Origin of the sequence: Chryseobacterium joostei (genome assembly GCF_003815775.1) — a bacterium.
Lineage (GTDB): Bacteria > Bacteroidota > Bacteroidia > Flavobacteriales > Weeksellaceae > Chryseobacterium > Chryseobacterium joostei.
The window spans coordinates 1,903,155-2,133,840 of the sequence record NZ_CP033926.1 but is presented as its reverse complement, the minus strand read 5'-3'; the positions used below and the strand labels follow the sequence as shown (position 1 = coordinate 2,133,840).

The window sequence follows — 230,686 nt, the reverse complement described above, 5'->3', positions numbered from 1 at the left end:
TGTATTTAATGATCAGGTAGTTTTCATAAAAATATAAAGACCCATCCCGAAACGATGGCTGCTCTAAAGTAGTAACAGGAGGCTTCCAGGTAATAACTTTCCTTTCCGCTAATCTGACACTAACCTGTTCTTTTCCGGCTTCATTATACTGCCACCAGGCAATAACTCCATCATTGTTAATGGCTGTTTGATGAATGTTTATAGAGTTTTCTGTACCCGAATGATCTGTCCAGACAATGTGCTGCTTATTCAGCTCGGTTTTAATATTATCCAGAAGCAGTTCATCATCAATCAGGTTCAGAATATCGGCTTGTGTCATTACGATCTATTTACTGAAGCGAAGATATTGATTTAAGCTGAGTCAGAAAATAAAAAAGTCTCGGATTATAAGCGGAAAAATGCTGGAAGTATCATTAAATTAATCATTCTTGACGACTTCCAACATTCCGTTTCTCCTTTACACCAGTTCAAAAAAGTTTCTTTTTCCAATTTTTATCTTAGTTTCCTTTAAAAGTTCAATTTCCTGATCAGGTTCTGTCATTTTTATACTGTTCATTTGAACTCCGCCACTTATGATAAGTCTTCTTACCGCAGATTTGCTGAGGTCATTTTTTAATTGATGACAAAGCTCCACTAAGGTTGTTGTATGTTGAACATGATGCAGAGTATCTATGGAAATTGGTTCAAAAGCTTTCTCCTCAAAATTCTTATTCTGAAACTGATTATTGAAAAACATTTCTGCATTTTCTCCTGCTGTTTCATCATGGTATTGACGGATAATATTTTTTGCAATCAGTTTCTTGATGTTCATAGGATTTTCGCCATTATCTATTCTAGATTTTAAACCTGCTTTTTCTTCAACGGATAAATCTGTTGCCAGATCAATGAATTCTTCAATCAAGGCATCCGGAATAGACATCGTTTTCCCAAACATTTCATTAGGCTCATCTGTTAACCCGATGATATTATTCAGAGATTTACTCATTTTTTCTTTTCCGTCCAATCCTTTTAGCAATGGCATACACATCACAATCTGGGCTGGCATCTGATGAACCTCCTGTAGCTGTCTTCCCATCGTACAGTTGAAAAGCTGATCCGTACCACCCATTTCAATGTCACATTCAATTTTTACAGAATCAAACCCCTGAAGAATGGGGTATACCAGTTCATGCATTGCAATAGGTGTATTCTCGGTAAACCTTTTGTTAAAGTCATTTCTGTGCATCAGTTGGGCCACTGTAACCTTTGACATCAGCTGGATCACCTCGGAAAAAGAAAGAGCATCCAACCAGTCAGAATTGAATACAATTTTTGTTTTTTCAACATCAATTACCTTTGAAAGTTGGTTAATGTAGGTCTGTGCATTGTGTTGTACATCTTCTGTGCTTAAAGGTTTTCTTGCCTTGTTCTTTCCTGTTGGATCACCAATTCTGGCTGTAAAACTTCCCACAACAATAATAATCTGGTGTCCCAGATCCTGAAATTGCTTTAGTTTTTTGAGTACAACGGCATGTCCCAAATGCAGATCGGGAGCAGTAGGGTCAAAGCCTAATTTGATAGATAATTTTCTGTTTTCTCTTTGGGACTGATTTAATTTTTCTTCCAACCCGTTTTCCGGTAGGATAATAGCCACGTTTTCTTGTAATGTATTGATCATTTTGAAATATTTTTGAAATGAAAAAGCCCGGACAGGTACTGTCCGGGCTCTATATAGATTGAGATTATCGTAATTATTGAATCACAGATATAGAAGATCTTCCCGAACGATAGCTCGGAGAGTAATACTCACTGAAAAAAGGAAGACGCAATATGCTGTTTAAATGTTTCATTAGATAGTAAATATAACAGGTTTTCCTGTAAATCCAATATTTAAACCATTAAGATGCATTGTATAGGTTATAACAAGATCTGTTTTTATAAAAAAACTTAACCGTCTACTAATCTTAATGGTTTAAAATAGAGGTTCAAAACAATTTTACTTGTCATTCCTGAAGCTAATTCTATGCCACAAATTGACCAGAACGGTCATATATGTTTTTTATCATAAAATCAGTTCCTTTTCCATTTTATAATTGGTGAGATCAATCCCTTTTACATTCACTGTTTGCTCTCTGATGACCTCAAAACCTACTCTTTCAAAAAAAGATTTTGCTGTTTTGCTGACGTCTGCTGTCAGATATTTTTTATTTTGTCTTACTGCTTCCTTTTCGATCAGATGATAGAGCTGAGAAGCAATTCCCTTATGTTGATAATCTTTGTGTACAAAAAGTAAATCGATATAATCTCCTTTCTCAAGGGTACAGAAACCAACAATTTGATGATTGTATATTGCCACTAAAATAAATTGATCACCAATTACTTTTTCCCATCTTTCCTTATTTTCTGCACCGGATTTCCATGCCTCAAGCTGATCATGAGTGTAATCATTTTTGCAGACATTTCCAATGGTCTCCTGAAAAAGGAGAAGTATTTCATTCAGATCGTTTTTATTTCCGTTTCTAATGGATACCTTAGGGTTATTTGATGTATTGCTGTTCATAAAGTTTCTGTTGGTCCTTATTAAGTAAAGGATAAAAGAGGTTCATTTGTAAAAGTGTATAATGCTGAATGGCTGCTTTTTTACTAAGCTTTGAGATTAATCGGTTGTGGGTAAGCCAATTGTCTGCGATAATGAAGATCTGCTCCGTAAGGCAATCTACAATAAAGCTGGGAATATCTTTTTGGAAAATATTATTCTTCTGAAAACCAGAAAAAATCACTTGAAATTCTTCTTTTCTATTGAAATTAATCTGTTCATAGCTAGATTTTACCTCAGGAATTTTGTTTAAAATATCTACAAAATTGATGAAAATAAATCGATAGGAATAAAAAATTTCGCAGGTGGAAAAGGTGAAGGCATAAAGATCCTCCAATGTTGTGATCTCCATTTTTTTCATCCTATTCAGCAGCTCATCCATTTTCAGGGTAAGTTCGGCAAAAAGAATCTTGATAATGTCTTCAGAATGCTTGAAATGATAATGTAGATTTCCGGGGCTAATGCTAAGCTCTGTCGCAATATGCCTCGTGGTGATATTATTGTATCCCTTTTCATTAAAGAGTTCCAAGGCTTTAGACAGTATTTTTTCTTTTGTGTTCATAATCCAAATATAAGAATATAAGAGCTGTGTTAAATCATATTTTCAAAAATTAGAACAATTGTTCTAATTTAATATCTTTGTAACATCAAATAGTATTGTAATGGAAGGAAAACAAAAATTTGATTACGACGCAGCACCAAAGAACGAAAAAAAGAATGAAACAGATCTACAGGATATAATGGCAAAAGCTCTGCAGATTATCATCGGATTTATTATGGCAGTCTTGCACATGTAATGAAAAAGAGAATTTCATATTGGTTTTTATCAGCACTGGCTGTTTGGGTTATCATCATCCAGCTAAGGCGGAACAGCATTTATCTTCCTGTCATTAATGATTATTTCACAGATTTCATCACTGTTCCCATGTATTGTTATCTGATTGAATATATCATGAATTCTCTGCTGAGGTTTCGGTGGAAACCTGATCTTAAATTTGTTTTTACTTCAGTTGTATATTTGTCCTTTTTGTTTGAAATCCTTTGTCCAAGGCTATCGAAGCTTTTTACAGGAGATATTTTTGATGTATTGGCATATTTTACAGGAGGGATGATATATTATATTTTTAAGATCAAGTTATCTCACGTTTAGGGAAATGAACTTTTAATTTGTAATAAAAAAACCGACAGAACCTTATATGAAGGAACTGCCGGCCGGGGTTATAGTTTCTATCCTGTTTTTTATATAGAATTATTAATTGTTGCCTCCACCTGCTCTGTTGGATTCTTCAAACTTGACCTGCTTGGTGGCACCTTTCACATTATTGTTCCCGAATTTATAGGTAAGAGAAAGGTGTATATTTCTTGTAATTCCCTTGTATTGATAATCTATATTGTAGGTTGGATAATATTCTATTCCTTTTTCACGGTTGGTATTCAGAATATCATTAAGGTAAAGATTCACAAGAAGCTTTTTATCCATCAGACTTAGTTTCATTCCTGTGTATAATGAAGCATTGGTATAATAATAGGTGTTTCCGTTTCTGTTAGGAAGACTTCCCCATAGGCCAAGCATCAGGGTTACTGTTTTTTCTTTATTAAGGAAGAAGTTGTTATCAATGTTGATGTTGGCACTGTAGCCAGCCGGTGTAGATGTAATTGCAGGATCATAGGATTTTGATTTTGCATAAAAACCATTTACAAAAACATTAGACTCCAGCCATTTCAATTTGTTGTAGTTGTAACTGATGTTGATTCCTGCCTGATCTTCATTGTAAAAATTCTTGGCAACTGTATATCTGTAATTGTCATCCACCATTTGAATCCTGTCCCAGTTGTCCTTATTATAATTGTAGTATAAAGTGACATTGAAGTTGTTATTTAAGACATATCCAAGTTCAAAATTATCGGAAAACGATGGCAATAAATAAGGATTTCCGGTAGTATACTCATAATTTGAGATGAAGTATTTAAATGGATTCAGGTTACCAAAATACGGACGTGAAATTCTACGAGAATAATTCAATGAAAATGAATGGTTTTCGTTCGGTTTATAACTTAAATAGGCGGTAGGGAAAAACTTACCATACTTGATGTTTGCAGAAGTATCATCATTCATAGAAACTCCTTCCAGTGTCGTGTATTCGTAGCGAAGTCCGGCTTTTGCATCCCACTTGTCATTAATTTTAAAATTGGTGGAAAAGTAAGCGGCATAGTTTTCTTCATTATACAGGAATATATTGGTTCTATCCGTGTTAAGATTATATTGTCCGTTTTTAATATCAAAGAAATTAAATTCAGAATCATTTTTGATCTTCGTATACTTTATACCCGATTCTGTTTTGATTTTGCCAAAGGTTTTTTCCAGATCAGCCTGCCCAGAATAGATTCTGTATTTACTGATAGGGTTAGCCATCGTGTAGACTGTTTCAGGACTAAGGGTATTAGAGAAGTTCTTTCCATTGGAATTGTTAAGCATCATATTGGCAGTCAGATTCAATTTACCACCCATACTGTCTATCTTTGCTTCATAAAATGCCGTTGCATTGTGTACATCCCTGCTGTTTCTATTGCTGAAGTTGGAAACAATATTCACCAAGCCTTTATCATTGAATCTGGTTGAAGTATTTTCACTCCTTTCCCAAGGATTGCTGTGCGAGTAATTATAGTTAAATCCTGCAACGTTCTTATCATTGATCTTGTATTCAGCCTTTATATTTCCGCTTTTGTATTTGTAATTATTGAGGTTATCACTGTCTCTGTTCCAGAAATTATTGTTTGTAATACCTACCATATTACTGTAAGTATTGTATTGCCAATAATTATCTCCAACAGAAAGATTGGTACTTAAAGAAAGCTTTTCTCCCTGATAATTAAAAGTAGCCCCACTTCTGGCAGAAACTGTTGGCTTCCCCCAAAAATAATTTCCGGAAGTCTGAAGAGAACCATTCCAGCCAAGATTGGCGTTCTTTTTCAAAATAATATTAATCAGTCCACTTTTTCCTTCTGCATCATACTTTGCCGGTGGAGTGGTGATTACTTCAATTTTAAGAATATCATCAGAACGAAGGGTTTTCAGATAGTTGATAAGTTCCTGCCCATTCAGGTTCAGTAATCGGTCATTAATCATAACAGCAACGTTGCTTTTACCGGCAATGCTTATTGCTTCATCACTGGTTTTTACCATGGGTGTTTTGGCTAAAGCTTCTATTGCGTCAATTCCTTGGGAGGCAACAGAGTTTTCCACATTGAAGACTAAACGATCTACTTTTCTTTCAAATAATTTTTTCTTTACAGTAACTGTTACCCCTTCTACTTTCTGTACAACAGGTTCATCCTTAATCTGAATGTCTTTTTTTGCATTACCCTTTACTGTAATATTTTCACTATTGGTTTTTACTCCATCTTTTATGACTTCAAGCAAGTAATTTCCGTTTTCTTTTAGAGGAATTTTAAAAGCTCCCTTTTCGTCCGTGATAGCAGAAAATTTAGCATTGTCTTTTGTGATCAGTACTTCAGTTTCGGAGGCCGGTTTATTAGCTTTGTCGGTAACGGTTCCTTCAACACTTTGAGCATAAATAAAAGAAGTGGAGATAAGACTTATAAGAAGAATAATCCTTCGGTTCATGTTTCGTTTTTATACAAGACAATTAAAAATTAAAGGATATTACATGATCTTGTGAAAAAATATGTTTTGGAAACCGACACTGATTTTTCTTTTGACTACTTTTGTAATACAAGTAAAATATCCATTTCAATGCATGACAAGCTGTTACAGTATATTGGTTCCGAGCATAATTTTAGTCAGGAAGAAACAGAAGCTGTCAAACGGTATTTTGAGCCGGTGAAGTTTTCCAGAAATTCAATAATTGAAGAAGCAGGAAAAATACCCGGTTATCTTTATTATATTGTTTCAGGGTATCTCAGGCTATTTTATACGGATCAGAACGGAAATGAAGTAACCACCCATATCAACTGTCCACCCGGATTTTTTACTTCTTATTCTCATTTTATCAATGAGACAATATCTGAAGATTATGTAGAATGCATTACAGACTGTGAACTTTTAAGGATTACCAAGAAAGACCTGGATAATCTGGTCAGGGAAAGCCAGACGATGAAAGACTTTAGCATTTCTGTTTTCCAGCAGTCAATTGCTTACAATGAAAATCGTTCCAGAGAACTTTCCGTTCTGAGTGCAGAAGAACGCTATCTTAAACTTATAAAGGATTATCCTGAAATTATTCAGAATGTTCCCATTCAGTATATTGCTTCTTTTTTGGGAATGAAACCGGAAAGCCTGAGTAGAATCAGAAGAAAAATAATTAACTAACAAAAGTCAAGTGGTTTCAAAGACAGGAGGATGAACTTTGCTGCATTAAAATCAATGCAATGACAAATAATAATTTAAGCCTCGTTTCAGGAGCTAACGGACATTTGGGAAATAATCTGGTCAGATTTTTATTGAAAAAAGGCATTCCGGTACGGGCAACAGTACGGAATATTAATAATAAAAAACCTTTTGAGAATCTAGACTGTGATTTGGTACAGGCAGATATTACAGATAAAACATCATTTGTAAAAGCGCTGAAAGGGGTAGAGACATTTTATGCAGTAGGAGCTTCTTTTAAATTATGGGCTAAGGACCCCAAAAAAGAGATCTACGATGTAAATATTAATGGTACCCGAAATACAATTGAAGCAGCGGCAGAAGCAGGAGTAAAGAAAATTGTGTATGTAAGCTCTATTGCTGCTTTAGATTATTCCAGCTTACCAACCAAAGAAAGTAATGGGTACAATCCTGATCGCAGGGATATGTATTATAATTCTAAAAATGATGGTGAAAAACTTGCTTTTGAATGGGCCAAAAAGCTTGGAGTAGAACTCGTTTCAGTGATGCCATCAGCTATGATAGGAAGTGAGGCTTCTTTACCTTTAAATGTTTCCTATGGAGTACTGAAGCTTATTTTGAATAAGAAAATTCCGGTAGACACTAAAATTACCCTAAACTGGATAGATGTAAAAGATGTTGCTGAGGGATGTTATCTTGCAGCCCAAAAAGGACGCCCGGGAGAACGGTATATTCTGGCTAATGAAAAATGCATGACCATTACAGATACTACCATTTTAGCCAATAAACTTTATCCTGAACTTAAATTAAATGTTCCCAACTCTGTTCCCAAAGGAATTCTGTTTGCGATTGCAGGTATGATGGAATTTTCCGCAAAGCTAAGCGGAAAAGCTCCGGTACTGACCAGAAAAGATATTGCCATGTTTTCAGGGTTACAGCAAAATTTTGATATTTCAAAGGCTAGAAATGAACTTGGATTTAATCCTAAAAATCCCGAACAGGCAGTAAAAGAAGCTCTAGACTATCTGATGAATAATCCTGAACTTTTAAAAGAGATGTAGATATTGAACTAAAGCTGGATAATGGAGCCTTTATAAAACTTGGTTAAATCGTACAAATCACTGAAATAATGTTGCAGATTCGCACTATCATTTTTTTCAAAACTTTCTAATTTTGATTGTTTTTCGGCAAGGACATATAAAGATTCATAATCAGATTTCAGATAGTCATACAGAATATTTTCTTTACCCTGTTCCTTGTTGATTATTTCTGTTAAAAAGATTCCGTAGACCAGGAACTGATTAAAATTCTGGGCATTGACAATATAATTAAGATCTTGCTGAAATAGTTTTTCATAATTGGACAGAATCTGCAGAAAGTTTTCTACATGATTGGTAGAGGGAATTTCATAAAAAAGATCTATACCATGGATGAACAACTGAGTTTTTATTTCCTCATCGTCAGAATGATACATTTTACTGAACCAGGAAAAAATACTTAACAGTTCTTCCTTGGTAAGCTCTTCTACAGAGTCTTTTACTTTGTCCTTAATGATTTCAAGGTTAGCTTTTCCATTAGGTTGCAGAAAGGTTAGGATATTTTCTTCTTCACGGCAGAGCTTATTGTACAAATTAATTTTAGCAATATTAGGATTGGTTTTGATGAAATAAAGTTCTTCTGCCATGTCTATTGACCAAATAATTTTTGTAAAATGGTAATTAAAGATACAAAATATACCGAGACTTCTTCTAAAAAGTATTATGTATAGAATGGAAAGGAAAATTATAAGTTTTAAAAATTTTAATTCTCACTTTCATTGAGTTAAAGAGTTTGATGCAAAGCAATTCTGTTTCCCTCAGAATCTTCAAATTCAGCTACAGCAAAATCATATTTCTCATCAATTTTCTTTGGATAGAGTATCTTTCCTCCGTGCTGAATGACTTGGTTTAAAGTAGTCTCAATGTTTTCTGTTTTAAAGTAAATAATAACCCCGTTTTTTGATGGTTTATACACATCTCCCTTGGCCAAAGCGCCTGTTATGCCGCTGTTTTTTTCCTCAAAAGGAAATAAAGCCATTTCATAATGATCAATAATCTCCTTATCAAAACTAAAATTAAAAACAGCAGAATAGAATTTTTCGGCGCGTTCCAGATCATTAACGGGAATCTCGAAATATACAACGGGGTTAGTATTACTCATAATATTCGTAGGAATGGTTTTCTGCGGCTGGTTACTATTTTTTAAATGACGGAAGTTCCTTTATGACTGGTTGAAATACTATTTCGGTAGCTATTTTCTTAATCAGGGATCTTGCTATTGAAAGAGGATGTTCCGGAAATTCATGGTCATATTTTTCCAGTTCAGACTTATTCATGGGAGTTCCTTGTTTAAAGTCCGGATCATAGGGGTCTTCAAACCAATTAATGATGTTTTCCTCACCTATTTCTACCTCGCCGGTTTCCATTAATCTGTTCAGAATAGCTGCATCTCTCATTCCCGTAACACCAATTTCATTGGCCTGAATTTTTACAACATAGCTGCAATCTTCAAACGGAATAGTTATCGATGCGATATACACCATTCCTGTTTCCTTTTGAGGAATTTTAATAATAGTTTTTACCGTGGGGATATCATGAATATGAAGAATATCTGTTTCTACCGTACCCCCATTGGAAGATGCTGCAATATTTCTGTAAAATTTTTTCAGGTAATCCAGATCCTTTACGGTAGGAAGATCAGGCTCTTTATCAAAAAAATGCAAAACGATAAGGGCCGACTGCTGTGGATTTACCCATCTGATGGCATCTCCGTCTTCAGATAATTTATTCCATCCCTGATCTGGAATAGTTATAGAGTGAATATTAGCTTTATTTTTTTTCTTGTTAAATAAGTTGAACATGGCTTGCCTTTTATTGTTTAAAGATTATTTTTTTATCCTAATTTAAAAATACAATTTTTTATCAATCTAAAAATAGATAGACTTATCTATTTTTTGTGTAGATTTGTAAAAATTTTTGGAATGAAAAAAGAAAAAGTTCACGACAGAATCATCAGGGTTGCCTCTGATCTCTTTTATAAGCAGGGATACAATTCTACGGGAATCAATCAGATTATTGCTGAAGCTGATATAGCGATTGGCTCACTGTACAATCATTTCTCCTCCAAAAATGATCTTCTTCAGGCCTATTTGATTAAAGAAGAGAAAGATTGGTTTGAGGGCTTTGAAAATAGTATTGCCAATATTCAGGAACCAAAGGAAAAAATCATTGCGGTGATTGATTACCGGAAAAAACTACAGCAATCTTCCAGGTTTGCAGGATGTCATTTCATCAAAATTATCTCTGAAATAGGGGATGGAAATACTGTAGTTTCAGATTTTGTGAAAAAACACAAGGATAAGCAAAAAGAAGTGATCCGTGGCATCATAACAGAATACAGTGATAAGCAGCAGTTAGAAGATAGCAGTTTAATGGCAGATCATATTTTCCTGTTGATAGAAGGTGCTGTTGTTACCTCTACAATTAGTAAAAAAAATGATTCTTTCGATCAGGTGAAAAAAATGATTAAGGGCTTACTACCTTAATTTTTTTTAATATTTAAAAATAGATATATCTATATAAAAATGAAACATAACTATCTGAAATTAATTGTTATACTTTTTGGGCAATTCCTAACTATAATGGATATATTTATCATTAACGTATCCATTCCGTCTATACAACAGAGTATTCATGCTTCTAATGGAGAAATGCAGTTTATTATAGCGGCTTATCTTATTGGCTTTGCTTCCTTTTTGATTACCGGCGGGAGGTTAGGAGACTTATATGGCCGTAAAAGAACTTTCATTATCGGGTTGATATTTTTTATGGTAAGCTCCATAGCATGTGGGATTTCATCGGGAGCAGCTCAGCTTATTATTTCAAGATTTATACAGGGAGTAAGTGCTGCGATGATGGCACCGCAGGTACTTTCAATGATACAGACTTTATTTCCTAAGCATGAAGAACGGACAAAGGCAATGGGATGGTACGGAATTACGATCGGAATAGGAACTATTTTGGGACAATTTTTAGGAGGTTATTTTTCATCATTAACGGTATTTGAAGAGTCTTGGAGACTTATTTTTCTAATCAATATTCCTATTTGTCTTCTTGCTGTTTATTATAGTTTAAAACAATTGGATGAGTCAAAGATGGAGGTCAGACAATCTTTTGATACTTGGGGGGTATTCGTATTGTCTGCAGGACTCTTTGGTGCTACGTATGCATTGACGGCTTCCGAAAAAGAAGGTTTTACTGTTCAAAATTTATTGCTGGTTGCTATTTCTGTCTGTATTTTAATTTACTTTATAAAAAATCAGAAAGATAAGCTGAAGAAAAAAAGGTCCTACTTAATTGATTTTGAATTGTTTCAATATAAAAATTTTAATCTGGGAATTATAGCGGTTTCTTTCTTTTTTATTATGCTCGATTCCTATTTTTATATTCTTTCTCTGTTTTTTCAGGACGGATTAAAGATGAGTCCATTGAGCGCAGGAGAAGTGATTGTTTTCCAGGGATTAGGATTTATATTGGCTTCTGTTTTTTCTATAAAATTAATTTTAAAATATGGGAAAAGGGCTTTGATTGTAGGGCTGGGATTTATTATTGTGATTCTTTTTCTTCAGGTTGTATTTTTCAGAATTCAAGCAGACTTTTATCTTTTATGTGTACTGCTGTTCTTACATGGAGTAGGGGTAGGCTCCATCATTCCTTCACTAGCGAATATTGCTTTATCAGGTATGTCGGAAAAGCTGATGGGAAATGCATCAGGTGTTTATAATACATTTCAACAGATTGCTGCTATCATTGGCATTGTAGCCATTGGAAGTGTTTTTTATTATTTTCTGGGAGAAAAACCTTTAGTAGAAGATTATCATAAGGCTTTTTCAATAGCTGTACTGATTAATATTTTTTGTTTAGTTTTTTCCATAACTGCTGTTGCTAAGGTGCCGGATTATGTTCTTCCTAAGAGAAAAATATAATCTAGAAGGTTTCTTATTTTATGTCTTCCTTGCTGAGGTTCTTAATTCGTCTAAGGTAATTTGGGCAATATTTCTGGTAATATCAGTGGGAGAGTGACAATTACAATTACTTAATCCTATGACGTAAATATCTTCACCGGGAATGTAGATGCCCATGCTTTTAAAACCAAATATATTTCCACCATGTTCGCGGTCCGGAGTTCCATTGATATTTTTCAGATGCCATCCATATCATAGGTAAACTCTTCAGCGCTGTTCAGTATATGGTATACACCTGTTTTTAAACATTAGAAAAGGGTTATTTTATTTTTCTACAGAGATCAATAGCATCATCGGTCTGCGAAGCTCATCTTTCATTTCAGGAATTTCTTTTAGCATTTCCTGGCTGGGTTCAGGTTCAATAATTTCAAGGATTTTGAAACCATGCTTTAGTAAAGTATTCAAATAAGAAGTTAATGTTCTATGATATTTGATAACATTTTCTCCCAGAAATGTAGTATTTCTTTTTCCCTCAATAAAATATCGATCAACTGGCCAACATGTTTTATCACCATTTTTATCATACACCCAGTCCTGGCTTCCCTCAGCCGTAAATACAGGATGTTCTACTGAGAAGACAAAGTGCCCTCCTGAAGTTAGCCATTGATAAATATTTTGAGCAATGGTATCAAAGGATTCTACATAATGCAGGGTCAGAGAACTTAAAACAAGATCAAACTGCTCAGTAGGATAGCTAACGTCCTCCAAGGCTTTTCTTTCATATTGAATTCCCTCAAGGCTATTGATTTCTCTTGCCTTAGTCAGCATTTTTTCTGAAAGATCTATTCCAATGACGGATTTTGCACCGTTTTCCATTGCATAACGACAGTGCCATCCAAAGCCACAGCCAAGATCAAGGATTTTTTTTCCTGTAAAATCTGGTAGCATATGTTTCAGAGCATGCCATTCTCCAGCTCCTTCCAATCCCAACTGGGACCGAAGCATTTTTTCGTACTGGTCAAAAAAAGACGGGTTATCGTATTTATTTTCTTTCATAGGATAAGGAGATTTGCTGTTGTTTTAATATTGGCTCTCAATAATAAATAAAGGAAGATAAAATTACAACTATAAACTGAAAAACTCTTAAAAACAAAAAATCCTTTATGTGGATAAAGGATTGATAAATTTTTATAATCAAAAGTAGCTTTACCTTTGATTTTGGCGCATCGCACGAATTAATTCTTTATTTCGGTTATCGGCTCTTTCATTGTTTAAAGATAAAACAGCCCAAATTGCCGCAGGAAGCCAGCCTATTAAAGTAATCTGTAAGATCAGGCAAATGATTCCGGTAAGTACCTTTCCTCGGATGATAAAAGAGAGAAAAGGAAGTAAAATGGCTAGTAACATGGTTTAAAGATTTTAAAAATTGAATAAATTATTATTTTAAAGATATTGATTTTCAGTTGATCGATGTCATTAACTTTGCATAATTTTTGAATATTCTTACTCCCATTATTCCTTGCAAATCCTAGGCCTCTCTTTACAGCTTAAAGATAAAAATGAATAGAATGAATCTCTTTCAGCTTTCTCTGCTTACTGAAGTAATTCTTTCATCGTTTTATCTGTTTTCATAAGGAGATTTCCCTGTGGAATCTTATGATTGAGATAGGCGAAAAGTAAATTATTTACCCATTTGTTTTCAAGATTGTGAAGACAATAAGAAGAAATTAATTCAAAATCATCAGAAATATAGGCAGGTAAACTTGTTGCTTGCGTAATTCTGAATATTGTTACAAAAATATCCTTTCGAATATCAGCAATCTTATCTTGTATTTCTTGACCAACTGTTCTTTCACCAATGGCGTGATAGGCTTCCATCCATGGATCTAAAAACTCAGGTGACTCTCTGTTGTCCAATATTTCATCAATCTTTTCAGAATCGATATGAGTAAGAGCAGCCTTTAGAGTCTCCTTAAAAGCTGCTTCTAGTTTGTTTAATTTTTCTATCATAGTTTAAATGTAAATGATCCAATTCGTTTTAATGAGATTGGGGATCAAAATAAGCTTTAAAAGTAAGAGGGTTTTCAACTTTACTTTCAGATTCTTCTAGATATTCTAAATATTCTGCCTGATGTTTCTCCATATAAATCATAACAATTGCCAGATTTACAAACAGGTTTTTATCTTCCGATCCCAGGTTTAGAGCCTTTTTTAAATAATACAAAGCTTTCTCATTTTCTCCCATATCAGAATAAATTGCACCAATGTTGATTAACGCAGACGTATTCTCAGGTTCAATAAGCAAAATTTCATCCAATTCTTTAACGAGAAGATCGTTTAATGTATCCCAATGATCTTCATTCTGCCATCTTTTTGCCTGGAGTTTTTTAACGTTTTCAAGTCTTTGAGGTATGTTACTCATTTATTTTTGAAGTATATTTTAATGTTTTCTTATCCAAATGCTCTTTTCAACAAACTCTCCACTTTAGGCTCACTCCCTCTGAAATTTTTGTATAATTCCATCGGATCCTTGGTTCCTCCTGAAGAAAGAAGCACTTTGTATTTAGCTGCAATTTCAGGATTAAAGATTCCGTTTTCCTTAAAATATTGGAACGCATCAGCATCCAGAACTTCCGCCCATTTGTAAGAATAATATCCCGCAGAATATCCACCCTGGAAAATATGTGAAAAACTTGGACTCATTGCTGTTTCCGGATTAGTAGGATAAAGTGCTGTGGCCTTGGTATATTTATCTTCAAATGCTTTCACGCTTTCATTTTCAAGCTCTGCCACTTTTGTATGATAGTTCATATCCAGGAGTCCAAAACTGATTTGTCTTAGTGTCTGATATCCCTCCATGAAGTTTTTGGACTGCTCAATTTTTTCAATTTTTTCGTCAGGAAGTACATCTCCTGTTTTATAATGTTTGGCAAAAGTTTTTAGGAACTCTGGTTCGTAGCAGAAGTTTTCTAAAAACTGGGAAGGCAGTTCCACAAAATCCCATTTTACAGATGTTCCCGAAAGATTTGGGTATTGAGTATCCGCCATCATTCCGTGAAGAGCATGACCAAATTCATGGAACAAAGTTGTCACTTCCTGGAAAGTTAATAAACTAGGAGTATCCTTGGTAGGTTTGCTGAAATTGCAAACGATAGAGATGTGTGGGCGAGAATTTTCACCATTTTGCTTGTACTGGTTCTTGTAACTGGTCATCCATGCTCCGGCTCTTTTCCCTTTTCTTGGGAAATAATCAACATATAATAAAGACTTGTAAGTTCCGTTCTCTTTTACCTCATATACTTTTACATCTTCATGGTATTTCGGAATATCATTTCTTTCCTCAAAAGTCAATCCAAACAGTTTTCCGGATAATCCAAAAACAGCTTCCTGAACTTGATCCAATGGGAAGTATGGTTTCAATTCCTCATCATTAAAATCGTACTTTTCTTTACGAAGTTTTTCAGCATAGAAGGCGTGGTCGTAGCCTTGTGCTTCCTCAATTCCGTCAGCTTTGGCTAAGGATTTTAATTCTTCAATCTCTTTAGCAGCGTAAGGTTTTGCCTTGGTTAAAAGCTCATTCAAAAAGTCAAAAACCTTTACCGGAGATTTAGCCATTCTTTCCTCAAGAACAAAGTCTGCATAATCCTTATATCCTAAAAGCTCAGCTTTCTGTTGTTTTAAATGAAGAATTTCTTTAATAAGATTTTGATTGTCAAATTCTCCACCGTCAAAAGACTTTTTACCATTAGCCAATGCCAGTTCCTTTCTCAGGTCACGGTTTTCGGCATAGGTCATGAAAGGGATATAGCTTGGATATTGCAGGGTAACTACCCAGCCCTCAAGATTTCTCTCTTTAGCTTCTTCTGCATATTGCTCGATGATAGCCTCCGGAATTCCTGCTAATTGCTCTTTATTGGTAATATGTTTAAAATAAGCATTGGTAGAAGCCAGTACATTTTGTCCGAATTGCAGGGATTTTAAAGAAAGATCCATGCTGATTTTCTTTAGTTTTTCCTTGTCTTCCTCATTCAATAGCGCTCCGCTTCTTACAAAACCCTTGTAGGTTTCATTCAAAAGCATTGCCTGCTCTTCATTAAGGTTATATTTTTCCTTTTCATCATATACTTTTTTGATTTTATTGAAAAGGGCTTCATTTTGAGAGATTTTTGAAGAATATTCCGTTAAAATTGGAGAAACTTCCTGAGCAATCTGTTGAAGCTGATCACTGGTTTCCGCAGAATTTAAATTGAAAAATATATTGGAAACTACATCCAATTGCTCACCAGAATAGGCTAATGCTTCAATAACATTTTCAAAAGTTGGAGCGTCAGAATTGTTAACAATAGCATTGATTTCTTCTTCAGATTTTTGAATTAATTCTTTAAAAGCAGGAAGATAATCTTCATTTTTAATGTCACCGAATGGTGCTGAATGATATGGAGTGTTAAATTTTTCTGTTAAAATATTCATTTTTCGATTTTTAGTTAAAGTAAATGTAACGATTCATCAAAGAATCATAGCTGAAAGGCACAAAAATGATGCCCGGATACCAAGTTATGACAAAAATGCATTAACTTTAAATAATCTTGTCATATGGAAAGAGCAGGCGATGTCGGAATATTTAATTTTGAGAACAGATTCAGTAATCATATTTAAAATAAATAACCTTAAATATATAGACTATGAAAACACTCTTAAAGATTATAGGAATAATCATTCTGTTGATTATTGTATACGCTGTAATCGCCATTCTGGCTTTCAGTAAAGATTATCATTATGAAAAATCCGTTGTCATCAATGCTCCAAAGGAAAAGGTATGGCAATATGTAGGTTCCTTAAAGGGATATAATATGTGGGATCCTTTTTCGAAGGAAATAAAGAACATTACTATTACCTATTCCGGAGAGGGAGATAAAATGGGAGATTCTTATCATTGGAAAGGAGATGACAGTGAGGGAGAGCAATCCATCACCGAAACTGTACCTAATGAAAAATTGGTCACTAAGCTTCATTTTATTCAACCTTTTGATGGAAATGCCAAAGGAACTTTTGTCCTGACTCCCGAGGGTAGCGGAACAAAGGTGACATGGAAGATTGATAATGAATTAAATACCATGATGAAGGTAATGAAACCTATGATGGACCGTAATATGGATAAAATGTTTGGACAGGGGCTTGATGACCTAAAAAAACTATCAGAAAAATAAACAGAAAGCCTTGTAAAATGATACAAGGCTTTTTTATTACAATTCTTTTTTGCCAATTTCGCTAATGGGATCAAAGTTTCCTTGCCCCTTAGGATTGGGTCCATATTGGTTTGAACCGTGATCGCTGTCTGCAAATAACATCCACAAACCGTAAAAAGGAATTAATTGGAACCAACCGGAGTTTCCTCTATCGTGGCATCTTTTTGCACCCTGCGCAAGAAGAAACCAAAGAAATGGGATAAGGAGAACAACGAAAAATAAAATAACCATTCCTGATGGTTCTTGATTGGTTTGAAAGTAAAAATTGAACGGTACAGAAAATACCAAATAAATAAGGTATGACAGTCCGTATTCTGTTCTTCTGATTCTTCCGTCAAATGAAAATGGTGCTTTAAACATGATTTTAGTTTTTTAAGGAACCAAATCTAAACATTATTTTTAGATATTGTAAAAGATTTATTTTATGTTAAGCCAGAACTCATTATTCTAAAAAATATTATCTTTATATAAAGAATCGATTTATGGAGAAGATTGTATTTGAAAAAAGTGGTATCAGGGACTTTGTAAACATTACTATTGCAGAGAAAATTGAGAAGCTTAAAAATTTTATAGAATTTACCCAGGAAGCAAGCCGTGACATCAAAAAGACTCCAAAGTATGACAGTATGAGGGAGGAAATGCAGGAGGAAATCTACCAGATGCAACGCCAGCTTGGAGCCTTGAACGATCTTAAAAAAAATATGGCCAAAGTCCTGAATACAGCTACCGAAAGAGTTCAGCTAGGTTCTTTGGTGATTACCAATAAGGCCCGTTTTTATATTTCTGTTTCATTGGGTGAGTTTTTCTTCGAGGGTGACCGGTTTTATGCCATTTCTCCTGAAAGTCCCATGGCTAAAAAATTGATGGGGATGAGGGCAGGAGATGAGTTTACCCTAAATAAGATTCATCAGAAAGTAGTGGAGGTGCTGTAGAGCAGACTTTAGGTTGTAAGTTGAGCTGGTAACGGTAAATAAACTCTCAACTTTTTCGTAATTTTGTTTCTATGAATAAAGCAACAGTTTTAAAAGAAATAATAGAGGAGAGAAGAAGTATTTTTCCAAAGGACTATACAGACACGGAAATTTCTCAGGAAGTTATTGATGAAATTCTACATTCAGCAACTTTAGCTCCCAATCATAAACGTACAAAACCTTGGCGTTTTAAAATATTCAAAGGTGAAGAAAAGGCACAATTAGCTTCAGAAATGCAGGCTATCTATAAAGCAACCCAGCCCGAACAACTTTTTCTGGAAAAAAAATACAATGACATCGGTTTTAAAATCAACAAAGCCAATGTTGTTGTTTCCATTGTTGTCAATTTCAGCGGAATGCTTCCTGAATGGGAAGAAATTGCAGCTACTTCAATGGCTGTTCAAAACATGTATCTAAGCTGTACGGCAAATAATATCGGTTGCTATTGGAGTTCTCCTTCAATTGTTAATGCTTTGAAAGAGTCTCTAACAATTGAAGAAAATCAAAAGTGTCTGGGACTTTTTTATATGGGAAAATTAGATTAATGCAACAATGTAAAAGTTGATCAATGTAACAATGATAAACTCTAAATGGGAAGACAAAATAGTGTTATACTGCTAGATTGATAAATTGTTATATTAATTCATTGTTCAATCATAATTTTTGTATATCTTTGCACTCTTAAATATTTAACTGGGACGAGTTCCCGTAAAATTCAAACATTATGTCAGTAAAAATCAGATTACAAAGACACGGTAAAAAAGGAAAACCTTTTTTCCACATCGTGGTTGCAGATTCTAGAGCTAGAAGAGATGGTAGATTCATCGAGAAACTAGGAACTTACAACCCAATTACTAACCCAGCAACTATCGAATTGAACGTTGACTCTGCTGTAAAGTGGTTAAACAACGGTGCTCAGCCAACTGATACTGCTAGAGCTATTCTTTCTTACAAAGGTGCTCTTTACAAAAAACACTTACAAGGTGGTGTAGCTAAAGGTGCTTTTGATCAAGCTGAAGCTGAAAAAAGATTCAATGCTTGGTTAGAATCTAAAGAATCTAAAGTTCAAGGTAAAGTAGAAGGTTTAGCTACTGCTAAAGCTGATGCTAAGAAAGCTGCTTTAGAAGCTGAAGTAAAAGTAAACGAAGCTAGAGTAGCTGCTGCTGCACAAGCTGAGGCTGATGCTAAAGCTGCTGAAGAGGCTGCAAACGCACCTGCTGAAGAAGTTGTTGAAGCTACAGAAGGAGAAGCTCCTGCTGCTGAAACTGAAGAAAACACTGAAGCTTAAGAACATTTCCTGTTATGCGTAAAGAAGATTGCTATTTTTTAGGAAAAATCACACGCAGACACGGACTTGCGGGTAACGTTATCCTTAAATTAGATACCGACCAACCCGAGCTTTACAATAAATTGGAATCAATATTCGTTGAAATCAACGGATTATTGGTTCCATTTTTTATTGAAAAATCATCATGGAGCAAACTAGATGCTCTGAATCTTGCATTCAAAAACTCCTCTGAAGCAATAGTAGACCAGGTTTTAGGTAAAAGTGTTTACCTTCCATTGACTACACTGCCTAAGCTTTCAGGAAAACAATTCTATTATCATGAAGTTATAGGTTATGATATTCTTGATGAAAATGGTAACGAATGCGGTGTTATACGATCTGTAAATGATCAGACAGCACAAAACTACTTCATCCTTGGGTTTGAGGGAAGAGAAATCGTTATTCCATTAATCAAAGATTGGGTTCTTGAAGTAAACAGAGAAGAAAGATTCATTAAAATGCAACTGCCGGAAGGCCTGATGGACGTATTCTTGGTTCCATCTAAAAAGGACGAATAATTTTACACTAGGTAAAATCAATCTTTCCCACAATATTTTTTTGATAATAAAACTCACCCTTACTTATAATTAAGGGCGGGCAAAAGATATTCCTGTATCATTTTATCAGCCTGTGAATGAGCATAAGGTTTGTTATAGGCTGTAGCCGTAATCACCATAACAACAGGTATATGCGTGAAAATAATGATCTTGTTACCACCATTTCCACTACATTGATAGGCTTCAAAATTTTGATTTCCTACTTTATAAACTTTTCTCCAGAATAAATATCCATATCCCTCAAAATCTGGTTGATCAACAAAATAATTAGTGAAAGATTTTTTAATCCAGGTTTTATCTAAAACCATTTTTCCATTCCATACTCCATTGTTTTTATAAAGTTGACCAAACTTGGCAAAATCCAGTGCTTTCATTCTTAAACCTCCTGCTAAGGATGGCTTATTCTGAGGAGTAAATTGCCATTTATAATTGGTGATTCCAAGGGGTTGAAATAGTTTTTTATCAGCATAATTTTCTAAACCTTTTGGAACAGTCTTATCTAAAATATCTCCGGTTATTACAACACCGGCAGTAAAGTAATTCCATTTTTTTCCAATGGTATTGCCTGTCATGGGTACATCCAGCGCAAATTTCACCCAGTTTTCAGTAGGATACATATTTTCTTCATTACCGGGAGATTCATTATCCTCATCATTTCCATCAAAACCGGAACTCATCGTTAATAAGCTTTTGATGGTAACACTATCTTTTTTAGGAGAATAGTTTTTAAATTGCTCTACATTGTAAAAGGCTTTTAAATTTTGATTCTCACTTTTTATATGGTTTTCTTTTATTGCAATTCCCATCAAAGCTGAAGAAAAAGATTTACCCACAGATCGTGTATCTTGTAAAGAATCTCTTCCCGAGTGGTTAAAATACTCTTCTATTAAAAGTTTTCCATTCTTTATTACAACAATACTTGTTAAGTTCTTGAATCTTTCTTCTGCTATTTTTTTATTTAAATTTTTAATGATTTCGATGTCAAATTTTTCCTTTGAAGTATCCCATCCACTGTTTGGCTGAATAGGCTGAACTGCGATCTGCTGCTCTGAAATATTCTTTTCAGGAACATTAATATTGATGTCTCCTTCTGCAATAATAGGCCCTGTTTGTATTGATGATGTTTTCAGATAAGGACGGATTTCAATTTTTAGAATATGATTTCCGCTGGCCAAGGCATCAATTCCGCCATGGATTAAATAAAAACGCATCCATAAATATCTTCCCCATGAATCTTCATTATTGCTGCTGGTAAGAGGTATTCTGAGGCTCGTTTTTAGCTTTTTGTTTTCCGGAGTACCTGCTCCTGTATTTAGGTTTTCTTCGTAAATTAGTTTTCCATCCACGTAAAAAGAGAACTGATAATTTCCGTTTTTAAGTAATTGATCAACGGTTAATTTTGGTGAAAGCTTATGCAGGTAATTCACCAGAGAATTATCAAAAAAGGCATGAATACCAAAGTCCTTATCTTCCTGAAAAGTTGAAGAAGAAAGAATATTATCCTCTTTTAAATTATCAAGACTGATGAATTTGTCTAGAAAAATAATTTTTCCGGAATATTTCTTTTGAATCGGATTCTCAATCTTTTCAGGGATGAAAATATTCTGGCTTTGTGCCGGATAAAGATAAAATGTGAAAATAAATATCAGTAGTATGGTAGGTTTCATTTTTTATATTTTAGCAAAAATAACAGGCTTTTGTATTATAAAATAGAATGAAATTAACATCTCTATTTTCTTAGAAGATTTCTGTATTTTAAAGGTGTTACTCCAATATTTTCTTTAAAACAACGAATGAAATGACTTTGATCTGCAAACCCACATTCCAGAGCAATATCCGTTAAAGAATCTTGCTTGGTGAGGAGCTCCAGTGATTTATTAAGCTTTAATTTTCTGATATATTCTCCCAAGTTACAATGAAAATATTTTTGGAAATCCCGGCTTAAATGGATCGGATGAATGTTTAAAGTTGCGGAAAGTTCAGTAAGACTTAACTTTTCTGTAAAGCTTTCGTGTAAAATTTCATTGATCTGTCCCACCCATAAAGGTTTCTTTTCAGTTTTGTCTTTCTGAACAATAAACTGACTGAATAAATTTAAAAGAAGTTGATGGATAGCTGCCTCAAAAGCATTATCTCTATCCTGATTTTCTTTAAAAATTTTATAGATCAGCAATTTTAAAGAGGGATCCTGTATGTTAAAGCTCCCTTCTGCGTTATTTTTTTGAAAATCAAACTGATCAAACCATTTTTTTGAAATTTCAATATGAAAACCTCGTGTAAAGATATCAGGCTTAATATTATAGTGTGGATCTTCCCAATGATGGTAGAGTAGGGTGCCTGCAGAGCATTCATAAGTTTCTTTTTTGTTCCCCTCAATCATATTTCCCTGAAGCAAAAAAGTAAAATATGCATTTTCATGATAATGCCAGTCTACATAAGGATGGGTATACTCAGTATCTGTGATTGTTAATCCTTCAAAATTAATAATGTCGTTGGTTTGCCCAAAATATTCGCCGTTACATAGAGTATTCATGATAAATTCTGTTTTAACAGTTCAATCTGATCATACATTTTATTGAAAAAGATTTTTCTATCTCTGTTTCCGGATGTATTCAAAGATTTTGAATTTTTAATCTGATGTTCAAAATAATTACGGGTTTCACTGCATGTTTTTGCGTCATTAATCAAAATATAGCCAAACATATTGGCCGGCAATGCAAAAAGTGATTGGTGCGGATGATGAAAAAAAATGTCATTGGAAAGATGCATCAGTTCATTTTCATATAAGTGAAATTTTGGATTGTTTTCTGTTTTTTGCTCAATATATTCTATAAGCTCTCTAAGCTCTTTCAGAATAATCTGACCCTCATTTTTTTGTAGAAGTCCAGTCTCATAATAAAATAAGATCTGTTGTAAAATACTTGAAATAGTCCTGTCATTCCACAATTCTACTATATTTTGGGCCTCATATTTTTTCTTGAGTTCCTGTGTATTTGATTCAAAATAAGGGGGCGAAAACTTCAGAAAAGGAATAAAAACCTGTTTCGCATTAAGAAGATTCATCCAGACATAAATTTTAAAACGGGAAAGCAGTGTATCTGAAAGTGTATAAAAAAAAGGAATATCCTTGGCAGAATAATAAATAGTCATCTCATCAGAAAGAGGTAAGTTTTCAAAAATACTGAGATTATTCTGGAAAAAAGACTGTAAATCTTCTGTTTCGTTCACGGCCAAGGTTTTCTGAACTAGAATCTGTTGTTCTGAAGTTATAAATTGATTAAGTGAAATCTGATAATATTTGGCCAGTTCCAAAGCCTCTTCGAAACTAAACTTAGCTTTCAGGGACGTTCTTCTGTGCGATGCATCATAGCTTATATTCAGAATATTGGCAATCTCATCATTCAAAGATTTATCACCAATTTTTCTACGAATTTCCTTAAGTAAGAGTTCCTGATACATGGTTTTGTGATTTTCACAAATGTAGTATTTTTTTTAATTTTTTTTCACATTCGTAAATGGTTCTTTTGCGGATAATTTTGAATTGTAATTTAAAAATTATCAGTTATGAAAACACGAATAGTATTGTTAACAGTTCTTTTTTTCAATGGTTTGGTCTATGCATCAGACCCTATAAAGATAGATTCTCTGAAGCCCAGATTTTTTGGAACTTCGCCTTCAAAGAATGTCAGAAATGTAAACGGAGTTATGTTTAAATATTTTGATGAAGACGAAAACAATATTCCTAAAAAAATCAACGGACTAGGGTTGGGACTTAATCCTGTAGGACTTTTCTTTCCTGCATTACTCCTTGTGTATCTACCCGACGCAGGGAAATGGAACTTAAACAATGATTATGGAATTGTTCCTGAAAATGAAATGAACAAGATTAACGGAGTTCAGCTATCCCTCATCAATATGGAGCCAACGGTTACCAATGGTTTGGAAATTAATGTCTCAAGTAATATAAACACCTATGCCACAACAAATGGAGCTGCTCTATCTCCTTTTTTCAATTTGCATCATGAAGTAAAAGGTGTTTCTGTAGCTCCCTTGGCAAATATAGGTCAGAAATGCAGAGGACTTCAGATTGGACTTTACAACAGTTGTAAAGATTTTCGCGGAATACAGATTGGGGCATGGAATAAAAATGGAAAACGAAAGCTGCCTTTAATCAATTGGAATTTTAAGAAACATGAAAAGAAAGAATTATGAAAAATATACCCTATTTACTCATCTTATCCCGTTTTATAACAGCTTTTGTAATTCTGTATTTGGGATACTACGTAGGAGAATCTGCCACTAAGTATATTCTTGCGTTAATGTATTTCGGAATATTAACCGATATTTTTGATGGAATTATTGCCCGAAAAGCAGGAATTTCCTCAGAAAAATTAAGAAGACTGGATAGCCAGACTGATTTGATCTTCTGGCTCTCTCTAGGGTTTGCATCTTATTTTCTGAATCCTGAATTAATTATAGGGGAATGGCATGGCATCCTTTTAATTTTCATCATGGAAGCACTTTGCTATGTTGTCAGTATCTGGAAGTTTGGTAAAGAAACCTGTACTCATGCTTTTTTGTCAAAAATGTGGGGCTTGAGTTTGCTGTTGGCATTTACTTATCTGATAGGTTTTCAGGAAGCGGGATGGGCTTTCAATCTGGCGATTATTCTTGGGTTGATTTCTCACGTTGACGTTATCCTCATTATTTTATTCCTTGCACAATGGCAATATGATGTTCCCAGCTGTTATCATGCCCTGAAAATAAGGAACGGAAAACAGAGGAAAAAGTCTATTTTCTTTAACTAATGTATTAAATAATTGATTAATGATTTTTAAAGAGGGCGCAATCATCAAGTTGCGCCGTTTTTTTGTAACTTTGCAAACATTAATTTTTATACGAAAATTTATTATCAACAAATGAAAAAGCAAACGATCAAAGAAATCCTAAAGGATTACAAGAAAGTATTACATCATGACATTACAGTTTACGGATGGGTAAGATCATTCCGTGCCAATCGCTTTATAGCTCTTAATGATGGATCTACGATTAATAATTTGCAGATAGTTGTTGATTTCGAAAATTTTGATGAAGAAATCATCAAGAATATTAGTACAGCTTCTTCCCTTAAAGTAATAGGTGAAGTTGTGGAAAGTCAGGGAGCAGGGCAGTCTGTAGAAATTGTTGCTAAAAAAATCATAGTTTTAGGAGATAACTTTACAGAAGAACTTCAAAGTACAATTCTTCAGCCTAAGAAACACAGTTTAGAAAAGCTTCGTGAGCAGGCACACTTAAGATTCAGAACCAATCTTTTTGGAGCTGTTTTCAGAGTACGTCACGCGGTAAGCTTTGCAGTTCATTCATTCTTTAACAAAAATCAATTCTTCTATATTAACACACCGGTAATTACAGGTGCAGATGCAGAAGGAGCGGGAGAAATGTTTGGAGTAACAAACTTTGACCTGAACAATATGCCAAGAACTGAAGAAGGTGAAATTGATTTTGCACAGGATTTCTTCGGGAAAAAGACTAACCTTACCGTTTCAGGACAGCTTGAAGGAGAAACTGCAGCAATGGGATTAGGAAGAATCTATACTTTCGGACCTACTTTCCGTGCTGAAAATTCAAACACAACAAGACACCTTGCAGAATTCTGGATGATTGAACCGGAAGTGGCATTCAACAATCTTGAAGATAACATCGACCTAGCGGAAGATTTCCTAAAATATGTAATCCAGTATGTATTGGATAACTGTAAAGATGATCTTGAATTCCTGGACAAACGTTTTGAAGAAGAGCAAAAGACAAAACCAGAAAAGGAAAGAGCGAAAGAGGGACTTATCGAGAAACTTGGAAATGTAATAGCTAAGCGTTTCAAGCGTGTAAGCTATACAGAAGCTATTGAGATTTTATTAAACTCAAAAGAAAACAAAAAAGGAAAATTTGTTTATCCGGTTGAGAGCTGGGGAGCAGATCTTCAGTCTGAGCACGAAAGATACCTAGTTGAGAAACATTTTGAGTGTCCGGTTGTATTGTTCGATTATCCAAAAGAAATCAAGGCTTTCTATATGAAGCTGAACGAAGACAATAAAACCGTTGCTGCTATGGATGTTCTTTTCCCTGGTATTGGAGAGATCATTGGTGGATCAGAAAGAGAAGCAAGATTAGACGTTTTAAAACAGAAAATGGCAGATATGCATGTAGATGAGCACGAACTTTGGTGGTATCTTGATACCAGAAAATTCGGTTCTGTACCTCATGCAGGTTTCGGTTTAGGATTGGAAAGACTAGTTCTTTTCGTAACAGGAATGACGAATATCAGAGATGTGATTCCTTTCCCAAGAACGCCGAAAAGCGCTGAATTCTAGAGACATAAAAAAAAGCCTTAACATTTGTTTAAGGCTTTTTTTATTTTTCTATAGTTTATTATGTAGAATGTATAAAGCAAAAATCATGCTAAATGCATTTTTTATCAAATAAATTTATTAAATTCGTAGAATATGTTATGTTAAAACGCAAATACGAATATGCTTAAACAACACTTACAACTCAAATTAGGACAAAAGCTGGCCCCTCAGCAGATCCAGTTGATGAAGCTTATTCAGCTTCATACTCTTGAATTTGAAGAGGAGTTGGAGAGAGAGCTAGAAGAGAACCCTGCTTTGGAAATTGCAAAGGAGGATTCTAAGGAAGATGAATATTCTTCCCTTGAAGACGCTTATCAGGATGAGGGTACAGAAAGCATTGAAACAGACTTCGACGTTAACGAATATCTTTACGACGACGAACCTAGCTATAAAACTGCATCCAGCAACTACTCTCCGGATGATGAGGAATTTGATAACGAAAGCCTTTTAACGGAAGGACAGTCATTATATGATTATCTTATGGAGCAGATTCACCTGGTAAATATCAGTGATGAAGACCTTAAGATTGCAGAATATCTAATAGGAAACCTAGATACAGATGGATATTTGAGAAGAGAGATTAAATCTATTGTGGATGATCTGGCTTTCTCACAAGGAATCTATACTACAAAGGAAAAGGTAGAGGATATTTTGGAGAACTATGTTCAAAAGCTGGATCCATCCGGTGTAGGAGCAAGAGGACTACAGGAATGTCTATTATTACAGATTGAAAAGAAAGTAAGCTCAGATAAAGCTGTTTCTTTGGCTGCTAATATTTTGAGACATCAATTTGATGCCCTTACCAATAAGCATTACAACAAGATTATTCAGAAGTACGATATTGAAGAAGATGACCTGAAAGATGCGTTGGATGAAATTTCTAAACTATCACCAAAGGTTGGAGGAAACTTTGATACCCAGACCATTACAATTAATCAGGAAATTATTCCGGACTTTGTGATTCAGGTGAAAGATGGATTGGTAATTCCTATGCTTAACAGCAAGAATGCACCTACACTAAGGGTTTCTGAGGAATATAAAGATATTCTTACCACCTACTCACACGATAAAAAATCTTCTGAGCATAAGCAGGCAGCTTTATTTATCAAGCAAAAACTGGATGCTGCAAAATGGTATATTGATGCAATTAATCAGCGTCAGAATACTTTATTGCAAACAATTAATGCTATTGTGAAGTTCCAGAAAGATTATTTCATTACAGGAGACGAAAAATCCTTGAAGCCGATGATCCTAAAGGATGTTGCAGACATTACAGGATTTGATATTTCTACCATTTCAAGGGTAGTAAAAAGTAAATATGCAGACACTCCAAATGGTATTGTATATCTTAAGGATCTATTCTCGGATAGTTTAACCAATGATGATGGAGAAGAAGTTTCTACCAAGGAAATTAAAACCCATCTTCAGGAGGTAATCAGTAAAGAGAATAAGAGAAAACCTTTGACAGATGATGCCTTAGTGATCATCTTAAAGGAACAAGGGTATAATATTGCAAGACGAACGATTGCAAAATATCGTGAACAACTCAATATTCCTGTTGCCAGATTAAGAAAAGAACTTTAAATAATAAAAAAGCATTTCAATTTGAAATGCTTTTTTTGTTTTTATACAAGATCATAAAAATGTGTAAAATATCTTTTCGAAAGAAGGATATTCTCATCATTTCTATTAGAATTTGAAAAAATTTTTGTGACTTTATGTTTTGACTTCTGGGTTAAACTCTAGTACTCAATCCCAACTCTTTCATGGATATTTCCCGCATTTCCACCTTTCTGATTTTTCCTGAAATGGTCATCGGGAACTCATCCACAAATTTCCAGTATTTTGGAACTTTATAATGAGCAATTTTTCCTTTACAGTAGTCGTTTAGTTCTTCTTCCGTGATAGTGAATCCTTTTCTCACTTTTACCCATGCCATTACTTCTTCCCCAAACTTTTCACTTGGAACTCCAATGATCTGAACATCCAAAATATTGGTATAAGTGTATAAAAAGTCTTCAATTTCTTTTGGAGAGATATTTTCTCCACCTCGGATAATAAGATCCTTAATTCTTCCGGAAATGGTAATGTATCCATCTTTATCCATTACTGCCATATCTCCGGTATGCATCCAGCGGGCATCATCCAGTACCTTTTTTGTGTTTTCAGGATCATTCCAGTATTTTAGCATCACAGAGTAACCTCTTGTACAAAGCTCTCCATGCTCACCGCGTTTCAAGACTTTTCCATTTTCATCAATGATCTTTATTTCAAGATGATCCTGAACCGTGCCTACAGTACTTACCTGTTTTTCCAAAGAAGTACCAATTAAAGTCTGTGTGGAAACAGGAGAAGTCTCTGTCATTCCATAGCAGATGCTCATTTCTTTAATATTCATCAGACTTTCCACCTTTTTCATAATCTCAGGAGGACAAACTGAGCCTGCCATCACGCCTGTTCTTAGGCTCGAAAAATCGTAGGTATCAAAATCTTTTACCGCCAGTTCAGCAATGAACATGGTAGGAACACCATATAGTGAGGTGCATTTTTCGTCAGAAACCGCCTTTAAAGTAATGTCAGGATCAAAGCTGTCATTGGGAATAACCATACATGCGCCATGAGTGGTACAGCAGATATTTCCAATTACCATTCCAAAGCAGTGATAAAATGGTACGGGGATGCAGACGCGGTCTTTCTCTGTATATTTTAATCTTATACCAATAAAATAGCCATTGTTCAGAATATTATGATGAGAAAGCGTTACTCCCTTGGGGAAGCCTGTTGTTCCTGATGTATACTGAATATTCACCGGATCATCGAACTGTACATGTTCTTCGAAGCTATGTAAAACTTCATCCGAAATATCCTGCCCGTTATTGACAAAGTCTTCCCAGTTATCATCAAAGAAAATTTCATGTTCAAGGGTAGGGCACACTTCCTTGGCGTATTCTACCATTTCCTTGTAATTACTGCTTTTAAAATATAAGGAAGAGAAAATGAAGCGTACTTCAGACTGGTTCAGAACATAAGTGAGTTCATGAGTTCGGTATGCCGGATTGATATTGACCAAAATAGTTCCGATTCTGGCAGTGGCATATTGTAAAAGAACCCACTCATAACGGTTGGAAGACCATATTCCTATTCGGTCACCCGATTTTGCTCCTAAAAATAATAGGGCTTTTGCAATGGCAGTCGTTTGGTTGTAAAACTCTTGATAAGTAGCTCTGTAGTCCTGATGAACACAGACAAGTGCTTCCTGATTGGGGTATTTTTCGACAGTACTTTTAAGATTTCCTCCAATAGTCTGTCCTAATAATGGAACCTCAGAAGCTCCATATACATAAGATAAAGGCATAGTAAAAAGATTTGGTGAAATAAAATTAACAATAATATCTTGAACTATAGCCTATGAATACTAATTTTCCTGTGAATCTATTTCTTTTAGCTGTTTCAGGTTCTTATCAAGTTTTTTAATAATGCTTCCATACACCAATCTATAGTAAAACCAAATCATGGATACGGCCAGCAACGTGCTGATGGTGATTCCAACAATAATGATGGTAAGATTGGAATTAGTAGGCTGTATATTTTGAGAACTTAAGGTATAAAATATAAAAGCAATCAATACAAACGTAAAGGTAATCAGTAATACAATACTTATAAGAATAAAGGCATTCACCGTTTTCTTGAAACTAATGATTCTGGTAATAAGCCCTTTAAGGTTTTCTTCGATCTTTATTTTTCGATAATTCTGGTAGAATTTTAAGACAAAATAAGCCGTAATCAATAAGCTCAGAACTTTTATAGCTAAATAAACGTGGCCAAAGTTATTTTCAACTTCAGGAGCTTCCTGGGCACCCAATCTTTCCAGCATTTTGCGGAAGCTATCAGATTCTTCCTCCTGAAAGAAGTAGAATAAGCCCAAAACAGAAAAGAACAAAAATTCTACAACACTGATCCAGAAAATATACTTTACATAATTACGTGACTTTCTATTCAGCATCTGAAGAATTTCACTGTTGTCATATTTTGGCTGTACAGGTTGTTCCTGCCATGTTTTCTTAAAGCTATCTAAATCAAATTCAGGCATATTTTTCCATCTGTTCTTTAAGGGTTTTCTTTAATCTGTTCATTTTCACACGTGCATTGACTTCAGTGATTCCGAGGTTTTCTGCAATATCCTTGTAAGGCAGATCGTCAAGATACATCATGACAATGGCTCTTTCTATATTAGGAAGAGTCTTGATTACAGTATACAAAAGCGAGATCTGTTGTTGTTTTTCATCATCATCTTCCACAAAGTCTTTGTGGTTGATGTCCAGTTCATTGGTAGGAAAGCTTTTGCTTTTTTTTCTAAAAAGAGTAATGGCGGTATTAAGCGCTACGCGGTACATCCATGTGGAAATCTTAGAATTTCCTTTAAAAGAATCATAACTTCTCCAAAGTTGCAAGACAATCTCCTGAAAAAGATCCTCTTCATCTTCCAGGGAATTGGTATATAAGCGCGAAACTTTAATAATCAGGCCTTGATTATCTTTAATAAGTTGCGCAAATTCTTTTTCTCTGGAATTCATAGATGTATAATGGCACGAAGATAACGATAAAGTAGTAATTGATGAAGAATAATAATAGCAAAATCATTAAAAGGTAAAATCGTAAAAAGGTGAATAAGCAACGAATGAGGAAAATAATGGAGTTATTGGGAAAATAAAAATTTGATAATGATATCAAGGTAATAAAAACTGCTGGGGAATGAGATTGTTAATGAAAAACTTTTTTCTCTTATTTAACCTCTTTGCTGTTGCATCTTTTCGCCCTTTTACCACGAAATTTATGTATCTTTGCGCCCACGAGAAAATCGGCTTGTTGATTCCTGTTTCGGCAGGGGTAGGAAAGTCCGGACACCATAGAGCAGCAAAGCGGATAACATCCGTCACCCGTGAGGGTAGGACAAGTGCAACAGAAAGCAGGTACAGTTCGGCTGTAGTGAAACCAGGTAAACTCTTTGCGGTGCAATGGTAAGTATATCGGTTCTTTTCAGTAATGAAAATAGGGGCGGCTCGTCCTGAAAACCGAGGGGTAATCAGCTCAAGTTTTGCAGCAATGTAAAGCGTAGATAAATAACAAGCGCTTCTTAGGAAGTACAAAATCCGGCTTATAGATTTTCTCGTTTTTCTTATGATTCAATTTTTCTTACATTTTTATTCTTGAGTCTAATGTTATTGCATTTGTTTGTAATACAATATATTATGTATTTGTAATTCTAATATAAGACTTTTAAGAAACCAAATAAGATCTACGAAAGACTTTTATATTTTTCTGTTATCTCAACTTTAACATAAAGAGATCGAGATGAAAACAGAAATTACTTTACAGTCAGTTCCGGAAGAAAAGCCAGGCTTTATTGCCATAATACTATATGTGGCTTTTGTATATGGATTGTTTTGGGGAATTAATCAATGTCTGATGTATTTTTTTCAAGACATAACCAATGAGCTATTAATAAAAACTCTTAACAATATTTTGTGGATCGGATTTATGTTTTTGCACTATAAAGTTGTGAAATATTTCCTTCACCTGATCAATAAGCAAAGAAAACGACCTGTTATTTACCCTGTGTTAGGTATTTCCAGAGAGGGAATTAATTATTACACAGAAAGCAAAGAAATGGTTTGGGGAAGTATTTCAGAAATACAAATTATAGATTCTGTACTTTCTGTAACCGTGGATCTTAATCCTAAAAAAGACTTCAAGCTGAACCTATCCAAGACAGATCTTCATACACAAATGACACAGGAAATTTTTGAAAAACTATTGAAATATCATTATAAAAAAGAAGTCTATATTTACAATACTCCCTCATCCTGTGGGTGTGGCTGTTAATTTTAATACTAGGTACAGATAAATAAATTAAAATGGAATCAGAAATTACTTTATACAAGTTATCAGAAGAAAAACCGAGGTATGTAAACATTGTATTTTCTTTGATATTAACGGTTGGTTTACTGGCAGTTCTTTGTATACTGATCTATCTTGTGTTTACAAACAAAAATCCCTTTAAAATTTTAATTTCCATCATTGTTTTCTTATTAATATCTGTTTTTTTTAATGCTTCAGTAAAAATCTTCATCAGATGTATTAAGGAACGGATGAAGCCGGACGAAGAGCCTGTGAAAAAATTATCCGTCAGTTCAAAAGGAATTTTTAATTATAGGGCAAAAAAACAATTGATCTGGGAAGAAATTTCCGAGATCCAGATTATTGATTCAGTTCTTTCGGTGACGGTAGATCCCCATCCTGAAAAGGATTTTCAGCTTAATTTAGCCGATACAGATGTTTACAGTCAAATGACCAGAGAGGATTTTGAAAACTTACTTAGAAAACATTACAAGAAAGAAATTCATACCTATTATACCCCTCCATCTTGTGGATGTGGCGGTTGATTAGATACATATTAATAAGAATTAATGGATTAAGATTTTAATATCATGAAACCTGAATTTACCTCCGTTCTATTAGATAGTACCCAACTTGATTATCTCCGGAATCCTTTATGGAAAAGGATTTCAGATTATCAGATTGATCAGGCTGAATTAGCCATTCCTTTTTCCAGAAAACTGGCTCAGACAGAAGGCTGGATGAGAAGATTCTGTTTGCTTGCCATTGAAGAATATAAAAAATTTGTTTACTTATGCTGTGTTTCTAAAAATGGAGCATCTCCTTCCATAGTCGTAGATAAAGTGTGGCATTTGCATCTGCTCTATACCACCGAATACTGGAAAGAATACTGCCCGAATATTCTGGAAAGAGAACTTCATCATTTTCCGAATGTAGGTGGAATTAATGATTATAATAAGCATCAGGATTGGTATTTAGAAACCCTAAAACTTTACATCCATGTTTTCAGGCAGAACCCTCCCGAAGTTTTTTGGCGGATTCCTAAAGAAATTATACCATTCCTATTACCTGAAAATAATAAGATAAAAGTTACCGAGCAGTTCACATGGAAAAAGACCTTTGAAAACTTACATTCAAAAGTCTTTAAATATATTCACGGTAAATCAGTTTACAAGTAAGCTAATTCCGGATTACTCGTCCAATAATTGCTGTTTAGCCTTTTGGAGATCTTCCTTATCTTTTTCTGAAAGCTTTGGATATTTAAGGTTCATTTTTTCTAAAGTGTCTATGATAATCTGAATTGCAGCTACTCTTGCAAACCATTTATTGTCTGCAGGAAGTACATACCAAGGGGCATGATCTTTTGACGTTTCGTTAATGGCTGTTTCATAAGCCTCCATATATTGACTGAATAAAGCTCTTTCAGGAAGATCAGCTGCAGAGAATTTCCAGTTTTTTTCCTGTTCGTCAATCCTGTCTAACAATCTTTTCTTTTGTTCATCCTTAGATACATTCAGGAATATCTTGATAATGGTTGTTCCATTCTGTGAAAGATGTTTTTCAAAATTTCGGATACTTTCATAACGGTTTTCCCAGAATTTATCATCAAAGTCTTGCACTGAAGACCAAGTTTTTTCGCTTAAATTATATTCAGGGTGAACCTTGCAGACCAAAACACTTTCGTAGTGTGAGCGGTTAAAGATTCCAATCATTCCTTTTTGAGGTAAGGTCAGATAATGCCTCCACAAAAAATCATGAGAATACTCTTTGGAACTTGGTGTCTTAAAGCTGGTTACATTACATCCCTGCGGATTTACTCCACCAAAGACATGTTCTATCATACTATCTTTTCCCGCAGCATCCATTGCCTGAAGTACTACCAAAAGAGATTGGCTTCCATCCGCATAAAGTCTTTCCTGTAATTCACGAAGCTTTTCTTTTTCCTGAATTAATAGCTGGGTTCCCTCTTCTTTGGTTAGTTTCCCCTGATAGGATGTTGATGTTTTTTTTATTGAAAATTTTCCGTTTACTTTAAAATCATCTGAGAAATTGGTGTCCATATTTTGTTTAAGATTAAAAGATTATTTTACGCCTCTGATCTACTCTTAGATAAATGTAATAAAAAAACCGCCTCAGTGGAGGCGGTTTCTTTATTTTTTTGTGTAGAGCTTACTTTGCAGCAGTCTTTTTAGCTAGTTTAGCAGCTTTTTTCTCAGCTTTAGCAGCTTCTTTTTGCTCAGCAGGAGTCAATACTTTTGGCTCAGGAGCATTAGCATCTACGTTACCTTTGATGTAGATTACGCTTCTGCTGTTTGCAGGGTCGTTAGAAAAAACTTCGATCATTTTGTTGAAACCTCCTGTAAGGGCAGTGTTGTATCCAACCTTGATCTTAGCAGATTTTCCTGGCATGATCGGGTCTTGGCTGAATTCAGGAGTTGTACATCCACAAGATGGTTTTACATTTGAAATAATCAAAGGCTTATCACCAGTGTTGGTTACTGTGAAAAATCTTGTACCGTCAGAACTAGGCTTAATAGTACCGTAGTCGAAAGTAGTTTTATCAAATGTAATAGTTTGTGCAGATGCAAGAGCAAATGTTCCGAATAATGCAATTCCTGCGATTAATTTCTTCATATTCTTGAATGTTAATATGTTTGTTAGATAAATTTTGTGAAACAAAGTTAAAAATTATTTTAATTCATGCTTAAAAATTTTTTTCTTTAGACTATTTTTGCAAATTGCAAGCCAAAGAAATAGAATTTATGCAGATTTCAGAAAAGTACAATCCACAGGAAACAGAACAAAAATGGTACAATTACTGGTTGGAAAACAAATATTTCCACTCAGAGCCTAATGACAAACCACCATATACCATAGTTATTCCTCCGCCAAACGTTACGGGGATACTACACATGGGGCATATGTTGAACAATACCATTCAAGATGTTCTGGTCCGTCGTGCAAGAATGCGCGGGTTTAATGCTTGTTGGATTCCGGGAACAGATCACGCTTCAATTGCTACCGAAGCTAAAGTTGTTGCTAAATTGAAGTCTGAAGGGGTCAATAAGTCTGATATTACTCGTGAACAGTTCCTTGAGCACGCTTGGGAATGGACGAATAAATATGGAGGAACGATCCTTGAGCAGCTTAAAAAACTAGGTTGTTCTTGTGACTGGGACAGAACCCGTTTCACGATGGAGGAAAAGCTTTCTCAACAGGTTATCAAAAGCTTTGTAGACCTTTACAATAAAGGATTAATCTACAGAGGCTACAGAATGGTAAACTGGGATCCTGAAGCGAAGACCAATATTTCAGATGAAGAGGTAATATTTAAAGAGCAGAACGGGAAATTATATTTCCTTAAATATAAGATTGAAGGGTCTGAAGAGTTCCTTTCAGTGGCTACAACACGTCCTGAAACAATTTTTGGGGATACTGCGGTATGTATCAATCCTAATGATGAAAGATATGCCCATTTAAAAGGTAAAAACGTAATTGTACCGATCGTAAATAGAGTTATCCCAATCATTGAAGATGAATATGTAGACATTGAGTTCGGAACAGGAGCCTTGAAAATTACTCCGGCACACGATATCAATGACTATGAAATCGGACAAAAGTACCAGTTGAAAATGATTGATGCTTTAGATGATGACGGAAACCTTAACGAGCATGGTCTGCATTATGCAGGAAAAAACAGATTTGAGGTAAGAAAGCAAATCGCAAAGGAATTAGAAGAAAAAGATCTTTTGCTAAAAGCAGAAGATTATGTAAATAAAGTAGGAACTTCCGAAAGAACAGGTGCCGTTATTGAACCAAAGGTTTCAGTACAATGGTTCCTTAAAATGTCTGAAATTGCTAAGCCTGCATTGGATGTAGTAATGGATGATGAGGTGAAGTTCTATCCTGAGAAATTTAAAAATACCTACAAACACTGGATGGAAAACATCCGTGACTGGAATATTTCCCGTCAGCTTTGGTGGGGACAGCAGATTCCCGCTTACTTTTATGGGACAGGAGATGAAGATTTTGTAGTAGCTGAAACTAAGGAAGAAGCTTTAGTACAGGCAAAACAAAAAACAGGAAATGAGGATTTAACAATAGAAAGCCTTAGACAGGATGATGATGCACTGGATACCTGGTTCTCATCTTGGTTGTGGCCAATGTCTGTATTTGATGGAATTCTTGATCCTGCAAATAAGGATATCAATTATTACTATCCTACATCTGACTTGGTTACAGGTCCGGATATCATTTTCTTCTGGGTAGCCAGAATGATCATGGCCGGATTGGAATACAGAAAAGAAGTTCCGTTTAAGAATGTTTACTTCACAGGGATTGTAAGAGATAAGCAGAGAAGAAAGATGTCAAAATCTTTAGGAAACTCTCCGGATCCACTTGAACTGATGGATAAATATGGTGCAGATGGTGTTCGTGTTGGGATTCTATTGAGTTCTGCAGCAGGAAACGACCTTCTTTTTGATGAAGATTTAATGCTTCAGGGAAGAAACTTTATGACAAAAATCTGGAGCGCTTTCCGTTTGATCAACATGTGGAATCATGAAGACAAGCCGGCAATTGCTACCGATCATCAGGCTATTGAATGGTTTGAAAATAAATTAAACAAAACAATTGTTGAGATCAATGATCAATTCGAGAAATTTAGAATTTCCGATGCACTTCATTTGATTTATAAATTAATTTGGGATGATTTTTGTGGTTGGTATCTTGAGGCAATCAAGCCAAACTATGGAGAAGGGATTTCTAAGGAGGTTTATGACAGAACGATTATTTTCTTTGAAGAATTGATGAAATTACTTCATCCGTTTATGCCTTTCCAGTCAGAAGAAATTTGGCATTTGATTTCAGAAAGAAGTATTGAGGATGCTCTTGTTATTGCGCAGCAGAAAAATGCAGATGAGTTCAGCGAAGATGTAATTAAGAACTTTGAAATTTCAAAAGAATTGATTTCCGGTGTTAGAAACTACCGTCAGACAAAAGGAATTTCACCAAGAGAAACAGTTGAGGTATTTACCAATGCTACAGAATTTGCCAATGAAGCAGTTGTAAGAAAATTGGCGAATATTGCTGACATTAACTTCGGACAAAAAACAGATAAGCCAAGCTTTACTTTCCTGGTAGGAGCAACTGAGGTTTCTATTCCTTTAAGTGAAAACTTAGATTTGGGAGAAGAAAAAACAAAAACCGAAGAAGAAGTAAAATATTTAAAAGGATTCTTGATTTCAGTAGAGAAGAAGCTTTCCAACGAAAAGTTTGTTGCTAATGCAAAGCCTGAGGTTGTAGAAGTGGAACGTAAAAAACAAAAGGATGCTATTGACAAGATTGCGATCTTGGAAGAGAAGCTGAAAAGTTTGTAAATTAGAAATAGAGACAACATGTTGTCTTAATATCAGGCTGGATACAGATGAAAACTTGTATCCAGCCTGATGGTTTAAGAAAAGAGATAAAATGACACATATAGAAAACATTAAAAAACTATTTTCGAAGGACTTTGTGGAAAGCCCCTTGTTAGAAAGTTTTGAGGTAGGAAAAATCTATCTTTCCAGTGGAAAGCTAGTAGCCTGTGATCCGTTAATTACGAATGATATGCTTGCTTTTTCTACAAATTTTCCGAAAGGAGAATTCTCTGTAATGCTTCATAAAGAGAGAGAAAGCAACTGTGTTGCCTATGCAGAAATTGTATTCAGTAATGACGAAATTACAGACTGGAAACTTGCGACCACGGCAGGGCAAAACATCAAAGAACTTGCAAAAGAAGAGGTTTTTGGATATCCGGTAGAAAGTGGAATGGGATGCTTCATGGACGTAGATACCCAAAACAGCCTTAATGATCTGGAACAAAAGCTATATCATAATAAAGGCGCTGATTTCATGGGGATTTATGAAGAATTTTTTCATGAGTATTTCTTTGATGAAAAAGGTGCTATAGATCAATATGCATTTTTAAAGCCATCAGAAACTCATCCCGGAACTATATTTGCTTTCGAGACGGGCTACGGGGAAGGTTTTTACGCCAGCTATATTGCTTATAGTAAAGATCAATCACCCGTGAAGATTATTACTGAATTTATTGAAATAAGTTAAGTAAAAATTAGTTATTTTTGACATGAAATTTCGTCTGTTATAATTTTTAAAACTAATATAAAACACAATGAATTTCTCATCAGATCAACCCAAAATTATTGTTGTAGGTAGTTCCTCAATAGATCTTGTTTTAGAAACCGATAAACTTCCTTTACCTAACGAAACCGTTCTGGCTGTTAATTCAGAAAGCTATTTTGGAGGAAAAGGCGCAAATCAGGCGGTAGGTACTGCCAGATTGGGGGCAAGTGTTTACTTTATAGGATGTGTAGGAATGGACCCGCTGGGACAGCAAATCATGAGAAATCTGGTGAGCGAAAGTGTAAATGTAGGTTTTGTACATGAGACAGATAGAGAGTCAACAGGTACTGCCTATGTGACGACCTCTGGGGGCAATGCTGCGATTGTAGTAGTGCCTGCAGCCAACAAATATCTTAATACAGCCCATATTGATGAAGCAGACCGGTATTTTCATACCTCTGATCTTGTCCTTGTACAGCTTGAAGTTTCCATGGAAGTAGTGGAATATACCGTTAGAAAAGCCAAAAAATATGGCAAAAAAGTAGGTTTATATGCTTCTCCTGCAATGAGGGTAAGTGATGAAATCCTGGAGGCGGTAGATTTTATTGTAACCAAAAGTAGTGAGCTGTATATCATTTTTGGTGAAGAACAGAGAGAAGAGGTACTTAAAAAATACTTTAATAAGGTTTTTGTAAGAGATGATTCCAATTCTACCATTTACTTTGATGGAACGGAGATGAAATATTACAGAAACGATAAAGATACCACTGTTTATAAGATGGGAATGGGAGATGCATTTACATCGGGGTTTGCCATAGCGCTTTGCCACGGAAATTCCATTGAAGATTGTGTGAAATTTGGAAATGAGGTTTCCTCAAGGGTTTCTGGAGGTAAAGGATCTCAGACAGGACTCCCAAGAAGATCAGATTTTAAGTTCTAAAGTTATTTAAGACATATCAAAAGTCAGAAACTTAACATAAAAATATATTGAAAATGTCCACTTTTATAGTGGATTTTTTCTTTTATCCTATGGAAAAACTAATACTTACCACAAAAGATCAAGCTTCACTGGCTGTACATCTTTTTCAACCTGAAAAAAATAATGGAAAACTGCTGTTGATTAACTCTGCAACCGGTGTAAAACAACAGGTGTATTTCTCATTTGCCAAATACTTCTCTGAGCAAGGTTTTACAGTAATCACTTATGATTATACAGGAATTGGGCTTTCTAAACCAAAGAATATGAAAGGTTTTCATAGCTCCATGAGGGTTTGGGGGTCACGGGATTATAAGGCATTAACCGAATATATCAAGACTCAGTTTCCTGACCATAGAAAATATTGTCTGGGGCATTCTGTTGGAGCATTGATTCTAGGAATGAACAATGATTCGGAAATGTTTGAGGAGTTTGTTTTTGTAGGAACTCAAAATGCATTTGTGGGTAATCTAAAGCTGAAAACAAAAATTGAAGCCTACTTGGGGTTTGGAATTGTGCAGCCAGTAACCACTTCATTACTAGGTTATTTTCCTGCAAATTGGTTTGGGCTTGGAGAAAGTCTTCCAAAAAATTGCGCATATGACTGGAGAACCTTAATTTTAAATAAGAAATCAACCAACCGATTGTTGGAAAAGATTGATGATTATTCTAAAAATTTAACACAAAAAGTTTTTGTAATTCGTGCGGAGGATGATGTTTGGCTGACAGAGAAAGGGGTATTGAGCTTATTAAATACTACCTATCCTAACCTTAAACCAACCTACAGACTTGTAAAAACATCAGAATCTGAGAAAAAAGAAATAGGGCACATTAATTTTTTTAGAAGCTACAATCATAAACTTTGGGATATTATTTTAAATGAACTGATAGATAAATGAAAAGTACTATTGACAATACCGTAGAATTTGTAAAGGAAAAATTAGAGGGAGCAGAAGCTGGCCACGATTGGTTTCACATTGAAAGAGTCTGGAAGCTGGCTAAAAAAATTGCAGAAACAGAAAACTGTAATCAGGAAGTGGTAGAATTATCTGCATTACTACATGATATTGCTGATCCTAAATTTCATAATGGGGATGAAACCATTGCCCCGAAAATATCAAGAGCGTTTCTTGAACAACAGAATGTTCCTGATGAAACTATTGAAAAGGTGCTATATGTCATTGAAAATATCTCTTTTAAAAACAGAGGTAATGCTCCTATAGAGCCGTCTCTTGAATTGCAGATTGTACAGGATGCTGACCGTATTGATGCTATTGGAGCCATTGGTATTGCCAGAACTTTCAATTTTGGAGGATTTAAAAATAACCCAATGTATGATCCGGCGATTGAGCCCAACTTAGGAATGTCCAAAGAAGAATATAAAAAGTCTAATGGTACAACAATTAATCATTTTTATGAAAAATTATTACTTCTAAAGGATCTTATGAATACTGAAAAAGGGAAAAAAATGGCTGAGGAAAGGCATAATTATATGCTGAATTTCCTTGACGAGTTTTATAAAGAGTGGAATGTGGATTAACATTCTCTGAAAAATTCTGAAATCAGTATCTTTGCAATATGGTATTTTTCATTCTTGTTATCTTTTGGGCTTGTATCCTTTCCTTGATTTTGTATAAAATAAAATCAGGAAGAATAGCAAAATGGGCAAGGTTGTTCCGTATTGTAACGGTGGTTTCAGCTATCTCTGTTTTCACTTATTGGTTTATTAAGAAAAGTGCTGTAGCGTTTGTAGATAACTCTGTAGGACTGCAGGTCATCAATAAGCTTCCACAGACCCTGGATTTTTATCTGATTAATGTAAATAAGATTGATAAAAACATTTCGCTAGAACCGAAGCACATCGGGAAAGTACGTCCGGAATATTATAGGGTAGAATATCTAAAAATGGATAAGTCTGACGAGTACTGGATTGTGGGCTACCTTGGTAAAAAGAACCTTGTATACTTTTCCCAGCATTCTGTTCCCAATAAGAATATAGATCAGATTGTAGAAGTGCAGAATTATATTAACCAAAGCATGAAGCTTTCTGATGCAGCAAAAAAGCAGGTAGATGCTTACAATTATGAAAATACGAAGTTAGGAATTTGGATTACATTAGATTTTCTGCTTTTATTCCTTAATCTGGCGCTGCTTTTGAAAAAAAATAAAAAATAAATATTTTATAGGTAATGAGTAATGTGAAAAATACTCATTACCTGTTAATTATTATTGGTTGTTCATTAAGGGTAGTCTAAGATCTGCATAACTTGTTCCTTAAATTCTTCCGGACAGCCTTTCACTATCTTGTCTTTACTTTGTTTACTGATTTCATTTGGTTTCAGCCATTCCGTTTTATTGGAGTTCAGGCTGTGATTATCATATACTCTTTTTATGGTATGATCCTCATAAAAGATATATTCATCGCCAAGCCAGTTGCTCGCAACACTGATTTTACAAATTTCCTTTTCCATGATCAATTTTTTTTAAGTACCTCATATTCGTTTAGTGAAATATGATGTACTCTAATGTATAAAATTTTCTGATATGAAAGGACTTTTATTGCTGTTGCGGGGTAAATTAAAATTAGTCTATTTAATTTTTTAACTGTTAAATAATTGTTGTTTTTAGATGATAATGATATATTTTTATTAAAAAAGAGTACCTGTACTTTCAGTAGCCATTTGTGGAATATGAATATCCGTTTTCCATTCTTCATTCAGTTTTTTGATAAAGTAAGCTGATAGAAGAGGTGACGCTTTCTCAATATTTTGGTGTACAAAGAAATAAAGATTTTGAAGACCGTCCTTTTTCCATTGGCTAAGATGTTTCAACCAGTCATCCAGTCTTTCATAGTCACTTTCTGCATTAGCTCCTACGTAGCGGATGAATGCATTGGGTGTTGTAAGACGCATATGAAGCATGTCTCTTCTTCCTGCAGTATCTACAATGATATTGGTGATATTATTAGCTTCAAAGAGCTCACAGGTTGTATTAAGGATTTCCTCATTCGTAAACCATTCTGTATTTCTAAGCTCTATGGCTAGCGGAACTTCCTTGGGCCATTCTTTCACGAATTTTTCCAGTCTGTCATAATCTTTAGGTTTAAAGTTGTCATGAAGCTGTAGGAAAGCCATTCCCAGTTTTTCATCAAAATTGATAACTGCTGAAGCAAAGTGAGTAACATGATCTGTAACGTCAATCAGTCTTCTGAAATGGGAAACCGTATTGGTGATCTTAGGAAAGAATTTGAAGTTATCCGGAGTTTTTTCTTTCCATGTTTTTACCTGATCCGGAGTTGGCATTCCGTAAAAGGTTGCATTTAATTCAATAGAGTTAAATTGTGTGGCGTAATATGTAAGTTCATCCTTGGTTCCTTTAGGATAGAATCCTTTAAGATCCGTTTTATTCCATTTGGCACATCCGATAGAAATATTTTCCAGTCCTTTTTTATTAAGGCTTAAAATTTCCTTGGTTCTGGAATGATCTTTTGGAAGGGTGAAGTCTATTTTTGATGGGTCTTCTACTTGTCCGAATTTCATATTAAGCGGTTTTAATTTTTAAAATTAAGCATTTTTTTGCTGTAATTCTCATGATAAGGATGAAATATCGCGCAGTAGGCTGCTGGGTATATTAAGTTTTTTTATACTACTCAATATACTTCTTTTTCAAAGGTTCGGATTTTCTTTCCGGGCCTTTTTTGCTATGTAAAATAATAGAAGAAATAATATTACTCAATAGGTGAGTAATATTATTTCTTCCATTCCACCAAAAAAGATCTTTTTTTGATAGCTTATTTTATCGTTTGTGTTACCATTCTGTTTGAAACGGTAGCATAGATACATCCGGTGGTTTTTAGATTAACAGTAATTGTTGCCGGAACAGACCGGTAAGCGGTGTCACCATAAGGTTCAACAATTTTACCATTTGAATCTTTCACTGTTCTTCCTTTTACGGTATAGGTCATTGTTGCCGTTCCTGTAAATCCGCTTGACGGGCTGAAGGTTACAATACCTGTTGACTTATTGTAAGTCCATGTACCTGCAGCAGTTACTTTTTTACGGTATAAGGTAAGGTCTGTATCGCTGGTCTTTGCAAAACTGAATGTTGAATAATCAATATTGGCATTGCTTCCTGTGGGCGGAGTTGTAATGCTGATAGGGCCTTTGTATGCTATATCATTATTGAAAACCGGGATATTAACCGGTTGAAACTTACATGTAGAAGCTACATCATCATTGGTTACTGCTGAATAAGGCAGTGTTAATTTTACATTCCGGATAATGTGTTGCTGGAATGCAGCTCCTGTAGAGGCTGCGAAACCTAGCTTTAGAAAGGCTGGGGTTGTTGCATTAAGCGTCTGGGGAGTTGCAGCTCCTTCCACATCAGAATTATTAAAATCTGAAGTTTGAGGATTGGCATTTTCCGTATACGGCACTGAGGTCTTATAATGATAATAATTGATGACATTCACAGGAGTTCCGTTTTGTATTGTCTGGATATCAACTTTTATATCAAATCCATCTGTAACGGTACTGCTTATAAAATGGGGAATCAGGTCAAGATATACTTTTCTGAATTCTCCGGCATTATTTCTGAGATCAAACACTGAAGTAAGGGTGTTGGAAGTAGCCAGATAGCTTCTGTCTGTTTGCAATACCCTGCCTACAGTTCCTGTATTACTTAAAGTAGATCGTGTAATCAGAACAGGATATCCTGTAAAACCATCTCCTAATCCTGTGGTATTAATCGCAGCACCTTTTGCACCTCTTAAGGTTATATGGCTTGTCGGTTGAGACCAGGCTACCCCTGCAATTCCATTTACCCTTGACTCACCCTGAAAACGCTTTGATTTAAAATTCCCAAACTCATCCAGGGCAATACCCAGATAAGCTGATGATAAACCTGCCTTTCTCTGGCTTGCATAGGTATTCTGTGTCCTGTTATAGGCGTAACCAAGGCCGGCTCCAGGAGCACCTATTGTAGGGCTTGTCACTGCTCCATCATATAAGAAAAAAGATAAGCCGTCTCCATAAGTACCACTTAAAGGGGTTCCGTTTTTCATGTCATATTCAAACTCAACATGAAGTCCGTTTACAGAAGTAAATGTCCTGCCATTGATAAATAATCCCCCAAACTGCCCTGAGCTTGCAGGAGTAAGCTGTACTCCGGTTGAGGTATGTGAGGCATTTCCCTGTATCGTAAGTTCAGAAGCTGAAGAAGCATTCATAAGCGAATTAGAATAAGAATAAAATCCGTAGATACTTGCAACTTCCGTACTGTCTGTCTGTGCATACATAAAGTTTGTAAGCAGCGCAAAAAGCAGGCTCATCAAAGACAGCCTTTTAAAATTCTTTTCCATGACTGCTTATTTTACAACAAATACGATATTGATGAAAGATGCTGAAGTTGCATTGGATAAAACATCATAATTCAATACACCCGTGCTGCTGACGCTGTTTATTTTAAAAACAGAAGCGTCATAACCCGTTACATAATAGTATAAATCTGTTGCATTGGGGAAAAAAGGTATCGAAGCCGGAGCAGATGCACTTCTTGCATTGGTTGGGACATTCGAAAACTGATTTTTATACAAGGTGTACAGATCTTTCGTTTGGCCTGTTGAAGTTGTTGTGGTATCAAAAACTACACTCGGCATGTAGAAAAATTTAGATACATACGGAGAAAGGCATGTCCAGTCAGGGGTTGTAGGAGTTCCTACATTTTGGCTGATGCATTTTTTGTTGGCATCAAAAATAATAAGCCCTGTGGCTGGATTGGTAACAGAAGATAGGTTACTTATTCTTGGGAGAAGTAACCCTTTGGAAGTACTTGTAACATCTAAAGCTGCGCTCTGATCGGGAGAAGTAGTATTAATTCCTACTTGTGCATAGTAAGTAATGCTGGCCATTGCCATCATTAGGGTAATAATTTTGTTCATTTCGAAATAATTTTTTGTGTTTATATTGTAGCAATTTTTTTGCTAGGAGTAATTTGCTATCTGAGTTTTATTTTTGTGTTTTTTTAATTAAAGGGGGTAGAACACACTGTATTGTGCTTGTAATGTATTTACTTTTCTCTTTTATGTTGTGTTTTTTTTAAATAACCAGTTCTAAGAATTTTTTTCAATCATCAAAGAGGTTTTTTTATTAATTTAAATAAAATACAATCTTAATTTCGTATTAAATTTTTGTTTAATAATAAGCCTGATGGTTAATTTTTTATTTACTAAAAACTTTTTTATTTGGTTTATCTTCAACAAATGTAAATAAAATCACTACATATTAATAATAAAAAATCAATGATACAGGGACTTGATTCACTATTTAGGGAGTGAATGCCTAATATTTTCAGTATTAATAGATGATTAAAAGAAAATAGTTTTTTAAAACCTAAATGTTAAATTTTTGTTAAATTTTAATTGCAATAAAAAAAGCACACCTTTTAGGTGTGCTCCACTATATAGTGCGTTTATTATTTGATCTTATGCTTCACAGCTTGAACATGATACAAAGTTCACCATCATTTCTTTAGAAACGGAAGAACTTCTTTGGTAGTAAAGAGTCTTTACTCCTTTTTTCCAAGCTTCAATATATAGGTAGTTTACATCTTTTACCGGCATTGTAGAAGGAATCTGAAGATTCAGAGATTGAGCCTGGTCAATGTACTGTTGTCTCTGTGCTGCCTGGGAAATAACTTCCATAGGAGAAATTTCCTTAAACGTTTTGAATACTGCCTTTTCTTCAGGAGTAAGCTCGTTTAGGTGTTGTACAGAACCGTGGTTCAACATGATTGTTCTCCATGTTTCCTCATTATCCAATCCTTTTTCTTTCAATAGTTTTGCCAGGTATTTATTCTTACGCATAAAGTTTCCTTTAGCAAGACCTGCTTTATAATAGTTAGAAGAGAAAGGCTCAATTCCCGGAGAAGTTTGTCCTAGAATTGCAGAGCTTGAAGTGGTAGGAGCAATAGCCATTGTAGTGGTATTTCTTAATCCGTATCCTTTCAATACTTCTGGTTCTCCATAGATGTTGGCAAGTTCTCTTGAAGCCTGCTCAGCCTGTTCTTTGATGTGTCTGAATGCTCTTGCGTTGAACTGGGTAGCTTCAAAGCTTTCAAACGGAATCATATTTTTCTGTAAATAAGAGTGGTATCCTAAAACTCCTAATCCAAGCGCTCTGTGACGCATAGCAAAGGTTCTGGCTCCTTGTAGATAGTAGTTTCCTTCGGTTTTATCAATGAATTCGGATAAAACAGCATCAAGGAAGTATACTGCTAATTTCACTGCATCTGTATCTTTCCACTCGTCATACAGTTCAAGGTTCATGGAAGACAGACAGCAGATGAAAGATTCTTCCATAGTAGACGGAAGCATGATTTCAGAACAAAGGTTACTTGCGTTTACCGTCATTCCTAAATCTTTATAAACCTGAGGCTTATTTCTGTTCACGTTGTCTGTGAAGAAAATATATGGAAGACCTTTTTGCTGACGGCTTTCCAATACTCTTGCCCAGATTTTACGCTTATCCATATCACCGTCAATCATATCCTGCATCCAGTAATCTGGTACACAAACTCCTGTAAACAGGTTTTGAATCGGGCTACCAATATCTTTGATAGATAAAAATTCTTCAATATCTCCGTGGTCAATATCTAAGTAAGCAGCAAAGGCACCTCTTCTTACGCCACCTTGAGAAACTACATCCATTGCTGTATCAAAAAGCTTCATGAATGAAACTGCTCCTGAAGACTTTCCGTTATCAGTTACCGCTGTTCCTCTGTTTCTCAATTCTCCAAAATATCCTGAAGTACCACCTCCGATCTTAGTCTGCATGATGACCTCACCCATTTTGTGGGTAATCCCTTCAATACTGTCCGGAATGTGAGCGTTGAAACATGAGATAGGAAGACCTCTCTCTGTTCCCATATTAGCCCATACAGGAGAAGAGAAACTGATCCAGCCTTTAGTGATCATTTCTTTGAATGCCGCCTGAAGTTCCGGTTTGTATAATCTTTTTGCAGCCGCAGTAGTGATTCTGTCGATAGCTCCGTCTACCGTTTCACCTTTCAACAGATATCCTCTGTTCAGCATCTGCTCAGACTCTTCATTGAGCCACCATATATTTGAATTTTGCTCTTCCATAGATGTTATATTTTCGAATTCCGGAATGAGGGTATCACTCCGGAATTTTGTTTTTTTATATTATTGGTTGTAAAATTTCTACTTTGTGAGAACCGTTCAGTCCACTTTCATCTCTTAATCTCTGAAATTCCTTAAAAGATGGAACATTCAAAACTTCATGCTGAACTTCTTCATTACGATAGTTTGAATAATGTACAAAAGTAACTCCGTCTTCCTTTAGATAAACCTTGTATTCAAATGTGGACTGATCCAAGTTCTTGAAATCATCCAAAAATGTTTGAATATTGGCTTTATTTGTAGAAACAAATTCAGGGTTTACGGTATAGCTTACGATTACATTAATCATCTTTTATATTTGTGCTTATTAAGTCAATTGGGATTCTGTTTTATGGTATTATGGATGCTGTCATCCTAATACTATCTGCTTTGACGCTCGCTGTGCTCGCGCCTTTTACATTAAAACAAATCGTTTGCTGTAATACTCTTATCGTGTTTTGTATAGTCTACTGGTCTTTTTGCAAAGAAATCATCTAATGAATTGGCAAAAACTTCCTCTTCAAACCATACCATTGGTCTGTACTGTTCAGGAGTGATGTTGTATCTTGTCTTCATGTTGATTTTCTTCAAGCTGTCGTCTACACGGTACTTCATGAAGTTCAATAGATCTTCTTTAGATACATTGTCGATTTCCCCTAATTCAAAGATCCAGCTAAGGATATCCCCTTCTTTTTCGATAGACTCATCTACAAGCGTATAAATATCTTCAATATCGCTTTCAGTTAAAAGGTCCGGCTGCTCTTCACGAATTTTGTTGATCAGATAGATTCCTGCATTCGCGTGAATCTGCTCATCTACAGAAGTCCATGCGATGATGTTGGAAACATTTTTCATGAATCCTTTAAATCTTGTGAAAGAAAGGATGATGGCAAATTGAGAGAAAAGAGAAACGTTTTCTACTAAAATACTGAATAGCAATAATGCAGAAACATATTCTTTAGGAGTAGCAGAGTTGGCATGTTTTAAGGCATTTCCAAGAAACTCAATTCTACCTTTTACAGCAGGGATTTCAATTACGTTAAGGAATTCATCATTATATCCTAATACCTCTAATAAACGGGAATATGCTTCAGAATGACGGAACTCGCATTCTGCAAAAGTAGATCCTAATCCATTGAACTCCGGTTTTGGAAGGTGGTTGTATAAATTTCCCCAGAATGTCTTTACAGACACCTCGATCTGTGCAATGGCTAAAAGCGCATTTTTCACAGCATGCTTTTCATGTGGTTCCAACTGCGAATGAAAATCCTGAACATCTGCAGTAAAGTCCACTTCCGAATGCACCCAGAACGATTTGTTGATTGCCTCTACAAATTGAAGAACCTCCGGGTATTCAAATGGCTTATAACTTACTCTTTTATCAAAAATTCCCATATTAAATATCTTTATAATTTAAATAATTTAGATCTCTGTGGATAACGTTCAGGAAATACCTAACTTTTTGTTTTTCTGCTTATTGTGAATAAAAGTTATTCACGGGGGCATTTCAATATTTCTTGTAAAGAACTAAGTACAAAGTTCGAAAAAAAGAACTGATTTTGAAAGGGGTAAATACTAATAGGCTGACTTTTAGCTGTAAAAGTTTTCCACATTTACATGAAACAGGCACGGATAATAGCTTAGACAGGTATCTGGGGGATAAATAGATGTAAAACCAGAGTTACGGTTAAACACTTTTGTGTAATTTGTTTTAAATAAAGGATTAATCAGTTAAACAAAAAAATATTTGAATAAATTTTCAATCTTGTAACAATTTGAAAATATCATCTACTTATTGGGTATAAAACATACATCACTTAATGTTAGTAATTCAGGATTTACACAAGTCATACGATACAGGAAAAAGCAAGCTTCATGTTCTGAAGGGAATTAATCTGAATATTTCAGAGGGCGAGTTTGTTTCTATTATGGGAAGTTCCGGTTCCGGAAAGTCTACTCTTCTTAATATTATTGGTATTCTGGATGAAAAAGATTCAGGAACCTATGAATTGGATGGGGTTCCTATCGAACATCTGTCTGAGGTAAAAGCAGCGGAATACAGGAGTAAGTTTTTAGGATTTATTTTTCAGTCCTTTAACCTGATCAGCTATAAAACGGCTTTGGAAAACGTAGCACTTCCTTTATACTATCAGAATGTACCAAGGAAAGAACGTAATGAGAAGGCTATGGAATACCTGGAAAAAGTAGGCCTTACACAATGGGCCAATCACCTTCCCAATGAACTATCAGGAGGACAGAAGCAAAGGGTAGCTATTGCGAGAGCTTTGATTACCAATCCTAAGGTAGTATTGGCGGATGAGCCTACCGGTGCATTGGACTCCAAAACTACCCATGATATTATGAAGCTTCTTCAGGATATTAATAATGAGGGAAAAACAATTATTGTTGTAACCCATGAACCTGATGTGGCAGCACAGACTAAAAGGAATGTAATACTGAAAGACGGTATCATTGAAAGTGATGAGTTTATTAAGCAGATTGTGCTTTAAATTAATTTGAAAATTGAAAGGCAAATTTGCTGAACAATTTTTTCAATCTTTTAATATCAAAAAAAATGTTTGACCTAGATCGTTGGCAGGAAATATTCAGTTCTATCCGTAGTAATGTACTTCGGACGGTGCTTTCGGGATTTACAGTGGCTTTGGGACTGTTTATCTTCATTGTGCTTTTTGGAATTGGAAAAGGACTTCAAAATGCCTTTTCGGAAGGGTTCTCCGGAGATGCCAAAAACCTGATTACCATTTCTACAGGAAAAACAACTTTGGCTTATAAAGGGCTGCAGTCTGAACGAAATGTTACCATGAATAATGACGACTACGACTTTCTGATCAATGCAGAGAAAAAAAACGTTGGAGCTTCCAGTCCCAGATATAATGCAAGTTTAATGGTAAAATATGGGAAAGAAAGCGGAATCTATCAGATACATGGTGCGGAACCCGGAGAGCAGGTGATTGAAAACAGAAAAATGATAGATGGTCGCTATATTACTCCTAGGGATTTGAACGGAAAGCAGAATGTTGCCGTGATTGGTAGAATGGTTCAGAGAGATTTAATTAAAAATGGAAGCCCCATAGGAAAAGATCTGGATATCAATGGAACAATGTTTAAAATCATTGGAGTATTTTCAGATGACGGTGGAGACTGGGATGAAAGACATATTACCGTTCCTATAACGACCTTGCAGCAAATGAAAAAAGGGTCTGACACTGTAAATATAGCCTACATTTCCTATAGTGACAAGCTTACCCCACAGGAAGCAATTAAGTATGGAGATGAACTAAAAGATAAATTGAAATCGAGAAAAAATGTTTCTCCTGACGATGAAAATGGTGTCCGTATTTGGAATAATGCCAAAAACATGAATGATACATTCACCTTTATGGCGGTTCTTACAGCTATTGTTGGATTTATTGGTATGGGAACTCTTTTAGCAGGGATCATCGGAATCAGTAATATCATGGTATATATCGTAAAAGAAAGAACTAAGGAAATAGGAGTACGAAAAGCCATTGGCGCAAAACCAAAAGGAATTGTTGCTTTAATTGTTCAGGAAAGTGTTGTCATTACAGTAGTCTCCGGACTTGTAGGAGTTGGAGTAGGGGTTTTAACCCTAAGCCTTATTGGTGACAGCCTGGAAGAATTTTTCATCAAAAGTCCAAGTGTAGGATGGGCAACGATCCTGATGGCATTTATTGCATTGGTCTTTTCTGGATTAATCGCAGGATTTGTTCCGGCATACAGAGCGTCAAGGATTAAACCAATTGAAGCATTAAGAACAGAGTAATATTTTTTGAAACCATAAAAGGTAAAAAGCTCTGAAATAAGAAAAATTAAATGAGTAATTCATAACTCACAGTTTATAATTTATAATTCAAAAAGGTGAATATCATATTTAAAATAGATACTTGGCAGGAGATTTATTATTCATTGAGGAATAATAAGCTTCGTACATTTCTTACCATGATTGGAGTAGGATGGGGGATGTTTTTGTATGTGAGCCTTCTTGGGGCAGCAAAAGGAATGGAGAATGGTTTTGATAAATTATTTTCAGGTTTTGCTACCAATTCCATTTTCCTGTGGGCGCAGAAAACCTCTATTCCTTACGAAGGATTTCCTAAGGGAAGAGAGGTTCACTTGAATTTATCCGATATGGAAATGCTGAAAAGAAAAGTGACAGCCGTAGATTATATTTCTCCTCAGAATGCAAGAGGAAGCTTTACAGGAACCCCTGGAGAATCTATGTCCAGAAACGGTAAAAGTGCTACCTATTCTCTTACAGGAGATTACTCTGTAGGAAACAAAATTTCAGAAAAGAAACTTATTTTCGGACGCTATATCAATGATGCAGATGTTTCCGGAAATAAAAATGTAGTAGTAATTGGAGAAGAAATTTATAAGAACTTTTTCGATTCCAAGAAAAAAGAAAACCCAATCGGGAAATCTGTTAATATAAAAGGACTTTTCTTCAATGTAATTGGTGTTTTCAGAGTGAAAAAAGGAGGTGGTTTTGAGAATGACCAGACAGCCTTTATTCCACTTTCCACGTATACTAAAATGTATAATGCCGGAGATCAGATAGACATGTTTGCCATTGTAAGTAAACCCAATGCCAACGTTAATGCAGTAGAAGAAGATGTAAAGCAGGTATTGAAAGCTAAAAATAAAGTGTCTCCAGAAGATACCAATGCGTTTGGAAGCTTTAACCTAGGGAAGGAGTTCAAAAAACTTACAGGTTTCCTTACGGGAATGCAGCTTTTGACCATTATTGTTGGAACGCTGACGATCCTTGCCGGTGTTATTGCTATTTCAAATATCCTACTGATTACCGTGAAAGAAAGAACCAAGGAAATTGGGATCAGAAGAGCGCTAGGAGCAAAACCTGCAGAAGTAAGAAATCAAATATTGCTGGAAAGTGTTGTCATTACACTCTCCTCGGGATTATTGGGATTCCTCTTTGGCGTCTTTGTACTGATGATCCTGAATGCCGTGACGCAGGGGCAGGATGCATTTCCTTTCTATAACCCTACAGTAAACTATGGGAATGTGTTCGCCGCAATGGCTGTTATGGTGGTTTTAGGATTAATTATCGGTATGATTCCGGCACAAAGGGCTGTGAAGATTAAGCCGATTGAAGCATTAAGAACAGAATAATCTTGTCATTTTTAAATCATTCAATCTTTAATAAAAAATAAACTATACATATGAAAAAGAAATTCACTTGGAAAAAAGCCATTTATATAGTGTTGGGGCTTTTATTTGCAGTGGCATTGTTCTCAGGGATTGGCTATCTAGTAAAATCAAATTCTAAAGAAAGCGAATCCTTCCTTACCCGTAAACCTAGCGTTCAGAACATGGATGATAAAGTAATGGCTACTGGAAAAATTGTTCCAAAAGAAGAAATTGAAATTAAACCCAATATTACAGGGATTATTGATAAGATCTTAGTGAAAGAAGGAGATAAGGTAGAAGTAGGTCAGCTTATTGCTACCATCAGAATTGTACCAAGTATCTCTGAAGTGAATGCTGCTCAGCAAGAAGTTCAGAACGCTCAGCTTCAGATCAATAATTCGCAGCTAAATGTTGCGAATATGCAAAAGCAGTTTGAAATGCAGGATAAGCTTTTTAAACAAGGAGTAGCTTCCAGACAGGAATATCTTAACTCTCAGCAGCAGTTATATTCTCAGCAGCAATCTCTTAAGAATGCTCAACAACAATTAAATACAGCTCAGAAAAGATTACAGATTGCTAAGACAGGTGCAACACCTGAACTGCAGGGGCAAGGTTTGGCAACGACACAAATTCGTTCCAAGGCTTCAGGAACTGTTCTTGAGGTACCTGTAAAAGTAGGTAGCCAGGTAATTGAGGCCAATAACTTCAATGCAGGAACAACCATTTGTTCTGTAGCGGATCTGAACTCTTTGATCTTTAAAGGAGAAATTGATGAAGCTCAGGCCGGAAAATTAAGCCAGGGTATGGACATGAATATTGTGATTGGTGCATTACAAAACAAAACATTCCCAGGAAAGCTGACAATGATTGCTCCTAAAGGAAAAGATAATGCAGGAACCATTAAATTCCCTGTAGAAGGAAACGTAGATAATCCTAACAACGAATATATCAGAGCTGGTTTCTCAGCAAACGGAGAAATCGTATTAAGCTCTCAAAAGAATGCCTTATTACTGGACGAGTCCTTAGTTCAGTATGAAAAGAAACAAGGGAAAGATGTTCCATTTATAGAGGTAAAACAAAAAGATGGGAAATTCAAGAAAGTATACGTGAAATTGGGTGCCAGCGATGGTATTAATGTTCAGGTTCTTCCGGGATCAAATATTACAAAAGATTCTGAAGTAAAAGTTTGGAACCCTTCTGATAAAGACAAAGAAGAATTAAAAGAAAAATCGAAAGCAAAATAATAAACTGATATTATAAACTATTTAACTGTTAGATCCCGAAGAAATTTTTCTTCGGGATTTTTATTTGAAAAATGCAGAAATCCATCTTATTGGTAACCTGGAAAATCGATGGTCTGGTAAAAATGGTTTAACAAAAATATGGTGAGATGTAATAAACAGGAATTTCAAAATGTCTTACTTTTAATATCAAAATATAACTATGAAGAAAAGCTATCTTATTCTGTTTCTCTTTATTATCGTAAAATTTGTTCTCCAATATTCATTAACAAATGCGGAGTATGAATTGCACAGGGATGAATATCTGCATCTGGATCAGGCGAATCATCTCGCTTGGGGATATCATTCTGTTCCACCAGTGAACTCACTATTTGCCTGGTTGATTAAAATATTAGGCAATTCTGTATTTTGGGTAAAATTTTTTCCGGCATTGTTTGGGGCATTAACAATAGCAGTTGTCTGGAAAACCATTGAAGAACTCAATGGTAATCTTTTTGCAAAAGTTCTTGCCTCTCTGGGAATTTTATTGTCAGTTCTTCTTCGTGTAAATATGCTGTTTCAGCCAACATCTCTGGAGATTCTTTTGTGGACGTTTCTTTATTATTCGCTGATAAAATATATTAATTCAGAAAAAGTAAAATGGCTTTACATTGGAGCAATAGCTTTCGGAATTGGGTTTTTAAATAAATACAACATTGCTTTTTCAGTCTTAGGACTTATCCCTGCTTTATTACTTACCAGACAAAGGAAAATCTTTACACAACCCCATCTTTATTGGGCAGGACTTTTAGCATTAGTCATTATTTTCCCTAATCTTCTCTGGCAGTATCAAAACAAATTTCCTGTCATCCATCATATGAAAGAATTATCGGAAAGACAGCTGGTGAATGTAAACAGAATTGATTTTCTCAAATCCCAGATTTTATTCTTTATTGGATCTATTGTTGTTGTTATTGCAGGCTGGGGTTCATTGCTATTGTACAAACCTTTCGAGAAATTCAGATTATTTTTCTGGAGTTATATTATTACCATAGCATTGTTCTTATTCTTTAAGGCAAAAGATTATTATGCTATAGGATTGTATCCGGTTTATATAGCATTTGGTTCCGTTTTTCTGGCTTACTTTCTGGAGAATGGATGGCGGAGATTTCTAAAGCCGGTTTGTATATTCATTCCCGTGTTACTATTTCTTCCTCTATATAATGTTGCCTTTCCCAATAAAAGTCCGGAGTATATTATAAATCATCAGGAAGAGTACAGGAAATTAGGATTGCTTCGCTGGGAAGATGGAAAAGAACATTCCTTACCACAGGATTTTGCCGATATGCAGGGCTGGAAAGAGTTAGCTCAAAAAGTAGATAGAGAATATTCCAGATTATCTCAATCTGGACATACTTTGGTTTTGTGTGATAACTATGGTCAGGCCGGAGCCATTAACTATTATTCTCAAAAAGGAGTGTGGGCAGTGTCTTTCAATGCTGATTATATCAATTGGTTTGATTTAAGTAAAAAATATGAAAACCTTATTCGGGTTAAAGAATATTCAGAAAATGAAGATGAACTTAAAGAAACCGGACCCTACTTTCAACATTCCCGGCTTACAGGTTCTATAACAAATCCTTTTGCCCGAGAGAAAGGAACCCTGATTTTTAGTTTTGAAGGAGCAAAAACAGACATAAGGAAGAGAATTCAGGATGAAATTGATGAAGATAAAAAAGAGTACGAAAGATAAAATCAGCCTTTTTCATATAAAGATTATTGAAAAAACAAATCGCAACACGGTTGCGTTAATTAGATTTGTTTTAACTTTGCAAACATCAAATAATTAAACGATGCAAAATAAAAACTTTGATGTCATTATAATAGGAGGAAGCTATGCCGGGTTATCTGCAGCAATGGCTTTAGGCAGATCTTTAAGAAATGTTTTAATCATAGATAGCGGAAAACCTTGTAACAGACAGACTCCACATTCGCATAACTTTATTACCCACGATGGAAATACCCCAAAAGAAATTAGTAGTTTGGCGAGGAAAGATGTTGAAAAATACACTACAGTGCAGTTTCATGAAGGAATTGCTACACAGATATTAAAGAATAATAATGGCTTTGAGATTGAAACACTATCCAATGAAAGATTTTACGCTAAAAAAATTATTCTGGCTTCCGGAGTAAAAGATATTATGCCTAATATTCCCGGATTTGAAGAATGCTGGGGAATATCCGTATTGCATTGCCCATACTGTCATGGCTATGAAGTAAGAAACGAAGTAACAGGAATTCTTTCCAATGGTGATATGGCATATGACTTTTCAAAGCTCATCTTTAATATGACGAAAAATCTCACTTTGTTTACTAATGGAAAATCTACCCTTACTCAAGAACAGATTGAAAAATTAAAGCAAAACAAGATTAATCTGAATGAAGAAGAAATTGATAGGATTGAACATGAGAGCGGCTTCATTCAAAAAATTATCTTTAAAAATGGAAGTTCTGCTTTGTTAAAAGCATTGTATGCAAAAAGACCTTTTGAGCAAAATTTCAATATCACAGAAAGTTTAGGCTGCGAGCTGACAGAACAAGGATTTATTAAAGTTGATCCCATGCAGAAAACAACTATTCCCGGAGTTTTTGCCTGCGGAGATAATGTAACCATGATGAGGTCTGTAGCCAATGCTATAGCACAAGGGAATTTAGCTGGAGCTGTTGTGAATAAAGAATTATCAGAAGAAGCATTTTAAATGACATATTTTATTTTTTGAAGAATGTATAGATTTTTTAATTCAAATTTTGTGATGATAATTTATTATCGTAATATTGCGATATACTTTTGAATTATGGGAGCTACAAAAACAGACTTTTTTACAGAAGAACAAAATAGGATGGCACTTATTGCGAAAGCATTAGGCCATCCTGCCAGAATTGCAATTATTGAATACCTGCTTAAAGTAAACGAATGTATTTGTGGTGATATCGTTAATGAACTACCCCTGGCACAACCTACAGTCTCTCAACATCTGAAAGAACTGAAAAATGCAGGTCTTATCAAAGGAAATATTGAGGGAAACTCAATTTGCTACTGTATTGACGAAAAAGTATTTGAAAGCTTAAATCTTTACTTTTCAAATATTATTTCAACAGTAAAGAAACAAAACTGCTGTTAAAATTTTTTTGAAAATCTTTATCGTAATATTGCATTATAACAATTTAAAATATTCAATTATGAAATTATCAGAAATAAAAAGCATTTTACCTGAATTGGAGAATGTAGAATTTCAATTAGAAAACGGAACATTTGTTCCTGAGCATTTTCATGTAACAGAAATAGGAATGGTTACCAAGAATTTTATTGATTGTGGAGGAGTGATCAGAAAAGAAGAAAAAGTAAACTTTCAGCTTTGGAATGCTGATGACTACGAACATCGTTTAAAACCAGGAAAATTATTGCATATCATTCATCTTTCGGAAGAGAAGTTAGGAATTGGTGATTTTGAAATTGAAGTAGAGTATCAGGATACCACCATCGGGAAGTATGATTTGGAATTCAATGGAAAAAATTTTATTCTGAAAAATAAACTAACAGCTTGTCTGGCTACAGATGCCTGTGGAATTCCACCACAGAAACAAAAAATAAGCTTGAATGAATTGACTGGAAACCAAAATACAAGTTGTACACCCGGAGGGGGCTGCTGTTAATATTGATTTTATAACAAAAAAAAATGAATCCTAAGTTATCAGTATACATAGAAGAAGTTCTTTCTCAAAAGATTAGTGAGGAAAGAAAAAAAGTGTTACAACCATTGATAGATTTTATACAGGAAAAAGTGAAAAATCAAGAGTCTGTAAATATTAATTTTATCTGTACCCACAACTCAAGAAGAAGTCATCTGGCGCAAATTTGGGCACAAACGGCATCGGATTATTTTAAAATATCTAATATTTATTGTTATTCGGGAGGAACAGAAGCTACAGCCCTGTTTCCAAAAGTTGCAGATACCCTGATAAATTCGGGTTTCAATATTTGGAAATTAAATGAAAGTGAGAATCCAATATATTCTATAAAGTATTCTCAGAATGCTTTGCCCATTATTGGGTTTTCTAAGAAATATGATGATGCTTTTAATCCGGATACTGATTTTGTGGCGGTTATGACCTGTTCGCAAGCAGATGGTGGCTGTCCATTCATTGGAGGGGCAGAGAGACGTATTGTTATTACGTATGAAGATCCCAAAATTTCGGATGATACCCCAAAACAACAAGAAATTTACAAGGAAAGAAGTCTGGAAATTGGTGCTGAAATGTTTTATGTTTTTTCCAAAATCAGTTGTTAATAATGAACGTTCAATTAAAATTTCTTGATAGGTATTTGACCCTTTGGATTTTTTTGGCAATGATAATCGGAATAGGATTAGGATGTTTTTTTCCTAATATTTCTGTAACGATAAACTCATTATCATCCGGTACAACCAATATACCCCTAGCTATCGGCCTTATTCTAATGATGTATCCGCCGTTGGCAAAAGTAGATTATTCTTTATTACCACAAGTTTTTAAGGATACAAAAGTCATATCTATCTCTTTATTATTAAACTGGGTAGTGGGACCAGTATTAATGTTTGTACTGGCAATTATTTTTCTAAGAAATGAACCAGACTTTATGATAGGATTGATCCTGATAGGTCTGGCAAGGTGCATTGCCATGGTTATTGTCTGGAATGATCTGGCCAAAGGAAATCGAGAGTATGCAGCATTACTGATTGCATTAAACAGCGTTTTTCAGATTGTATCATACAGTTTTCTGGTTTGGCTGTTTATTAATGTTCTTCCTCAGAAACTAGGTCTTGGAGGTTTTAATATTTCTGTACCCGTTCAGGATGTTACTGAAAGTGTTTTTATTTATCTGGGAATACCATTTTTGGCAGGCTTTCTATCCCGCTATTTTCTGATAAAGTCAAAAGGAAAAGAATGGTATAACCGAAAATTCATTCCTATGATTTCACCGGTTACATTATATGCATTGTTATTTACCATTATTTTAATGTTTAGCTTAAAAGGGGATCAAATATTAGAGCTTCCGATGGATGTTGTGAAAATTGCAGTTCCGTTGATTATCTACTTTGTATTGATGTTTTTTATTAGCTTTTCAATCAATAAATTAATGAAAGTTCCGTATGATAAGAATGTTTCAATTGCATTTACAGCTACAGGAAATAATTTTGAGTTGGCTATTGCCGTAAGTATTGCCGTTTTCGGGATTCATTCATCTCAGGCTTTTGTAGGAGTGATTGGTCCTTTAGTAGAAGTACCAGTATTAATTTTATTGGTAAAAGCGAGTCTTTATTTAAAAAAAAGATATCAACTGAAATAAAAAAACTCAATAATTATAACCAAAATAATGAATGATATTTAAAATTTTGTACCAAAAATCATATTTTTTGATATCAAAATCTCGATGAAAATTCCGTACATTTGGGGTGAAAAATTTCAAAAACTAAAAGTAAAATGGATATTATTTTCGACCTGATTGAGAAGGAAAGACAAAGACAAGCCCATGGGTTAGAGCTTATCGCATCAGAAAACTTCGTTTCTGAAAATGTGATGAAAGCAATGGGAAGTGTACTGACAAATAAATATGCTGAAGGATATCCCGGAAAAAGATATTACGGGGGATGTGAAGTAGTAGATGAGGTTGAAACATTGGCTATCAACAGAGCAAAGGAGCTTTTCGGTGTAGACTATGTGAACGTTCAGCCACATTCCGGTTCTCAGGCGAATGCAGCCATTTATCTTGCAGTTTTGAAACCTGGAGATAAGATTATGGGTATGGATCTTTCTATGGGAGGGCACCTTACTCACGGTTCTGCAGTGAATTTTTCAGGAATTCAATACAACGTAGTTTCTTACGGAGTTCAACAGGAAACAGGTCTTATTGATTATGACCAGATGAGAGAAGTAGCATTGAGAGAAAAACCGAAAATGCTTATTGCAGGTTTCTCAGCGTACTCAAGAGATTTAGATTATGCTAAATTCAGAGAAGTAGCAGACGAGATTGGAGCAACTCTTTGGGCTGATATTGCACACCCTGCAGGTTTAGTAGCAAAAGGACTATTAAATTCTCCGTTTGAGCACTGCCACGTAGTAACCACTACCACTCACAAAACATTAAGAGGTCCAAGAGGAGGGATGATCATGATGGGGAAAGACTTTGAAAATACATATGGCCACAAAACTCCAAAAGGAGATATTAAAATGATGAGCCAGGTATTGGATGGAGCTGTATTCCCAGGAATTCAAGGAGGTCCATTGGAGCATGTTATCGCTGGTAAAGCAGTCGCTTTCGGAGAAGCTTTGGATGTACAATTCGAAACGTATGCAAAGCAAGTTAAAGCAAACGCTCAGGCATTATCAAAAGCAATGATTGATAGAGGGTTTGATATCGTAAGTGGTGGTACAGATAATCACTTAATGTTAGTAGATCTTAGAAATAAAGGAGTAAACGGTAAAGAAACAGAAAAAGCATTGGTTCTTGCTGATATTACATGTAACAAAAACATGGTTCCTTTTGATGATAAATCTCCGTTTACAACATCTGGTATCAGATTAGGAACAGCTGCTATTACTACAAGAGGACTTAAAGAAAATGATATGAATACTATTGCAGGGTTAATTTCTGAAGTAGTAGACAACATCAAGAATGAAGAAGTCCTTGCATCAGTAAGAAAGAATGTTAACGAGTTAATGGAAGGTAAGGCATTATTTAATTATTAATATTGCCTATAATATAAAATATAATATAAAGAATGGGCGAAACGCTCATTCTTTTTTTATCTACATGGAAAAGAAGTCTTTTACTTTTGATGAGATTAAACAGAAGCTTGTTAATTACTGCGTTTATCAGGATCGCTGTCATGCAGAAATAGAACAGAAAATGAGAGAATTTTTGCTTATTGATGAAGCAAAAGAAGAAATTTTTCTATATCTCATGAAAGAAAATTATCTCAATGAAGAGCGGTTCACGAGGAGCTATATCAGAGGGAAATTCTACATCAAACACTGGGGGAAAAATAAGATTAAAATGAATCTTAAACAGAAACAAATCTCTGAAAAACTGATCAATATGTGCTTTGATGAAATACATGATGATGACTATACAAAAACGATCACAAGAATCTACGAAGATTACTCTTCCAAGCAGAAAGGTCTTCAGGAATATCAGAAAAAATCGAAAACCATAAAATATTTGATGGGAAGAGGTTTTGAATATGAGAAAATAAATGATATTTTTGACTAATTATTAATAACCTTTAAATTTTTTTGTAGCTTTTATCAAATAGATTGGTGCAAAATTATTTAATAAATAAATTGCTGAGAAATTATTTAACAAAAGTGCTTTTAATTCAGAAATTTCACGGAGGACTGAATTTTTATGGTATGATTTTTGTCAGGCATTACCTTTATAGCTTGACTTCTAGCAATTTTAAAAAATATGAAAACATCAAATTTATTTTTGATTTCAATGTAGAATTGAATTTTTATTTTACTTTTGCATGATTGTATCAAAATTATCTTTGATAGATATATCGAATCCTACATTAATTTAAATATGAACACAAATATAGACAATGTACAATTCTCTTAGAAAAAAACTATTTGGAGGGGATAATGTTGTCAATCTCTCAGACGTAAGGTATCTTCCTAGATGGATAATACTTATCATAGATATTATTATTCTGGTTATATCCCTGTTTCTATCTACCTATATTATTGAAAAAATTACCCAAAGAGAATTTATTTATCATGATGATAAAAGCATCGTATTTGCTTCTATTATTACGGTTAATATAATCTTTATGTATATCTTTAAAACGTACGCGGGTATTATTCGTCATTCAACATTTATAGATTTATTTAAACTCTTTATATCCTGCTTTTGTACCATGTTTACTATTGGTACAGTAAACATTTTCTATTTTTGGACTACAGGAGGGAAATTTATATTAACTCCTTATCTGATTCTGTATTTCGTTATCTCTTTTATGGGATTATTTCTTTTCAGATTATATGTTAAAGAGTTTTTCCATATTGTCAGAGAATATAGAAGAAGTGCTTTAAAGAAAAGAATTCTAGTATTAGGAATTGATGAACAATCTATTGCAATTGCCAGAGCTATTTTGGATAATCCGAGTTTACCTTATCAGGTGGTTGGTTTTCTGACACAAAGAACTGATTCTAAAAGAGCTTCATTGTTAGGAAAACCTATTTATGAAAAGAAAAAAATTGAAGAAAATACAAAAGAGGATCTTATTATTGATGGTGTTCTTATTATTAAAGAAATGATGGCCAGAGATGAGGTAAACTCTTGGGTGAATCTATTTCTGGAAAAAGATCTTAATGTTTTCAAAGCTCCATCTGTACAAAAATTAAGAGACAGTGATTTGGGGGTATCCATTAAAAATCTTCAAATAGAGGATTTATTGAATAGAAAGCCAATCAAAATTCAGAATGAAAAAATTAGCAGCAGACATTCTGATAAAATTGTCCTGGTAACCGGAGGAGCAGGATCCATAGGTAGTGAAATTGTAAGACAGGTTGCCCTTTTCAATCCATCTCTAGTTGTTGTTTTAGATCAGGCAGAAACCCCTCTTTATGATATTGAACTTGAAATGAAAGAAAAGTTCCCTGATATTGCTTTTAAATTTGTTTTGGGAGATGTTTCTAATCAGCACAGAATGGAAGCTTTATTTCAATATTATAACTTTTCTATGGTATATCATGCTGCTGCCTATAAACATGTACCTTTAGTAGAAGAAAACCCACACGAAGCAATTTTTGTCAATATATTAGGATCTAAAATTATTGCAACATTATCGAGTAAATATAAAGTAAATCGTTTTGTAATGGTATCCACCGATAAGGCAGTAAATCCTACCAATGTAATGGGAGCTTCAAAACGAGCTGCTGAACTATTTGTACAATCCCTTCAAAATGTAGAAGGAAATACTACTAAGTTCATTACTACAAGATTTGGAAATGTATTAGGTTCCAACGGTTCCGTAATTCCTCATTTTAAAAGACAGATTGAAGCAGGTGGCCCTGTAACGATTACCCATCCAGAAATTGTAAGATACTTTATGACCATTCCGGAAGCTTGTGAGCTAGTTCTTCAAGCAGGAACCATGGGTGAAGGAGGCGAAATTTTTGTATTTGATATGGGAGAGCCTGTTAAAATCTTGGATTTAGCAAAAAGAATGATTAAGCTGTCTGGATTTGAACCTAATATAGATATCAAAATTATTTATACTGGTTTAAGGCCGGGTGAAAAGCTTTATGAAGAGCTTTTGAGTGATGATGCAAAAACATTACCAACTCACAATGAGAAAATTATGATTTCTAAAGATCCATCTATAGGATTTGAAGAAATAGATGCATTAACAAAACAGATTACTAAGGCCTCTTTAAGAAGAGATAAGGTAGATGTTGTAAGAATATTAAAAACAATTGTGCCGGAATTTAGAAGTAATAATTCTATCTATGAGGCGTTAGATAAATAGAAAAAATATAAATGTATATTTGTACAATTTTAAATTATGAGGCGTAAAATTTTAGTGATCTTATCTGCGATTGTTTTAGTTTCTTGTAAAACTAGTCAAAATGCAAAAAACGATCTAAACTATATACAAAATATAGAAAAGGTAGCAATAGAAACTTCTGAAAAAAACTCTGTTTCTACTATACAAACAGGTGATCAATTAATTATTTTGATTACAGCAAAAGATATGGATGTTGTGAGACCTTTTAATCAAAATTATTCATCATCCGAACTAATTCAAGCAAATAATTTTGCTGGAGGTAATACTCCTGCACAAGGAATTACAAATCTTACAGGACCTACATATATTGTAGATGCTGAAGGTAATATTGATTTCCCAATTATTGGAAAAATTGAGACCAGAAACAAAACACTTGTTGAGTTTAAAAATGAATTGAGAGAAAAAATGCTAAAATATGTAATTAACCCAACGGTTAATGTGAGATTAGCAAATTTTAAAATTTCTGTTCTTGGAGAGGTTAATAAGCAAGGTGATTATACAATAGTAAACGGACAAGGAACAATTTTTAATGCTTTGGCACTAGCTGGAGATTTGACTATGTTTGGAAAAAGGAATGATGTTGTAATTATAAGAAATGAAGATGGTAAAATTACACATGGAAAAATTGATCTTCAAGATGCCAACCTTATAAACTCTCCATACTATAATTTAAAACAAGGGGATGTTATAATTATTTCGGCAAATAAATCAAGAAACATAGCTTCTAGACAAAATCCAAATACACCACTTTATTTAACGGCTGCTTCAATTTTTGTAACTGCAATTGCTGTAGTTGTAGGATTATTTAAAAAATAAAATGACTGATTATAGTTCTAAATTTTAGATTTTAAAGCTCATAATACACCACAATGAATGAAATTAAAACATACAAAATAGCAGTTATAGGACAAGGATATGTAGGGTTACCTCTATCTCTTGAATTTGCATCTCATTATCCCGTTATAGGATTTGATATTAACATTGAGAGAACTAATCAATTGAATAATGGTAAGGACATTACCATGGAATCAGATTTAAACAAACTTAATAGTTCTCTAAAAGATTATGAAATATCAAACGGTAAGATTGGTTATAAGGCATCCTATTTATTAGATGAAATAAAAGATAGCAATGTTTTTATAATTACTGTACCTACTCCTATAGATAAATATAATGCTCCTGATTTGGGACCTTTGATTTCTGCTTCAAAAATGCTAGGTGAAATTCTAAAAGTAGGTGATATTGTTATTTATGAATCAACCGTTTTCCCAGGTTGTACAGAAGAAGAATGTGTACCTGTTTTAGAGAAATATTCAGGTTTAAAATACAATAAAGATTTTTTTATAGGCTATTCGCCAGAACGAATTAATCCTGGAGACAAAATAAATACCCTCACTAATGTTAAAAAGGTAACTTCTGGTTCTACAGAAGAAATTGCAGAGGAAATAGACCAACTATACAAAAAAATAATAGTAGCAGGTACTCATAGAGCTCCAAGTATTAAAGTTGCAGAAGCTTCAAAGGCTATCGAAAATGCCCAGCGAGATGTAAATATTTCGTTTGTTAATGAATTAGCATTAATATTTGATAGAATAGGTATTGATACTATGGATGTTTTGGAGGCAGCTGGTACTAAGTATAATTTTTTAAAATACAAGCCAGGTTTAGTTGGAGGACATTGTATTTCTGTGGATCCATATTATTTGGCTCATAAAGCAGAGCAACTAGGGTATTATCCCGATGTTATCTTATCAGGACGTCGTGTTAATGATTCCATTGCTAAATTTATAGCATCAAAAGTTGTGAAATTATTAATCGCTAAGGGTGGTATAATAAAAAACTCTAAAGCGTTGATTCTTGGTATTACTTTTAAGGAAAATTGTCCTGATGTTAGGAATACAAAAGTTGTAGATATTTATCATGAACTTACAGATTATGGAATTGATGTTGATATTTATGATCCTTGGGCAAGTAAAGAAGAAGTGAAGCATGAATATGGGATTGAACTAATAAGTGAGCTATCTAGCAAATATGATTCTATAATTGTTGCAGTTTCTCATAAAGAATTTACTGAAATGAAATTTGAAACTTTAAAAAAGGAAAATACGGTGATTTTTGATACAAAAGCTTGTATGGATCGGAATCTCGTAGATGCAAGGCTATAAACTTTTAAGAAAGCTTATTTTCTATAAGATATAAAATATTAATTAATTATAAATAATAAAGAATGAATATTTAGTTATATTTATTCTGAAAATTGTATAAAATATTTGCTATTTATAACTATAAATTTGCAATTTATAAATAATCGTAATTTAAATAATGGACAATAATTTAATTGAAGATTCAGAAAAAGGAATAAATATTCAAAATATCATTCAGCCTTATCTAAAAAAATGGATTTGGTTTGTTATTTTACCTATTTTAACTTTACTTATAGCGTTTTTTTATTTGAAATCAACGGTTCCTGTTTATAGTATTCAAACTGCTGTATTAATAAAAGATGCAAAAAAAATGCCATCTGCAAATGGTGATTTTACGATTCTAAAAGATCTATCAGGATTTGGAGGAATGGATACCAATAGTATTAATAATGAAATTCAAATTTTTAAATCTAGAAAATTAATTAATGAAGTTATCAATCAATTAAGATTACAAACATCAATTTACAACAAATCTAGTTTCAAAAATATAGAGCTATATAAAGATACCTCTCCTATTATTATTCAATTAGTTAATGAAAAGCCTTTAGGAAAAGGGCCTAAATCACCAATTAATATTAAAATTTCGGGAAATAATATCATACTTCAATCTGACGAGTTTAAAAATGATATTAAAACGACGTTTAATAAAACGATAAGTCTTCCTTATGCTAATTTTATCATTTTAAAGAATCCAGAATTTAATAAGGCTAAAGCAGGAGATCTAGAAGAAATTTATTTTACCTATTCTACTCTTGAAGATATGTTAAATAATCTTCAGACTAATATTAGTGTAAGTTTGACAAATAAAGATGCTACTATTATTGATCTATCATTAAATTACAGTAATGTAGACAAGGCTAAAGATATTCTTAATAAGCTAGTTGAGGTTTATAATAATGATGCTATTTATGATAAAAATTCAGAATCAAAGAAAACAAAAGATTTTATAGATGAAAGGATTAGCATCATTGCAAATGAATTAGGACAAGTTGAAAGTCAAAAAGAGCGATTTAAGTATGATAATCAAATTACAGACTTAGAAACTGAAGCAAAAATAAACCTTGAAACATCTGCGGGAGCAAGAACTAAACAAGTAGAGTTAGAATCTCAGCTTGAATTGACAAATGCTCTTATAAATTATATGGGAAAACAAGGAGATAGCCAGGTTTTGCCAACAAACGTAGGTCTTAATAATGCTTCAGCTACTGCAAGTATTTCTCAATATAATCAATTGGTTCTTGAACGAAATAGATTAGCAGAAAACGCAACTCCACAAAACCCATTAATAATTGATCTTAATAAGCAGATTTCATCTATGAAATCTTCTGTAATGGAAAGTCTAATTAAAAATAAGACTGGGCTTCAGCTTGCTAAAGATCAATATGTTTCTGAACAAAACTTGATAACTTCTAAAATAATAAAAATTCCAAATCAGGAAAAAATGTTTAGAAGTATTGAGCGTCAGCAACAGATTAAAGAAAATCTATATTTATTATTATTACAGAAAAGAGAAGAAACAGCTATCTCTTTGGCTGTAACAGCTAATAAAGCTAGAATAGTGGATTATGCTTATGCTTCAAAATATCCTGTTGCACCTAAAAAGAGTATAGTTTTTGCCAGTGCATTGATTTTAGGCTTGTTACTTCCTTTTGGATTTATTTATTTATCTGAACTTTTAAATAATAAAGTTGAAACTAAACATGATTTAGAAAAGCTATCTCATATTCCTGTTTTAGGTGAATTGCCAAGTATACAAAGAGGACAGAATGAATTGGTTGAATTAAATGATCTATCTCCTCTTGCGGAAGCATTTAGAATTCTTATTACTAATTTGAATTTTATTTTACCTAAAAAGAAAGAAGCTAAAGTCATTTTTGTAACATCTACAGTAAAAGGAGAAGGAAAAACTTTTGTTTCTGTAAACTTAGCTCTTACCCTTGCGACTCCCAGTAAGAAAGTGATTATTATAGGATCTGATATTAGAAACCCTCAACTTCAAAGGTATAATACCTCTAGAAAAGGTCTTAGAGGACTTACTGAGTACTTGTATGATGATAAAACGGATATTAAAGAAATAGTACATGCTTCTTCATTTAATCCTTATCTAGATGTTATTTACTCAGGAAGCATCCCTCCAAACCCAACAGAGCTATTAACTAATGGCAGGTATGAAAAATTAATAGAAGAGTTAAAAACACAATATGATTATATCATACTGGATACAGCTCCTTTAATGTTGGTTACTGATACTTTCCTCTTTGCTGAAATGGCAAACGCAACTTTATATGTTACCAGATCACGATATACAGAAAAAGCTTTGATTGGATTTGCTAATAATAATGCGGAAAATCAAAAAATCAAAAATGTTGCATTTGTATTGAACGATGTGGATAGGAACTATTTAGGATATGGGAATAAATATGGTTATGGATATCATGCAGAGAAAAAAGGATTTTTAGAGAGAATTAAAGATAAATTCTAAAAAATATTTTCTCTAAGTATATAAGGTTCTAATAATGTCAGTAAATAAAACATTCATATTTGATACATTAAAATACATTCCTATAAAGGTTTTACCAGCCTTTGCAGGTGTATTAACCGTGTTTTTTCTAACAAAGCAAAGCTTATTAGACACGGCATCATATGTTAATTATACTTTTATTATGGCTGCTTTACTTATTTTTGCTCAAATCGTGGGTGGATGGGTGAATAGCAGTGTAATTTATTATCATTCAAGTTTTGATAATGATGAAGAAAAGAAATTTTTTATAATTAATATTTCATATTTGCAATGGTTTTTTCTTTTATTAGGGAGTATCGGTTTATTTTTTACGATTTTCATAGCAATACAGTCGCTGTTAATATCATTATTTATAGTATTAATATTAGTATTTCAAATATTTTTAAATTTTAATTATAGTTTTTTTCAAGCAAAAAGGGAAATAACGAGACAAATAAATGCAACGTTTATTCAAGCTCTTTTTCAAATTGTAGGAATTATTGTTTGTTATTTTTTTTTTAAAGGATCATTAGATGCTGTATTCTTTTTCCTATTGCTAAGTTATGCTGTTACTAGTGTATTTATAGTTTTACAGAAAAAAAATCTAATGCACTTTGACTTTAATCTAAAGACTTCTTTTGATATAACTTTTTGTAAAAAAATATTATCTTATGGACTTCCTATATGTTTGTGGTTTTTTTCAACTCAACTTTACCAAATTGGAGATAGGATATTATTCAAATATTTTAATTTTACAGATCATGTAGGAAATTATGTTTCTTTCCGTGATTTAGCAGTTGGTTTATCTGGCTTTATATCAATGCCTCTGTTATTTGCTTCTCACCCAATTATTATGCAATTGTCTAAAAATGAAGAAAATAAGCCGGATATTGAAAGCTTGCTTCGTAAAAATATACTAATTCTAACAGCCATTTTTCTTCCAATTATTGTAATCAGTTATTTTTATGGTGAAGATTTAATAAAATACATAGTTGGGGAAAAATATTTGTTAAATCCTGTTTTAATGTCTGTTGTTTTATTTACAATTTTATTAGGATGCATTTCAATTTATTTACAAAAAGGAATTGAGTCGAAAGGGAATACTATGCTAATGCTAAAAATATCATTGCTTGTTGCTTGTATAAGTATCTTGTTAAATATTATATTTATTAAAAAGCATGGTATTGTTTCATCAATTTATATATCACTAATTAGCCATCTACTTTATTGTTTGGGAATCTATTTTTATTCGAGGAAAATATTTAAGATTTTTTTCTAAAAACATTTGTAAAAGTATTTTGACATAATAAATTATTAATGACTAAACAAATTTCAAATAGTAAACAAAATGTAATTATCTTTTTTTTAATTGCAGTATTCTTATGTTTACCAATCGATTTATTGCAGAACGCAGATAATGTATCTGGTATGTCTATTTCGTTGATTTTGGTTGCTCCCTCATTATTATTTTATTTAATAGTTAAACATAATCATAAAAAGTATTTAACACTAGCATTTTGTTTTTCAATTTTATCGGTTATTGTAACACAATTCTTGAGTGGCAAGTTTGAAAGTAGGCATTTCTTTTCAGTCATCTATTTTTTTGCACCCGTACTCACTTTTTATTTAGGGAAGAAAGTTGTTTCCAATTCATTTGATTTACATAGAATCTATAGAATAATGTGTATTGTTTCTGTGGTCTTTGTATGGGTATTATTCATTTCAATCATTTTAAAGCATAATGGAATGGTTAGAACTGATAGCTACTTTAATGGCGACTTTTTTGGGCTTGTATTAAGTGGTTCGTATGGTATCCATAGTTTAGGAGCACATTTGTTTATTCTGATGTTTGTATTGCACTTTTATTTGGTTCTTGAAAAAGTATCTACACCTGCTAAGGTTATTATTATTATTTCTATACTGCAGGTTATTTATATGATTGTACTCTCCCTCTCAAGAGAGTTAGTACTTGCCCTTTTATTTTATTATGCAGTATTTTATTGGAAAAAATTAGGAGTAATTAGAACATTTTTGGCTGTCATTTTGATAGCAATTATTGGTAAAGTGTTTTTTTTACAATATTTTGACGCTGTTCTTGATGCATGGGCAACTAAGCTTGATGTTACAAAAAGTTCCAGTAACCTAAACGAATTAAGTAGTGGAAGGATTGATTTACAAGAGCTGGCGATACAACAGTTATTTTTTAATCCTTTTTTTGGTACTGGATTTCAGGGGTATATTTTAAATTTTAAAAGCTACAAAGGCTATGACAATCTTGATGGATGGTCTACTCACATATATTATTTAACCGCACTATGGAAGATGGGCATCTTTGCATTTGCGTTTTATTTTATATATTGGTTAAAAATAATAAAAGGATTGTTTAGGATTAAAAATCCTATGATTCTAAATGATGATGCTACATTGTTAATAAAAATATTTATTTTATCAATTTTATTTGTTAACCTTTTTTGGGATGCTTTTTTAGCACCAAACGTGATGGCGCTATTTGCATTTTTTTGTGGAACCCTAGATTTTTGTATCAGTCGAAAAAAGAAAATAATATGATAATTCCATTTATTTGTGTGAACTATAATTCCCACGAAGAAACAATTAAGTATATTGATAATGTTTTATTATTAGATATAAATGGTAACACTTTAATTGTGGTTGTTGACAACTCACCCACAGATGTGAGTTTTAATATTTTAAAAAAATATGTAGAGGAGAAATCAATCAGTGAAAATAAAGTAGTTATTATTAAAAAAGAAAATAGAGGATATTTTCAGGGATTAAATGATGGTATTGAATTTGCGCAAAAAAAAGGAATAAATAATACCTATTTTGTTGTAGGAAATAATGATATCACATTTGAAGAAAATTTCATAATAAAACTTCTTTCTTATCATGCAGAGGATGCAGACATGGTTATAGCTCCAGATGTTATTACGACTGAAGGAAGTCATGAAAACCCTCATGTTATTGATAAAATGAGCTTTTTACGGAAGTTAAAATATGATGTCTATTTTTCTAATTTTGCTGTCGCAAAAATATTAGGAAAGATTAAGTCAACGGAAAGACGTTTTAATCCTCATGATCCTATTAAGAAAAAAATATATATGGGGATTGGGGCTCTTTATATCCTTACTCCTAATTTTTTTAAGCATTATGAGAAACTATCAGAGGAAGTCTTTTTATATGGTGAAGAAGCAATTCTTACAGGCCAGATAAATAAAGTTAATGGAAATATCATTTATGATCCTGAACTGATTTGTTATCATAACGAATCATCCACAACATCGAAAATGAATTTAAAGCACAAATATAAAATTGTTCAAAAATCTTATAAAATCTACAGAAAGTATCTATAATATGAAAATTCAAAATAAAACACTTCTTATAACAGGAGGTACTGGATCTTTTGGTACCGCTGTTTTAAATAGGTTTCTTAAAACAGATCACTTTAAAGAAATTAGAATATTTTCTCGTGATGAAAAGAAGCAGGATGACATGCGTAATTTGTACAAAAACGACAAAATCAAATATTATATTGGTGATGTAAGAGATTATGTAAGTGTAGAACCAGCAACCCGAGGTGTCGACTATATTTTTCATGCTGCTGCTTTAAAGCAAGTTCCATCATGTGAATTTTTCCCAATGCAGGCTGTAAAAACAAATGTAGAGGGAACTCAAAACGTGATTAGAGCTGCTGCTTTTAATAAAGTTCAAAAAGTAATCTGTTTAAGCACAGACAAGGCGGCATATCCTATTAATGCAATGGGAATTTCCAAAGCAATGATGGAAAAAGTAGCTGTTGCAGAATCTCGTAGTTTGTCAGAAACGACGGTATGTCTTACACGCTATGGTAACGTGATGGCCTCTCGTGGATCTGTAATTCCTTTGTTTTTGAATCAAATTCAAAAAGGTGAAGAAATTACAATTACTGATCCCAATATGTCTCGTTTTTTCATGTCTTTAGAAGATGCTGTTGATTTAGTACTATTTGCTTTTGAAAATGGTAATTCTGGAGATTTATTTGTAAATAAAGCTCCGGCTGGAAGTATTGGAGATTTGGCAAAAGCATTAATTGAGCTTACAGGAAAAGAAGTTCCAATCAAAATAATAGGTACGCGTCATGGAGAGAAACTTTATGAGACCTTATGTACAAGAGAGGAAATGCTAAAAGCTGAAGATATGGGCGAATTCTACCGAATCCCTGCTGATAATCGAGATCTGAATTATGCTAAATATTTCTCTGAAGGTGAAGAAGATGTATCTAAGATAGAAGACTATCATTCTCACAATACAGAGCAACAGGGGGTTGAGGGATTAAAAAAACTTATATCTACGTTACCATTAATAAGAAAAGAGATTTTTGGTGAAGATATAATGCAATATCCATATTAGAATATTCAGAAATGATGCTAAAAGGAAATAAATTTCAAGACGAAAGAGGAATCATTACATACAATAATACTTATGATGCTTCTCTTGTTAAAAGAATTTATACTATAGAAAATGCATCCACAGATTTTATAAGAGGATGGCAAGGGCATAAAATAGAACAAAGGTGGTTTGCATGTATGTCAGGTAAATTTAGAATTGGAGTTATAAAAATTGATGATTTTGATACACCATCGCCAACTCTAGAACCGCTTTACTTCGAATTAAATACAGATCAATTGGACTTTTTGCATATTCCCGCAGGTAACATTACCTCTGTTCAATCGCTAGAGGAAAATAGTAAACTTTTGATTTTGTCAGATTACTTCCTTGGAGAAATTGATGATGAATATAGATTTCCATTAGAATATTTTAAAAACAATTAATGAAAAAAATAGGAATTACTGGGCAAAACGGTTTCGTAGGGTCCCATTTATATAATACTTTAGGATTAAGTCCTGAAAAATATGAACGAGTAGATTTTGATAAAAGCTACTTTGAAGATGAGACTAAATTAGACGATTTTGTAAAACAATGTGATGTTATTGTACATCTTGCAGCCATGAATAGACATGAGGATGCAGAAGTAATCTATAACACTAACTTAGATTTAGTAAAAAAGCTAAGACTTTCTTTAGAAAAAACAAATTCTCAATCGCACGTTTTATTTTCTTCATCTTCTCAGGAAGAAAGGGATAATCTTTATGGTAAATCAAAAAAAGAAGGAAGAGAGTTATTACTTGAATGGGCGAAGAAATCTGGCGGAAAATTTACAGGAATGATTATTCCTAATGTTTTTGGTCCTTTTGGAAAACCAAACTATAATTCTTTTGTTGCTACTTTTTGTCATAAACTTACCCATGGAGAAAATCCGGTGATTGATAATGATGGGGAAGTAAAACTTATTTATGTAGGAGAACTTGTTCAAGAAATTATTACTCAGATTGAAAGATCAGAAACAATTGAATTATATGAAGTTCCTCATACTTCAGTAAATAAAGTTTCTGAAGTATTAGCTAAACTGGAAATATATAAGAATTTATATTTTGATAACGGAGAAGTTCCAGAATTGAATACCAGTTTTGAATTAAATTTGTTCAATACATTCCGCTGCTATTTTGATATGGCAAATCATTATCCTGTTAAGTTTAAACAAAATATAGATCCGAGAGGTGCTTTCGTAGAAGTTATCAGATTAGGAATTGGAGGACAATGTTCTTTTTCAACAACCGTTCCTGGAATAACTAGGGGGAATCATTTTCATACAAGAAAAATTGAGCGTTTTGCTGTCATAAAAGGAAAGGCTTTAATTCAATTAAGAAAAATAGATACTGATGAAGTTTTAGACTTCTATCTTGATGGAAATGAGCCTGCATACGTAGATATGCCTATCTGGTATACTCATAATATTAAAAACATAGGAGAAGAAGATCTTTATACTATTTTCTGGATCAATGAGCTATTTAATGCTGAAGATCCCGATACTTATTTTGTTGAAGTCTAAAAAATACATGTAAATATTTACAAATGAAAAAATTAAAAGTGATGACGGTCGTGGGAACACGTCCTGAAATTATTAGATTAGCAAGAGTTCTTATGGCTTTAGATAAGTCTGAAGCTGTAGATCATATAATTGTTCATACAGGCCAAAATTATGATTATGAGCTTAACCAGATATTTTTTGAGGATCTAGGTCTTCGTAAACCTGATTATTTTTTAGAAGCTGCAGGAAAAACCGCTACGGAAACTGTGGGAAATATTTTAATAAAAATAGATCCGCTTTTGGAAGAACTTCAGCCTGATGCATTCTTAGTTTTAGGAGATACTAACTCTTGTCTTTGTGCAATTCCTGCTAAAAAAAGACAGATCCCAATTTTCCACATGGAAGCAGGAAACCGTTGTTTTGATCAAAGAGTTCCTGAAGAAACCAATCGTAAAATTGTAGATCATACTGCTGATGTAAATTTAACGTACAGTGATATAGCTAGAGAATATCTTTTAAGAGAGGGGCTTCCAGCTGACAGAATTATCAAAACTGGATCACCGATGTTTGAAGTACTGAACCATTATTTGCCTGAAATCAAAAGCTCTGATGTACTTTCAAGATTAAACCTTGAAGAAAGAAAATATTTTGTAGTTTCTTCTCACCGTGAAGAAAATATTAATTCTGAAAAGAACTTTAATGGCCTAATTGATAGCCTTAATGCAATTGCAGATTTATATAAAATGCCAATCATTGTTTCTACACACCCGCGTACAAGAAATATGATTGATAAGAAAAATGTTGAAGTTCGTCCTGAAATTCAGTTTTTAAAACCTCTAGGGTTTCATGACTATAATGCATTACAAATGAAAAGTTATGCCGTTTTATCAGATAGTGGAACTATTTCTGAAGAATCTTCAATTTTAAATTTCAGAGCTCTTAACATCCGAGACGCTCATGAAAGACCTGAAGCAATGGAAGAAGCTTCTGTAATGATGGTAGGATTATCACCTGAAAGAATTCTTCAGGGATTAGTTCAGGTTCAGCAGCAAAAGCTTGGAGAAGAAAGAAACTTTAGACCAGTTTCCGATTATTCAATGCCTAATGTTTCAGAAAAAGTGGTAAGAATTATTCTTAGCTATACAGATTACGTTAACCGAGTAGTTTGGAGTAAAAAATAAATATGAATATCCTATTTTTAACAATGGTAAAAGTTGATTCTCTTTATGAAAGAGGATTATATACTGATCTTTTAAGAAAATTTCTTGAAGAGGGGCATAATATTACTGTTGTTACCCCTACAGAAAGGAGAGAAAAAAAAATGACTCAACTTTTCGAGTTTGAAAATCACAGAATTTTAAAAGTAAAAACTTTTAATCTTCAAAAAACAAATATTGTAGAAAAAGGATTAGGTACTTTAGCTATTGAAAGACAATTTTTGGGAGCTGTAAAGAAGTATCTTGGGAATATTAAGTTTGATTTGGTAATGTATTCTACTCCGCCTATTACTTTTTCTAATGTGGTAGAGTATTTGAAGAAAAGAGATAATGCCTTTACCTATTTACTATTGAAAGATATTTTCCCGCAGAATGCTGTGGATATGAAGATGTTGAAGAAAGACGGGATTCTTCATAGGTTGTTTACCAAAAAAGAGAAAAAGCTATATAAAATATCTGATAAAATAGGATGTATGTCTCAGGCTAATGTAGATTTTCTATTGAAACATAATAAAGAGATTTCTACAGAAAAAATTCATGTTAATCCTAATACTATTGAGCCTATTAAATTAGAATATTCAGAATTAGAGAAAAAGGAAATCCGCAGAAAATATGATATTCCTACTGATAAGACTGTTTTTATTTATGGAGGCAACTTAGGAAAACCCCAAGGAGTCGATTTTTTATTAGAAACAATTTTACAAAATAATCAGCATAATGCTTATTTTTTAGTTGTTGGATCGGGTACAGAATATTCTAAGGTATATAATTGGTTTAAGGAAATTAATCCAAAGAATGCTAAACTTTTACAGGGACTTCCAAAAAATGATTATGATAAGCTTTTATCATCATGTGATGTTGGGCTTATTTTTTTACATAAAGATTTTACAATCCCTAATTTCCCATCAAGACTTTTGTCTTATTTAGAGATGAAGATGCCTGTCATTGCGGCAACCGATAAAAATACAGACATAGGAGATGTTATAGAAAAGGCAATATGCGGATATAAAGTAATATCAGGAGATATTTCAGGGATTAATGAAAAAATATTAAAATTTTGTCTAAATAAAGATCTAATAGATGAAATGGGAAACAATGGCTGGGATTTGTTAATTAATAATTATACTGTTGATCATTCCTATGAAATTATTATAAAGAATATTAAAGCATAAACCTACCAAATAATTATCATGAATCTATCACCAGATATTTATTCGTTAATTTATTATATGGTTTTGGTATTTGTAGTGCTCTTAATCTTTATTGATGCAAATACAGAATTATTTTCAAAATATAAAAAATCGTTTAAATATTTTCAATATTCATTTGTTCTTTTTTGTATCCTTCTTGTAGGCTTCAGGCCCATCGGAGAGTATGGTTTTTTTGATACAGGAATGTATACCGGTATGTTTAATTATGCAAAGAATAATCATGAAATAGAACGAGTAAAAGATATTGGATTTGATTATATGATGCTTTTTACGAGTTATTTTTTAAATTATAGAAGTTTTTTTATTCTATGTAGTTTTATTTCGTTTTCAATATTATTCTATACAAGCCGTATTATTAATTATAAAAACTGGTTTTTGTTTTTTTTAGCAAGTTGTTGCTCGTTGTATTTCTTTGATTATCAAGTTTATACGATTCGACAGGGCATAGGGTCTGCTTTTGTAATTTTAGCATTTGTTATTGATAAAAAATATATAAAATATCCTCTTCTTGTTTTATCGATTTTGTTTCACAAATCATTATTACTGCCAGTTGGAGCTTATTTGATATGCGATTTTATTTACAATAGAACACTGTTTTATGTATTCATGTGGATTATTTCAATACCAGTTTCTTATTTTTCTGGACATTGGTGGGAGTTTTTCTTTGCTAAATTTTTAGGAGATGATGGAAGAACAATATATCTTACGAGTTTTTCTACAGATGTAAATTGGCTTGCAAGATCAGGCTTTAGAATTGATATTTTAATTTTCAATCTTTTTTTTGTCTTAGTAGGAGCTTACTATATTTGGGTTCAGAAAATTAATAACAAAATTTATACTACAATCTTTAATACTTATTTGATTTGTAATATTTTGATAGTACTTATTATCAGAGCAAATAATATACATAGGTTTGCATATTTGGCATGGTTTTTAATTCCGGTATTGCTGTTTTACCCTTTACTTAATAACAAAGATATTAAGTACAAATTGATTTCAAAAGTACTTGTGATTTTATGTACTTTTTTAATTTTTTATAAAATAATTAAGTTATAAACTGATAATAATGTATAAAAACTTTTTTAAAAGACTCATAGATTTTATCCTTTCGTTAAGCCTTTTAATTATTTTTAGTCCTATTTTTTTATTTGTAATGATTGGGCTTTTGTTTGCTAATCAAGGAAAACCTTTTTTCTTTCAAAAAAGGCCTGGAAAAAACGGCAAAATATTTAAAATAGTAAAGTTTAAAACGATGAATGATAAGAAAGATAAAAATGGAAATCTCCTGTCCGATGCAGAAAGACTTACGGCTATCGGAAACTTTATTCGAAAAACTTCATTAGATGAAATCCCTCAACTGATTAATGTTCTAAAAGGAGATATGTCAGTTATTGGACCACGTCCATTATTGCCAGAATATTTACCTTTGTACAGCCATGAACAAAAGCGTCGCCATGATGTTAGGCCAGGTATTACAGGATGGGCACAAGTGAATGGGCGAAATGCTATTTCTTGGACAAAAAAATTTGAACTGGATGTTTGGTATGTAGATCATTTATCCTTTTCTTTGGATGTCAAGATATTTTTCCTGACAATTAAAAAAGTATTTATTAGAGAGGGAATCTCACAAGAAGGACAGGTAACAACAGAGGGTTTTAAAGGTAATAATTAATAATAATATGAAAAGGAATTTAATTGAATACTTAGCGGAAACAGTAAAGCTTAAAGCAAATAATGTAGCCGTTATAGAAAATGAACAAGAAATCACATTCAAAAAATTATATAATAATATCGCCGTTTTAGGAAACTATATTCTGGAACAGTCTGATATTATTAATAAACCAGTTGCTATTTATTTACCTAAATCCATTAATTGTGTAATAGCAGACTTAGGTGTCATGATAAGTGGAAATGCTTATTTGAATTTAGATGTAAAAAGCCCACAGCAGCGTATAGTAAATATTCTAGAGCTTGTAAAACCCGAATTTATTATTACTACAAGAAATCTATTAAAAAATATTGATCCTATTTTTGATTCGGAGAAAATTATTTTAATAGATGAATTGAATTTTGATATTGAAGGCAATGATCATGTTTTATTGGATAGACTTCAGAAGAGAAGTATAGATACTGATATGTCTTGCGTTATTAATACTTCAGGTTCTACAGGAACTCCAAAAAGTGTAGCCTTAAATCATAGAAGTTTTGTAGATTTTATCGAAGTATCTGATGAAATTTTCAATTTCTCAGATAATGAAGTTATAGGTTCTCTTTCTCCGGTAATTTTTGATATTTTCAGCTATGAACTGTGCATGTTGATTTCAAAAGGAAGCTGCATCGTTGTATTACCAGAAAATTTGGCGGCGTTTCCTATTAAGATTTTAGAGGAAATGCAAAGAACAAAAGTAAGTTTCATATTCTGGGTTCCAACTATTATGGTGAATATTGCCAATATGGATTTATTGACAAAAGTTAATCTGGATTCATTAAAATTAGTTTGGTTTGCAGGGGAGGTGTTCCCTACAAAACAATTTAATTACTGGAAGAAAAACTTAACCCATACAAAATTTGCAAACCTTTACGGCCCTATTGAAATTACCCTAGATTGTACTTATTTTATTGTAGATCGAGATTTTGAAGATAACGAACCTCTTCCAATCGGAATACCATATAGAAATACTGATGTCTTAATCATTACAGATGAAGATAAACTAGCAGAGAAAGGTGAAGAAGGAGAATTATGCGTAAGAGGAAGCTCTTTAGCTCTAGGGTATTATAATAATCCGGAAAAAACACAGGCGGCTTTTGTTCAGAATCCTTTGAATTCTCATTATCCGGAAGTAATTTACAGAACAGGAGATATAGTTGCATTAAATGATAGAAACGAAATTATATTCAAAGGAAGGAAAGATACTTTGATTAAACATCAGGGATATAGAATAGAGCTAGGAGAAATTGAGCATATTATTGTAAATACTCTTAAAATTGCTAAAAATGCCTGTTGTGTTTATAATCGAATGTCAAAGGAAATTGTTCTGTATTACGAAAATGCTACAGATATTGAAGCTGCCGTTTTCAGAAAAGAACTGTTGGCAAGCTTACCTAAATATATGATTCCAACGGTTTACATCAGATATGATGAAATGCCAAGAAATCCAAATGGAAAAATAGATCGAGCTTATCTAAATCAGAAAGCAAACTCATAATGATGACTATGGAAAGACTCTTAAACTTTACATTTTCTGATATAAAAAATGAATTGTTCAGATTAAAAAGTAAAGAAATGAAAACTAATTTTTTTATTTCTGAAACACAATTCAAGGAACTTCAAAATGAAAATAAAATTGAAGTATTCAAGACGGATAAGGCATGTTTTTTGATAACGAAAGATGACGGTTTTTCAAGATTTTATTTTATAGTATCGGAAATCGCTGCATTAAAAACAATATTGGAATATGTTTCCATAAACTTTAGTGGTGAAATATCTGTTGAAACGGCTGGGAATTCACAATATTTGGAAAATGTAAAACAAGTTTTTCTTGAAAATGGATTTTATGAATATTCTTCAATGATAAGAATGAATAAAATGCGTTCAGAGACAAATGAAGTTAATTTTGAAGGAATTCATTTACTAACTGAGGATAAGAAACCTGAAATTCAAAAAATTTATAATAAATATTTTGATAAATTTGTCGAACGAATACCCTCAGGGGCTGAGATAGATCATTTTATTACCAATAAGAATGCATACTACTTTTCAGACAATGATGAAATTCAAGGGTTTATAATTTTTGAATCTCACGGTATAACCAGTCATTTAAGATATTGGTTTGTACACCCTAATTATAGAGAAAAGAAAATTGGATCAAAGCTTATTCAACTTTTTTTTAATTTAGGAGAAAATGTGAAGCGGGAATTGTTTTGGGTAATTGAAAGTAACGAAAACGCTATAAAAAGATATAAACATTTCGGGTTTGCAGAAGAAGATATGCACAACCTGATTTTAATAAATAAAAACAAAAAATATGAAGAGTCAAATTATTGATATACTAAACGGAATTCGCCCGGAGTTTGATTTTGGTACTGAAACCAACTTTATCTCTCAAGGAATGCTGGATTCGTTTGATTTAATTACTTTGGTTACAGAGTTGGATGAATCTTTCGGGATTTCAATAGATGGAACAGATATTTTACCTGAAAATTTTGAATCTGTTGATTCCATCGAAGCTCTAATCAAAAAGAACGGGGTACAGTAATGAAAATTGATTTTTCAAATAAAAAGATCACGGGAATATTAAGCATTCTGCCATCAAATGAAGTTTTGTTTGAAGATGAAATGCATAATTACAGTTTCTCAGAAGCAAAATCATTAAAGCTAAAAGCAGCAATGGGCTTTAAATCAAAAAGAGTGGTTGCTGATGAATCTACTACTAGCTTTGACTTGGTGGTAAAAGGGTTAGATTATTTGTTTGAAAATAATTTATTAGACAAAGATTCTATTGATGCAATACTATTTGTAAGTCAAAGTCCTGAGTATATTATGCCGCCAACCAGTAATTTATTGCATGGCAAATACGGATTGGATGAGAAAGTATACTGCCTAGATATTAATCAAGGATGTGCCGGTTTCGTAGTAGGGCTGCAGCAAAGTTTTATGTTGCTGAACAATCCTGGAATTAATAAAGTTGTTTTGTGTAATGCAGACGTTCTAAGTCCGAAAGTTTCTAAATTTGATAGAAATAGCAATCCATTAATTGGAGATGCAGCAGCAATTACCATTATTGAAAATACAACAGAATCTACCTCTATTATAGGAGAGATCAGGATGGACGGGTCTGGAGCAATGGCATTAAATGTACCTGCAGGTGGAGCTAGAATGCCTATTACAGAAGAAACTTCCGAATTGTACGAAGATACTTTTGGAAATAAGCGTAGTAAAAACCATCTGGTGATGCAAGGTGATAATGTTTTCAATTTCGTACAAACCAAAGTTCCTGAACAGATCAAAAATATAGTTGAGTCATCTAATGACAATGTAGATACTATTGATTATTTTCTTTTTCACCAGCCAAACCGTTTTATGTTGCAAAAATTAGCAGATAAAATTGGAGTTAGTAGAGATAAACTACCTTTTAATGTAGTGGAAAATTTTGGGAATTCAAGTGGAGTGACAATACCCGTTGTTACCACATTTAATCTTGGAGATCAATTAGAACACTCCGAAATGAAAGTTTGTTTTTCTGGCTTTGGAGTAGGGTTAACTTGGGGAACAATTATTATGAACCTTGGGAACTTAGACTTTTGTAAATTAATTTATAAATAAAAATATTAAATATCATATCATGGAAGATTTTTTGGAACAAATTGCAGAGATAATGGAGGTAGACAGTGTAAACCCTTCTGATGAATTAAATTCATTTGAAGCTTGGGATTCATTAACAATGCTTTCTATTATTGCTTTAGCTGATGATGAATACAAAGTGTCATTAACTAACAGTGAGATTGCAGATGCAAAAACAATTGATGGCTTATCTAATTTAATTTTAAGCAAACAAAATGCATAAAAACTTCTTGGACTTTTCAGAAAAAGCAATCCTTATAACAGGTGCTGGTTCTGGAATAGGAAAAGCTACAGCTTTGTATTTATCATCGATAAATGCAAAGCTTCTTTTGTTAGATATTAATGAAGATGCTTTAAAAGAAACTCTTAGCCTTTGTAATGATCAATGTGATTATTTAGCAATAGACTTGTCTGATAGTCATGGAATTAAAATACCAGTGCAGGATAAGATTAAAACCTTTGGACCCCTTGATGGGATGGTTCATATTGCAGGAATACCTTATTTATCTCCATTGAAAACATTAAATACAGATACTGTAGATAAAGTTTTAAAAGTAAATACGGTTGCTGCTTTAGAACTGGCAAAGATCTTCACAAAACATAAGAATTATAAGACGGAAAATCCATCTATTGTATTTATTTCTTCAGTATACGGATTGGTTGGATCTGCTGCAAATGTAGCATATGCAATGTCTAAGTCTGCATTGCATGGTATCACTAAATCTCTGGCTATAGAATTAGCACCAAAACATATTCGTGTAAATTGTATTGCTCCTGGATTTATAAAAACCCAAATGCTTGATGATGTTTCCGGATCTTTTGATAATGAATACAATAATCGTCTAAATCAACTGCACCCTCTTGGATTAGGAGAAGCAGAAGATATAGCATATGGGATTACTTATCTCTTATCCGATATGGGTAAATGGGTAACTGGTACTATTTTATCGGTAGATGGTGGTTTTACTGCCCAATAACAAAATTTTATGAAAGAAACTCTTTTTTTAACTGGCGCTACGGCAGGAATAGGTGAGGAAATAGCTATTGTGCTTTCCAGGCAATATAATATTATTTTAAGTGGAAGAAATACTGAAAAGCTAGAAGCTCTAAAGGCAAAATGCTCTACAGAAAATTCTGTTTATACCCTTCCGCTTGATCTTTCAGATTTAGATAGTTTAGAAAAAAACATTCCGGCTTTTATTGCTGAAAATAATATTACCATCGAAAAATTTGTACACTGTGCAGGATTTATGAAAATGGTTCCTTTAAAATTAGTGAGCCAAGATCTTATGTTGGAGACTTTTAAAACTAATGTATTTTCAGCCAATACGATTATAAAGCTTCTTTGCAATAAAAAGGCAAATAACTCAGCACTTAATAATGTGGTATTAATTTCAAGTAATATCAGTAATAGAGGAGCAAAGGCAATGAGTACTTATGGGTCCTCAAAAGCTGCATTAGATGGATTAATGCGCAGCTTAGCTGTAGAATTAGCTCCAAAAGTACGTGTAAATTCTGTTTTACCAGGAGCTGTTATTACTGAAATGACCAAAAGTATTTTTGAAAACGAAGAAGTAAGTAATAGAATGTCTGCACAATATCCACTAGGTATTGGCCTGCCCAATGATATTGCAGAAGCTGTGGGTTTTCTGCTTTCTGAGCAGTCAAGATGGATTACAGGACAACAACTTACCGTTGACGGTGGTAGAAGTATAAATATAACGGGCTAATGTTTACAGTACAGAAATTTGAAAATACACCAATAGATTCTGTTACTTATATTATCACTAACCCTGAGAATAATCTAGCAATTGTTATTGATCCGGGTACTGAAAATGATGATAGACTATTGGATTATTTTGAAAAGAATGCTGTAATTCCCAAATTTATTTTTTTAACTCATGAGCATTTTGATCATATTTTAGGAGTTAATTATTTACGTAGTCAGTTTCCTGAAATTGAGGTAATTGCCTCTGATAAAACCTCGGAGAGATTACCCAATCCAAAAAAGAATCTTGCTATATTTCACAATCAAATTAATTTGGTAGTACAGCAGGCAGATATTTTAATAAATGAGGGGAAATTCTCTTGGATTAATTTAAATTTCGAAGTTTTTAGAACTCCGGGGCATACAGATTCTTCAATAAGCATATCTCTAGAAAATTCCTTTTTTTCAGGAGATTTTTTACTTCAAGGAAGTCGGATTGTGACCAATTTGCCAACAGGATCCAAAAAGCAATATCAAGAAAGTATAGAAAAATATGATCACTTGTTAAAAGGTTTGACAATCTATCCGGGACATGGTGAATCTTATATTTACGAGTAAAATAAACATAAAATGAAGCAAATTATTTTTATAGGTGGTGGTGCGGTAGCGTCGGAAGTTATTTCATATTTAGAGGATATTCAAAAACTAAATCCTGACCAAAAATTTTCTATTCATGGATTTTTAAATGATGATGTGGAAGATTTTAAATTAAAGTCCGAAAAATATGGATTCGATGCTCCTTATTTAGGAACCATTGCAGATCATCATTTTTCATCAGATTTTGCTTATATTTTTGGTTTTGCAAGTCCAGAGGGTAAAAGCAAAATTGTAAGCGAACTGGACCTTGAAAGTTTAGACTTTCCTAATATTATCCATCCTTCAGTAGTAATATCCAAATCAGCAAAATTAGGAAAAGGAAATGTTGTCTACCCAAATACAGTGATCGGTCCAAATTGTAAAATAGAAAACTTTAATCTTATTACATCTTATAGTTTTATTAGCCATGATTGTGAAATAGGAAGTTTTAATTTCTTATCTACTGCAGGTCTGGCAGGAAATGTAAAAATAGGAGAGAAAAATTTTTTTGGAATTAGAAGTACTGTTATTCCATCTATAGCAATTGGTTCTAATAATACAATTCAAGCAGGAATGGTCATTGATAAAAATGTAACAGATAATGAAACTGTTTTTTACAGATATAAAGAAAAGGTAACCATAATTAAACAATAGCATATGTTTTTATATGGAGCTAACGGACATGGAAAAGTTGTTGCTGAGATAGCAGAAGAAAATAAAGTATCAATAGAAGCATTTATTGATATAGACTTTCATAAACAAGTATTTTTGGGCTATAATGTAATGCATGAAATTCCAAGCAATACCTTAGATATGATAATTTCTATTGGTGATAATATGACTAGACGAGAGATAGCCCATAAAAATCACAATATTAATTATTTAACATTGTCCCATCCTAGTGCAAATATATCATTACGTACTACTATTGATAAGGGAACTGTTATTATGGCAGGCGTATCCATTAATTCCGGAGTGGATATTGGAAAACACTGTATTATTAATACAAACTCATCTATAGATCATGACTGCAAAATTGGTGATTTTGCCCATATTTCACCAAATGCTGCTTTAGCAGGAAACGTAGTGGTAGGAGAAGGTACACATATTGGATTAGGAGCTTCAATTATTCAAAATATTAACATTGGAAAATGGTGTACTATTGGGGCAGGAAGTGTAATTTTACAGGATATCCCGGATGGAGGAGTTGTCGTTGGGAATCCAGGTAGAGTGATTAAAATAAACAGTCTTAATAATTAGATAAAAAAATATAAAGATGTCTGAAAAAATTTGGCTTTCCTCTCCACATATGGGAGGTAATGAATTAAAATATATCAACGAAGCTTTCGAAGAAAACTGGGTAGCACCACTAGGTCCTAATGTGAACGGGTTTGAAGAAGACCTTGAGAAGTTTTTAGGAAGAAATACAAAAGTAGCCGTTCTTTCTGCGGGTACAGCAGCGCTTCACCTTGCCCTTATAGAATGCGGTGTACAACACGGGGATGAAGTAATCTGTCAATCAATGACATTCTCTGCATCTGCCAATCCTATTGCATATTGTGGAGCTGATCCCGTATTTATTGATAGCGAACCAGAGACATGGAACATGTGTCCTAAAGCTTTAAAAGAAGCTATTGAAGACAGAATACAAAAAGGCAAGAAGCCTAAGGCTATCATTGTTGTTCATTTATATGGTATGCCTGCAAAAATGGAACAAATTGTTGCCATTGCAGAAGAATATCAAATTCCAATCATTGAAGATGCTGCGGAAGCTTTAGGTTCTACTTATAAAGGGCAAGCTTGTGGAACATTTGGACGTTTCGGTGTGCTGAGCTTCAACGGAAATAAAATCATTACAACTTCAGGTGGTGGAGCTTTGGTTTGTCACACACAGGAAGATAAAGATAAAACCGTTTTCCTTTCAACACAGGCAAGAGATAATGCCCCTCATTACCAGCACTCTCATATTGGTTTCAATTATAGAATGAGTAATATTGTAGCAGGTATCGGAAGAGGGCAAATGGAAGTTCTTAATAACAGAGTGGAAGCACGCAGAGCTATGCATGACTTTTATGTAGAAACTTTCAAAAATATAAATGGAGTAACCGTATTTTCTGAACCGGAAAGTGACTTTTATTCAAATCACTGGCTTTCAGCAATCATTGTAGATCCTGAACTTACTGGGAAAGACAGAGAAGGATTACGCATGGCATTTTTAGAAGATAATATTGAGTCTAGACCACTTTGGAAACCAATGCACTTGCAGCCTGTTTTTGCAAATGCTCCATATTATGGTGGAAATATCTCTGAAAAGTTATTTGATAATGGACTATGCCTGCCTTCAGGTTCTAATTTGTCAGACGAAGACAGAGAAAGAATATTGAAAGTAATCAATTCCTATTTCGGATCTTAAAATACTTTTCAAATAAATGAATCAGTATAAATATTGGAAAATTCTTTTTGATTTTATCTTTGCGATAATTCTGACTGTTTTTCTGATGCCACTACTGATTATTTTATTTATCATTGCGAGCTTTGACACATCTTCTAATGGTATTTTTTTTCAAAAAAGAATTGGACAATATGGAAAGGTTTTTACCATTTTTAAGTTTAAAACAATTCACCAAAAAACAAAGAATTGTTCCAGAATCGGACAAGTTCTCAGAAAGTTCAAACTAGATGAACTTCCTCAACTGTTCAATATTGTAAAAGGAGATATGAGCTTTGTTGGGCCGAGACCTGATATCGAAGGATACTATGATAAACTTAAAGGTAATGATAGGAGAGTATTGGAATTAAAACCTGGATTAACCTGTGAAGCAAGTATAGTATACAGAGATGAAGAAAATCTTTTGAAAAAACAAGAAGATCCCTTGAAGTACAATGATGAAGTATTATTTCCGCATAAAGTAAAGATGAATCTGGAATATCTGGAACATTTGTCTTTTAAAAATGATATTAAAATTCTTTTGAACACCCTGTTAATTATAGTAAAATAAAATTTATATAGAATTTCCAAACCATTATGAAAATAAAAGAAACTCCACTTAAAGATTGTTACATTATAGAACCTACTGTATTCGAAGATGATAGAGGTTACTTCTTTGAAAAATACAATGAAAAAAGGTTTGAGGAGCTTACCGGTATGAATGGCCATTTCGTTCAGGACAATATTTCAAAGTCTTCTTATGGTGTATTAAGAGGATTGCACCTTCAGAAAGGAGAACATGCACAAGCCAAATTGGTATCATGCCTTGAAGGGAGTGTATGGGATGTTGCAGTAGACCTTCGAGAAGATTCTCCAACTTTCGGTAAGTGGTTTGGTATTGAACTTACAGCCGAAAACAAGTTACAGCTTTATGTTCCTAGAGGTTTTGGACACGGATTTTCTGTATTAAGCACCCATGCTGTTTTTTCTTATAAATGCGATAATTTTTATAATAAAGAATCAGAAGGCAGTGTGAAGTTTAATGATCCTGATATAGGTATAGACTGGAAGATCGATGAAAAAGATGCCGTTTTATCTGAGAAAGATGAAAATGCACCGAGTTTTAAAGAAAAAAACTTTTAAAGTATAGTATTGAAAACCACTTTTTTAAAGTGGTTTTTATTTTTGTAATCATTACTCTTTTAATATTTTGTATCTTTGCAGACTCAAAATCAAAAAGATGCGTACAAAATCTGTAGGGAAGAAGAAAATCAATGTAGTTACTCTTGGATGTTCCAAGAATGTATATGATTCTGAAGTATTAATGAGCCAGCTAAAAGCCAATGGTAAGGAAGTGGTTCATGAAGACCGCGGAGATATTGTGGTTATCAATACTTGTGGATTCATAGATAATGCAAAAGAAGAATCCATCAATACTATCCTTGATTATGTTGAAGCCAAAAACAGAGGTGAAGTAGAAAAGGTATTTGTTACTGGTTGTCTTTCCGAAAGATATAAACCAGATTTGGTGAGAGAAATTCCTGATGTAGACCAGTATTTTGGAACAAGGGATCTTCCTATTTTATTAAAGCATCTTGGTGCAGATTACAAACATGAATTGGTTGGGGAGAGATTAACAACTACTCCAAAGCACTATGCATACCTCAAAATTTCTGAGGGCTGTGACAGACCATGTTCTTTCTGTGCAATTCCATTGATGAGAGGAGGTCATATTTCTACACCTATCGAAAAACTAGTATCTGAGGCTCAGAAATTAGCGAAAAAAGGAACAAAAGAATTAATTCTTATTGCCCAGGACCTTACTTATTACGGTTTGGATCTTTATAAAAAACGTGCATTAGGAGATTTATTAAAAGAACTGGTAAAGGTAGAAGGAGTGGAGTGGATACGTCTTCATTATGCTTTTCCAAGCGGATTTCCGGAAGATGTTTTAGATATTATCCGTGAAGAGCCTAAAGTTTGTAACTATATAGATATTCCACTTCAGCACATTAATTCTGACTTGTTGAAATCCATGAAGAGAGGAACAACCCACGAAAAAACAGATGCTCTTTTGGCTAAGTTCAGAGAGAAAGTTCCCGATATGGCTATTAGAACAACCCTTATTGTTGGATATCCGGGGGAAACGGAAGAAAGGTTCCAGGAACTTAAGGATTGGGTTAGAGAACAGAAATTTGACAGATTAGGATGCTTCACATATTCGCATGAGGAAAATACTACTGCACACGTATTAGAGGATGATATTCCACAGGAAGTAAAAGAAGCAAGAGTAGAGGAAATCATGGAGTTGCAGTCTCAAATTTCTTGGGAAAAGAACCAGGAAAAAGTAGGTAAGACATTCAGATGTGTTTTTGATCGTAAAGAAGGAAACTATTTTATCGGAAGAACAGAGTACGATTCTCCGGATGTAGATAACACTGTTTTAGTCTCAGCAGAAGATACCTATATCTCCATTGGAGAATTTGCGGACGTAAGGATTACTTCAGCAGAAGAATTTGACTTATATGGTGAATTAGCCTAAAATATAAATAGCTATTAATCAGTAATAAACTGATGATTTTTTTTAGCTTAAAAATTTGAAATATTACTAAAATTTAACATAAATGATCTAGATGATGAAATATTTATGTTGTTGATTTTTAGTTTATTGTAATTATTGTGTATTAAGATTTTTTAATTTCTCTTTATAAAGTATATAAATTAGAAAATTATGTCTTAAATTTGCAGTAAACAATGTTTTTAAATCATGTACTTTCAATAAGTTATTTACATAAATGGGGTTAAAAACTCAAAAAAAATATACAGTTTTTTTGTTTTTTTTAGCTTAAAATAATAACAAGTTGGGATGTGTCTTCCTCTTTGGAAATATTGATAGGAAATAATGTAATTAAAATCTTTAAAAACTTATGAAAAAATTTTTATTAACAGCAATTATGCTTGTTGGCCTTTCGGCCCTTTCTAAGGCTCAACAGGGGCGAGTGGGGATTAACACAACCACACCTGCCGCAACTTTAGATGTAGTAGCTAATACTACAGATAATACAAGACCTGACGCCTTATTAGTCCCTCGTATGTCAAGAGCTGAATTAGAAGCTAAAAACACAGCCTATGCTGATGGTGCTGCTACCCCAAGTGCTCAGAACGGTGCCCTTGTATTTGTAACAGCTTTAGGAGGTAACGGAACTGGTAAAACTGTAAACGTTACATCTACTGGATTCTATTATTATGATGGTACATCTGGTAACAATGTTTGGAAAACATTAGGAGGTGGTGCAGTTGCACCTACAGTTCCTACTTTCAGAACTATTGCTGGTGCAGCAGTTACAACTATTAATACTACTGATGTTGGAAATATAGTAGTGATTACAGGAAATGTAAATGGTGATATCCAATTACCTGCTCCTAATGCTAGTATGGTTGGAAAGAAGCTAACATTAATTTCAACAGGGAGTGGTGTTCAGACTTTAACAACACTTAACTCTAACTATTTGACAAATACTTATGCTAGTATTCAACAACATGGTGCAGAGTTAATAACTGATGGGACTAATTGGTATTCCCTAGCTGGACAGTAAACACAAATCATAAAAAATTTATTAAATTAATTACAAATGAAAAAATTACAATATATAGTAGCAGCATTAGTTCTATCATCTTTTGGTAATATGGCTTTTGGGCAACTTAAAGGTAATCAAGGGTATGCAGGTTCAGCTATTCCTTCTTCATCAGCATTTTTAGATGCATCCGTTACAAACTCTGTGAATAATGCTAACTTTGGTAAAGGGATGATCTATCCTAGAGCTGATTTAAGTGTAATGGTATTGTCAAACCAAGGTACTTTATATAATGCATCAAATAACCCAAACAGATTTGATGGTATGATTGTGTTTAATACCGCCACTAGTGGAGTTGCTGCTTCTGGAGCTACTCAAGGTACCCTTTCAAGAGGTTTTTGGTACTATGATAACAGTAGTGCTTCTCCTACAGGAGGTACTTGGAGACCATTTATAACGAGCGCTACAGATCCTAAATTTAATGTAACAAATGCAGCAACAGGAACTGCTACCAATACATTAGTTGATGGAACTCAGGTATATGCTATTAAAGGACAATTTACAACAACAGCTGGTTCTACTGCTGTAACAATTACTCCTCCTACAGGTATAACATCAATGTATGGTATTACCATCTATAAAAAAGCTGGTACAGGTACAGGTAATGGTAATAAAGTAGTGTATGCAAGAGATTTATATTCATATGACATTGCTACTGGTGCAGCTGTGACAGGTTCACAAAGTATCTCTGTTGTTTATCCCCAAGATACATATGAGTATATATTAGAATATTTAAAATAAAATAATTTTATTTAATTACATATAAAACCAATGATTTACTCATTGGTTTTTTTCTTTTCAAGATTTTGAAAGGAAATAAGAATATTGTTTAAAGTATTTAAGGCGCTTAAATGCATTATTTTTTAATAACACTTAAGTTATATAAGAAATCCAATTTAGGTTATTTTTCGAAGCATACCTTGTGGCATATTTGATTTTATGGTTTTATAATCTTTGGCTTCTGAAATAAAATAGGAGTAAATATGGTTATATTTTCAATGAAAAGCTTTTTGAACTGATTTTAAAAACTTATTTTTGAAGACTATATTCAGAGAAGATGATCTTTTTCTAAGTCCTATGATACAAATTAAATTGAAAAATTGAGCTGAAAATTCAAGAAGTGTAATTTTTGATGTTAACATTGCTGTTAAAAAAAAATGGAAGTTTAAGTTTTTTGCCTCTAAAGTGCCACTATCAGAGCTTTTAGACATATTAAAGATCTTAAATAGTTTTTGTTTTAAAGCTGATTTTATTTCTATTCTTATAATTTTGTGAATTTTATAAGTGGTTGATATTTAATATTTTATGATATTTATTTTTTTAAATTATGCATAAATTAGTTAAAAACATTAACTTTTAGTCTGTTTTTTTAACACTTTTTAACAGTGTCCTTTAAAATCCCTATTCATAGGAGGTTACAAGTTTAATTAACATATGTTTTGGTTTTTGTTAACAGTTTTTAACAATTGAAATAGGGAGTTAATGAGATTCCTGATACTTTTGCCCTGTCAAAACCAATAAAAGTTCAAAATGATGAAAAGATTCATTCTCGTAATCATAATGATGATTTCAAGCTTAGGTATTTATTCATTTACGAATAACGCCTTAGATGCGAAAAAAACAAGTTATGCATCGTACTACCACGATAAATTTAACGGTAGAAAAACTGCTAGCGGAGAAATCTTTGATAACTCAAAGTTTACTGCAGCAAACAGAACGCTTCCTTTTGGAACAAACGTTAAGGTTACTAACCTTAAGAATGGTAAAGAAGTAATAGTGAGGATCAATGACAGAGGACCTTTCCATTCATCAAGATCTTTAGACATGTCTAAAGCTGCGTTCGATGAGATCGGAGATATCAACCATGGTACAATTCCGGTCGAATATGAAATTGTCGATTAATCTTATGATTTAAATTATGAAAAGCCAGCTGATTCAGCTGGCTTTTACGTTTATAAGTATGTTATTATAGATTTAATTCTAATAAAGCAGGACAATGGTCTGAGTGTACTGCTTCCTTTAAAATAACAGCTCTGCTAAGCTTATCTTTTAAACTATAAGAAGTAAAGTTATAATCCAATCGCCAGCCTTTGTTTCTAGCCCTTGAATTTTGTCTATAGCTCCACCATGTATAATTGTCAGGATCATTATTAAAAAACCTGAAACTATCTATGAGTTCACATTCATTCATAAAATTGGTCATCCATTCTCTTTCCATAGGAAGAAATCCTGAAACATTCTTTAGTCCCTCAGGATTGTGAATGTCAATTGCCTCATGACAAATATTGAAATCTCCGGATATGATAAGATTTGGGATTTCTTTTTTTAAACTTTTGATATATGCCAGAAAGTCATGACAAAACTGCATTTTAAATTCAAGCCTTTCAATATTGGAAGCAGAGGGAACATACACTGAAATTACAGAGTATCCGTCAAAATCTGCACGGATGATTCTCCCTTCATTATCATAGCTTTCAATACCGCAGCCATACTCTACATGATTAGGTTTTATTTTTGAGGCGATTCCGACGCCGCTATAGCCTTTTCTTACTGCTGAATGCCAATAACTATGGTATCCTGATTTTTCAAGGCTTTCGATGTCTATCTGGTCATTTCCGGCCTTGCTTTCCTGAATGCAGATAATATCCGGGTCTGCAGTTTTTAGCCAGCCCAGAAAATCCTTGGTGAAAGCTGCTCTTATTCCATTGACATTATAGGTGATTAATTTCATAAAGAATAGTAAATTTTTTCAAATGTAGGGAAATAAAAAAGTCGATTTTGAATTTCAAAACCGACTTTTTTATTTTTTAATAAGATATTTTATTTTTTAAAAACTGTTTTACCGTCTTTTGTCAGTTCAATTTCTTCACCTTTTCCTCTAAGTTCATAATGGTCATTCTTATACCAGATTCCAGATGCAGGCTTTTGTCCCTGTAATTCAATCGTTTCTTTGTTAAAAACTACTGTAGCAGTATTTTTAGTGTTATTGAAAGTCATGTCCAATGTTTTTCCACTGCTGTCTTTAGATGTACTTTTTACAATTTCATCCTTACTTCCGGAAACAGCTGCTGAATCAGATGGTTTAGACGCAATACTGTCTGTAGTTGTAGCTGCAGAATCTGTTGCACTCTTTTCTTTATTACATGAAGTTAAAAATAATGCCGTAAGTGTTGCTGTGATAAAAATGGTTCTTTTCATAGGTTTATATTTATTTATGGATGTTTCTTACCATGCAAAATGAATGCCTTAAACAAGAAAGCGGAAAAAATCAATTGATTTTTTCCGCTTTAAACCTAAAATGAAATAAATTACTTGGGCTCTAAAACACTGATCGGAATAATACATTCTTCCAGTGAAATTCCACCATGCTGGTAGGTTTCTTTATAGTAATTTACAAAATGATTGTAGTTCTTTGGATAAGCCAGGAATATATTGTTTTTAGCAAAGATATATTTTGAGCTTAGGTTTCCTTTTGGAAGGAAAAGTTTTTCCGGATTGGTAATAGCCCATACATCACTATCATCATACGTTAAGCTTTTACCGGTTTTATATCGGATATTAGTAGAGGTTTCTCTGTCTCCAACAACTTTACTTGGTTTTTTAACGTAAACAGTTCCGTGGTCAGTTGTAATGACTAGTTTGTAACCATTTTCAGCGGCAGCTTTAATGATCTTCAGCAACGAAGAATTTTCAAACCAGTTAAAGGTTAGTGATCGGAAAGTTTTATCATCACGAATAAGTTGATCTACAATATGATTGTCGGTTTTTGCGTGAGAAAGAATATCAATAAAGTTATATACAATCACCAGAAGGTCATTGTTTTTATGTTGATTAAAATCATCATAGATTTTTCTTTCAAAATCAGCATTTAGTACTTTAAGGTACTTCATAGATTTGTTTCCAATGCCAATTCTTTTCATCTGATCTTCCAGGAAATCACGTTCAAATTCATTCTTGTTTCCTTCTTCATTGTCATTAAACCATTTTTCAGGGAAACGTTTTTCAATCTCTGATGGCATTAACCCTGCAAAGAAAGAGTTTCTTGCATATTGTGTTGCAGTAGGAAGAATACTGTAGTAATAATCCTCAGAAACCTTATTATAATACTTCGTGAACAAAGGTTCAATAACTTTCCATTGATCGTAACGAAGGTTGTCTACCATCAATAAGAGTACTTTATCCTTTTCAACTTCAGGCTTTACCTTTTCTTTGAAAAGTGTGTGGCTCATCATTGGCTTGTCAGAATCAGTCAGCCAGTGTTCATAATTTTTTTCAATAAACTTCGCAAACTGGATGTTGGCTTCCTCTTTTTGAGATTGTAGAAGATCTGCAAACTCATTATCTGCAACCTTATCAAATTTAATTTCCCAGCTAAGGATCTTCTTATAATATTCAGCCCATTCCTGGTATGTTCTCAAGTAAGAAAGTTCCATGGAAAGATTTCTGAATTCCTGTTGATATTGTAAAATGGTTTTTTGTTCTACCAGGTTGTCTTCCTGAAGATTCTTTTTTAAGGAAAGTAATATTTGATTAGGATTGACAGGCTTTAATATATAATCGGCAATCTGAGAGCCGATAGCTTCTTCCATAATGTGTTCCTCCTCACTTTTGGTCACCATTACTATTTTTAAGGAATTATCTTTTTCCTTGATCATAGGGATGGCTTCCAACCCGGAAATGCCAGGCATGTTTTCATCAATGAGCGTTAAAGCAAATTTTTCTGAATCCATAAGTTCCAAAGCCTCGTTCACGTTGTTAACAGGGGTTACCAGGTAACCTTTTTTCTCTAAAAATACGATATGAGGTTTAAGTAAATCTATTTCATCATCTATCCATAATATCTTTTCTGACATAATTTATTTTTTACATGATTATTGTATCAAAATGTTGACCAATTCCTTTTAAAATCTCACAAAATCGAAACTTTAAAAGTTAAATATTAGTTAAATGAAAATCTTTGAGGATGTTTTCTGGATATCCTCTGTTATTCATTGTTTTTTATATACATCAAAGCCCTTTCCAACACTTCATCCTTTCCATTTTTGATTCCGTCCACTGTAGGCTTTATGAGGATATCGGGAATGATCCCAATTCTTTGGGTTTCTCTACCATCCGGATAATAAGCACCAAGGCCGGTAAAGCATGTATCCAGACCCGCAAGCTTAAATTTGATAATATCTCCGTTGGCCCCCGAAGTATTACTTCCGATTATCTTTGCTTTTGGATGTTGTTTGAACATCATAGTGGTAGTTTCAGCCTGACTTTGAGTATTCTCATCTACCAAAACTATTACATTTCCCTTATAGTAGTTAGGATTTTTTTTTCCGATACTGTTTTTTCTGCTGTAAAATTTACCGGGATAATTAGTTTCCGGAAAATTGAATTGGTAATAAACAGTTGTTTGTGGAAGCAAAATTTCACTTAAAGGCAGAATTGTCAGTTTAGGATAATTTCGAAGATCAAAAATAATGGAATTTGTAGCCCTTAGATTTCTGTACATCTCATCCAGATCTTCCTTGGTGATCACTCCCATATTAACATACCCAATTTTCTTTTCCTGATCCAGAAATTTCCACTTTTGAGGGACTGGATTTTTCTTAACGATAATATCTTTAAGGAAATATGTTTTGGCCACGACTTCCATATTCTGTCCATCTCTTTCCAACTTAACGGAAATAGAATCCATATTATTGAAAAGAAGTTTACTTTTTACCTTATTTACTTTTCCCCAGGAATTAGACGCAGAAATATATTTTCCATAACTGTTGACCATTTCCGGTATGGTTTTGCCGTTAACGTCATAAATAACATCTCCCACATAGAAAGGTGTTTTCTCATGAAATCGATTGGTATTGATTTTTGTTATGATTAATTTTCCCTCTGCATAAGAATATTCCACAGGAAGTTTTTTGTTTCCATATTGATTAAGGCTTATTAGTGTTGAAAAAAGAAAGGCATGGGAATCATCTATTTTTGCTACCAATTCTGCTAAAGTTAAGTGATAATCTTTATCATTCTGAACAGCAAGAAATTTTGGGATCATTTCTCTCAGAACATCATTCCAGTTTTGATCGGTTTCATATTTATAAGGGAAGAAATATTCTACATAATTCCAGTATCTGAAAAGTTCCAACAAACTGATTGATTTTGAAGTAAATCGTGATCCATAGGAATTTTCATTTCTGAAGTATATTTTTCTTCCACCTTTTCCTATATAATGATTATTCCCAATATTGCGGTTGCTTTCAATATAATGAAGCTTTTGAGCAGTATTTTCTGTAAATATACTGGGATTGTCTATCCAGCTTAGATCGAAATTTTTCAAAAAATAAGTCTTGTTGTCTGTTTGTAAACAATCTTTACATTCATCTACTTTTCCCAAACTGTTAATCCATGCAGAGTATAAGTTGTTGAGTGCAATCTTATCATGGATATTTTCAAACTCATTGATTTTTTTGATAAGCTGTTCATCCCAATTAATATTTCCTTTTGCCACATGTGGATGATAATATTTTAAAAATCCCCAAACCTTGCAGAGGGATTCCAGTTTTTGATTTTCAGATAAAATCTGGGCGGAAAAATGTAGACTTAAAAATAATAAAATGAAAAAAAGATATTTTCTCATCAAAAGGTATTGGGTTTTCTCAAAGATAAATTTTAAAAATAACAGATGCAATTGTTCTTGAAGAATATTTGATAAGATCAATAAGCTGGGTTTGAAAAAGGATGATTTTTGTATACAATAAGCAGTTTCGATATTGAGTAATTGCTATCTCATAGTAATATTCAGCCTAGCTCTCCAATTCTCTCGCTTTTTACTCCCGGCTATTAATATTAATTTAATCATCCCTAAAATTTAAAATCCCTAACTTTGTTTACTAATATTGACGATTCAATGCAGAATAAGCTAAAAATTATCAACGATCCTGTTCACGGGTTTATCAAAATTCCACACGAAATTTTATTTGATATTATTGAACATCCCTACTTCCAGAGACTGAGAAGAATAGGGCAAACCGGACTTTTGAATCTGATTTTCCCCGGAGCGACGCACACAAGGTTTCATCATGCCTTGGGAGCCATGCATTTGATGTTTACAGCATTGGAAACACTAAGGCAGAAAGGCGTTAAAATCTCTGAAGAAGAAGAAAAAGGAGCTATGTTGGCAATTTTAATGCATGATATTGGGCATGGTCCGTTTTCTCATGCATTGGAAAGTATGCTGATGGATGACTGGCATCATGAAAATCTTTCGCTGTTGCTCATGAATAAATTAAATGAAGAGTTTGACGGGCAACTTTCCATGGCCATTGAAATGTTTCAGGGAAAATACCACAGAAAATTCTTCAATCAGCTTATCTCATCTCAATTGGATGTAGACAGGCTGGATTATCTGAATAGAGATAGCTTTTTTACAGGAGTTTCGGAGGGAAATATTAATACCCAAAGAATTATTTCCATGATGAATGTTTGTGAAGAAGGAGAATTGGTTATTGATGCAAAGGGAATATATTCTATTGAAAACTTTTTAACGGCCAGAATGTTCATGTACTGGCAGGTATACTATCATAAGACATCTGCTCTTGCAGAGTTTCTATTGGTTAAGATCCTTGAAAGAGCAAAATATCTGATCTCTCAGGGAGTAGAACTGCCTGCAACGGATAATCTGAAATACTTCTTATACCGAAGTAAAAGCTCTGCAACCAATGAAGATGTAGAAAGATTTACCCAATTAGACGATAATGATATCATTCAGGCAATGAAGGAATGGCAGAACTCTGATGATTTTGTACTGTCTTATTGGTGTAAAAGTGTTATTCAGAGAAATCTTCCCAAAACAATTATTTCATCACATCCATTCAACGATGAGATAATTAATGAAAAAGTAAAAAATACCAATGAATTTTTTGGTATCAATAACGGAAAAGAATTGGTTCAGGAGATAAAAAGAAAGCTTTTACCCTATGATACTGAAAAGCAACCGATCTACTTATTGCAAAAAAATGGCAGAAGAATGAAACTTCATGAGTCTGAAGATCAGCTTTTATCAGGATTAATGGTGAACAAAACAACACGCTATATCCTTATGTTTCCGAGAGATATCTCTAACTAGATTCTTAAATAATATTAAAATTTACGATCTGAAACCAAAAAATGTTTGCAAATTATAGAATTTCTTATCTTTGCAGAATATGGAATTTACAGCTTCGCAAATTGCAAGTTTTATTGACGGAAAAATAATAGGTGACGAGACAGCACTTATTACAGGGGTTTCTCCAATTGAAAATGGAGAATCAGGACATCTTTCTTTTATAGCACAAGATAGATTTTCTCATTTTTTGGATACCTCAAAGTGCTCTGTTATCATCGTTTCGGAAAAACTTCTGAATGAAAATAGTTATACCCCTACCTTAATTGTTGTAAAAGATGCCTACCTCTCTTTTCAGGTTCTGATGAATTTATATCAGGAAATGAGAGGAAGAAAAGAAGGTATTGAAGATGGATCATCCATCCACGATACAGCCGTAATAGGTGATAAAGCTTATATAGGAGCATTTACATATGTTTCGGAAAAAGCTAAAATCGGTGAGGGTTCACAAATCTATCCACATGTATATATAGGAAAAGGAGTGAAAATTGGTAAAAACTGTAAAATTGACAGTGGAGCCAGAATTTACGACTACTGTATTATTGGGGATAACTGTGTAATTCACTCCAATACGGTAGTAGGAGGTGATGGTTTTGGGTTTCAACCGACGGCTGAAGGATTTAAAAAAATTCCACAGCTTGGAAATGTCATTATTGAAGATGATGTTGAAATAGGTTCAAACTGTAGTATCGACAGGGCTACAATAGGTTCTACCATCATTGGGAAAGGAACAAAAATTGATAACCTGATTCAGATTGCTCACAATGTGAAAATTGGTCAGAATAATGTAATTGCAGCACAAGCAGGAATAGCAGGTTCTACTACAATCGGGGATTGGAATCAAATTGGAGGTCAGGTAGGAGTTGTTGGACATATCAAAATCGGAAACCAAGTGAAAATTCAGGCTCAGAGTGGCGTGAATTCCAGTGTTAACGATAGAGAAACCTTATATGGTTCACCAGCAATAAGCTACAATGACTATTTGAGAAGCTATGTTCATTTCAGAAATTTACCTGGAATAGTCAACAGAATAAATAATCTTGAGAATAACTCAAAAGATAATACTAATGAGTGATATGCAAAAAACGCTTCAGGAAGAGGTAACCCTTTCTGGAATAGGCCTTCATACTGGTAAAGAAGTAAAACTTACCATCAAACCCGCAAAGGAAAATACGGGATTTGTATTTGTAAGAACCGATTTAGAGGGACATCCTCAGGTTGAAGCTGATGTTAATTATGTAGTAGCAACAGAGAGAGGTACAACATTAGAAAAGCTTGGCGTAAAAATCACTACCTGTGAGCACCTTTTGGCGGCATTGGTTGGTTGTGATATAGACAACGCAGTGTTGGAAATGGACGCTTCAGAGCCACCTATCCTTGATGGGTCTTCAAAATATTTTGTTGAAGCTATTGAAAGTGTAGGGGTTGTAGACCAAAATATTGCTAGAGAATATCTGGTAGTAAAAGAAGTTCTTACGTACAGTGATCCTGCTACAGGTTCAGAAATCACGATCATCCCTTCAGATACTTATGAAGTAACAACAATGGTAGATTTTGGAACTAAAGTTTTAGGAACTCAAAATGCTACTCTTAAAAATATCTCCGAGTTTAAAGACGAAATCTCTTCAGCAAGAACATTCAGTTTCTTACATGAATTGGAAATGCTTTTAGACCACGGATTGATCAAAGGGGGAGATATCTCCAATGCGATCGTGTACGTAGATAAGGATCTTACTCCGGAAACTACAGAAAAATTGAAAAAAGCCTTTGGTAAGGATAATGTTTCCATCAGACCAAATGGTATTCTAGATAATCTTAACCTAAACTATCCTAACGAAGCTGCAAGACACAAATTACTGGATGTAATTGGTGATTTAGCCTTGGCAGGTGTGAAAATAAAAGGTAAAGTTATTGCCAACAAACCAGGACACTTTGTGAATACTCAATTTGCGAAGAAATTAAACCGTCAGTGGAAATTGCAGAAAAAGAAAAACGTTCCGGACTTTGATTTAACTAAAGAGCCGGTATTTGATATCAACGGAATTATGAAGCTTATGCCTCACAGACCTCCGTTCTTATTAATCGATAAGATTCTTGAACTTTCAGACTCTCATGTCGTAGGTTTGAAAAATGTAACAATGAATGAACCTTTCTTCGTGGGACATTTCCCTAAGGAACCTGTAATGCCTGGAGTTCTTCAGGTTGAAGCCTTGGCTCAAACAGGTGGTATCCTAGTTTTGGCAAGTGTTCCTGATCCTGAAAACTATTCTACTTACTTTATCAAAATTGATAAGGTGAAGTTCAAGAGAAAAGTAATTCCGGGAGATACGCTTATATTCAAAATTGAATTGATTGAGCCTATCAGAAGAGGTATCGTTCACATGCAAGGGTACGGATATGTAGGAGATACAGTGGCAGTAGAAGCGGAGCTTATGGCTCAAGTTGCAAAAAATAAAGTTGATTAAATGATTCATCAATTAGCAGCCGTAGATAAACGCGCAAAAATCAGCAAAAATGTAATTGTAGAGCCTTTTACTACAATTGCAGGGGACGTAGAAATTGGAGAAGGAACATGGATTGGTCCAAATGTTACCATTATGGATGGTGCAAGAATAGGGAAGAATTGTAGGATTTTCCCCGGGACTGTTATCTCTGCAATTCCCCAGGATCTGAAATTTGATGGTGAAGACACCCAGGTAATTATCGGTGATGATACAACGATCAGAGAATGTGTTACGGTAAATAGGGGTACAAAAGCCCTAGGTCATACTAAAATAGGTGCCAACTGCCTTATTATGGCTACTTCACATATTGCACATGACTGCGTAATCGGAGATCACGTTATCATTGTAAACGGTTGTGGTATTGCAGGACATGTGGAGATTGGAGACTATACTGTAATGGGAGGTTTATCGGCTGTTCATCAATTTGGTAAAATTGGGAAGCATGTAATGATCTCCGGAGGTACTCTGGTAAGAAAAGATATTCCACCTTATGTGAAAGTTGCTAGAGAGCCAATGTCTTATGCAGGAATCAATTCCGTAGGTTTAAGAAGAAGAGGATTTACCAATGAGAAGATTTTCGAAATTCAAAAAATCTACAGAACAATTTTCCAGATGAAAATGAACGTTTCCCAAGCGTTGGCATACATTGAAAAAGAAATGCTGCCTACTGCTGAAAGAGATGAAATTCTACAGTTTATCCAAAACTCTCCAAGAGGTATTGTGAAAGGCTACGGAACCACCAAAGAAAGCAACTAATAAGTTGAAAAGGCAAAAAGGTGAAGAAAGCTGAGAAAGCACATTTGCTTATAGGAGCCAATAAAAACTAAACAAAAGAATAATTATATATTAATGGCAACAAGTAACGATATCAGAAAAGGTCTTTGCATCGAATATAGCAACGATATTTTTAAAGTAATTGAGTTTCTTCACGTAAAACCAGGAAAAGGTCCTGCATTCGTAAGAACAAAATTAAAGTCTGTGACAAATGGAAAGGTATTAGATAATACATTCTCTGCAGGTCACAAAATTGATGAAGTAAAAGTAATCACAAGAAAATTCCAGTATCTTTATGATGACGAGAACGGTTTCCACTTCATGAATAACGATGATTTTTCTCAGTTATATTTAAATAAAGAAATGATTGAAAACTCAAACTTGATGAAAGCAGGTGAAGAAGTTACAATTATTTTGAAAGAGGCTGATGAAACTCCACTTTCTGCTGAACTTCCTCAATCTGTATACTTAGATGTTATTGAGGCTGATCCGGGAGTAAAAGGAAACACTGCAACCAACGCCCTGAAAAACGCAATCGTTGAAACAGGAGCAAGAGTAATGGTTCCTTTGTTCATTGAACCGGGAGACAAAATTAAAGTAAGCACTGAAGACGGTAGCTACTTAGAAAGAGTAAAATAATAAATAAAATTTACATAAATTCGGTTTGCACCAGCACTCCGAATTTTGTTTTATAAGAAAATCTATTGTTATGAGATTTCATTCTCCACAAAAGCTTAAAACAATTGCAGATTTAATAGGCTCCAAATTTGTTGGCCCGGAAGATTTTGAGGTACTAGGTTCCAACGAAATCCATATGGTAAAGCCGGGAGAGATTGTATTTGTCAATCATCCCAAATATTATGACAAGGCATTAAATTCTGCTGCCACCATTATCTTAATTGATAAAGAAGTAGAGTGCCCGGAAGGAAAAGCACTTTTAGTTTCTGATGATCCGTTTAGGGATTTTAATAAGATCAATACCCATTTTACAAGAATTTATAACTTCACAGAAGAACTTCACGATGTAGAAATTGGTGAGGGTACAAAAATTCATTCATCTGCTGTTATCGGAAACAATGTGAAAATTGGAAAAAATACCTTAATTTTTCCAAATGTTGTTATTGGTGATAGATCAGTGATTGGGGATAATGTCATTATTCAGTCCAATACAGTTTTGGGTGGTGATGCTTTTTATTACAGAAAATTAAATGGCAATTTTGACCGTTTAATCTCGGTAGGAAATGTGGTTATTGAGAACAATGTAGAAATTGGTAATGGATGTACCATTGATAGAGGAGTTACAGACTCTACGATCATTGGAGAAGGTTCTGTTTTGGATAATCAAATTCAAATCGGACATGATACAATTATTGGAAAAAAATGTCTGATAGCTTCTCAGGTTGGAATTGCAGGATGTTGTGTGATTGGAGATGAAGTAACATTATGGGGACAAGTGGGTATTGCTTCGGGCAATAAAATTGAGAGTGGATCTGTAATTTTAGGGAAAACCGGAGTGAACAGAGACCTTGAAAAAGGAACCTATATTGGGATGTTTGCAGAAGATTTCAAAACATATTTGAAAAAAGAAGTAAAACTGAGAAAATTGTGATGAAGAATCTGTTAGCTCTCTTTCTTTTTGTATATTCATTGAGCTTTGCTCAGAAGTCAGATATCGAATCAAAAATTACATTTATCGATAACAGAATTGTAAACGCTAAAATTCCTTTTAGAACAAATCTTTTTGAGAGTGATCAAATTGATGAAATAACCCTCTCAGATAAAAAAGTTAAAATTCTGGAAGACGGGAAGATGGTTAAATATCCGGCTCCTGAAATTCAGAAAATAGAATTTACAGATCTTAAAAATAAACCAAGAACTTTTATTTATTTTCCTTCAGAATCTACAAAAACACTTGTAGAATTGGTATATGACGGGAATAAAATAAAATGGGTAAAAGCATATAGACGCCACGGCTATGACGGGTCTACTCTTGTATCAGATGTTTTGTTCAAAGGAGATATAAGACAGCCATTGAATATTCTGGTTAATAACAGGAAAAAACTGAAACAGCTAATGGTTGAAAAACCCGAACTTGAGCCGCTTATTGAAAATATTAATTATAACAGACTTAAGGAGCAGGATTTAATCGATCTGTTGAAAAAATATGATGAATAAAATCAGATTTAAAAATTTTTTTAACGACAAATAATCATTATTTTTGTCTGACGTATAAACTGAAAATAAATAAATTAAAACAACAATAAAATGTCAATTTTAGTAAACAAAGATTCTAAAGTAATTGTACAAGGATTTACAGGGAATGAAGGTACTTTCCATGCTAGCCAGATGATTGAATACGGAACCAATGTAGTAGGTGGTGTTACTCCAGGAAAAGGAGGTAGCGAGCACTTAGGAAAGCCGGTATTTAATACAGTGGCTGACGCTGTTGAAAAAGCAGGAGCAAACGTAAGTATTATTTTCGTACCACCAGCATTTGCAGCAGACGCTATTATGGAAGCTGCTGAAGCAGGTATCAAAGTAATTGTATGTATTACTGAAGGTATTCCTGTAGCTGATATGGTAAAAGTAAAATCTTACATTGCTGACAGAGACTGTAGATTAATCGGACCAAACTGCCCTGGAATCATTACTTCTGAAGAAGCTAAAATTGGTATTATGCCAGGTTTCGTTTTCAAAAAAGGAAAAGTAGGTATCGTTTCAAAATCAGGTACCCTTACTTACGAAGCTGCTGATCAGGTAGTAAGAGCAGGTTACGGTATCTCTACTGCAATTGGTATTGGTGGTGACCCAATCATCGGAACTACTACAAGAGAAGCTCTTGAATTATTCATCAACGATCCTGAAACTGAAGCTGTTGTAATGATTGGAGAAATTGGTGGTGGACTAGAAGCTGAAGCTGCTAGATGGTACAAAGCAAGCGGATCTACTAAGCCGGTTGTTGGATTTATCGCTGGACAAACAGCTCCAAAAGGAAGAACAATGGGACATGCTGGTGCCATCGTAGGTGGTGCAGAAGATACAGCTCAGGCAAAAATGGAAATCATGAGAGAGAATGGCATCAACGTTGTTGATTCTCCTGCTGATATCGGTGCTACTGTAGCTAAGATCCTAGGATAATATAAAAACCCAAATTATATGAAAAAACTTTTATTAACCTCAGCTTTGGCTATTTCTGCTTTTTCCTTTGCGCAGGTGCAATGGGAGAATACAAGATTTGGTCTTACAGGAGGTTTAAACTATTCCAGAGTATCTAATGCCCATAATCCCTCAGGCCCTAGATATACTTTTCAAGGTGGAGCTTTGGCTTTAATTCCTGTAGGAAAGGCAAACCAATTCTTTATACAACCGGAAGTTCTGTACTATGGTGCAGGAGAAACCGGGAAAGATAAAGATGCGAAAGGAAGAGATGGTTATGATGCAGTATATGCAAACAATTATCTGAGTGTACCACTTTATTTTAAAGGATACTTCTCAGAATCTGAATCTGAGTTTTTTGGTCTATTAGGACCAAGGTTCAACTTTTTGGTAAGTCAGGATGTTAAGAATGTTCCTGCGAACAGACCTTACTATGATCCGGATGTTACTGATCCTGCACAACCGTCAGGAGTAAACGGAAAAGCGAAAAGCTTTAACTGGGGAATAGGACTGGGAGTAGGATATAGCTATAAGAGACAACTCGAAGTAGCTGTAAAATATGACTTAGGTCTTTCAGATACTTATCCTGGTCTTGTAAAAGAAATTAAGGGAACTAATAAGAAAAAATCAGAGCAGGTTGTTGCACTTACCTTAAGCTACATATTCAAATAAATCATTTATTCAAAATATGAAAACTCCCGGAAATTAAAATTTCCGGGAGTTTTATTTTTTATCTAAGTCTAGGTATTTTAAACTCAATTTTGATCCTAGTTCCTTTTCTTATTATCCTTTAATCCACTTCCAAAGCTCTTTTAAAGTAGCTTTATTGCCATACATCAATATCCCTACACGATAGATCTTTCCGGCAAGGAATATCATGAAAACAGTAGTAACCAGTAGCAATACAATAGATAGCGCAATCTGCCATGCAGGAACTCCAAATGGTATTCTCGCAATCATGGCAACCGGTGAAGTAAATGGTATAATAGATAACCAAAAACCTAATGGGCCGTCAGGATTGTTCATCAATGAGAAGCTTCCGTACATTCCCAGAGTTAACGGTAAAATTGCAAATAAAGTGAACTGTTGAGTCTCTGTTTCATTATCCACTGCAGAACCAATGGCTGCATAAATAGAACTGTAGAAAATATATCCTAAAAGGAAAAAAACAATAAATACAAAAATAATCAAAGGGAAATTCATTTCCAGTAAACTATGAGAGATCTGAGTGGCAAGCTGGGCCATATCCAGTTTACTTGTTACTTGTTCACTTCCACCAGGAATGCTTTGCTGAAGCGGAGAGAACCCCGTATTCAAGACCAATGCCCCAATTACAGACATGGTAATCCAGATCAGAAATTGTGTCAGTGCCACCAATGTTACTCCTAGGATTTTACCCATCATCAGCTCAAAAGGTTTTACCGAAGAGATAATGATCTCTACAACACGATTGTTCTTTTCCTCCAGAACACTTCGCATAACCCTTACTCCATAAATAATGATAAACATAAAAGTTACGTACATCAAAACCATGCTGAGACCGGATTTTACTCCAAAAGTAAGATCAGAATCCTCCTTGTTATTATCAGCTACATTAATGGTTTTCAAGCTAAAACCCTTATCAAGGTCATTCAGTTGTACTTCCTGAATTCCAAGCTGCTTAATTTTTTCTTTCTTAACAACATTGGTAATATCAGAAACGATTTTCTGCTTAGTATCAAATCCCATTTTGCTGTTGACTACAAGCCGTGTGCCTGTCTCAAGCTCATCAAAATTCTGGCTTTTTAATTCCGGTAAAATTAAAATCCCATCCAAAGACTCATTGCCTTTTAAATTATTGATCTTGGATTTTTCATCAGCTGCAGAAACAAACACATAGTTCAGCTTATCATTGGATTTTAACTGATTGGTAAACAATCCGCTTTTATCCACAACTTCAATAACACTATGAGATTCGTTGGCTTTAAACATTAATCCGATTACTGCTCCAAAGGCAATAATCATAACAGGAGCCAATAAAGTCAATATGATAAAGGATTTTTTCTTAACCTGCGTAAGAAACTCCCTCTTTGTAATTAAAAAAATATTATTCATAAAATTAAGAATGGTTACTTACGGCATTAATAAACACCTCATTCATACTAGGAATTCTCTCATCAAAAGATCTCACCTTACCAACGTGTACAAGGTCAAGAAGAATATGATTCTGATCAGCCTCATTTTTCAGCTCAAAGGAAACCAGATTATTTTCGTTGGAGAAATTGAAAATCTCATATTTGTTTTTAAAACTATCCAACTGTTCATGATTAACCTCAGAAAGAGTAATTCCGAAAATATTTTTCTTGAATTTTTCCCTAACATCAAAGACTCTTCCATCAATGATTTTTTGAGAATTGTTGATTAATGCCACATAATCACACATTTCCTCCACACTTTCCATTCTGTGGGTAGAAAGAATGATTGTAGTTCCATTGTTTTTAAGATCAATGATCTGGTCCTTAATTAGGTTGGCGTTTACAGGATCAAATCCTGAGAAAGGCTCATCAAGAATTAAAAGATGAGGTCTGTGCAATACGGTTACCACAAACTGGATTTTTTGTGCCATCCCCTTAGATAGTTCAGAAAGCTTTTTCTTCCACCATTGATCAATGTTTAGCTTATCAAACCATTTTTTTGCTTCATTCAGGGCATCATTCTTACTCATCCCTTTCAATTCCCCGAAATAAAGGATCTGATCACCAACACTCATGTTCTTATACAACCCTCGCTCTTCAGGCATATAACCGATGTTTTTGATGTGGGTAGGATTCAGTTTTTCCCCATTGATAAAGATATCTCCTGAATCAGCCTGAGTAATTTGGTTGATGATACGGATAAAAGATGTTTTTCCGGCTCCGTTAGGTCCTAAAAGACCATAAATACTGCCTTTTGGTACATGGATGCTAAAATCATCCAGTGCGACCTTTTTTCCGGCATTATAGGTCTTTTTAATATGTTCAGCTTTTAGCATTAAATTGTCTTTTTACAATTAGTATAAAAAAGTCCCTAAAGTTACGGAAATATTAAAAGAGATTCATGTAAAAGAAAAAATCCTGATGATTATCAGGATTTTAATTTATTGTTTCACGATTTGGGTAACCTTCTGTGTATTGTCACTTAAGATATAACGAATCATGTATTTCCCGGGTTTCAATTTTTCAATATTAATCTCACCGGAATTCATATTTACAGTATAATTAGCGACCTGCATACCCAAAATAGAATAAAAAGTCACACTTTTGATTCTTAAAGAAGAATCTTTTGCCTTAATAATAAGGAAATCCTTTGCAGGATTTGGATAGGCAAGCAACACACCATCATCCGCCTTTTGAGTGGTGGAGTTGGGCTCTCTAAGCTGAGCTTGTAAATTGTTGGAAAATCCAACAAAAGTGCCTGCGAATAGAATTAAAAGTAAAAGTTTTTTCATCAAATTTATAATTTCTCGAATATATATAACAAATATAACAAATTCTATAATCTCGTACAATAGTTTTTTATAGAACTTATAGTAAATTTGTAGAAACTTATTCAAAAAGTATTCCAAAATGATACATTCAAGAAATAGAAGACTTAGAGTTAATGAATCTATCAGAAGTTTGGTAAGAGAAAATGTACTTACAACTGATGATTTTGTAATGCCGATCTTCGTAATGGAGGGCGAAAACAAGCAGGAAGCGATCCCGTCTATGCCGGGAATTTTTAGGCGAAGTATAGATTTAACAGTGAAGGAATGTAAGGAATTATTTTCTTTAGGCGTAAAAGCTGTCAATTTGTACATGAAAGTGTCAGAACACTTGAAAGACAATACAGGAAAAGAGGCGTGGAACAAAGATGGATTGATGCAGAACACGATCAAGGCGATTAAAGATGCAGTACCAGGAATGATTGTGATGCCGGATGTAGCCCTGGACCCTTATTCAATATACGGACATGACGGAATTATTGAAAACGGAAAAATTGTAAATGATGCTACCAATGATGCTTTGGCAAGAATGTCGGTATCTCATGCAGAAGCAGGAGCAGACCTTGTGGCGCCAAGTGACATGATGGATGGCAGAGTATTGGTGATCCGTGAGGCATTAGAGGAAAGTGGATTTGCAGACGTGGGTATTGTAAGCTATGCTGCCAAATATGCAAGTTCTTTCTATGGACCTTTCAGAAGTGCTTTAGATAGTGCTCCAACGGATGACATGGAAATCCCAAAGGATAAAAAGACTTACCAAATGGATTTTCACAATTCCCGTGAAGCATTGAACGAAGTGTACAAGGATATTGAGGAAGGTGCTGATGTCATCATGATCAAACCAGGGCTTCCTTATCTGGATATTGTTTCCAAAGTGCGTGAAGCCATTGATCTTCCTATTGCTGTTTATAACGTAAGTGGTGAATATGCTATGGTGAAGGCTGCTGCTCAGAACGGTTGGCTGGATAATGATAAAACCATCATTGAAAGTCTTACTTGTTTCAAAAGAGCAGGGGCAGATATGATCTTTACTTATTTTGCTAAGGAAGCTGCAATGATTTTAAATAAATAATTGAATGATAAATTATAGATTGTGAATTAATTTTCTGATTTGTAATTTTATATACATTGAAAAGAGATTGTCATTAAGGCAATCTCTTTTCTTTTTAAATAGTTTTTATATATCAAGATTGAGTTATCGAAAATCAAAAACTACTTGTTTCATATATCCCTAACTACACAAAAAAAGATTAGATTGTGACGAGGAATCAAATAAAATATATAAGATTAAGTAAATATTCCTTTTAATAAAAGCCTAAAAAAAACTTTTCAATATGTGTTGGGTGTTTTGTCAGCAATCCATCTTTTCTTTATATGTGTTTATAGTATTGATCAGTTGGATCTGGGCTTTATCCCATCAATCGCTAGACGATTACAACAAGGGTAGGAGATATGGATGTTATCTTTAAGTTCATTTTTATTGATAAGATTAAAATACCCCTATTTCTCCGAAAGTATATTTTCTTCTCATTATGTATTTACAAAAAATATTCCTGCCGTTTCCGGATTATTGATTCCTGAAAAGGAGTATGAGTACATTATGGAAGCCGAAAGCCTCAGTTCACAATATCCAAACATCATTTTCTTGCCTGGGTTACCACTTTTAGAAGTTATCCGTGGGAAATATCCGGATAGGGCATCTTGGGAAATGGATGTAGAATATCCACAATGGAAAACTGATTTATCAAGACTTAATGCTAACGTATTTGCCGTGGATGAAAAGAAATTTACACTCTTCAAGGACGGTTTTTATAAAAGCACATTTACTGCGGAGGTATTGAAAAAGAAAAAAATAGTAAAAAAAACAGAACATTTTATCGTTTACTGAGATTAGGAAATAACAGTAAAGACAGAGCTTATTTTTGCCAGTTTTAATCATCTTCTGTTCTTAAAAAGTATAAAAAGTTTTATTGATTATCATAAACTAGATATAAAGAACGCGAGGTGCATGCAAACTTGTTCGCATTTTTGATATATTTGCCCTATGATTTTACGAGGAGAAAACTTAATCAAAGAATACGGTCCTAAAAAAGTTGTAAAAGGCGTTTCTGTACAGGTTCAGCAGGGAGAAATTGTTGGTTTACTAGGTCCGAATGGAGCAGGTAAAACCACATCGTTTTATATGATCGTAGGGTTGGTTAAGCCTACTTCAGGGAAAATTTTTCTGGATAAGCAGGAAATTACCACTGATGCCATGTACCGAAGAGCCCAAAAAGGAATCGGTTATCTGGCACAGGAAGCTTCCGTATTCAGAAAATTATCCGTTGAGGAAAATATTATGGGAGTATTACAGTTGACAAAGCTTTCAAAACGCGAGCAGCAAATCAAGTGTGATGAGCTTATTGAAGAATTTTCTTTACAACATGTTCGTAAAAACAGAGGAGATCTACTTTCCGGAGGAGAAAGGCGTAGAACGGAGATTGCCCGTTGTCTTGCTACAAGCCCGAACTTTATTCTACTGGATGAGCCATTTGCGGGGGTTGACCCGATTGCGGTAGAAGATATCCAGAAAATTGTAAGAAGTTTAGTAGATAAAAATATCGGAATTCTAATTACAGACCATAACGTACAACAGACTTTAGCAATTACCAACAAAACCTACATCATGTTTGAGGGTAAGATCCTGAAAGAAGGGCTTCCTGAAGATCTTGCCAATGATCCGCAGGTAAGAGAGGCTTATCTTGGTGAAAACTTCGTGTATCAAAGCATCCTTGATAAACCGAAAAAGAAAAAGTATGCCTACAATATCTGGGCAGGTAATTTCGATTCAAAATCTCAATTGCAAGGATTTGTGGATGAAAATTTCAAGCAGTATGATGACTTGAGGCTGATGTATGGCTTTGAAGATATCAGTTTTGCTTCATTAGCTAATTCTGAAATTGAACATATCTTTAATGATGTAGTTGATAAGAATGTCAACAATTCATTTGTGTTCCAGAAAAAAGAAATCAATAGCAACTATTCACTGGAGCAGGCAGAAGCTGATTCTAAGGAGGTAAGCAGACCTGAACTGCATTATCTTACTACTTATATGTACGAGGGATAAGGGAAATTTTGCAGTAAAAATTCTTTCATGTATTTGTTCTGTTTTTTCTAATGAATTTGCAATGAGGAAAAATAAGAATATTGAATGTTAAAGTTATTGTCAATGCAATACACCACGATTCTAACCAGCTGTAAATAAAATATTCATCATAAACCATTTCACGATGGTGTAATGAACTTAATGTAAAAGTGATGATGGCTGTAATAAACAGACTTTTAAGTATGGTTTGCTGCATTTTTTTGATTGGCAAAAATAATTTCCCAATTATTAAAAGCGAGGTCAGATAAATAATGCTGGTTCATACTGTCGATAAAAGCTTGGTAGGCAGTGTCTAAAAATGATTTTAGTTTACAATCATAGGAGACAAACACACAAGATTTTGCAAAGCAATTGATAATAGGGCTGTCATCTTGTTCCAATAAATGAATGAGGCTCCCTAATCCTGTTTTATTAGCTTTTTCAGAAATTGTAATTCCACCATTTTTTCCTCTTTTTGTTATGACTAAGTCTTTTTGAGCTAGAAACTGAACCACTTTAATAAGGTGATTACGGAGTATATCCAGTTTTCCGGACAATTCGTCCAAAGAACATGAGGAAGTCTTATCATTTTGATTTAGATAGATTAATACCCGTAAACTATAGTCGGTAAAGTGGTTCAGTTTCATTGAATGTTAATTTAGATGAAGCAGTTGTGGCCCAAATTCTTCATAGAGAATATCTTCTTTGGCAATGCCTAGCTGTAGTAAAGAATTATATTGAGCTTTTATAAATGCTTCGGGTCCACAAATATAATACTTTGCCTTATCAATAAGAATTTCCTCTTTAATTTCATGTAGGTCTATTCTTCCTTTTTTGGCAAAATGGGAATCATTTTCAATAGTTTCATAAAAAATATGGGTGGTAAGCCATTGATTGTTCGTATTGAGATGATTCACATGATCTTTAAATGCATGTACATTTTCATCTCTACAGCTATGAAGCCAGACTACCGTGTTATTCTGCAACGTATTCTTTTTAGTTTCCAGCATACTCAGCAAGGGAGTTACACCTACACCACCGCTTATTAATACTAACGGATCTTCAGATACTGGATTGGCATAGAAAACACCGGCCGGAGCGCTGACCCATATTTCATCACCTATCTTTTTTTGATGCAATACATTAGAAACAACCCCATCAGGCAAATGTTGAATGTTTTTTTCTCTCTTCACAGATATTCTGTAATATTTAGGGTTGAAAGCTGACGATAAACTGTATTGTCTTGGTTGCTCATGCCCTAATGCGGGAATAAATGTTTTCACTGAAATATATTGCCCCGGAAGATAGTCTGCAATGGCTTTGTTATCCTTAGGACTTAGATAGAATGATTTAATTTCACTGCTCTCTTCTACAATATCTGTAATTACAAATGCTCTCCATCCTTTCCATCCTCCGTCTTTTTGTAAAGTAGATTGGTAAATTTCGTTTTCAATAGAAATCATTATTTGAGCCAATTCATTATAGGCTTGTGTCCATGCTTCTATAAGTTCATCATTTGCAGCTTCTCCCAGAACCTCTTTTATTGAAGAAATCAAATGAAGCCCAACGATATCATATTGTTCCGGACTGATATTTAGACTTACATGCTTATTTCCGATAGATCTTAAAACATTAATTAGAACTTCAGGATTTTCAATTTGTTCTGCATAGGCTAATACGGCTCCGGCTAAAGCATTTTGTTGCTTCCCACTTGCCTGATTACTCATGTTGAAAATATTTTTCAGCTCAGGGTTGTGTGTAAACATTCTTGTGTAAAAATGTTTTGTTAAATCTGTTCCATTTGTTTTTAAAACGGGTACTGTTGCTTTTACAAGTGCTTTTTGTTCGTTATTCATCAGGTCTTTTTTTTATGTGATGGTACAAATGTACATAAAAAATACAAATTGTTGTATTTTAAATACAACAATTATAAAAGTGTTTATTTTCCAAAAAAAAATAAAGTAGGGTAGAATAACCTTTCGGAATTAGGAAAACCATTTTGAATACTGGGATATTAAAAAAAACAGACTCAGATAGAAAAGATAAGCTGGCATTAAGCTGGGTTTTTCTATGAATTGTTTTAAAAAAGTTTTAATTTTACTAGGACCTATACTATGATTCATGGCAAAACCTTTTAACAGAACAATTACTTTATTCGGGATTTATAAACAACTGGTTCCATTCATCAGGCCTTACAGATTAATGATCTATGGAACATTGTTTCTTACTTTTCTTGGAGCTTTAGCGGCACAGGTAAACCCGATTGTTCTGAAGTATACTGTGGATGAGGTTACCAAGCTTACGCATCTTCCACATCCGATGACAGAGGGAATTCATATTCTGATCATCATCTCCATTATCTTACTGGGAAAAGAACTGTTAAATATTTTTATCAACTTCGGACAGAAATTTTATGGAGAGAAAATAAGGATCAATGTCAGTTCGGTATTGGCTCAATCAGCAATTGATAAGATTTTGACTTATAAAGTTGCTTATTTTAATGATGAAAACCATGAATCCGGAAAGCTGCAGATCAGAATTGATCGTGGTATTGAAAGCCTAACAAAGTTGGTTCAAAATTTTTTCATTGATATTCTTCCGCTTTTCTCCAATGCCATTATTGCACTGATCATCATGTATATGCAAAATGTATATGTAGGAGCCGTTTCCACCATCATTGTTCCCATTTATTTTTATATAAGTTCTTTACAGGCTAAAAAATTAGGTGGAGTACGTCGCCAGTTAAGAAATCAAAGAGAGAAGAAAACTTCAGGTCTTTTAAACCTCATCAATTCTATCATGGTGATTAAAAGTTTTGTCCGTGAAAAATTTGAGGGCAAAAAACAATATGATCTGCAGATGCAGTTGATGGAAAGCCAAATGTTCACCAGGAAAATCAATTTTATTTATGATGGATTAAAGACGTTTATTGAACAGTTTGGAGTGGTTTTAATCATTCTTTTGACCGTTTATCTGGTGCTTGATCAGCAGATGACAATTGGAGCAATCATGCTTCATATTATGCTTTTTAATAATGTTTCAGCGCCAATTCGCCAGTTGCACAGGATTTATGATGACATGAATGATGCCATGATCTATGCTGAAGGGTATTTTGATATCCTCAACGCAGATAATGAAACCGAGCAGAACGGAAACTTTGTAGAAAAAGAAATCAAGGGGACTTTTGAACTTAAAGATGTAGATTTTACTTATCCCAACGGAACAAAAGCGCTTCATAATGTTTCCATGAAAATTGAAAATGGGAAAACAACAGCATTGGTAGGATTGAGCGGAGCAGGGAAATCAACAGTCATCAATCTTTTATGTAAATTCTATCTTCCCGATTCCGGAGAAATTGTATTGGATAATGTCAACCTTAATGAATATGATAATACTTTTCTAAGAAGTGATCTTGGGCTTGTGCTTCAGAAGAATCATATCTTTCAGGGAAGTATTGAAGATAATATCCGTTACGGGGATATGAATGCGGACTTTGGGCAAATTCAGGAAGCCGCAAAAAAAGCATATCTGCATGATCAGATCCTGGATCTTCCTGATGGATATAAGCATGATGCAACCCAGCTTTCGGGAGGACAACAACAGAGAATTGCCATTGCTAGATTGTTTCTAAAGAATCCTCCCATCATCTTTTTGGATGAGCCTACGGCAAGTTTGGATGCCATTGCCACAGAACAGATAAAGAATTCTCTGGATGCCATAAAAGAGGGAAGAACAGTTGTTATTATTTCACACTCTTTATCCCAGATTTTAGACTCAGATACCATCTATGTTATGAAAAAAGGAAGAGTGGTAGAGAGCGGAACCCATGATGAACTTTATACTAAGGATGGTACTTATCGTGAAATTTTTGACGCCTCTGCACGCAGTTTAAATCTTGATAAACTGGTGAATACTCTGAAAGATAATTAATAATTTTACGAACTATAAACTTTTAGTCAGCGTTACATACATGAACGATCACTATCTTAAAAAACTCGACCGGGTAACGGCTATTCTTACCCAGCTTCAGTCTAAGTCTGTTGTAAGGGCACAGGATCTGGCTGAGAAGTTCGATGTCAGCATCAGAACCATTTACCGTGATGTAAAAACGCTGGAAAACGCCGGGATTCCAATTGTAGGAGAAGCCGGAAATGGCTATTCATTAATGGATGGCTACAAGCTTCCGCCCGTGATGTTCACGAAAGAAGAAGTTTTGAGTTTCATTACTGCTGAAAAACTTATGCAGAAATTTTCCCATCAAAGCTTGGGAAATCACTATCAGACAGCAATGGAAAAGGTACGTTCTGTATTACGATATTCAGATAAAAACCTGATTCAGAATATTGAAAAACAGATTGATGTTTTTAATGTTCATACCCAGAAAGAAGATTCCCTGAAAAATGTAATTCCTATTATTTTAGAAAGCATTGCAGAGAAAACCCAGTTGAGTATCGAATATCAAACGGTAGATTCAAAGGTGACCACCAGAACCATTGAAGCGGTTGGGATTTTCTTTGAATTTAATTTTTGGTATATCATGGCCTATTGTACCCTGAGAAAAGATTTCAGACAGTTTCGGGTAGACCGGATTTTACAGATTTCCAAGACACTGGTTCCTTTTTTACAGGAATATGGACAGATTAATGATTACAGAAAATCACATGGAAATAAGGTAAGGGCAAAGCTTTTAGTAGATAAAAAAATAATGTCTCATCTGGTGAATTCTAAAAAGTATTATGGATTAATTGAAGAGGTAGAGACAGATGATGGTGTAGAACTGACTTTTGAAACAGAATGGATTGAGGGTGGATTTCCACGATGGGTCATCACTTTTGCAGATTATGCTACCGTTCTAGAGCCCGAAAGTCTTCGTACAAAACTGAATGAACTGCTTGTGAAAATGACGGAGAGACATCAATAAAACCTCAACAGTCTGAGTGTTGAGGTGAATTGAGGCAAAAAGATGAAATGGTTAAAAAGTTAAAGAAAGCTGATAAAGCTAACCCGCTGAGACCAGATTGAAAATTCAAGCTTGTTTCTCAGCCTACCTGCTCTCTTTAATTATTGTATTTTAATTAGAATCTCTCCCAGAAGAAAGGAGGTTCAATTCCTAAAGCTCTCAGATAAACATATCCTTGTCCACGGTGGTGGATTTCGTTGTCTACAAAATAAAGAATGTTTTCATATACCGGAAATTCATACTGACCAAATAGGTTGAAAGTTTCCTGGAAACGCTCCTCAGAAATCTGGTTGAAGTAGTGATTGATAACCCCTGTTTCTTCGTCCCATTTTTTTAAAATTTCCTCCTTTGTTTTTGGATTAAAACCTTCTTCAGTATAAGCTTCCATATTGTTGTCAACAATTCCCTTTAAAGCAGTACCTCCAATGCTGATAAGCTCTACTGCTAACTTAGCAAAAGGCCTCATACCCCCAACTGAAAATTCAAATAATTCTTTTTCCGGAAATGCTTCGATTACCCTTCTTGTCAAGTTTCTATGTCCTTGCCAATGCTTTAATAATTGCTCGGTTGACATGAATTGTTGTGTGGCTGTAGCTGTAGTTGTCATAATGTATTGTTTTTGTTTGTTATTGTTGATACAAAGGTAAGAGCGGGTGATGACAACAGTTTGTCAGTAGGATTTTTGATGTTGAAAAATATTTTATTTCTTTGCTAAAATATTGAGACCTACTTTCCGTTAGAAGAAAAGTATATTAATAAAAAGAAATTGACCATTAGAATTATGAAGAAGTATATTTTGCCTGTTGTAACTGCATTTTTATTAGTATCATGTAGTAAAATTGAGGAAAAAATTGACCAGACCGTTCAGAAAACAACTGAAACGGTGCAGCAAAAAGCGCAGGAAGCAGTAGAGGAAACTGTAAAAAAAACAGTTAATGAATCCATTAATTCTTTTACCAACTCTCAGGATGTAAAATTTAATGAGGTTTTTCCTAATTCAGAATCCATGGTTTCAGAAGATAAAGGAAAAAAGTTTAAGCTTCCTACCGGAACTGAAGGATACATCTTTAAATACAAAGCTGATATTGCAGCCTTAATTCCTTTTTTAGAAAAGCAGGCAACCTCTGATGAAAGTAAATCAGATAAAGCTGCAAGGAAGATTGATGGACAAAGTATTATTAGTAAGATAAGTCTCATTTCAAAATTTCTTCCGGAAAATACATTTGATACAAGCTTTTTAGAAGATATTAAAACGGATACAAGTATTGAATATTACAAACTAAAAAGATTTCCAAACAGTAGTACAATTATCTACAACCCAAAAAATAAGACCATCATACAATACGTAGAGGTAAATAAATAATTTGGATATGGCCGGTTTCTCCCGGCCATTTTTTTTCAAGTTATTGCGAGTCATAGCTGATACAATTTCACCTCTATTGAAATTGCTTATCAAAAAGAATAAAATAATTTTTATTTGTTGTTTTGATTAATTTTTTTTTCATATAAAATAGAAAGCCATTATTATATTTCATCAATAAGCCATTTTATATTCTGTAAATTAATTGTTGTGTTTTTATGAATTGATAACGTTTTTCTAATTATTGAATGTAATTAATATTATTTAATCAGTTTTCGTGTTTATCGTTTAATTTTTTTATAAATTTATTTAATTATTAATACTTGATATGAAAAATAAACTCTTTAAAAAAAAAATCTATGCATTAGTATTAAGCGGAGCTGGTACTATAGCATATGCTCAGGAAACTGTAAAAGAAAATAATATAGATGAAGTTGTGGTTACTACGGGTAGAACTAAGCCTAGAACTATAATTACTTCTGCAATTCCTATTGATAATATTTCGGCAGTACAGCTAAAATCTACAGGACAGGTTACTTTTGATAAAGCTTTGACGTATGCTGTACCCTCTTTTAATTCATCGCAGCAAACCGTTTCTGATGCAACGGCTCACTTTGATCCGGCAGACTTAAGAGGATTAGGCCCTTCCAGAACATTAGTTTTGGTTAATGGTAAAAGAAAAAATCAAAGCGCTTTAATTTATGTAAATGATACACCAGGAAAAGGTGAAGTAGGTACGGATCTGAAAAGCATTCCTTCAGCAGCTTTACAAAACGTAGAGGTATTGAGAGATGGTGCCTCAGCACAGTATGGTTCTGATGCTATTGCGGGAGTAATTAATATTATTCTTAAAAACAGCGTTGGGAAAAGCACTGTTAATCTTTTTTCTGGTATTACTTCAAAAGGAGATGGCTTTAATATCGGAGCAGATTTTAATACGGGAATCAGAGTTGCAAAAAATGGAAGTTTGAATCTTACATTGGGATATTCTTCCCAAAATAGAACGAACCGTGCAGGTTCTATTACAAAAGATGAGCTTTTTGGTGTGGATAATGCTTGGACTCAAGCTAATCCTGGTTTAGGAATGATTATAGGGCAGCCGGAGACAAGAGTTGCTAATATGTTTGTCAATTTTGAATTGCCAACAAGTGAAACAGGCAAATTTTATGCTTTTGGTGGTACAACTTACAGGAATGGAACTAGTTTTGGTTTGTATAGAACACCCTATTGGGTAACTTCAGATTTTGGTTTATTAACACCAAAAGGACAACCTTACAATGGATTTCAACCAGAATTTAAAACAGATGTTTATGATTATAATTTAACCTCCGGTTGGAAGGGTATGTTTGGAAAATGGAGTTTTGATGGTAGTGCAACCTTTGGCTCTAATGCCGTAAATTATGTTGTAGGAAACACCATTAATACCTCTTTGGGTGGAAATTCACCAACAAGTTTTAAAGCAGGTGGCCACCAGTTTAGTAATATTATAGGAAACATAGATGTCAACCGAAATTTTGGAGCAATTGTTTTAGGAGCTGGTGTTGAAGTACGTAATGAAAACTATCAGGCGACGGCAGGAGAGGAAGCGTCTTATATAGGAAGTGGGGCAGAATCATTTCCGGGACTGCAGTCTCAAAATGAAGTCAATAAAAATCGTCAGAATATTGGAGCTTATATGAATGCTGAATGGGATATTACAAAAAACTTGTTACTTGGAGGAACTGTGAGATATGAAAACTTTAGTGATTTTGGAAATAATGTTTCTTGGAAAGGAAATGCAAGGTATAAGTTGTTAGATGATAAATTAGTTTTCCGTGGGTCTGTTTCTACAGGGTTTCGAGCCCCTTCATTGCACCAAATTTATTATTCCAATGTTCAAACCAAAATTACAGGGAATACTGTAGCTAATCAGGGTACTTTTAATAATGACTCTCAAATTGTAAGATCTGACCTTGGTGTTGCAAAATTAAATGCAGAAAAGGCCTTTAATATTACTGCGGGATTTGCAGTAAAACCTTTTAAAAACCTTACTATTACAGCCGATTATTATAGAATAAAAATTAAAGACCGGGTACTTTTCTCAGGAGATATTGGTTATAAAACCGGTGCTCCTGGTAATCCGGATACAACAAACCCTGTGGAAGTAATATTAGACAATAATAAAATAACCTCCTTGAAGTTTTTCACCAATGCTGTAAATACAGTTACTCAGGGAGTTGATTTTGTAGCTAATTATTATACTTCTGCTATTGGCAAAGGAAGATTGGGAATTATTGCTGCTTTCAATTATAACGAAACTAATATAGTAGATAATATTGCCGTTCCACCTATTTTGGCTGAAAATGGTTACTCAGAAAACTTTTTTGATAGAAAGGAACAATCCAGAATTACATCTGCAAGGCCAAAAACAAAAACTATTCTTAGTCTTTCGTATGATATTTCAAGGTTTAACTTTAATCTTAATAATACTTACTTTGGTTCTGTTACATGGCAGCACGCAACTGATCCTGCCAAAGATCAGACATTTTCTGGTAAGGTAGTTACAGACATCGTTTTAACATATAAAATCACGAAAGACCTTAAAGTTTCCGGAGTCGTAAATAATTTATTTAATATTTATCCGGATGTAATAGATAGCAAAGGAGATGTAGTAACAGATCTTGGAGGAAGGTTCAAATATCCTTGGGAGGTGAATCAGTTTGGATTTAACGGAACAATTTTTCAGCTGAATGTTAATTATACTTTTTAATCTATAAATAAAAGAATGGGTATTTGCTTTATCATGCTTAACAAAAGTGAAGCAACCTAAAAAGATATAGAACCCACCTATGCAAATATTAGCTGACATTAATTACCTAATGTCAGCTAATTATTTTTTCAGGCAGAATAGGCAGTTATTGCTACTTTTTACATTGTACTTTATACAAAAAAAAGTATTTTAGTAGTATGAAAATTTATACAAAGACAGGAGATAAAGGTCAGACTGCATTATATGGTGGAACAAGAGTTTCCAAGGCCAGTGCAAGAGTTGACAGCTATGGAAATATAGACGAGCTGAATTCATTCATCGGAATTGCTAAAAGTCATATTGAAGATGAAGAAGTTTTGAAGCAACTGAAGAAAATACAGTTTGATTTATTCACGGTAGGTTCTGAAGCAGCAACACCAGCGGATAAATTGATGTTGGCTAACGGAAAATCACGTCTTCCCATCATTATCTCAGAAACAGAAATTGAAGAATTGGAGCAGTGGATGGATGCCTTTGAGGTAAAGCTGGAACCCCTTCAATATTTTATTCTTCCGGGTGGTGGAAAACCTGCAACATTTCTACATGCTGCAAGAACAATCTGCAGAAGAGCAGAACGTTCATTGGTATTCCTTAACGAGGCAGAAGAAGTACGTCCGGAATTAATTAAATATTTAAACAGACTATCAGATTATCTTTTTGTACTAGCAAGATATATTTCAAAAGTAAATAACGAACCGGAAGAATACTGGAACCCGAATGAGAGGTAGGATGAGAAAGCTCTTTTTATTATTAGTTTTATCTTCCAATTTATTTTTCGCTCAAAGTAGTTTAAATGATTTTGAACAAGGAAACCAACTTTTATCAGAAAATAAGTTTTCTGACGCAGAAAGTTTATTTCATAAAGCATTAAAAGAGGAGCCAGATAATTTAGATTTTAAATCACAATTGGTACTAGCTTTAATCAATCAAAATAAAAATGATGAGGCAGAAAAGAATATTATTGAAATTTTGAAAAAAAACTCATTATTTCCTCCTGCACTTTGGTATGGAGGCTTGAACAATTTTCAAAAAAATGTACCAGATTTTAGACAGGCAATTTCATATTTTGAAAGATTTTATAACGTAGTTGATGAGAATTCAAATCAGTATTTTGCTGTTAACTTTTATATTGGGAAATCCTATCAAAATTTATTATATACAGATGGACTTTCATATGATGAAGTAAGCAGAATGTTAGAAACTTATAAAAAATATATGGATATTGAAACAGATACTGAAGTTACAAATAAAATTGCTGGTTTTATAAAAACAATAGAAGAGAACAGACCTGGTGAAAATGTTAAAAAATGGGTTATTACAAGAACTCAACGTACTAAAAATGAATAAGGAAAAAAATTGAATGATTATGAAGGCGTTACTTTTCATCAACGGAGATGCTCCGAAATCTTTACCCAATCCTGAAAGTTATGACTTGATAGCCTGTACAGACGGAGCTTTTCACTATCTGAAAAGAATGGGATTTCCTCTGGATAAACTGGATTTTATATCCGGTGACTTTGATTCTCATTGTGGATCGGATGAAAACGTGTACCAGGAAAAGTTTATTCTTACCTTGGATCAGGACAAAACAGATTTTCATAAAGCGTTGGAAATTATTTTAGATAGGGGAAGTTCAGAGGTAGATGTTTTCGGAGGAAGTGGGGGAGAACAAGATCATTTTCTTGGAAATCTTACCGTTGCTTTTGCATTTAAGGACCGTATGAACATTAAATTTTATGATGAATTTTCTGAATATTATTTTATTCCTAATAATTTTACATTGAAAGGAGTAAAGAATAAAATGATTTCTCTTTATCCTTTTCCATCAGCTGATCATATAACAACTACAGGGCTTAACTGGCCTTTAACAAATGGAAATCTAAGCATTACTTCAAGAATAGGGACCCGAAATTTTGCTGTTGAAGATGAGGTTACTGTTCAGTATGAATCAGGAAATTTATTATTTTTTGTAGGAATCAACGAAATAGAATATCCGAAAATATATTAAAAGGATCTAGTTATATATCAATAGAAATGAGCTTTAGCCCATTTGATGAAAAATATACAAATCCACTAGCTTTAGCCAAAACCTATTAAAAACAATTGAATACATTAATCAAAATATCAGTTTTTACGATTTCATTATTCTGTGTTTTCTCTTGTAAGACACAGCATTTTGAAATGCCGGAATATGGTAAAAATGAAACGGAGAAAGAAATTAAGATGAAAAAGGTTCATAATTTCCGTGCTGTAGGTAATATTAAAAATATGGAGGGAAGAAGCTTAAAGGAGGGTATGTTCTACCGAAGTGCCCATCTTCATAAGCTTAAAAAGAAATCTTTTGACCAGCTTGAAAAATTAGGAATAAAAGAAATCATTGATCTTAGAAATTCAAAGGAGATATTTCAAAAACCAGATCATCTACCGAATCAAATTGCTTATAAAAAGTATTCGGCTTTTGAGGATGAAGGTGATCAGCTTTCACAAGCAAGAAAACTTGTTCTGAAAGGAAAAGTGAATGCTTCCGATGCAGACAAGAGGATGATAGACTTCTACCGTGAGTACGTTACAGAAAATCCAGCAACAATTAAGACCATCATTACAGAGGTTCTGGACTCCAAATATCCCATTCTTTATCATTGTACGGCAGGTAAAGACAGAACAGGAATTGTTACGGCGCTAGTCCTGACAATACTGAAGTTTGATAAAGAAACAATTTATAACGAATACCTCTTGTCCAACAACTTTAGAAAAGATTTGGTTGAGAAAAGGCTTCGGCTGGCCAATACCCTGCATTTTCTATATCCAAAGATGGATTTACAAGTGCTGGAAAAATTAAGTTGGGTGGAAAAAAGGTATCTTGATGCCGCTTTTGGGGAGATTGATAAAAAGTATGGTTCTACAGACGCATATATTCAGCAGGTTTTGGGGATCTCAGAGATGAAAAGAGAGGAGTATATTCAAAAGTTTACCTATTGATTATCAGCTATAAATTTCTGCAAGAGGCAATATTGAGGTTTTATTTAAAATTATAATAATTTTAACATCCAAAAATCAAACTTTTTTAGCAATTTTGCATTTCTTAATTCACTTGTTTAGAAATGAAAATAAAGTACTCGGAACTTATTGATCAGACATTATATTTTCCTACTGAGGAGTTTAATGTTTCTGAGAACAATTTGTTGTTTCACGATGTTCCATTGATGGACGTTGTTGAGCAATTTGGCACTCCGCTAAAGATTAGCTACTTGCCGAGAATTTCTCAAAATATTCAGAAAGCCAAAAGCTGGTTTAAAGAAGCTTTTGAGAAAGCCGAATATAAAAAGAATTATACCTACTGTTACTGTACAAAATCCAGTCATTTCAATTTTGTATTGGAAGAGGCTTTGAAGAATGATATTTCGATAGAAACTTCTTCTGCTTATGACATGGATATTGTGAAGTCACTTTATGAGAAACAAAAGGTAGATAAAAACATTGAAGTAATCTGTAATGGATTCAAAACGGATGATTATCTGATGAAAATTTCAGATATGATTAATAACGGTTTTGAAAACATTACTCCAATTTTGGATAATTACCGTGAACTTGATAAGCTTACGGAAAGTATAGATTCTACATTCAATATCGGAATCAGAATTGCATCTGAAGAGGAACCAAAATTTGAATTTTATACCTCAAGACTGGGAATCGGATACAAAGATATCATCCCTTACTACAGCCAGAAGATTGCTGAACACCCGAATGCAAGACTGAAGATGCTTCACTTCTTCATCAATACGGGGATTAAAGACACTTCATACTACTGGAATGAATTGTACAAATGTCTTCGTGTATATGCACGTTTGAAAAAAATTGCTCCAGAAGTAGATTCTTTGAATATAGGTGGTGGTTTCCCAATCAAAACTTCATTGAACTTTGATTACGATTACCAATATATGGTAGAGGAAATTGTTTCTCAAATCAAAAAATTCTGTGAAGAAGAAGGAGTAGAAGAACCAAATATTTATACTGAATTCGGAAGTTTTACAGTTGGAGAAAGTGGAGCTAACCTTTATAAGATTATTTCCCAAAAACGTCAGAATGACAGAGAAAAGTGGAATATGATTGATTCTTCTTTCATGACTACACTTCCTGATACCTGGGCAATCTCAAGACACTTTATCATGCTTCCGCTAAACCGTTGGGAAGATACTTATGAAAGAGTATTCCTGGGTGGATTAACGTGTGATTCGGATGATTATTATAACTCTGAGCAGCATACCAATGCCATTTATTTACCTGTTTTCAGTGATACGAAGCCATTGTATATTGGTTTCTTCCATACCGGAGCATATCAGGAAACAATTGGAGGATACGGTGGAGTACACCACTGCCTGATGCCTCAGCCAAGACATGTCCTGATCCAGAAAGATGAGAATGGTGAATTACACTATGAAGTCTTCCGTGAAAAACAGGAGCCAGAAGATATATTGAAACTTTTAGGGTACAAATAAGATCTTAGACAGTCGTTTTGAAGTGTTAAAGCAATGCAATAATTTTGCTTTTACCTAATTAAAGGACAAACAGATATAAAAAAGAAGCTCTCAAATTTGAGAGCTTCTTTTATTTTAAAAGTATTTAGAAATCTTATCGAGTTCAAGTTCTTCATAATCTGAAATAACAGTATCTGCCAATGTATAGTCCTGATTTTTTGAATGTGGACTTCTATAGGCCGCACAGAAGATTTTTGCTCTATGTGCTGCAAGAATTCCATTGGTGGAATCTTCAATAACCATACAGTTTTCTACAGGTTCTTCTGCCATTTCAGCTGCCAGTAAAAATACTTCGGGATGAGGTTTGGATTCCTTTAAATCGGCACCACTGATCTTCCCACTGAAATATTTTTCAAGTCCGAATTTATCAAAAACCATATTGATTGTTGTCATGGTTGCAGAAGAAGCTAAAATAAGCTTGATTCCATTTTCATGATAATGCTCAATCAGTTTTCTAACCCCGGGAATTAAATCAAACTCATCATCATTGTAAAAATAATCCTTGAAGTGAGATCTTTTGATTCCGGCAATGGCTTCGTGAGTATGGCTCAAGTCATATTTACTGATTAATGCTTCACAGACCCTTTTGGTAGAAGCACCGGTAAAAGAAGTGTATAAATCTTCGGAAACTGCAATTTCCAATTCATCAAACGTTTTGAAGTAAGCTTTTCTATGCAAGGGTTCTGTGTCTACAATCACCCCATCCATATCGAAAAGAACAGCTTTTAAAGACATATATAAAGTTTTTTGTAAAAATAGTTATTTGATTTTAAAGTTGAAAGAGACAAGACGTAAGATATTAGGACTTCATCCATCAGATTTATAGTCTTGAATTTTAATTTGATATTAGTAAATTGTAAATTAGACATTCTCAAAACTCATAACTTTCTTTGTATCTTTGCGGTTAATATTTCAATCTTTACAACATTAAAATTTTTAAATAAAGCATGAGAACATACGCAGGAATTCCCGAAGAAAACGCAACGTTAGAGAATTCGAAGGTAATGTTGGTAACAGTTCCTTATGATGGAACTTCAACATGGGGAAAAGGAGCAGATAAAGGTCCAGAATTATTCTTAAACGCTTCTGAAAATATGGAGCTTTATGATATTGAAACAGGTACTGAACCATTTTTGCAGGGAGTATACCTGGCTGGTGAAGTGAGTGAAAACTCTAGCCCTGAGGCAATGACTGAAGCTGTTTACCAAAAAACAAAAGAGCTTTTGAACAATGAGGGAAAAATATTTACTCTTTTCGGTGGTGAGCACTCTGTTTCTATTGGTTCTATCCGTGCGGTAGGTGAGAAATTTGAGAATTTAACGGTTCTTCAATTAGACGCTCATACAGATCTACGTCCTGAGTTCCACGGTTCAACTTCTAACCATGCTTGTGCAGTATTTGAAGCAAATCAAAAGCATAACCTGGTTCAGGTGGGAATCCGTTCTATGGATGCAGAAGAAGCTCAATATCTACCGGAAGGAAGAGTATTCTTTGCTCACGAAATTGCTAACAACGAAAACTGGATCAATGATGTATTAGAAAAAGTTTCAGGAAACGTATATATTACGATTGACCTTGATGCTTTCGATCCTTCCATTGCACCTTCTACAGGAACTCCTGAGCCAGGTGGATTACAGTGGTACCCAACGTTGGAATTATTAAGAAGAGTATTTGAAAAATGTAATGTAGTGGCATTCGATATTGTAGAATTAATGGATTCTCCAATGGCTAAGCCAACCGCTTTCTTATCAGCGAAGTTATATTACAAAATGCTTGCTTATAACGATATTTATAACAACAACTAATATTCCGCAAGAATCGGATTTTTTCTGCCGTATATTCTTTGGAAATTTGTGAGGTAAAAACAAAGTAAAATGTCCACACAAAGTCAGATAGATTATAATAGAATTGCCAAAGCGATAGAGTATATCCAGAGCAATTTCAGGCTTCAGCCAAATTTGGAGGAAGTGGCAGAGAATATTCACTTGAGTCCGGCCCATTTTCAGAAGATATTTACAGATTGGGCAGGAACAAGTCCGAAGAAATTTTTGCAGTTCATCAGCCTTGAACATGCTAAAAATTTATTAAAGGAAGAAAAAGCAAGTATTTTTGATACCGCTTATGAAACGGGACTTTCCAGTACAAGCAGACTTCATGATCTGTTTGTGAAAATAGAAGGAATGTCTCCGGCAGAATATAAGAATGGAGGAAAAAACCTTGCCATTAATTATAGCTTTTCCGAAAGTCCTTTTGGAAACATATTGGTAGCATCTACAGAAAAAGGGATTTGCCATATGGCTTTTGAAAATGACAAAGAATCAGCATTAGGGAATTTAAAGCATAAATTTCCTAATGCTTCTTTTTTTGAAAAACAGGACACTCTTCAAAAAAATGCATTGTCCATATTCGATAAAGACTGGACCAAGCTCAATACTATCAAACTTCACTTAAAGGGTACCGATTTTCAGCTTAAAGTCTGGGAAAGTCTATTGACAATTCCCATGGGGAAATTATCTACTTATGGTAGCCTTGCTGAAAAAATAGGAAATTCTAAAGCATCCAGAGCTGTAGGAACGGCCATAGGAAGCAATCCGGTAGCATTTCTTATTCCGTGTCACCGTGTGATTCAATCTACGGGCCATCTTGGTGGTTACCGATGGGGAAGTGATAGGAAACAGTTGATTGTAGGCTGGGAAAGCTCACAAATCTATTCTTAAATTGATCACAAAAATTTTAAGTAACAGCTATTGTGCTATTTGTGAAAATATTAGTGAAATTTGTGTTTAGAAATTATTACACCTCACAAAACAAAGTATTATGCTAAGCTTGTTTGATGAAACACCAGATTATCCCTTAAGTCTTCTTCCACATGACGGCACTGTTCATTATTATGGAAAGGTTTTCACAAAAGAAGAATCTGATGGGTATTATGATTATCTGTTCAATCAAATTCCCTGGGAAAATGATGAGGCAGTGATCTTCGGAAAACTAATTCTAACCAAACGTAAAGTAGCGTGGTTTGGGGAAAAAGCATTTGAATATACGTATTCAAACAGAACAAAATATGCTAAATTCTGGACTCCTGAACTTTTGAAACTAAAACAGAAGTGTGAGGAGGTTTCCGGAGAAACATACAACTCCTGCCTGCTTAATTTATACCATGATGGAAGTGAGGGCATGGCCTATCACAGCGATGGTGAAACGGATCTGAAAAAACATGGTGCCATTGCTTCCTTAACTTTTGGAGCAGAGAGGAAGTTTTTATTTAAACATAAAAGTACAAAGGAGAAAGTAGAAATATTCCTTGAAACCGGAAGTTTATTAATCATGAAAGGAGCTACCCAGGATCATTGGCTTCACAGGCTTCCGCCCACAACAAAAGTAAAAACTCCAAGAGTGAATCTTACTTTCAGAACAATTGAAGAAGAATAGTATTAGAAATTAGATTTTTATTAAAGGTCTGTGCTCAGTTTGTCTATCCGTAGAAGTGGGATTTAGCCAAAACCTAAGAATATAAAAAGCTGTTCAAACGAACAGCTTTTTCAGTTTATTTTAAAATTTCAGCCTCAATGGAACTGTCATCATATATTTTAATAAATGCCTTAGTGTAATCCTCTTTCGATGCAAAGTTTGGATTATCCAAGAATTTCTGTGGGTTGATAGCAAAAAGCGGAAACCACGTACTGCTGATCTGGATTTGGATTTTATGCCCTTTTTTAAATGTGTGAACAACATCCTGAAGCCTGAAATTCACTGCTGTTTTTTGATTAGGAACTAAAGCTTCTCCTTTTTCTTTAGAATTTCTGAACCTTGCAGGCATGATTTCACTTCTTACCATTTGGTGATAATTTCCATAGATCACACCGTCTTTCTTTTCCGCAGGTTTGAAATCTTCGGGATAAACGTCTATTAGTTTTACCGCAAAGTCAGCATCGGTAGATGATGAGGAAATATTAAGTTTAGCCAAAATCTCTCCCGCAAAAGCAATATCATCTGTCAGTACATCTGTTGTGAACGTCAGTACATCCGGTCTTCCCACAGCAAATCTTTGGTCCTCCGACATGTAATTTTTTGGAGTAAAGCCATTGAAATCTTTTAAATGATCAGAGCTTAATACAGGATTGTTAGGATCGCTATAATACTCAGAATAGCCTTGTCCCGAAGTCTTTTTTAGAGTTTTATCTGATAAATAAAAATTCACTTTCTGTGCATTTTTAGGTGGATAAGACGTAAATTCTTTCCATTCCTTAGCTCCTGTATCATACATTAAAGCTTCAGGAAGTCCAGCATCTTCCTTGGTATTTCCTTTCAAGTAGTGATTAAAGAATTTTGTTTCAATATTTTTCTGGTAATACGTTGCAATGCTGTCTCCGAAATAAGTTTCACTATGGAAATGCTTGCCTTGCTCCTGAGACCATCCACCATGCGAGAAAGGTCCCATTACAATAGTGTTTTTAGCTTTAGGGCTTGTTTTTTCTATTGTTTTGTAAATATTTAAAGGTCCGGATAGATCTTCTGCATCAAACCATCCTCCAACAGTCATTACTGCGTGGTTAATATTTTTAAGATGAGGAAGAAGACCTCTTTTTTGCCAGAATTCATCATAGTTGGTATGATTCATAATTTCTGTCATGAAGAAATTATTCTTATAATATTTCTCATAGGCATCTTTCAGGGTACCCATTTCTCTGTAGAATTTCAGACCGTCCTCAGAAGTTTGTTTAATGAAAGAATCCATATACCATGCTTTTTGCTCGGGCTTTGTTTTCTGAACTCCAAAAACAGGAAATGTTCTGAAATATCCCAACATAAATCTTCCGTTGTGAAGAAAATCATCATTCCAGAAATCTGAAATTGGAGCCTGAGGAGAAGAGGCTACCAAAGCCGGATGTTGTGCCAATGTTCCTACAGCAGTATAAAACCCGGGATAAGAAGTTCCAAATTGTCCTGCTTTGCCATTGTTATCTTTAACGTTTTTCAAAAGCCATTCTATGGTATCGTAAGTATCCGTACTTTCATCCACGTCCTTTTTTGTCTTATGCTCCACCTGCGGAGTCATATTGGTAAAAGTTCCCTCACTCATATATCTTCCACGCACATCCTGATATACAAAAATGTACTTGTCTTTCATCAAAAAGGAATTAGGTCCAACTTTCGTCTTATATTCGTTTTCACCATAAGGAGCAATGCTGTAGCAGGTTCTCTGCATCAGGAACGGATATTTGTTTTTATTGGAAATGTCCTTTGGAATATACACTGCAGTGAAAAGCTTAATTCCGTCACGCATGGGAATATAAAATTCTTTCTTGGTGAAATTGTCTTTAACAAAACTATCTTTTTGTTCAGTGTTCTGAGTCTTTCCAAGAATGAAAAAGAGAATAAGTAAAATTGAAAGATGAATCTTCATAAGTAAAATTTGAGGCTAATTTAAAAATAAAAAAAGACTGTTATTGTATTTTATAATCAGAATCTCTCTTAAAAATGAATTTGCTTTATTTTTTTACTATTGATATCAGTAAAATCTTAAGGACACTTCTCAAACAGTTAGTAGTAACTTAAAAATAGCTTAGGTGTTCACAAACTTTTGTGATTTTAAAATATATAGGTGCGATGTTTATTTTTTCTTCGGTTTTTTGCCCGCAAACTTATTAAGCTTCATACTAAGAGAAAACATAATGTATCGCTTTAGAATTAAGTCTTCGCGGTCTTCAAAATAAGAATCCGTAATGGTTCTTCTTACGCTTTGATTTTGATTTAATACGTCATAAACCTTTACTTTAGCGATAAACTGCTTATTGTAGAATGAATATCCCAAGCTGGTATTCCAGAAGTAAAAATCCTTTTTGAATCCAGGGGCAATATTAGAATTGGTATTGTATTCAAAGTCATTCCCAAAGATAAGTCTGCTTTGAAACAGGTAATTGGTAAGTTCCAGTTTTAATGACTGATTGGCTGTATTCACCTTGTCTACCCTGTAATTGGAGTAGTTTGAAAGGCTGTATCCCAGTTTATAGGAGGGTTTTATGGTAAGTTTATCCTTAATCTCATAGCTCAGATTCAGTCCCGGATTGAAGCTGTATGAATTACTTTTAAATAGCTGTCCATTGATAAAGCCGTTGTTATAAGTATAACTCATACTGAATCTTGGATTAATGCTTAATTTATTGTCTTTCCATTTAAAAGTCTTGGTTAAGCCTGAGCTTACATTGAAGTTTTTATTCCCGCTTATATTGCTGTAGGTTACAATCTGTTTTCCGGAGCTGTCATATTGAGAATATTGTGTAATATCATTATTTCTATAGGTAAACCCTGCATTGATATAATAGTTGAAATTATTTACAATATTAAAGCTGCTAAAGGAAATATTGCTGCTGTTTGTCCATGTGTTTTTTAGATCAGGATTTCCGGTATAGGTAATTAATGGATCAGATTCATCCTTATAAGGAATTAATTTTTCTGCATCAGGAATATTAAAGTTAGAAGAATTCATTAAGGTTAACCTCTTGCGGTCAGAAAAAACGTACTGAAAATTAACCGTATATCTGGGCAGGAAAAAATTTTTCTGAAGATCATATAGCTGTCCATTGAATACAGAGTTTACTTTCATATCTGAAATATCAAAATTAACAGTACTCCAGGCGTTGAATTTCTTTTTGTAGAGGAAAAAAGAAAGTTCCGGAGAAAACTGATTGATCTTTTGATCCATACTGTTGGAAAGACGTGTGTTATATTGAGAATATTGTCCGGTGGCAGGGTCAAAATCACTAAAATCCCTTACATCAAGGGACAATTTTGAGTTATATTGTAATCCAAAGCTTACCGTTGCAGAATCTGAAATAGGCTCTGTATATACGGTAGTGAAAGTATAATTATTGCTCTGTCCCCTTGTTCTTTGCAGTTGATTTCTGTTGTCTGTGGTAATATCAGATTCCTTGTAAAATATATTTTGGGACTGATTGATATTGTCATTTTTTGTCTCAGAAATTGAAGTGTTGATGTTGGCAGATATTGATCGCCCTTTTTTCTTCAGGTTTTTGGTAAAATAAATATTGGGTGCGAATGTATTGCTTTCTCCGTTGGTCTGGGTGGAAGACGTGCTTTCATTCAGAAGTTTCTCGTCTCTTAAAGTAGATGAAGTTGATCTGCTCAAGCTGAAGTTCTCAGACTTTGAAAAAGAAGGCATTATATAAATGTTGGTCATCGAATCCAGCTTTATTCTCGCTGAAGTTTCAAAGCTATATTGTTTCGATTCATTATCACCGTTACTTTCAGAATTGGTTTTTAGCGTATAATCCGGAAGAAGTGTAGTTCTTGAAACCTTGGAACGGGTTTCCATCTCAGACTTTGAATATTTTAGGCTGAGGTTATCAAGATCTGCATCATTTCCAAGTTTGTCATTATAATTAAGGCCAATGGTGGTAGATTTTTGAATACCACTACTGCTGTTTTGCGTTCCCGAACCTCTGCCACGTCCCATATTATCAAACACATCATCCGCAGAAATACTTTTCGAATTAATATTATTAGAGGAAGCCAAAAGACTGATCTTGGAATCTCCTTTAAAATAACTTAGCAATCCGCTTCCCTCATACCGTTTATCTGATCCGTAGCCCAGCGTCAATCTTGAAAGAAGACCTTTGTTTTTCTTTTCATCAATATTGAAATTAATGGTTGTATTTTGAGATTTTGGAGGTTTTCCGCTCAGTTCTTCCTCCTTTGTTTTGGTGGTAGTAAACTGGATATTCTTAATAATGTCGGCAGGTAGGTTTTGCAGGGCAATTTTACCATCCTTATCAAAAAAAGGTTTTCCATTAACCATGATCTGATCCACTTCTTTTCCGTTGGCTGTAATTTTTCCATCATTGCCAATTTCTACCCCGGGAATTTGCTTCAAAAGTTCCTCAATTTTACTGTCAGGACGTACCTTAATGGCTGCTGCATTGAATTCTATAGTGTCATTCTTTACCTTTACGGGAGAAACAGTGATTTTTACCTCATCAATCGTAATCACTTCCTTTTTGCTAAGTTCTATATCTCCAAGGGATAATGATTGTTCTATTTTTTCGAATGCTTTTGAATATGATAATTTTTCAGCATCAATTTTTAGGATAGATGGCTCTTTTACTTCATCAATCTTCAAAGAAAATTTACCTTCTTTATTCGTAGCAGTGTAGTTGACAATGGAGGAATCTTTTTGTTTTAAAAGATATATCGTGACATTTTCCAGAGGTTTCTTTTCAGTATCAGATACTTTTCCGTCAATATACAATTTCTGAGCATGAAGAATCAGGACATTGAATATCAAGATCAGTAGCAGAATAATTTTCTTCATTGAGTTCTTTTCAAGGCGGTAAAAATAAAAAAAAACATCTCCATGAGGAGATGTCTTTTTAAAATATTTCAAAAATTATTTTTTTATGAAATTATGCTTTCAAATATCTTGAATAAGCATATCCTTCCTGCCCGTCAGCATTTTTTACTTTCCACCAGTCATCAGAAGTTTGTTCAATTAAAGTTACTGAAGAACCTTTTGCAGCTTTACCTACAACAGCAGCTTCTGTAGAAGGCTCCTGTCTGATGTTTAGGTTAGAATCTTCTGTAGCTACAGTTAAAGAAGCTCCTGAAGCAAGCCCTTCCACCTGTACGTCAATATTGATGTCTGAAGCAGAATACGTAGAGTCAATAGCTCCTAAAGCATTCCATACAGCATCTTTAGCTGCAGAATTGGAAGCACCACCGGAAACATATAGAATTCCGTCTTGCTCCTGAACCTGAAGATTTGAAATTCCAGCAGACTGAGCCGCTGCAACTACGCTTGAATATTTATCTTGTAATGTACTCATCTTAATTTAATTATTTTACAGTGTAGTTATATTTTACTTTACCTACTTTTAAAGCGTCTACAGACTGCTTAATTTTTTTAGCTTGTTCCTGAGAAACATTTCCTGTAAGAGTAAGCTCGTTATTTACTACTTCTACTTTTACGGTAGGGAAATCTTTAACAGCATCCTGAACTTTTTTCTGGATAGCAGGATCTACTGCAGATTTAGTTTCTACAGGTGCAACAACAGGAGCTGCCTCTACTTTAGACATATCCATTACATCCTTTACTCCAGTGATTGCCTTTAATTGTGCAATCATTGCATCCTTAGATTGTTGATCAGCGAAAGTTCCGCTTAAGTGAGCCACACCTTCTTTTACTTCAACAGAAGCATTGGGATTAGAAGTTACTACAGTTGTAGCTTGGGTCTGAAGATCAGCATCAGAAATTTTCTTTTTACAAGAAACTGCCCCGAAAGATACAGCTACAGCTAATGCAGCCATTGCGATAGTTTTTTTCATATTGTATATTTATTTTAATGTTGTTATACAATCAAATGTAATAATAAAATTTGTACCAAAAGAATAAAAAATCAATAAATGTTTCTTAAATTTTTTACAATATTTTCTGAACCAGTGATTTAATTTTTATGTTTCAAAAAATTAATGTGGCCTTAACGTGTTTAGAATAAAATATACTGCCAATTCAAAAACCATTATATTTGCGCAAATTGAACTATATATATGAAAGGACAGAATAAACTTTTTATAGCAATTATCATTGCGCTTATCCTGGGAGTAGGGATTGGAGGAATTGTACACGTGCAGTATCCTGAAAGTGCAGAACCTTTTTCCAAGAATATAAAACTACTTGGAACTGTTTTCATCAGATTGGTACAGATGATTATTGCGCCTTTGGTTTTTACTACTTTGGTAGTGGGGATTGCTAAAATGAGCGACATTAAAATGATTGGAAGAGTAGGAACAAAGGCAATGCTTTGGTTCATTTCTGCTTCTTTGATTTCCCTTTTCATAGGATTGATACTTGTGAACTGGCTGGAGCCGGGGCACGTTACCAAATTACCTATTCAGGATGTTGCTTCTGCTGATGAACTTCTTAAAAGCAGCAAGAGCTTTTCTCTGGAAGACTTTGTAAAGCACATGATTCCTAAAAGTTTATTTGAAGCCTTTGCTACAAATGAAGTATTACAGATTGTAGTATTTGCTATTATGTTTGGAGTGGCTTTGGCTAATTTGGGTGAAGAATATTCTAAGCCTGTTGTTAAGCTTTTCGATATTATGGCTCATGGGATCCTTAAAATGGTAGGATATATCATGTGGTTTGCTCCGCTTGGGGTATTGGGAGCTATTGCAGCTGTAGTGGCTACCAATGGTTTTGAAATATTTAAAGTATATGCTATCTATCTAAGAGACTTCTTCTTTGCGCTGGGCGTACTTTGGCTAGTGCTTTTATTGGTAGGATACTTTATCTTAGGAAACCGTTTATTTGACTTATTAAAAAGAATTAAAGAACCATTATTGATTGCTTTCTCTACAACCAGTTCAGAAGCTGTATTCCCGAAATTGGTGGAAGAGCTTGAAAAATTCGGGTGTAACAGCAGAGTAGTGTCTTTTATTTTACCTTTAGGATACTCTTTCAATCTGGATGGCAGTATGATGTATATGACGTTTGCTTCTATCTTCATTGCACAGATCTACGGTATTGAAATGACTATCGGACAGCAGATCACTATGCTTTTGGTATTGATGCTTACCTCTAAGGGAATTGCGGGAGTTCCAAGAGCTTCACTGGTAATTATTGTAGCAACTTGTTCCATGTTCGGAATTCCACCGGAAGGAATTGCTTTAATCCTGCCAATTGACCATTTCTGTGATATGGGAAGAAGTATGACTAACGTGTTAGGAAATACATTGGCTACTTCTGCAGTATCGAAGTGGGAGGGACAATTAACGGAACCATTAGACAAAATTTAAATATCAATGAGTTTAAAAAACTTAGAAACTTATAAAAGCCATATTCTTGAATATGGCTTTTCCATTATAGATAATGTTTTTTCTGATGATGAAGTAGAAAAAATAATAGCTGTTTTGAATGGTATAGATACTTCATGGGAAAATTTCAGGAAATCTGAAGATCTTTTTGCAATAAGACAGTTTTTAAAGGAAATACCGGAAATAAAGGACCTCATCTTTAATGATAACATCCAACGAATCATTACAGAAATCTTTGGAGAAAAATATTTTGTTGTAAAAAGCATCTATTTTGATAAACCTGAAACATCCAATTGGTATGTAGCCTATCATCAGGATCTGACCATTTCTGTAGATAAAAAACTGGAACTCTCCAATTTTGGACCCTGGACAACAAAGCAAAATCAGTTTGCTGTTCAGCCTCCATTGAATATTTTAGAGAATATTTATACCATCAGGATCCATTTAGATAATACAGATGAAAATAACGGAGCTTTAAAAGTCGTTCCAAAATCCCATTCCAAGGGAATATACAGACCGGAAACCATAGATTGGAAAATAGAATCAGAAAAGATCTGCAATGTGGAAAAAGGTGGAGTTATGCTGATGAAGCCTCTCATTTTGCATGGCTCAAACAGAACCACCAACGGAAAGAAAAGAAGAGTAATCCATATTGAATTTTCAGATATGGAACTTCCGGAAGTTCTTCAATGGGCTGAACGAATAAATTAAAATATTGAATAAATTATAAAATAGCCTCTTCAAAAATGAAGAGGCTATTATAGTTTTATTGTACAGAAATTTCATCAATAAAGATATAGGTTTCACCACCATTTCCCTGATGCGATTTTGGAAGTTTCCCAAAGTAGTAGGCTTTTACTTTAAGATATCTTGCTTCGGTAGGAAGAATTTCTGTGGTAAAATCCTTGATCTGTATATGCTCATTTTTAGGATCAATGTCATTGTCAATTGTTTTTAGGAGGATGAAATCTTTTCCGTTCATCGAGGCATAATATTCTACTTTTTTAGGTAGCAGGATCGATGCTTTGCTGTCGTGAAGATAAGTGGAGGATAATGTTGTAAGTTGTTGGGGAGATTTAAAATCAATAATTGCTTCAAAATTCTGTCCCTGATATCCTTGCCATTCACCTTTTTGCCAGTTTATATCACCTCTTATTCCGTCGATTAATGCAAGCTTCCCGCTGGCTGTATATTGAGGAGTTACTTTTGAAAGCGTATTGATATCCCAATAGTTAGGTCTTCTGTTGAAAGTGGCTGTGGTTACTGAGCTTTTTTCACCTTTTCTTTCAGCGTAGGCCTTAACCTGAGTGGTTCTACTGATCATAAATGGTCTTTTGTAAACAGTGAATGTCTTTTTTTTATTGGCATCATTCGCATCTGTCATATAGTAGATTTTATCTCGAGGATTCTGTGATGTAATTTCAACCTTAGTAGAAAAATCAAAAAGTCTGTCTGCTGAGATTATTGGAGAGTTTGTTTCCTGAGTATATTTGAAATCTTCATCGGATTTTCCATTTTCAAAGTCTCTTTTTTTTAGTTCTGTCTTGCTTATATTTTGGGTAGTGAGTCTTGTTTTTCCGTTTTCAGGATAAGTTTTAATTTCATCTTGAGAAAAGTTTTGTGCATTAATGATTTGAGTAATGAATAAAGAGAATACAACGAGTTTTCTTTTCATATTTTATGATTTATCAATAGCGAATATATTGAAAATACCGGGCCAAAAACTAAGAAGATAAATCATTTATAAGCATACTTAAAAGAAACTGTTCCATGTTCTGAATGTATGAAAAGAAAAATAATGTTTTCAGTTTAATGCGTCATATTCTGTCGTTATACAGCATTAGCTTTGTATATGTTTGATGGAAAATAATATAGTATGATTTATAAGTCATAAAAAAGTTAAATTTGCGACAAAATAATAAAACTAATTACTAACTTAAAAATACAGGAATGAAAAAAATTTATCTCGGTGCATTTACCTTGTGCACTGTGCTGGGTGTGTCTGCCCAGGAAGTAATCTGGCAAAGGGACATCAAGTCCTCCACCCAGGACTTTCTAAGCCAGGTGACCACTACCATCGATCAGCAATACCTTATTACGGGAAGCTCCATCCAGAGCGATAAACTCCAACAAAATAACAGACAAAACAACGGCTACGACTTCCATCTGGTAAAACTGAACCAGCAGGGAGAACAGGCCTGGGAAAAATACTTCTCAGGAAACAACCACGATTACCTTTCAGCGACGGTAACCACTCAGGATGGAGGATTTCTCTTGGCAGGAACCTCGTATTCAGGCAAGGGATTGGATAAAAAGGACGACTCCAAGGGCGGTTCAGATGTCTGGTTGATCCGCATCAATGAATTTGGGGATGAGCTGTGGCAGAAAACCCTGGGAAGCTCCTCGGACGAGGAAGCCAGGGCAGTGATCCAAACCACGGACCAAGGATTTATTATGGCAGGAAACATCCAGAACTCGCCCAAGGGACATGGCTCCAAGGATGTATGGATTGTTAAGCTCGATAAAAATGGCAAGGAAATCTCCCAGCTTATTTTAGGTGGAAGAGGCCTTGACGAGGTTGAAAAAATGATTCCCACAAGGGATGGCGGCGCATTACTGGGCGTCTATTCCCGAAGCGGGACTGTCAATAACGGTGGCAATACCTCAAATGAAAAATCGGCTAACAGCAATCAACCCTTTACAACCTCCAAGCAAAGCGAAAACTTTGGCGAGGGTGACTACTGGATCATCAAGCTCGATAAGAGCGGAAAGATTGAATGGGAAAAGAACCTTGGCGGAAAGGGAGACGACCACATCAGAACCCTTGCATTGGCTTCCAATGGCTACATTATTGGTGGGGAATCCAGATCGGAAATGTCAGGAAACAAGACCGTGGGAGTTGAAGAGGGAACAGACCTTTGGCTCATATCCTTGAATGAGCGTGGGGATGAGCAGTGGCAAAAGTCCTACACCTTTGGCAACAGGGATGTCCTAATGGGAATGAATGTAATCCAGAGCCAAGACCTAACCAAGGGAATCTTATTGGGTGGCTACACTCAGGCTGAGGGAAGAATAGAAAAGGATGATGAGACATTCTGGATGCTGTACCTTGACGGAAATGGAAATGAGCAGTGGAGAAAGCACATCAAGGGAGAATCCAGGAAAAGGGAGGAAAGACTTTCAGATTTAAGACTCAACAAAGATGGTTCCATTATTCTGGCAGGAACGAGTGCCGAGGAACTGGGCAAGGAAAACTGGAAGATTGTAAAGCTTGGTGACAGGCAGGTGAATGACCTGATTGAAAAATATGACATCAAGATCTATCCCAACCCGGTATCCGATTATGCCTACGTAGAAATAGGCTTTGACTTCAAGGAGGCTGATATTCTGGTTTATGACATGAGTGGGAGACAACTGCAAAACCTGAAAACGAAAAATAGGGTAACGAAGATCAATACACAGGCTCTGGTTCAGGGAGCTTATCTGGTGACCATAAAGACTGATAATAACAAGACGGCGAATGCAAAGCTGATTAAGAAATAAAAAACAATAACAATGAAGAAAATAATTATTCCCATAGGCATCCTGCTTATGATGGGAACCCTGCATGCACAAGAAGTACCCAAAATGGTTCCCAGAGTTATAGCACCCAATCTTGACGCCAATGCCCTAGGGGTATTTGATAAACAATCCGTGAATTTATCTACAGGAACCCCAAGTATAGGGGTATTGCTTCATGCCATTCGTGTGGGGGATATGGAACTGCCCATCAAGCTGCAGTATGATGCTTCCGGAATTAAGGTAGGGCAAATGGCTACCTCCGTAGGGTTGGGCTGGTCAATTAATAACAGTGGAGTATTGACCCAGGAAGTTAAAGACAAGATAGATGGGCAGTCCAACAATGTTATTCAACAATACCTCAATACCAATACCATTGATGGAAGAAATACCATTCTATACAATCATAAGTATATTACCCAACCTTATACAGGGGATGACCTGGAAACGGACAGCTATAATATTAACTATTTTGGCAATACTATTCCATTTTTATACAACTATAATAGCAATACGTACATTCCCCAGCAAAAGGATGATACGAGAATCATTAAGGAAGCCAATAAATGGACGGTGACCCTCAATGATGGAACAGAGTTTAATTTTGACCAGCAGTATGCAAGTAAATCCGTATCTTCCACTAAAATCACCAAGTCGCCTCAGGCAGCACAGGATTCGAATAGTTCTCCCAATTTTAACGATTCATGGTACCTTACAAAAATTGCCAGCAAGGGCCAGTCAGCGACCCTTGCATACCTGAACTCTTCCAGCATCTATGTTTCCAGGGGAGATGAAACAAATGATGCATTATCCCTTATAAGAAGCACGGAAAGCTTTAAGGTAATAAGTGAGATTACCACCCCGTTTGAAAAGGTTGTATTTGAATACAGTTCCGAAAGAGAGGATTTGATCAGTAAAACCGGCAAGGCTGATCTTTTGAAGTTCATCAAGGTATATGATACCTACGGAAAACTTGTGAAGCAGTTTCAGCTCTTTTATGATTACTACAATGAAACGCAGTCATTACCCGATTATGCCTCCGTTGTAGCCAATGCATCCAATATCTATAAAAATAAAAGACTAAGACTAAGGGCGGTAAAAAGACTGAATATTCAGACGGGCATCTATGAAAATTATTACTCATTTGACTATAATTCAGATACCCTGCCGAACAGGTTCTCTGCCTCACAGGATATATGGGGATATTATAACGGTGAAAATAATGGAGACTATATGTTTTCCAATACTGAGCAAAAGAAACTCAAGGTTAATCCACAGTATGCACTCACCGGATTATTAACAAAGGTAACCTACCCAACGGGAGGTTTTTCAGAATATACCTATGAAAGCAATGTGGCAGCTCGTCCGGTTAATTACAACTTAATGATACCCTCGGCCATCGATGGAATTCTCAAGACAATACGCCTTAACAGGATGCCTATGAATTATAAGGGAAACGGAAAATATGAGATACCATTTACAGTAGATGGCCCCATAGTCGGTAACCTCTTTAGGTCTCAGGTTAACATCAGCAATTGTCCAGGCAATATCTATTCAACAACCTGTAACTATAAGGTCATGATTGATGGCAGCTGGCTTAATCCCGGAACACTAGACAATAATGCAAATTCTTTAACCATCGGAAACCATGTGCTTACTGCACAGGCTAATGGGCATACAGAAGACCCTGACAACCTGGAGGTACCCTATTTCTTTTCCGTTGGAATGCAGTGGCAGGAAAAACAATCGGATACAGCTCCTATATTGGTAGGAGGACAACGAGTTCAAAAAATCATCTCGAAGGATAATGCCAGCACCTATACCCAGGAGTTTGCCTATGTTAATGAAGATGGGACGACATCCGGAACTATACTCACACTTCCATTTGTGGCTAGTACCAACAGCTATGGAGTGATTTATTCCCAAGGATCCAATCCATTATCGAAATTAAGTGGGCAAAACCTGGTCTACAGAAGAGTGGAAAGAATGGAAAAGAATTCCTCTGGTTTACCCAATGGAAAAACGGTTCAGTACTTTAAGAAGCCTATTACCAACACTAACTTCAATAAAATCCCCTTTCCTCCCCCTGATAACAAAAGCCATACGTATGGAGAGCTAACCAAGGAAGAATACTTTAAGTATGATGATATTGCTAATAAATTCAATAAAATTGAAGAGAGTAATTATTTTTATACCTATCCTGAAAAATGTAACATAGACAACCCCACTCCTGATTGTATCACAAGATTAAAGGGACTGTCCTACAGTGATGTTTTTAATATTACCAATACAAGCTCAACGATCTATGACAACTTCGACTGGGGCCTTTATTCTTTGGAAGCCTCACCTTATAAGCTGCTTAGTAAAACATCAACCAAATACCTTGACAATGGAGGTCTGACAACCAAGGAAGAGATGGACTATACCTCATCCATCCATAACAACCTTACCAAAAGTGTCACCACCTTTCCGGACAATACCATTCAGGAGACAAGCTACCAGTATGCCCATGAACAGAACAATACCGATATGATTACTGCCAACATGATTGGTATTCCGCTTCAGACCGAGGTTAAGGAAAATGGAAAGGTGATCTCAAAGGTAAGAAGCATTTATGGAAAGAATGCCCAAACCAGCAATTTGGTGCTTCCTGTATCAGAGCAAAAGTTTGATTCTGACAATACTGCTTCCGCACAAAGTATAGTAAGCTATGACCAGTATGATGCCAACGGAAATATCCTGCAGTATACCACAAAGGGAAGTGTTCCGACGGCCATTATCTGGGGCTATAAGAATACCCAGCCCATTGCCAGGATAGAGGGAGCCACCTATCAGGAAGCTGCAGCACTGGCTGCTGACATTATTGCGAAGTCAAACGAGGATGTGGATGCAGACAAGGAAAAAGCATTGATGAATGCGCTGGATACTTACAGAAACCAGTCTGCCTTTAAGAATCATAGCATTACCACCTATACCTATGATCCACAGGTTGGGGTAACAAGCATCACCCCTCCCACAGGGATCAGGGAATTCTACAAATATGATTCCATGAACAGGCTACAATCTGTGGTGGATGCCAACAACAATATTTTAAAGGAATTCAACTACCACTATAAAAACTAATATTGATGAAAAAAATAATTATACCTATTGGTGCCCTTTTAATGATGAGCACGGTCAATGCACAGGTGCAATTGCCAAGTGGTCTTACCGGGGTAACCAATGAAAACTATATCTACACAAGAACCTATCTTGAGGCAAAAACCCAGAGTGATGCCAATGCCAAGCAGGTAGAAACCGTTCAGTATTTTGATGGATTAGGCAGACCTAAACAGATCGTGAATGTAAAAGCTTCTCCACTAGGTAGGGACGTTGTCACCAAGATTGAATACGATGACTTTGGAAGACAGACAAAAGATTATCTTCCGGTTCCACAGGCGGGTACCATGAATGGAGCCATTGTTACAGACCCATTGTCCAATATAACTAATACTCCTTATGGTTCAGAAAAAATCTATTCGGAGAAGGTATTGGAAAATTCACCTTTAGACAGAGTTTTAGAGCAAAAACAGGTTGGAAATGACTGGAATACAAAACCTGTAAGGTTTCAATATGAGGCCAATACTACAGCAGACAAAGTAAGAAAATTTACTGTTCCTAGCATTTGGGTAAACAATGCAACACAATCTGATATCGTTAATAATGGAATCTATGGAGATGGCGAATTGTATAAAAATACAGTCACCGATGAAGATGGTAATTCAACTATAGAATTTAAAAATGGACAAGGGCAGACCTTATTGGTCAGAAAAGTGGTGAGCTCGACTGAAAATGCCGATACCTATTACGTCTATAATGAATACAATCAGCTTGCTTTTGTTCTCCCCCCTCTTGTTTCTAAACTTTCAAACTGGAATATAGAAGAACATAATGCTTTAGTTTACCAGTACCGCTATGACACAAAAGGTAGACTGGTAGAAAAGAAGCTTCCAGGCAAAGGCTGGGAGTATATGGTGTATGATAAGGCTGACAGACTGATTTTGACCCAGGATACAAACCTTAAGGCCCAGAATAAATGGATCATTACCAAGTACGATCGATTAGGTAGGGTTGCCTATACAGGACTTTTATCATCAGGCGGGGAACGAGCAGGCAGGCAAAATGAGATCAATAACCTGGTGATTGCCGAAGAAAGAAGTACCTCAGGATTTACCCGAAACGGAATGACAATCTATTACACAGATGTTTATTTTGTAGGAGAAATTCCAACCATTCTAAGTGTCAATTACTACGATTCTTACCCTGCTTACGGTTTCAATCCATCATTTCCACAATCTATTCAAGGAGAAGCTCCTCTAACGGATGCTCCTCCTGGGGGGAAAAGTACCAAAGGACTTCCCGTGATGAACCTGGTGAAGAACATTGAGGATGACAACTGGACAAAAGCCTATACTTATTATGATACCAGAGGCAGGGCCATTGCCACCCATTCCATCAATCACTTGGGAGGATATACCAGAACTGAGTCCAAGCTGGACTTTGCTGGGGTTCCCCAAACTGTTGTTACCAAGCATAAAAGATTGAATACGGATACGGAAAGGGTAATCACTGAGAACTTTGAGTACGACCATCAAAATAGGTTGCTGGTACACAAGCATCAGGTAGATTCCAATCCCGTGGAAATTCTGGCCCAGAATAAGTACAATGAACTTTCTCAGCTGGAAAGCAAGAAAGTGGGGGGAATAAATGTTGCCTCATCATTACAGCAGATCGATTATAAGTACAATATCAGAGGCTGGATGACCCAGATTAATGATCCTGCCAACCTGAGTGGAAAACTATTTGGATATGAAATTAGATATAACAGTCCTAAATTTACCAACCTAACTTCGGGAAGATACAACGGAAATATTGCAGAGGTAGACTGGAAAAATGCTGCAGAAAGTACTTTGAAAAGGTATTCCTATGTTTATGACAATCTGAATAGGCTAAAAGATGCCATTTATACAGAACCTGAATCTACCAATCCGTATAACTACAACTTTAACGAAAATCTGACCTATGATTTTAATGGAAATATCATGACTTTGAAAAGGAATGCCTATCCTGTATCTGGAACTACACCAACCCAAGTGGATGATCTTGAATACAAGTATACAGGCAACCGTTTGAATCAGGTTATAGAACATTCCCCTAATCCTTCAGGTTATGAGGGAGGAAACAATATCATTGATTATGATCAGAATGGAAATATGATCAATATGAAAGATAAGGGAATACAGTCCATTGCTTACAATTATCTGAACCTGCCAACATCAATTGGTATTCAATTCGTGAACCCTATAGGAAATATGAGTACCACAGATATAGCTCATTTGTATCGTGCTGATGGGGGAAAGCTTCGTAAAATATTTACACAGCAAGCTTACAGGGGGCTTCCTACCATCCGCAAGACAGATTATCTGGATGGATTTCAGTATTCCTATATAGAAGATGGAAGCACATGCCCTACATGTAGAACAGAATCTGCATATGAAATACAGGCATACTCGAAGGCTATTGGTCCAATAATTTCAAAACCTAAGTGGAACCTGGATTTTGTACCTACTTCGGAGGGATTTTACAGTTTCACGGAAAACCGTTATATTTACCAGTATAAGGACCACTTGGGTAATACAAGGGTGAGCTTTGCCAAAAACAGCGTAGGTGCTCTTGAAGTTACTGATACCAATAATTATTATCCGTTTGGATTAAACCATATTGGAGGATCTTCTTCTTCAAACTTTGGAAGTTACCACAGCTACAAGTACAATGGAAAGGAGCTTCAGGAAACGGGTATGTATGATTATGGGGCAAGGTTCTACATGCCAGACTTAGGAAGATGGGGTGTTTTGGATCCGTTAGCAGAAATGTATAGAAGATATTCTCCATATAATTATACTGTAAATAATCCTATTAGATTTACAGATCCTGATGGACGAACTATAAATGATCCACAAAGTAAAAAAGAAGTTGAACATACGCAAACGGCACTTAATATGAGAAAACGTCAATTAGAATTGCAAAGAAATATTATTTATAGTTCGGCGGTTGATAAAAATGGTAAGATTTCTTTAAGTAAATCTCAAAAAAGAGAATTAAGCAATATTAATGCAATGGTTAATGAAGTTAGCAAATCTATCAATGATATTACTGATATGGTCAATGATAAAGATAATGATTATGTGTTTAGAGATGCTTCATTAAACGGAGGTACACCAGAAACCAAAAGGACAGGCACAGGTGAAGTTACAATATATTTTGAGGGCTATGGTAATAAAGTACATGAAGGTAGGCATGGTGGACAGATGGCTAGAAAAGAATATGATGCTAACACTTCAGGTATTTTAACATCTGGAAGTTTTGGAGCGAGTAAGGAAGTAGATGCCTATAAAGCACAATTATCAGCAGTTGGTCAAATACTGTATCAGCCATATTTAGATTTTTCTAATTCTAGTAATTTACTAAAAATAGGCAACACACAAACTGTTACAGAGCTTAATGCTATTAACAATAGTTTTCTTCAGAGCTTAGTTGATAAGCCTGGATTGAACCAAACTTTAATTTATCCCCCATCAACTAATACAAAATATTATGCACAATAAAATAATTTATATCATGTTTATTTTATTTGTTTCGTGTAAAAACAAATCATTAATGATATCGAAAAATGAATATGTTTACGAGAATGATAATAGAAAGTTATCTATCCAAATAATAGATGAAAATAATCTTATTATTAAAAATATTTTTAATTGTACTAATATAAATGATCAATTTAAAAATATAGTGATAAAAAAAAAATATTATATTTCTAAGAATAAAATAGTCATTTTGGATCCTGAAAAAGAGGAATTTAAATTGCCTTATTTCAACAATAGTAATTGTAACTTTTTAAGTGAAAAATATAGAACAAGTGTAAAACACTATTATGATGGTAGAACGTTTTATCCAGATAAATCTTTGTATTACATACCGAATATTGACACCTTAAGTATAACACAAGATAATAATTTATATTATTATAAAAAGATTGGCAAGGGAAGTGTGGGTTTTATATTTAGAAAGTACCCAGCAACTCAAAGCCAATGACTTTTAGCCTATACAATTGAATCATATTGCAGATTGACATAACTAGCTTAATAACTAAAATATATTTAAATTAGAATAGGAATTTTCCTATTCTGATTTTGTCTTATATGGATGGGTTTTTAATATCATACTATTTTTCAAGGGTGCTTCATTTAGGATGCTGTAATTCAAAGAAAAATATATATTTACCAGTATAAGGACTACTTGGGGTAATGCAGGGGTGAGCTTTGCCAAAAATAGCGTAGGTGCTCTTGAAGTTACTGATACCAATAATTACTATCCGTTTGGATTAAACCATATTGGAGGATCTTCTTCTTCAAACTTTGGAAGTTACCACAGCTACAAGTATAATGGGAAGGAGCTTCAGGAGACGGGAATGTATGACTATGGAGCAAGGATGTATATGCCGGATTTGGGAAGATGGGGTGTACACGATCCTCTATCTGAAACTACTTTACAACCCTATAGTTATGCAGATAATAATCCTATTTTTTATAATGACCCGACAGGGATGATTGCCCAACAACCTGAAACAATTGCAACAATTTATAAGCATAAAAGAACAGGAGAAGAGGTAAATGTTAATGATGGAGTTAATGAAACTGTTTTAGTTAATGGACATGACTTTGCAAAAGCAAAAACTTATGCTAAATATTATGATTCTAATAGAGCTAGTGTATATGGAAATTCTAATTATGAAGTAAACCAAGGGTATATAGATTTTTATTACAATACTAGATACGGAAGTGGTTTTAGTTTTGCATCTTTATTTGATTCGGGGCCAGACAAACGAAAGATGCCGACCAGTGATGAAGATACTATGATATTGCTGGAAATGCCTGATATAGGTAGAGGACCATTAAAAAGTTCTTTGAAAGCAGTAGGGAAATCACTTGCTAAAAAAAATGTTGGAAAAACTTCAGGATGGATTGTAAGGAAAGAATTTAATTCATTAGACCCTTTATTGCAAGCAAAATTTAAGCATGCACTAACAAAAGGAATTGTTCCTCCAAAAGGTAATATAGGAATAATAAAATTAACAGAAAGCGAAGCTAAATCTACAGGATATACATATAAACTTAAAATATTGCATAAAGGAGGAGATTTAAGAATTTATGGAAACCCATTAGAAAATGGACATATTGTATTTGATAAAATAATGACACACTAACCAGATTATGATAAGTAAAATAGATATCAAGAAATTTTTTAAGTATGCCTTAAAGAATGTTAACGAAATTCTTAAGAATGAAGATTTAGATACAGAATTAAAAGAACTATATAATAATGATAGCTTACATTTTATAGAAAAATCAGTTTGCTATGTTTTGTATAATAGACATAATTATTTTACCAATACATATAAAATAGATATAGATGTTGAAGATAATCACAATAGACGTATTTGCTCTTATATTCTATATTTAGATGAAGATGAAAATTTTATTGACGAATTTTTATTATAAATAACTAATCCTGAAAAAGGCTGACTAGTTTACTAACTCAAATATACTTAAATCAGAATAGGAAAATTCCTATTCTGATTTTTATAGATTTTTAATTTCAGATTATTTTTCAAGTGTATTTGGTTTGGGATATTATAATTCAAAGAAAACCGTTATATCTATTAGTATAAGGACCACTTGGGTAATGCAAGGGTGAGCTTTGCCAAAAACAGCGAAGGTGCTCTTGAAGTTACTGATACCAATAATTACTATCCGTTTGGATTAAACCATATTGGAGGATCTTCTTCTTCAAAAATTGGAAGTCATTATAACTATAAATACAACCGCAAAGAATTACAAGAAACAGGTATGTATGATTATGGAGCGAGAATGTATATGGCAGATCTGGGAAGATGGGGAGTCATAGATCCGCTGGCTGAGAAAATGCGCCGCCATACCCCGTATAATTATGCAGCAAATAATCCAGTTTTCTATATTGATCCTGATGGAATGTTGTCTGTAAGCTCTCTTCAGCAAATGTGGGATAATACAACTTCCTCAAGTACATGGACTAATAATGGCAATGGGACTTTTGATGGTGGAGAAAATGATGATATTAGAACTACAATAAATTCTTCAAGACGAGAAGGAAATACAGAATACAAAAATGTAAATATGACTGTAACAATGAAAGTCTTAAATCTTTCAGGTGCAGATTTATCATCTACTATATTTAGTAAATCCAAAGGTTCAGTTTCATTAAAAGAATTCCAAGGTTTAGGATATCAATCATATGGAGCCTCAATAAATTCAAGTGTTTATATTAGTTCATTTAATATTGAATATGAAGTTGTTAATAGCTTTGATAAAATTGGAAAAAATGATCATGTTATGATGATAGTAGATGAAGTTGTTGATTCAAATGCAGGTGGTGGTGATACTTTAGGTTGGGGAACATTAGGGGGTAGAATTGGTGCGGTTGAAAAGAAAACAATAGGCTCTAACCTATTCAATGATGTTGTGAAACACGAGTTAGGTCATAATTTAGGATTAGATCATTCAAATAGTGGACTAATGACTGCTTTTACTTCTGGATCAACATCGTTAAGTAATCCTGAGAAAAATACTATTTATACGGCTTCAGGCTTAGGTGTTATTTTATCAAATGGAATGACTGGAAAATCTTTTTCATCTCAGGCAAGTTGGCTAAAAGGATGGGATAAAACTCCTTCTGCTACATTAGCTCGAGACTTTTATAAAAAAAATGTTAAAAAATGAGAATACTAATAGTCACTAGTTTGTTATTGTATGTTTTAGTTTCGTGTAATAAATCTAATATTGTTGATGAAAAATTATGTCAGGAATATAATATTGAACAATATAAATTTTGTATTCCTAATAATTGGGTAAACAAAGAAAATACTAAATATGATTCAAAAATTTTTTTATTTGTAAATAAAGGAGACTCAATAGTTATAAGCAGTGGTGTTACAAATATAATAGATGATCCAATAGTTGTAGACAATGAAAAAGAGAAGCAAATATTACTTGAATTTTCTAATGGAGAACTGTTATCTAAGGATATAGTAATATATAAAAATAAAGATTTTGATACATCACATTCAACCTATCTTAAAAATTATTATTACTATGATAAAATAAATAATATTGATGTATTATTGATTTTTCCCAAAAAACAAGAAGGTACTATTGGAGCGATTTTTAATAAAGAGACTGGAGGTAATAAGCTTTCTATTTACTGTAACGATCCATCGATAGAAACACAACAGTCAATTAAAAGAATATTAGAAACAGTTAAAATAAGATAATTATTTACTCAATTTACCACTTCCGCATGATTGCATCGTGTGGTAGATAAGAAAAAACCTCTCAATTTGCGAGGTTTTTTCTTACCATAATTTAGTCTGTTTTTATTAAAAAAATCTTTTAATTTTTGCTAGCAAGCATTTTGTTTATCATTTTGAAAATCATAAGATTAAAGGTGAGAGTTTTGTATTTTTTCCTACTGCTGAGGGATACTGTGATTATAAAAAAGATCAGTATATTTACCAGTACAAGGATCACCTTAGAAATGTAAGGGTAAGCTTTGGCAGAAACAGCGCAGGCGCTCTTGAAATCACAGATGCTAATGACTACTATCCTTTTGGGATGAACCATTTGAAAACAGGGAATGCGTTTTATGGACAGGGTTCTTACAAGAATTACAAGTACAACGGCAAGGAATTGCAGGAGACGGGAATGTATGACTATGGTGCGAGGATGTATATGGCAGATATTGGTAGATGGGGAGTTGTAGATCCGCTGGCGGAGAAATATTTTAATATATCGCCATTTAATTATACCGCAAATAATCCTATTCTTTATATTGATCCCGATGGAATGCAATTAGATTTGAGTAATATAATGAAGAAAGGTAATGAAGAGCAATATAAAGCTTTTGTGTTTTTTGCTAAAACAAAAGAAGGACAAGCTTTTTTATCTAAATATATGGAGAAAGGACAAAAAGTTGAATATGGAGGAAAGACTATTTTTGAAGCCAAGGCTAATGGAGAGTATCATAATAAAGGTATAGATCTATCATATGGAGTCAAAACAGACTCATCCATAGGAGGTTCTACAAAAGGCAAAATTAAGGGAGATGAGAAGAATGTCTCGATTTTGATTTCAAATAAAGCATATGGCGATTCTGGCAGTCAGTTTTTTAATACCTTAAGACAGATAGTTCACGAATCTTTTGTTCACGCTGATTTGGAAGCTAACGATCTTCAAGATGATGGCTATCTTAATTCAAGTAGCATCCCAAAAGAATACAGAAAATATGACACTTGGGAATCTCAACATGGGCAACATTATTATATTCAGAATGAGTATTTAAAAGATCCTACAAACAATAAAGTAAATACATACACTAAGGAGGGGTTTCAAATTCTTAAGCAAGCAAACGAAGCTCTAAAATTAAAGTTAGGTAATTCTCAGATAAAAACTGAAATGTGGAATTTTAACGGGTCTATGATAAAAGTAGATAAAAATGGAAGTCTCAAACATAAAGATCAATAGTTGTATGAAATTAATTAGTATTATAATGATTAGTGTACTCTTGCTTTCATGTCATAAAGAAAAGCAAGAGTATATTGAAATATCATTAGGATTTAGTATGGATCCTAATGAACCAAGGATTGGAATCCTCATAAATGACAAAGACTCTTTGTATGTATGTAAGGAAGATTTAATATCTGTTAAAAATGGAGTAAAATATAAATATTTTAAATCAACTCAAAAGATTGATTTTGCTTCTTACAAAAAAAGAATATTAAACTCTTTTTATGATTCAATTCAATTTAAAAGTACTCCTGATGCCCAACCACGACAGATAAATTATTATTTAAATGGGAAGAATCTCAAATTTAGATTTTATTCACACGAATTATCAAAGAGGCAAGAGGAAATTATTGAGGACTTGATTTTACTAAAAGAAGATAAAAGACTTAAAGAAATTCCTTATCATAAGTTTTCACGAGATTTGCTAGATTCTAAAATTCCTAACCCTCCATCTCCACCTAAATAACATTACAACTATAAGTACAACGGCAAGGAATTGCAGGAGACTGGTTTTTTGGACTTTGGAAGCCGTCAATATATGAATGATTTGAATCGTTGGTTTTCTCCAGATCCATTGAGTGAAGAGTTTCCAGATTGGTCACCTTATAACTATGCATTCAATAATCCTATTAGGAATATTGATCCCGATGGGAATGCCCCTGAAGATGTAATTGATGGTGGAGACGAGGATTGTTGTAATGATTTTTTTACAGGAATAAAAGAAGGTATTTCAGGGAGGATTCAGGGAATAAAAAGCTTTATAAATGATCCTGTTGGAACAACAAAAAATGCGGTAAGTGATTATACTTGGAGCGATTATGTAGATGGGACAGCTAATTCATTGACAATGGGTATTTATGGAACGGCTAAAACGGGAGGAAAAGCAATTCAGGGAGATTATCGAGGTGCGGGTCGAGATGTGGGAGAAAAAGCGTTCGATATGGCAACGGTAAGTGCAACTGCGGGAGCTGTAAAAGGAATCAAAGCTATAAAACCAACAACATTGTACAGAGGGGTTAATGAAGGACATGCAGGCTATTTAGAAGCTCTACAAGGAAAAGCAACTCCTGCTGAACATAATGGAGGAAATACAAATAGTAATTATACATCGTGGACAAAGAATAAAGAGGTCGCAAAAAATTATTCTTTAAGACCAAATGGAAATGGTGTTATATTGAAGAAAACTGTTCCTGTATATAAAACAGTAAAAAGTCCAAGTCTTAAGAATGTTAATTTAAAACAAACTCCAGGTAAAATAGTAAATGAACAAGAAATTTTACTAAGAGGTAAAGTTAGAGGTGCGAAAATAACAAATTAATAATGAAAAACTTTCCAAATATAAATGAAAATCAGTATGTCATAGTAATGGCAGACGGAAAAACAGGGAACATTCTTAATATTAACAAAGAATGGTCTCTAGACAATAATCATTCAATATTTTCTATATTTAATAGTATTGACGAAGCGTTAAATTTTATAGGAAAAGATCAAACAGATAATGATTGGGTAGAATATATTATCTACGATAAAAATCAAAGTGTTGTTAAATATATTGAAGCAATCAAATGGAGTTGATTCTGGCTGTTGCTAAAAGTTAAAAACTTTGAGTTAAGGAAAATAAAACCACTGCTAAAACAGTGGTTTTTGTATATAAAAATAGAAGTATTTGCATTTAGAAAAGTTATTATATTTACCAGTACAAGAATCACCTTGGAAACTTAAGGGTAAGGAGCTTCAGGAAAGTGGAATGTATGATTATGGAGAAAGAATCACCATTAGCTATTAGTAGAGATTTATTGAAGTTTTATTTGAAAATTTTTCAATTATTATCAAATAAAAATAAATACTATATAATTGCAGGAGGTCTTCTTATTGGTAAAAATAAATGGACAGTACAAGACAGAATAATTAATTTTAGTTCTAATTTAGAACATGATGAAGTAATATTTCAAAGTTCAAAATTGATAATGAAAGAAATAAAAAAATGAACTTTAAGAATAAATTTCCAGAATTATTTCAATTCTTTGGAGGATATTTTCCGGATGCTGATTTTGATAATTTAACTGATGAAAATGTTGTGAGAAATTATGTTATAGATTGTAATAAATCTGAAGTTTCAAAAAAAGCATTAGAAAAAGCAAAAGAAGAACTATCAATATTAATAGTCAAAATTGATAGCTATTGGGAAGATGTAGAGAGTGAAACCAATCGTTATTTTGAAGGACCACAAGACGCTTTAAATTGGTTAAATATGGTTTGGAGGGAATTGAATAAATAATATAAATATTTTGGAAACAGAGAAGTCTAAAAAAGAATTTTTTAATATAATTAAAGAGAGAAGATGTTTTTTAGATCATTTTGAAAACTATAAAGTTAAGATAAGTGACAGTGATAATTTTGAAAAAGAAAATCTTATAGGAATATATAAAATTAGACAATATAGCGCTGTGAGAACAGGAAATAATAAATTATCTCAAGAAATAGGTGCTTTAATTTTAGATTTAGAAAAATATCAAGAAAATAAACTAAAATTAGTAAGCTTATTGGGTAAGAAATACTACGGAATATTCTATTTAAGTGAAAACTTGGATAAGGTTATTGGATATTTAGAACAAGAAATTGATGAAGATAAATTTAATTAATTATTTTGATCTAAATTCCCTAAAAATAAAATTAGAAATCATAATATTTGATAAAGATGTAATTAAGTTTGGTTCAGGTCTAAATAAATTAATGAGAGGAAACATGAGAGATACTGCTGTAGATCAAAAATGAAAAATAAAATTCAATTTATTCCACTATTATTTTTTATAGTAAATATTTTTATTTATTTAATATTTCATTTTCTATTTAAGTATGATTTAAATAGAAAATTATATTATGAGTTCTATACTATTATACTTGTAATATTAGTGTTTGGAAATATTTTTATTTCAATACTATTTTTTGTAATACTTTATATGAAAAAAATGTATGAAAAGATATATTATTCACTAATTCCTGTTTTTATATATATAATATTTTTTATTATATCACTAGTTATAATATTTAAATAATAGAAATCTATATAGCTAACTACTTTTCTTCTTGTATTGAAGAATATTATTATGGTAGATAAAACAAGACCTCACAACTTGTGGGGTTTTTATATTTGTAATACTGTTTATTTTTATTAAAAAATCTTTTAATTTTTGCTAGTAATTATTTTATCATTTTAGAAATAACGAGCTTAAAGATAAGAATCTTGTGTTTTTCCCTACAGCTGAGGGCTTTTATGATTATAAAAAAGATCAGTATATTTACCAGTACAAGGATCACCTTGGAAACGTAAGGGTAAGCTTTGGTAAAAACAACTCAGGCGCTCTTGAAATCACAGATGCCAATGACTACTATCCTTTTGGGATGAACCATTTGAAGACAGGTAATGCATTTTTTGGAGTAGGCAGCTATAAGAATTATAAAGAGCCGCAAGAGACTAGTTGGTATAGTTTTAAATGGAAAAAGCAATTAAATACGTTGACGGAAGCGGTATAGACATGACATCGCAAACAAGAAATGATGTGGTAAATTATGTTTTTGATGGAACTTTGCCTAATCCTACAGCAGTATTAATGCCAAATTCTTTGATTATATCCAATGGAACACAGATTATGAAAACCAATAACATTCCTATTCAGCCTCTTAATGAACAATTAAACGCTAACAAAAAAGTTTCACTATAATGAAGTTAACAACACTATATTTAGTTTTATTTTTGTTCTGCATCAGTTGTGTATCGCAAGATCAGAAAGATAAAGAACAGATAAAAGAAACAGTTTTTAAATACTGGGAATCTGTAAAAGACAATGATTTACAATCGTATAATAGTCTAATTTATGATTCTGAAAATTATCCTGGAGTAACCGCCTCAGAATTATTTTTTTTGAACAAACATTATAATGAAATCAACTCTAAAAAAGATTTGTTAAAAAACATTAAAATAAAAGATACTACAGATATTTTTATTCCAAGTGTTAAAATGAAATATGTTCAGTATATTATAGTTAAAGAAAATGATCCTGATAATTTGAAAAAGGATCTTATCATAACTTTGATGTTTTATAAATCTAGCGGACTTAATAAAATATATAATCCTGTGGTTTTAGAAAACCATATTGGTTGGGATAAGTAAGAGAAAAGCTACCTAATCGGTGCCCGATCTTGCGGATTTGCAAATCAGTGAGCAGTAACACCGCATTGCGGTGGGGGTTTTTACAGATGGTAAATATATAGGATTTATGGCTTCTGGTGGCGGGAAATTACCTAATTCGGTAGCAGAATCTAAAGAAGAACATCAGGTATTAGTCAATTATTTTAAGAATTTACCTGAAGTATCGGATGTTTTAGTCAATCCTAAATTAGATAGTTTATTAATTAAGACATTCGGTTCAGGAGCTGATGAAAGATATTTAGAAAACTACATTTCTATGACGAAAAAAGGTCTTTATTCTTATGACAAAACAGTTTTAAGTAATTTTTTAGCTCCTCATTATCATTTAGTAGCCATTCCTAAAGAACCATTGAAGTTAGAAAACCTTCCTCAGGACATATTAGATATTCTTTCAAAAACTAAATTTCCAAATCATATTGAAAATATCCGAGAAATAAATATATCGGAAATAAATTAAAATAAAAACCACCGATTTTGGTGGTTTTTATTTTATAAACTACTTTTAAAATATGATATAAAATCCTACGATGGGCTGAAAGTTCACTTCCAAAACTATATTGCATTAATCATTACAATAGCATCATTCGTATTCACAATTCTATTATTCTCTTCACCTGTAGAAAGTGTTTTTTGAATAATAATATGATCAGGGTACGCCTGTACTGCAGCTAATATTCTCGGAAGATCTCTGGCTGCGCATAGGGCAGTATCACAACCTTTGGATTCAAGTTCTTCAAGTAAACTTTTTAGACTCTGTCCTGGTCCTATGATGTAATCTCCCATCCCGACAAAACCTACTTTCTTACCATCTTTTTCTAGAATATCGATAAAATCTTCAATTTCAGGATTTCCTAAAACTCTGAAATTTCCAGGAACCTGTACATATTCATCCTTAAGCAGAAAAGCATAGGCAATATTAATTGTATGTGATTTTCCTGTATCTGCTGCTCCCGATAAAGCTATTACTTTCATATGTCTTTATTTTTTTGTACTCAATTATTTCTGTCGTTTTAAATAAAAGGGTTCTAAAGATACATCTATCTAGGGCATATTTTAAGAATATTTTCAACAAGTTTAGGGATTGTAGAAGTACCTCTAGAATTGTTTTTAACATTAAAAATAAATGACCACATGTAACAAATAAATGTTATGGGTTGTCTTATTAAAAATAACCATAAGAATGAAGAGAACATTACTTTCAGCGATGATATTGTTGCCAATAGCCTTATTTTCTCAGACGATGACCGGAAAAATTACTCAGGCTGGAAGTACAGTTTCCTATGTTGAGGTGATAGCTGTTAAGGATCAGAAAAAGCAGACTGCCATTTCAGATGATAAAGGAAATTATGCGCTGAAACTTTTTGAAAACGGGAATTACAATATAAAATTAATACAGGATGGCACGGAAGTATCCAGTATGGATATTGTTGTAAATGGTGATATAAAGCAGGATTTTTTAATCGAAAGAAAAAACGAAAAACAGATTGAAGGCGTTACCCTTACCGCCAGAAAAAAACTGATCGAGAGAAAAGCAGACAGGCTGGTTTTTAATGTAAGCAATTCCGTGGCGTCACAAGGAATGGATGGAGCAGACGCCCTTGCAACAACACCCTTGGTAAAGGTGGATGATAATGCAGGAGTCTCAATTGCCGGAAAAAGTGGAGTATCAGTAATGATTAACGAAAGAATCCTGAATCTCTCATCCTCCGAACTTGTTACGTATCTTAAAAGCCTCAGGTCAGAAAATATAGAAAAAATAGAAGTCATTACCACTCCTCCGGCCAAGTATGAAGCGCAAGGGAACAGTGGACTTATCAATATTGTTCTCAAGAAAAATCAAAAGCTGGGATGGAGCGGAAGTTTGACAACAAGTCTTCAACAGCAGACCTATACCGCATTTTCAAACAGTGCAACGATCAATTATCAGAACGAAAAGCTTCGTTCTTCCCTAAAATTAAGGCAAAACAAATACGAAAAACATTCCTTTGAAAACTATTGGATAGAGGGAACGGAGGGACTTAAAAGTCATGATGACCGAAGAGATTTTGGAGATGGGCTTGGAGCTAATCTAAGTATTGATTATCAGTTGGGGAAAAAATCAAACGTCGGATTTATTTATGACTACGGATTTGGACATTCCAATATGGATATTGAGAATACCTCAGATTATTTTCAGAATAAAATCTATACCAGTACTTTATCTACCGATGCGGAACACAGAGGAAAAACTATTCAGCATACCGTAAGTGCATATTACGATCTTAAATTTGGAAAACAGGATAATAAACTAAGCATCACAGGGAATTATTTTTCCAACAACCCTAAGAGCATCATTGATTTTACCACAACAGAAAACTCTGGGAATAGTTTTGTGGTAAAGTCCCCATCCATGGTGGATTATAAAATATATTCAGGGCAGGCAGATCTTACGCTGCCTTATCAGTTTGCAAAGACAGAAGTAGGAGTGAAGTTCACTAATTTTGATAATAATTCAAGTATTTTCTACCAAAATCTGGATAATGGAAGTTATATTACAGACCCTTTAAAGAGTAATGAGTTTGAATATAATGAGAAAAACTATGCTGCCTACATAAGCATTGAAAAATCATTCAACGAAAAATGGTCCGCAAAGGCCGGACTTCGCTATGAATATTCTACAGTCAATGGAAACTCTCTAACATCCGGACAGCAGACAGAAAACTCCTATGGAAAATTCTTTCCAACTGCTTATGTAGCCTATAAAAGTGACGAAAATAATACATTCAACCTGAACTATTCCAAAAGGATCAACAGACCGGGGTTTCGGGCAATCAATCCATATCGCTGGTATATCAATATTAATTCTTACTTCACCGGAAATCCTTTGTTGAAGCCATCCATCAATCATAATTTTGAATTTTCACATGTTTATAAGGGAAAATTATCTACTTCTGTCTATTTCCAGAGAACACTGGATGCATTTGGTCAGGTAGCAAACCTGTCCGGAGAGAGTAGAACCAGTACATTTTTCAATTTTTATAACCAAAATAATATCGGGGTTACCCTGAATTATTCCGATACATTCCTGAAATTTTGGGAAGCGAACTACTCTGCAGATGTGTCCTATATGAGTACGGAGATTTTTGCAACCGATGCCTTATCTAAAAAAGGATATGGCTATGATTTTAATTTTCAGAATAACCTTTCCCTGAATAAAAACAAAACCATTCAGTTGATTCTTAACTATTGGTTCCGTTTGCCATCTAATTCCGGAAATGTTTATATGGATTTTGCAGGAAACTTTACATCTGGTCTTAAAATAAGCCTTATGGAAAAAAAGCTCCAGATTAATGCAACAGTGTCTGATATTTTCAAGCAAGCAAGAAGTATCGGGGAAATTTATTATTCCACAGGAACTCATTCCTACAACAATTATTATGATGCCAGAAGATTTACGCTATCTGCAACCTATACTTTTGGAAATAAAAAAGTGAAAGGTGCCGGCAGAAATGTAGACTTTGATGAAAAATACAGGGCGAATTGATTCGTGAAATCAGACCTCGCCTTCAAAAAAGTTATTAAGATATTCCACCTTATGACTTTCATACCTTGCAGTTCCCAGGTGCTTTTTCCATGCCTGGGACTCATGGTAAACTATTCCCATTTCCCAGACACAATACGTCGGGAGATGGGTTTTATTTCTGTCCCACACCTCAAAATTACCTGAACCATTATAGTAAACACTTTCCCACAATTCATTCTCACTGCGCCATGTACAAACCAAAAGCAGATAGTTTTCCCCACATCGATGCATGATGACAAATCCTAGATCATCAATGTTTTGAAAATTTTCCTGGGCGTTTTCAATACATACTTTAGCATGATGAATATCTTCTGAAGAAACCTCAGCAGGATCTTTTGCCAGATCATACCATTTAAATCTTGTTTTCCCAACAGTGAAGATTCCTTTGGGAGAGGCGTATTTGGATGGGTAAGCAGTAGTTTCCATAGATTTTGCTTTGAGGGTTGATCATAAGTCGGGATAAAAAACAGAATAAACAAAATTTTTAACGATCTGATTTATCACCTGATATTATAGATTTTATTGATTCTAAATTATCGAAAAAATCCGTAAATTTGTAAACAATTTATATTTATATGTTGACGAAAGAAAAGGTTCAAGATTTCCTTAAAGAAATAGAAGTAGACGATTTGGTGAATAATCTTCAGATAATGGGTAATGATGTTTATATTGACATGACTGCTCATTCGCCGGCAATGCACGAAAAGAAAAAGCTGGAGGCTGCAATGAAACAGGCTTTTGCCAGTGAGTTTGGAGAGGACATTAACTTAAAACTTAAAATAGCTTCCCCGGAACCTAGTGAAATTCAGCAAAGTCAGATCAAGGGTAAACAAATTCCCGGGATTCAAAATATTATCGCTATTGCTTCCGGTAAAGGAGGAGTAGGGAAGTCTACTGTTTCTGCAAATATGGCAGTAACATTGGCTAAAATGGGCTTTAAAGTAGGATTATTGGATGCTGATATCTACGGTCCTTCAGTTCCTACCATGTTTGATACAGAGGGAGAAAAACCTATTTCTGTAGAAGTAAATGGAAAGAGCATGATGAAGCCTATTGAAAATTATGGTGTGAAAATGCTTTCAATAGGATATTTTTCCGGAGCAAACCAGGCAGTAGTTTGGAGAGGTCCAATGGCTTCAAAAGCATTGAATCAAATGATCAGAGATGCTGCATGGGGTGAATTGGATTTCCTATTAATAGATCTTCCTCCGGGTACAGGTGATATTCACTTGTCAATCATTCAGGAGGTACCTGTAACAGGTGCGGTGATCGTAAGTACACCTCAGCATGTTGCTTTGGCAGACGTAAGAAAAGGGATTGCAATGTTCCAGATGGAAAGTATTAATATTCCGGTTCTTGGTTTAATCGAAAATATGGCGTATTTTACACCGGAAGAACTTCCTGAGAATAAATATTATATCTTTGGAAACCAGGGAGCACAATATCTTGCAGAAGATCTTGGAATTCCGGTATTGGGAGAAATTCCTTTGATCCAAAGTATCAGAGAAGCGGGAGATGTAGGAAGACCTGCAGCGCTTCAGGAAGGTTCTAAAATTTCAGAAATCTACACTGAAACTGCAAGAAAGATGGTAGAAAGCCTGGTAGAAAGAAATAAAAGTCTTCCGCCAACTGAAGCCGTGAAGATCTCTACAATGGCAGGATGCTCACCAAAGGCAAAATAATAATAACTTTCAATCAAATTTGAAAAAACCGAATTGAACTGAAAAAATATGGAAACAAACATAACGCACGAAGATACAGTAACAAGAGTAATGGAGGCTTTAGAAAGCATCAGACCGTTTTTGAATAAAGATGGAGGTGATATAGAGCTTATTGACGTGAAAGATAATCAGGTTTTTGTAAAACTTCTGGGTAACTGTTCCGGATGCTCGTTAAATTTTTCAACCCTAAAGCTAGGTGTGGAAAACACAATTAAACAACATGCACCGGAAATTGAAAAGGTAATCAACGTAGAATAATTATATCTGAGATATTTTTAAAGACAGGCTTTTATACAAGGCCTGTCTTTTTTGTTTTCTATAAAAAGGGCTTGATAACCAAAGTTACCAAGCCCTAAAACAATTAACCTAAAAATATAACTATGAATTTTGAGCTCGGAATTTATTGTAGCTCTCTTCATTTTCAAAATAGGCCACTTCGCCCCCATCACTGATCATTACAATATAGGCATCCGCCTTATCCACTGTTTTTCCACTGTACGGATCAATAGCTTCTCGGGCAGTTTTATCTGTTGGAATCTTTTTTACACACATCTCACAGCAGCCGTAATAAACCTTGCCGTTGTGGGGAACTTCCATTTGCTTTTTACCCATATAGGCATTATTCACCATGCAGACTGTTTCATTCGGAACGTGGCTGCCCTTTGCATATTGTCCGGAAGCTGTAGGTTGAGGTTTCTGTGTGGTCATAGGTTCCACATTTTTTATTGTCTCCTTTTCCTTATTACAAGCAAACAAAACGGTTGCACTGAAAAGAATGGTCCATGTGTTTCTAAATACTGCTTTCATTATTGATATTATTTAATTAAACTTCCTTCTAAAATTTCTTCGTTTCCTTTTTTGATGATCTGATCTCCTTCTGACAGTTCTCCAAACACCTCGATAGTATCATTCATGATTCTTCCCTTTTTGACAGGGATGAATTTTGCTTTTCCATTTTCTTTCTTGATGATATAAATTCCCATATTGCTTTCTACAACAGCAGATCTTGGAATGAAAAATGTTGCTTCGGTATTTTGTAAAGGAATCATGGACTCTGCAATCATAAATGGCTTTAATTCCTTAGAATGATTTACGAAATCAGCCTCTATCTTCTCAGAACGAAGTTTAAGATCCAATGAACCCGATTTTCTGGAGATCCTGGCTTTAAAGCTTTTTTCAGGAATAGCATTTACCCTGAATGAAATGGTATCCCCCACATTGAGGTAAGGAACACTGGCCTCAGAAACAGATAAACTCAGTCGCAATTTTGAGGTATTCTGAATAACCATGAGCGGAGTTCCGCTCATAGGTCCTACATAGGCTCCCAAATCTACATTTCGTTCTGTAATTACTCCACTAAAAGGGGCGCGGATCACCAGATAACGATTGATATCCTGAAGTTCGTGATAGGCCGATTTTGCTGCACTAACCTTTGCCGCATCGGAAAGCTTTCGGGCATTAATCTGGTCCAGTGCATCTTTTGCAATGGCGCCCTTGGTCTCATTGGCCCTATACATTCTTTCATAACTTGCTTTTGTTGAGGCGTATATTGCTTCCTGTGCCTGCCATTTGGCCTTAGCATTAGCGGCCTGAGATTGTATTTCCGGAGCTTCCAAAACCATCAGAACTTGCCCGGCACTTACGTAGGTTCCGATATCTACATTGATCTTCTTTACGTAGCTCTGTACTTTAGCAAATAATGCCGTTTCCTGATCAGGAACCAGTTCTCCGGGAAGTTTAAGCTCAACTTTTGGATTACTTTTTTTAATGCTTACCGTTTCCATGTTGTTCATCATCATGGGCTTCATTTCTTGTTTGGGAGCTGTTTTTTTTTTGCTGCAAGATGCCGGGATCATCATAAGACTCAGGATAGCAGCTGTATATAATATATTTTTCATTGAATGTAAAAATTATAAGTTGGAATTAGAATAATGGATGCTTTCTTCATCTTCAGGATCTAAAGACGGAGAAATAATGCTGGCGTTGTTTTGTATCCATCCGAAAACAAGTGGAAGAATAACCAGAACAGAAAACGTTGAGAAAATAAGCCCTCCAATTACGGCACGGCCCAGCGGTGATACCTGATCTCCACCTTCTCCGAAACCTATCGCCATGGGAAGCATTCCGGCAGCCATAGCCAATGTGGTCATAATGATCGGACGGATACGGAGTTTGGCAGCCTCAATAGCAGAATCTAATGCATTCCCTGTTGATTTTCGGATGGTTTCTGCATTACTGATTAATAGAACAGCATTGGCAATGGAAACTCCAACGGACATGATTAATCCCATATACGACTGAAGATTCAAGGTAGAGCCTGTAAGCTTTAATAATGTCAGTGATCCTACGATAACAAACGGAACCGTTGTTAAAATAACCAATGAAACACGGAAAGACTGAAAAGTAGCTGCCAGCATCAGAAAAATTACCGCTGCTGCAATAAGAAGTCCTGAAGAAAGGCTGTTCATGGTTTCATCCAATACAGGAGCCATTCCGGAAACTTCAATGTTTATTCCTTTCGGAAGTTCACCAAGAGATTCAATGGCTTTCCTTACATCCTTGGAAGCCTGTTCCAGATCGGTCTTATGGAGATTGGCTGTAACCGTGGTGTAACCCATTGTCCCCAGATTATAACTTTCTCCCAATTCCTTTGATGAAGTAATGGTGGCAACATCTCCCAAAACAGGTCTGTCAGAATTTTTGGACAGTGGAATATTGGCCAACTCTTCTTTACTGTTAAGGATGTTCTGCGGGGTCTGTACCTGTACATCATAAGCAATTCCCATCATTCCTCCTACCCAGAAGTTTTTATTGGTATAGCGGGTAGAAGCGGTGGCTGTCACTAAAGATTTAGCAATATCCTGAGCGTCCAGTCCCAATTGAGCCGCCTTTACTCTGTCAATATTAATCTGTAAAGCAGGATAGTTCATAGATTGGGGGATTTGCTGATCCCGCATGTATTCAATTTCTTTGATCTTGGTTAAAAGCTTTTCTGCATACATACGGTTCATCTTTTTCATCATCCCTGAAATTCTTATTTCGATAGGGTTATTCGTCCCTTGACTTAGAATTTTTTCAGTTAACTCAATAGGTTCAAAAGAAATCTGAAGATCAGGCATCTTTTCCTTGTAATACGTTCGCAGCTCATCCTTTAATTCATCAGAATTACCATTAAATTCTTTCAGGGCAACCTGCATTAAAGCTTCATGAGGACCTGCATTATAAAGGTAGATTGGGCTTACAGCAAACGTAGATGGATGTTGCCCGATAAATACAGAAGAAATGGCAATGTTGTCTTTTCCAACCTTACTTTTAAGATGTTCAAGGAATTTTTTAACCTTTATTTCTGTGACTTCAATACGGGTTCCTTCTGCAGCTTTGATACGAACCTGAAACTGACGTGAGTTTACAGTAGGTAATACATCTTTTCCAGTCACTTGATAAAGTCCAAATCCAATGCACAAAACAATGACGAGGCTAAGGCTTACAATAGGCTTTCTGCGTTTCATCAGAGAAGATAAAAACTCAGTGAAGCGGTCACGGAAACGGGTAAACCAATTCGGTTTATGATTTTCACAGGTTTTAGGATCATGTTTCATCATCCAGTTGGCCATTACCGGTACAAAAGTTTGTGATAAAATAAAGGATACAATCATTGAAAAGCCTATCGCCATTGCCAAAGGCATAAATAACGATCCCGGAATACCACTCATCATAAATGCCGGAGCAAATACAGCTAGAATACAAAGCATGATTAGTAATTTTGGAAAGGCAATTTCCTTACAGGCATCCCAAATAGCTTGTGCGCGGGTTTTTCCCATGGCAAAATGCTGGTGAATATTTTCAATGGTAACGGTACTTTCATCTACCAGAATTCCTATGGCAAGAGCAAGTCCGGACAAAGACATAATGTTAATCGATTGTCCAAACAGTTTCAGAAACAATACCCCCGAAATAATGGAGATAGGAATTGTCATAATAACAATCAATGCAGCTCTGCGATCATTAAGGAATAACATTACCATAAGCCCTGTCAGTAAAGCACCCAGAATTCCTTCAACAGCTAAGCTTTTCAGGGCACTTGAAATATAAACCGATTGGTCAAATTCATAGGAAATCTGTACATCATCAGGCATATTTCTCTGAATCTTCGGTAATGATTCTTTGAGCTTATTAACGACTTCAAGAGTGGAAGCATTGCTGGCCTTGGCAATATTGATGTACACAGAACGTTTTCCATCAATCAATGCATAGCCGGTGGCTACATCTGCTCCGTCTTTTACGATGGCTACATCCCGAACATAAACATTATCTGCTGTTCCTTTGAAAAGAGGAATGTCTCCAAGTTCTTCAACCTTTTTTACCGTATTGTTTGTAGGAGTAAGATAATTGGTTTCTCCTATATACACATTTCCTGATGGGGAAGTGATGTTATTCCTGCTTATGGCTTCTACCACCTGTTCAGGAGATAGATTATGTGCGCGCAGTTTAATTGGATTCACGTTGACTTCTATGGTACGCGGGCTTCCCCCAAACGGCGGAGCAGTAGTCAATCCAGGAATGGCAATCAGGAAAGGACGCGCATTGAAATTAGCGATATCCTGCAGCTCATTATTGATTTTTGTATTGCTTCGGAAAACAAGTTGTCCTACAGGTTGTGAAGAGGAGTCAAAACGAATAATAAACGGTGGCGGTGCCCCGGGAGGTAAAAATACCTGCGAACGGGTAGAAAGCGCATTGATTTGTGCAATGGCTTCCCCCATATTGGTCCCCTCATAGAAATTAACTTTCATCAGGGTGAGTCCCTGGGTATTTTTAGATTCAATACTTTTTATTCCGTTGGTAAACAGAAGCATATTCACATACATTTTGGTGAAATATCCTTCCATCTGCTGGGGAGTATATCCATTAAAGGAATGGGCAACATACACTACAGGAAGATCCATCTCGGGGAGAATATCTACCTTGACTTCTTTGGCTGCCTTGATTCCGAAAAACAATAGCCCCAATACCAATACCATTACAGATATTGGTCTGCGTAATGCAAACTTTATAAGATTCATATGTAAATTTTTGGTTAGTGGGTAATTGCTTTTGTAATCATGGAGATATCTCCTTTAGATGCTGCAATGAGTACAACGGCCTGCCAGGAATTGTTTTGAGCAATTTCATAATTAATCTCAGCACGGTTCAGAAGATACAAAGCCTGCGTAAAGTCTACAATCGTCGTTAATCCGTTTTCGTACAGGGCTTTTTGTTGATGAAAGGCATCGCTAGCAGCCTGAAGTTGTATTTTGGATTCAGCGACTTTTGTTACTGCATTTTTGTATTTCAATTCAGAAAGGCTCTGTTGATTATGAAGTTCCTGCTGTAACTGCTGATAGTCAAAATCCAATGCTTTTGTAAGCAGTTTCTGCTCATTTACCCTGGAATTGTTTCTGTAAAAGTCAGTAAGGTTCCAACTAAGATTGAACCCCACAATATAATTCATTCGGTCTACCCCAATCCCTTTCAAATAAGATAATGAGTAAGCAGAATTATCCTGAACATAATTGGATTCAAAACCGGATCCACGCCCCTGAAATGTTCCAAAAAGAGAAATAGATGGTAAACCTACGGTATGTAAGTAAGCTTCCTGTTGTTTACTTTTATTAATTTTTTGAGCAACAAAAAGAGTGCTGGGATGGTTATTCAAAGCTGAGGTTTCCTGAATTAAGTAAGGCGTATTCTTACTGAAATAATGATCTAATTGATAATCATTGAAATTTTCTGCCAACAGGTCTGCCAGTTTTTTATTGTATTCCAGCACATGATCATTGGCATTGATGATCGCGGTTTGAGCGCTAGACATTTCTGCCTTTGCCAGAGAAGCATCTACTTCAGGGATCAATCCGCTGTTGGCCCTTGCCTGAGCAATGGAATAAATAACCTCTGAACGTTTATGATTTTCGTGCTGTACATTTTCAAGACGCTGGCTTACCAAAAGATTAAAGTAAGCAGCCGCAGCCTTTATCTGATGTTGAAATACCTCCTGTTTTAAGTCCGCTTTTTGTAGTTCTGTGTCGGCAATTTCCATATTTTCTTTTGTGGCAAGCTTTCCAAAAGTGTAGACATTCCAATTGATATTGGCCAGATACAGACTCCCGAATCCTGCATTCCAGTTTTGCTCTGCCAAAGGCATGGATGTAGAGGCAATTCCAGCCCCTCCCATATTGTACATAGGACCGTTTTGAGCATTGATGGTCCCAAAACTCTGTTGAGCCATTAGGGTAACTTCCGGAAGATAGTAGGTTTTTTGAAGTTGAAGCCTTTCATTGGAAGCTTTTATATTGATTTCTTTTTTTTGAATGGACTGGTAATTTTTTTCGGCCCTTAGAAGTACATCCTCCAAGCTCGTGAATTGAGCAAAGGATAGGGCAGGGCAGCCCAGCCATAAGATGAGTGCTCTGAATGATAAATTCATAGAATATTTTTAGAATTAAAATTGAAAAATAGTTGTCCCCATCGGGATCAGAGTATGATTCAATCTATTCTAAATTCTATAAACGCAATGAAGAATGAAAAGGGAGGGGTAATTGAGATGATATTTTGAGGGATCAAAATAGGAGGAATGGTTTTCAGGATCAATAGCTATTGCCTGATCAAATACGGTCCCGAGATTGTAATACGGAATGGATGCTGATAAAAACTTTACCGGTGAATTTTTGTAAGAATGGGGAAGATTATCTTCTTTACAGATTTTTTTTACTTCCAGCTTACAGCATTTGCCATGGTTTTTTTCTTTATTGGCACTGCATTTCGGGCAGTCCAGATCAGAAAGTTTTTTTAAGCCCAGATGTATTTCACTTGAGTTTCCTTTGCATACATGCCTGCTGGTAGTAAACCCTGAGGAAACTACGATGTAAAGGAGGATAAACAATATGTGAAAGACTCTTTTCATTTCGCGGGATAAAATTAGAATGAATAAGAGTGAGTGTGTTATATAATTATGGAGGAAGTTTATATTTTTAAGGAAAAAGTTTCTCCACAAAATGAAATGATAATGTATTTCAAAAATAAAGGCCTAGATGAATAATCCAAGCCCTATTTTGATTAAAATTTTTATTGTTTCACTACCTTATTTCCTACACCGGTAAGAGCAGTTTCTGGTTTTCCTGTTTTTGTTGCGGCTGTTTTGTAATACACCGTGTTATTTCCACCTTCTAAGGCCACTTTGTCTACTCTGTCAATGTATACTTTGTTTCCGGTTCCTGAAACGGAAATCTTTTTTGCATTTCCTTTGATGATTACGGTATTATCCCCTCCCGAAACCTCAACTGTTCCGCCATTAAGGGTATAATTGAGCTTATGTCCTACTCCTTCTACCTGTATTTTTTTGTTATCAGACTGTTCTACGCCTTTGGTAGATTCTGTCTTTCTGGATTGTGAGAAAGCTTTGCCTGTTCCTAGAAATAGAATGGCTAAAATAGCTGCCATTTTAATATTTTTCATTTTGAATTTGGTTTTTGTTCGGGATAAATATAGATATAAAATAATTTTCTCATTGTTAATCAAAAGTTAAATGATGATAATTTTTGATAGGAAAATCTTTGTATAATAAACCTAAATAATAAAAAAGCTCCCAAAAGGGAGCTTCAATTAAATAATAAAATATCAACTACTTTACAATAATTCTCTTCAGGTGTCCTTCCGAGGTTTTTACAAGATAAACTCCTGTAGAAAGGGTTGAAGTAGGTATTGTTAAGGCATTTTTCTCTTTTCCAATCAGTTTTCCTGACATATCATATAATTCGTAGTCCTGTTTTCTGTTGAAATATAGTGTATTTCCTTTGTTTACAGGATTGGGGAACACATTGAATGTTGCCTTTTCTGACGTTACCTCACCGGTTCCTAAGGTAGGGGGCACAGTCACTTCATACATAGATAAGGTTCCGCTCAGTTCATTGGCAATGATGACGTATCCTTTATTAGTTGTGGTATTTTCAGGAGCAATATAGATAATTCCTTCGGGGCCGTTGTCTCCTCCATATGCTGAAGTAGAACGGGAATGTTTATAATCTGTAAAGGTAGGATTGCTTGGATCTGTAATATTGTAAACCATTACCCCTCCTGTTCTTTCCAATGTGATGAAAGCATAGGTTTGTCCGTTGATGGTTCCCAATGCTACTCCTTCCGGTTCGGGACCTTTTGCACGGCTTCTACTTTTAATAGTGTTGGATTCGTTATCGGCATTGAAAATTAAAGGATGATTCGCTGCAATATATCTTTCAAACTGATCTCCACTGTCATAAACTTGTTGTCTTGTATCTGCATTAAAGATGGAGAATGAGCGTGCTCCCAAGGCTGCAATTTCTTCAAAATCTGCATCGCCATCCGTATTTCCGGTAGCTGATGATACCCTGAATCTTCCAAGATTATGTGAAGCTTTTAATAGGTTGGCATTAGGGAAAATAGCAGGATCTAACGTATAATTATTAGTTCCTATTGTTGTTCTTTCACTATATCCGGGAAGATCTTTTTCATCTCCCTCATTGGCGGTTATGATATAATTGGTGTTTCCAACCTTGTAGTTTTGCACGGCATCAGGAATGTAATAAGCTTTTACAGGCCAGTTGGCAATAAGAACCTCTCCATTATTGTCTGAAGCATCAAAACCATTACCCGGAAGACTCATATCCTTTTTACCTAGCCCCCAGACGCCGGTTATAGTCTTAGTAGTAAGATCAACCTCAGCAATGGCATTATTTTCCTGAAGGGTTACCCATGCTTTTTTGCTGTCTGCATTTATCGTAACATATTCAGGTTCCAGATCCTGAGATAAGGTATTGTTTGTTCTCACTTTTCTTAAGCCCGTAGCGGTTAAAGCGGCAACCTGAGAATCAAAACTGTTAAAGTTTAAAGTTGTTACATTACTTTGCGCAAGATTAGCAATTCCTCCCGAAATATCAATAATACTGATTGTACCTTCTGGATCTACAGTGTAGGCATCATTAGGTTCTCCTTCATTGGCTGTAACCACTTTTGTTCCGTCAGGCGTAAAAGTAATTATGTCCGGTAAAGCACCTACGGTAACCTGTTTCAAAAAGTTTCCGTTAATATCAAAGAAGACTACAGATCCATTTTGTTGTGGGTTGACATTGGGAGAAGCTGCAGCAATAATTCCATTTTTTACGGCAATACTTGTGATACCCCCATAAGGAGCCATGTTTACCGTTTTGATAACCGATGGAGTAGTAGGGCTGCTAAAATCAATAATATCAAAAACGTCTGTAATGGAACTGATGGTAAACAGTCGTTGCGTGGCCTTATCATGAACTACAATTTCTGTAGAGCTGTTATTGTTTCCGGATGGGTCAAAGCTTCCGATATAGTTCAATTGTATCTGATTGGATGGAACAGGGGCTGGTTTATCATTATCAATAATATAAACTGTTGCTGAATTATCACCTGAAATTGTTGCCCCTGTCGGATTTTCAAGACTTACTACAAAATACTCCGCTTTTTGTTCCTCCAATGTATCATCAATAATAGGAATATTTACGGTATAACTTGTTGTAGAAGAATTGATATTAATGGTTTGATTGGCCAAAGTAAAATCATTACTGTCTGCGGTACTAAATGGTGCCGGTTTCACCACCAAATTTACGGTAGCCGTTGATGGGTTGGCTACATTGATCTTAAAGGCCAAGTTTCCTGCATTTTCCTCAACTTTTATAAAGTTTTTATCAAGTGAAATCGAAGTTCCGGCAGTTATAAATGTACTGGAAGTTATTGTAGTTACCGCATTATCACTGAAATCTTCTACAGTATTGGGCTTAAGTGCTAAATAATAGACTTGCCCCGGTACCAAGCCGGAAGTAGGGATCACAGTGATTGTGTTATTACTGAAAGTAGTAGTAAAGGGAACTTGTGTACCTGTAGAATTTCCCAGACGAAGTTCTACAATATTTTGTGCATTAGAATCGTTAATCGCAGAATTGTCTATAAGTCTTACATTTTCATTAAAGGAAATGGTAGGATTTACAGTAGTGGATGCGTTATTTGTATTGTTTGAGGGAAGATAACTTGTAGTAGGAGGAGTGGTATCAATACCTCCGGCAGGATTGGCATCCACCGTGAAATTATCAAAACGATTGTTGCCGCCAGTTCCGCCTCCTGTTGCCGAGAATTCAACCTTTAATTTGAAGTTCGGATTATTGGAAACTCCCGCAACGGCAGAAAAATCAAAAGTGATCAATTGCGGATTGGCATCCTGGGGAGTAACGGTTTGATAGGGAACAAAAGTAGTCCCATCTGTTGTATAGGACCATGTTTGTGTTCCTGCTCCTTGTGTAGATTTTCTGGTGGTGAATTTTACCACAACATTATTATATCCTGTGGTTGGCAGATTGAATTGTAATGCTCCGCCAATCGGATTGTTGAATCGTAAATGGGTTCCTGATGCATCCCCATTTCTGGCATTTAAATTATCAATATTAAAATTTTGTCCGGTACCGTTGGCAAAATCTACCACACTTGTCCCACCGGCTATGGCCATAAGAGAGCCATTCGCCAACGTAGATGATGGCGTAGTGATGGAAGCTGAGGATGTATTATTATTAAAATTCCAGTAATGAATCAGTGTCTGTCCGAAAAGTCCGCTCTGTAAAAAGAATGCGGCTATAACAGACCCTTTTAATAAGTAGTTGTTGATCATTTTTTACTTCAGTTAGATGAATACAAAAATGAACTTTATGTTTCGCAACTATTTTAATGGAATTTTAAGAAATGTTTAAAAAATAGGTTTATTTCTGATAAAATATAAAATTACTGATAGACTCATGTATTTTAGGATTCAGCTACTTTGCAGGCTTACCGGAAAAATTCAAAATTGCTCCTGATTTTCCTTCTTCCAGGGGATGTTTCTGCATATAGAGAAACCCTGAAATGGCGGTCAGAAGTAAGAGTACAAAAATAACCAGAATAATTCTTTTTAACATGTCTCTCATATCGCTAAATTTTTAATATCTCGAATTTCTAAAGTTGAGGTAGGATATCCTTTTTCTACAGCATTAATCATCGCTCTACCCACTTCGTGTAAAGTTAATGATTTTGACGGTAAAAAAATAGGGAAAATCCAAATAAAAGGTTTAAAAAACCATTTTACATTCAATTGGCCATCAACAGGTTTCATAAATCCGGGACGAAAATTGTAAGCGCCTTTGAAATTCATTTTTTTTAAGGCATTTTCTGTTCTGCCTTTTACTCTTGCCCACATAACCTTTCCGCTTTCTGTACTATCCGTACTGGCACCTGAAACATAATTGAAGACCATGTCTGGATTTTGGTGTAGAACAGCTTCTGCAAAATGTACGGTAGTATCGTAGGTAATTTTGGTGTAATCTTCTTCATTCATTCCTACGCTGCTGATTCCGGCACAAAAGAAGCAGGCATCATAGCCTTTTAGGTTTTCATCATGGATGTCAATAGATAAGAAATCAGAAACGAGGTATTCTTTAAGTTTAGCATGCTTTTTTCCGGAGGGTTTTCTGCTGATACTAAGGATTTCAGAGATATTAGGATTCTCAAGACATTCCATTAAAATACCTTCGCCTACCATTCCTGTAGCCCCTGTGAGAATTATTTTGATTGGATTCATTGTTTTGCAATTGATGGTTGTATGACGTTTGGTAAGGAGATTTTACTTTAATTTTTTTATTAAATTTTTAAATAAAAATCAATAGGAGCAAACTTCGGTCCGCTTTTACTATAATCTCTTTAAAAAAGAAAACCGAACAAAAGATTGTCCGGTTTTGAAATAGATTATGCTTTAAAACTATATTTTATGCTGTAACTGACTGTAGATGTTCTGAATCAATCCGTCTGCAACAGAAATTTTCGGAACAAAGATTCTGTTGATATCAGCCCAGGACATCACATTATTAAAAATATTTAATGCGTGTACCAATACATCAGCCCTGTCTTCTCTAAGACTATGTTTTGTCATTCTTTCTTCTACAGAAAGTTCATTGAATTCTTTGTACACCTTTTTCAAATGAGAAGAGGACATGGGCTTTCCATCCTTGGTTTTACTCATGGAAAACACTTTATTGATATTTCCTCCTGACCCAATGGCAACAATTGGTTTTTTGCTGACAATATTTTCCTTGATTTCATCTTTCATTTCTTTCCAATTATCCTCTGTGACAAGATTATTGAGAAGACGGATGGTTCCTATATTGAACGATCTTTCGTACATCATTTTACCGTTTTCATAGAATGTAAGTTCGGTAGAACCACCTCCTACGTCAATGTATAAATAAGCGAAATCTTTGTCAAGCCCCTCTGCTACATGGTTTTCGTAAATAAGCGTGGCTTCTTCGTCTCCGGAGATGATTTCAATATTGATGCCTGAGGCTTCCTTTACTCTTTCTATGATTTCATTTCCGTTTGCTGCATCACGCATGGCGCTGGTGGCGCAGGCTCTGTAATGATCTACCTTATAGATTTTCATCAGATCACTGAATATCTTCATAGAATCAACGACCATTTTCTCTCTTTCTTCACCAATCTTTCCAATGGTGAATACATCCATTCCTAGTCTCAGAGGGATTCTCAGGAGATTGAGTTTAATGAATTCGGGTTTTTTATTATTTATTTTTACCTCATTAATCAGAAGTCTGGCTGCATTACTTCCTATGTCTATTGCTGCTATCTTCATTTTTTGCTCGTTTTAGCCTTTAAATATTTATAGGTTTCTATTTGTGAACGACATTCCTTTTTGTCGTTTCTTACATACTCGTTGCTTAGTTTTTTGTCTAGTATTCTTGCTTTTACATTATCCCTAAGCTGGATGTCAAGAATATCCTTTAGTTCCTTTTTAAGATTTTTATCTGTGATCTTGGCGGCAGCTTCAATTCTGTAATCAAGGTTTCTGGTCATCCAGTCAGCAGAGGAAATATACATATCTTCTGCTCCTTTATTGTAGAAATACATTACTCTGGCGTGTTCCAGATATTCATCTACGATACTTATACCTTTAATTTTTTCCTTAAAATCTCTTTGGTTAATAACGCAGTAAATTCCTCGTACAATTAATCTTACAATCACTCCGGCTTTTGCTGCATCGTATAGTTTTTCAATCAAGAGTCTGTCACTTAAAGAATTGGCCTTGACGATAATTTCGGCTTTTCTTCCCACTTTAGCCTCTTCAATTTCCTTATCAATGTGATGAACGATCTTCTCACGCATAAACTGCGGACAAACCAGTAAATTTTTACAAGTTTTTAATACCGGAAGGTAATCATCCTTTGGCTTTTTCAGTACATTGAATACCTTATTAATATCGGCCATGATACCACGATCTGCAGTAAGAAGCAAGTGGTCACCATAGATTCTGGCCGTTTTTTCATTAAAGTTTCCGGTACTCACAAACCCATATTGAATTGTTTTGTTATGGGCTCTTTTCTTGATAACACAAAGCTTGGCATGAACTTTTTTGTTGGGAAGGCCTACAAGAACTGTAATTCCCTCCGGTTCCAGCATATCTTTCCATTCCAGATTGGATTCTTCATCAAATCTTGCCTGAAGCTCAAGCATTACAGTAACTTCCTTACCGTTTCTTGCGGCATAGATCAATGCATTGATGATCTTTGAACTGCTCGCCAGACGATAAGCTGTGATTTGTATGGATTTTACATCCGGATCCATGGCCGCTTCACGAAGAAGATCAATAACCGGATTGTATTTATGATAAGGAAATGTAAGCAATACATCCTCCTTTAAAATAACGTCCGTTACTCTTTCACCATGTTCAAATGCCTGATGGGTAAAAGAAGTTCTTTCCACAGGTCTTGCATAGGTTTCAAAAACATCAGGGAAGTCCATGAAATGTTTGAAATTATGAATTTTTCCTCCCGGAATAATACTGTCTTTTTTGGTTAAATTCAATTTTCGGATAAGGAGCTCCAGTAAGGCTTTATCCATGTCCTTGTCAAAAACGAATCGGGTAGGTTTTCCTTTTCTTCGGTTTTTGAGTCCTTTTTCTATTTTTTCTGCAAAGTTGGTACGGATGTCATTATCCAGATCCAACTCAGCATCTTTAGTAACTTTAAATGCATTTGCTGCAAATTCATCATACCCGAAATAAGAGAAAATATGGGGGAGGTTGAATGTAATTACATCTTCCAGAAGCATTACATTTTTTTCTTCCGGATCTTCAGTAGGCAGCAAGACAAATCTTCCTACAAAACGTGACGGAATTTCAATAATGGCGTAGTTACTGGAATACTGCCAGTCTTTTTTTCTCATAGCAACCCCCAGATAGAGACTTTTATCTCTCAGGTAGGGCATTGGGGTATTTTCGTGAAGAAGAATAGGAATCACATTGGATTCTACCACCTCATCGAAATATCTTCTTACAAATTCCTTTTGATTTGCGGTTAGGTTTTTAGAATTTTTGATGGAAACTTTATGGTCAGCCATTTCAGCCTGGATGTTTTTCCAGGTTTTGTCGAAGTTCAGCTGCTGCCTCATTACAATTTCGTTGATCCTTTGAAGAATCTTGGAAGGAGGCTGGTAAAAAGACTCTGCAATGACTTTTTCCTTAAAATCCATGGCACGCTTTAATCCGGCAACACGCACTCTGAAAAACTCATCCAGATTATTGGAGAAAATTCCAAGAAAACGTATTCTTAAATGCAAAGGAACCTTTTCGTCCATGGCTTCCTGTAAAACCCTTTCGTTAAAAGCAAGCCATGTAATATCTCGTGGATTAAAGTGTAATGACATTCTAAATGTATATATTTTATCAAAAATAATAATTCGTAAAGTTTCTGGCTCTATTTATTAGGTTAAACTTTGATTAATTTTAGCAATTCCTGAGCCTGTGTTATTTCAAGGGATAGATGTCTTTATGACTGATGATAGGTTTGCAGCATCTTTTTTATTTCCTCTACTTTTTTATACATTTTGTTGAAGAAAATATGCCTGGCTTTATTGTTGGCAGAAAGAAGTTCCGAGTTTTTCAAAATTAGTTCAAGACTTTTTTCATAGTTCCCACAGACTCTCTCATCCAATGTGTAATAATAGCTCAGAATATTGTAGGGTAAAAAGAGCATTTTCTGGTCAGAAAATCTTATAAAGACACTATTATTCATGATCAGAAGGTCGTTCTGATATAATTTGAGTGATCCTTTTTTCTCACTAATGACTTCTTCTTCTATTTGAGTAAGCATTTCTGTAATTTCTTCACAAATCTTTAGGGCGTTTTCCGTGTTGATTGATTCTAGTTGATGAAAATAAATGATTTGCTCAAGAAGAGTATAGATGGTAACATTACTCCATACTTCCGTGGAATTTACATCGTTATACACCTCAGATAAAAGAATCGCTTTCTGACTGATTTTTTCAGGAATTTCAAAGTCTTCGAAACTGATTCTCTGAGAGAAAAAGACAACATCCATCAACTTTAGCCATGCATAGATTTTGAATTTTCTCAAATTCTCAAACCTCATAAAATAAAAAAGCGGAATATCCTTGGCAGCATAGATAAATTCTACATCAGGATTATTTTTAACTTTCTGTAGGTTTCTAATGGAGGAATCGAAATACATTTCCAGATCATCAATATTATAAATATCATGAATCTTGTTCAAAACAGCGTTATTCGGTGCTGAGTTGTGAATCAAATCCAATGAAACCCCAAAATGAGAAGCCAGCGAAATGCCTTCATTCAGGGTGATATGGCTTCTGCCACTGATTCTCCTGTAAGCAGTATCATTGGAAAGTGCCAGTTTGTCAATCATGATATCTACCAGGTTTTTTTTTCCTCCGGATTCCTTTAATAGTAATTCAAAAAGGTTTTTCTGATAATTTTTCATGGTAATTAGTGTTTTTTTATCAAAAATATCTAAAAAAAACAAATAATGGTTAATTTTTAGACAATTAATCTTATTTATATCCCTGATCTATGATACATTGTCCTTTCGCAACTGATTTGTTTTCTGGACTTTTGTGAATACTAAGATATTGTTTATGAGAAAAAATTTACTGCTAATTCTTTTCTTATTGATTTCAATAGAGGGAATTAAATCACAGTCGCTATCATTTGAGTATGATAGCGGAGGAAATCAAATCGTAAGACGATATTGTGCTTTATGCTTAATTGCAGATAAAAATGCACTCGTCGATGAACAGCTCGGTAAAAAAGAGTTTCCTCCTCCAGAGTATCAGGTTAAAATTTACCCGAACCCAACGAAAGACAAGGCGACCCTTGTGTGGTCTCCTGAATTTGGTGCTATGATCCAAAAAGTGGAATATATAGCCTACAACTTTACCCAGTACCGGGAGCTTACCTTTGATAAAAGAGAAAATAAAGTGGTATTGGACCTTTCGGATAAGCCGATAGGAATGTATGTGGTTGTTTTCCATTTGAATACCGGAGAAAAGCTGACCTACAAGATTTTAAAACAATAACCCAAACTACAAACCATGAGAATCAAAATTTACTTTTTATTAGCTCTACTCTCAGTAGTGGGGCTACTGAATGGGCAGTCTGTAGGACAGACATCGGGTGAGTTATCAGTATCTCCGGGAGGAAGTGCTAATTATACGATACCTATTGCCAATCTCCCCGGGATTAAAAATGTAGCACCAAGTATTTCCTTGACTTACTCCAGCCAGGCAGGAAATGGGGTTGCAGGATGGGGTTGGAATATTGGCGGAATATCATCCATTACCAGAGTGGCTTCTACAAAATTCCATGATGGAGTGATTGACGGGGTGAACTATAACGATACTGACAGATTTGCCTTTGATGGGCAGCGATTGCTTCTGAAGTCCGGTACATATGGTGCAGACGGCGCAGAATATCAGACAGAACAGTATTCTAACGTTAAAATTGTTTCCCACGGAAATATTGCCAACGGACCGGAATATTTTATGGTATATTATCCTGATGGTAAAACCACAAAATATGGAGGTGGAAGTGGCTTTTTGGGATCCAATAGTTATGAATGGAAGATCAATTATATTGAAGATGCCCAGCAAAACAGGATTAAATTTACCTATGACAGCTTTAATAACTATATCTACGTTAAAACAATAGAATATGGTAATAACTCGTCGGTTAATCCAGATAACAGTCCTAATAAAATACAGTTTTATTACAAAGATGCAGCCCGCACAGATCAGGCTTATATTTATGGTGCCCGGGATATCTATTCACACCGAAAACTGGATAGGGTAGAGGTTACGGGAAATGACCAGCTTTTCAGAAAATATCAATTGACTTACGATGTAACTTCATTGAATTATCAAAGACTTGTTGGAGTTCAGCAATATAATGGCAGTGGCGAAGCGGTAAAGCCTGTTACTTTTGAATATGATAATACAGAGAATGGGATCAGCAATAACTCCAAAACGATAACAGGGGTTTCTCCGGCCTATGACAGAAGCAATTGGCAGTATACTTCAGGGTATTTTGATAGTGATAGCTCTCTGGATTTTATGACTTATCCTAATTCCAGAGATCAGCTTTATAGATTCAATTCCAGCCAGTTGATGAATTCCACATCCAATGTGGCAGGTGCTGTGACTAATGTTGAAAAGTTTAAGGAAATTTTTTCAACGAAATTAGTACTGCCTAATAATAAGTTTTACAATCTCGATGCTGTTTCTACCGTTATAACCAGTACTACAACTCCCGTTACGGATGAGGAGGTGATCAAAATAAATAATTATATTCCTAATTCTGCTAATTCCCTTGATCTTTCATTCACCAATTCTTACAGGTTTTATACTGCAATGAATGAAAGATGCAATGTGATTAATGGAAGTAACACCTACTACAACAGGATTCCAAAGGATTATTTGGTTGGGGATTTTGATGGTGACGGGGTTTCTGATATTTTGGCAGTATTGCGGCCTTACACAGTTAATCAAAATTATTACTGTGGTCCGGCCAAAGTAAGTGATACCAACAGACCGCCGCCGGGTTGTTGTAATCAGGGGGTTACAATTAATATTTCCAGTTTTTACCTATTAAAATTGGATCCGAACAATTCTGCTGTTCAAAATCCTCTCATGTTGGGATCCAACAGTGTGATCACAGGAGAGTCCAGAATATATTCGGCAGATTTTGAGGGTGATGGTGTTTCTGACCTGTATGTCTTCAATCCCGGTCAATTATATGTATTCGGAACAAAAAACGGAGCCTTTGTTCAAAAGGCATCATTCTCACATAATCTTATTAAAAAAGATCTGCCATGTTATCTTGCCGACTTTAATGGAGATGGTAAAACAGATGTGGTATTTCCTATAGATAATGCCAATACCAATTGGTTTTTCATTATAAGTTCCGGAGAATCATTTATGGGAAATGTAAGGGATATTGGAACCAATTATTTTAAGCCTCAGATTCAGAATACCTGTTATCCGGGGCCATCAGGATCCAATATTTGCGGGCATATGCTTCAAACGTTCTATTATTCTTTTACAGATATAAATGGAGACGGAAAGGCCGATTTGTTCTACCATGATATTCTGACTCCTCATAATGTGCCAGACTATGGATCTGCTCAAAATGGAGCTTATTTGGCCTATGGGGATAATTATAGTATCAGAGACAGAGGAGGTGTGAAGTACAATATGGGAAGCAATACGAACGGAATGCCTAGCTTTTCAGGTTATATAGACGGCTGGCAAAATAATTACACCTACGGAGGAGCCATTAATAAAGGAACACCTATATTTTTAAGTAATTCTAATATCACAAACCAGAATCTGGATTATGCCTTTTTTGGTGGTGATAAAATAAAATATGTATCATTCAAAAAAGATAACCGTATAGATGTTACCCTAAAGAGAATTAAGGTGAATGATCTGGTAACGGATATTTCATATGATGCGGCTATAGATACGGGAAATGGTTCTGGTACTTATACTGCAGATACTGCTGAGCAGTATCCTTACATTAATCTTAATATTGCTCCATCTGTAAAACTTGTAAAAAAAGTTGAGAAAAGCTTTAATGGAGAAACCAAAATACAGGAATATAGATATAAAGGGGTTGTAATGAACATGGAAGGCTTGGGCCTAATAGGTTTTAAGGGAGTTGCTACATCATCCGTATATGGAGGAACTGTAACACAGCCTTTTTGGACTGTTTCTTTACAGGACCCTCAGAAAAGAGGGGCGGTGAAAGAAACATATCTCAATTCCACTCCGGATTTTAACTCCCCAAGTACCTTTGTTTCTAAAACCATCAACAGCTATACAACTTCGTTACTGACCAATAAGGTTTTTGTGAATCTGCCATCACAGGTACAGCAGATTGATAATTTGGCAGGAACTACCATCAACCAATATTATGATCTTTATGATTCTTATAATAACCCTAAAAAAACAAGAACGGTAGCCAACGGTGGAGAAAAAACAACCTTGATGGATTATGAAGATAACCCATCGGGAACAGGAAGTCAGTATTATGTGGGAAGACCAGTGAAAAAGACCGAAATACAGGTGCTTGGAACTGATACTTTTTCTACGGAAGACCTTATCACATATGCCAACGGTCTTATTAGCCAAACCAAGAAGAAAGGAAACAATACAGATTATATTACCGAAGATTTTGTTTACGATGCATTTGGAAATAATATTCAGAAAACCCTTTCAGCAACAGGGGTGGCTCCAAGAATTGAAAAAATGCAGTATGATCCTACAGGTAGGTTTCCAATTAAAACTACTGATGTTTTGGGGGCTACATCTTTATTCAGTTATGATCCTAATTTTGGGATGTTGCTTTCCAGTACAAATAATTTAAATCAGACAGCTTCAAATGTATATGATACCTGGCAAAGAAAAGTAGGAGAAAGAGATATTTATAATAATGTTACCCAGTATTTCCAAGAGTGGATTACCACAGGAGATTTTATTAACGGAATCAAGTTACGCGTAGTGAATCCTACTGGAGCAATCAAGGAAACCTATACCGATAACTGGGGACGAACACGTATTGAAAAGGCATTATCTCTTAATGACAAATGGATTGAAAAAAGAACAGATTATGATGTTTTAGACAGGCCATATAAGGTGAGCGAACCTTATTTCTCTACAACTTCGCCAAGTAAGTGGACTGTAACGGAGTATGATGTATATGGAAGAGTGATCAAGAATACCTTTCCAACCGGAAAAATTATTACCTCTTCTTATAATGCATTAACGGCAACAGTTACTGATGGGCAACAAACACAATCCATTACTAAGGATGAATGGGGAAATAAAATTAAAATGTCTGATAATGGAGGTGTCATTAATTATACTTATTATGCCAACGGTGGATTGAAGTCATCAAATTATGCGGGACATGTTATAAATGTAGAACAGGATGGATGGGGAAGAAAAACTAAAATGTCCGATCCATCTGTCGGAGGAGATTATACCTATTTTTATGATGGTTTGGGGCAACTTCTGACAGAAGAAAATCCTAAAGGTAAAACAGTATATGTCTATGATCAGTATGGAAGAGCTATCAAAAAAGACATTACAGGCGACAATACAGATATAAAAATAGTTTATAATTACACTGCGCAGGGACTTCTCGATTCTGAAGTAGGAACGTCCAATGGAGTAAATAATTCCTATACCTATCAATATGATAACTATTACCGATTAGCTCAAAGTGAAGAAAATAACGGTGTTGCCATTTTTAAGAAAAACTTTATCTATGATGGTTTTGGAAGAGTAAAAAGAGAAACTAAACATACGATCTATGGCACACTTTCAAGTGAAGTGACGATTGAAAATGTATATGCTTCTTGTGGAATGCTAACAGGAATTAATGATGCGAATGGAAATGTACTCTGGAAATTAAGCAGTATCAATGAAAAAGGACAGATAATTTCTGCCAATTTTGGTAATGGAACAGATATCGCCAATTCCTATGATGCCAATTATTTTTTAAGAGGAGTAAGGCATAAGAACAATTCCGGTTTGATTCTGTCTAATAATTATACATTTGAGGGAAGCACGGGATTATTGAAAAAAAGAAGCAATGATGCAATTACAAACGGTTGGCAGGAAAGCTTCGAGTATGATAATATGCAGCGGTTAATCTCCTGGAACAATCCTAACGGAGTTCAATCGCAAACCTATGATACCTACGGAAGAATAAGTAACAACAGCGAGGTTGGAGATTACAAGTATGCAGACGGTAACAGGTATAGAAAGAAGGGAATAAATTTAAATCCTACAGGTGATGCTTATTATAAGGTAAACCAACTCCAGACTATTTCATATAATGCCTACAAAAATCCTGTAAGTATTATGCAGGATGGTGATGAAATGGCAAAATTCACCTACAATATTCACCAGACAAGAGCATCTTCAGAATATAATTATAACAGTTATTTCACATATTATGCAAAAAACAAACTTTATTCTGATGATAATACCGTTGAAATTATTGAGAATCGTTTCCCAGGAAGAGCTCCTGCTCAATTTATAAGAACAAGGATTATTACTTATATCGCAGGGGATCCTTATTCAGCTCCTGTTATTCATGTCAAAGATTTTGATATATATGATGAATACTTGAGCGAGGGAATTCACTATCTTCATAGAGATTATCAGGGAACTATTTTAGCCATTTCCGGTAAGGATGGGAAAGCTGAAGAAAGAAGACAATTTGATCCTTGGGGAAATTTGACATATCTGGAGAAAGATGGGAAGAAAATAGATTTGAAAAAAGGTGCAGCAGATCTGTTTATCGAAAGAGGATACACAGGACATGAACACTTCATGCAGGTTGGGCTTATTCATATGAATGGAAGAATGTATGATCCTAAACTGCACACTTTCTTATCTGTAGATAATTATATACAGGATCCCTTTAATACACAGAATTATAACAGATTTGGATATGTATTGAATAACCCATTGATGTATATGGATCCTAGTGGCGAAATTATTTGGGCCTTGGTAATTGCAGGCGCAATTATAGGAGCTGCTACCGGTGCCGTAAGCTATATAGGACAAGCCATACAGACAGGAGACTGGAGTTGGGGTAAATTCGGGATGTCTATTTTGGGAGGCGCCATACAAGGTGCCATTATGGGAGCTATAGGAGTCCCCACCGGTTCCTTTGGCAGCCAGATGGTGTCTGCATTTATAGGGTCCTTTATGCCAAGCTTTAATATCAATTTAGGAGGCGGCTTCAGTTTTTCAATATCACCATCCATTGCATTAGGGCAGGGAGTAAGTGCAGGATTTAACTTTAGTATAAGCTATCAAAATGGAGATTTTGGACTTTCCTTAGGATACGGAGTAACCTATCAAACCTCCAATGCGGGAAGTGGTCTTAGTGGCTGGGAATACCGAAAGTCTGCAATGCTTAGTTATGATGATGGTAAATATGGCCTTTCTTTAGGATCTAATTGGTGGAGCGGATCTGGAGAGATGGCTGAATTAAGTCAGAAAACAGGAGTAATAGGACTCCATGCTGGAGATTTTAAAGCAATGTATGAAAATGATGGTGGTTTTGGAATAAAAACATTAGGATTGGGAGATAGAGGAGATAGTTATAGAACTGCTGCTTTAAACTTAAGTGTGGGAGATTTCACAGCTGGCTTCAACTTATTTACAGGCTACAGAGACTTAGATTATGAAAAAAGTACAGGAATGTCAGATGCAAAAGGAAAATTTTCAAGAGTAGATGGTGCTACCTCATTTGGAAGAAAGTACCCTAGAGACTTTGTACATGAAGTAGGTCCTAAATATAGATTAGGAGTTCTGTCTGTAGGATATAAAAATTATAGAGTAGGAGTGAATAGTGAACATGTAAGACATGCAATACAAGATAAGGCAATACATGGAATCATACAAGATGGTGGATTTGTAAATACATCCTGGGACTGGAAACCCTATTTTCAATATCAAACTAGAAACCCTTTCACGTCATGGTAAATATGGGACTACATATATTAATAGCAATTGCAATCTGCAGTAGCTGTATGAATTTGATAAATAAAGGATCATCATTTGATGATCCTTGTTATGATATTTCTACATATCAGCTAATTGATACTACAGCCGTTTATAACCTGACAGAAATAAATGGTAAACCTTACCTATTGAATTCTCGATCAGATACCGTAAAGATAAGCTCTTTAAAGAAAGGCCTAAAGTTTTATAAAGATGGACGGGTTGTGGAATTTGATAATAAATTATCTGAAAAAACTTCAGAGGGAACTTACTGTATCAATACTAAAAAAGCAGAAATGGAATTTAAATTGAAACATGTGCAGGCGGGAACATTTCTTTCTAGAGAAAAACTAAGTATAAAGAATAATACTATAGTGGCAGAAGTTCTTCCATCTCCCCAAACAAAAGGATACAGTAAAACATATATTAAAAATAACCATTGAAAAAATGCTTAATAAACGGATTATACAAAAAATGATTATATCATTTTTGTTACAAGTATTCAGTTTAGGATACAGTCAGCAGGTAGAGGTTGTTGAAAAGGGAATGGCAGAAAATCTAAGTCCGAAAGAATTTATGATTCCTCTGAAAAATGCAGAAAATTATACCTCTGTTTTGGTAAATAGATACAAGGCATATTCCCAAAATGCATATGTTGGACATCTATTTTCTGCTATTGCCAATGATGCAAAAAAGGACGGAGCCAATGCTTATAGTATTATCAGCTATAAAAAAGGTGATAAACAGAGTGATTCGGAACTTATTCTGGATACCTATTCCCTTAATGATTCAGAAGTTGAGAGAATGAGTGAGCTGCTTGAAAAAAATACAGTATATATCTTTGGAGGGCCATCTGTTAGTAATGATACTGCCTCAAAATTTAAAATTAACGGAGATAAAAAAGAGGTAAAAAATAACACTTTTTTTAGAGCAATAGTAAAAGAAAATGAAGAATTGAAGATTGTTAAAGGAGGCATTACAGGAATGGCGGTATGGATCAAATGGAAGCTAGAGCAATTTAATCGCTTCTTTAGTTTTTCAGGATTAGGAGTTGATGGAGTAGGAATCAGTGGCAATGGAATGGGAGTAGGGTTCAATACAGGAAGAATAAATCCTGTGGATAGAGATTTAGGATATTTTCTGATTCAGGTTTTAAAAGAAAGTCAATAGAAATCTGGAATGCGAATGGAGAAAATCAACTTATACTGACATGTTTGGTTCTTTAAAAATGATATTTTTTCCTAAATATAGATTTATAAACCTCGATTAAATCGAGGTTTTATTTTTGTTATGTCATTTTGTCACTATTTTTTAAATGGTACAGATATTGTGAAATAGTGAGTGTAAATAAAATTAAAAATAGAAAAAATATAAAATATTATGAGTAAAATAATTGGAATTGACTTAGGAACAACCAACTCTTGTGTTGCTGTAATGGAGGGTAAAGACCCTGTTGTTATTCCTAACGCAGAAGGGAAAAGAACAACTCCTTCTATCGTAGCATTTACAGAAGATGGAGAAAGAAAAGTAGGAGATCCTGCAAAAAGACAGGCTGTAACGAATCCAAAGAAAACGGTATACTCTATCAAAAGATTTATCGGAACTCACTTTAAAGAAGATGCAAAGGAAATCTCAAGAGTACCGTACGAAGTAGTAAGCGGACCAAACGATACCGTAAAAGTAAAAATCGACGACAGAGAATATACTCCACAGGAAATTTCTGCAATGACACTTCAGAAAATGAAGAAAACTGCTGAAGATTATCTTGGACAAGAAGTAACGAGAGCTGTAATCACTGTTCCTGCATACTTCAACGATGCACAAAGACAAGCTACTAAAGAAGCTGGTGAAATTGCAGGTCTTAAAGTAGAAAGAATTATCAACGAACCTACAGCTGCAGCGTTAGCTTACGGTCTTGATAAGAGCCACAAAGATCAAAAAATCGCAGTATATGACCTTGGTGGTGGTACTTTCGATATCTCTATCCTAGATTTAGGAGACGGTGTATTTGAAGTATTAGCTACAAACGGTGATACTCACTTAGGAGGTGATGACTTTGATGATGTGATCATCAACTGGATGGCTGACGAATTCAAAGCTGAAGAAGGGGTAGAATTAAAATCAGATGCTATCGCTCTTCAAAGATTGAAAGAAGCTGCTGAAAAAGCAAAAATCGAGTTATCTTCTTCTCCACAGACTGAGATTAACTTACCATATATCACAGCTACAGCTACAGGTCCTAAACACTTAGTGAAGACTTTAACTAAAGCTAAATTCGAGCAATTATCTGCTGATCTTGTAAGAAGATCTATGGAGCCGGTTGCTAAAGCTTTAAAAGATGCAGGTTTATCAACTTCTGATATCGATGAGGTAATCTTGGTAGGAGGGTCTACAAGAATCCCTATTATCCAGGAAGAAGTAGAAAAATTCTTCGGTAAAAAACCATCTAAAGGAGTTAACCCGGATGAGGTTGTAGCTATTGGTGCAGCTATTCAGGGAGGTGTATTAACAGGAGACGTAAAAGACGTATTACTTCTAGACGTTACACCACTTTCTTTAGGTATCGAAACTATGGGTTCTGTATTCACTAAATTAATTGATGCGAACACTACAATCCCAACTAAAAAATCTGAGGTATTCTCTACAGCTTCTGACAACCAGCCAGCTGTAAGCATTAGAGTAGGACAGGGAGAAAGAGCAATGTTCAACGATAATAAGGAAATCGGTAGATTCGATCTTCAGGATATTCCACCAGCACCAAGAGGAGTTCCTCAGATTGAAGTAACTTTCGATATTGATGCTAACGGTATCCTAAGTGTATCTGCTAAAGATAAAGGAACTGGTAAAGAACAGTCTATCAAAATTCAGGCTTCTTCAGGTCTTTCTGACGAGGAAATCGAAAGAATGAAGAAAGAAGCTCAGGAAAACTCTGCAGCTGATGCGAAGAGAAAAGAAGAAGTTGAAATCTTCAACAAAGCTGACGGATTGATCTTCCAAACTGAGAAGCAATTAAAAGAATTCGGTGAGAAACTTTCTGCTGACAAAAAAGCAGCAATTGAAACAGCTCACGCTGAATTGAAAACAGCTTTTGAAGCTAAAAATTCTGATGATATTAAAGCTAAAACTGAAGCATTAGATGCAGCATGGATGGCAGCTTCTGAAGAATTATATGCAGCTGGTCAACAGCCTGGTGCTGATGCAGGAGCTGGCGCTCAAAACCCTGGAGGTAACAATGCAGGAGCAGAAGACGTACAGGATGCAGACTTCGAAGAAGTAAAATAATAAATGTAAGAAACACTAACATTTAATTATAAATTAACCCGGCGGTAAACAAAGTTTACCGCCGGGTTTGCTTTTTATCATATTATTCTATTGCCGTATATTTATATCAGCAATTTTATGATTAGAAATAAATAGAGATTCACTACAAAATATATGAAAAAAATCATCGGTATAATCTGTCTGGCAGGAGTGCTGGCAGGTTGTAATAACTCAGATCGTAAAGAACATAAGGGTGAACCGAAAGAAGTGCAACAGCTTTCTCCGGAAAAAAAAGAAAAACCTAAAGAATCAGAATCCTCAAACAACAGACTTTCAAAAGAAGAAGCCGTAAAATTGGCGATGAAGCAATTTGAAGATTATTTACCCAATATTCTTAAAACCTATGGTGGCGTCATTGATCTCCAAGAACCTTATGTAGGAGACTTTACCGGCGATGGAATAGATGATGTGGCCATTTATTGGTCTGTTGCACCTGAAGGTGGAAATGCAATTATAGGACAAGGATTATCATTGTACAAGAATACGGGGAGCAAGGTGAAAGTAATTGCCGGCTACGAACCAGATTACCTGTTTAGTTTTGATGAAATTAAAAATGGAAAAATTAGAGTAAAAAAATTGGAATATGCTGAAGAAGATGGCAGATGCTGTCCTTCGATAAGTACGAGGCATACCTTAACTATTTCAGGAAATAAAGCCTATTAAAAGCTTATACATTATTGAACGCATACAATGGTGTGAAAATGTATTTCATATCATTTATAAGCTAAATGTCCAATCTATTTTTTGTACCTTATTCGCTCATTTTTCAACATGAAATTTAATAATATGGATAAGCTAAAATCTTTCTTTTTAATCGTAAGTATGACATTTTTATTTCAGTCATGCCAAGGCCAGCAGTTTGACTTGGAGAAACTTATACTACCAGTCAAACAGAAAGAATTAAAAAAGTTTGATTTAACAGCTTCCGATGCAGGAGTTGGAACTCAGGCAGCCCAATATTCTTCTTACCTGTCTCAGGCTGTTGATGATGGTAAACTTTCATTAAACTTTGCTAAAATTGAGATCGGAAAAGCTCCCGATACAGATTCCTTTACACAAAGTATGATCCGTTTTTATGGAAAAGGTAAAGAAAATAATCTGGAGGGGTATACACTTACTATTGAAGATGAAGAAAGCTTTCAGAAAGTATTGAATTATTTACTGATTAAAAAAGAAAAGTTCAATCTGGTTTTTGATGATGGTAAAGAAAATGAGGAAAGAGCCAGGGTTTTTAATTGTTATCAAAATAATACCATATATCTGGTTTTATCCAGGTTTAACAGTAAAGGAAAGAAAGTGGGGTATATAGATGCCATTGCTGCTCATGAGACTTTCCTATTAACCTCCAGACTAGGTGGAGCATTTGGATACTATAAAGAATACCTGGAATACCGTAAGCGCAAACCTGCTAATTTTAGTTATCTTGATTTTCTAAAAGAAACGGATGATGAACTTTACAAGCAAAATAATAATCTACATTAATAATCAAGGAGCAATAAGTAACGCTTTGTGAGATTCTATTGTATTACAAAATATAAAAGTCTCACAACATTCAATCTGTATAATATGCTTCATTAAGGATGACTATTGTATCCTTTTTATCATGACCAACACAAACAAAACTAATCTATGAAATATTTTTTGCCGGTACTGGCTGTTATTTTATTCCAATCCTGTAATCAAAAAAAGGAGAGCAAAAAGGATACGGTAACTCAGAAAGAGATACAGAAAAACGAAGTTAAAACCGATTCAGCCATTCAAAATATTTCCAAAGCTGCAGAAATTAAAAAAGATACTCTGGACGAAGTGATGCTGGAGGAAGATATAAGATTTAATGGTAAGCTGAGACGGTTTTTTAGCCTTAATGACTTTGGAAAAGTATTCGGTAAGGCAGACAGTACAAGATTATTGTCAGAAGAGCAGCCCTGTACTTATATTTTTGAGACTCCGGATGGTAATGGAATGAACGATAAGTATCTGTATAAAAGTGGATCACGCTTTGAAAACAGCGGTCAGAAAGTAGCTGTAGACGAATTTAGATTTCTCAACGGAAACTATATTCTGTATAAGGGAATAAAAATAGATTCAAAGTCTACCATTAATGATCTTAAACAGATATTTCCAAATGCAATCAGAAACATAGGGAATCTGGATGTTGATGGTGAGGGAACACTTCAGGCCATTACGCTAAGAGAAGATAAAGAGGGGATTTCTGATGGTCATATTAATATATTTTTTAAAAACAACAGAATATATTCTTTACATTGGTGGTTTCCTTGCTAAAATATTAGGAAAAGAAGAATATACAGAGACCAACAGTTTTTTACTTCTTAGGCCTTATCAGATAATAGACTTGATTTTGAGTGTCGATCAATAACAGATAGGCTCCGTTTTGCGGTTGGTAAATAAAATAAGAAAAAGGATCTCTTAAATTTCCATCAGGATAATCTATAGAAACAGACTGCTTGTAATGAAGTGTTTTTTTTGGCATTTTAACCGAAAAATAACTTGTACCGATCCAGCCATCACCACCAGAACCATTTCCCGATCCCCAACTGAAATTCTTTAGATTCCAAAAAGAACGGGCATTCCATTTTTCTTTGTGAACGTAATCTCTTTTAATGACATTTGCCTGAGCATCTATGTTATAGGTAGATGCATCGTACTGAATGGACTTTTTATTGGTTTTGTATGCAGGATAATCAGTCCAGTTCTTTTCTGTATAAAAATAGTTCCAGACATTATCCTTATATACAACTAATTTGTATTTGTAATCGTTATCAGCCGTATCAGAATGAATGATATCATCGTACATATATTCCTTGTCTGCAATGATCTTTTGTGCTTCAGAAACGGGAAAAATTTTATTTTCAGTAATGTTTTTATAGGGATAATGAATGGTGTCTCCATCTTTAATCCAGTTAGAGTAGGTGTTTTGATCCACATCTACAATATAATCGTTGAAAGTCTGATAGCTATGTGTAGAGTTTAGACTATTGTAGCTATATTGGAGGGAGTCTGTTATCTGACCGTTCAGATTTATTTTATACCATTTATTTACGATATCATCGCCGCCGTCTTTTGATTCTTTTCTACTTCCGGAAATGATGATAATTGTACTGTCGTTTCCTTGAAGTACAGGTTCATTAAAGCCCCCATATATTTTCAATACTTCATAATCATTGTCTTTCAGACTATCCAGTGTAGAGTAAGACAGAAATCTTTCCGGCAGTTTTTCAGATCTTAGTTTGTACTGCTGATAGTACATTTTGATATCTGGAAGAATGATAACGGCAATGATGATGACACACCAGAGTATAATGTATTTTTTTTTAATATTTAGTTTCATCTTATTGGTAGGTTTTTTAGTTTTTAAGCTTTTCTTAGGAGGGATTCAATACATAGTCTGACAAGAAAAGCAGTATTTTTATTTAATTAAAATTCTCTCTATGAGGTAAAACAAAATACAACAAAATAAAAAATATCAAAAGTAAAATGTTAGATAAATATTTTGTTTTTTCTTTCCTGTTGATACGGAAAAGAGTTTCAATACCTATTAACCCACCAAAAAAGAAAAAAACATATAGCGGCAGTAGGTCCAGATCATATGTTTGACGGTGATAGCCTGCCTCTGCAAATAAAGCAAACCAGGCAAAGTAAGGAATGGCCATAATGATAAATCTGACCAGTATATATTTAATAATTGTTTTCACCTTTTAGAACATATTAATTTCCCTGAATTGTAACTCTTCATATTGCGTTCTTATTTTTGAACGAAAAATATACATTAATAATCAGCAATAAAATTAAAACACCAATAAAGATAGAAAAAGCATAAATTCCAGACCCCTGAGGATAAAATAGCGAATGGGAAATAAAAAATCTACTCTCTTTCGGATTGTTTCTATTGAATAGAAGAATGAATTTTCGGGACTCGGTCTGCTGTTTTGCTTGCTCTAAAAGATCAGTCTTTAATAATTGTATTCTTTCCTTACTCTCCCATATAGGATAATACATTTTTTCAACTTTCTCTTCAGTATTTGTATACACTTTATGATTGATTTGATATTGATAGGATACGTCAATATAAGCATATCCACTCAATCTCCTAAACGGTGGTTCCCACTCACATTTATAAGATAATACCTGTCCTTTCGTTTGCTGCCATCCGAGATGAGTCCATTGAAACTCCTTGAATTGTAGAAAAGGAGAAACAGACATTATGGTGAGTAAAGGAAAGTAAACAAATGCCAGTATCATTAAAAAATATTCACTTTTTGCTTTCCAGCCTGTCTTTGGTGTTTTTCTTAATAAAAAAGCAGCAACAGCAACAATCAATGCATAGATGAAATAACGGTAATTATTGATCCAAAATAATAGGCAAGCCACCATAATCATCATCAGTACAAAGCCTAAATAATGGAAGATTTTGTTAATTATATGTTTGATACTTTTCAATAGTATACTTTATTTATTTTGAAATATACTTGATTTGCAGATTGTTGTATTCATTATCATTGAATGCCTTTGCAATAACTAATCTTGCTGCTTGGGTTTGGGTATCAAAAATTTCAATTCCTTTTTGGGTAACATATACAAAATGAGTGGCATCTATAGATTCAATACCGGAAAGAGGTTTATCTTTAATTTTGACTTTGGTGAAATTTTTTCCGTTCGTGTCTATATAAAAAAGAGTATTAGCATTATTACCAATGATTTTACCATGGCTAATAGTCCAGTTTAAAACATCAGATGGCAGAATTTGTCCCCATTCCAGATTTCCGTCTTCTGCATTAATGGCAAGAAGATTTGATTCTGTATTAGACGATATTCTCATCTCCGTGTATAAAGTACCGTCCTCAAAAAAGAGGATATGGCTTCTTTTAGCAACAAGTTTGTCATTCTTGTAAATCCATTTGAACACCTTAGGATTTTTAATGAAAGTATTATTTGGATCAGAGATGTCACCATTTGGGAGATTGCCATCTTTATCAAGACTCAGGGCATAGATGGTTCCTGTTTCACTTCCAATGAAAAGAGTATTACCATCAGTGTACATCTGGTTGTAAAGGGGACGTTCAAATTGGTTGACCTCGTTATGCTGTAAGGGTTGTCCTGCAATTTCTACATCTCCGTCAAACATTCCATACGAAGTATTTACACCATTTTGAGCACTAAGTTTTTCCAGAAAGACAGCCGAATTCACAAAATAGGAATTACGGTATTTTACAGGGGCAAAGTAATTATATATCGTTGGTAGTTCACTAAGCCAGTTTTTTGTACCATCAGCCTTATTGAAATTATAGAGCCATGCACTACTAACTTCTGAGGGATGCCCGGTTGATGCCATTAGAATATTTTGACCGTCTACTAAAGGTTTTGCCATAAATAAAGGCATCTTTGAGCTTAGCCTTTTTGCTTCTTCATTCTCGTCATTGCTCATATCCAACGGTTGGTCTCCATTGCCATAGATCTGTTGCTGCCAGATGATTTTACCGCTATTAATATCAAAATTAATTAGCTTTCCACTTTCAAAAGGCATGAAAATATTCTGCCCATCCAGTGTAAAGAGATTTCTGTTGCCGGCACTGTCTATGGCACTTTTATATTGCCAGGCCATTTTATTTTCGTCAAGATTAAAGTTAAAGATATGGCCTTCAGTAGCCACTAACAATGTAGCGTGGTTTACTTTGCTGGATTCTGTTTTTGAGGTCTTATTACAGCCTAAAAAAATGGAAGCGGAAATAAGGAATATTAGTTTTTTCATGGTGATTATGGTGAATGTGTTTACTTTAAAAGCCTGATAAGTTCTGTGTTTTTATTGGCTTTTGCAAACTGTAAAGCGGTTTTCCCCTCAACAATTCCGTTATCTGTTTCAAAGGTGATTCTGGATTTTTTATCAGCGCCCTGAGACAAAAGATATTTCGCAATCTCAGTATAATTCTTTTCTACAGCATAAAGCAATGCATTGTATCCGTCATAATCAAAATAATCTATGGGAGAGTCTTTACCTTTTAGAGGAACTTTCTTTATAAACTCAAGATCATTATTTTTTACGGATAGCAATAGAAATTTACCAAGGTCTTCTCTTTCAGTTTTCTGAGGTTGATGGTTAACATAAAGCTCCTTTGCAATTTCAAAATTTTCATAAAAAATGGCAGTATATAATGCATTTTGAGCATAAAGCCCCTTTCCAAGAAGATAACGAGTAATTTCCGGGCTTCCATATTCAATGGCTGTATCAATCAGGGTTTTGTCTGCAGTGATATTAGCACCCTTATTCACCATGTACTCTACCATGGGTAGGTTTTTTTTCCAGATAGCTGCCTTTACGGGTAAAATCTGATCCGAAAGAACAGCTTTAATAGGATATCCCTGTTCCGTTAGTTTTTTTACCAACGATAAATCATTACTACTGATGGCTGCATAGAAAGCATCAACCTGTTGTTTAGTCTGTGCACTTAGCATCGAAGACAAAGCTATAATGATTGATATTCCAATCTTCTTCATTCCGGTATTATTTTAATAGAATGTAAAAGTAATTAATTTCCCGTATTGAAGATAACCCCTGATTGTAGGGATATAATTTTTGTATTCTATATTCATTTCTATTTAAAAATAATTAAAATAAATGAACAATCTTTTTCTTGTAAAATTCCTACATTCGTATAGCATAAAATAAAAATTCAATGAAATATTCTAAGATTATTGTAGTGGTTGCCTTACTGTTATTTCAGTTAGGAACAGCACAGGAAAAAGCAGATGTGGTATTAAATAAAGCACTTACAGAGGCTAAAGCGGGTAAGAAAAATGTTCTACTAATGTTTCATGCTTCGTGGTGCAAATGGTGCAAGATGATGGAAAAGAATATGAATCTTCCAGAAACCAAACCTCTTTTTGATAAGAAGTTTGTTACGGCTTATGTAGACGTTCAGGAAAGAGGTGAAAAAAAATCCCTTGAAAATCCTGGCGGACAGGAGCTAATGAATAAATATAAAGGAGAAAATGCAGGACTTCCTTTTTGGCTAATCCTAAATCCAAAAGGAGAAGTATTAGCAGATTCATTTAATGCTAAGGGAGAAAACCTGGGTTCACCATCAACTCCTGAAGAAGTAGCCACTTTTATTGCAAAGCTTGAGAAAACCTCAAAACTGAAAAAAGAAGAACTACAGATCATTGAAAATGTATTTGTGAAAAAGTAAAATCCGATTTTAGTTTTTGAAGAAACATTATTGAATCAATTGAAATAAAAAAAACTCCCCAAACAAAATATGTTTGGGGAGTTTTTTCTAACAAAATTTTAATTTACAATGATTTGTAATGATATTCTATATTGCTCCAAAGAATGGTGTCATCTGCTTCCGTCATTTCAGAGGGAGAACTAAAAACAGTTCCAAAGACATTTTCATATTGAGTGATACCAAAATCTGTATTTTGGTTAATAAATAACGCACCGTGGTCTCTTGGAGCCTTTTTGATATATCTGAAAGTTCTTTTAAGAGTAAATGTTGAGGTCTCTTTATTGAAATCTCCTAAGTAATTGGGCTTAATGCCATTTTCATTGATTAATACAGAATCATTAATGATTTTGATAGGGTATGATGCATTCGCAGAAGTTCCTGAAATCAATTTTATGGAATTGTGTTTCAAATCAAGGCCGATGATTTTCCATGTCGGCTGCTGATAAGAACTCCAATAGTTTTTCAAGTAAGATTCTTCAGGAGTTGACTTTTGTCCCGATGATCCTTTATACAAAACAGTGTTTTTTACCGTATAATTTCTGAATTCAAAATTCCGAATTTCATGATCAATAGGCCTTGGATCATCAATTATATTGTCATTATTTCCGCATGAAATCAGGGACAACAACATCATGACAGTATAAAAAGAGTATTTCATGGGTTTTTTTGCAAAAGTAAGGTTTTATAATAGGAAAGCAAAAAAGGCGAAATGGCAAAGAAGTTAAAAGATTTAAATTGCTACCAAATATATTCTTTCCTCCCTCTTTTTAGTAAAAGATATCGGAAGACTTCAGTAAGCAATTGTGCCGATTTACCTCTTTGCGATTTCGCCTCTATAAAAGCTATTTATTTCCCAAAGTAGATCTGGTCTTGCTTCTGCTGCTCATTATAAATAATCTGGAAGCTCACAGGCATATAATGATAAAGAAGTTTCCAATGCTGGATTTTTGCATGCTTTTTAAAACTTTCAAAAGACCTTATGAAGATATTTTCAATCATGGTTCTTACATAAGAATTTCCATTCCTGTAAAGACCGTCCATAAGTTTGATGTGATGGGCAATAATGTTGATCTTAGATTCCTGCAGCAGGCCTTTCAGATAATTAACGGTAGCCTGCATAATTCCTGCAAAATTATCATGAACAGATAACTGTATGATTTCCTTGCGAAGTGGCGGATAGAAAAATTTTAAGTATTCAACAGCTATTTTTTGATTAATAGTTTGCATTTGTACTTTCATCATAATTAAGAATTTTTCAAACACTTTTTATTGAAGCTAAATGTATACCAAAATTTAAAGACAAGCTGCAAAAATAAATACACCAACGATCACAGCGATGTGAGTGAGTAATATCTCTGAATTGTGTCTATTAGTCGTAGTTTTCCAGGTTTTCCAATCTGAAATTTTTCTGATTTTGTTTTTCATAATCTATTGATTGTGAGTTATTTTTAATTTTGTTTAATTTAAACACTTTGTAATGAAACGGGTGAAAAATGTAATAAAACCTTTATATGCCGTGGTTGTAAATCTGTCTCGAATAGCTACTTTTCAGGGTAGAAGAAATATGACTAAAGATCATTTTTCGGTCTTCCTTGCTGCAAAAAGCTGTAAAATTGTCCAAAGAATAGATAAATGTGTTATCAATTGCATTTTTTAAGGCAACATCTCCATCGGTGTAAATTTTGTCCATCTTTTGTAAGCTTTTGAGTAGCAGATTACTGTCATTCTGGCGGATCATGTTTTTGATACGCTCCGTGAATGTCCTGATAACACTGTACGAAGTTGGATTTCTATGCTCTTTAAGTTCAGTTTCAAAGTCAGGAACCAATTCTGTGATTTCCTGTACGGCCTGTAAATAGTTCATATTATATTTTTTTAAATGCGGTTTTGTTCAAGTACCTTTATAATGGCTCCAAAGATGAAAATGGTTAAAAAGGCGATAAAAAGTAGGTGGTAAGGCTTTAGCCATTTGGGAGTCTTAGGTCCTCTGCTTTTTAATCTTCTTAGCCTGTCTATTCTGTTTAATGTTTTCAAGTCCATTTTTTCCATGTTTTCAAATGATGATACCAATGGTATTCCGTTGAATGCTTATTTTATTTAGTGTATTGATTATTAAGTGTTTGGTATGTTTTTATCGAAGATTTAAAATGAAAAAAGCATTTCAAAATGATAAGGGTTTTATCAAATTGGAAAAATCATTTTTTTTAATCATCAAGCATTTAAGGTTAATCTGTTTGTGTAAACTACAAAACTCACAAAAGGATTATAGCACTTAAGTTATTTGAAGTGAAAAGCTTTATGTATAAGAAGTACACCTAAGTTTTGAAAATCTGAAATTTTCACCTTTAGTGAGCTTTTTACTGCATTATTTTAAATTTTAAAGGGAACTAAAGTGTTTTAAAATAAAGCTTTTGTGGCTTTTACGGTTCAAAAAATTTAGCGCAACCTAAAACAAAATCATTCCTATTTTTAAGTTTTGCATAAAGAATAGAATGAATATCTTTGCAGTCCAAATATTCAGAAGATGTTTTCAAAAATAATAGTACACAGAGTCGGAAATAAGATCAACGGAGAATCTTTAACGCTTTCCCAGGAGGAATTGAAGTTGGAGGAAGGAATGGCAGAACTGCTTGAGAATTACTTTTTAGGTTCTTTCAAATCAGAAGAAACTTTCCATTTTTACAGTGATACGTACCTGGTGAACAATCCGGTTTACAGTGCAGTATCTGAAATTTTTGAAGATAAGTCCAAGTTCATTTGGGAAGCTGAAAATATTGCAAAACATCTTTTCGAAGCTGCTGAAAACCCAAGAGTTCAGGGAGGAGAGTTGTTCATTGTTCTTTTTGAAGATGAAAGTGACCGTCCGGATAGAGTAGACAAGATCGGAATTTTCAAAACTGAAAAAAGAGAATCATTCCTGAAAATTAATCCGCAGGATGAAACATTTGACATAGAAAAAGACATGGGAATTGGTTTATCTAAAATTGATAAAGCAGCCTTAATCCACAATAATAATAAAGATACAGGATACGTACTTTCCGTTGTAGACAACAACAAAAACGGTGATATGTATTATTGGTTTGAGGATTTCTTAAAGGTAAAACAACGTGACGATGAATACTTCCACACGCAGGAAGCATTGATGGTATACAAAGATTATATTACAAAGCAATTGCCACAGGAATTTGAGGTTTCAAAGGCTGATCAGGCTGATTTCCTGAATAAATCCATCAATTTCTTTAAGGAAAAGGAAGAGTTTAAACTGGATGAATTTGCTAATGAGGTATTGGGAGACGAGCATGTAATTGAAAGTTTCGTGAACTTTAAAACTGATTACGAACAGGATATGCAGGTGAATATCGCAGAAGAATTCCCAATTAGTGAAGCCGCAGTAAAAAAGACCCAAAGACACTTTAAAAGTATCATCAAGCTGGACAAAAATTTCCATATCTACATTCATGGAGACAGACAGAAACTGGAAACGGGTGAAGATGATAAAGGAAAATACTACAGACTTTACTTCGAGAAAGAAGTTTAATAGAAAAGAGGTCATTAAACAATAGTATTATACTTTTCTTCTGTCTCTAAACAGGGCATCATTGATATTCATTATGATGAAAATTCCCCTTGGAAGACTATATATCGGGAGCTTAGTGTAAGAATGTAAACATAAAAGGGCAAATCTACCAATTGGTCCATTTGCCCTTTCTTATTTTCTTCGCTTTTTTAATTCAATTATTTTTTCTTAAAAAACAAAGCTCTGTTATATTCAAAATTCATTCTGGCAATATTCAGTACTGAAATTCCCTGTGGACATTCCACTTCACAGGCTTCCGTATTAGAGCAGTGTCCGAATAATTCGCCATCCATCTGGGAAACCATATCCAGAACACGTTTGCTTCTTTCTTCCTTACCTTGTGGAAGCAATGCCATATGTGTAATCTTTGCTGAAGTAAATAATGCGGCACTTCCGTTTTTACAGGTGGCAACGCAGGCACCACATCCAATGCAGGCAGCAGAATCAAAGGCTTCTTCAGCAGTCTGGTGAGTAACCGGAATTGCTGTGGCATCCGGAGCCTGCCCTGTATTTATAGATACAAAACCGCCGGAAGAAATAATTCTGTCAAAGGCAGAACGGTCTACCTTTAAGTCTTTCTTCACCGGAAAAGCCTCTGCCCGGAATGGTTCTATTAAAATAGTTTCCCCATCCTTAAAAGATCGTAGGTGAAGTTGGCAAGTCGTAGTATTTTTTAGAGGACCATGGGCAATACCGTTGATCATCATTCCGCATTGTCCACAGATTCCTTCACGACAGTCGTGATCAAATTCTACAGGTTCATCTCCCTCGGTGATCAGTTTTTCGTTTAAAGTATCCAGCATTTCTAGGAAAGACATGTGGGAGTTTAAGCCTTTTAGATCATAATTGACTAGTTTTCCCTCACTTTTTTTGTCTTTCTGTCTCCATATCTTAAGGTGTAAATCCATAATTTTTGTTTTTTATTTGTAACTTCTTACCGTTGGCTGTATTTCTTCAAAGATCAAAGGTTCCTTGATCAGTTCAGGCTCGCCGTTTTCACCTGTCCATGCCCATGCAGAGATAAACTGATAGTCTGTATCGTTTCTCAGTGCTTCACCATCCGGTGTCTGGTATTCTTCCCGGAAGTGTGCTCCGCAGGATTCATTACGGGTTAAGGCATCATAGCACATCAGTTCTCCAATCTCAAAATAATCGGCAACACGGCCTGCCTTTTCCAGTTCCGTATTCATGGTATCACCTTGTCCGGAAACCCTTACCTCCTTGTGGAATTCCTGCTTAAGTTTTCTTATTTCCTGAATGGCATATTTCAATCCTTCTTCAGTTCTGGCCAATCCACAATAATCATATAAGAGCTTGCCTAATGTTTTATGAAAATAGTCAACGGTTTTAGTTCCTTTGATATTGATTAAATCCTGAATCTGGTTTTTAACCGCGTTTTCAGCCTTTTCAAATTCAGGAGCATCCGGTGAAATTTTTCCGGTGTGAATTTCATTAGCCAGATAATTAGCAATGGTATATGGAGCAATGAAGTAACCATCCACGGAAGCTTGTAAAAGAGAATTGGCACCCAGTCTATTGGCACCGTGGTCCGCAAAATTAGCTTCCCCTAACGCAAATAATCCCGGAACAGTAGTCATCAGTTCATAGTCTACCCATAGTCCACCCATTGAAAAGTGTGCTGATGGAGAAATCATCATGGGTTCTTTATAGGCATCATATCCTGTAATCTTAAGATACATATCAAATAAGTTTCCATATTTCTCCTGAATCTTATCTTTTCCCTGTTCTTTAATGGCCTTGGAAAAATCAAGGTACACTGCATTTTTCAGAGGCCCGATTCCAAACCCAGCATCAATTCTTTCCTTGGCAGCACGGGATGAAATATCTCTTGGAGCCAGATTTCCGAAAGCAGGATATCTTCTTTCAAGATAATAATCCCTTTCACTCTCAGGAATATCATTTGGAGGTCTGTTTTCATCCTTTTTCAACGGAACCCAGATTCGTCCGTCATTACGCAATGATTCAGACATCAATGTTAATTTAGATTGATAATCTCCGGATTGCGGAAGTGAAGTAGGGTGTACCTGAATCCAGCTTGGGGAAGCCATTAAAGCACCTTTTTTATGGGCTCTCCAGATAGCAGAACCATTGCACCCCATGGCTAATGTAGAAAGGTAATAGATCTTTCCATAGCCTCCTGTTGCCAGTATTACAGCATGTGCTGCATGACGTTCAATTTCTCCGGTGTCTAAATTCCTTACGATGATTCCTCTGGCCTTGCCATCAATGGTGACCAAATCAAGCATCTCATGCCTTGAAAACAATTGTACAGAACCTTTCCCGACTTGTCTCATTAATGCCTGATACGCTCCCAAAAGTAGTTGCTGACCTGTTTGCCCTCTGGCGTAGAATGTTCGGCTTACCTGAACTCCTCCGAAGGAACGGTTATTAAGGTAGCCACCATATTCACGTCCGAAAGGCACCCCTTGGGCTACAGATTGATCGATGAGGTTTAGGGAGCATTCTGCCATTCGGTAAACATTGGCTTCACGTGCCCTAAAGTCACCTCCTTTCAAGGTATCTACAAACATTCTGTAAACGCTGTCACCATCGTTTTTATAGTTTTTAGCGGCATTTACACCGCCTTGTGCAGCTACAGAGTGTGCTCTTCTGGGGCTGTCCTGGAAGCAAAATGACTTCACATTATAACCCATTTCACCTAAAGAAGCAGCAATTGAACTTCCTGCCAGACCTGTTCCTACAACAATAACATCCAGTTTTTTACGGTTGGCCGGATTTACGAGCTTAGCTTTCTTTTTATAATTATCCCATTTTTGTTCCAATGGGCCTTGTGGTATTTTTGAATCTAAAATCATGATAGGTCTGTTTAATGATAAGTGAAGAATACATAAATAGGCATCAGCGCAAAACCTAAACTGATGATGATTGAATAAGCAACCCCAATGGTTTTGAACCATTTTACAAACTTAGGATGGTATAGCCCAAGCGTTCTTACAGCACTGTGTATTCCGTGAATCAGGTGATAACATAGTGCAATCATGGAAAGTACATAAATAAGAACGTACCACCATTCCTTGAAAACCGTTATTACCAAAATGTATAAGTCCTTATTTCCATTCTCATCCAAAGGTGGGTTTCCGAATTTGTAGATGTACCAGAAGTTTTGAAAATGAATCACCAGAAAGATCAGGATTAATGTACCCAGAATTCCCATATTTCTGGAAGCCCATTTACTGGCTCTTCCACGTTTGTCAGCCTGATAACCGCCACCTGATTTCTTATTTTTTAAAGTGATGAATAAACCATCTACTGCATGCAGAATGATGCTGGCATACAAAATATAAGAAACTATTTTGATGATAATATTCCCTGATAAAAAATGCGAATAGGCATTAAACTGTAAATGTGCCTGCTCTTGCGGAAGAAACAGCTGGAGATTACCCAGAAAATGAATCAGCAGGAAGAACCCCAGAAAAAGTCCCGTGAGACACATCAGCATTTTTCTTAACAATGTTGATAACATATATTTGATTTAATAATTAATAATATCCTAAAACTTTCATCCAAAGACCACCAACAACCATATAGATAATTAATAAGACGATTCCTATTTCAAGACCTCTTAGCCACCAGATTTTCAGATCTACATATCCACTTCCGAAGAATACCGGAGCCGGGCCGTGTCCATAATGAGTAAGAACTCCATAAATTGAACCCATGAAACCTAGCATCATTGCTAACAGCATAGGAGGAATTCCCAAAGAAACACCTACTCCCAATAAGGCAGCATACATCGCAGCTACGTGGGCTGTAGCACTGGCAAAAATATAGTGACTGAAGAAGTAAACTACAATAATAACAGGGAATGCTACCTGCCAGCTCAGACCTCCAATTTGTACTTTAATAAGGTCACTAAACCAGCCAATGAAGCCCAGTTCATTCAGGGAACTTGCCATCATCACTAAAACGGCGAACCAAACAATAGTATCCCAGGCCCCTTTTTCACTTTTTACATCTTCCCAGGTTAATACTGAGGTTAATAACAATAATGTTAATCCAATAAATGCTGTTGTTGTAGCATCAATAGAAAGTGCTCCACCAAATATCCAAAGAGCTAACAGAATGAAAAAAGCTAATAACATCAGCCATTCATTTCTGGAAATGGGTCCCATTTCTTTTAATTTCAGAGCAGCCATTTTCGGGGCATCACCTGTTTTTTTCAACTCAGGCGGATATAATTTGTATAATACCAACGGAACTACAAAGAATGCAACCAAACCAGGCACAAAACCCGCAGCTGCCCAAGACATCCATGTAATATCTATTCCAAGGTTAGCCGCAAACTTCTGACACATCGGGTTACTGGCTGTCCCGGTAAGGAACATGGAAGAAGCGATCAGGTTCATGTAATAACTGTTCAAAGTCAGGAATGACCCTAGTTTTCTGTGAGTTTCCGGTTTTTCAGGAACAGAATCAAAGCTTATCGCCATAGATTTCATGATTGGGTAGATGATTCCTCCACCTCTTGCCGTATTACTTGGAATGGCCGGTGCCAGACAAACATCTGCAAGCCCCAATCCATAGGCTAATCCCAATGAACTTTTACCAAACACCCTGATGAATAAAAAGGCAATACGGTTTCCAAGACCCGTTTTGATGAATCCTCTGGCAATAAAGAATGAGATCCCGATAAGCCAGATCACTTTATCTCCAAATCCGGAAAGTGCTTTTGTAATAGATTTTCCTGCATCTCCCGGAGCAACTACCTGTGTAAGGGCCGTAAATCCTATGGCCATCATACACATGGTGCCCATTGGAGCAGCTTTAAGAATGATTCCTAAAATGGTTGCCGCGAAGATGGCAAACAGATGCCAGGCATTCTCGGCTACACCCTCAGGAGCAGGAATGAACCATATAATCAACGCAGCAGCAAATGTAATCGCTACGTTTTTGATATTAATTTCTTTCATGATGATAACTATTTAAGAGGTTAAAATCTACTTTGCACCTGTACGATGAAGAGATTGTTGTTGTATTGAGAGGTATTTTCTACTTGATATTTGTAACGGTCAAACTGTACACCCAGCTGAATTCTGGCCCCATAATTTTTCAGAAATTCCAGCCCCACCATTGGAGTGATGGTTTGTCTTGGGTTGGAAGCCATTCTGAAGTTGGTGTCAAGGTATTCATATCGGCAAGACAGCTCAAAGGCGCTCAGGTTTTTATGGTTGATTTCATATCTTACATTCGGAAGAAAATAAACCCCGCGAACCAGATATTGATCAGGATTATCAGGTCTTGCTTCAGGAGCAATAGAGTTGTAAAGGATATGGTTGGTAGCCTGTTTCGCTTCCAGTTGCATATCCAGACTCCATCTTGGATCAAATTGAATCATTGAGCTTAGATCAATCCCTACGGCATATACTTTTTTACTGAAAACCTCGCCAATACCTCCATTCAGACCCACATTGAAATTATATTTTTTAGATAATCCGAAAAGTAATCGGGTAGAGTATTGTTTCCCGTTGTCGTTGTCATTGACCTGGTTTTTTCCATTTCCATTCACTACCGATACTGCATATTGTAAAGGAATTTCACCAAGCTTAAGCTGTCCTGTTGCAGAAAGCCCGATCTGGAAGCTAGTCCAACCCAGTTTTCCAAATTCAGAATACTGATTAGACCAGTCGAGAGATTTTATAATGTCAATTGGATAAGTTTCTTCAATCCCGAACCAAGGTCTGAATTGTCCTACAGTAAATGCCAACTTAGGGCTGAATGTGTACTTCAGATAGGCGTTTTCAAGAACCCTGCTTTTAGGGTCATTTTTAAAATCGGCAAAGTTCGCCAAGGCAACAACTTCTGTTCGTTTACTGATCTGCGCGCGAACCTGAACTCTCATGTATTTTAGCATGAAATTATTGCTCGTCCCGCCGCCATCAGAGTGATGAAGTCCGTTTACATCTACATCCTTGCTCATCCCCACCAGATAACGTGCCTGAAAAAGCCCTTTAATCTGAAGTTGCGGATATTTTACATTATCTTCTTCCTGTTGTTGAGGTTTGGTCTGTAAAGAATCCTGTATCTGTGCGTTAGCTGAAAACCAGCCCATAAGAATGCACAGGAGCAGGCTTCTCTTTTTAAATGAAAAAAAGGCCATATCTATTTGTTTAATTTTTGCTTATTTGAAATATTATTTAAACATAAAGACTTTATCCCTCTCCTTAAAAAGTTGAGGTGAGGCACTAGATGTGCTTATAAATGATAAATACTTTTGCTGCTTAAACCCTTCCGTTAAATCTTCGATTTATAATTCTCCAATGGAAGGAAATGATCACATATCTAATCTTGAACTTACATTCATGATTTTTTTTAACCTTACATGTTTCTGGCTGTGTTTTTAGATAGAAACACATAAGGATTAAATTTTTAGTTTGGGCTTAAGTTATTCTAAGCCTAAGAATTTAAAAGAAGGGGTTTCTTTGAAATTAGTGTTGGATTTACCGTGATAAGTCTGATAGTTACTTAGGTCCAGTTTCATTACCTTACCTTTTGCACTCAGGTCAAAATCTTTAAGATCTACCCAGAATGTGTTGGGTGTAAAAACGGTTTCAAAGTAATAGACTAAATTCTTCTGATCCGAGACAGAACGCCATCTTGTAGAAGAAATATTAGGCTCTGTGGGTGAAGAAATACCGTAGGGAACAGAACAGTTTCTGATGACACTGAATACACTGGCTACAGCTGTGCGGGTATCAGCAGTTTTTGGAATAGCATCAATATAATAAGAAGCTCTCACAAAACGATCGGCAGCACGGTTGGTTCCCGGCAGCATTACAGTACCCGGAATTCCTTTCCAGTAATTGTTAAGAGCTAGCTGCTCCTCAAAAATAGGAGAGTTGGTCATTACCGTATAAGACGGATCATGATGAATAACCAGTTTCCCGTTAATATATTCCAATACAGCGTTGTCACCTGATGCATCAGACAAAGAAAGATGGATGGTTGTAAATCTTTCCGTTCCCGGAATATTATCACTAACTACTACGAAAGGTTCTTTTCTCGAAAAGTCTACCGCTTCCTTTACTGTTGAAAAATTATCAAGATAATATTGTGCCCATAAAGAAATGGCAAGTCCCTTTTTACTGCCTTTTGGATCGAATTTCGGGTATTGTGATTCACCTAGCCACAGCATATTAGCCACAAGTCCTTTCTCGTTCATTCCGTCTGCAGAAGCAATATCCCAAGTAGAACTGATGATACTACCATATTTAGAAGTCCATTTTACAGATTTAGATCCGGTTTGTCCCGTGTGGTCAATTCCTTTTGGAAAAACCCACAGGTTGGCTGGGATTTCGTCACGCCAATCCATAGAACGGGCGGTAAGAATTGTATTTTGCGGACCTTTGTATACTACTCGCGTACATGCTTCTGATGGATTCCATAATCCTACAGAGAGGACCAAGGAAAATAAAATTAATGGGAACTTTTTCATAATAGTATTATTTGTATTTAATTATTATCTTGAATTTATTGTGAATAATTCAATATATTTTATTGATATTCATTATTTGGTGATATAAATTTAGCTAAAAATGTTTAAATAAACCAATTATCTTGGTTAATAATCCTTAATTCATGTTATGAATCAGGGTTAATAGGTTAAAAACATAAATATTGCATTTTTTTTCGTATATTTTAGAGATATCATATTAAAACTGCTTGAATAAGAAAAATGTTTTAATGTGATGTTTTCCGGATAAAATCATATAATCGTCGGGGTGTAGGAAAAAATAATACAACAGAATAATTACCGTTAAAAAAAGCCCTATATTTGATTGATAGACTGAATAGTTATATGAATTTTGTAGAATGCCACGATGAACCCATCCATATTCCAGGCTCCATACAAAGTTTTGGTTATTTGATTGGCATTGATGCGGAGTCCCATTCCATTACTTTTTTCAGCAGGAATATATCGGATATATTTAAAATCGGAGACCTAGATGGGTTGTTCGACAGGAAACTTTCGGACTTTCCGGAAAGTTTTCAACATATTATAGATTCAGATATCTATACATCACTGAACAGATTCACCAGAAGGGAGAATGAAACCTATTTTGATAAGATCTTTATTAATGATAAGGAATATCATTTTTCTGTGTTCAGAAGCGGAGGATCTATTTTTCTGGAATTTGAAGAGGTTTTAGTGAACCCTGATAAAAGAATTTCCAATAAATATGATAACTTTTATATTATAGATGATGAGAAGGAACTTTGGAACCATTTGCTAGAAACACTTGCCAAGGTGGTGAACTATGACCGAATGATGGTCTATAAATTTATGATGGACGGTTCCGGAAAAGTTATTGCCGAAAAGAAAGATGAGGAGATGGAAAGTTTCCTTGGACTTCATTATCCTGAATCCGATATTCCAAGACAGGCCCGGGATCTTTATCTTAAGAAGAGAAAAAGAATATTCAGTAACGTACATACGGAGACGGTTCCGGTTGTAAGTAAAACAAATAAAAATATTGATCTTAGTTTTTCAGCATCAAGAGGAATGTCTCCTGTTCATAGGCAATATCTTATAAACTCTGGTGTTTCTTCCAGCTTTAGTGTTTCGATTATTATCGATAATCATTTATGGGGATTGGTAACCTGCCAGAATATAGAGCCCAAACATGTGGATCTTGAAGACAGGGTGCAGGCGGGTATTTTCACAGCCTTGGCAGCAAATGCCTACTCATCTTTTAAATCCAAAAAAGAGCTGAACTATCGTCTGGAAGTAAATGAGAAGTTATCTGAACTGAAAACGAAATTTTTAAAACATCATAATTTATTTGATTCTCTTGTTGAAAGTAAACCTGATATTAAAAATTTACCTGAAGCAGATGGGCTGGCTATTTTTTCGGATGAAAATATAATTACAGAGGGAGTTACTCCTGCCATTGATGAAATTAAAAGAATTGGACAGTGGGTTCTGGAAAATACAACGGATCGTATTTATGTTGACAGAAGCTTCCTTAGAAATCATGGTGAAGAGCTTAATTTATCTGAAAATGCAGCCGGAATCATAATTTATTTTATTGAAAGAGATAAAAATGAAATGCTGATGTGGTTTCGTAAAGAGTTTGACGAACACATTAACTGGGCAGGTAATCCTGAGAAGAAAATAGCTGTGTTCTCTCAGAATGGAAAGGAAAAACAGATGGTTTCTCCCAGAACTTCATTTCGAATTTTCACAGAGAATATCCAAGGGCATTCTAAAAGATGGAACTCTAGAAATGTAAGTGCAGTACAGGCTGTAAGAGATTTAATTCTGGAAACTTCACATAAGAATTATAATGCGATCAAAAGGCTTAATGATGAGCTTAAAAAGGTGAATGAAGAACTGGATAGTTTTTCGTATACAATTTCTCATGACCTGGGAACACCTTTAACAGTGATGAAATTGAATGCACAAATGCTTTTGGGGAACCTTACTGATGATTCTGAAAAGAGCAAAACGAAGATTAATACCATCATTGAGGAAATTGATAATATGGCTGAAATGATGAAGGATGTGCTTCAGCTCAGCCGTGCCAAGCATAGCGATATTCAGCTTGAAAGCCTTACTACATTGAATACCATTTACAAAATTTCTGAAAATGCAAAAATGACCTACGGAAGTCCTAAAAGTGAAATTATCATTAAGGAATGTCCGGATGTAATGGCAGATAAAACTTTGCTTCATCAGGTATTTTTAAATATCATCAATAATGCAGTAAAATATTCTTCCCATAAAGATCAGCCAAAGGTGGAAATTGAGGGAACGGAAGACGGGCAAGCCATTATTTACAGAATCTCGGATAACGGAATTGGTATTCCTGAGGAAGAGAAGCATAAGATGTTTAAAATTTTCAATAGGATGGATAATGCGAAGAAGTTTAAAGGAAATGGAATAGGGCTGTCTATCGTACACAGAATCATGAAAAGAATAGGAGGGAATGTAGATTATGAGAGCAATAATGAGGGGACTTCTTTCATTTTAACGTTCAAAAAACCTTACATTTGAGAAACTTTTAAAATGTTATTTATGGTATCAGAATATCTTAAACAAAATACAGCAGAATATCACGATGCAGCAGAGAAGCTTTTTAATTCTGAAAAAATTTTTAATAAAACTTTCACGTTAGAAGATTATAAAAAGATCATCCATACGAATTATCTGATGCTTCTTCACAGTGAAGATAAAATATTCAACAGTCTTTCTGATAAGTATGCGGAAAAACTTCAGCTTGAAGAAAGAAAGAAGCTTTCCCTTATTGAAAAGGATCTTGAGAGTCTTTCTCTGGATAACCAGGCTGTATCTCACCCTCTTGAGTTTGAGAATGAACATGAGGCTTTGGGCGCTATGTATGTCATTGAAGGTTCTACTTTGGGTGGAAACGTTATTGCCAAGCAGCTTTCTAAAACGGAAGGTTTTGATGAGGTGACTTTTAATTTCTTTGGATGCTATCAGGAGAATACGGGACCCATGTGGAAGAACTTTAAGGAGTTTTTGGACACGGAAGTTAAGGAGGAAAACTATAATGAAGTGCTTTCCGGAGCAAAAAAACTATACACGTTTTTACTGAACGTCAACTAATTTCTTTTAATTCTAATTAAATTTCTGAAAAATTGCTCATTTTTTCAGGATTTATTAAATTTGGGGAGTTTCAATTTTAAACTTAACTAACAAAAATAAATAATTTAAAAAGTAACAATATGAAAGTAACTGTAGTAGGTGCAGGCGCTGTAGGAGCAAGCTGTGCGGAATACATCGCAATGAAGAACTTCTGTTCAGAAGTAGTTTTGGTAGATATTAAAGAAGGATTTGCTGAAGGTAAAGCAATGGATTTGATGCAGACAGCGTCTCTTAACGGATTTGATACAAAAATTACCGGAACAACAGGAGATTACAGCAAAACTGCAGGTTCTCATGTAGCAGTAATCACTTCAGGTATCCCAAGAAAACCTGGAATGACTAGAGAAGAATTAATTGGTATCAATGCGGGTATCGTAAAAGAAGTTACTGAAAACTTAGTAAAACATTCTCCAGAAGTAATCATTATCGTGGTTTCTAACCCAATGGATACTATGGCTTATCTGGTTCACAAAACTTCAGGTCTTCCTAAGCACAAGATCATCGGAATGGGTGGTGCTCTAGACTCTGCAAGATTCAAGTATAGATTGGCTGAGGCATTAGAAGCTCCAATTTCTGATGTGGATGGTATGGTAATCGCTGCTCACAGTGATACAGGGATGCTTCCATTATTGAGCAAAGCTACAAGAAATGGTGTTCCTGTAACTGAATTTTTAGACGAAGAAAAACAAAAATATGTAATTGAAGAAACTAAAGTAGGGGGTGCTACCCTTACTAAATTATTAGGAACTTCTGCTTGGTATGCTCCAGGTGCAGCTGTTTCTGTAATGGTTCAGGCTATTGCATGTGACCAAAAGAAAATGATCCCTTGTTCTTTAATGCTTGAGGGTGAATACGGACAAAACGATATCTGCCTAGGAGTTCCTGCTATCATCGGAGCAAACGGAGTAGAATCAATCGTAAACGTAACATTGACTGCTGAAGAGCAATTGAAATTCGCTGAAGCTGCTAATGCAGTGAGAGAAGTGAATGGAGATCTTAAATTCTAATTTACTGAATTATATATATGAAAACCGCGCCCGGAGGGCGCGGTTTTTTTGTGAAAAGAATTTTATCTAATTTCTTTTCAATACTGAACTTATTTAAGAACTTTTGCTTTCCTTTTTTTATCCTTTCAGGTTTTTAGATTGCACAAAAAAAGAGCGGTAAAAACCGCCCTAATTTTTATCTAACAACTAACTTTAATAATGACATCCACATCCTGTTTCCCACTCCTGGCAGAAACGTTGTGGCTCATGACAAGGAGTTACGCCACCAGGACCTCCTCCAGTATTACCACCTCCTCCAGTTACTCTGTAGCAAGTATCTCCGCTGCAATAATAGGATCCGTGGGTTGGAGGACAAACGCCGTCTAAACAGAATGCATAAGCTGTATCTCCTCCGCTAATTAACACCAATTGGCTTCTCTTTAATTTTTTTAAATTTTTCATAGTAATCAATGTTTTTAATTTGCTGATTACTAATGTATAAAAAATATAAGACACTAGCAAGTGTTTTAATTTTTTAATGAAAAATAAAATGATAATTGATTAATAGAATTAGTAAGAGGTGTTTTTAGTCCTAGAGTTATTCGATGTCTAGGGTCATAAAAAGGGCAATTTCATCAGGGTTATCATATAGTCTTGTATTCAGGCCGGTAATATTGAACCCCATTCTTCTGTAAAACTGTATGGCAGGGTAGTTGGTATTCTGGGTTTCAAGTTCAATGACTCTGCAGTTGAGTCTTCGAGCTTCTTTAAGGACGTTTTTAATCAGCATAATCCCAATTCCCTGTCTTCTATATTTTTCATTGACAAGGATATTTTCTATGTAAAAGCTGTTGTTCCATGTTCTGTGTTCACCAATGATCCAGCCTTGAAGTTCGCCATCTGTAAAGGCTCCAAAAGAATTATCTTTTTCAATGATGTTATTAAGTTCTTCAAGTTCATCAGTATCAGTTTCCCAGATTTTGGAATAAGACAAAGACTTTTCCCTTAGAGTAAATTCAAAGGAATTGGAGTATTCTATAGACGAAACGGAATAAATTTTATCTGTTGTATACCCATTATGTCCCCAATTCAAACTGGGATTGGAGGATAGTTTTTGTAGTTTCTTTATTTCCACGAATAAGAATATTTATTGAATTTCAGTACAGATTTCCACTAAATAATGGTCAAGATCCTTGATGTAGGCTGTTTTTTGTCCCCAAGGTTTTACAGCAATATCTTCATATAGTTCAGCGCCATTTTTTACTGCCTTTTCCAACAGTGCTTCCACATCATCGGTTACAAAGCCAAGTTCTATTCCAAATGGCTTTTCTTGTGTTTTGGAGGATAGAAACCCCAGTTTTAGATTTGAACCAGCTAAGCTAATTGAAGCAAAAGAAAGGGTTGTTTCTCCGGTAAGTAGTTCTCCATAGTCTTTTTCCGGAGTAATGAATTTTATTTCGGCGTTAAAGGTGTTTTTATAGAAGTTCATAGATTGTTCTACATCTTCTACATACAAAATGACGTATTTAAACTTAATCATACTATTAAATTATAATGGGTTTATTTTTTGCTTAAAATATATTCTTCATCCACCATCAGTTCAATATGAGGCTCATTTTGCGGATAGTGGTTTAGTCCACCAAAATGGCCGAAATGGAGTGGATATTTTTCACTGAGTTGTCTTATCTTATTTCCAAATGAATTAACATGAACAGCCTGGATAGCATCTTTACTCTGTCGTCCATTGCTGAAAAAGAGCATTAGATTACAATGATTATTAAAATCATGATCCTTATAATAGAATACATTGATGTTTTCCTCTCTGCATATAGGAATAAGGTGATTGATAAAGTCTTTTTTGTCTGCTAATGGTAGGTTACAGTCAATTCTTATGGAAAGATTTTCAGCATTATTCTTTTTTAATTCCGAACCAACGATTTGAATAAAACGATGTTCAATATTTTCAAAAACTTCCTTTTCCGGCTGATAGCTTTTATTGAGTTGAGCTTTAAAAGGAACGCTTGAATCCAAAAGTTTTGCATTTTCTTGAATCAACAAATCTTCTATTTCGGCTGCAAACTGAAAATGATAATCGAAAAGCTGATGATCTCCAATACTAATAATAAGCTGATTCTCATTGATGGCAAGGGACAAATAAGTTCTTTTGAAACATAATTTCAATTCTTCCAGTTTTCTGATGAGGTTTTCAATATTACTCACCTGAACTCTTGCTGCCAGTTCTGCATCATTATCCGCATGGCCTCCATATCCTTCAAAAAACCTGAAAAACTTGAAATGGTATAGGTTTTCAGGGAATTTAAAGTACCAGTATACTCCTAAAATCATGATGAATTGGGTTAGGGAATTGAATAAAGATCAAATTTAAATAAAATTTCATACTCTAAAACTTTCAAAACCCCTAAATTTGTGATCAATAAAAATTTACTTGGATGCTTAGGAACATTTCAATTGCGGCAGCTACTTTTTTGTCCGTAGTTACAATCAATGCGCAGAAGAACAGAAATTCTCAATTGGAAAGACCCAAATTAGTAGTAGGTCTGGTAGTGGATCAGATGCGTTGGGATTATCTATACCGTTTTTACAACAAATATGGAAATGACGGTTTCAAAAGATTATTGAATACAGGTTATTCTTTAAATAATGTACACATTCCGTATGTTCCAACCATTACAGCGCTAGGACACACGTGTATTTATACAGGATCTGTACCTGCAATTCACGGGATTGCCGGAAACGACTGGACGGATAAGGAAACGGGTAAAGGGGTATACTGTACTGCAGACGACAGTGTGCAGCCGGTAGGAACTACCAATACAAAAACAGGAAGCCACTCTCCGAAAAACCTTTGGTCTACAACGGTAACGGATGAATTAAGACTGGCAACCAATTTCCAAGGGAAAGTAGTTGGTGTTTCTTTGAAAGACCGTGCTTCCATTCTTCCTGCGGGACATACTCCGAACGGAGCGTTCTGGTTTGATGACAGTACCGGAAATTTTATTACAAGCACATGGTATATGAATGATCTTCCTCAGTGGGTGAAATCATTCAACTCTCAGAATTTACCGGAAAAATTAGTAGCAAATGGCTGGAATACTTTACTTCCAATCAATCAGTATACAGAAAGTTCGCCTGACAATTCTTCCTGGGAAGGGTTATTGGGAAGTGCAAAGACACCTACTTTCCCTTACAATGATTTAGCAAAAGATTATCAGACAAAAAAAGATAACATTCGTTACACACCTTTCGGAAATACGCTGACTTTGAAGTTGGCGGAAGCTTCTGTAGAGGGTGAAAAACTAGGAGGTGATGCTATTACTGACTTTTTAGCAATCAACTTGGCTTCTACTGATTATGCCGGGCATAAGTTCGGACCGAATTCCATTGAAGTGGAGGATGTTTATATCAGACTAGATCAGGATTTAGCAGAATTCTTCAACTACCTGGATTCAAAGGTTGGAAAAGGTGAGTACACCGTTTTCCTTTCTGCTGACCACGGTGGTGCTCATTCGGTAGGATTCCTGAAAGAACATAAAATACCTACAGGTTTCTTCGGAGAAGGAGCTGAGAAGAATATTAACGAAAAGTTGAAAGCTAAATTTGGCGCAGATAAATTGATTAATGCAATTGATAACTATCAGATTTATTTTGACAGAAAAGTATTGGCAGACAGCAAACTTGAGTTGGATGATGTAAGAAACTTTACGGTAAAGGAATTGGAAAAAGATCTTACTGTTTTATATGCTGTTTCTGTAGATAAAGTTCAGGAATCTAGTATTCCGGAGCCCATTAAGCAAAGAATTATCAACGGAATCAACAGACAGAGAAGTGGTGATATCCAATTGATTTCTCATGACTCTATGCTTCCACCATACTCCAAAACAGGAACTACACACAGTGTATGGAATTCTTATGATTCACATATTCCATTAATCTTTATGGGATGGGGAGTTAAGCAGGGTGAAAGCAATAAGGCTTATCATATGACGGATATTGCGCCTACAGTTTCTTCATTACTAAAAATTCAATTCCCAAGTGGAAATGTAGGAAACCCAATTACGGAAGTAATCGGTAAATAAGTAAACATATTGTTATATATAATCAGCTGCTTTCGTATGGGAGGCAGCTGTTTTTATTTTATATATGTAATGTTTCAGGCTTACAGTTATCTGAATTTTTACAGTAAATCTATATGTATTTATTTTTGCTAAAAATAGGTACAGATGATCACAAAATGCAAAGGTTGGCCTATAAGTCTGATTTTTGGTCAATACATTTAAAAAGCTATCTTTGCAAAAATTTTGGTTTCCAGCATATTGGAATGAAAAGGGAATTGGGTGAGACGCCCAGACTGTCCCCGCAACTGTAAATCGCAACAAAAGTTTCTGTAAACAGCCACTGTACAAACGGGAAGGCACAGAAAGCGAAAGTCAGGAGACCTGCCAGAATAATAATCAAAAAAACATATTGCTTTCGGAGGAAAAGTGGAATAATATGGGTATAAAAAGATCTTTAGTACTGTTTTTGTCGTCTTACGGCTGCTTTCTTTTCGGACAGGAGAAAGTGGTTGATACGATTTATATTTTCGATAGTCAGATGAATAAGGTAAAGCTTTTTCATCCTGTAAAAACTATTAGTACTGAAGATGCCCAAAAAAATTCCAGCAATCTTTCTGAACTGCTGAGATTCCAGTCTGCTGTTTACATTAAGGAAAACGGACGTGGAGCAGTTTCTTCACCATCTTTCCGAGGAACCACCGCCCAACAGACGGCTTTTGTATGGAATGGAATTAATATTAACTCTAATTTTTTAGGACAGGGAGATATCAATAATATTTCTTTGTTCGGGTATGACCAGATCGGAATAAAAGCCGGTGGAGGAAGTGTTACCTATGGCTCCGGAGCTATCGGCGGAAGTATTCACCTGAATAATAATCTCGACTTTAATAAAGGGTTTCATGGTACACTATTTTCAGAAGTAGCATCTTTTAATACCTATAACAACTTGCTTAAAGGAGCTTATAGCAATGAAAAATTCAGCTTTAAGGCTTCGGGGAACTATTCTGTAAGTGAGAATGATTATGAAGTAAAAGAGGCTAAAAGCTACATCAATAGAAACGGACAATACTACAATACAAATTTCAATATTGCTGCAGCCTATAAAATTGCTCCACACCATCAGGTTTCATGGATTTCGGAGTTCTTTAACGGACAACAGCATTATCCGGTTCTTTTTGATAACGAAACTGAAACGAAATACAGAACTCAAAATGTAAGAAGTCTGATTTCATGGGATTGGAATAAAACACAATTCAATAACTCTTTCAAGGCAGCCTATACGGAGGAAAATTTCCAGTATTTTGCTAAAGCTGATGGTCCTCAGACTAGTGGTGGAACTGGGAAGAATTATATCCTGAAGAATGATTTCAATTATTTCTTTAACTCTAAATGGAACTTCAATGTTATTGGAGAGTATCAGCTTAATAAAGGAGAAGGATATGGTTCCGGAATAGATCATGTAAGTCGAAATATGGGATCAGTTTCTGGATTATTAAGATATTTTCCTGCAACAGATCTACGTCTTGAAGCCGGAATACGAAAAGATTTCGTTGGAAAAATTAGCTCTCCTGTACTGTTTTCTTTTTCCGGAAAATGGAATGCCGTAGATTGGTATACTCTCGGGCTGAGTGTTTCAAGAAACTTCAGGGCTCCATCTTTCAATGATTTATATTGGCAGCCGGGAGGTAATATGGATTTAAAGCCAGAGACATCCTATCAGTTTGAACTGAGAAACCAGTTTAAGGTAGGAGATCTTCAGATGTCAGTCGCTCCTTTTTATCTGGATATCCGCGATATGATAAGATGGCTTCCAACTTTCTCGGGATATTATAGTCCTGTAAACACAGATCATGTAAGATCATATGGGGTAGAGGCTCAAATGGAGTATATGAAAAGGTTTGGTAAGCATCTATTAAAAGGAAGCCTTGGATATACCTATACAAATTCTCAGGATCTTGAAAAGAAAAAGCAATTGATGTATGTGCCATTTCATAAGTTCACTGGAAATATTGATTACCAGTATGAGTTTATAAAAGTATATGTTCAGGGGCTTTTTAACGGGCTTACCTATACAGATTCCAACGAAAAGAGAAGTGAGGCTTTGGAAAATTATTTTGTAATGAATGCCGGGCTTGGTCTTACGTTCCATAAGGAGTATACCATAGGGTTCAAGGTTAATAATGTTTTCAATCAAGTCTATTATACTATGTTCGCTTATCCATTGCCTAAAAGAAATTATAGTGTAAGTTTAAATATCAATTTTTAAAAATAAAATTAAATATATATGAATATCAAAAGAATTTTACCTCTTGCATTTGCTTCCATGTTACTTTTCAATGTTTCATGTAGCAGCGATAATGACACTGAGACTACTCAGTCAACTACCTATGAAAACGGAATCCTTGTTTCCAACGAAGGTGGATTTACAAAGCCTACCTCTGATGTTACTTTCTTGAGCAACAGCCTTGGAAATATATTTACTAACATCTATTCTGAGAATAACAATAAGGAATCTTTTGGTAAGGTACTTCAAAGTATAGGCTTCCTTGGAGATCGTGCTTATTTGGTAGCGAATGTTCCTAACAAAATTGATATTGTAAACCGTTATACATTCAGAAAACAAGCTACGGTAATAGCTAATCTTGATAATCCAAGATATATAGCATTCTCTGGAAATAAATATTTTGTAACGAACAATAACTTTGCGGATGTAAGAAAGCTTAATGCCTATAATATTGCAGATAACACCTATGTAAATAGTGTTAGTTTCCCACGTTATGCTGAAAAGGTAGTTGAAGCAGAAGGAAATATTATTGTACAGACTGATGGTATTGGTTATAATACTGCTCCTCCTTTTGATTCGTTTGCAACAGGGTATACAATCAGTGTTGTAAGCCCGTCTACAAATACTATAAGCAAGACGATTACACTACCTAGCGTAGGGATTATTAAAGATCTTATTTCTTACAAAGGAAGCGCTTATGTATTGGTTTCTGATAATACAGACTCATACATTTACAAGATCAATTCTTCTGCAGGAACTTTTACAACAACTACTCTTACAGGAATTCCTAAAGTTCAGAAATTGAGAGCAGATAGTGATAAGTTCTATTTTATCACTGATACCAATAAAGTTTATGGTATGGCTGTTAATTCTACAGCTGTTCCTACTACACCTATTGTTACAGCCGTAGGGAATGTTTATGGTTTTGACGTTATTGATGGTAGAATCTTTGCCGCAGACGCAAACTTCTCAGAAGATGGTAAAGTAAATGTTTACAACGCGAACAATGGTTCTCTATTGAAAAACTTTACGGCAGGAGTTGGAACAAACGGGTTCTATAAAAATTAAGAATAACGCTTAGGCGTACGCAAAATAATTTTTTATTTTTTCATCATTTGTGTTTTTTTCCGGACGGGCTCTTAGGGCCCGTCCGGCTTTGTTATATACCTCATTGAAGTAAACGAAATACGGCTGGATGTGAAACATCCAGCCGTATTTTATACTTTGTAAAATTCAATTATATTTTTAATCCCAGTTTTTCTGCTTCTGCAATAACAAACCTGGTTGCTTCTTCCTTTTCATTCGGAATTTCCCCCTCAAGGATTGCTTCTTTCACTTTTTCCTTTAAAATACCGATTTCACGTCCCGGCTTAAGGTCAAACATTTGCATAATCTCCTCTCCGGTGATAGGAGGCTGGAAGTTTCTTACCTGATCCTTTTCCTCTACTTCCTTGATCTTAACAGCCACATATTCAAAGTTTTTCTTGAATTTCTCCTGTTTTTTGGAGTTTTTAGTGGTGATATCCGCCTTGCAAAGCGTAAAAAGTTCCTCAAGGTTTTCTCCGGCATCAAATAAAAGCCTTCTTAATGCAGAATCTGAAGCATCATCTGTAATCAAGGCAATAGGTCTGGAAGAAAGTTTTACCATTTTCTGAACATACTTCATGTCACTTCCCAATGGCAGCTTCAGCCTCTGGAAAAGAGTCTTTACCATTTTTGAGCCTAAAAATTCATGTCCGTGGAAAGTCCAGCCTGTTCCTTCCACAAACTTTTTCGTAGGAGCTTTTCCAATGTCATGAAGTAATGCAGACCAGCGCAGCCAAAGGTTATCGGTATTCACAGAAATATTATCCACTACCTCAAGGGTGTGGTAAAAGTTATCCTTATGGGTTTGTCCTTCTACTTCCTCTACACCTTTAAGCTCTATTAATTCAGGAATAATAAGCTTTAAAAGCCCGGTTTGTTCCATCAATTTTAATCCTACAGAAGGTTTTTCAGATAACATAATCTTGTTAAACTCCACCATGATTCTCTCCATGGAAACAATACTGATTCTTTCAGCTTCCTGCTTAATGGCATTTAAAGAATTTTCTTCAATGGTAAAGCCTAGGGTTGAAGCAAAACGTACTGCTCTCATCATTCTCAATGGATCATCAGAATAGGTTTGAGCAGGCTCTAATGGAGTTCTTAGAATTTCTTTTTCCAGATCTTCAATCCCGTTGAAAGGATCAATAAGTTCCCCGAAATTATCTTTATTTAAAGAAATTGCCATCGCATTGATGGTGAAATCTCTTCTTTTTTGGTCATCTTCCAAAGTTCCGCCCTCCACTTCAGGCTTACGGCTGTTTTCTGTGTAGCTTTCCTTTCTGGCACCCACAAATTCAAGTTCAAGATCCTTGTACTTAATCATGGCTGTTCCATAGGTTTTGAATACAGAAACCTTTAATTTAGGATCAATATCCTTAGCTACATTCTGAGCTAGCTCAATACCGCTTTGCTCAGTCACAAAGTCGATGTCAGTAGAAGCCTTTCTCTTCATCAGAAGATCGCGAACATATCCACCAACAATATATACAGACTGGTTATTCCTTTCTGCAGCTTCAGAAATTATTTTAAAAAGTTTTAAATTCTTATTTTGATTAAGATTAATTTTCATCGTTTATAATAGCGTCAATTTCTACCATGCCGTTCACTAATCATAATGAGCGTACATTTTACTAATTTTTCCCTCTTCATTAAAAAACATCACTTCTACAGCATGTTTATCCATAATAGACTTATAAAATAATGCTACAGAATCTACTCCCGCCGTTGAATGAATCAGGTCAAAGTGAAGATCCGGAAATTTTTTCAATGCTTTTTTCCAGTATTCACGAACTGCCTCTTTTCCCTTTAAAGAACTTTCCTTTCCTCCGGTAGCCATGGCAATCATGGGAGTTGTGATCTCAATATCTTCAGAATAATGGGAGAGAATATCCTCCAAATCACGAGAGTTCCAGGCTTCTACCCACATTTTAGCGAATTCCTGATGATTCATAGCATGTATTTTATGAGTTGAGTTTTGCAAAGATAGAATTAAAAAAAAGAAATCCTGCCGATATGAACTGACAAGACTCTAAAAAATAAATAAGGTAACTCAGAATTTTTACTCTCTGAGAACCTTTATCCTATTATCACTCCATATTTTGATGACTGAAGAACCTGAATATTTTGAAACCTTATCCCTGTCTTCTTCCACAGCATAATCTACCAGACTTATCATTTCTGGTGAGATGTCAGAAAACTTCAAGGGACTTTTTTCACCACTGAAATTGGCAGATGTAGAAACCAATGGCTTGTTCAGCTTTGTAATTAATTTTTTACAAAAATCATTCTTTACCAATCTGATCCCTATACTTCCATCTTCAGCAAGTAATTCCTTAGGTAATCCTTTTGGATTTTCATAAACGATAGTCACTGGTTTTTCACTTAGGTCAATGATTTCCCAAGCCATTTCAGGAACATCTACCAAATCCTGAAGCCTTTTTTCAGATTCTACCAAAATAATCATGGATTTATTTTTCTCGCGTTTCTTGATGTCAAAAATCTTATTGACAGCTTCTATATTGGTAGCATCACAACCAATCCCCCAAATGGTATCAGTAGGATAAAGAATAGTTCCGCCGGACTTTAATATTTCGATTATTTTTTCCATAATTTTATTTGAATTCAAAACAGTTGATAAAGGTAAAAAATATATGAATTTTGGACAAAAAATTGAGGGGTAAATAGAAACGTGTTTTTTTTAAAAAAAGTTTTGGCTAAAGCCGTTGAAAGGGAGTTAAATAAAAACGGGCTTTAGCCCGTCTCTATTAATATTCTATGGGTAAAATATGATTTTGAAACTACTTTAATGTTTGTTTCATTTACATCCATCCCAATTTAGATAAATATCTTTCCTCAATAATATTCAAATGGTGATAATTATGGCCAATAATAAGTTTTCCAATGGTCTCTACTGAAATTTCATGACCATTGGCTGTACCAATACTTTGTAAAGCATCAGGACTCATGGTTTCCAATAGAATTTTGGAAGATTTTCTAACAATTTTGTACTCATCCAATAAAGATTCAAGGGATCTTTCATTAGCATTGGATTTTTCAGCATATTCATTTTCATCAAAGCCAGGGAGATTATTTTTCTCACCTCTGGCAATGGCCAGTATTCTGTACTGAAAAACTCTTTCAGTGTCCGATAAATGCAATAGTACGCCTTTCAGTGTCCATTTACCTTCAGCATAGGAAAATTGAGATTGTTCTTCGGTAAGATTAGAATAAATTCCTGCCGTTTTCTCTTCTGATTTTATTAATTCAGCTGACCAGTCTCCGGAAGGGATTAGGTCTAAATATCTTTGGATGTATTTTTGAAAATCTGTCATGTTATTTTGGATTATAAGTTAGATATAATACAGTTTACTTTGTACATCTTTATTGTACGAAAGCTATGAATTGCTCCACTCGTAGAAATTTACAGAGTCATACAGTTCAAAACCGGATGATGGATATAATTGATTTCCTATGTCATTACTTTTTCCTGTTTCAAGCAGGATTCCACAGGCATTTGAAGCTTTGCATAGCTCTTTAGCTTTTTCAATAAGTTCTTTGGAATATCCTTTTCCTCTATAATTTTCATTGACGTACAGGTCATTTAATAGCCAATATCGCTGCATTCTTGTAGATGAAAATATGGGGTATAATTGTACAAAACCTGTCAATGTACCATTTTCCTCCGCAACAAAAATTTCAGAATCCTTGTTTTCAATTCTTTCGTGAAGAAAATTTCCTGCTGCAGGAACATCTGATTCCTTGTGATAGAATATTCTGTACTGATCAAATAATTCAGCAAGTTGAGGCAAATCGGAAATGATGGCTTTTCTTGTATTTTTCATAGATATTTTGTGGTGATAATAAAAATGAGAAAGATATTAAATCCTTCTCATTTTTAGTTTATTTTGATGTATTAAGAAAAAGCTTTTTCCAGATCTGCAATAAGATCTTCTGCATCTTCAATTCCAACGCTTAAACGAACCAGATCATCAGTGATTCCTAATTCAGCACGTTTTTCAGCAGGGATAGAAGCATGAGTCATTAAGGCGGGGTGGTTAGCCAAAGATTCTACACCTCCTAAAGATTCAGCTAATGTAAATACTCTTACTTTCTCTAAGAATTTAACAGCATCTTCTTTCTTACCGGATTTGAATGTGAATGAAACCATTCCTCCCGATTCTTTCATTTGAGATTTTGCCAATTCATATTGAGGGTGAGATTCCAATCCAGGATAAATTACCTTATCAACAGCAGGGTGATTTTCTAGATATTTTGCTACTGCAAGACCGTTGTCTGAGTGTCTCTGCATTCTTAGTGCCAATGTTTTAATTCCTCTCAATACAAGATAAGAATCGTGAGGTCCTAAAATACCACCACTTGCAAACTGGATGAAATGAAGTTTCTCCCCCAGTTCAGCATCTTTAGCAATAAGAGCTCCTGCAATAACGTCAGAGTGTCCACCCAAGTATTTAGTTGCTGAATGCATTACAATATCAGCTCCCAAATCAATTGGTCTTTGAATATAAGGGGTAGCAAAAGTATTATCTACCGCTACTAAAATATCTTTTCCTTTTGCAATCTCTACTACAGCTTTGATGTCTACTAATTTCATCAAAGGGTTAGTTGGAGTTTCTACCCAAATCAGCTTGGTTTTATCAGTAATTACATCAGCAATTTTAGAAACATCATCAAAATTTACGAAAGTGAACTTCAGTTGATATTTTTCAAAAAGTCTGGTAAACATTCTGTAAGTTCCTCCGTAAAGGTCATCTACAGCAACTACTTCATCACCAGGATTTAGTAATTTTAAAACACAATCGATAGCTGCAAGTCCGGAACCGAAAGCTAAACCTCTAGCTCCGTTTTCAATACTTGCCAAAGAGTCTTCCAATGCCTGTCTTGTAGGGTTGGCAGCTCTTGAATATTCATATCCGGAATGTACTCCCGGGCTTTTCTGTGCAAACGTAGAGGTTAAAAATACAGGAACATTTACAGAACCCGTTGCAGACTCATGATGCTGCCCTCCGTGAATTACTTTTGTATTAAAATTCATAATATTTTATAATTTATCAATCTAACAGTGTACCAATCTATCAATGTTTTATCATTATTATTTTGGTTAGCAGTTACATGTATTGTGTTGTATTTTTACTTAATAGCTGATTTTACGGCAAACTCTTCTGCAATTTCTTCCAGCCATTGTGCTACATCTTCTTCACCGGTAGCTCTTTGATACGTATTTCCTAAAGACATTAAGATCTGGTGGATAAACATCTTCATTTGATCTACAGGCATTTCTTTTGTCCAAAGATCAATTCTTAAAGCTTCCATTGCTTTATCATCCCATACGGAGATCATTGTAGCTTTAGTTTCCTCTTTCTCAATACCTCCATCCTGAGCGTTCCATGTAATGTTTTCAGGGATGTGGTTTTCATCCAGCTCTACATCTATCGTAATCTGAGTTTTTCTCATTTCTCTATTTTTTCTAAATTCTAAATTTTCTATTATTTAAGTTTCGGTTTATAACCGGACTGATTGAAGATTGTTGTGGCATCCATTTTCAGGAAATCCTTCAGCTTAGTTTCAGGTTTTTCTTTAAGATAAGCCTTACAGATCTGCCATCCTGTAAAAATTCCAATTTGTGGTGAAGACTCATTGTCAATTTCAGTATAAAACTTTGAAAATGGTCCCGGCGCAATAAAACGTTCACCCAATCTTGGGTCATCACCAAACAGCAAATTGCTTTCCACAAAATAATTCCAGATATTGGCTTCATTGGTAGTCGCCCATTCATACTGCTTCTTGGTGTAATTTATTTTCAAATAATCAGGAAAGTCGGGAAGAAAAGCATCCTGTAAGATCATCACTTTTCCGTTAAGAATAACCTGATCAATAAACTTCTGATGATCGGCAGATTCGGTTACAATATTTTCGGCAAAAAGCTGAGAAACCCTGGGAACAATATTCTGAGGGTTCATCGACTTTTGGAAATAAAGTTCCAGTCCTTTGTAGTGAGCATTACCATCTCCCATAAAGCCCGTAATGTCTATGAATAAAAGATTTCCTTTCTGATCATAAAAAATAGGATCCTGAACCATTTGTAATGCAGATGAAAACAGAAATACCTTTGGATTCTTAAACTGAGGGAAGTGATATTTGATATGTGCAAACAAGCCCTGAAGCTCTTTTTGCAGCTTGGCCTGATCTATTTTTCCAATAGCTTCCTTATAGATTTTTATTTCTTCTGCGTCCGCTCTTCTTTTTCCGAAATCTGCATCAGAAACACTGCCCTGAAACCAAGGAAACTGGGCTTTAAACTGATCCAGCGAAATACCAGGATTATAGAATTCCTTAGAAATGTCGGTCATTTCAACCTTTTCAGGGGTATCTTTAATCTCTACTTTCCATTGATTTTCGGGTTCTTTTTGGCAGGAACTCAGTCCTGCAACTAAAATAGAAGAAAGCGCAATATATCTAAAAATCTTCATTATTTTTACATGGAATTTAAGTTTACAAAAATAAGGATTAAATAGACAATTCATGATGAAAATTAAAATATTTACAGCCTTCAGTCTTATTTTAGGGCTTGCCTTTTTCAATGGACAAAAGCTTGAATTTAAAGATAAAAACCTGGAAAAAGCCGTTATCGAAAATTTTGATCTGAATAAAGACGGAGTAATAGAGACCTCAGAGGCTGAAATGGTAGCCAATTTATTTTTGGTTCAGAAAGATATCAAATCTACGGAGGATCTGGCCTTTTTTAAAAATGTAAAAATGATCTTGCTTGATGATAATACAATTCCTGCCATTCGTCTGAAAAATATGGAAAAGCTTGAACTCTTTTCATGTACAGGCTGTAAAATCTCTTCATTCACGGCAGAAAATATGAAAAAACTGGCTTCATTATATATAGATAACAACCTTTTGGACAGTATTTCTCTTAAAGATACTCCAAGGATTGATCAATTAACATTATCTTTAAATAAACTGAAAGCAGTTGATCTCATTCAGCTTAAAAATTTAAGAAAGCTCAATGTAGAGCATAATAAGATCCAGAAAATTGATATTTCAGGAAATCCGCTTTTGCAAACTCTGAATGTAGGTGGGAACAACATGAAAGAAACGGATATTAAAAAAGGATTGAAAACGGATGTAACTGTTTTTGGAGCTGAACAATAAACTAATACGATGAAAATAGAAACAAAAAGACTGATTTTAAGAAAACTTGAAGATAATGATGCTGAAAGAATGTTCCTTATGGATTCTAACCCTGAAGTGATGAAGTATCTTGAAACTCCTGTAACATTGGTGGAACAATCACAGAATGGTATCAGGATGATTCAGAAACAATATGTAGAAAATGGAGTAGGGAGACTTGCTGTGGTTGAAAAAGAGAGTGGACTGATGATAGGTTGGTGTGGGTTGAAACTACTGAAGAAACCTATCAATGGTCATGTTGAAACACTGGATTTAGGCTATCGTTTCATTCCTGAATTTTGGGGAAAAGGGTATGCCTGGGAGGCGGCAGTAGCTACTCTTGAATATGGATTTAATGATTTAAATGCGGAGACTATATATGCCTATGCTGATGCAGGAAATGCAGGTTCCAATTATATTTTAACAAAGCTGGGTTTCGAAAATACAGGCGAATTTGAAGATGAGGGTGTAATGTGCTTTTGGTATAAATTGAAACGTGAAAAATATATTTCAGGAAATGCTAAAGATTAGACAAGAAGAAGAAAGAGACTATAAAAAGGTTTTTCAACTGATAGAAGAGGCTTTCAGAAATATGGAACATAGTGACCATCAAGAGCAATTTCTGGTTGAGAAATTAAGAAAATCGGATGCCTTTATTCCTGAATTATCACTGGTGGCAGAAGATGAAAATGGTGACATTGCAGGACATATTTTGTTTACAAAGCTTCGCATTGAGAATGATTCAGAAACTTTTGAGTCACTTGCCTTGGCGCCGGTTTCTGTAAAACCTGAGTTTCAAAATCAGGGAATTGGCGGAAAACTTATTCTTCAAGGACATCATATTGCCCAAGAACTAGGATATCAATCTGTTATTTTAATAGGACATGAAACTTATTATCCTAAGTTTGGTTACGAAAAAACAAGTAATTTTGGGATTTCATTTCCGTTTGAAATTCCAGAAGAAAATGGAATGGCCATTGAGTTGGTAAAAGACGGATTAAAAAATAAAAACGGGGTTGTAAAATACCCTAAGGAATTTGGAATAGACTAAAAAAATATAAAGGATGCAGACACAAAAAGTGATAGACCATATTGTTGGCTGGTTAAAGGATTATGCAACAAAAGCTAAAGTAAACGGATATGTATTAGGAGTTTCCGGAGGAGTAGATTCCGGAGTGGTTTCTACATTGGCAGCAATGACGGGACTGAAAACATTATTGATCGAAATGCCAATCCGCCAGAAAGCAGATCAGGTAGACCGTGCAAAGGATCATATGAATGATTTAAAATCAAGATTTCCCAATGTGGAGATCATGTCTGTAGATCTTACGCCTGCTTTTGAAGAACTTTATAAAACCTTTGATGTAAAGGATGATCTGTATCCCAATGAAAAACTAGCCTTTGCCAATACAAGATCCCGTTTGAGAATGCTTACTCTGTACTATTACGGGCAGCTTAACGGACTTTTGGTATGCGGAACAGGAAATAAAGTTGAAGATTTCGGAATCGGGTTTTATACAAAATATGGTGATGGAGGAGTAGACGTATCCCCAATTGCCGATTTATATAAAACCGAGGTGTATGCACTTGCTAAAGGCTTGAATTTAATTAAAAGCATTCAGGAGGCTATCCCAACAGACGGACTTTGGGATGTAGACAGAACTGACGAACAACAGATCGGAGCAACCTACCCAGAATTGGAAAAAATTCAGAAAGAATATGGAACCAAAACGGCTGAAGACTATGAAGGAAGAGATAAAGAAGTATTCCTGATCTTTGACCGAATGCATAAAGCCGCAAAACATAAGATGGATCCTATTCCAATCTGTGACATTCCGGAAGAGTGGAGAGAATCATAAAATAAATTGTTACAATGAACAGTAAAATAAGAGGTGTATTTTTTATCTGTCTTGGGCTTCTCTTTGGGATGTCTGTGATGTATATCTACAACCGTTTTATCTCCGATAAAAAAGATCATCCAAACGCTGCAAAAACAGAAGCGGTAAGTTATGGGAGTACTTCTACGGAAGATCAATATAATACAGGAAACTCATCAGTACAGGTTTCTATAGACAAACTGACTGAAGAAAAGACAGTGATAAGCTATGTAAAACAAAATCATAGACTTCCGGATTATTACATTACAAAAAATGAAGCCAGAAATCAGGGCTGGAATCCATCAAAAGGAAATCTTTGTGAAGTGCTTCCGGGAAAAGCAATTGGTGGAGATAAATTTGGTAACAGAGAGGGAAGATTGCCGGATGGTGATAAGTATTTTGAAGCAGATGTAAACTATCACTGCGGTGGAAGAAATGCAGACAGAATTATTTATACTCAAAATGGAGATGTTTATCTTACCAAGAATCATTATAAAAGCTTTGAAAAGCAATAATTGTACTTAGTAAATAGTCATAGCTCCTCGCAATGACTTGATGTATAATTTGCATTTAAATAGTTATAAGTATTAATTTTGAAAAATAATAACCTTGTTTGTTTACTTTTTTTATTGCTTCTGATGTTCTCATGCTCAGAAAAAGAAAAGCCTGTAAAGAATCAGGAACAAAAGAAAGCCGTAACCATACTCATACAGCCATTTCAGGATATTAAATCTGAAAACTTGGAAAAAGTAGTGGTGGGAATTAAAAAAGTATATCCCAATGTTAAGGTTCTTGAAGCAATAGCCTTTCCGGAAAACACTTATTACAAAGAGAGAAACCGTTACAGAGCAGATTCTATCATTAAGTTTTTAAGTAGTAAAACAAAAGATGGATTTGTGACTATAGGGTTAACTTCAAAGGATATTAGTGCAACCAGAGGAAAAATAAAAGACTTTGGAATTATGGGCTTGGGATATAGACCCGGAAAAGCCTGTGTAGCATCAATGTTCAGACTAAATAAGGAAAATACGGATGAGCAATTTTATAAGATTGCTATTCATGAATTGGGACATACCCAAGGGTTGCCACATTGTCCGGAGAAAATGTGCTTTATGAGAGATGCAGAAGGCAAAAATCCAACCAATGAAGAAACGGATTTCTGTAAAAAATGCAAGACTTTTTTAATTAATAAAAATTGGAAATTTAGTTCAATATGAAGACAGTATATATAGATTTTACAGACATAGGTGATTATGAAGATTTTTACACCCAGTTAAAGGAAAAAATTCAGCTTCCTGAACATTTTGGGGATAATCTTGATGCGCTTTTCGATACCATTACCGGAGACCTGGAAATGCCGCTTCACCTTGAATTCGTAAATATGACAGTAGATCAGCTGGAAATTTTTGAAGATCTTCTAACTACGCTGGAAGATGCAGAGGAAGAAGTAGAAGACTTTACTTTTAGCTATTATCTGGAGCAGTACGAAGATGATGAAGAGGAAGAAGAAACAGAAGATTAATCTGTAATGTAAAAAATAAAGAGATTGTTTTAGAAATAGAACAATCTTTTTTTTATTTAAAATCTATTATTACAAATGAAATTAGCAGCATTCAATTTTATCAGAGATAAAATCCTTGCGCCTTATCAGCATACTATTTTTATCAAAACCTTAGCGTCTTAGCGTTTTTCAACCATAGAGAATTTGGCTTTATGGATCATTCAAAATAAAAAAAACCAACAGAATCTCTGTTGGTTTTTTGATCAAAAATCCACTATGACTTACAAAAATGATGTAAATCCGCATTAATATCACAACAAAAGTTGAATATTAAATTTTTCGTTTGTCAATGGACTTTTACAATCTTACCTTTTCATTCCTACAAAAACGTAGAATCGAAATAAAAAGGCAATAGGTCTTTAACCGCATGTACTTTCACAACTTCCTCATTCATACTTGAAAAATAAAGATCGATGTTTTCACTTTGCTTGGTTTCGTACTCTATTAAGCTCTGACGGCATGCTCCACAAGGTGGTATTGGTGGATTTTTCTCATGAAATTCCTTAGGTCCGCCAACCACAAATATTTTTTTTACTTTAACATTCGGAAAGTTGGCTGCTACCCAGAACAATGTGGTTCTCTCAGCACAAAGCCCGGATGGGAAAGCGGCATTCTCCTGATTATTTCCAGAGTATATTTCTCCGTTTTCCAATAACACAGAGCATCCTACAAAAAACTGAGAATAGGGTGCATAAGCGTTTTCGCGGGCCGCCTTGGCTCTTTCGAATAATTGTATTTCTATATCGCTCAGCTCACTGCTATTTTTAAAATATTCGTAACTGATCTGTATGTCTTTTTTCATATATTGTAGACTAAAAAAGGGGCGTAAAATTACTTCTTTTTAATGAGGTGGGCAATATTTATTCTTCTAATGACAACGTTCAAATTTTAAAACAAATAAAATGTTATATACCCCAATACAATTCAGGAATGTAGAGCTTAAAAACCGCTGGGTAATGTCTCCAATGTGTATGTATTCATCTGAAAACGGTATGGCGAATGATTTTCATTTCGTGCATTACGGAAGCCGGTCACAGGGTGGAACAGGTTTGCTGATCGTAGAAGCTACAGGTGTAGAACCAAGAGGAAGGATCACCAATCATTGTATGGGAATCTGGAATGATGAGCAGGCAGAACAACTACAGAAAATTGTAGAATTTGTTCACAAAAACTCAGAAAGTAAGATAGGAATTCAGCTGGCTCATGCAGGGAGAAAAGGATCGACATGGAATAACCTGCAGATCTCTCTTGAAGAGGGATGGGAAACCATTGCACCAAGTTCTATTCCTTATCATCCATCAGAAAGAATTCCTCACGCATTGAGTACTGATGAGGTAAAAGAACATGTACAGTATTTTAAAAAAGCAGCCCAACGAGCTGTAAAGGCTGGGTTTGATGTAATTGAGCTTCATGGAGCGCATGGCTATCTTATACATCAGTTTTTGTCCCCACTTTCCAATATCAGGACAGATGAATATGGCGGAAGCTTTGAAAACAGAATCCGTTTTCTGATTGAAATTGTAGATGCTGTAAATGAAGAATTGAATGATGATACGGCTCTTTTTGTGCGTATTTCCGGAACAGAATATGCGGAAAACGGTTGGGATATTGAAGATAGCGTAGCATTGGCGAAAATTTTAAAAGAACATTCCGTTGACCTTGTGGATGTATCAAGCGGCGGAAATATTCACGGAGCTAAAATTTCAGTTTTTAATGGCTATCAGGTTCCCTTTTCATCACAAATAAAGAATGAAGCTATAGTGAAAACAGGTGCTGTAGGTCTCATTACGAATGTAGAACAAGCGGAAGAAATTCTTCAGAATAATAAGGCAGATCTGATTTTTGTAGCAAGAGAAATTCTTAGGAATCCATATCTGGCAATTCAGGGAGCGTTTGAAATGAAAGAAGAGTGCTTTTTCCCACATCAATATACAAGGGCTAAAATCTCTTCATAACAAATCTCACAAAAATGGATATTGAAGACTTCATGCTGACCTGTCCCAGTAAAAAGTTTCTGGGTGTAGAATGCCTTGGTTGTGGTGCTCAAAGAGCAATTGTATTGGTTTTTGAAGGAAAGTTTTCTGAGGCTTTTCATATGTATCCGGCAGTGTATACCTTATTGCTGTTTTTTTTCACATTGGGACTAAGTTTTATAGACAAGAAAAGGAAATACACGAATGTCTTATTGGGCCTGATTGTCATTAATCTTGTTATTGCAATAGTTTCTTATATTTATAAGCATTTCTGATTATTTTTTTAATAATGTTAAAAATTAAGACCATTTTATTAGTTTTTATGTAATCCCATTGAATAGATAGTCGTAGAACTACTACAATTTATGAAACTGTTGCCTTAAAACTTTTTAAATTAGAACATGAAGTCTATCTTTGTTATATAGATCCTATTATATAGGGCTATTATTAATGATTTAAATTTAAGAATATGGCAGGAAATTCAAGAGGAATCTTAAAATTCAATGGAGGTGAAGGTCAGAAGTTATTAAGACTTAACTACAGTGTATCAAGAGCTACAGATATTTCAGGACGTGTAGCATCAGATCCGTCAAACGCTCTTATCAAAGTAACCATTGAGGCAACTGAAAAGTCTGATGTTTTAGAAAGTCTACTGAACAGCAAATATAAACCTACAACCGGAGAAATCAATTTCAACAAATCTCATGAGGAGGGAACTTTGATCACTCTAAAATGGGAAAATGGATATGTAATCCAACATGAAGTAGATTTTGATGCAATAGACAGCAACAATATGCTGATTAGCTTTGTAGTAAGCGCTGAAAGTATTAGCTACGGAAATTCAGCTTATGAAGGACTTTGGCCAATGAGCTAAGTCTTCATGACAAAGAAATAAAAAGGCTGTCCCTATAAGACGGTCTTTTTTTACCTATTGTAAAGCCTTATTCTAGGGAATTTTATTTATTTTTTTAAATTCCCGTTTTATTGAATAATTTTCAAAAATTTATACAAATCACAACACAATATGTCAAACACACC

Annotated in this window: 228 protein-coding genes, 1 other RNA gene, 1 pseudogene and 1 riboswitch (2 of these 231 only partly in view); of the genes and pseudogenes, 143 read left to right on the top strand and 87 right to left on the bottom strand. The window is 34.7% G+C overall.

From position 1 onward, the window contains the following. From EG359_RS09730 to EG359_RS09715, 4 genes are all read right to left on the bottom strand, one after another. Nucleotides 1-319: the 5' portion of a hypothetical protein gene (locus tag EG359_RS09730; protein ID WP_076352662.1), read on the bottom strand. 230 nt of this gene lie to the left of the window's left edge; 319 of the gene's 549 nt are visible here — the first part of the coding sequence; the start codon lies at nt 317-319; the stop codon falls past the left edge of the window. Nucleotides 320-457: 138 nt separating this feature from the next. Further along, nucleotides 458-1,657, bottom strand: coding sequence for a tyrosine--tRNA ligase (gene tyrS, locus EG359_RS09725; RefSeq protein ID WP_076352661.1), 1,200 nt, complete (start codon nt 1,655-1,657; stop codon nt 458-460). A gap of 384 nt (nt 1,658-2,041) precedes the next feature. Next, nucleotides 2,042-2,539 carry a GNAT family N-acetyltransferase gene (locus EG359_RS09720; RefSeq protein ID WP_076352660.1) on the bottom strand — a complete coding sequence of 166 codons (498 nt, stop codon included), beginning with the start codon at nt 2,537-2,539 and terminating at the stop codon, nt 2,042-2,044. Beyond that, entirely contained in the window at nt 2,517-3,137 is a 621-nt protein-coding gene (locus EG359_RS09715; protein WP_076352659.1) for a TetR/AcrR family transcriptional regulator, read from the bottom strand. The genes EG359_RS09720 and EG359_RS09715 overlap by 23 nt, the downstream gene beginning before the upstream one ends. Before the next feature lie 100 nt (nt 3,138-3,237). Here EG359_RS09715 and EG359_RS22805 point away from each other — a divergent pair, with 100 nt between their 5' ends. Together EG359_RS22805 and EG359_RS09710 are read left to right on the top strand one after the other, a co-directional pair. Then, nucleotides 3,238-3,372, top strand: a complete 135-nt coding sequence (locus EG359_RS22805) for a hypothetical protein (protein WP_262488027.1) — start codon at nt 3,238-3,240, stop codon at nt 3,370-3,372. Continuing rightward, complete coding sequence (locus EG359_RS09710) at nt 3,372-3,725, top strand: hypothetical protein (protein WP_076352658.1); 354 nt, start codon at nt 3,372-3,374, stop codon at nt 3,723-3,725. The genes EG359_RS22805 and EG359_RS09710 overlap by 1 nt, the downstream gene beginning before the upstream one ends. Before the next feature lie 102 nt (nt 3,726-3,827). Here EG359_RS09710 and EG359_RS09705 read toward each other — a convergent pair whose 3' ends face one another. Then, entirely contained in the window at nt 3,828-6,200 is a 2,373-nt protein-coding gene (locus tag EG359_RS09705; RefSeq protein WP_076352657.1) for an outer membrane beta-barrel family protein, read from the bottom strand. A gap of 129 nt (nt 6,201-6,329) precedes the next feature. Here EG359_RS09705 and EG359_RS09700 point away from each other — a divergent pair, with 129 nt between their 5' ends. Next, nucleotides 6,330-6,905 carry a Crp/Fnr family transcriptional regulator gene (locus tag EG359_RS09700; protein WP_076352656.1) on the top strand — a complete coding sequence of 192 codons (576 nt, stop codon included), beginning with the start codon at nt 6,330-6,332 and terminating at the stop codon, nt 6,903-6,905. A gap of 59 nt (nt 6,906-6,964) precedes the next feature. Next, on the top strand, nt 6,965-7,984 hold the full coding sequence (locus tag EG359_RS09695; RefSeq protein ID WP_076352655.1) for an NAD-dependent epimerase/dehydratase family protein: 1,020 nt from the start codon (nt 6,965-6,967) through the stop codon (nt 7,982-7,984). A gap of 8 nt (nt 7,985-7,992) precedes the next feature. Here EG359_RS09695 and EG359_RS09690 read toward each other — a convergent pair whose 3' ends face one another. The 3 genes from EG359_RS09690 to EG359_RS09680 all read right to left on the bottom strand — a co-directional run bounded on the left by EG359_RS09690 (nt 7,993) and on the right by EG359_RS09680 (nt 9,822). Next, entirely contained in the window at nt 7,993-8,607 is a 615-nt protein-coding gene (locus tag EG359_RS09690) for a hypothetical protein (RefSeq protein WP_076352654.1), read from the bottom strand. A gap of 137 nt (nt 8,608-8,744) precedes the next feature. Beyond that, complete coding sequence (locus tag EG359_RS09685; protein WP_076352653.1) at nt 8,745-9,122, bottom strand: VOC family protein; 378 nt, start codon at nt 9,120-9,122, stop codon at nt 8,745-8,747. 34 nt (nt 9,123-9,156) lie between these two features. Beyond that, nucleotides 9,157-9,822, bottom strand: coding sequence for a hypothetical protein (locus EG359_RS09680; RefSeq protein ID WP_076352652.1), 666 nt, complete (start codon nt 9,820-9,822; stop codon nt 9,157-9,159). 120 nt (nt 9,823-9,942) lie between these two features. Between EG359_RS09680 and EG359_RS09675 the strand changes: the two genes are divergently transcribed. Both EG359_RS09675 and EG359_RS09670 read left to right on the top strand, forming a co-directional pair. Continuing rightward, the gene (locus tag EG359_RS09675; RefSeq protein ID WP_076352651.1) at nt 9,943-10,506 is read left to right on the top strand and encodes a TetR/AcrR family transcriptional regulator; all 564 of its coding nucleotides are present in this window, start codon (nt 9,943-9,945) and stop codon (nt 10,504-10,506) included. Nucleotides 10,507-10,602: 96 nt separating this feature from the next. Further along, complete coding sequence (locus EG359_RS09670) at nt 10,603-11,946, top strand: MFS transporter (protein ID WP_262707013.1); 1,344 nt, start codon at nt 10,603-10,605, stop codon at nt 11,944-11,946. Between the two features lie 303 nt (nt 11,947-12,249). Here EG359_RS09670 and EG359_RS09660 read toward each other — a convergent pair whose 3' ends face one another. The 5 genes from EG359_RS09660 to EG359_RS09640 form a co-directional block, all read right to left on the bottom strand. Further along, nucleotides 12,250-12,981 carry a class I SAM-dependent methyltransferase gene (locus EG359_RS09660; protein WP_076352649.1) on the bottom strand — a complete coding sequence of 244 codons (732 nt, stop codon included), beginning with the start codon at nt 12,979-12,981 and terminating at the stop codon, nt 12,250-12,252. Between the two features lie 150 nt (nt 12,982-13,131). Next, complete coding sequence (locus tag EG359_RS09655) at nt 13,132-13,332, bottom strand: YqaE/Pmp3 family membrane protein (RefSeq protein WP_076352648.1); 201 nt, start codon at nt 13,330-13,332, stop codon at nt 13,132-13,134. 186 nt (nt 13,333-13,518) lie between these two features. Then, nucleotides 13,519-13,935 carry a hypothetical protein gene (locus EG359_RS09650; RefSeq protein ID WP_076352647.1) on the bottom strand — a complete coding sequence of 139 codons (417 nt, stop codon included), beginning with the start codon at nt 13,933-13,935 and terminating at the stop codon, nt 13,519-13,521. A gap of 28 nt (nt 13,936-13,963) precedes the next feature. Further along, nucleotides 13,964-14,347: a tetratricopeptide repeat protein gene (locus EG359_RS09645; protein WP_076352646.1), complete on the bottom strand. Its 384-nt coding sequence runs from the start codon at nt 14,345-14,347 to the stop codon at nt 13,964-13,966. Nucleotides 14,348-14,376: 29 nt separating this feature from the next. After that, nucleotides 14,377-16,395, bottom strand: coding sequence for a M3 family metallopeptidase (locus EG359_RS09640; RefSeq protein ID WP_076352645.1), 2,019 nt, complete (start codon nt 16,393-16,395; stop codon nt 14,377-14,379). A gap of 212 nt (nt 16,396-16,607) precedes the next feature. On the opposite strand from EG359_RS09640, the gene EG359_RS09635 reads away from it, so the two are divergent. Further along, on the top strand, nt 16,608-17,132 hold the full coding sequence (locus EG359_RS09635) for an SRPBCC family protein (RefSeq protein ID WP_076352644.1): 525 nt from the start codon (nt 16,608-16,610) through the stop codon (nt 17,130-17,132). A 36-nt stretch (nt 17,133-17,168) separates the two neighbouring features. Here EG359_RS09635 and EG359_RS09630 read toward each other — a convergent pair whose 3' ends face one another. Beyond that, on the bottom strand, nt 17,169-17,531 hold the full coding sequence (locus EG359_RS09630; protein WP_076352643.1) for a DUF805 domain-containing protein: 363 nt from the start codon (nt 17,529-17,531) through the stop codon (nt 17,169-17,171). Nucleotides 17,532-17,653: 122 nt separating this feature from the next. Here EG359_RS09630 and EG359_RS09625 point away from each other — a divergent pair, with 122 nt between their 5' ends. The 4 genes from EG359_RS09625 to rimM all read left to right on the top strand — a co-directional run bounded on the left by EG359_RS09625 (nt 17,654) and on the right by rimM (nt 19,987). Further along, nucleotides 17,654-18,103 carry a hypothetical protein gene (locus EG359_RS09625; protein WP_076352642.1) on the top strand — a complete coding sequence of 150 codons (450 nt, stop codon included), beginning with the start codon at nt 17,654-17,656 and terminating at the stop codon, nt 18,101-18,103. Between the two features lie 71 nt (nt 18,104-18,174). Continuing rightward, a complete protein-coding gene (locus EG359_RS09620; protein WP_076352641.1) occupies nt 18,175-18,687 on the top strand; it encodes a nitroreductase family protein in 513 nt (170 codons plus the stop codon). A 179-nt stretch (nt 18,688-18,866) separates the two neighbouring features. Beyond that, a complete protein-coding gene (locus tag EG359_RS09615; protein WP_076352640.1) occupies nt 18,867-19,430 on the top strand; it encodes a 30S ribosomal protein S16 in 564 nt (187 codons plus the stop codon). 14 nt (nt 19,431-19,444) lie between these two features. After that, entirely contained in the window at nt 19,445-19,987 is a 543-nt protein-coding gene (rimM, locus tag EG359_RS09610) for a ribosome maturation factor RimM (protein ID WP_076352639.1), read from the top strand. A gap of 59 nt (nt 19,988-20,046) precedes the next feature. Here rimM and EG359_RS09605 read toward each other — a convergent pair whose 3' ends face one another. The 3 genes from EG359_RS09605 to EG359_RS09595 form a co-directional block, all read right to left on the bottom strand. Next, nucleotides 20,047-21,693, bottom strand: a complete 1,647-nt coding sequence (locus tag EG359_RS09605) for a serine hydrolase domain-containing protein (RefSeq protein WP_076352638.1) — start codon at nt 21,691-21,693, stop codon at nt 20,047-20,049. Between the two features lie 62 nt (nt 21,694-21,755). After that, nucleotides 21,756-22,559, bottom strand: coding sequence for a helix-turn-helix transcriptional regulator (locus EG359_RS09600; RefSeq protein ID WP_076352637.1), 804 nt, complete (start codon nt 22,557-22,559; stop codon nt 21,756-21,758). Then, nucleotides 22,556-23,485 (bottom strand): transcriptional regulator, encoded by a 930-nt coding sequence (locus EG359_RS09595; protein ID WP_076352636.1) that lies wholly within the window; start codon nt 23,483-23,485, stop codon nt 22,556-22,558. The genes EG359_RS09600 and EG359_RS09595 overlap by 4 nt, the downstream gene beginning before the upstream one ends. 105 nt (nt 23,486-23,590) lie before the next feature. Here EG359_RS09595 and EG359_RS09590 point away from each other — a divergent pair, with 105 nt between their 5' ends. The 4 genes from EG359_RS09590 (at nt 23,591) to rpoN (ending at nt 28,017) form a co-directional block, all read left to right on the top strand. After that, nucleotides 23,591-24,238 carry an LA_2272 family surface repeat-containing protein gene (locus tag EG359_RS09590; protein ID WP_076352635.1) on the top strand — a complete coding sequence of 216 codons (648 nt, stop codon included), beginning with the start codon at nt 23,591-23,593 and terminating at the stop codon, nt 24,236-24,238. Continuing rightward, nucleotides 24,235-24,834, top strand: coding sequence for a CDP-alcohol phosphatidyltransferase family protein (locus tag EG359_RS09585; RefSeq protein ID WP_076352634.1), 600 nt, complete (start codon nt 24,235-24,237; stop codon nt 24,832-24,834). The genes EG359_RS09590 and EG359_RS09585 overlap by 4 nt, the downstream gene beginning before the upstream one ends. Nucleotides 24,835-24,945: 111 nt before the next feature. Then, on the top strand, nt 24,946-26,394 hold the full coding sequence (gene asnS, locus EG359_RS09580) for an asparagine--tRNA ligase (protein ID WP_076352633.1): 1,449 nt from the start codon (nt 24,946-24,948) through the stop codon (nt 26,392-26,394). Nucleotides 26,395-26,553: 159 nt separating this feature from the next. Continuing rightward, nucleotides 26,554-28,017 carry an RNA polymerase factor sigma-54 gene (rpoN, locus tag EG359_RS09575; RefSeq protein ID WP_076352632.1) on the top strand — a complete coding sequence of 488 codons (1,464 nt, stop codon included), beginning with the start codon at nt 26,554-26,556 and terminating at the stop codon, nt 28,015-28,017. Between the two features lie 151 nt (nt 28,018-28,168). Here rpoN and EG359_RS09570 read toward each other — a convergent pair whose 3' ends face one another. Genes EG359_RS09570 through EG359_RS09560 form a run of 3 tightly spaced genes read right to left on the bottom strand, consistent with a single transcriptional unit; the run spans nt 28,169 to nt 31,007 of the window. After that, nucleotides 28,169-29,788: an AMP-binding protein gene (locus tag EG359_RS09570; protein WP_076352631.1), complete on the bottom strand. Its 1,620-nt coding sequence runs from the start codon at nt 29,786-29,788 to the stop codon at nt 28,169-28,171. A 60-nt stretch (nt 29,789-29,848) separates the two neighbouring features. Then, nucleotides 29,849-30,523 (bottom strand): beta-carotene 15,15'-monooxygenase, encoded by a 675-nt coding sequence (locus tag EG359_RS09565; RefSeq protein ID WP_076352630.1) that lies wholly within the window; start codon nt 30,521-30,523, stop codon nt 29,849-29,851. Beyond that, a complete protein-coding gene (locus tag EG359_RS09560; RefSeq protein WP_076352629.1) occupies nt 30,516-31,007 on the bottom strand; it encodes an RNA polymerase sigma factor in 492 nt (163 codons plus the stop codon). The genes EG359_RS09565 and EG359_RS09560 overlap by 8 nt, the downstream gene beginning before the upstream one ends. A 276-nt stretch (nt 31,008-31,283) precedes the next feature. Between EG359_RS09560 and rnpB the strand changes: the two genes are divergently transcribed. From rnpB to EG359_RS09540, 4 genes are all read left to right on the top strand, one after another. Next, an RNA gene (gene rnpB, locus EG359_RS09555) (RNase P RNA component class A) lies at nt 31,284-31,607 on the top strand. Nucleotides 31,608-31,785: 178 nt separating this feature from the next. Then, complete coding sequence (locus EG359_RS09550; RefSeq protein WP_076352628.1) at nt 31,786-32,316, top strand: hypothetical protein; 531 nt, start codon at nt 31,786-31,788, stop codon at nt 32,314-32,316. 32 nt (nt 32,317-32,348) lie between these two features. Beyond that, complete coding sequence (locus EG359_RS09545; protein ID WP_076352627.1) at nt 32,349-32,876, top strand: hypothetical protein; 528 nt, start codon at nt 32,349-32,351, stop codon at nt 32,874-32,876. Between the two features lie 45 nt (nt 32,877-32,921). Beyond that, the gene (locus EG359_RS09540) at nt 32,922-33,509 is read left to right on the top strand and encodes a glycine-rich domain-containing protein (protein ID WP_076352626.1); all 588 of its coding nucleotides are present in this window, start codon (nt 32,922-32,924) and stop codon (nt 33,507-33,509) included. Nucleotides 33,510-33,521: 12 nt separating this feature from the next. Here EG359_RS09540 and EG359_RS09535 read toward each other — a convergent pair whose 3' ends face one another. Next, nucleotides 33,522-34,391 carry a polyphosphate kinase 2 family protein gene (locus EG359_RS09535; RefSeq protein ID WP_076352625.1) on the bottom strand — a complete coding sequence of 290 codons (870 nt, stop codon included), beginning with the start codon at nt 34,389-34,391 and terminating at the stop codon, nt 33,522-33,524. A 109-nt stretch (nt 34,392-34,500) separates the two neighbouring features. After that, a complete protein-coding gene (locus EG359_RS09530; protein ID WP_076352624.1) occupies nt 34,501-34,965 on the bottom strand; it encodes a DUF1573 domain-containing protein in 465 nt (154 codons plus the stop codon). Nucleotides 34,966-35,093: 128 nt separating this feature from the next. On the opposite strand from EG359_RS09530, the gene EG359_RS09525 reads away from it, so the two are divergent. From EG359_RS09525 to EG359_RS09500, 6 genes are all read left to right on the top strand, one after another. After that, nucleotides 35,094-37,709, top strand: coding sequence for a valine--tRNA ligase (locus EG359_RS09525; RefSeq protein ID WP_076352623.1), 2,616 nt, complete (start codon nt 35,094-35,096; stop codon nt 37,707-37,709). Nucleotides 37,710-37,800: 91 nt separating this feature from the next. Continuing rightward, nucleotides 37,801-38,436, top strand: coding sequence for a DUF4241 domain-containing protein (locus tag EG359_RS09520; protein WP_076352622.1), 636 nt, complete (start codon nt 37,801-37,803; stop codon nt 38,434-38,436). 67 nt (nt 38,437-38,503) lie between these two features. Further along, complete coding sequence (locus EG359_RS09515) at nt 38,504-39,394, top strand: ribokinase (RefSeq protein WP_076352621.1); 891 nt, start codon at nt 38,504-38,506, stop codon at nt 39,392-39,394. Between the two features lie 89 nt (nt 39,395-39,483). After that, complete coding sequence (locus EG359_RS09510; RefSeq protein WP_076352620.1) at nt 39,484-40,329, top strand: alpha/beta hydrolase family protein; 846 nt, start codon at nt 39,484-39,486, stop codon at nt 40,327-40,329. Beyond that, a complete protein-coding gene (locus EG359_RS09505; RefSeq protein WP_076352619.1) occupies nt 40,326-40,970 on the top strand; it encodes an HD domain-containing protein in 645 nt (214 codons plus the stop codon). Before EG359_RS09510 ends, EG359_RS09505 begins: the two co-directional genes overlap by 4 nt. A gap of 38 nt (nt 40,971-41,008) precedes the next feature. Further along, on the top strand, nt 41,009-41,605 hold the full coding sequence (locus EG359_RS09500) for a hypothetical protein (protein WP_084180334.1): 597 nt from the start codon (nt 41,009-41,011) through the stop codon (nt 41,603-41,605). Between the two features lie 65 nt (nt 41,606-41,670). On the opposite strand, the gene EG359_RS09495 is transcribed toward EG359_RS09500, so the two are convergent. The 7 genes from EG359_RS09495 to EG359_RS09465 form a co-directional block, all read right to left on the bottom strand. After that, the gene (locus EG359_RS09495; protein ID WP_076352618.1) at nt 41,671-41,901 is read right to left on the bottom strand and encodes a hypothetical protein; all 231 of its coding nucleotides are present in this window, start codon (nt 41,899-41,901) and stop codon (nt 41,671-41,673) included. A gap of 177 nt (nt 41,902-42,078) precedes the next feature. Beyond that, entirely contained in the window at nt 42,079-42,969 is an 891-nt protein-coding gene (locus EG359_RS09490) for a DUF72 domain-containing protein (RefSeq protein ID WP_076352617.1), read from the bottom strand. Nucleotides 42,970-43,220: 251 nt separating this feature from the next. Beyond that, nucleotides 43,221-44,789: a hypothetical protein gene (locus tag EG359_RS09485; protein WP_076352616.1), complete on the bottom strand. Its 1,569-nt coding sequence runs from the start codon at nt 44,787-44,789 to the stop codon at nt 43,221-43,223. Nucleotides 44,790-44,795: 6 nt separating this feature from the next. Beyond that, the gene (locus EG359_RS09480) at nt 44,796-45,368 is read right to left on the bottom strand and encodes a hypothetical protein (RefSeq protein ID WP_076352615.1); all 573 of its coding nucleotides are present in this window, start codon (nt 45,366-45,368) and stop codon (nt 44,796-44,798) included. A gap of 543 nt (nt 45,369-45,911) precedes the next feature. Next, on the bottom strand, nt 45,912-47,570 hold the full coding sequence (locus EG359_RS09475) for a ribonucleoside-diphosphate reductase subunit alpha (RefSeq protein ID WP_076352614.1): 1,659 nt from the start codon (nt 47,568-47,570) through the stop codon (nt 45,912-45,914). Nucleotides 47,571-47,625: 55 nt separating this feature from the next. Continuing rightward, nucleotides 47,626-47,916, bottom strand: a complete 291-nt coding sequence (locus tag EG359_RS09470; protein WP_076352613.1) for a hypothetical protein — start codon at nt 47,914-47,916, stop codon at nt 47,626-47,628. A gap of 110 nt (nt 47,917-48,026) precedes the next feature. Further along, the gene (locus tag EG359_RS09465) at nt 48,027-49,001 is read right to left on the bottom strand and encodes a ribonucleotide-diphosphate reductase subunit beta (protein WP_076352612.1); all 975 of its coding nucleotides are present in this window, start codon (nt 48,999-49,001) and stop codon (nt 48,027-48,029) included. A gap of 425 nt (nt 49,002-49,426) precedes the next feature. Between EG359_RS09465 and EG359_RS09460 the strand changes: the two genes are divergently transcribed. From EG359_RS09460 to EG359_RS09250, 43 genes are all read left to right on the top strand, one after another. Beyond that, nucleotides 49,427-50,116, top strand: a complete 690-nt coding sequence (locus EG359_RS09460) for an ABC transporter ATP-binding protein (RefSeq protein WP_076352611.1) — start codon at nt 49,427-49,429, stop codon at nt 50,114-50,116. A gap of 65 nt (nt 50,117-50,181) precedes the next feature. Next, entirely contained in the window at nt 50,182-51,411 is a 1,230-nt protein-coding gene (locus EG359_RS09455) for an ABC transporter permease (protein WP_076352610.1), read from the top strand. A gap of 95 nt (nt 51,412-51,506) precedes the next feature. Beyond that, nucleotides 51,507-52,778 (top strand): ABC transporter permease, encoded by a 1,272-nt coding sequence (locus EG359_RS09450; RefSeq protein WP_076352609.1) that lies wholly within the window; start codon nt 51,507-51,509, stop codon nt 52,776-52,778. Between the two features lie 50 nt (nt 52,779-52,828). Further along, the gene (locus tag EG359_RS09445; RefSeq protein ID WP_076352608.1) at nt 52,829-54,040 is read left to right on the top strand and encodes an efflux RND transporter periplasmic adaptor subunit; all 1,212 of its coding nucleotides are present in this window, start codon (nt 52,829-52,831) and stop codon (nt 54,038-54,040) included. Between the two features lie 199 nt (nt 54,041-54,239). Continuing rightward, nucleotides 54,240-55,769 carry a glycosyltransferase family 39 protein gene (locus EG359_RS09440; protein WP_076352607.1) on the top strand — a complete coding sequence of 510 codons (1,530 nt, stop codon included), beginning with the start codon at nt 54,240-54,242 and terminating at the stop codon, nt 55,767-55,769. A gap of 100 nt (nt 55,770-55,869) precedes the next feature. Next, nucleotides 55,870-56,775, top strand: coding sequence for an NAD(P)/FAD-dependent oxidoreductase (locus EG359_RS09435; protein ID WP_076352606.1), 906 nt, complete (start codon nt 55,870-55,872; stop codon nt 56,773-56,775). A gap of 96 nt (nt 56,776-56,871) precedes the next feature. Further along, on the top strand, nt 56,872-57,198 hold the full coding sequence (locus EG359_RS09430; RefSeq protein WP_076352605.1) for an ArsR/SmtB family transcription factor: 327 nt from the start codon (nt 56,872-56,874) through the stop codon (nt 57,196-57,198). Nucleotides 57,199-57,256: 58 nt separating this feature from the next. Continuing rightward, nucleotides 57,257-57,730: a DUF6428 family protein gene (locus tag EG359_RS09425; RefSeq protein WP_076352604.1), complete on the top strand. Its 474-nt coding sequence runs from the start codon at nt 57,257-57,259 to the stop codon at nt 57,728-57,730. 23 nt (nt 57,731-57,753) lie between these two features. Then, a complete protein-coding gene (locus EG359_RS09420) occupies nt 57,754-58,365 on the top strand; it encodes an arsenate-mycothiol transferase ArsC (RefSeq protein ID WP_076352603.1) in 612 nt (203 codons plus the stop codon). A gap of 2 nt (nt 58,366-58,367) precedes the next feature. Next, complete coding sequence (arsB, locus tag EG359_RS09415; protein ID WP_076352602.1) at nt 58,368-59,402, top strand: ACR3 family arsenite efflux transporter; 1,035 nt, start codon at nt 58,368-58,370, stop codon at nt 59,400-59,402. Nucleotides 59,403-59,536: 134 nt separating this feature from the next. After that, a complete protein-coding gene (gene glyA / locus EG359_RS09410; RefSeq protein ID WP_076352601.1) occupies nt 59,537-60,802 on the top strand; it encodes a serine hydroxymethyltransferase in 1,266 nt (421 codons plus the stop codon). A gap of 58 nt (nt 60,803-60,860) precedes the next feature. Then, nucleotides 60,861-61,325: a regulatory protein RecX gene (locus tag EG359_RS09405; RefSeq protein ID WP_394343642.1), complete on the top strand. Its 465-nt coding sequence runs from the start codon at nt 60,861-60,863 to the stop codon at nt 61,323-61,325. Nucleotides 61,326-61,656: 331 nt separating this feature from the next. After that, the gene (locus tag EG359_RS09400) at nt 61,657-63,585 is read left to right on the top strand and encodes a polysaccharide biosynthesis protein (protein ID WP_076352598.1); all 1,929 of its coding nucleotides are present in this window, start codon (nt 61,657-61,659) and stop codon (nt 63,583-63,585) included. A 36-nt stretch (nt 63,586-63,621) separates the two neighbouring features. Beyond that, nucleotides 63,622-64,440, top strand: coding sequence for a polysaccharide biosynthesis/export family protein (locus EG359_RS09395; RefSeq protein ID WP_076352597.1), 819 nt, complete (start codon nt 63,622-63,624; stop codon nt 64,438-64,440). Between the two features lie 53 nt (nt 64,441-64,493). Then, nucleotides 64,494-65,789, top strand: a complete 1,296-nt coding sequence (locus EG359_RS09390) for a nucleotide sugar dehydrogenase (RefSeq protein ID WP_174567013.1) — start codon at nt 64,494-64,496, stop codon at nt 65,787-65,789. A gap of 157 nt (nt 65,790-65,946) precedes the next feature. Beyond that, on the top strand, nt 65,947-68,310 hold the full coding sequence (locus EG359_RS09385) for a GumC family protein (protein ID WP_076352596.1): 2,364 nt from the start codon (nt 65,947-65,949) through the stop codon (nt 68,308-68,310). Nucleotides 68,311-68,344: 34 nt separating this feature from the next. Then, on the top strand, nt 68,345-69,607 hold the full coding sequence (locus EG359_RS09380; protein WP_076352595.1) for an oligosaccharide flippase family protein: 1,263 nt from the start codon (nt 68,345-68,347) through the stop codon (nt 69,605-69,607). A 38-nt stretch (nt 69,608-69,645) separates the two neighbouring features. Beyond that, nucleotides 69,646-70,896: an O-antigen ligase family protein gene (locus tag EG359_RS09375; protein WP_076352594.1), complete on the top strand. Its 1,251-nt coding sequence runs from the start codon at nt 69,646-69,648 to the stop codon at nt 70,894-70,896. Then, the gene (locus EG359_RS09370) at nt 70,893-71,699 is read left to right on the top strand and encodes a glycosyltransferase (RefSeq protein WP_076352765.1); all 807 of its coding nucleotides are present in this window, start codon (nt 70,893-70,895) and stop codon (nt 71,697-71,699) included. Before EG359_RS09375 ends, EG359_RS09370 begins: the two co-directional genes overlap by 4 nt. A gap of 1 nt (nt 71,700) precedes the next feature. Further along, nucleotides 71,701-72,735 carry a polysaccharide biosynthesis protein gene (locus tag EG359_RS09365; RefSeq protein ID WP_076352764.1) on the top strand — a complete coding sequence of 345 codons (1,035 nt, stop codon included), beginning with the start codon at nt 71,701-71,703 and terminating at the stop codon, nt 72,733-72,735. 11 nt (nt 72,736-72,746) lie between these two features. Further along, nucleotides 72,747-73,157, top strand: coding sequence for a WxcM-like domain-containing protein (locus EG359_RS09360; RefSeq protein ID WP_076352593.1), 411 nt, complete (start codon nt 72,747-72,749; stop codon nt 73,155-73,157). After that, on the top strand, nt 73,157-74,275 hold the full coding sequence (locus EG359_RS09355; RefSeq protein ID WP_076352592.1) for a polysaccharide biosynthesis C-terminal domain-containing protein: 1,119 nt from the start codon (nt 73,157-73,159) through the stop codon (nt 74,273-74,275). Before EG359_RS09360 ends, EG359_RS09355 begins: the two co-directional genes overlap by 1 nt. 23 nt (nt 74,276-74,298) lie before the next feature. Next, on the top strand, nt 74,299-75,435 hold the full coding sequence (wecB, locus tag EG359_RS09350) for a non-hydrolyzing UDP-N-acetylglucosamine 2-epimerase (protein WP_076352591.1): 1,137 nt from the start codon (nt 74,299-74,301) through the stop codon (nt 75,433-75,435). A gap of 2 nt (nt 75,436-75,437) precedes the next feature. Continuing rightward, nucleotides 75,438-76,643 (top strand): glycosyltransferase family 4 protein, encoded by a 1,206-nt coding sequence (locus EG359_RS09345; RefSeq protein ID WP_076352590.1) that lies wholly within the window; start codon nt 75,438-75,440, stop codon nt 76,641-76,643. A gap of 18 nt (nt 76,644-76,661) precedes the next feature. Then, entirely contained in the window at nt 76,662-77,738 is a 1,077-nt protein-coding gene (locus EG359_RS09340) for an EpsG family protein (protein ID WP_084180332.1), read from the top strand. Nucleotides 77,739-77,748: 10 nt separating this feature from the next. Beyond that, complete coding sequence (locus EG359_RS09335) at nt 77,749-78,354, top strand: sugar transferase (RefSeq protein ID WP_076352588.1); 606 nt, start codon at nt 77,749-77,751, stop codon at nt 78,352-78,354. A 7-nt stretch (nt 78,355-78,361) separates the two neighbouring features. Then, the gene (locus tag EG359_RS09330) at nt 78,362-79,888 is read left to right on the top strand and encodes an amino acid adenylation domain-containing protein (RefSeq protein WP_076352587.1); all 1,527 of its coding nucleotides are present in this window, start codon (nt 78,362-78,364) and stop codon (nt 79,886-79,888) included. Between the two features lie 8 nt (nt 79,889-79,896). Beyond that, nucleotides 79,897-80,727 (top strand): GNAT family N-acetyltransferase, encoded by an 831-nt coding sequence (locus EG359_RS09325; RefSeq protein ID WP_164463056.1) that lies wholly within the window; start codon nt 79,897-79,899, stop codon nt 80,725-80,727. Further along, nucleotides 80,708-80,938 (top strand): acyl carrier protein, encoded by a 231-nt coding sequence (locus tag EG359_RS09320; protein WP_076352585.1) that lies wholly within the window; start codon nt 80,708-80,710, stop codon nt 80,936-80,938. Before EG359_RS09325 ends, EG359_RS09320 begins: the two co-directional genes overlap by 20 nt. Further along, entirely contained in the window at nt 80,938-82,005 is a 1,068-nt protein-coding gene (locus EG359_RS09315) for a ketoacyl-ACP synthase III (protein WP_076352584.1), read from the top strand. Before EG359_RS09320 ends, EG359_RS09315 begins: the two co-directional genes overlap by 1 nt. A gap of 19 nt (nt 82,006-82,024) precedes the next feature. After that, complete coding sequence (locus EG359_RS09310; RefSeq protein WP_076352583.1) at nt 82,025-82,246, top strand: acyl carrier protein; 222 nt, start codon at nt 82,025-82,027, stop codon at nt 82,244-82,246. Between the two features lie 7 nt (nt 82,247-82,253). Next, on the top strand, nt 82,254-83,000 hold the full coding sequence (locus tag EG359_RS09305) for an SDR family NAD(P)-dependent oxidoreductase (protein ID WP_228434950.1): 747 nt from the start codon (nt 82,254-82,256) through the stop codon (nt 82,998-83,000). 9 nt (nt 83,001-83,009) lie between these two features. Then, nucleotides 83,010-83,753, top strand: coding sequence for an SDR family NAD(P)-dependent oxidoreductase (locus tag EG359_RS09300; RefSeq protein WP_076352581.1), 744 nt, complete (start codon nt 83,010-83,012; stop codon nt 83,751-83,753). Beyond that, nucleotides 83,753-84,349 carry an MBL fold metallo-hydrolase gene (locus EG359_RS09295; protein WP_076352580.1) on the top strand — a complete coding sequence of 199 codons (597 nt, stop codon included), beginning with the start codon at nt 83,753-83,755 and terminating at the stop codon, nt 84,347-84,349. Before EG359_RS09300 ends, EG359_RS09295 begins: the two co-directional genes overlap by 1 nt. A gap of 12 nt (nt 84,350-84,361) precedes the next feature. Beyond that, nucleotides 84,362-85,021 carry an acetyltransferase gene (locus EG359_RS09290; protein ID WP_076352579.1) on the top strand — a complete coding sequence of 220 codons (660 nt, stop codon included), beginning with the start codon at nt 84,362-84,364 and terminating at the stop codon, nt 85,019-85,021. Nucleotides 85,022-85,024: 3 nt separating this feature from the next. Next, nucleotides 85,025-85,627 (top strand): acetyltransferase, encoded by a 603-nt coding sequence (locus tag EG359_RS09285; RefSeq protein WP_076352578.1) that lies wholly within the window; start codon nt 85,025-85,027, stop codon nt 85,625-85,627. 16 nt (nt 85,628-85,643) lie between these two features. Beyond that, on the top strand, nt 85,644-86,780 hold the full coding sequence (locus EG359_RS09280) for an aminotransferase class I/II-fold pyridoxal phosphate-dependent enzyme (RefSeq protein WP_076352577.1): 1,137 nt from the start codon (nt 85,644-85,646) through the stop codon (nt 86,778-86,780). A 16-nt stretch (nt 86,781-86,796) separates the two neighbouring features. Next, entirely contained in the window at nt 86,797-87,366 is a 570-nt protein-coding gene (locus EG359_RS09275; RefSeq protein ID WP_076352576.1) for a sugar transferase, read from the top strand. Between the two features lie 26 nt (nt 87,367-87,392). Beyond that, nucleotides 87,393-87,938 carry a dTDP-4-dehydrorhamnose 3,5-epimerase gene (gene rfbC, locus EG359_RS09270; RefSeq protein ID WP_076352575.1) on the top strand — a complete coding sequence of 182 codons (546 nt, stop codon included), beginning with the start codon at nt 87,393-87,395 and terminating at the stop codon, nt 87,936-87,938. Nucleotides 87,939-88,035: 97 nt separating this feature from the next. Next, nucleotides 88,036-89,337 carry a 30S ribosomal protein S12 methylthiotransferase RimO gene (gene rimO, locus EG359_RS09265; RefSeq protein WP_076352574.1) on the top strand — a complete coding sequence of 434 codons (1,302 nt, stop codon included), beginning with the start codon at nt 88,036-88,038 and terminating at the stop codon, nt 89,335-89,337. A 412-nt stretch (nt 89,338-89,749) separates the two neighbouring features. Further along, a complete protein-coding gene (locus EG359_RS09260; protein ID WP_123867323.1) occupies nt 89,750-90,391 on the top strand; it encodes a hypothetical protein in 642 nt (213 codons plus the stop codon). 90 nt (nt 90,392-90,481) lie between these two features. Beyond that, nucleotides 90,482-91,171, top strand: coding sequence for a hypothetical protein (locus tag EG359_RS09255; protein WP_123867321.1), 690 nt, complete (start codon nt 90,482-90,484; stop codon nt 91,169-91,171). Between the two features lie 789 nt (nt 91,172-91,960). Further along, nucleotides 91,961-92,332: a septal ring lytic transglycosylase RlpA family protein gene (locus EG359_RS09250; protein ID WP_076352570.1), complete on the top strand. Its 372-nt coding sequence runs from the start codon at nt 91,961-91,963 to the stop codon at nt 92,330-92,332. 64 nt (nt 92,333-92,396) lie between these two features. On the opposite strand, the gene EG359_RS09245 is transcribed toward EG359_RS09250, so the two are convergent. The 4 genes from EG359_RS09245 to EG359_RS22660 form a co-directional block, all read right to left on the bottom strand. Then, nucleotides 92,397-93,161 carry an exodeoxyribonuclease III gene (locus EG359_RS09245; protein ID WP_076352569.1) on the bottom strand — a complete coding sequence of 255 codons (765 nt, stop codon included), beginning with the start codon at nt 93,159-93,161 and terminating at the stop codon, nt 92,397-92,399. An 89-nt stretch (nt 93,162-93,250) separates the two neighbouring features. Next, on the bottom strand, nt 93,251-93,628 hold the full coding sequence (locus tag EG359_RS09240) for an MliC family protein (RefSeq protein WP_076352568.1): 378 nt from the start codon (nt 93,626-93,628) through the stop codon (nt 93,251-93,253). A gap of 110 nt (nt 93,629-93,738) precedes the next feature. After that, nucleotides 93,739-95,283, bottom strand: a complete 1,545-nt coding sequence (gene porX / locus EG359_RS09235) for a T9SS response regulator signal transducer PorX (RefSeq protein WP_076352567.1) — start codon at nt 95,281-95,283, stop codon at nt 93,739-93,741. A 131-nt stretch (nt 95,284-95,414) separates the two neighbouring features. Next, entirely contained in the window at nt 95,415-97,055 is a 1,641-nt protein-coding gene (locus tag EG359_RS22660; RefSeq protein WP_076352566.1) for a S41 family peptidase, read from the bottom strand. A gap of 270 nt (nt 97,056-97,325) precedes the next feature. Between EG359_RS22660 and EG359_RS09225 the strand changes: the two genes are divergently transcribed. From EG359_RS09225 to EG359_RS09185, 9 genes are all read left to right on the top strand, one after another. After that, nucleotides 97,326-98,543: an HD domain-containing protein gene (locus EG359_RS09225; protein ID WP_076352565.1), complete on the top strand. Its 1,218-nt coding sequence runs from the start codon at nt 97,326-97,328 to the stop codon at nt 98,541-98,543. Between the two features lie 79 nt (nt 98,544-98,622). Beyond that, nucleotides 98,623-99,654, top strand: coding sequence for a UDP-3-O-(3-hydroxymyristoyl)glucosamine N-acyltransferase (lpxD, locus tag EG359_RS09220; protein ID WP_076352564.1), 1,032 nt, complete (start codon nt 98,623-98,625; stop codon nt 99,652-99,654). Beyond that, nucleotides 99,647-101,044, top strand: coding sequence for a bifunctional UDP-3-O-[3-hydroxymyristoyl] N-acetylglucosamine deacetylase/3-hydroxyacyl-ACP dehydratase (locus EG359_RS09215; RefSeq protein ID WP_076352563.1), 1,398 nt, complete (start codon nt 99,647-99,649; stop codon nt 101,042-101,044). Before lpxD ends, EG359_RS09215 begins: the two co-directional genes overlap by 8 nt. After that, entirely contained in the window at nt 101,045-101,839 is a 795-nt protein-coding gene (gene lpxA / locus EG359_RS09210) for an acyl-ACP--UDP-N-acetylglucosamine O-acyltransferase (protein ID WP_076352562.1), read from the top strand. 93 nt (nt 101,840-101,932) lie between these two features. Then, nucleotides 101,933-102,496, top strand: a complete 564-nt coding sequence (efp, locus tag EG359_RS09205; protein ID WP_076352561.1) for an elongation factor P — start codon at nt 101,933-101,935, stop codon at nt 102,494-102,496. A gap of 70 nt (nt 102,497-102,566) precedes the next feature. After that, nucleotides 102,567-103,466 carry a UDP-3-O-(3-hydroxymyristoyl)glucosamine N-acyltransferase gene (locus tag EG359_RS09200; protein WP_076352560.1) on the top strand — a complete coding sequence of 300 codons (900 nt, stop codon included), beginning with the start codon at nt 102,567-102,569 and terminating at the stop codon, nt 103,464-103,466. Further along, nucleotides 103,466-104,032 carry a hypothetical protein gene (locus tag EG359_RS09195; protein WP_076352559.1) on the top strand — a complete coding sequence of 189 codons (567 nt, stop codon included), beginning with the start codon at nt 103,466-103,468 and terminating at the stop codon, nt 104,030-104,032. The genes EG359_RS09200 and EG359_RS09195 overlap by 1 nt, the downstream gene beginning before the upstream one ends. Before the next feature lie 90 nt (nt 104,033-104,122). Then, nucleotides 104,123-104,995, top strand: a complete 873-nt coding sequence (sucD, locus tag EG359_RS09190; protein ID WP_047488432.1) for a succinate--CoA ligase subunit alpha — start codon at nt 104,123-104,125, stop codon at nt 104,993-104,995. An 18-nt stretch (nt 104,996-105,013) separates the two neighbouring features. Further along, the gene (locus EG359_RS09185; RefSeq protein ID WP_076352558.1) at nt 105,014-105,685 is read left to right on the top strand and encodes a porin family protein; all 672 of its coding nucleotides are present in this window, start codon (nt 105,014-105,016) and stop codon (nt 105,683-105,685) included. Nucleotides 105,686-105,796: 111 nt separating this feature from the next. Here EG359_RS09185 and EG359_RS09180 read toward each other — a convergent pair whose 3' ends face one another. The 3 genes from EG359_RS09180 to EG359_RS09170 all read right to left on the bottom strand — a co-directional run bounded on the left by EG359_RS09180 (nt 105,797) and on the right by EG359_RS09170 (nt 108,479). Next, nucleotides 105,797-107,107, bottom strand: coding sequence for an ABC transporter permease (locus EG359_RS09180; protein WP_076352557.1), 1,311 nt, complete (start codon nt 107,105-107,107; stop codon nt 105,797-105,799). Between the two features lie 4 nt (nt 107,108-107,111). Beyond that, nucleotides 107,112-108,023: an ABC transporter ATP-binding protein gene (locus EG359_RS09175; protein ID WP_076352556.1), complete on the bottom strand. Its 912-nt coding sequence runs from the start codon at nt 108,021-108,023 to the stop codon at nt 107,112-107,114. A gap of 105 nt (nt 108,024-108,128) precedes the next feature. After that, nucleotides 108,129-108,479, bottom strand: coding sequence for a T9SS type A sorting domain-containing protein (locus EG359_RS09170; RefSeq protein ID WP_076352555.1), 351 nt, complete (start codon nt 108,477-108,479; stop codon nt 108,129-108,131). Nucleotides 108,480-108,597: 118 nt separating this feature from the next. Here EG359_RS09170 and hemB point away from each other — a divergent pair, with 118 nt between their 5' ends. From hemB to lptB, 3 genes and pseudogenes are all read left to right on the top strand, one after another. Next, entirely contained in the window at nt 108,598-109,587 is a 990-nt protein-coding gene (hemB, locus tag EG359_RS09165; protein WP_076352554.1) for a porphobilinogen synthase, read from the top strand. 408 nt (nt 109,588-109,995) lie between these two features. Further along, nucleotides 109,996-110,403: a hypothetical protein gene (locus EG359_RS09160; protein WP_123867319.1), complete on the top strand. Its 408-nt coding sequence runs from the start codon at nt 109,996-109,998 to the stop codon at nt 110,401-110,403. Between the two features lie 156 nt (nt 110,404-110,559). Further along, nucleotides 110,560-111,285 (top strand): annotated as a pseudogene (gene lptB / locus EG359_RS09155) (LPS export ABC transporter ATP-binding protein); the annotation flags it as partial. 551 nt (nt 111,286-111,836) lie between these two features. Here lptB and EG359_RS09150 read toward each other — a convergent pair. Together EG359_RS09150 and hmpA are read right to left on the bottom strand one after the other, a co-directional pair. Continuing rightward, nucleotides 111,837-112,286 (bottom strand): Rrf2 family transcriptional regulator, encoded by a 450-nt coding sequence (locus EG359_RS09150; protein ID WP_076352551.1) that lies wholly within the window; start codon nt 112,284-112,286, stop codon nt 111,837-111,839. A gap of 6 nt (nt 112,287-112,292) precedes the next feature. Next, a complete protein-coding gene (gene hmpA / locus EG359_RS09145; RefSeq protein ID WP_076352550.1) occupies nt 112,293-113,495 on the bottom strand; it encodes an NO-inducible flavohemoprotein in 1,203 nt (400 codons plus the stop codon). 346 nt (nt 113,496-113,841) lie between these two features. Here hmpA and EG359_RS09140 point away from each other — a divergent pair, with 346 nt between their 5' ends. After that, complete coding sequence (locus EG359_RS09140; protein WP_084180342.1) at nt 113,842-115,569, top strand: ABC transporter ATP-binding protein; 1,728 nt, start codon at nt 113,842-113,844, stop codon at nt 115,567-115,569. A gap of 40 nt (nt 115,570-115,609) precedes the next feature. Continuing rightward, complete coding sequence (locus EG359_RS09135; protein WP_076352549.1) at nt 115,610-116,560, top strand: helix-turn-helix transcriptional regulator; 951 nt, start codon at nt 115,610-115,612, stop codon at nt 116,558-116,560. Nucleotides 116,561-116,714: 154 nt separating this feature from the next. Here the strand turns inward: EG359_RS09135 and EG359_RS09130 are convergent, their stop codons facing one another. Then, the gene (locus EG359_RS09130) at nt 116,715-117,206 is read right to left on the bottom strand and encodes a DinB family protein (RefSeq protein WP_076352548.1); all 492 of its coding nucleotides are present in this window, start codon (nt 117,204-117,206) and stop codon (nt 116,715-116,717) included. Between the two features lie 174 nt (nt 117,207-117,380). Between EG359_RS09130 and EG359_RS09125 the strand changes: the two genes are divergently transcribed. From EG359_RS09125 to EG359_RS09095, 7 genes are all read left to right on the top strand, one after another. Continuing rightward, nucleotides 117,381-117,962, top strand: coding sequence for a hypothetical protein (locus tag EG359_RS09125; protein WP_076352547.1), 582 nt, complete (start codon nt 117,381-117,383; stop codon nt 117,960-117,962). A gap of 325 nt (nt 117,963-118,287) precedes the next feature. Then, nucleotides 118,288-120,708 (top strand): TonB-dependent receptor plug domain-containing protein, encoded by a 2,421-nt coding sequence (locus EG359_RS09120; RefSeq protein WP_076352546.1) that lies wholly within the window; start codon nt 118,288-118,290, stop codon nt 120,706-120,708. Between the two features lie 197 nt (nt 120,709-120,905). After that, on the top strand, nt 120,906-121,475 hold the full coding sequence (locus tag EG359_RS09115) for a cob(I)yrinic acid a,c-diamide adenosyltransferase (protein ID WP_076352545.1): 570 nt from the start codon (nt 120,906-120,908) through the stop codon (nt 121,473-121,475). A 1-nt stretch (nt 121,476) separates the two neighbouring features. Beyond that, entirely contained in the window at nt 121,477-122,094 is a 618-nt protein-coding gene (locus tag EG359_RS09110) for a tetratricopeptide repeat protein (RefSeq protein ID WP_076352544.1), read from the top strand. Nucleotides 122,095-122,113: 19 nt separating this feature from the next. Next, nucleotides 122,114-122,755, top strand: a complete 642-nt coding sequence (locus EG359_RS09105) for a thiamine diphosphokinase (RefSeq protein ID WP_076352543.1) — start codon at nt 122,114-122,116, stop codon at nt 122,753-122,755. A gap of 95 nt (nt 122,756-122,850) precedes the next feature. Then, nucleotides 122,851-123,726, top strand: a complete 876-nt coding sequence (locus EG359_RS09100; RefSeq protein WP_076352542.1) for a tyrosine-protein phosphatase — start codon at nt 122,851-122,853, stop codon at nt 123,724-123,726. A gap of 122 nt (nt 123,727-123,848) precedes the next feature. Then, nucleotides 123,849-125,243 (top strand): type III PLP-dependent enzyme domain-containing protein, encoded by a 1,395-nt coding sequence (locus EG359_RS09095; RefSeq protein WP_076352541.1) that lies wholly within the window; start codon nt 123,849-123,851, stop codon nt 125,241-125,243. A 114-nt stretch (nt 125,244-125,357) separates the two neighbouring features. On the opposite strand, the gene EG359_RS09090 is transcribed toward EG359_RS09095, so the two are convergent. Next, nucleotides 125,358-126,017: an HAD family hydrolase gene (locus EG359_RS09090; protein ID WP_076352540.1), complete on the bottom strand. Its 660-nt coding sequence runs from the start codon at nt 126,015-126,017 to the stop codon at nt 125,358-125,360. Between the two features lie 212 nt (nt 126,018-126,229). Here EG359_RS09090 and speB point away from each other — a divergent pair, with 212 nt between their 5' ends. The 3 genes from speB (at nt 126,230) to EG359_RS09075 (ending at nt 128,714) form a co-directional block, all read left to right on the top strand. Further along, on the top strand, nt 126,230-127,087 hold the full coding sequence (gene speB / locus EG359_RS09085) for an agmatinase (RefSeq protein WP_076352539.1): 858 nt from the start codon (nt 126,230-126,232) through the stop codon (nt 127,085-127,087). A 69-nt stretch (nt 127,088-127,156) separates the two neighbouring features. Then, a complete protein-coding gene (locus tag EG359_RS09080) occupies nt 127,157-127,999 on the top strand; it encodes a bifunctional helix-turn-helix domain-containing protein/methylated-DNA--[protein]-cysteine S-methyltransferase (protein WP_076352538.1) in 843 nt (280 codons plus the stop codon). Between the two features lie 100 nt (nt 128,000-128,099). Next, a complete protein-coding gene (locus tag EG359_RS09075) occupies nt 128,100-128,714 on the top strand; it encodes an alpha-ketoglutarate-dependent dioxygenase AlkB family protein (protein ID WP_076352537.1) in 615 nt (204 codons plus the stop codon). 115 nt (nt 128,715-128,829) lie between these two features. Here EG359_RS09075 and EG359_RS09070 read toward each other — a convergent pair whose 3' ends face one another. The 4 genes from EG359_RS09070 to EG359_RS09055 all read right to left on the bottom strand — a co-directional run bounded on the left by EG359_RS09070 (nt 128,830) and on the right by EG359_RS09055 (nt 134,624). Then, nucleotides 128,830-130,689: a CocE/NonD family hydrolase gene (locus EG359_RS09070; protein WP_076352536.1), complete on the bottom strand. Its 1,860-nt coding sequence runs from the start codon at nt 130,687-130,689 to the stop codon at nt 128,830-128,832. Between the two features lie 207 nt (nt 130,690-130,896). Beyond that, a complete protein-coding gene (locus EG359_RS09065) occupies nt 130,897-133,614 on the bottom strand; it encodes an outer membrane beta-barrel protein (RefSeq protein ID WP_076352762.1) in 2,718 nt (905 codons plus the stop codon). Nucleotides 133,615-133,705: 91 nt separating this feature from the next. Then, on the bottom strand, nt 133,706-134,125 hold the full coding sequence (locus tag EG359_RS09060; RefSeq protein ID WP_076352535.1) for an SH3 domain-containing protein: 420 nt from the start codon (nt 134,123-134,125) through the stop codon (nt 133,706-133,708). 10 nt (nt 134,126-134,135) lie between these two features. Next, nucleotides 134,136-134,624: a BON domain-containing protein gene (locus tag EG359_RS09055; protein ID WP_076352534.1), complete on the bottom strand. Its 489-nt coding sequence runs from the start codon at nt 134,622-134,624 to the stop codon at nt 134,136-134,138. 222 nt (nt 134,625-134,846) lie between these two features. On the opposite strand from EG359_RS09055, the gene EG359_RS09050 reads away from it, so the two are divergent. Continuing rightward, entirely contained in the window at nt 134,847-136,097 is a 1,251-nt protein-coding gene (locus EG359_RS09050; RefSeq protein ID WP_076352533.1) for a dicarboxylate/amino acid:cation symporter, read from the top strand. Between the two features lie 6 nt (nt 136,098-136,103). Next, a complete protein-coding gene (locus tag EG359_RS09045) occupies nt 136,104-136,826 on the top strand; it encodes a phytanoyl-CoA dioxygenase family protein (RefSeq protein WP_076352532.1) in 723 nt (240 codons plus the stop codon). Between the two features lie 55 nt (nt 136,827-136,881). Here the strand turns inward: EG359_RS09045 and EG359_RS09040 are convergent, their stop codons facing one another. Further along, complete coding sequence (locus EG359_RS09040) at nt 136,882-137,790, bottom strand: FN3 associated domain-containing protein (protein WP_084180330.1); 909 nt, start codon at nt 137,788-137,790, stop codon at nt 136,882-136,884. A 275-nt stretch (nt 137,791-138,065) separates the two neighbouring features. On the opposite strand from EG359_RS09040, the gene EG359_RS09035 reads away from it, so the two are divergent. The 19 genes from EG359_RS09035 to EG359_RS08945 all read left to right on the top strand — a co-directional run bounded on the left by EG359_RS09035 (nt 138,066) and on the right by EG359_RS08945 (nt 156,036). Next, nucleotides 138,066-139,658, top strand: a complete 1,593-nt coding sequence (locus EG359_RS09035) for a T9SS type A sorting domain-containing protein (RefSeq protein WP_076352531.1) — start codon at nt 138,066-138,068, stop codon at nt 139,656-139,658. A 12-nt stretch (nt 139,659-139,670) separates the two neighbouring features. Continuing rightward, complete coding sequence (locus EG359_RS09030) at nt 139,671-142,796, top strand: hypothetical protein (protein WP_076352530.1); 3,126 nt, start codon at nt 139,671-139,673, stop codon at nt 142,794-142,796. A 5-nt stretch (nt 142,797-142,801) separates the two neighbouring features. Continuing rightward, nucleotides 142,802-146,317 carry a DUF6443 domain-containing protein gene (locus EG359_RS09025; RefSeq protein WP_076352529.1) on the top strand — a complete coding sequence of 1,172 codons (3,516 nt, stop codon included), beginning with the start codon at nt 142,802-142,804 and terminating at the stop codon, nt 146,315-146,317. A 52-nt stretch (nt 146,318-146,369) separates the two neighbouring features. Next, nucleotides 146,370-146,804, top strand: a complete 435-nt coding sequence (locus EG359_RS09020) for a hypothetical protein (RefSeq protein ID WP_076352528.1) — start codon at nt 146,370-146,372, stop codon at nt 146,802-146,804. Between the two features lie 220 nt (nt 146,805-147,024). Next, nucleotides 147,025-147,975: an RHS repeat-associated core domain-containing protein gene (locus EG359_RS09015; RefSeq protein WP_076352527.1), complete on the top strand. Its 951-nt coding sequence runs from the start codon at nt 147,025-147,027 to the stop codon at nt 147,973-147,975. A 7-nt stretch (nt 147,976-147,982) separates the two neighbouring features. Continuing rightward, nucleotides 147,983-148,270 (top strand): hypothetical protein, encoded by a 288-nt coding sequence (locus tag EG359_RS09010; protein WP_076352526.1) that lies wholly within the window; start codon nt 147,983-147,985, stop codon nt 148,268-148,270. A 177-nt stretch (nt 148,271-148,447) separates the two neighbouring features. After that, entirely contained in the window at nt 148,448-149,527 is a 1,080-nt protein-coding gene (locus EG359_RS22880) for an RHS repeat-associated core domain-containing protein (protein WP_076352525.1), read from the top strand. Further along, complete coding sequence (locus EG359_RS09000) at nt 149,524-150,078, top strand: hypothetical protein (RefSeq protein ID WP_076352524.1); 555 nt, start codon at nt 149,524-149,526, stop codon at nt 150,076-150,078. Before EG359_RS22880 ends, EG359_RS09000 begins: the two co-directional genes overlap by 4 nt. 340 nt (nt 150,079-150,418) lie before the next feature. Continuing rightward, nucleotides 150,419-151,327 (top strand): RHS repeat domain-containing protein, encoded by a 909-nt coding sequence (locus EG359_RS08995; protein WP_076352522.1) that lies wholly within the window; start codon nt 150,419-150,421, stop codon nt 151,325-151,327. A 4-nt stretch (nt 151,328-151,331) separates the two neighbouring features. After that, nucleotides 151,332-151,835, top strand: a complete 504-nt coding sequence (locus EG359_RS08990) for a glycoside hydrolase family 25 domain-containing protein (protein WP_123867317.1) — start codon at nt 151,332-151,334, stop codon at nt 151,833-151,835. A gap of 30 nt (nt 151,836-151,865) precedes the next feature. After that, nucleotides 151,866-152,687 carry an RHS repeat protein gene (locus EG359_RS08985; RefSeq protein WP_076352520.1) on the top strand — a complete coding sequence of 274 codons (822 nt, stop codon included), beginning with the start codon at nt 151,866-151,868 and terminating at the stop codon, nt 152,685-152,687. A gap of 2 nt (nt 152,688-152,689) precedes the next feature. Then, a complete protein-coding gene (locus EG359_RS08980; RefSeq protein WP_076352519.1) occupies nt 152,690-152,944 on the top strand; it encodes a hypothetical protein in 255 nt (84 codons plus the stop codon). A gap of 182 nt (nt 152,945-153,126) precedes the next feature. Then, nucleotides 153,127-153,357 carry a hypothetical protein gene (locus EG359_RS08975; RefSeq protein ID WP_123867315.1) on the top strand — a complete coding sequence of 77 codons (231 nt, stop codon included), beginning with the start codon at nt 153,127-153,129 and terminating at the stop codon, nt 153,355-153,357. Further along, on the top strand, nt 153,354-153,647 hold the full coding sequence (locus EG359_RS08970; protein WP_076352517.1) for a hypothetical protein: 294 nt from the start codon (nt 153,354-153,356) through the stop codon (nt 153,645-153,647). The genes EG359_RS08975 and EG359_RS08970 overlap by 4 nt, the downstream gene beginning before the upstream one ends. 10 nt (nt 153,648-153,657) lie before the next feature. After that, on the top strand, nt 153,658-154,011 hold the full coding sequence (locus EG359_RS08965) for an enoyl-CoA hydratase (RefSeq protein ID WP_084180327.1): 354 nt from the start codon (nt 153,658-153,660) through the stop codon (nt 154,009-154,011). Nucleotides 154,012-154,615: 604 nt separating this feature from the next. Then, a complete protein-coding gene (locus EG359_RS08960; protein WP_076352515.1) occupies nt 154,616-154,903 on the top strand; it encodes a hypothetical protein in 288 nt (95 codons plus the stop codon). 2 nt (nt 154,904-154,905) lie between these two features. Continuing rightward, nucleotides 154,906-155,091, top strand: coding sequence for a hypothetical protein (locus EG359_RS08955; protein WP_076352514.1), 186 nt, complete (start codon nt 154,906-154,908; stop codon nt 155,089-155,091). Beyond that, on the top strand, nt 155,091-155,540 hold the full coding sequence (locus EG359_RS08950; protein WP_076352513.1) for a hypothetical protein: 450 nt from the start codon (nt 155,091-155,093) through the stop codon (nt 155,538-155,540). The genes EG359_RS08955 and EG359_RS08950 overlap by 1 nt, the downstream gene beginning before the upstream one ends. 70 nt (nt 155,541-155,610) lie before the next feature. Further along, nucleotides 155,611-156,036 (top strand): hypothetical protein, encoded by a 426-nt coding sequence (locus EG359_RS08945; protein ID WP_076352512.1) that lies wholly within the window; start codon nt 155,611-155,613, stop codon nt 156,034-156,036. Nucleotides 156,037-156,131: 95 nt separating this feature from the next. On the opposite strand, the gene EG359_RS08940 is transcribed toward EG359_RS08945, so the two are convergent. Further along, nucleotides 156,132-156,551: a hypothetical protein gene (locus tag EG359_RS08940; RefSeq protein WP_076352511.1), complete on the bottom strand. Its 420-nt coding sequence runs from the start codon at nt 156,549-156,551 to the stop codon at nt 156,132-156,134. A gap of 208 nt (nt 156,552-156,759) precedes the next feature. Between EG359_RS08940 and EG359_RS08935 the strand changes: the two genes are divergently transcribed. After that, nucleotides 156,760-159,102 carry an outer membrane beta-barrel family protein gene (locus EG359_RS08935; protein WP_076352761.1) on the top strand — a complete coding sequence of 781 codons (2,343 nt, stop codon included), beginning with the start codon at nt 156,760-156,762 and terminating at the stop codon, nt 159,100-159,102. Between the two features lie 9 nt (nt 159,103-159,111). Here the strand turns inward: EG359_RS08935 and EG359_RS08930 are convergent, their stop codons facing one another. Next, nucleotides 159,112-159,567 (bottom strand): hypothetical protein, encoded by a 456-nt coding sequence (locus tag EG359_RS08930; protein WP_076352510.1) that lies wholly within the window; start codon nt 159,565-159,567, stop codon nt 159,112-159,114. A 149-nt stretch (nt 159,568-159,716) separates the two neighbouring features. Between EG359_RS08930 and EG359_RS08925 the strand changes: the two genes are divergently transcribed. Together EG359_RS08925 and EG359_RS08920 are read left to right on the top strand one after the other, a co-directional pair. Further along, nucleotides 159,717-160,823, top strand: coding sequence for an Mrp/NBP35 family ATP-binding protein (locus EG359_RS08925; protein WP_076352509.1), 1,107 nt, complete (start codon nt 159,717-159,719; stop codon nt 160,821-160,823). 48 nt (nt 160,824-160,871) lie between these two features. Further along, nucleotides 160,872-161,120: a NifU family protein gene (locus tag EG359_RS08920; protein WP_002977212.1), complete on the top strand. Its 249-nt coding sequence runs from the start codon at nt 160,872-160,874 to the stop codon at nt 161,118-161,120. 120 nt (nt 161,121-161,240) lie between these two features. Here the strand turns inward: EG359_RS08920 and EG359_RS08915 are convergent, their stop codons facing one another. From EG359_RS08915 to EG359_RS08865, 12 genes are all read right to left on the bottom strand, one after another. Then, a complete protein-coding gene (locus EG359_RS08915) occupies nt 161,241-161,669 on the bottom strand; it encodes a hypothetical protein (RefSeq protein WP_076352508.1) in 429 nt (142 codons plus the stop codon). Nucleotides 161,670-161,677: 8 nt separating this feature from the next. Beyond that, complete coding sequence (locus tag EG359_RS08910) at nt 161,678-162,760, bottom strand: efflux RND transporter periplasmic adaptor subunit (protein WP_076352507.1); 1,083 nt, start codon at nt 162,758-162,760, stop codon at nt 161,678-161,680. Nucleotides 162,761-162,772: 12 nt separating this feature from the next. Then, nucleotides 162,773-165,925: an efflux RND transporter permease subunit gene (locus tag EG359_RS08905; protein ID WP_076352506.1), complete on the bottom strand. Its 3,153-nt coding sequence runs from the start codon at nt 165,923-165,925 to the stop codon at nt 162,773-162,775. Nucleotides 165,926-165,939: 14 nt separating this feature from the next. Then, a complete protein-coding gene (locus EG359_RS08900) occupies nt 165,940-167,325 on the bottom strand; it encodes a TolC family protein (protein WP_076352505.1) in 1,386 nt (461 codons plus the stop codon). A 69-nt stretch (nt 167,326-167,394) separates the two neighbouring features. After that, nucleotides 167,395-167,802: an HYC_CC_PP family protein gene (locus EG359_RS08895; protein ID WP_076352504.1), complete on the bottom strand. Its 408-nt coding sequence runs from the start codon at nt 167,800-167,802 to the stop codon at nt 167,395-167,397. 161 nt (nt 167,803-167,963) lie between these two features. Next, on the bottom strand, nt 167,964-168,353 hold the full coding sequence (locus tag EG359_RS08890) for a DUF3060 domain-containing protein (protein ID WP_084180325.1): 390 nt from the start codon (nt 168,351-168,353) through the stop codon (nt 167,964-167,966). Nucleotides 168,354-168,519: 166 nt separating this feature from the next. Beyond that, complete coding sequence (locus tag EG359_RS08885; protein ID WP_076352503.1) at nt 168,520-171,558, bottom strand: choice-of-anchor I family protein; 3,039 nt, start codon at nt 171,556-171,558, stop codon at nt 168,520-168,522. A gap of 142 nt (nt 171,559-171,700) precedes the next feature. Continuing rightward, on the bottom strand, nt 171,701-171,850 hold the full coding sequence (locus tag EG359_RS22425) for a hypothetical protein (protein WP_164463055.1): 150 nt from the start codon (nt 171,848-171,850) through the stop codon (nt 171,701-171,703). Beyond that, entirely contained in the window at nt 171,847-172,500 is a 654-nt protein-coding gene (locus EG359_RS08880) for an NAD-dependent epimerase/dehydratase family protein (protein ID WP_076352502.1), read from the bottom strand. The genes EG359_RS22425 and EG359_RS08880 overlap by 4 nt, the downstream gene beginning before the upstream one ends. Before the next feature lie 177 nt (nt 172,501-172,677). Then, entirely contained in the window at nt 172,678-173,562 is an 885-nt protein-coding gene (locus EG359_RS08875) for a Ppx/GppA phosphatase family protein (RefSeq protein WP_076352501.1), read from the bottom strand. Continuing rightward, a complete protein-coding gene (gene ppk1, locus EG359_RS08870) occupies nt 173,559-175,631 on the bottom strand; it encodes a polyphosphate kinase 1 (protein ID WP_076352500.1) in 2,073 nt (690 codons plus the stop codon). Before ppk1 ends, EG359_RS08875 begins: the two co-directional genes overlap by 4 nt. A 122-nt stretch (nt 175,632-175,753) precedes the next feature. After that, nucleotides 175,754-176,722, bottom strand: coding sequence for a hypothetical protein (locus EG359_RS08865; RefSeq protein ID WP_076352499.1), 969 nt, complete (start codon nt 176,720-176,722; stop codon nt 175,754-175,756). Nucleotides 176,723-176,876: 154 nt separating this feature from the next. Between EG359_RS08865 and EG359_RS08860 the strand changes: the two genes are divergently transcribed. The 8 genes from EG359_RS08860 to EG359_RS08825 all read left to right on the top strand — a co-directional run bounded on the left by EG359_RS08860 (nt 176,877) and on the right by EG359_RS08825 (nt 189,425). After that, nucleotides 176,877-177,317, top strand: a complete 441-nt coding sequence (locus EG359_RS08860) for a T9SS type A sorting domain-containing protein (protein WP_076352498.1) — start codon at nt 176,877-176,879, stop codon at nt 177,315-177,317. 15 nt (nt 177,318-177,332) lie between these two features. Continuing rightward, entirely contained in the window at nt 177,333-183,803 is a 6,471-nt protein-coding gene (locus EG359_RS08855; protein ID WP_076352497.1) for a polymorphic toxin type 23 domain-containing protein, read from the top strand. A gap of 47 nt (nt 183,804-183,850) precedes the next feature. Next, nucleotides 183,851-184,264, top strand: coding sequence for a hypothetical protein (locus EG359_RS08850; protein ID WP_123867313.1), 414 nt, complete (start codon nt 183,851-183,853; stop codon nt 184,262-184,264). A 31-nt stretch (nt 184,265-184,295) separates the two neighbouring features. Next, nucleotides 184,296-184,991, top strand: coding sequence for a hypothetical protein (locus EG359_RS08845; protein ID WP_076352495.1), 696 nt, complete (start codon nt 184,296-184,298; stop codon nt 184,989-184,991). A 210-nt stretch (nt 184,992-185,201) separates the two neighbouring features. Next, nucleotides 185,202-187,103, top strand: a complete 1,902-nt coding sequence (gene dnaK, locus EG359_RS08840) for a molecular chaperone DnaK (RefSeq protein WP_076352494.1) — start codon at nt 185,202-185,204, stop codon at nt 187,101-187,103. Between the two features lie 153 nt (nt 187,104-187,256). Then, the gene (locus EG359_RS08835) at nt 187,257-187,805 is read left to right on the top strand and encodes a hypothetical protein (RefSeq protein WP_076352493.1); all 549 of its coding nucleotides are present in this window, start codon (nt 187,257-187,259) and stop codon (nt 187,803-187,805) included. A gap of 123 nt (nt 187,806-187,928) precedes the next feature. Then, nucleotides 187,929-188,624 (top strand): hypothetical protein, encoded by a 696-nt coding sequence (locus EG359_RS08830; protein ID WP_123867311.1) that lies wholly within the window; start codon nt 187,929-187,931, stop codon nt 188,622-188,624. 147 nt (nt 188,625-188,771) lie between these two features. Further along, nucleotides 188,772-189,425: a hypothetical protein gene (locus tag EG359_RS08825; RefSeq protein WP_076352491.1), complete on the top strand. Its 654-nt coding sequence runs from the start codon at nt 188,772-188,774 to the stop codon at nt 189,423-189,425. Nucleotides 189,426-189,465: 40 nt separating this feature from the next. Here EG359_RS08825 and EG359_RS08820 read toward each other — a convergent pair whose 3' ends face one another. The 5 genes from EG359_RS08820 to EG359_RS08800 form a co-directional block, all read right to left on the bottom strand. Continuing rightward, on the bottom strand, nt 189,466-190,491 hold the full coding sequence (locus EG359_RS08820) for a hypothetical protein (RefSeq protein WP_076352490.1): 1,026 nt from the start codon (nt 190,489-190,491) through the stop codon (nt 189,466-189,468). An 82-nt stretch (nt 190,492-190,573) separates the two neighbouring features. Then, nucleotides 190,574-190,855, bottom strand: coding sequence for a hypothetical protein (locus EG359_RS08815; RefSeq protein ID WP_123867309.1), 282 nt, complete (start codon nt 190,853-190,855; stop codon nt 190,574-190,576). 37 nt (nt 190,856-190,892) lie between these two features. After that, a complete protein-coding gene (locus tag EG359_RS08810) occupies nt 190,893-191,600 on the bottom strand; it encodes a hypothetical protein (RefSeq protein WP_123867308.1) in 708 nt (235 codons plus the stop codon). A gap of 13 nt (nt 191,601-191,613) precedes the next feature. Beyond that, the gene (locus EG359_RS08805; protein WP_084180324.1) at nt 191,614-192,909 is read right to left on the bottom strand and encodes an outer membrane protein assembly factor BamB family protein; all 1,296 of its coding nucleotides are present in this window, start codon (nt 192,907-192,909) and stop codon (nt 191,614-191,616) included. 20 nt (nt 192,910-192,929) lie between these two features. Beyond that, on the bottom strand, nt 192,930-193,652 hold the full coding sequence (locus EG359_RS08800) for an ankyrin repeat domain-containing protein (protein WP_084180323.1): 723 nt from the start codon (nt 193,650-193,652) through the stop codon (nt 192,930-192,932). Between the two features lie 179 nt (nt 193,653-193,831). Between EG359_RS08800 and EG359_RS08795 the strand changes: the two genes are divergently transcribed. Then, nucleotides 193,832-194,344, top strand: a complete 513-nt coding sequence (locus tag EG359_RS08795) for a thioredoxin family protein (RefSeq protein ID WP_076352486.1) — start codon at nt 193,832-193,834, stop codon at nt 194,342-194,344. A gap of 103 nt (nt 194,345-194,447) precedes the next feature. Here EG359_RS08795 and EG359_RS08790 read toward each other — a convergent pair whose 3' ends face one another. The 4 genes from EG359_RS08790 to EG359_RS22420 all read right to left on the bottom strand — a co-directional run bounded on the left by EG359_RS08790 (nt 194,448) and on the right by EG359_RS22420 (nt 196,432). Further along, nucleotides 194,448-195,041 carry a hypothetical protein gene (locus tag EG359_RS08790; protein WP_123867307.1) on the bottom strand — a complete coding sequence of 198 codons (594 nt, stop codon included), beginning with the start codon at nt 195,039-195,041 and terminating at the stop codon, nt 194,448-194,450. A gap of 188 nt (nt 195,042-195,229) precedes the next feature. After that, nucleotides 195,230-195,625: a DUF7674 family protein gene (locus EG359_RS08785; RefSeq protein WP_076352484.1), complete on the bottom strand. Its 396-nt coding sequence runs from the start codon at nt 195,623-195,625 to the stop codon at nt 195,230-195,232. A 265-nt stretch (nt 195,626-195,890) separates the two neighbouring features. Further along, nucleotides 195,891-196,247, bottom strand: a complete 357-nt coding sequence (locus tag EG359_RS08780) for a DUF7674 family protein (protein ID WP_076352483.1) — start codon at nt 196,245-196,247, stop codon at nt 195,891-195,893. Between the two features lie 11 nt (nt 196,248-196,258). Next, nucleotides 196,259-196,432, bottom strand: a complete 174-nt coding sequence (locus EG359_RS22420; RefSeq protein ID WP_164463054.1) for a hypothetical protein — start codon at nt 196,430-196,432, stop codon at nt 196,259-196,261. A gap of 475 nt (nt 196,433-196,907) precedes the next feature. Here EG359_RS22420 and EG359_RS08775 point away from each other — a divergent pair, with 475 nt between their 5' ends. Beyond that, nucleotides 196,908-197,921, top strand: a complete 1,014-nt coding sequence (locus tag EG359_RS08775) for a nucleoid-associated protein (protein ID WP_076352482.1) — start codon at nt 196,908-196,910, stop codon at nt 197,919-197,921. A gap of 197 nt (nt 197,922-198,118) precedes the next feature. Here EG359_RS08775 and EG359_RS08770 read toward each other — a convergent pair whose 3' ends face one another. The 6 genes from EG359_RS08770 to EG359_RS08745 all read right to left on the bottom strand — a co-directional run bounded on the left by EG359_RS08770 (nt 198,119) and on the right by EG359_RS08745 (nt 205,434). Continuing rightward, nucleotides 198,119-198,868, bottom strand: coding sequence for a succinate dehydrogenase/fumarate reductase iron-sulfur subunit (locus EG359_RS08770; RefSeq protein ID WP_076352481.1), 750 nt, complete (start codon nt 198,866-198,868; stop codon nt 198,119-198,121). Between the two features lie 12 nt (nt 198,869-198,880). Continuing rightward, nucleotides 198,881-200,797: a fumarate reductase/succinate dehydrogenase flavoprotein subunit gene (locus EG359_RS08765; RefSeq protein ID WP_076352480.1), complete on the bottom strand. Its 1,917-nt coding sequence runs from the start codon at nt 200,795-200,797 to the stop codon at nt 198,881-198,883. A gap of 11 nt (nt 200,798-200,808) precedes the next feature. Further along, on the bottom strand, nt 200,809-201,465 hold the full coding sequence (locus tag EG359_RS08760) for a succinate dehydrogenase cytochrome b subunit (protein WP_076352479.1): 657 nt from the start codon (nt 201,463-201,465) through the stop codon (nt 200,809-200,811). A gap of 16 nt (nt 201,466-201,481) precedes the next feature. After that, entirely contained in the window at nt 201,482-202,912 is a 1,431-nt protein-coding gene (locus tag EG359_RS08755) for an anion permease (RefSeq protein WP_076352478.1), read from the bottom strand. A 20-nt stretch (nt 202,913-202,932) separates the two neighbouring features. Then, the gene (locus EG359_RS08750; protein ID WP_076352477.1) at nt 202,933-204,099 is read right to left on the bottom strand and encodes a porin; all 1,167 of its coding nucleotides are present in this window, start codon (nt 204,097-204,099) and stop codon (nt 202,933-202,935) included. A 285-nt stretch (nt 204,100-204,384) separates the two neighbouring features. Further along, nucleotides 204,385-205,434, bottom strand: a complete 1,050-nt coding sequence (locus EG359_RS08745; protein ID WP_076352476.1) for a linear amide C-N hydrolase — start codon at nt 205,432-205,434, stop codon at nt 204,385-204,387. Between the two features lie 363 nt (nt 205,435-205,797). Here EG359_RS08745 and EG359_RS08740 point away from each other — a divergent pair, with 363 nt between their 5' ends. From EG359_RS08740 to EG359_RS08730, 3 genes are all read left to right on the top strand, one after another. Beyond that, nucleotides 205,798-207,996, top strand: coding sequence for an ATP-binding protein (locus EG359_RS08740; protein ID WP_076352475.1), 2,199 nt, complete (start codon nt 205,798-205,800; stop codon nt 207,994-207,996). Between the two features lie 21 nt (nt 207,997-208,017). Continuing rightward, nucleotides 208,018-208,569: a biliverdin-producing heme oxygenase gene (locus EG359_RS08735; protein WP_076352474.1), complete on the top strand. Its 552-nt coding sequence runs from the start codon at nt 208,018-208,020 to the stop codon at nt 208,567-208,569. Between the two features lie 119 nt (nt 208,570-208,688). Further along, nucleotides 208,689-209,615: a malate dehydrogenase gene (locus EG359_RS08730; RefSeq protein ID WP_076352473.1), complete on the top strand. Its 927-nt coding sequence runs from the start codon at nt 208,689-208,691 to the stop codon at nt 209,613-209,615. Nucleotides 209,616-209,807: 192 nt separating this feature from the next. Here EG359_RS08730 and EG359_RS08725 read toward each other — a convergent pair whose 3' ends face one another. The 4 genes from EG359_RS08725 to EG359_RS08710 form a co-directional block, all read right to left on the bottom strand. Next, nucleotides 209,808-210,056, bottom strand: a complete 249-nt coding sequence (locus EG359_RS08725) for a hypothetical protein (RefSeq protein WP_076352758.1) — start codon at nt 210,054-210,056, stop codon at nt 209,808-209,810. A 136-nt stretch (nt 210,057-210,192) separates the two neighbouring features. Beyond that, complete coding sequence (locus tag EG359_RS08720) at nt 210,193-210,729, bottom strand: GNAT family N-acetyltransferase (RefSeq protein ID WP_076352472.1); 537 nt, start codon at nt 210,727-210,729, stop codon at nt 210,193-210,195. A 12-nt stretch (nt 210,730-210,741) separates the two neighbouring features. Beyond that, the gene (locus tag EG359_RS08715; RefSeq protein WP_076352471.1) at nt 210,742-211,134 is read right to left on the bottom strand and encodes a VOC family protein; all 393 of its coding nucleotides are present in this window, start codon (nt 211,132-211,134) and stop codon (nt 210,742-210,744) included. 20 nt (nt 211,135-211,154) lie between these two features. Then, entirely contained in the window at nt 211,155-211,940 is a 786-nt protein-coding gene (locus EG359_RS08710; protein ID WP_076352470.1) for a hypothetical protein, read from the bottom strand. 104 nt (nt 211,941-212,044) lie between these two features. On the opposite strand from EG359_RS08710, the gene pafA reads away from it, so the two are divergent. From pafA to EG359_RS08695, 3 genes are all read left to right on the top strand, one after another. Then, complete coding sequence (gene pafA / locus EG359_RS08705) at nt 212,045-213,691, top strand: alkaline phosphatase PafA (RefSeq protein WP_076352469.1); 1,647 nt, start codon at nt 212,045-212,047, stop codon at nt 213,689-213,691. A gap of 206 nt (nt 213,692-213,897) precedes the next feature. After that, a riboswitch (cobalamin riboswitch) is annotated at nt 213,898-214,073 on the top strand. A 33-nt stretch (nt 214,074-214,106) separates the two neighbouring features. Beyond that, nucleotides 214,107-215,936, top strand: a complete 1,830-nt coding sequence (locus tag EG359_RS08700) for a TonB-dependent receptor plug domain-containing protein (protein ID WP_076352757.1) — start codon at nt 214,107-214,109, stop codon at nt 215,934-215,936. 18 nt (nt 215,937-215,954) lie between these two features. Then, nucleotides 215,955-217,022, top strand: coding sequence for a hypothetical protein (locus EG359_RS08695; RefSeq protein ID WP_076352468.1), 1,068 nt, complete (start codon nt 215,955-215,957; stop codon nt 217,020-217,022). Between the two features lie 169 nt (nt 217,023-217,191). Here EG359_RS08695 and EG359_RS08690 read toward each other — a convergent pair whose 3' ends face one another. The 8 genes from EG359_RS08690 to gldB form a co-directional block, all read right to left on the bottom strand. Continuing rightward, complete coding sequence (locus tag EG359_RS08690; protein WP_076352467.1) at nt 217,192-218,610, bottom strand: CCA tRNA nucleotidyltransferase; 1,419 nt, start codon at nt 218,608-218,610, stop codon at nt 217,192-217,194. A gap of 36 nt (nt 218,611-218,646) precedes the next feature. Beyond that, complete coding sequence (locus EG359_RS08685; protein ID WP_076352466.1) at nt 218,647-218,991, bottom strand: nuclear transport factor 2 family protein; 345 nt, start codon at nt 218,989-218,991, stop codon at nt 218,647-218,649. 108 nt (nt 218,992-219,099) lie between these two features. Continuing rightward, nucleotides 219,100-219,648, bottom strand: coding sequence for an L-threonylcarbamoyladenylate synthase (locus EG359_RS08680; protein ID WP_076352465.1), 549 nt, complete (start codon nt 219,646-219,648; stop codon nt 219,100-219,102). Between the two features lie 211 nt (nt 219,649-219,859). Beyond that, nucleotides 219,860-220,372 carry a DinB family protein gene (locus EG359_RS08675; protein ID WP_076352464.1) on the bottom strand — a complete coding sequence of 171 codons (513 nt, stop codon included), beginning with the start codon at nt 220,370-220,372 and terminating at the stop codon, nt 219,860-219,862. A gap of 63 nt (nt 220,373-220,435) precedes the next feature. Next, nucleotides 220,436-220,882 (bottom strand): GNAT family N-acetyltransferase, encoded by a 447-nt coding sequence (locus EG359_RS08670; RefSeq protein WP_076352463.1) that lies wholly within the window; start codon nt 220,880-220,882, stop codon nt 220,436-220,438. Nucleotides 220,883-220,953: 71 nt separating this feature from the next. After that, a complete protein-coding gene (locus tag EG359_RS08665) occupies nt 220,954-222,093 on the bottom strand; it encodes a cystathionine gamma-synthase (protein WP_076352462.1) in 1,140 nt (379 codons plus the stop codon). Nucleotides 222,094-222,188: 95 nt separating this feature from the next. Next, complete coding sequence (gene gldC / locus EG359_RS08660) at nt 222,189-222,512, bottom strand: gliding motility protein GldC (RefSeq protein ID WP_076352461.1); 324 nt, start codon at nt 222,510-222,512, stop codon at nt 222,189-222,191. Nucleotides 222,513-222,544: 32 nt separating this feature from the next. Then, a complete protein-coding gene (gene gldB / locus EG359_RS08655; RefSeq protein ID WP_174567011.1) occupies nt 222,545-223,528 on the bottom strand; it encodes a gliding motility lipoprotein GldB in 984 nt (327 codons plus the stop codon). 52 nt (nt 223,529-223,580) lie between these two features. Between gldB and EG359_RS08650 the strand changes: the two genes are divergently transcribed. From EG359_RS08650 to EG359_RS08620, 7 genes are all read left to right on the top strand, one after another. Then, nucleotides 223,581-224,219 carry a leucine-rich repeat domain-containing protein gene (locus EG359_RS08650; RefSeq protein WP_076352460.1) on the top strand — a complete coding sequence of 213 codons (639 nt, stop codon included), beginning with the start codon at nt 223,581-223,583 and terminating at the stop codon, nt 224,217-224,219. A 9-nt stretch (nt 224,220-224,228) separates the two neighbouring features. Further along, nucleotides 224,229-224,768 carry a GNAT family N-acetyltransferase gene (locus EG359_RS08645; protein WP_076352459.1) on the top strand — a complete coding sequence of 180 codons (540 nt, stop codon included), beginning with the start codon at nt 224,229-224,231 and terminating at the stop codon, nt 224,766-224,768. Continuing rightward, a complete protein-coding gene (locus EG359_RS08640; RefSeq protein ID WP_076352458.1) occupies nt 224,755-225,288 on the top strand; it encodes a GNAT family N-acetyltransferase in 534 nt (177 codons plus the stop codon). Before EG359_RS08645 ends, EG359_RS08640 begins: the two co-directional genes overlap by 14 nt. A 13-nt stretch (nt 225,289-225,301) precedes the next feature. Continuing rightward, the gene (gene nadE, locus EG359_RS08635; RefSeq protein WP_076352457.1) at nt 225,302-226,096 is read left to right on the top strand and encodes an NAD(+) synthase; all 795 of its coding nucleotides are present in this window, start codon (nt 225,302-225,304) and stop codon (nt 226,094-226,096) included. Nucleotides 226,097-226,110: 14 nt separating this feature from the next. Beyond that, nucleotides 226,111-226,629, top strand: coding sequence for a ribonuclease domain-containing protein (locus EG359_RS08630; RefSeq protein ID WP_076352456.1), 519 nt, complete (start codon nt 226,111-226,113; stop codon nt 226,627-226,629). 78 nt (nt 226,630-226,707) lie between these two features. Beyond that, a complete protein-coding gene (locus tag EG359_RS08625; protein ID WP_228434946.1) occupies nt 226,708-227,331 on the top strand; it encodes a Zn-dependent protease in 624 nt (207 codons plus the stop codon). Continuing rightward, nucleotides 227,328-227,636, top strand: coding sequence for a barstar family protein (locus EG359_RS08620; RefSeq protein WP_076352454.1), 309 nt, complete (start codon nt 227,328-227,330; stop codon nt 227,634-227,636). The genes EG359_RS08625 and EG359_RS08620 overlap by 4 nt, the downstream gene beginning before the upstream one ends. A 358-nt stretch (nt 227,637-227,994) precedes the next feature. Here EG359_RS08620 and EG359_RS08615 read toward each other — a convergent pair whose 3' ends face one another. Beyond that, nucleotides 227,995-228,477, bottom strand: coding sequence for a cytidine deaminase (locus EG359_RS08615; protein ID WP_076352453.1), 483 nt, complete (start codon nt 228,475-228,477; stop codon nt 227,995-227,997). Between the two features lie 100 nt (nt 228,478-228,577). Between EG359_RS08615 and namA the strand changes: the two genes are divergently transcribed. From namA to EG359_RS08595, 4 genes are all read left to right on the top strand, one after another. After that, a complete protein-coding gene (gene namA / locus EG359_RS08610) occupies nt 228,578-229,630 on the top strand; it encodes an NADPH dehydrogenase NamA (protein ID WP_076352452.1) in 1,053 nt (350 codons plus the stop codon). Between the two features lie 14 nt (nt 229,631-229,644). Further along, nucleotides 229,645-229,923 (top strand): DUF2752 domain-containing protein, encoded by a 279-nt coding sequence (locus EG359_RS08605; RefSeq protein ID WP_076352451.1) that lies wholly within the window; start codon nt 229,645-229,647, stop codon nt 229,921-229,923. A gap of 194 nt (nt 229,924-230,117) precedes the next feature. Further along, nucleotides 230,118-230,522 carry a type VI secretion system tube protein TssD gene (gene tssD, locus EG359_RS08600; RefSeq protein ID WP_076352450.1) on the top strand — a complete coding sequence of 135 codons (405 nt, stop codon included), beginning with the start codon at nt 230,118-230,120 and terminating at the stop codon, nt 230,520-230,522. A 150-nt stretch (nt 230,523-230,672) separates the two neighbouring features. Further along, on the top strand, nt 230,673-230,686 hold the 5' portion of the coding sequence (locus EG359_RS08595; RefSeq protein WP_076352449.1) for a type VI secretion system Vgr family protein. It continues 1,918 nt past the right edge of the window; 14 of the gene's 1,932 nt are visible here — the first part of the coding sequence; the start codon lies at nt 230,673-230,675; its stop codon lies off the right edge, out of view.

Excerpts from the sequence above, each read along its gene's own strand:
- wecB (WP_076352591.1), top strand. The coding sequence starts at position 74,299 with ATGAAAAAATTAAAAGTGATGACGGTCGTGGGAACACGTCCTGAAATT.
- EG359_RS09460 (WP_076352611.1), top strand. The coding sequence starts at position 49,427 with ATGTTAGTAATTCAGGATTTACACAAGTCATACGATACAGGAAAAAGC.
- EG359_RS09630 (WP_076352643.1), bottom strand. The coding sequence starts at position 17,531 with ATGTTTAAAGCACCATTTTCATTTGACGGAAGAATCAGAAGAACAGAA.
- EG359_RS09590 (WP_076352635.1), top strand. The coding sequence starts at position 23,591 with ATGAAAACACGAATAGTATTGTTAACAGTTCTTTTTTTCAATGGTTTG.
- lpxA (WP_076352562.1), top strand. The coding sequence starts at position 101,045 with ATGATTCATCAATTAGCAGCCGTAGATAAACGCGCAAAAATCAGCAAA.
- EG359_RS09065 (WP_076352762.1), bottom strand. The coding sequence starts at position 133,614 with ATGAAGAAAATTATTCTGCTACTGATCTTGATATTCAATGTCCTGATT.
- EG359_RS09520 (WP_076352622.1), top strand. The coding sequence starts at position 37,801 with ATGACACATATAGAAAACATTAAAAAACTATTTTCGAAGGACTTTGTG.
- EG359_RS08615 (WP_076352453.1), bottom strand. The coding sequence starts at position 228,477 with ATGAAAAAAGACATACAGATCAGTTACGAATATTTTAAAAATAGCAGT.
- EG359_RS09470 (WP_076352613.1), bottom strand. The coding sequence starts at position 47,916 with ATGATTAATGTAATCGTAAGCTATACCGTAAACCCTGAATTTGTTTCT.
- EG359_RS09215 (WP_076352563.1), top strand. The coding sequence starts at position 99,647 with ATGAGTGATATGCAAAAAACGCTTCAGGAAGAGGTAACCCTTTCTGGA.
- EG359_RS09295 (WP_076352580.1), top strand. The coding sequence starts at position 83,753 with ATGTTTACAGTACAGAAATTTGAAAATACACCAATAGATTCTGTTACT.
- EG359_RS08970 (WP_076352517.1), top strand. The coding sequence starts at position 153,354 with ATGAACTTTAAGAATAAATTTCCAGAATTATTTCAATTCTTTGGAGGA.
- EG359_RS09570 (WP_076352631.1), bottom strand. The coding sequence starts at position 29,788 with ATGCCTTTATCTTATGTATATGGAGCTTCTGAGGTTCCATTATTAGGA.
- EG359_RS09285 (WP_076352578.1), top strand. The coding sequence starts at position 85,025 with ATGTTTTTATATGGAGCTAACGGACATGGAAAAGTTGTTGCTGAGATA.
- EG359_RS09125 (WP_076352547.1), top strand. The coding sequence starts at position 117,381 with ATGAAGAAGTATATTTTGCCTGTTGTAACTGCATTTTTATTAGTATCA.
- EG359_RS09260 (WP_123867323.1), top strand. The coding sequence starts at position 89,750 with ATGCTTGTTGGCCTTTCGGCCCTTTCTAAGGCTCAACAGGGGCGAGTG.
- EG359_RS09055 (WP_076352534.1), bottom strand. The coding sequence starts at position 134,624 with ATGAAAAAAACTATCGCAATGGCTGCATTAGCTGTAGCTGTATCTTTC.
- EG359_RS09150 (WP_076352551.1), bottom strand. The coding sequence starts at position 112,286 with ATGAAACTGAACCACTTTACCGACTATAGTTTACGGGTATTAATCTAT.
- EG359_RS09135 (WP_076352549.1), top strand. The coding sequence starts at position 115,610 with ATGAACGATCACTATCTTAAAAAACTCGACCGGGTAACGGCTATTCTT.
- gldB (WP_174567011.1), bottom strand. The coding sequence starts at position 223,528 with ATGAAGATTTTTAGATATATTGCGCTTTCTTCTATTTTAGTTGCAGGA.
- EG359_RS09485 (WP_076352616.1), bottom strand. The coding sequence starts at position 44,789 with ATGGAAAAGAATTTTAAAAGGCTGTCTTTGATGAGCCTGCTTTTTGCG.
- EG359_RS08935 (WP_076352761.1), top strand. The coding sequence starts at position 156,760 with ATGAAGAGAACATTACTTTCAGCGATGATATTGTTGCCAATAGCCTTA.
- EG359_RS09440 (WP_076352607.1), top strand. The coding sequence starts at position 54,240 with ATGAAGAAAAGCTATCTTATTCTGTTTCTCTTTATTATCGTAAAATTT.
- rpoN (WP_076352632.1), top strand. The coding sequence starts at position 26,554 with ATGCTTAAACAACACTTACAACTCAAATTAGGACAAAAGCTGGCCCCT.
- EG359_RS09710 (WP_076352658.1), top strand. The coding sequence starts at position 3,372 with ATGAAAAAGAGAATTTCATATTGGTTTTTATCAGCACTGGCTGTTTGG.
- EG359_RS09500 (WP_084180334.1), top strand. The coding sequence starts at position 41,009 with ATGGTATTTTTCATTCTTGTTATCTTTTGGGCTTGTATCCTTTCCTTG.
- EG359_RS09425 (WP_076352604.1), top strand. The coding sequence starts at position 57,257 with ATGAAATTATCAGAAATAAAAAGCATTTTACCTGAATTGGAGAATGTA.
- EG359_RS08725 (WP_076352758.1), bottom strand. The coding sequence starts at position 210,056 with ATGAAAAATTTAAAAAAATTAAAGAGAAGCCAATTGGTGTTAATTAGC.
- EG359_RS09020 (WP_076352528.1), top strand. The coding sequence starts at position 146,370 with ATGATATCGAAAAATGAATATGTTTACGAGAATGATAATAGAAAGTTA.
- EG359_RS09540 (WP_076352626.1), top strand. The coding sequence starts at position 32,922 with ATGAAACCTGAATTTACCTCCGTTCTATTAGATAGTACCCAACTTGAT.
- EG359_RS22420 (WP_164463054.1), bottom strand. The coding sequence starts at position 196,432 with ATGGAAAAAATGGACTTGAAAACATTAAACAGAATAGACAGGCTAAGA.
- EG359_RS08750 (WP_076352477.1), bottom strand. The coding sequence starts at position 204,099 with ATGGCCTTTTTTTCATTTAAAAAGAGAAGCCTGCTCCTGTGCATTCTT.
- EG359_RS09070 (WP_076352536.1), bottom strand. The coding sequence starts at position 130,689 with ATGAAGATTCATCTTTCAATTTTACTTATTCTCTTTTTCATTCTTGGA.
- EG359_RS08890 (WP_084180325.1), bottom strand. The coding sequence starts at position 168,353 with ATGAAAAATATTAAAATGGCAGCTATTTTAGCCATTCTATTTCTAGGA.
- EG359_RS09545 (WP_076352627.1), top strand. The coding sequence starts at position 32,349 with ATGGAATCAGAAATTACTTTATACAAGTTATCAGAAGAAAAACCGAGG.
- EG359_RS22425 (WP_164463055.1), bottom strand. The coding sequence starts at position 171,850 with ATGAGAGACATGTTAAAAAGAATTATTCTGGTTATTTTTGTACTCTTA.
- EG359_RS09360 (WP_076352593.1), top strand. The coding sequence starts at position 72,747 with ATGATGCTAAAAGGAAATAAATTTCAAGACGAAAGAGGAATCATTACA.
- EG359_RS09300 (WP_076352581.1), top strand. The coding sequence starts at position 83,010 with ATGAAAGAAACTCTTTTTTTAACTGGCGCTACGGCAGGAATAGGTGAG.
- EG359_RS08915 (WP_076352508.1), bottom strand. The coding sequence starts at position 161,669 with ATGAAAGCAGTATTTAGAAACACATGGACCATTCTTTTCAGTGCAACC.
- EG359_RS09095 (WP_076352541.1), top strand. The coding sequence starts at position 123,849 with ATGAAAATAAAGTACTCGGAACTTATTGATCAGACATTATATTTTCCT.
- EG359_RS09200 (WP_076352560.1), top strand. The coding sequence starts at position 102,567 with ATGAGATTTCATTCTCCACAAAAGCTTAAAACAATTGCAGATTTAATA.
- EG359_RS09620 (WP_076352641.1), top strand. The coding sequence starts at position 18,175 with ATGAATAAAGCAACAGTTTTAAAAGAAATAATAGAGGAGAGAAGAAGT.
- EG359_RS08820 (WP_076352490.1), bottom strand. The coding sequence starts at position 190,491 with ATGAAACTAAATATTAAAAAAAAATACATTATACTCTGGTGTGTCATC.
- EG359_RS08745 (WP_076352476.1), bottom strand. The coding sequence starts at position 205,434 with ATGAAAAAGTTCCCATTAATTTTATTTTCCTTGGTCCTCTCTGTAGGA.
- EG359_RS08905 (WP_076352506.1), bottom strand. The coding sequence starts at position 165,925 with ATGAATCTTATAAAGTTTGCATTACGCAGACCAATATCTGTAATGGTA.
- EG359_RS09655 (WP_076352648.1), bottom strand. The coding sequence starts at position 13,332 with ATGTTACTAGCCATTTTACTTCCTTTTCTCTCTTTTATCATCCGAGGA.
- EG359_RS09435 (WP_076352606.1), top strand. The coding sequence starts at position 55,870 with ATGCAAAATAAAAACTTTGATGTCATTATAATAGGAGGAAGCTATGCC.
- EG359_RS09455 (WP_076352610.1), top strand. The coding sequence starts at position 50,182 with ATGTTTGACCTAGATCGTTGGCAGGAAATATTCAGTTCTATCCGTAGT.
- EG359_RS08685 (WP_076352466.1), bottom strand. The coding sequence starts at position 218,991 with ATGAATCATCAGGAATTCGCTAAAATGTGGGTAGAAGCCTGGAACTCT.
- rimM (WP_076352639.1), top strand. The coding sequence starts at position 19,445 with ATGCGTAAAGAAGATTGCTATTTTTTAGGAAAAATCACACGCAGACAC.
- EG359_RS08855 (WP_076352497.1), top strand. The coding sequence starts at position 177,333 with ATGAGAATCAAAATTTACTTTTTATTAGCTCTACTCTCAGTAGTGGGG.
- EG359_RS08605 (WP_076352451.1), top strand. The coding sequence starts at position 229,645 with ATGGATATTGAAGACTTCATGCTGACCTGTCCCAGTAAAAAGTTTCTG.
- efp (WP_076352561.1), top strand. The coding sequence starts at position 101,933 with ATGGCAACAAGTAACGATATCAGAAAAGGTCTTTGCATCGAATATAGC.
- EG359_RS09225 (WP_076352565.1), top strand. The coding sequence starts at position 97,326 with ATGCAGAATAAGCTAAAAATTATCAACGATCCTGTTCACGGGTTTATC.
- namA (WP_076352452.1), top strand. The coding sequence starts at position 228,578 with ATGTTATATACCCCAATACAATTCAGGAATGTAGAGCTTAAAAACCGC.
- EG359_RS09370 (WP_076352765.1), top strand. The coding sequence starts at position 70,893 with ATGATAATTCCATTTATTTGTGTGAACTATAATTCCCACGAAGAAACA.
- EG359_RS08875 (WP_076352501.1), bottom strand. The coding sequence starts at position 173,562 with ATGAAGATAGCAGCAATAGACATAGGAAGTAATGCAGCCAGACTTCTG.
- EG359_RS08950 (WP_076352513.1), top strand. The coding sequence starts at position 155,091 with ATGAAGTTAACAACACTATATTTAGTTTTATTTTTGTTCTGCATCAGT.
- EG359_RS09195 (WP_076352559.1), top strand. The coding sequence starts at position 103,466 with ATGAAGAATCTGTTAGCTCTCTTTCTTTTTGTATATTCATTGAGCTTT.
- EG359_RS08805 (WP_084180324.1), bottom strand. The coding sequence starts at position 192,909 with ATGAAAAAACTAATATTCCTTATTTCCGCTTCCATTTTTTTAGGCTGT.
- EG359_RS09640 (WP_076352645.1), bottom strand. The coding sequence starts at position 16,395 with ATGAATATTTTAACAGAAAAATTTAACACTCCATATCATTCAGCACCA.
- EG359_RS09465 (WP_076352612.1), bottom strand. The coding sequence starts at position 49,001 with ATGGGAATTTTTGATAAAAGAGTAAGTTATAAGCCATTTGAATACCCG.
- EG359_RS09075 (WP_076352537.1), top strand. The coding sequence starts at position 128,100 with ATGCTAAGCTTGTTTGATGAAACACCAGATTATCCCTTAAGTCTTCTT.
- EG359_RS22805 (WP_262488027.1), top strand. The coding sequence starts at position 3,238 with ATGGAAGGAAAACAAAAATTTGATTACGACGCAGCACCAAAGAACGAA.
- nadE (WP_076352457.1), top strand. The coding sequence starts at position 225,302 with ATGCAGACACAAAAAGTGATAGACCATATTGTTGGCTGGTTAAAGGAT.
- tyrS (WP_076352661.1), bottom strand. The coding sequence starts at position 1,657 with ATGATCAATACATTACAAGAAAACGTGGCTATTATCCTACCGGAAAAC.
- EG359_RS08740 (WP_076352475.1), top strand. The coding sequence starts at position 205,798 with ATGAATTTTGTAGAATGCCACGATGAACCCATCCATATTCCAGGCTCC.
- EG359_RS09180 (WP_076352557.1), bottom strand. The coding sequence starts at position 107,107 with ATGAATAATATTTTTTTAATTACAAAGAGGGAGTTTCTTACGCAGGTT.
- EG359_RS09380 (WP_076352595.1), top strand. The coding sequence starts at position 68,345 with ATGTCAGTAAATAAAACATTCATATTTGATACATTAAAATACATTCCT.
- pafA (WP_076352469.1), top strand. The coding sequence starts at position 212,045 with ATGCTTAGGAACATTTCAATTGCGGCAGCTACTTTTTTGTCCGTAGTT.
- EG359_RS09035 (WP_076352531.1), top strand. The coding sequence starts at position 138,066 with ATGAAAAAAATTTATCTCGGTGCATTTACCTTGTGCACTGTGCTGGGT.
- EG359_RS09000 (WP_076352524.1), top strand. The coding sequence starts at position 149,524 with ATGAGAATACTAATAGTCACTAGTTTGTTATTGTATGTTTTAGTTTCG.
- EG359_RS08710 (WP_076352470.1), bottom strand. The coding sequence starts at position 211,940 with ATGATTTTAGGAGTATACTGGTACTTTAAATTCCCTGAAAACCTATAC.
- EG359_RS09030 (WP_076352530.1), top strand. The coding sequence starts at position 139,671 with ATGAAGAAAATAATTATTCCCATAGGCATCCTGCTTATGATGGGAACC.
- EG359_RS09395 (WP_076352597.1), top strand. The coding sequence starts at position 63,622 with ATGAGGCGTAAAATTTTAGTGATCTTATCTGCGATTGTTTTAGTTTCT.
- EG359_RS09550 (WP_076352628.1), top strand. The coding sequence starts at position 31,786 with ATGAAAACAGAAATTACTTTACAGTCAGTTCCGGAAGAAAAGCCAGGC.
- EG359_RS09315 (WP_076352584.1), top strand. The coding sequence starts at position 80,938 with ATGAAAATTGATTTTTCAAATAAAAAGATCACGGGAATATTAAGCATT.
- EG359_RS08675 (WP_076352464.1), bottom strand. The coding sequence starts at position 220,372 with ATGACAGATTTTCAAAAATACATCCAAAGATATTTAGACCTAATCCCT.
- EG359_RS09510 (WP_076352620.1), top strand. The coding sequence starts at position 39,484 with ATGGAAAAACTAATACTTACCACAAAAGATCAAGCTTCACTGGCTGTA.
- EG359_RS09625 (WP_076352642.1), top strand. The coding sequence starts at position 17,654 with ATGGAGAAGATTGTATTTGAAAAAAGTGGTATCAGGGACTTTGTAAAC.
- EG359_RS08800 (WP_084180323.1), bottom strand. The coding sequence starts at position 193,652 with ATGAAGAAGATTGGAATATCAATCATTATAGCTTTGTCTTCGATGCTA.
- EG359_RS08860 (WP_076352498.1), top strand. The coding sequence starts at position 176,877 with ATGAGAAAAAATTTACTGCTAATTCTTTTCTTATTGATTTCAATAGAG.
- EG359_RS08715 (WP_076352471.1), bottom strand. The coding sequence starts at position 211,134 with ATGATTAAGTTTAAATACGTCATTTTGTATGTAGAAGATGTAGAACAA.
- EG359_RS08795 (WP_076352486.1), top strand. The coding sequence starts at position 193,832 with ATGAAATATTCTAAGATTATTGTAGTGGTTGCCTTACTGTTATTTCAG.
- EG359_RS08825 (WP_076352491.1), top strand. The coding sequence starts at position 188,772 with ATGAAATATTTTTTGCCGGTACTGGCTGTTATTTTATTCCAATCCTGT.
- EG359_RS08925 (WP_076352509.1), top strand. The coding sequence starts at position 159,717 with ATGTTGACGAAAGAAAAGGTTCAAGATTTCCTTAAAGAAATAGAAGTA.
- EG359_RS09505 (WP_076352619.1), top strand. The coding sequence starts at position 40,326 with ATGAAAAGTACTATTGACAATACCGTAGAATTTGTAAAGGAAAAATTA.
- EG359_RS09080 (WP_076352538.1), top strand. The coding sequence starts at position 127,157 with ATGTCCACACAAAGTCAGATAGATTATAATAGAATTGCCAAAGCGATA.
- EG359_RS09530 (WP_076352624.1), bottom strand. The coding sequence starts at position 34,965 with ATGAAGAAATTAATCGCAGGAATTGCATTATTCGGAACATTTGCTCTT.
- EG359_RS09120 (WP_076352546.1), top strand. The coding sequence starts at position 118,288 with ATGAAAAATAAACTCTTTAAAAAAAAAATCTATGCATTAGTATTAAGC.
- EG359_RS09330 (WP_076352587.1), top strand. The coding sequence starts at position 78,362 with ATGAAAAGGAATTTAATTGAATACTTAGCGGAAACAGTAAAGCTTAAA.
- EG359_RS08735 (WP_076352474.1), top strand. The coding sequence starts at position 208,018 with ATGGTATCAGAATATCTTAAACAAAATACAGCAGAATATCACGATGCA.
- porX (WP_076352567.1), bottom strand. The coding sequence starts at position 95,283 with ATGTCAGAAAAGATATTATGGATAGATGATGAAATAGATTTACTTAAA.
- EG359_RS09605 (WP_076352638.1), bottom strand. The coding sequence starts at position 21,693 with ATGAAACCTACCATACTACTGATATTTATTTTCACATTTTATCTTTAT.
- EG359_RS09490 (WP_076352617.1), bottom strand. The coding sequence starts at position 42,969 with ATGAAATTCGGACAAGTAGAAGACCCATCAAAAATAGACTTCACCCTT.
- EG359_RS08665 (WP_076352462.1), bottom strand. The coding sequence starts at position 222,093 with ATGAATTTTAATACAAAAGTAATTCACGGAGGGCAGCATCATGAGTCT.
- EG359_RS09680 (WP_076352652.1), bottom strand. The coding sequence starts at position 9,822 with ATGTTCAACTTATTTAACAAGAAAAAAAATAAAGCTAATATTCACTCT.
- EG359_RS09185 (WP_076352558.1), top strand. The coding sequence starts at position 105,014 with ATGAAAAAACTTTTATTAACCTCAGCTTTGGCTATTTCTGCTTTTTCC.
- EG359_RS09420 (WP_076352603.1), top strand. The coding sequence starts at position 57,754 with ATGAATCCTAAGTTATCAGTATACATAGAAGAAGTTCTTTCTCAAAAG.
- tssD (WP_076352450.1), top strand. The coding sequence starts at position 230,118 with ATGGCAGGAAATTCAAGAGGAATCTTAAAATTCAATGGAGGTGAAGGT.
- EG359_RS08780 (WP_076352483.1), bottom strand. The coding sequence starts at position 196,247 with ATGAACTATTTACAGGCCGTACAGGAAATCACAGAATTGGTTCCTGAC.
- EG359_RS09600 (WP_076352637.1), bottom strand. The coding sequence starts at position 22,559 with ATGAATACTCTATGTAACGGCGAATATTTTGGGCAAACCAACGACATT.
- EG359_RS09430 (WP_076352605.1), top strand. The coding sequence starts at position 56,872 with ATGGGAGCTACAAAAACAGACTTTTTTACAGAAGAACAAAATAGGATG.
- EG359_RS08755 (WP_076352478.1), bottom strand. The coding sequence starts at position 202,912 with ATGAAAGAAATTAATATCAAAAACGTAGCGATTACATTTGCTGCTGCG.
- EG359_RS08770 (WP_076352481.1), bottom strand. The coding sequence starts at position 198,868 with ATGGATTTACACCTTAAGATATGGAGACAGAAAGACAAAAAAAGTGAG.
- EG359_RS09715 (WP_076352659.1), bottom strand. The coding sequence starts at position 3,137 with ATGAACACAAAAGAAAAAATACTGTCTAAAGCCTTGGAACTCTTTAAT.
- EG359_RS09045 (WP_076352532.1), top strand. The coding sequence starts at position 136,104 with ATGAGTTTAAAAAACTTAGAAACTTATAAAAGCCATATTCTTGAATAT.
- EG359_RS08900 (WP_076352505.1), bottom strand. The coding sequence starts at position 167,325 with ATGAATTTATCATTCAGAGCACTCATCTTATGGCTGGGCTGCCCTGCC.
- EG359_RS09365 (WP_076352764.1), top strand. The coding sequence starts at position 71,701 with ATGAAAATTCAAAATAAAACACTTCTTATAACAGGAGGTACTGGATCT.
- EG359_RS09115 (WP_076352545.1), top strand. The coding sequence starts at position 120,906 with ATGAAAATTTATACAAAGACAGGAGATAAAGGTCAGACTGCATTATAT.
- EG359_RS09335 (WP_076352588.1), top strand. The coding sequence starts at position 77,749 with ATGTATAAAAACTTTTTTAAAAGACTCATAGATTTTATCCTTTCGTTA.
- EG359_RS09595 (WP_076352636.1), bottom strand. The coding sequence starts at position 23,485 with ATGTATCAGGAACTCTTACTTAAGGAAATTCGTAGAAAAATTGGTGAT.
- EG359_RS09050 (WP_076352533.1), top strand. The coding sequence starts at position 134,847 with ATGAAAGGACAGAATAAACTTTTTATAGCAATTATCATTGCGCTTATC.
- EG359_RS09240 (WP_076352568.1), bottom strand. The coding sequence starts at position 93,628 with ATGAAAAGAACCATTTTTATCACAGCAACACTTACGGCATTATTTTTA.
- EG359_RS09105 (WP_076352543.1), top strand. The coding sequence starts at position 122,114 with ATGAAGGCGTTACTTTTCATCAACGGAGATGCTCCGAAATCTTTACCC.
- hmpA (WP_076352550.1), bottom strand. The coding sequence starts at position 113,495 with ATGAATAACGAACAAAAAGCACTTGTAAAAGCAACAGTACCCGTTTTA.
- EG359_RS09660 (WP_076352649.1), bottom strand. The coding sequence starts at position 12,981 with ATGAAAGAAAATAAATACGATAACCCGTCTTTTTTTGACCAGTACGAA.
- EG359_RS09525 (WP_076352623.1), top strand. The coding sequence starts at position 35,094 with ATGCAGATTTCAGAAAAGTACAATCCACAGGAAACAGAACAAAAATGG.
- lpxD (WP_076352564.1), top strand. The coding sequence starts at position 98,623 with ATGGAATTTACAGCTTCGCAAATTGCAAGTTTTATTGACGGAAAAATA.
- EG359_RS09010 (WP_076352526.1), top strand. The coding sequence starts at position 147,983 with ATGATAAGTAAAATAGATATCAAGAAATTTTTTAAGTATGCCTTAAAG.
- EG359_RS08630 (WP_076352456.1), top strand. The coding sequence starts at position 226,111 with ATGAACAGTAAAATAAGAGGTGTATTTTTTATCTGTCTTGGGCTTCTC.
- EG359_RS09250 (WP_076352570.1), top strand. The coding sequence starts at position 91,961 with ATGATGAAAAGATTCATTCTCGTAATCATAATGATGATTTCAAGCTTA.
- EG359_RS08620 (WP_076352454.1), top strand. The coding sequence starts at position 227,328 with ATGAAGACAGTATATATAGATTTTACAGACATAGGTGATTATGAAGAT.
- EG359_RS09255 (WP_123867321.1), top strand. The coding sequence starts at position 90,482 with ATGGCTTTTGGGCAACTTAAAGGTAATCAAGGGTATGCAGGTTCAGCT.
- EG359_RS08845 (WP_076352495.1), top strand. The coding sequence starts at position 184,296 with ATGATTATATCATTTTTGTTACAAGTATTCAGTTTAGGATACAGTCAG.
- EG359_RS09355 (WP_076352592.1), top strand. The coding sequence starts at position 73,157 with ATGAAAAAAATAGGAATTACTGGGCAAAACGGTTTCGTAGGGTCCCAT.
- EG359_RS09310 (WP_076352583.1), top strand. The coding sequence starts at position 82,025 with ATGGAAGATTTTTTGGAACAAATTGCAGAGATAATGGAGGTAGACAGT.
- EG359_RS08790 (WP_123867307.1), bottom strand. The coding sequence starts at position 195,041 with ATGAAATACTCTTTTTATACTGTCATGATGTTGTTGTCCCTGATTTCA.
- EG359_RS08920 (WP_002977212.1), top strand. The coding sequence starts at position 160,872 with ATGGAAACAAACATAACGCACGAAGATACAGTAACAAGAGTAATGGAG.
- EG359_RS09385 (WP_076352596.1), top strand. The coding sequence starts at position 65,947 with ATGGACAATAATTTAATTGAAGATTCAGAAAAAGGAATAAATATTCAA.
- EG359_RS09695 (WP_076352655.1), top strand. The coding sequence starts at position 6,965 with ATGACAAATAATAATTTAAGCCTCGTTTCAGGAGCTAACGGACATTTG.
- EG359_RS09400 (WP_076352598.1), top strand. The coding sequence starts at position 61,657 with ATGTACAATTCTCTTAGAAAAAAACTATTTGGAGGGGATAATGTTGTC.
- EG359_RS08765 (WP_076352480.1), bottom strand. The coding sequence starts at position 200,797 with ATGATTTTAGATTCAAAAATACCACAAGGCCCATTGGAACAAAAATGG.
- EG359_RS09325 (WP_164463056.1), top strand. The coding sequence starts at position 79,897 with ATGGAAAGACTCTTAAACTTTACATTTTCTGATATAAAAAATGAATTG.
- EG359_RS08910 (WP_076352507.1), bottom strand. The coding sequence starts at position 162,760 with ATGAAAAATATATTATATACAGCTGCTATCCTGAGTCTTATGATGATC.
- EG359_RS09280 (WP_076352577.1), top strand. The coding sequence starts at position 85,644 with ATGTCTGAAAAAATTTGGCTTTCCTCTCCACATATGGGAGGTAATGAA.
- EG359_RS09475 (WP_076352614.1), bottom strand. The coding sequence starts at position 47,570 with ATGGAAGAGCAAAATTCAAATATATGGTGGCTCAATGAAGAGTCTGAG.
- rimO (WP_076352574.1), top strand. The coding sequence starts at position 88,036 with ATGCGTACAAAATCTGTAGGGAAGAAGAAAATCAATGTAGTTACTCTT.
- EG359_RS09090 (WP_076352540.1), bottom strand. The coding sequence starts at position 126,017 with ATGTCTTTAAAAGCTGTTCTTTTCGATATGGATGGGGTGATTGTAGAC.
- gldC (WP_076352461.1), bottom strand. The coding sequence starts at position 222,512 with ATGAGAAAAACTCAGATTACGATAGATGTAGAGCTGGATGAAAACCAC.
- EG359_RS09560 (WP_076352629.1), bottom strand. The coding sequence starts at position 31,007 with ATGAATTCCAGAGAAAAAGAATTTGCGCAACTTATTAAAGATAATCAA.
- EG359_RS08885 (WP_076352503.1), bottom strand. The coding sequence starts at position 171,558 with ATGATCAACAACTACTTATTAAAAGGGTCTGTTATAGCCGCATTCTTT.
- EG359_RS09445 (WP_076352608.1), top strand. The coding sequence starts at position 52,829 with ATGAAAAAGAAATTCACTTGGAAAAAAGCCATTTATATAGTGTTGGGG.
- EG359_RS09290 (WP_076352579.1), top strand. The coding sequence starts at position 84,362 with ATGAAGCAAATTATTTTTATAGGTGGTGGTGCGGTAGCGTCGGAAGTT.
- EG359_RS09390 (WP_174567013.1), top strand. The coding sequence starts at position 64,494 with ATGAATGAAATTAAAACATACAAAATAGCAGTTATAGGACAAGGATAT.
- EG359_RS08695 (WP_076352468.1), top strand. The coding sequence starts at position 215,955 with ATGAATATCAAAAGAATTTTACCTCTTGCATTTGCTTCCATGTTACTT.
- EG359_RS09320 (WP_076352585.1), top strand. The coding sequence starts at position 80,708 with ATGAAGAGTCAAATTATTGATATACTAAACGGAATTCGCCCGGAGTTT.
- EG359_RS08955 (WP_076352514.1), top strand. The coding sequence starts at position 154,906 with ATGACATCGCAAACAAGAAATGATGTGGTAAATTATGTTTTTGATGGA.
- EG359_RS08670 (WP_076352463.1), bottom strand. The coding sequence starts at position 220,882 with ATGAAAAATACAAGAAAAGCCATCATTTCCGATTTGCCTCAACTTGCT.
- EG359_RS09175 (WP_076352556.1), bottom strand. The coding sequence starts at position 108,023 with ATGCTAAAAGCTGAACATATTAAAAAGACCTATAATGCCGGAAAAAAG.
- ppk1 (WP_076352500.1), bottom strand. The coding sequence starts at position 175,631 with ATGTCATTACACTTTAATCCACGAGATATTACATGGCTTGCTTTTAAC.
- EG359_RS09615 (WP_076352640.1), top strand. The coding sequence starts at position 18,867 with ATGTCAGTAAAAATCAGATTACAAAGACACGGTAAAAAAGGAAAACCT.
- EG359_RS08640 (WP_076352458.1), top strand. The coding sequence starts at position 224,755 with ATGCTAAAGATTAGACAAGAAGAAGAAAGAGACTATAAAAAGGTTTTT.
- EG359_RS09675 (WP_076352651.1), top strand. The coding sequence starts at position 9,943 with ATGAAAAAAGAAAAAGTTCACGACAGAATCATCAGGGTTGCCTCTGAT.
- dnaK (WP_076352494.1), top strand. The coding sequence starts at position 185,202 with ATGAGTAAAATAATTGGAATTGACTTAGGAACAACCAACTCTTGTGTT.
- EG359_RS08895 (WP_076352504.1), bottom strand. The coding sequence starts at position 167,802 with ATGAAAAGAGTCTTTCACATATTGTTTATCCTCCTTTACATCGTAGTT.
- EG359_RS09515 (WP_076352621.1), top strand. The coding sequence starts at position 38,504 with ATGAATTTCTCATCAGATCAACCCAAAATTATTGTTGTAGGTAGTTCC.
- EG359_RS09690 (WP_076352654.1), bottom strand. The coding sequence starts at position 8,607 with ATGGCAGAAGAACTTTATTTCATCAAAACCAATCCTAATATTGCTAAA.
- EG359_RS08940 (WP_076352511.1), bottom strand. The coding sequence starts at position 156,551 with ATGAAAGTAATAGCTTTATCGGGAGCAGCAGATACAGGAAAATCACAT.
- EG359_RS09375 (WP_076352594.1), top strand. The coding sequence starts at position 69,646 with ATGACTAAACAAATTTCAAATAGTAAACAAAATGTAATTATCTTTTTT.
- rfbC (WP_076352575.1), top strand. The coding sequence starts at position 87,393 with ATGAAAATAAAAGAAACTCCACTTAAAGATTGTTACATTATAGAACCT.
- EG359_RS08680 (WP_076352465.1), bottom strand. The coding sequence starts at position 219,648 with ATGGAAAAAATAATCGAAATATTAAAGTCCGGCGGAACTATTCTTTAT.
- EG359_RS09670 (WP_262707013.1), top strand. The coding sequence starts at position 10,603 with ATGGATATATTTATCATTAACGTATCCATTCCGTCTATACAACAGAGT.
- EG359_RS09705 (WP_076352657.1), bottom strand. The coding sequence starts at position 6,200 with ATGAACCGAAGGATTATTCTTCTTATAAGTCTTATCTCCACTTCTTTT.
- EG359_RS08690 (WP_076352467.1), bottom strand. The coding sequence starts at position 218,610 with ATGAAAATTAATCTTAATCAAAATAAGAATTTAAAACTTTTTAAAATA.
- EG359_RS09170 (WP_076352555.1), bottom strand. The coding sequence starts at position 108,479 with ATGAAAAAACTTTTACTTTTAATTCTATTCGCAGGCACTTTTGTTGGA.
- EG359_RS09495 (WP_076352618.1), bottom strand. The coding sequence starts at position 41,901 with ATGGAAAAGGAAATTTGTAAAATCAGTGTTGCGAGCAACTGGCTTGGC.
- EG359_RS09565 (WP_076352630.1), bottom strand. The coding sequence starts at position 30,523 with ATGCCTGAATTTGATTTAGATAGCTTTAAGAAAACATGGCAGGAACAA.
- EG359_RS08730 (WP_076352473.1), top strand. The coding sequence starts at position 208,689 with ATGAAAGTAACTGTAGTAGGTGCAGGCGCTGTAGGAGCAAGCTGTGCG.
- EG359_RS08785 (WP_076352484.1), bottom strand. The coding sequence starts at position 195,625 with ATGATGAAAGTACAAATGCAAACTATTAATCAAAAAATAGCTGTTGAA.
- sucD (WP_047488432.1), top strand. The coding sequence starts at position 104,123 with ATGTCAATTTTAGTAAACAAAGATTCTAAAGTAATTGTACAAGGATTT.
- EG359_RS09585 (WP_076352634.1), top strand. The coding sequence starts at position 24,235 with ATGAAAAATATACCCTATTTACTCATCTTATCCCGTTTTATAACAGCT.
- EG359_RS08880 (WP_076352502.1), bottom strand. The coding sequence starts at position 172,500 with ATGAATCCAATCAAAATAATTCTCACAGGGGCTACAGGAATGGTAGGC.
- EG359_RS09345 (WP_076352590.1), top strand. The coding sequence starts at position 75,438 with ATGAATATCCTATTTTTAACAATGGTAAAAGTTGATTCTCTTTATGAA.
- asnS (WP_076352633.1), top strand. The coding sequence starts at position 24,946 with ATGAAAAAGCAAACGATCAAAGAAATCCTAAAGGATTACAAGAAAGTA.
- EG359_RS09110 (WP_076352544.1), top strand. The coding sequence starts at position 121,477 with ATGAGAAAGCTCTTTTTATTATTAGTTTTATCTTCCAATTTATTTTTC.
- arsB (WP_076352602.1), top strand. The coding sequence starts at position 58,368 with ATGAACGTTCAATTAAAATTTCTTGATAGGTATTTGACCCTTTGGATT.
- EG359_RS08700 (WP_076352757.1), top strand. The coding sequence starts at position 214,107 with ATGGGTATAAAAAGATCTTTAGTACTGTTTTTGTCGTCTTACGGCTGC.
- EG359_RS09130 (WP_076352548.1), bottom strand. The coding sequence starts at position 117,206 with ATGACAACTACAGCTACAGCCACACAACAATTCATGTCAACCGAGCAA.
- EG359_RS09635 (WP_076352644.1), top strand. The coding sequence starts at position 16,608 with ATGAAAACACTCTTAAAGATTATAGGAATAATCATTCTGTTGATTATT.
- EG359_RS08930 (WP_076352510.1), bottom strand. The coding sequence starts at position 159,567 with ATGGAAACTACTGCTTACCCATCCAAATACGCCTCTCCCAAAGGAATC.
- EG359_RS08865 (WP_076352499.1), bottom strand. The coding sequence starts at position 176,722 with ATGAAAAATTATCAGAAAAACCTTTTTGAATTACTATTAAAGGAATCC.
- EG359_RS09040 (WP_084180330.1), bottom strand. The coding sequence starts at position 137,790 with ATGAAAAGAAAACTCGTTGTATTCTCTTTATTCATTACTCAAATCATT.
- EG359_RS09275 (WP_076352576.1), top strand. The coding sequence starts at position 86,797 with ATGAATCAGTATAAATATTGGAAAATTCTTTTTGATTTTATCTTTGCG.
- EG359_RS08645 (WP_076352459.1), top strand. The coding sequence starts at position 224,229 with ATGAAAATAGAAACAAAAAGACTGATTTTAAGAAAACTTGAAGATAAT.
- EG359_RS09025 (WP_076352529.1), top strand. The coding sequence starts at position 142,802 with ATGAAAAAAATAATTATACCTATTGGTGCCCTTTTAATGATGAGCACG.
- EG359_RS09650 (WP_076352647.1), bottom strand. The coding sequence starts at position 13,935 with ATGATAGAAAAATTAAACAAACTAGAAGCAGCTTTTAAGGAGACTCTA.
- EG359_RS08830 (WP_123867311.1), top strand. The coding sequence starts at position 187,929 with ATGGATAAGCTAAAATCTTTCTTTTTAATCGTAAGTATGACATTTTTA.
- EG359_RS08775 (WP_076352482.1), top strand. The coding sequence starts at position 196,908 with ATGTTTTCAAAAATAATAGTACACAGAGTCGGAAATAAGATCAACGGA.
- speB (WP_076352539.1), top strand. The coding sequence starts at position 126,230 with ATGAGAACATACGCAGGAATTCCCGAAGAAAACGCAACGTTAGAGAAT.
- EG359_RS09245 (WP_076352569.1), bottom strand. The coding sequence starts at position 93,161 with ATGAAATTAATCACCTATAATGTCAATGGAATAAGAGCAGCTTTCACC.
- EG359_RS09720 (WP_076352660.1), bottom strand. The coding sequence starts at position 2,539 with ATGAACAGCAATACATCAAATAACCCTAAGGTATCCATTAGAAACGGA.
- EG359_RS09340 (WP_084180332.1), top strand. The coding sequence starts at position 76,662 with ATGAATCTATCACCAGATATTTATTCGTTAATTTATTATATGGTTTTG.
- EG359_RS09140 (WP_084180342.1), top strand. The coding sequence starts at position 113,842 with ATGATCTATGGAACATTGTTTCTTACTTTTCTTGGAGCTTTAGCGGCA.
- hemB (WP_076352554.1), top strand. The coding sequence starts at position 108,598 with ATGATACATTCAAGAAATAGAAGACTTAGAGTTAATGAATCTATCAGA.
- EG359_RS09060 (WP_076352535.1), bottom strand. The coding sequence starts at position 134,125 with ATGAGTACATTACAAGATAAATATTCAAGCGTAGTTGCAGCGGCTCAG.
- EG359_RS08650 (WP_076352460.1), top strand. The coding sequence starts at position 223,581 with ATGATGAAAATTAAAATATTTACAGCCTTCAGTCTTATTTTAGGGCTT.
- EG359_RS09645 (WP_076352646.1), bottom strand. The coding sequence starts at position 14,347 with ATGAGTAACATACCTCAAAGACTTGAAAACGTTAAAAAACTCCAGGCA.
- EG359_RS09685 (WP_076352653.1), bottom strand. The coding sequence starts at position 9,122 with ATGAGTAATACTAACCCCGTTGTATATTTCGAGATTCCCGTTAATGAT.
- EG359_RS22660 (WP_076352566.1), bottom strand. The coding sequence starts at position 97,055 with ATGAGAAAATATCTTTTTTTCATTTTATTATTTTTAAGTCTACATTTT.
- EG359_RS09480 (WP_076352615.1), bottom strand. The coding sequence starts at position 45,368 with ATGAACAAAATTATTACCCTAATGATGGCAATGGCCAGCATTACTTAC.
- EG359_RS08980 (WP_076352519.1), top strand. The coding sequence starts at position 152,690 with ATGAAAAACTTTCCAAATATAAATGAAAATCAGTATGTCATAGTAATG.
- EG359_RS08990 (WP_123867317.1), top strand. The coding sequence starts at position 151,332 with ATGAAATTAATTAGTATTATAATGATTAGTGTACTCTTGCTTTCATGT.
- EG359_RS08975 (WP_123867315.1), top strand. The coding sequence starts at position 153,127 with ATGGAGAAAGAATCACCATTAGCTATTAGTAGAGATTTATTGAAGTTT.
- EG359_RS08760 (WP_076352479.1), bottom strand. The coding sequence starts at position 201,465 with ATGTTATCAACATTGTTAAGAAAAATGCTGATGTGTCTCACGGGACTT.
- EG359_RS09700 (WP_076352656.1), top strand. The coding sequence starts at position 6,330 with ATGCATGACAAGCTGTTACAGTATATTGGTTCCGAGCATAATTTTAGT.
- EG359_RS08850 (WP_123867313.1), top strand. The coding sequence starts at position 183,851 with ATGAATTTGATAAATAAAGGATCATCATTTGATGATCCTTGTTATGAT.
- EG359_RS08995 (WP_076352522.1), top strand. The coding sequence starts at position 150,419 with ATGAACCATTTGAAAACAGGGAATGCGTTTTATGGACAGGGTTCTTAC.
- EG359_RS08835 (WP_076352493.1), top strand. The coding sequence starts at position 187,257 with ATGAAAAAAATCATCGGTATAATCTGTCTGGCAGGAGTGCTGGCAGGT.
- glyA (WP_076352601.1), top strand. The coding sequence starts at position 59,537 with ATGGATATTATTTTCGACCTGATTGAGAAGGAAAGACAAAGACAAGCC.
- EG359_RS09535 (WP_076352625.1), bottom strand. The coding sequence starts at position 34,391 with ATGGACACCAATTTCTCAGATGATTTTAAAGTAAACGGAAAATTTTCA.